This window comes from Dyadobacter psychrotolerans (assembly GCF_004349265.1).
GTDB lineage: Bacteria > Bacteroidota > Bacteroidia > Cytophagales > Spirosomataceae > Dyadobacter > Dyadobacter psychrotolerans.
The window spans coordinates 115,344-346,029 of sequence record NZ_SMFL01000006.1; the positions used below are offsets into that span (position 1 = coordinate 115,344).

Annotated in this window: 212 protein-coding genes and 2 tRNA genes (1 of these 214 running past the window's edge); 120 read left to right on the forward strand and 94 right to left on the reverse strand. The window is 41.8% G+C overall.

What is annotated here, in order from left to right; genetic code table 11:
- Positions 1–99 precede the first annotated feature (99 nt).
- Together ispE and E0F88_RS17510 are read left to right on the forward strand one after the other, a co-directional pair.
- On the forward strand, positions 100–909 hold the full coding sequence (ispE, locus tag E0F88_RS17505; protein WP_131959573.1) for a 4-(cytidine 5'-diphospho)-2-C-methyl-D-erythritol kinase: 810 nt from the start codon (positions 100–102) through the stop codon (positions 907–909).
- 97 nt (positions 910–1,006) lie between these two features.
- Positions 1,007–1,618, forward strand: coding sequence for a cytochrome c oxidase subunit 3 (locus E0F88_RS17510; protein ID WP_131959574.1), 612 nt, complete (start codon positions 1,007–1,009; stop codon positions 1,616–1,618).
- Here the strand turns inward: E0F88_RS17510 and E0F88_RS17515 are convergent.
- The 9 genes from E0F88_RS17515 to E0F88_RS17555 form a co-directional block, all read right to left on the reverse strand.
- Entirely contained in the window at positions 1,615–2,826 is a 1,212-nt protein-coding gene (locus E0F88_RS17515; protein ID WP_131959575.1) for a TCR/Tet family MFS transporter, read from the reverse strand. The two genes, E0F88_RS17510 and E0F88_RS17515, sit on opposite strands and share 4 nt — an antisense overlap.
- A gap of 113 nt (positions 2,827–2,939) precedes the next feature.
- The gene (locus E0F88_RS17520; protein WP_131959576.1) at positions 2,940–4,520 is read right to left on the reverse strand and encodes an OmpA family protein; all 1,581 of its coding nucleotides are present in this window, start codon (positions 4,518–4,520) and stop codon (positions 2,940–2,942) included.
- Between the two features lie 52 nt (positions 4,521–4,572).
- Complete coding sequence (locus E0F88_RS17525; protein ID WP_131959577.1) at positions 4,573–5,178, reverse strand: LOG family protein; 606 nt, start codon at positions 5,176–5,178, stop codon at positions 4,573–4,575.
- 34 nt (positions 5,179–5,212) lie between these two features.
- Entirely contained in the window at positions 5,213–6,592 is a 1,380-nt protein-coding gene (locus tag E0F88_RS17530; RefSeq protein WP_131959578.1) for a UDP-N-acetylmuramate--L-alanine ligase, read from the reverse strand.
- Between the two features lie 182 nt (positions 6,593–6,774).
- Positions 6,775–7,440 (reverse strand): bifunctional 4-hydroxy-2-oxoglutarate aldolase/2-dehydro-3-deoxy-phosphogluconate aldolase, encoded by a 666-nt coding sequence (locus tag E0F88_RS17535; protein WP_131959579.1) that lies wholly within the window; start codon positions 7,438–7,440, stop codon positions 6,775–6,777.
- A gap of 53 nt (positions 7,441–7,493) precedes the next feature.
- A complete protein-coding gene (locus E0F88_RS17540; RefSeq protein ID WP_131959580.1) occupies positions 7,494–8,492 on the reverse strand; it encodes a sugar kinase in 999 nt (332 codons plus the stop codon).
- 168 nt (positions 8,493–8,660) lie between these two features.
- Positions 8,661–10,088: a glucuronate isomerase gene (gene uxaC / locus E0F88_RS17545; RefSeq protein ID WP_131959581.1), complete on the reverse strand. Its 1,428-nt coding sequence runs from the start codon at positions 10,086–10,088 to the stop codon at positions 8,661–8,663.
- Positions 10,089–10,187: 99 nt separating this feature from the next.
- On the reverse strand, positions 10,188–11,381 hold the full coding sequence (gene uxuA / locus E0F88_RS17550; RefSeq protein ID WP_131959582.1) for a mannonate dehydratase: 1,194 nt from the start codon (positions 11,379–11,381) through the stop codon (positions 10,188–10,190).
- A gap of 186 nt (positions 11,382–11,567) precedes the next feature.
- Complete coding sequence (locus tag E0F88_RS17555) at positions 11,568–12,179, reverse strand: RNA polymerase sigma-70 factor (RefSeq protein WP_131959583.1); 612 nt, start codon at positions 12,177–12,179, stop codon at positions 11,568–11,570.
- A gap of 280 nt (positions 12,180–12,459) precedes the next feature.
- Here E0F88_RS17555 and E0F88_RS17560 point away from each other — a divergent pair, with 280 nt between their 5' ends.
- Positions 12,460–13,497 (forward strand): LacI family DNA-binding transcriptional regulator, encoded by a 1,038-nt coding sequence (locus E0F88_RS17560; RefSeq protein WP_131959584.1) that lies wholly within the window; start codon positions 12,460–12,462, stop codon positions 13,495–13,497.
- Positions 13,498–13,677: 180 nt separating this feature from the next.
- Here the strand turns inward: E0F88_RS17560 and E0F88_RS17565 are convergent, their stop codons facing one another.
- Positions 13,678–14,958 (reverse strand): DUF349 domain-containing protein, encoded by a 1,281-nt coding sequence (locus E0F88_RS17565; RefSeq protein ID WP_131959585.1) that lies wholly within the window; start codon positions 14,956–14,958, stop codon positions 13,678–13,680.
- Positions 14,959–15,028: 70 nt separating this feature from the next.
- Here E0F88_RS17565 and ettA point away from each other — a divergent pair, with 70 nt between their 5' ends.
- The 4 genes from ettA (at position 15,029) to E0F88_RS17585 (ending at position 19,199) form a co-directional block, all read left to right on the forward strand.
- Entirely contained in the window at positions 15,029–16,696 is a 1,668-nt protein-coding gene (ettA, locus tag E0F88_RS17570) for an energy-dependent translational throttle protein EttA (RefSeq protein ID WP_131959586.1), read from the forward strand.
- A gap of 566 nt (positions 16,697–17,262) precedes the next feature.
- Positions 17,263–17,694 carry a hypothetical protein gene (locus E0F88_RS17575; protein WP_131959587.1) on the forward strand — a complete coding sequence of 144 codons (432 nt, stop codon included), beginning with the start codon at positions 17,263–17,265 and terminating at the stop codon, positions 17,692–17,694.
- A 247-nt stretch (positions 17,695–17,941) separates the two neighbouring features.
- Entirely contained in the window at positions 17,942–18,307 is a 366-nt protein-coding gene (locus E0F88_RS17580) for a DUF2200 domain-containing protein (RefSeq protein WP_131959588.1), read from the forward strand.
- A gap of 190 nt (positions 18,308–18,497) precedes the next feature.
- A complete protein-coding gene (locus E0F88_RS17585; protein WP_131959589.1) occupies positions 18,498–19,199 on the forward strand; it encodes a hypothetical protein in 702 nt (233 codons plus the stop codon).
- Between the two features lie 76 nt (positions 19,200–19,275).
- On the opposite strand, the gene E0F88_RS17590 is transcribed toward E0F88_RS17585, so the two are convergent.
- On the reverse strand, positions 19,276–21,903 hold the full coding sequence (locus E0F88_RS17590; RefSeq protein ID WP_131959590.1) for a valine--tRNA ligase: 2,628 nt from the start codon (positions 21,901–21,903) through the stop codon (positions 19,276–19,278).
- An 88-nt stretch (positions 21,904–21,991) separates the two neighbouring features.
- Entirely contained in the window at positions 21,992–23,809 is a 1,818-nt protein-coding gene (locus E0F88_RS17595; RefSeq protein ID WP_131959591.1) for a sensor histidine kinase, read from the reverse strand.
- A 171-nt stretch (positions 23,810–23,980) separates the two neighbouring features.
- On the opposite strand from E0F88_RS17595, the gene E0F88_RS17600 reads away from it, so the two are divergent.
- The 15 genes from E0F88_RS17600 to E0F88_RS17670 all read left to right on the forward strand — a co-directional run bounded on the left by E0F88_RS17600 (position 23,981) and on the right by E0F88_RS17670 (position 40,493).
- Positions 23,981–24,772, forward strand: coding sequence for a T9SS type A sorting domain-containing protein (locus E0F88_RS17600; RefSeq protein WP_131959592.1), 792 nt, complete (start codon positions 23,981–23,983; stop codon positions 24,770–24,772).
- Between the two features lie 279 nt (positions 24,773–25,051).
- The gene (locus tag E0F88_RS17605) at positions 25,052–25,633 is read left to right on the forward strand and encodes an adenylate kinase (protein ID WP_131959593.1); all 582 of its coding nucleotides are present in this window, start codon (positions 25,052–25,054) and stop codon (positions 25,631–25,633) included.
- 31 nt (positions 25,634–25,664) lie between these two features.
- Positions 25,665–26,669: a GTPase ObgE gene (gene obgE, locus E0F88_RS17610; RefSeq protein ID WP_131959594.1), complete on the forward strand. Its 1,005-nt coding sequence runs from the start codon at positions 25,665–25,667 to the stop codon at positions 26,667–26,669.
- Between the two features lie 82 nt (positions 26,670–26,751).
- Positions 26,752–29,931, forward strand: coding sequence for a T9SS type A sorting domain-containing protein (locus E0F88_RS17615; protein WP_131959595.1), 3,180 nt, complete (start codon positions 26,752–26,754; stop codon positions 29,929–29,931).
- A 172-nt stretch (positions 29,932–30,103) separates the two neighbouring features.
- On the forward strand, positions 30,104–32,236 hold the full coding sequence (locus tag E0F88_RS17620) for a T9SS type A sorting domain-containing protein (RefSeq protein ID WP_131959596.1): 2,133 nt from the start codon (positions 30,104–30,106) through the stop codon (positions 32,234–32,236).
- Positions 32,237–32,407: 171 nt separating this feature from the next.
- Positions 32,408–32,782 carry an NADH-quinone oxidoreductase subunit A gene (locus E0F88_RS17625; protein ID WP_131959597.1) on the forward strand — a complete coding sequence of 125 codons (375 nt, stop codon included), beginning with the start codon at positions 32,408–32,410 and terminating at the stop codon, positions 32,780–32,782.
- Between the two features lie 27 nt (positions 32,783–32,809).
- Positions 32,810–33,352, forward strand: coding sequence for an NADH-quinone oxidoreductase subunit B (locus E0F88_RS17630; protein WP_131959598.1), 543 nt, complete (start codon positions 32,810–32,812; stop codon positions 33,350–33,352).
- Positions 33,353–33,361: 9 nt separating this feature from the next.
- A complete protein-coding gene (locus E0F88_RS17635) occupies positions 33,362–33,862 on the forward strand; it encodes an NADH-quinone oxidoreductase subunit C (RefSeq protein ID WP_131959599.1) in 501 nt (166 codons plus the stop codon).
- Positions 33,863–33,885: 23 nt separating this feature from the next.
- The gene (gene nuoD, locus E0F88_RS17640) at positions 33,886–35,112 is read left to right on the forward strand and encodes an NADH dehydrogenase (quinone) subunit D (protein WP_131959600.1); all 1,227 of its coding nucleotides are present in this window, start codon (positions 33,886–33,888) and stop codon (positions 35,110–35,112) included.
- Between the two features lie 76 nt (positions 35,113–35,188).
- On the forward strand, positions 35,189–35,686 hold the full coding sequence (gene nuoE, locus E0F88_RS17645) for an NADH-quinone oxidoreductase subunit NuoE (RefSeq protein WP_131959601.1): 498 nt from the start codon (positions 35,189–35,191) through the stop codon (positions 35,684–35,686).
- Positions 35,687–35,715: 29 nt separating this feature from the next.
- Positions 35,716–37,056: an NADH-quinone oxidoreductase subunit NuoF gene (gene nuoF / locus E0F88_RS17650; RefSeq protein ID WP_131959602.1), complete on the forward strand. Its 1,341-nt coding sequence runs from the start codon at positions 35,716–35,718 to the stop codon at positions 37,054–37,056.
- A 32-nt stretch (positions 37,057–37,088) separates the two neighbouring features.
- Complete coding sequence (locus tag E0F88_RS17655; RefSeq protein ID WP_131959603.1) at positions 37,089–38,204, forward strand: NADH-quinone oxidoreductase subunit G; 1,116 nt, start codon at positions 37,089–37,091, stop codon at positions 38,202–38,204.
- 46 nt (positions 38,205–38,250) lie between these two features.
- On the forward strand, positions 38,251–39,330 hold the full coding sequence (gene nuoH / locus E0F88_RS17660) for an NADH-quinone oxidoreductase subunit NuoH (protein ID WP_131959604.1): 1,080 nt from the start codon (positions 38,251–38,253) through the stop codon (positions 39,328–39,330).
- A gap of 18 nt (positions 39,331–39,348) precedes the next feature.
- Positions 39,349–39,942: a NuoI/complex I 23 kDa subunit family protein gene (locus E0F88_RS17665; protein WP_131959605.1), complete on the forward strand. Its 594-nt coding sequence runs from the start codon at positions 39,349–39,351 to the stop codon at positions 39,940–39,942.
- Positions 39,943–39,974: 32 nt separating this feature from the next.
- Positions 39,975–40,493 (forward strand): NADH-quinone oxidoreductase subunit J family protein, encoded by a 519-nt coding sequence (locus tag E0F88_RS17670; RefSeq protein WP_131959606.1) that lies wholly within the window; start codon positions 39,975–39,977, stop codon positions 40,491–40,493.
- Positions 40,494–40,652: 159 nt separating this feature from the next.
- Here E0F88_RS17670 and gcvP read toward each other — a convergent pair whose 3' ends face one another.
- From gcvP to E0F88_RS17685, 3 genes are all read right to left on the reverse strand, one after another.
- Positions 40,653–43,541: an aminomethyl-transferring glycine dehydrogenase gene (gcvP, locus tag E0F88_RS17675; RefSeq protein ID WP_131959607.1), complete on the reverse strand. Its 2,889-nt coding sequence runs from the start codon at positions 43,539–43,541 to the stop codon at positions 40,653–40,655.
- Positions 43,542–43,673: 132 nt separating this feature from the next.
- Positions 43,674–43,880: a hypothetical protein gene (locus tag E0F88_RS17680; protein ID WP_131959608.1), complete on the reverse strand. Its 207-nt coding sequence runs from the start codon at positions 43,878–43,880 to the stop codon at positions 43,674–43,676.
- 89 nt (positions 43,881–43,969) lie between these two features.
- On the reverse strand, positions 43,970–45,226 hold the full coding sequence (locus E0F88_RS17685) for a metallophosphoesterase (protein ID WP_131959609.1): 1,257 nt from the start codon (positions 45,224–45,226) through the stop codon (positions 43,970–43,972).
- Positions 45,227–45,437: 211 nt separating this feature from the next.
- Here E0F88_RS17685 and E0F88_RS17690 point away from each other — a divergent pair, with 211 nt between their 5' ends.
- The gene (locus E0F88_RS17690; RefSeq protein WP_181956096.1) at positions 45,438–45,659 is read left to right on the forward strand and encodes a hypothetical protein; all 222 of its coding nucleotides are present in this window, start codon (positions 45,438–45,440) and stop codon (positions 45,657–45,659) included.
- Here the strand turns inward: E0F88_RS17690 and E0F88_RS17695 are convergent.
- Complete coding sequence (locus tag E0F88_RS17695) at positions 45,656–46,216, reverse strand: YqgE/AlgH family protein (RefSeq protein WP_131959610.1); 561 nt, start codon at positions 46,214–46,216, stop codon at positions 45,656–45,658. The two genes, E0F88_RS17690 and E0F88_RS17695, sit on opposite strands and share 4 nt — an antisense overlap.
- A 146-nt stretch (positions 46,217–46,362) precedes the next feature.
- On the opposite strand from E0F88_RS17695, the gene E0F88_RS17700 reads away from it, so the two are divergent.
- Positions 46,363–46,881: a gamma carbonic anhydrase family protein gene (locus tag E0F88_RS17700; RefSeq protein WP_131959611.1), complete on the forward strand. Its 519-nt coding sequence runs from the start codon at positions 46,363–46,365 to the stop codon at positions 46,879–46,881.
- Positions 46,882–46,892: 11 nt separating this feature from the next.
- Here the strand turns inward: E0F88_RS17700 and E0F88_RS17705 are convergent, their stop codons facing one another.
- The 3 genes from E0F88_RS17705 to E0F88_RS17715 form a co-directional block, all read right to left on the reverse strand.
- On the reverse strand, positions 46,893–47,426 hold the full coding sequence (locus E0F88_RS17705) for a hypothetical protein (RefSeq protein WP_131959612.1): 534 nt from the start codon (positions 47,424–47,426) through the stop codon (positions 46,893–46,895).
- Positions 47,427–47,503: 77 nt separating this feature from the next.
- Entirely contained in the window at positions 47,504–48,133 is a 630-nt protein-coding gene (locus E0F88_RS17710) for a DedA family protein (protein ID WP_131959613.1), read from the reverse strand.
- 55 nt (positions 48,134–48,188) lie between these two features.
- On the reverse strand, positions 48,189–50,069 hold the full coding sequence (locus tag E0F88_RS17715) for an ABC-F family ATP-binding cassette domain-containing protein (protein WP_131959614.1): 1,881 nt from the start codon (positions 50,067–50,069) through the stop codon (positions 48,189–48,191).
- 138 nt (positions 50,070–50,207) lie between these two features.
- Here E0F88_RS17715 and E0F88_RS17720 point away from each other — a divergent pair, with 138 nt between their 5' ends.
- Both E0F88_RS17720 and E0F88_RS17725 read left to right on the forward strand, forming a co-directional pair.
- Positions 50,208–51,194, forward strand: a complete 987-nt coding sequence (locus E0F88_RS17720) for a formylglycine-generating enzyme family protein (protein WP_131959615.1) — start codon at positions 50,208–50,210, stop codon at positions 51,192–51,194.
- 29 nt (positions 51,195–51,223) lie between these two features.
- Complete coding sequence (locus tag E0F88_RS17725; protein WP_131959616.1) at positions 51,224–52,567, forward strand: Gfo/Idh/MocA family protein; 1,344 nt, start codon at positions 51,224–51,226, stop codon at positions 52,565–52,567.
- A gap of 61 nt (positions 52,568–52,628) precedes the next feature.
- On the opposite strand, the gene E0F88_RS17730 is transcribed toward E0F88_RS17725, so the two are convergent.
- Genes E0F88_RS17730 through E0F88_RS17740 form a run of 3 tightly spaced genes read right to left on the reverse strand, consistent with a single transcriptional unit; the run spans position 52,629 to position 56,111 of the window.
- Positions 52,629–53,630 carry an FAD:protein FMN transferase gene (locus E0F88_RS17730; protein WP_131959617.1) on the reverse strand — a complete coding sequence of 334 codons (1,002 nt, stop codon included), beginning with the start codon at positions 53,628–53,630 and terminating at the stop codon, positions 52,629–52,631.
- Positions 53,627–54,706 (reverse strand): chorismate synthase, encoded by a 1,080-nt coding sequence (aroC, locus tag E0F88_RS17735; RefSeq protein WP_131959618.1) that lies wholly within the window; start codon positions 54,704–54,706, stop codon positions 53,627–53,629. Before aroC ends, E0F88_RS17730 begins: the two co-directional genes overlap by 4 nt.
- A 4-nt stretch (positions 54,707–54,710) precedes the next feature.
- Complete coding sequence (locus E0F88_RS17740; RefSeq protein ID WP_131959619.1) at positions 54,711–56,111, reverse strand: BatD family protein; 1,401 nt, start codon at positions 56,109–56,111, stop codon at positions 54,711–54,713.
- 102 nt (positions 56,112–56,213) lie between these two features.
- Between E0F88_RS17740 and E0F88_RS17745 the strand changes: the two genes are divergently transcribed.
- Positions 56,214–56,414: a hypothetical protein gene (locus E0F88_RS17745; protein WP_131959620.1), complete on the forward strand. Its 201-nt coding sequence runs from the start codon at positions 56,214–56,216 to the stop codon at positions 56,412–56,414.
- A 74-nt stretch (positions 56,415–56,488) separates the two neighbouring features.
- On the opposite strand, the gene E0F88_RS17750 is transcribed toward E0F88_RS17745, so the two are convergent.
- From E0F88_RS17750 to E0F88_RS17780, 7 genes are all read right to left on the reverse strand, one after another.
- The gene (locus E0F88_RS17750) at positions 56,489–58,219 is read right to left on the reverse strand and encodes a tetratricopeptide repeat protein (RefSeq protein ID WP_229213809.1); all 1,731 of its coding nucleotides are present in this window, start codon (positions 58,217–58,219) and stop codon (positions 56,489–56,491) included.
- 80 nt (positions 58,220–58,299) lie between these two features.
- A complete protein-coding gene (locus tag E0F88_RS17755) occupies positions 58,300–59,253 on the reverse strand; it encodes a PstS family phosphate ABC transporter substrate-binding protein (RefSeq protein WP_131959621.1) in 954 nt (317 codons plus the stop codon).
- Complete coding sequence (locus E0F88_RS17760) at positions 59,250–59,474, reverse strand: hypothetical protein (protein ID WP_131959622.1); 225 nt, start codon at positions 59,472–59,474, stop codon at positions 59,250–59,252. The genes E0F88_RS17755 and E0F88_RS17760 overlap by 4 nt, the downstream gene beginning before the upstream one ends.
- Before the next feature lie 3 nt (positions 59,475–59,477).
- Positions 59,478–60,302, reverse strand: a complete 825-nt coding sequence (locus tag E0F88_RS17765) for an energy transducer TonB (RefSeq protein WP_131959623.1) — start codon at positions 60,300–60,302, stop codon at positions 59,478–59,480.
- A gap of 24 nt (positions 60,303–60,326) precedes the next feature.
- Complete coding sequence (locus tag E0F88_RS17770) at positions 60,327–60,911, reverse strand: ExbD/TolR family protein (protein WP_131959624.1); 585 nt, start codon at positions 60,909–60,911, stop codon at positions 60,327–60,329.
- 41 nt (positions 60,912–60,952) lie between these two features.
- Positions 60,953–61,564 (reverse strand): ExbD/TolR family protein, encoded by a 612-nt coding sequence (locus E0F88_RS17775; RefSeq protein ID WP_131959625.1) that lies wholly within the window; start codon positions 61,562–61,564, stop codon positions 60,953–60,955.
- Positions 61,565–61,628: 64 nt separating this feature from the next.
- Positions 61,629–62,468, reverse strand: coding sequence for a MotA/TolQ/ExbB proton channel family protein (locus E0F88_RS17780; RefSeq protein ID WP_131959626.1), 840 nt, complete (start codon positions 62,466–62,468; stop codon positions 61,629–61,631).
- 623 nt (positions 62,469–63,091) lie between these two features.
- Here E0F88_RS17780 and gatC point away from each other — a divergent pair.
- On the forward strand, positions 63,092–63,379 hold the full coding sequence (gene gatC / locus E0F88_RS17785; protein ID WP_131959627.1) for an Asp-tRNA(Asn)/Glu-tRNA(Gln) amidotransferase subunit GatC: 288 nt from the start codon (positions 63,092–63,094) through the stop codon (positions 63,377–63,379).
- Here gatC and E0F88_RS17790 read toward each other — a convergent pair.
- From E0F88_RS17790 to ruvX, 3 genes are all read right to left on the reverse strand, one after another.
- Complete coding sequence (locus E0F88_RS17790) at positions 63,363–64,166, reverse strand: amidohydrolase (RefSeq protein WP_131959628.1); 804 nt, start codon at positions 64,164–64,166, stop codon at positions 63,363–63,365. The two genes, gatC and E0F88_RS17790, sit on opposite strands and share 17 nt — an antisense overlap.
- A 64-nt stretch (positions 64,167–64,230) precedes the next feature.
- A complete protein-coding gene (def, locus tag E0F88_RS17795; RefSeq protein WP_131959629.1) occupies positions 64,231–64,818 on the reverse strand; it encodes a peptide deformylase in 588 nt (195 codons plus the stop codon).
- Between the two features lie 41 nt (positions 64,819–64,859).
- Positions 64,860–65,273, reverse strand: a complete 414-nt coding sequence (gene ruvX, locus E0F88_RS17800; RefSeq protein ID WP_131959630.1) for a Holliday junction resolvase RuvX — start codon at positions 65,271–65,273, stop codon at positions 64,860–64,862.
- 114 nt (positions 65,274–65,387) lie between these two features.
- On the opposite strand from ruvX, the gene recJ reads away from it, so the two are divergent.
- On the forward strand, positions 65,388–67,100 hold the full coding sequence (gene recJ, locus E0F88_RS17805) for a single-stranded-DNA-specific exonuclease RecJ (protein ID WP_131959631.1): 1,713 nt from the start codon (positions 65,388–65,390) through the stop codon (positions 67,098–67,100).
- A 35-nt stretch (positions 67,101–67,135) separates the two neighbouring features.
- Positions 67,136–67,870 carry an LPS export ABC transporter ATP-binding protein gene (gene lptB / locus E0F88_RS17810; RefSeq protein ID WP_131959632.1) on the forward strand — a complete coding sequence of 245 codons (735 nt, stop codon included), beginning with the start codon at positions 67,136–67,138 and terminating at the stop codon, positions 67,868–67,870.
- 379 nt (positions 67,871–68,249) lie between these two features.
- Here lptB and E0F88_RS17815 read toward each other — a convergent pair whose 3' ends face one another.
- Both E0F88_RS17815 and recO read right to left on the reverse strand, forming a co-directional pair.
- The gene (locus tag E0F88_RS17815; RefSeq protein WP_131959633.1) at positions 68,250–68,954 is read right to left on the reverse strand and encodes a DUF4488 domain-containing protein; all 705 of its coding nucleotides are present in this window, start codon (positions 68,952–68,954) and stop codon (positions 68,250–68,252) included.
- 77 nt (positions 68,955–69,031) lie between these two features.
- Positions 69,032–69,727, reverse strand: coding sequence for a DNA repair protein RecO (gene recO / locus E0F88_RS17820; protein WP_131959634.1), 696 nt, complete (start codon positions 69,725–69,727; stop codon positions 69,032–69,034).
- A gap of 328 nt (positions 69,728–70,055) precedes the next feature.
- On the opposite strand from recO, the gene E0F88_RS17825 reads away from it, so the two are divergent.
- Positions 70,056–71,948, forward strand: coding sequence for an amidophosphoribosyltransferase (locus E0F88_RS17825; RefSeq protein WP_131959635.1), 1,893 nt, complete (start codon positions 70,056–70,058; stop codon positions 71,946–71,948).
- 122 nt (positions 71,949–72,070) lie between these two features.
- Positions 72,071–72,592, forward strand: a complete 522-nt coding sequence (locus E0F88_RS17830; RefSeq protein WP_131959636.1) for a DUF6265 family protein — start codon at positions 72,071–72,073, stop codon at positions 72,590–72,592.
- A gap of 7 nt (positions 72,593–72,599) precedes the next feature.
- Here the strand turns inward: E0F88_RS17830 and E0F88_RS17835 are convergent, their stop codons facing one another.
- Positions 72,600–73,181 carry a hypothetical protein gene (locus E0F88_RS17835; protein WP_131959637.1) on the reverse strand — a complete coding sequence of 194 codons (582 nt, stop codon included), beginning with the start codon at positions 73,179–73,181 and terminating at the stop codon, positions 72,600–72,602.
- 33 nt (positions 73,182–73,214) lie between these two features.
- Positions 73,215–73,997: a hypothetical protein gene (locus E0F88_RS17840; RefSeq protein WP_131959638.1), complete on the reverse strand. Its 783-nt coding sequence runs from the start codon at positions 73,995–73,997 to the stop codon at positions 73,215–73,217.
- A 156-nt stretch (positions 73,998–74,153) separates the two neighbouring features.
- On the opposite strand from E0F88_RS17840, the gene ubiE reads away from it, so the two are divergent.
- From ubiE to E0F88_RS17865, 5 genes are all read left to right on the forward strand, one after another.
- Positions 74,154–74,876 (forward strand): bifunctional demethylmenaquinone methyltransferase/2-methoxy-6-polyprenyl-1,4-benzoquinol methylase UbiE, encoded by a 723-nt coding sequence (ubiE, locus tag E0F88_RS17845; protein ID WP_131959639.1) that lies wholly within the window; start codon positions 74,154–74,156, stop codon positions 74,874–74,876.
- Positions 74,825–75,562 carry a type IX secretion/gliding motility protein PorT/SprT gene (gene porT, locus E0F88_RS17850; protein ID WP_131959640.1) on the forward strand — a complete coding sequence of 246 codons (738 nt, stop codon included), beginning with the start codon at positions 74,825–74,827 and terminating at the stop codon, positions 75,560–75,562. The genes ubiE and porT overlap by 52 nt, the downstream gene beginning before the upstream one ends.
- Before the next feature lie 121 nt (positions 75,563–75,683).
- Positions 75,684–75,758 (forward strand) — tRNA-Val (locus E0F88_RS17855).
- Positions 75,759–75,878: 120 nt separating this feature from the next.
- A complete protein-coding gene (locus E0F88_RS17860; protein WP_229213810.1) occupies positions 75,879–76,271 on the forward strand; it encodes an ISAon1 family transposase N-terminal region protein in 393 nt (130 codons plus the stop codon).
- An 81-nt stretch (positions 76,272–76,352) separates the two neighbouring features.
- A complete protein-coding gene (locus E0F88_RS17865; RefSeq protein ID WP_445447118.1) occupies positions 76,353–77,249 on the forward strand; it encodes an ISAon1 family transposase in 897 nt (298 codons plus the stop codon).
- Positions 77,250–77,361: 112 nt separating this feature from the next.
- Here the strand turns inward: E0F88_RS17865 and E0F88_RS17870 are convergent.
- Positions 77,362–77,434, reverse strand: a tRNA-Phe gene (locus E0F88_RS17870).
- A 255-nt stretch (positions 77,435–77,689) separates the two neighbouring features.
- Between E0F88_RS17870 and E0F88_RS17875 the strand changes: the two genes are divergently transcribed.
- The 6 genes from E0F88_RS17875 to E0F88_RS17900 all read left to right on the forward strand — a co-directional run bounded on the left by E0F88_RS17875 (position 77,690) and on the right by E0F88_RS17900 (position 82,639).
- Complete coding sequence (locus tag E0F88_RS17875) at positions 77,690–79,021, forward strand: 4Fe-4S dicluster domain-containing protein (RefSeq protein WP_131959642.1); 1,332 nt, start codon at positions 77,690–77,692, stop codon at positions 79,019–79,021.
- A 61-nt stretch (positions 79,022–79,082) separates the two neighbouring features.
- The gene (locus E0F88_RS17880) at positions 79,083–79,880 is read left to right on the forward strand and encodes a (Fe-S)-binding protein (RefSeq protein WP_131959643.1); all 798 of its coding nucleotides are present in this window, start codon (positions 79,083–79,085) and stop codon (positions 79,878–79,880) included.
- Positions 79,881–79,934: 54 nt separating this feature from the next.
- A complete protein-coding gene (locus tag E0F88_RS17885; RefSeq protein ID WP_131959644.1) occupies positions 79,935–80,435 on the forward strand; it encodes a hypothetical protein in 501 nt (166 codons plus the stop codon).
- A gap of 44 nt (positions 80,436–80,479) precedes the next feature.
- Positions 80,480–80,962: a gliding motility lipoprotein GldH gene (locus tag E0F88_RS17890; RefSeq protein WP_131959645.1), complete on the forward strand. Its 483-nt coding sequence runs from the start codon at positions 80,480–80,482 to the stop codon at positions 80,960–80,962.
- 35 nt (positions 80,963–80,997) lie between these two features.
- Positions 80,998–81,840, forward strand: a complete 843-nt coding sequence (locus E0F88_RS17895; protein WP_131959646.1) for a YjiK family protein — start codon at positions 80,998–81,000, stop codon at positions 81,838–81,840.
- Positions 81,841–81,928: 88 nt separating this feature from the next.
- Positions 81,929–82,639: a response regulator transcription factor gene (locus E0F88_RS17900; RefSeq protein WP_131959647.1), complete on the forward strand. Its 711-nt coding sequence runs from the start codon at positions 81,929–81,931 to the stop codon at positions 82,637–82,639.
- Positions 82,640–82,642: 3 nt separating this feature from the next.
- On the opposite strand, the gene E0F88_RS17905 is transcribed toward E0F88_RS17900, so the two are convergent.
- Positions 82,643–85,111 (reverse strand): AsmA-like C-terminal region-containing protein, encoded by a 2,469-nt coding sequence (locus tag E0F88_RS17905; RefSeq protein WP_131959648.1) that lies wholly within the window; start codon positions 85,109–85,111, stop codon positions 82,643–82,645.
- Between the two features lie 214 nt (positions 85,112–85,325).
- Here E0F88_RS17905 and lysS point away from each other — a divergent pair, with 214 nt between their 5' ends.
- Complete coding sequence (lysS, locus tag E0F88_RS17910) at positions 85,326–87,041, forward strand: lysine--tRNA ligase (protein ID WP_131959649.1); 1,716 nt, start codon at positions 85,326–85,328, stop codon at positions 87,039–87,041.
- 75 nt (positions 87,042–87,116) lie between these two features.
- Here the strand turns inward: lysS and E0F88_RS17915 are convergent, their stop codons facing one another.
- A complete protein-coding gene (locus E0F88_RS17915) occupies positions 87,117–87,311 on the reverse strand; it encodes a cold-shock protein (RefSeq protein WP_026629450.1) in 195 nt (64 codons plus the stop codon).
- Positions 87,312–87,658: 347 nt separating this feature from the next.
- On the opposite strand from E0F88_RS17915, the gene E0F88_RS17920 reads away from it, so the two are divergent.
- A complete protein-coding gene (locus E0F88_RS17920) occupies positions 87,659–87,880 on the forward strand; it encodes a PspC domain-containing protein (RefSeq protein ID WP_131959650.1) in 222 nt (73 codons plus the stop codon).
- On the opposite strand, the gene E0F88_RS17925 is transcribed toward E0F88_RS17920, so the two are convergent.
- The 4 genes from E0F88_RS17925 to E0F88_RS17940 all read right to left on the reverse strand — a co-directional run bounded on the left by E0F88_RS17925 (position 87,864) and on the right by E0F88_RS17940 (position 93,303).
- On the reverse strand, positions 87,864–88,892 hold the full coding sequence (locus tag E0F88_RS17925; RefSeq protein ID WP_131959651.1) for a glycosyltransferase family 2 protein: 1,029 nt from the start codon (positions 88,890–88,892) through the stop codon (positions 87,864–87,866). The two genes, E0F88_RS17920 and E0F88_RS17925, sit on opposite strands and share 17 nt — an antisense overlap.
- Before the next feature lie 10 nt (positions 88,893–88,902).
- Positions 88,903–89,250 carry a YbaB/EbfC family nucleoid-associated protein gene (locus E0F88_RS17930; RefSeq protein ID WP_131959652.1) on the reverse strand — a complete coding sequence of 116 codons (348 nt, stop codon included), beginning with the start codon at positions 89,248–89,250 and terminating at the stop codon, positions 88,903–88,905.
- A gap of 52 nt (positions 89,251–89,302) precedes the next feature.
- The gene (locus E0F88_RS17935; RefSeq protein ID WP_229213811.1) at positions 89,303–91,225 is read right to left on the reverse strand and encodes a T9SS type B sorting domain-containing protein; all 1,923 of its coding nucleotides are present in this window, start codon (positions 91,223–91,225) and stop codon (positions 89,303–89,305) included.
- Positions 91,226–91,368: 143 nt separating this feature from the next.
- Positions 91,369–93,303: a T9SS type B sorting domain-containing protein gene (locus tag E0F88_RS17940; protein WP_165940099.1), complete on the reverse strand. Its 1,935-nt coding sequence runs from the start codon at positions 93,301–93,303 to the stop codon at positions 91,369–91,371.
- 170 nt (positions 93,304–93,473) lie between these two features.
- Between E0F88_RS17940 and E0F88_RS17945 the strand changes: the two genes are divergently transcribed.
- From E0F88_RS17945 to E0F88_RS17955, 3 genes are read left to right on the forward strand one after another with little or no spacing between them, the layout of a single operon-like run.
- The gene (locus tag E0F88_RS17945; RefSeq protein ID WP_131959654.1) at positions 93,474–94,721 is read left to right on the forward strand and encodes a bifunctional 3,4-dihydroxy-2-butanone-4-phosphate synthase/GTP cyclohydrolase II; all 1,248 of its coding nucleotides are present in this window, start codon (positions 93,474–93,476) and stop codon (positions 94,719–94,721) included.
- On the forward strand, positions 94,718–95,146 hold the full coding sequence (locus tag E0F88_RS17950) for a GNAT family N-acetyltransferase (protein ID WP_131959655.1): 429 nt from the start codon (positions 94,718–94,720) through the stop codon (positions 95,144–95,146). Before E0F88_RS17945 ends, E0F88_RS17950 begins: the two co-directional genes overlap by 4 nt.
- A 41-nt stretch (positions 95,147–95,187) precedes the next feature.
- Complete coding sequence (locus tag E0F88_RS17955; protein ID WP_181956097.1) at positions 95,188–96,165, forward strand: bifunctional heptose 7-phosphate kinase/heptose 1-phosphate adenyltransferase; 978 nt, start codon at positions 95,188–95,190, stop codon at positions 96,163–96,165.
- Here the strand turns inward: E0F88_RS17955 and E0F88_RS17960 are convergent, their stop codons facing one another.
- Positions 96,166–97,146 (reverse strand): DUF6268 family outer membrane beta-barrel protein, encoded by a 981-nt coding sequence (locus E0F88_RS17960; protein WP_131959657.1) that lies wholly within the window; start codon positions 97,144–97,146, stop codon positions 96,166–96,168.
- A 168-nt stretch (positions 97,147–97,314) separates the two neighbouring features.
- On the reverse strand, positions 97,315–97,728 hold the full coding sequence (locus E0F88_RS17965; RefSeq protein WP_131959658.1) for a lipocalin family protein: 414 nt from the start codon (positions 97,726–97,728) through the stop codon (positions 97,315–97,317).
- A gap of 220 nt (positions 97,729–97,948) precedes the next feature.
- Between E0F88_RS17965 and E0F88_RS17970 the strand changes: the two genes are divergently transcribed.
- The gene (locus E0F88_RS17970) at positions 97,949–98,941 is read left to right on the forward strand and encodes a polysaccharide deacetylase family protein (protein ID WP_131959659.1); all 993 of its coding nucleotides are present in this window, start codon (positions 97,949–97,951) and stop codon (positions 98,939–98,941) included.
- A gap of 3 nt (positions 98,942–98,944) precedes the next feature.
- Here the strand turns inward: E0F88_RS17970 and E0F88_RS17975 are convergent, their stop codons facing one another.
- Together E0F88_RS17975 and lpdA are read right to left on the reverse strand one after the other, a co-directional pair.
- Complete coding sequence (locus E0F88_RS17975) at positions 98,945–99,541, reverse strand: DUF6036 family nucleotidyltransferase (RefSeq protein ID WP_229213812.1); 597 nt, start codon at positions 99,539–99,541, stop codon at positions 98,945–98,947.
- A 185-nt stretch (positions 99,542–99,726) separates the two neighbouring features.
- Positions 99,727–101,124, reverse strand: coding sequence for a dihydrolipoyl dehydrogenase (lpdA, locus tag E0F88_RS17980; protein ID WP_131959660.1), 1,398 nt, complete (start codon positions 101,122–101,124; stop codon positions 99,727–99,729).
- A gap of 241 nt (positions 101,125–101,365) precedes the next feature.
- On the opposite strand from lpdA, the gene E0F88_RS17985 reads away from it, so the two are divergent.
- From E0F88_RS17985 to E0F88_RS18030, 10 genes are all read left to right on the forward strand, one after another.
- Positions 101,366–101,689 (forward strand): four helix bundle protein, encoded by a 324-nt coding sequence (locus E0F88_RS17985; protein ID WP_220466327.1) that lies wholly within the window; start codon positions 101,366–101,368, stop codon positions 101,687–101,689.
- Positions 101,690–101,878: 189 nt separating this feature from the next.
- Positions 101,879–102,953 (forward strand): peptide chain release factor 2 gene (prfB, locus tag E0F88_RS17990; protein WP_131959661.1). Its coding sequence is split into 2 segments (ribosomal slippage): positions 101,879–101,938 and positions 101,940–102,953, totalling 1,074 coding nucleotides; the frame shifts between segments, so codons are not numbered across the junction.
- Between the two features lie 97 nt (positions 102,954–103,050).
- A complete protein-coding gene (vapB, locus tag E0F88_RS17995; RefSeq protein WP_131959662.1) occupies positions 103,051–103,338 on the forward strand; it encodes a type II toxin-antitoxin system VapB family antitoxin in 288 nt (95 codons plus the stop codon).
- Positions 103,339–103,343: 5 nt separating this feature from the next.
- Entirely contained in the window at positions 103,344–103,784 is a 441-nt protein-coding gene (locus tag E0F88_RS18000; protein WP_131959663.1) for a hypothetical protein, read from the forward strand.
- A gap of 41 nt (positions 103,785–103,825) precedes the next feature.
- Positions 103,826–104,623: an alpha/beta fold hydrolase gene (locus E0F88_RS18005; RefSeq protein WP_131959664.1), complete on the forward strand. Its 798-nt coding sequence runs from the start codon at positions 103,826–103,828 to the stop codon at positions 104,621–104,623.
- Positions 104,624–104,771: 148 nt separating this feature from the next.
- On the forward strand, positions 104,772–105,326 hold the full coding sequence (locus E0F88_RS18010; RefSeq protein ID WP_131959665.1) for an RNA polymerase sigma factor: 555 nt from the start codon (positions 104,772–104,774) through the stop codon (positions 105,324–105,326).
- A gap of 20 nt (positions 105,327–105,346) precedes the next feature.
- Entirely contained in the window at positions 105,347–106,366 is a 1,020-nt protein-coding gene (locus E0F88_RS18015; RefSeq protein WP_131959666.1) for a FecR family protein, read from the forward strand.
- A gap of 157 nt (positions 106,367–106,523) precedes the next feature.
- Entirely contained in the window at positions 106,524–109,988 is a 3,465-nt protein-coding gene (locus E0F88_RS18020; RefSeq protein ID WP_229213813.1) for a TonB-dependent receptor, read from the forward strand.
- 43 nt (positions 109,989–110,031) lie between these two features.
- Positions 110,032–111,483, forward strand: a complete 1,452-nt coding sequence (locus E0F88_RS18025; RefSeq protein ID WP_181956098.1) for a RagB/SusD family nutrient uptake outer membrane protein — start codon at positions 110,032–110,034, stop codon at positions 111,481–111,483.
- Between the two features lie 146 nt (positions 111,484–111,629).
- A complete protein-coding gene (locus E0F88_RS18030; RefSeq protein ID WP_131959667.1) occupies positions 111,630–112,925 on the forward strand; it encodes an MFS transporter in 1,296 nt (431 codons plus the stop codon).
- A 50-nt stretch (positions 112,926–112,975) separates the two neighbouring features.
- On the opposite strand, the gene E0F88_RS18035 is transcribed toward E0F88_RS18030, so the two are convergent.
- A complete protein-coding gene (locus E0F88_RS18035; RefSeq protein WP_131959668.1) occupies positions 112,976–113,845 on the reverse strand; it encodes an AraC family transcriptional regulator in 870 nt (289 codons plus the stop codon).
- Positions 113,846–114,032: 187 nt separating this feature from the next.
- Here E0F88_RS18035 and E0F88_RS18040 point away from each other — a divergent pair, with 187 nt between their 5' ends.
- Entirely contained in the window at positions 114,033–114,584 is a 552-nt protein-coding gene (locus E0F88_RS18040) for a CPBP family intramembrane glutamic endopeptidase (RefSeq protein WP_131959669.1), read from the forward strand.
- 41 nt (positions 114,585–114,625) lie between these two features.
- Here the strand turns inward: E0F88_RS18040 and E0F88_RS18045 are convergent, their stop codons facing one another.
- From E0F88_RS18045 to E0F88_RS18055, 3 genes are all read right to left on the reverse strand, one after another.
- On the reverse strand, positions 114,626–115,591 hold the full coding sequence (locus E0F88_RS18045; RefSeq protein WP_131959670.1) for a dihydrodipicolinate synthase family protein: 966 nt from the start codon (positions 115,589–115,591) through the stop codon (positions 114,626–114,628).
- Positions 115,592–115,643: 52 nt separating this feature from the next.
- Positions 115,644–117,227 carry a sodium:solute symporter family protein gene (locus E0F88_RS18050; protein WP_131959671.1) on the reverse strand — a complete coding sequence of 528 codons (1,584 nt, stop codon included), beginning with the start codon at positions 117,225–117,227 and terminating at the stop codon, positions 115,644–115,646.
- Positions 117,228–117,342: 115 nt separating this feature from the next.
- Positions 117,343–118,029 carry a TVP38/TMEM64 family protein gene (locus E0F88_RS18055; RefSeq protein WP_229213814.1) on the reverse strand — a complete coding sequence of 229 codons (687 nt, stop codon included), beginning with the start codon at positions 118,027–118,029 and terminating at the stop codon, positions 117,343–117,345.
- Between the two features lie 133 nt (positions 118,030–118,162).
- On the opposite strand from E0F88_RS18055, the gene E0F88_RS18060 reads away from it, so the two are divergent.
- The 3 genes from E0F88_RS18060 (at position 118,163) to crcB (ending at position 120,155) form a co-directional block, all read left to right on the forward strand.
- Positions 118,163–119,302, forward strand: coding sequence for a cystathionine gamma-synthase (locus E0F88_RS18060; RefSeq protein ID WP_131959672.1), 1,140 nt, complete (start codon positions 118,163–118,165; stop codon positions 119,300–119,302).
- Positions 119,303–119,384: 82 nt separating this feature from the next.
- Positions 119,385–119,741: a DUF3127 domain-containing protein gene (locus E0F88_RS18065; protein ID WP_131959673.1), complete on the forward strand. Its 357-nt coding sequence runs from the start codon at positions 119,385–119,387 to the stop codon at positions 119,739–119,741.
- A gap of 39 nt (positions 119,742–119,780) precedes the next feature.
- Positions 119,781–120,155, forward strand: a complete 375-nt coding sequence (crcB, locus tag E0F88_RS18070; RefSeq protein WP_131959674.1) for a fluoride efflux transporter CrcB — start codon at positions 119,781–119,783, stop codon at positions 120,153–120,155.
- Here the strand turns inward: crcB and E0F88_RS18075 are convergent.
- Together E0F88_RS18075 and E0F88_RS18080 are read right to left on the reverse strand one after the other, a co-directional pair.
- Positions 120,152–120,805 carry an AlbA family DNA-binding domain-containing protein gene (locus E0F88_RS18075; protein WP_131959675.1) on the reverse strand — a complete coding sequence of 218 codons (654 nt, stop codon included), beginning with the start codon at positions 120,803–120,805 and terminating at the stop codon, positions 120,152–120,154. The genes crcB and E0F88_RS18075 overlap by 4 nt on opposite strands.
- 169 nt (positions 120,806–120,974) lie before the next feature.
- Positions 120,975–121,196 carry a DUF2795 domain-containing protein gene (locus E0F88_RS18080; RefSeq protein WP_013927448.1) on the reverse strand — a complete coding sequence of 74 codons (222 nt, stop codon included), beginning with the start codon at positions 121,194–121,196 and terminating at the stop codon, positions 120,975–120,977.
- Between the two features lie 356 nt (positions 121,197–121,552).
- On the opposite strand from E0F88_RS18080, the gene E0F88_RS18085 reads away from it, so the two are divergent.
- From E0F88_RS18085 to E0F88_RS18100, 4 genes are read left to right on the forward strand one after another with little or no spacing between them, the layout of a single operon-like run.
- Positions 121,553–122,284, forward strand: a complete 732-nt coding sequence (locus tag E0F88_RS18085) for a copper homeostasis protein CutC (protein WP_131959676.1) — start codon at positions 121,553–121,555, stop codon at positions 122,282–122,284.
- 49 nt (positions 122,285–122,333) lie between these two features.
- On the forward strand, positions 122,334–124,811 hold the full coding sequence (locus E0F88_RS18090; protein ID WP_131959677.1) for a penicillin acylase family protein: 2,478 nt from the start codon (positions 122,334–122,336) through the stop codon (positions 124,809–124,811).
- A 6-nt stretch (positions 124,812–124,817) separates the two neighbouring features.
- Positions 124,818–125,150, forward strand: coding sequence for a hypothetical protein (locus E0F88_RS18095; RefSeq protein ID WP_131959678.1), 333 nt, complete (start codon positions 124,818–124,820; stop codon positions 125,148–125,150).
- A 27-nt stretch (positions 125,151–125,177) separates the two neighbouring features.
- Positions 125,178–125,822: a Uma2 family endonuclease gene (locus tag E0F88_RS18100; protein WP_131959679.1), complete on the forward strand. Its 645-nt coding sequence runs from the start codon at positions 125,178–125,180 to the stop codon at positions 125,820–125,822.
- A gap of 19 nt (positions 125,823–125,841) precedes the next feature.
- Here the strand turns inward: E0F88_RS18100 and E0F88_RS18105 are convergent, their stop codons facing one another.
- From E0F88_RS18105 to E0F88_RS18120, 4 genes are all read right to left on the reverse strand, one after another.
- Positions 125,842–126,666, reverse strand: a complete 825-nt coding sequence (locus E0F88_RS18105; protein ID WP_131959680.1) for a DUF4349 domain-containing protein — start codon at positions 126,664–126,666, stop codon at positions 125,842–125,844.
- Between the two features lie 125 nt (positions 126,667–126,791).
- Positions 126,792–127,574, reverse strand: coding sequence for a hypothetical protein (locus E0F88_RS18110; RefSeq protein ID WP_131959681.1), 783 nt, complete (start codon positions 127,572–127,574; stop codon positions 126,792–126,794).
- A 189-nt stretch (positions 127,575–127,763) separates the two neighbouring features.
- A complete protein-coding gene (locus tag E0F88_RS18115) occupies positions 127,764–128,585 on the reverse strand; it encodes an enoyl-ACP reductase FabI (protein WP_131959682.1) in 822 nt (273 codons plus the stop codon).
- Positions 128,586–128,745: 160 nt separating this feature from the next.
- Positions 128,746–129,750: an alpha/beta hydrolase gene (locus E0F88_RS18120; protein ID WP_131959683.1), complete on the reverse strand. Its 1,005-nt coding sequence runs from the start codon at positions 129,748–129,750 to the stop codon at positions 128,746–128,748.
- 222 nt (positions 129,751–129,972) lie between these two features.
- On the opposite strand from E0F88_RS18120, the gene E0F88_RS18125 reads away from it, so the two are divergent.
- The 8 genes from E0F88_RS18125 to E0F88_RS18160 all read left to right on the forward strand — a co-directional run bounded on the left by E0F88_RS18125 (position 129,973) and on the right by E0F88_RS18160 (position 138,354).
- The gene (locus E0F88_RS18125) at positions 129,973–130,659 is read left to right on the forward strand and encodes a response regulator transcription factor (RefSeq protein WP_131959684.1); all 687 of its coding nucleotides are present in this window, start codon (positions 129,973–129,975) and stop codon (positions 130,657–130,659) included.
- 133 nt (positions 130,660–130,792) lie between these two features.
- A complete protein-coding gene (gene hemB, locus E0F88_RS18130) occupies positions 130,793–131,773 on the forward strand; it encodes a porphobilinogen synthase (protein ID WP_131959685.1) in 981 nt (326 codons plus the stop codon).
- Positions 131,774–131,854: 81 nt separating this feature from the next.
- Positions 131,855–132,256, forward strand: a complete 402-nt coding sequence (locus E0F88_RS18135; RefSeq protein WP_131959686.1) for a nucleotidyltransferase substrate binding protein — start codon at positions 131,855–131,857, stop codon at positions 132,254–132,256.
- A 1-nt stretch (position 132,257) separates the two neighbouring features.
- A complete protein-coding gene (locus tag E0F88_RS18140) occupies positions 132,258–132,563 on the forward strand; it encodes a nucleotidyltransferase family protein (RefSeq protein WP_131959687.1) in 306 nt (101 codons plus the stop codon).
- Between the two features lie 85 nt (positions 132,564–132,648).
- Positions 132,649–135,942, forward strand: coding sequence for a S41 family peptidase (locus tag E0F88_RS18145; RefSeq protein ID WP_131959688.1), 3,294 nt, complete (start codon positions 132,649–132,651; stop codon positions 135,940–135,942).
- 216 nt (positions 135,943–136,158) lie between these two features.
- On the forward strand, positions 136,159–136,404 hold the full coding sequence (locus E0F88_RS18150) for a hypothetical protein (protein WP_131959689.1): 246 nt from the start codon (positions 136,159–136,161) through the stop codon (positions 136,402–136,404).
- A gap of 115 nt (positions 136,405–136,519) precedes the next feature.
- Positions 136,520–136,813, forward strand: coding sequence for a PIN domain-containing protein (locus E0F88_RS34765; RefSeq protein ID WP_131959842.1), 294 nt, complete (start codon positions 136,520–136,522; stop codon positions 136,811–136,813).
- Between the two features lie 17 nt (positions 136,814–136,830).
- Positions 136,831–138,354: a M28 family peptidase gene (locus E0F88_RS18160; RefSeq protein WP_131959690.1), complete on the forward strand. Its 1,524-nt coding sequence runs from the start codon at positions 136,831–136,833 to the stop codon at positions 138,352–138,354.
- 247 nt (positions 138,355–138,601) lie between these two features.
- On the opposite strand, the gene E0F88_RS18165 is transcribed toward E0F88_RS18160, so the two are convergent.
- From E0F88_RS18165 to E0F88_RS18180, 4 genes are all read right to left on the reverse strand, one after another.
- On the reverse strand, positions 138,602–140,785 hold the full coding sequence (locus E0F88_RS18165; RefSeq protein WP_131959691.1) for a S9 family peptidase: 2,184 nt from the start codon (positions 140,783–140,785) through the stop codon (positions 138,602–138,604).
- 248 nt (positions 140,786–141,033) lie between these two features.
- A complete protein-coding gene (locus E0F88_RS18170; protein WP_131959692.1) occupies positions 141,034–141,216 on the reverse strand; it encodes a type II toxin-antitoxin system antitoxin in 183 nt (60 codons plus the stop codon).
- Between the two features lies 1 nt (position 141,217).
- Entirely contained in the window at positions 141,218–142,081 is an 864-nt protein-coding gene (locus E0F88_RS18175; RefSeq protein WP_131959693.1) for an SPFH domain-containing protein, read from the reverse strand.
- A 127-nt stretch (positions 142,082–142,208) separates the two neighbouring features.
- Complete coding sequence (locus E0F88_RS18180) at positions 142,209–143,654, reverse strand: energy transducer TonB (protein WP_165940100.1); 1,446 nt, start codon at positions 143,652–143,654, stop codon at positions 142,209–142,211.
- A gap of 174 nt (positions 143,655–143,828) precedes the next feature.
- Between E0F88_RS18180 and E0F88_RS18185 the strand changes: the two genes are divergently transcribed.
- Complete coding sequence (locus tag E0F88_RS18185; RefSeq protein WP_131959695.1) at positions 143,829–144,698, forward strand: UDP-2,3-diacylglucosamine diphosphatase; 870 nt, start codon at positions 143,829–143,831, stop codon at positions 144,696–144,698.
- 2 nt (positions 144,699–144,700) lie between these two features.
- A complete protein-coding gene (locus E0F88_RS18190; protein WP_131959696.1) occupies positions 144,701–145,816 on the forward strand; it encodes a glycosyltransferase family protein in 1,116 nt (371 codons plus the stop codon).
- On the opposite strand, the gene E0F88_RS18195 is transcribed toward E0F88_RS18190, so the two are convergent.
- From E0F88_RS18195 to E0F88_RS18220, 6 genes are all read right to left on the reverse strand, one after another.
- Positions 145,803–146,255, reverse strand: a complete 453-nt coding sequence (locus E0F88_RS18195; protein ID WP_131959697.1) for an META domain-containing protein — start codon at positions 146,253–146,255, stop codon at positions 145,803–145,805. The two genes, E0F88_RS18190 and E0F88_RS18195, sit on opposite strands and share 14 nt — an antisense overlap.
- A gap of 12 nt (positions 146,256–146,267) precedes the next feature.
- Positions 146,268–146,852, reverse strand: coding sequence for a hypothetical protein (locus E0F88_RS18200; protein WP_131959698.1), 585 nt, complete (start codon positions 146,850–146,852; stop codon positions 146,268–146,270).
- Positions 146,853–146,892: 40 nt separating this feature from the next.
- Positions 146,893–148,191, reverse strand: a complete 1,299-nt coding sequence (locus E0F88_RS18205) for an LVIVD repeat-containing protein (RefSeq protein WP_165940101.1) — start codon at positions 148,189–148,191, stop codon at positions 146,893–146,895.
- Between the two features lie 197 nt (positions 148,192–148,388).
- Positions 148,389–149,624, reverse strand: coding sequence for a serpin family protein (locus E0F88_RS18210; protein WP_131959699.1), 1,236 nt, complete (start codon positions 149,622–149,624; stop codon positions 148,389–148,391).
- A gap of 120 nt (positions 149,625–149,744) precedes the next feature.
- Positions 149,745–151,274, reverse strand: coding sequence for an outer membrane beta-barrel protein (locus E0F88_RS18215; protein ID WP_131959700.1), 1,530 nt, complete (start codon positions 151,272–151,274; stop codon positions 149,745–149,747).
- Positions 151,246–151,815: an RNA polymerase sigma factor gene (locus E0F88_RS18220; RefSeq protein ID WP_131959701.1), complete on the reverse strand. Its 570-nt coding sequence runs from the start codon at positions 151,813–151,815 to the stop codon at positions 151,246–151,248. The genes E0F88_RS18215 and E0F88_RS18220 overlap by 29 nt, the downstream gene beginning before the upstream one ends.
- Before the next feature lie 269 nt (positions 151,816–152,084).
- On the opposite strand from E0F88_RS18220, the gene E0F88_RS18225 reads away from it, so the two are divergent.
- The 3 genes from E0F88_RS18225 (at position 152,085) to E0F88_RS18235 (ending at position 153,400) form a co-directional block, all read left to right on the forward strand.
- Positions 152,085–152,381: a muconolactone Delta-isomerase family protein gene (locus E0F88_RS18225; RefSeq protein ID WP_131959702.1), complete on the forward strand. Its 297-nt coding sequence runs from the start codon at positions 152,085–152,087 to the stop codon at positions 152,379–152,381.
- Between the two features lie 70 nt (positions 152,382–152,451).
- Positions 152,452–152,895, forward strand: coding sequence for a guanyl-specific ribonuclease (locus tag E0F88_RS18230; protein ID WP_131959703.1), 444 nt, complete (start codon positions 152,452–152,454; stop codon positions 152,893–152,895).
- 61 nt (positions 152,896–152,956) lie between these two features.
- Positions 152,957–153,400: a barstar family protein gene (locus tag E0F88_RS18235; protein WP_131959704.1), complete on the forward strand. Its 444-nt coding sequence runs from the start codon at positions 152,957–152,959 to the stop codon at positions 153,398–153,400.
- A 63-nt stretch (positions 153,401–153,463) separates the two neighbouring features.
- On the opposite strand, the gene pnuC is transcribed toward E0F88_RS18235, so the two are convergent.
- Positions 153,464–154,075, reverse strand: a complete 612-nt coding sequence (gene pnuC / locus E0F88_RS18240) for a nicotinamide riboside transporter PnuC (RefSeq protein ID WP_131959705.1) — start codon at positions 154,073–154,075, stop codon at positions 153,464–153,466.
- 307 nt (positions 154,076–154,382) lie between these two features.
- On the opposite strand from pnuC, the gene mfd reads away from it, so the two are divergent.
- Both mfd and gldJ read left to right on the forward strand, forming a co-directional pair.
- Positions 154,383–157,730 (forward strand): transcription-repair coupling factor, encoded by a 3,348-nt coding sequence (mfd, locus tag E0F88_RS18245; RefSeq protein ID WP_131959706.1) that lies wholly within the window; start codon positions 154,383–154,385, stop codon positions 157,728–157,730.
- Between the two features lie 99 nt (positions 157,731–157,829).
- Entirely contained in the window at positions 157,830–159,089 is a 1,260-nt protein-coding gene (gldJ, locus tag E0F88_RS18250; RefSeq protein ID WP_131959707.1) for a gliding motility lipoprotein GldJ, read from the forward strand.
- Positions 159,090–159,164: 75 nt separating this feature from the next.
- Here the strand turns inward: gldJ and E0F88_RS18255 are convergent, their stop codons facing one another.
- Positions 159,165–159,857: a ComF family protein gene (locus E0F88_RS18255; RefSeq protein ID WP_131959708.1), complete on the reverse strand. Its 693-nt coding sequence runs from the start codon at positions 159,855–159,857 to the stop codon at positions 159,165–159,167.
- Between the two features lie 139 nt (positions 159,858–159,996).
- Between E0F88_RS18255 and E0F88_RS18260 the strand changes: the two genes are divergently transcribed.
- Positions 159,997–161,358 carry a dihydroorotase gene (locus tag E0F88_RS18260; RefSeq protein ID WP_131959709.1) on the forward strand — a complete coding sequence of 454 codons (1,362 nt, stop codon included), beginning with the start codon at positions 159,997–159,999 and terminating at the stop codon, positions 161,356–161,358.
- Here E0F88_RS18260 and E0F88_RS18265 read toward each other — a convergent pair.
- The 3 genes from E0F88_RS18265 to E0F88_RS18275 all read right to left on the reverse strand — a co-directional run bounded on the left by E0F88_RS18265 (position 161,341) and on the right by E0F88_RS18275 (position 165,914).
- Positions 161,341–161,766 carry a (deoxy)nucleoside triphosphate pyrophosphohydrolase gene (locus E0F88_RS18265; RefSeq protein WP_131959710.1) on the reverse strand — a complete coding sequence of 142 codons (426 nt, stop codon included), beginning with the start codon at positions 161,764–161,766 and terminating at the stop codon, positions 161,341–161,343. The two genes, E0F88_RS18260 and E0F88_RS18265, sit on opposite strands and share 18 nt — an antisense overlap.
- Positions 161,767–161,906: 140 nt before the next feature.
- Positions 161,907–162,932, reverse strand: coding sequence for a Holliday junction branch migration DNA helicase RuvB (gene ruvB / locus E0F88_RS18270; protein ID WP_131959711.1), 1,026 nt, complete (start codon positions 162,930–162,932; stop codon positions 161,907–161,909).
- Positions 162,933–163,031: 99 nt separating this feature from the next.
- Complete coding sequence (locus tag E0F88_RS18275; protein ID WP_229213815.1) at positions 163,032–165,914, reverse strand: T9SS type B sorting domain-containing protein; 2,883 nt, start codon at positions 165,912–165,914, stop codon at positions 163,032–163,034.
- A 225-nt stretch (positions 165,915–166,139) separates the two neighbouring features.
- Here E0F88_RS18275 and E0F88_RS18280 point away from each other — a divergent pair, with 225 nt between their 5' ends.
- Together E0F88_RS18280 and E0F88_RS18285 are read left to right on the forward strand one after the other, a co-directional pair.
- A complete protein-coding gene (locus E0F88_RS18280) occupies positions 166,140–167,174 on the forward strand; it encodes a PorP/SprF family type IX secretion system membrane protein (protein WP_131959712.1) in 1,035 nt (344 codons plus the stop codon).
- Between the two features lie 113 nt (positions 167,175–167,287).
- A complete protein-coding gene (locus E0F88_RS18285) occupies positions 167,288–168,076 on the forward strand; it encodes an NIPSNAP family protein (RefSeq protein WP_131959713.1) in 789 nt (262 codons plus the stop codon).
- Between the two features lie 68 nt (positions 168,077–168,144).
- Here E0F88_RS18285 and murQ read toward each other — a convergent pair whose 3' ends face one another.
- Positions 168,145–168,948, reverse strand: a complete 804-nt coding sequence (murQ, locus tag E0F88_RS18290) for an N-acetylmuramic acid 6-phosphate etherase (RefSeq protein WP_131959714.1) — start codon at positions 168,946–168,948, stop codon at positions 168,145–168,147.
- A gap of 332 nt (positions 168,949–169,280) precedes the next feature.
- Here murQ and ilvD point away from each other — a divergent pair, with 332 nt between their 5' ends.
- The 16 genes from ilvD (at position 169,281) to E0F88_RS18375 (ending at position 185,141) form a co-directional block, all read left to right on the forward strand.
- Entirely contained in the window at positions 169,281–170,966 is a 1,686-nt protein-coding gene (ilvD, locus tag E0F88_RS18295) for a dihydroxy-acid dehydratase (protein ID WP_131959715.1), read from the forward strand.
- Positions 170,967–171,182: 216 nt separating this feature from the next.
- Positions 171,183–171,368, forward strand: a complete 186-nt coding sequence (locus E0F88_RS34320) for a hypothetical protein (RefSeq protein ID WP_229213816.1) — start codon at positions 171,183–171,185, stop codon at positions 171,366–171,368.
- The gene (locus tag E0F88_RS18305) at positions 171,346–171,648 is read left to right on the forward strand and encodes a hypothetical protein (protein WP_229213817.1); all 303 of its coding nucleotides are present in this window, start codon (positions 171,346–171,348) and stop codon (positions 171,646–171,648) included. Before E0F88_RS34320 ends, E0F88_RS18305 begins: the two co-directional genes overlap by 23 nt.
- 13 nt (positions 171,649–171,661) lie before the next feature.
- The gene (gene ilvB / locus E0F88_RS18310) at positions 171,662–173,422 is read left to right on the forward strand and encodes a biosynthetic-type acetolactate synthase large subunit (protein WP_131959717.1); all 1,761 of its coding nucleotides are present in this window, start codon (positions 171,662–171,664) and stop codon (positions 173,420–173,422) included.
- A 52-nt stretch (positions 173,423–173,474) separates the two neighbouring features.
- Positions 173,475–174,008 carry an acetolactate synthase small subunit gene (gene ilvN, locus E0F88_RS18315; RefSeq protein ID WP_131959718.1) on the forward strand — a complete coding sequence of 178 codons (534 nt, stop codon included), beginning with the start codon at positions 173,475–173,477 and terminating at the stop codon, positions 174,006–174,008.
- 62 nt (positions 174,009–174,070) lie between these two features.
- Entirely contained in the window at positions 174,071–175,117 is a 1,047-nt protein-coding gene (gene ilvC / locus E0F88_RS18320) for a ketol-acid reductoisomerase (protein WP_131959719.1), read from the forward strand.
- A gap of 182 nt (positions 175,118–175,299) precedes the next feature.
- Positions 175,300–175,512 (forward strand): 2-oxoisovalerate dehydrogenase, encoded by a 213-nt coding sequence (locus tag E0F88_RS18325; RefSeq protein ID WP_131959720.1) that lies wholly within the window; start codon positions 175,300–175,302, stop codon positions 175,510–175,512.
- A 262-nt stretch (positions 175,513–175,774) separates the two neighbouring features.
- The gene (ilvA, locus tag E0F88_RS18335) at positions 175,775–177,034 is read left to right on the forward strand and encodes a threonine ammonia-lyase (protein WP_131959721.1); all 1,260 of its coding nucleotides are present in this window, start codon (positions 175,775–175,777) and stop codon (positions 177,032–177,034) included.
- Between the two features lie 57 nt (positions 177,035–177,091).
- Positions 177,092–177,400 (forward strand): nucleotidyltransferase family protein, encoded by a 309-nt coding sequence (locus E0F88_RS18340; RefSeq protein ID WP_131959722.1) that lies wholly within the window; start codon positions 177,092–177,094, stop codon positions 177,398–177,400.
- The gene (locus E0F88_RS18345) at positions 177,381–177,722 is read left to right on the forward strand and encodes a HepT-like ribonuclease domain-containing protein (RefSeq protein WP_131959723.1); all 342 of its coding nucleotides are present in this window, start codon (positions 177,381–177,383) and stop codon (positions 177,720–177,722) included. The genes E0F88_RS18340 and E0F88_RS18345 overlap by 20 nt, the downstream gene beginning before the upstream one ends.
- Before the next feature lie 11 nt (positions 177,723–177,733).
- Complete coding sequence (locus tag E0F88_RS18350) at positions 177,734–178,582, forward strand: AraC family transcriptional regulator (protein ID WP_131959724.1); 849 nt, start codon at positions 177,734–177,736, stop codon at positions 178,580–178,582.
- A 250-nt stretch (positions 178,583–178,832) separates the two neighbouring features.
- On the forward strand, positions 178,833–180,236 hold the full coding sequence (leuC, locus tag E0F88_RS18355; RefSeq protein WP_131959725.1) for a 3-isopropylmalate dehydratase large subunit: 1,404 nt from the start codon (positions 178,833–178,835) through the stop codon (positions 180,234–180,236).
- A gap of 109 nt (positions 180,237–180,345) precedes the next feature.
- On the forward strand, positions 180,346–180,942 hold the full coding sequence (gene leuD / locus E0F88_RS18360; protein WP_131959726.1) for a 3-isopropylmalate dehydratase small subunit: 597 nt from the start codon (positions 180,346–180,348) through the stop codon (positions 180,940–180,942).
- An 83-nt stretch (positions 180,943–181,025) separates the two neighbouring features.
- The gene (locus E0F88_RS18365) at positions 181,026–182,597 is read left to right on the forward strand and encodes a hydroxymethylglutaryl-CoA lyase-like TIM-barrel protein (RefSeq protein WP_131959727.1); all 1,572 of its coding nucleotides are present in this window, start codon (positions 181,026–181,028) and stop codon (positions 182,595–182,597) included.
- A 48-nt stretch (positions 182,598–182,645) separates the two neighbouring features.
- A complete protein-coding gene (gene leuB / locus E0F88_RS18370) occupies positions 182,646–183,716 on the forward strand; it encodes a 3-isopropylmalate dehydrogenase (protein ID WP_131959728.1) in 1,071 nt (356 codons plus the stop codon).
- Between the two features lie 270 nt (positions 183,717–183,986).
- Entirely contained in the window at positions 183,987–185,141 is a 1,155-nt protein-coding gene (locus E0F88_RS18375; protein ID WP_131959729.1) for a 2-isopropylmalate synthase, read from the forward strand.
- Positions 185,142–185,280: 139 nt separating this feature from the next.
- Here E0F88_RS18375 and purU read toward each other — a convergent pair whose 3' ends face one another.
- Positions 185,281–186,114, reverse strand: a complete 834-nt coding sequence (gene purU / locus E0F88_RS18380) for a formyltetrahydrofolate deformylase (protein ID WP_131959845.1) — start codon at positions 186,112–186,114, stop codon at positions 185,281–185,283.
- A 169-nt stretch (positions 186,115–186,283) separates the two neighbouring features.
- Here purU and msrC point away from each other — a divergent pair, with 169 nt between their 5' ends.
- On the forward strand, positions 186,284–186,769 hold the full coding sequence (msrC, locus tag E0F88_RS18385) for a free L-methionine (R)-S-oxide reductase MsrC (RefSeq protein ID WP_131959730.1): 486 nt from the start codon (positions 186,284–186,286) through the stop codon (positions 186,767–186,769).
- Between the two features lie 68 nt (positions 186,770–186,837).
- Positions 186,838–187,458, forward strand: a complete 621-nt coding sequence (locus tag E0F88_RS18390; RefSeq protein ID WP_131959731.1) for a Uma2 family endonuclease — start codon at positions 186,838–186,840, stop codon at positions 187,456–187,458.
- Positions 187,459–187,476: 18 nt separating this feature from the next.
- Here E0F88_RS18390 and E0F88_RS18395 read toward each other — a convergent pair whose 3' ends face one another.
- From E0F88_RS18395 to E0F88_RS18425, 7 genes are all read right to left on the reverse strand, one after another.
- A complete protein-coding gene (locus tag E0F88_RS18395; protein ID WP_131959732.1) occupies positions 187,477–188,400 on the reverse strand; it encodes a sugar phosphate isomerase/epimerase family protein in 924 nt (307 codons plus the stop codon).
- A gap of 39 nt (positions 188,401–188,439) precedes the next feature.
- On the reverse strand, positions 188,440–189,933 hold the full coding sequence (locus E0F88_RS18400) for a c-type cytochrome domain-containing protein (protein WP_131959733.1): 1,494 nt from the start codon (positions 189,931–189,933) through the stop codon (positions 188,440–188,442).
- Positions 189,934–189,950: 17 nt separating this feature from the next.
- Positions 189,951–191,423, reverse strand: a complete 1,473-nt coding sequence (locus tag E0F88_RS18405; RefSeq protein ID WP_131959734.1) for a DUF1501 domain-containing protein — start codon at positions 191,421–191,423, stop codon at positions 189,951–189,953.
- 160 nt (positions 191,424–191,583) lie between these two features.
- Positions 191,584–194,334 carry a DUF1553 domain-containing protein gene (locus E0F88_RS18410; RefSeq protein ID WP_131959735.1) on the reverse strand — a complete coding sequence of 917 codons (2,751 nt, stop codon included), beginning with the start codon at positions 194,332–194,334 and terminating at the stop codon, positions 191,584–191,586.
- A gap of 236 nt (positions 194,335–194,570) precedes the next feature.
- The gene (locus E0F88_RS18415; protein ID WP_131959736.1) at positions 194,571–194,927 is read right to left on the reverse strand and encodes a YraN family protein; all 357 of its coding nucleotides are present in this window, start codon (positions 194,925–194,927) and stop codon (positions 194,571–194,573) included.
- A 4-nt stretch (positions 194,928–194,931) separates the two neighbouring features.
- Positions 194,932–195,258 (reverse strand): type II toxin-antitoxin system RelE/ParE family toxin, encoded by a 327-nt coding sequence (locus E0F88_RS18420; protein ID WP_131959737.1) that lies wholly within the window; start codon positions 195,256–195,258, stop codon positions 194,932–194,934.
- Positions 195,248–195,454, reverse strand: a complete 207-nt coding sequence (locus tag E0F88_RS18425; RefSeq protein WP_131959738.1) for a hypothetical protein — start codon at positions 195,452–195,454, stop codon at positions 195,248–195,250. Before E0F88_RS18425 ends, E0F88_RS18420 begins: the two co-directional genes overlap by 11 nt.
- A gap of 211 nt (positions 195,455–195,665) precedes the next feature.
- Here E0F88_RS18425 and lipB point away from each other — a divergent pair, with 211 nt between their 5' ends.
- The 9 genes from lipB to E0F88_RS18470 all read left to right on the forward strand — a co-directional run bounded on the left by lipB (position 195,666) and on the right by E0F88_RS18470 (position 206,685).
- Positions 195,666–196,406, forward strand: coding sequence for a lipoyl(octanoyl) transferase LipB (gene lipB, locus E0F88_RS18430; RefSeq protein WP_131959739.1), 741 nt, complete (start codon positions 195,666–195,668; stop codon positions 196,404–196,406).
- A 15-nt stretch (positions 196,407–196,421) separates the two neighbouring features.
- Positions 196,422–196,835, forward strand: coding sequence for a hypothetical protein (locus E0F88_RS18435; protein WP_131959740.1), 414 nt, complete (start codon positions 196,422–196,424; stop codon positions 196,833–196,835).
- 75 nt (positions 196,836–196,910) lie between these two features.
- On the forward strand, positions 196,911–197,645 hold the full coding sequence (locus E0F88_RS18440; protein WP_131959741.1) for a 3'-5' exonuclease: 735 nt from the start codon (positions 196,911–196,913) through the stop codon (positions 197,643–197,645).
- Between the two features lie 106 nt (positions 197,646–197,751).
- Positions 197,752–200,115: a ribonuclease R gene (gene rnr / locus E0F88_RS18445; RefSeq protein WP_131959742.1), complete on the forward strand. Its 2,364-nt coding sequence runs from the start codon at positions 197,752–197,754 to the stop codon at positions 200,113–200,115.
- Positions 200,116–200,244: 129 nt separating this feature from the next.
- On the forward strand, positions 200,245–201,138 hold the full coding sequence (locus E0F88_RS18450; protein ID WP_131959743.1) for a 3-keto-disaccharide hydrolase: 894 nt from the start codon (positions 200,245–200,247) through the stop codon (positions 201,136–201,138).
- 152 nt (positions 201,139–201,290) lie between these two features.
- Complete coding sequence (gldG, locus tag E0F88_RS18455; protein WP_131959744.1) at positions 201,291–202,946, forward strand: gliding motility-associated ABC transporter substrate-binding protein GldG; 1,656 nt, start codon at positions 201,291–201,293, stop codon at positions 202,944–202,946.
- A gap of 110 nt (positions 202,947–203,056) precedes the next feature.
- Positions 203,057–204,181 carry a DNA polymerase III subunit beta gene (gene dnaN / locus E0F88_RS18460; RefSeq protein WP_131959745.1) on the forward strand — a complete coding sequence of 375 codons (1,125 nt, stop codon included), beginning with the start codon at positions 203,057–203,059 and terminating at the stop codon, positions 204,179–204,181.
- A gap of 207 nt (positions 204,182–204,388) precedes the next feature.
- A complete protein-coding gene (locus E0F88_RS18465) occupies positions 204,389–204,763 on the forward strand; it encodes a BlaI/MecI/CopY family transcriptional regulator (protein WP_131959746.1) in 375 nt (124 codons plus the stop codon).
- Between the two features lie 2 nt (positions 204,764–204,765).
- Positions 204,766–206,685 carry a M56 family metallopeptidase gene (locus tag E0F88_RS18470; protein WP_131959747.1) on the forward strand — a complete coding sequence of 640 codons (1,920 nt, stop codon included), beginning with the start codon at positions 204,766–204,768 and terminating at the stop codon, positions 206,683–206,685.
- A gap of 62 nt (positions 206,686–206,747) precedes the next feature.
- On the opposite strand, the gene E0F88_RS18475 is transcribed toward E0F88_RS18470, so the two are convergent.
- The 4 genes from E0F88_RS18475 to E0F88_RS18490 all read right to left on the reverse strand — a co-directional run bounded on the left by E0F88_RS18475 (position 206,748) and on the right by E0F88_RS18490 (position 211,945).
- A complete protein-coding gene (locus E0F88_RS18475; RefSeq protein ID WP_131959748.1) occupies positions 206,748–207,812 on the reverse strand; it encodes a ferredoxin--NADP reductase in 1,065 nt (354 codons plus the stop codon).
- A gap of 165 nt (positions 207,813–207,977) precedes the next feature.
- Entirely contained in the window at positions 207,978–209,192 is a 1,215-nt protein-coding gene (locus E0F88_RS18480; RefSeq protein WP_131959749.1) for a pyridoxal phosphate-dependent aminotransferase, read from the reverse strand.
- 127 nt (positions 209,193–209,319) lie between these two features.
- Entirely contained in the window at positions 209,320–210,555 is a 1,236-nt protein-coding gene (locus E0F88_RS18485; protein ID WP_131959750.1) for a BamA/TamA family outer membrane protein, read from the reverse strand.
- Positions 210,556–210,733: 178 nt separating this feature from the next.
- On the reverse strand, positions 210,734–211,945 hold the full coding sequence (locus E0F88_RS18490) for an NADP-dependent isocitrate dehydrogenase (RefSeq protein WP_131959751.1): 1,212 nt from the start codon (positions 211,943–211,945) through the stop codon (positions 210,734–210,736).
- Positions 211,946–212,203: 258 nt separating this feature from the next.
- On the opposite strand from E0F88_RS18490, the gene E0F88_RS18495 reads away from it, so the two are divergent.
- Complete coding sequence (locus E0F88_RS18495) at positions 212,204–212,920, forward strand: hypothetical protein (RefSeq protein WP_131959752.1); 717 nt, start codon at positions 212,204–212,206, stop codon at positions 212,918–212,920.
- 9 nt (positions 212,921–212,929) lie between these two features.
- Positions 212,930–213,511 carry a 5-formyltetrahydrofolate cyclo-ligase gene (locus E0F88_RS18500; RefSeq protein WP_131959753.1) on the forward strand — a complete coding sequence of 194 codons (582 nt, stop codon included), beginning with the start codon at positions 212,930–212,932 and terminating at the stop codon, positions 213,509–213,511.
- A 10-nt stretch (positions 213,512–213,521) separates the two neighbouring features.
- Here E0F88_RS18500 and E0F88_RS18505 read toward each other — a convergent pair whose 3' ends face one another.
- Positions 213,522–214,262, reverse strand: coding sequence for a LytR/AlgR family response regulator transcription factor (locus E0F88_RS18505; protein ID WP_131959754.1), 741 nt, complete (start codon positions 214,260–214,262; stop codon positions 213,522–213,524).
- 288 nt (positions 214,263–214,550) lie between these two features.
- Between E0F88_RS18505 and E0F88_RS18510 the strand changes: the two genes are divergently transcribed.
- Both E0F88_RS18510 and E0F88_RS18515 read left to right on the forward strand, forming a co-directional pair.
- Positions 214,551–214,892, forward strand: coding sequence for a LytR/AlgR family response regulator transcription factor (locus tag E0F88_RS18510; RefSeq protein WP_131959755.1), 342 nt, complete (start codon positions 214,551–214,553; stop codon positions 214,890–214,892).
- A 391-nt stretch (positions 214,893–215,283) separates the two neighbouring features.
- Positions 215,284–215,562, forward strand: a complete 279-nt coding sequence (locus tag E0F88_RS18515) for a hypothetical protein (RefSeq protein WP_131959756.1) — start codon at positions 215,284–215,286, stop codon at positions 215,560–215,562.
- Between the two features lie 71 nt (positions 215,563–215,633).
- Here E0F88_RS18515 and E0F88_RS18520 read toward each other — a convergent pair whose 3' ends face one another.
- The 5 genes from E0F88_RS18520 to E0F88_RS18540 form a co-directional block, all read right to left on the reverse strand.
- Positions 215,634–219,419, reverse strand: a complete 3,786-nt coding sequence (locus E0F88_RS18520; protein WP_131959757.1) for a DEAD/DEAH box helicase — start codon at positions 219,417–219,419, stop codon at positions 215,634–215,636.
- Between the two features lie 92 nt (positions 219,420–219,511).
- On the reverse strand, positions 219,512–219,952 hold the full coding sequence (locus E0F88_RS18525) for an NUDIX domain-containing protein (protein ID WP_131959758.1): 441 nt from the start codon (positions 219,950–219,952) through the stop codon (positions 219,512–219,514).
- 63 nt (positions 219,953–220,015) lie between these two features.
- Positions 220,016–220,600: a D-sedoheptulose 7-phosphate isomerase gene (lpcA, locus tag E0F88_RS18530; RefSeq protein WP_131959759.1), complete on the reverse strand. Its 585-nt coding sequence runs from the start codon at positions 220,598–220,600 to the stop codon at positions 220,016–220,018.
- Between the two features lie 19 nt (positions 220,601–220,619).
- Positions 220,620–221,276, reverse strand: coding sequence for a tRNA (5-methylaminomethyl-2-thiouridine)(34)-methyltransferase MnmC2 (gene mnmC2 / locus E0F88_RS18535; RefSeq protein WP_131959760.1), 657 nt, complete (start codon positions 221,274–221,276; stop codon positions 220,620–220,622).
- A 33-nt stretch (positions 221,277–221,309) separates the two neighbouring features.
- Positions 221,310–222,578 (reverse strand): aspartyl protease family protein, encoded by a 1,269-nt coding sequence (locus E0F88_RS18540; RefSeq protein WP_131959761.1) that lies wholly within the window; start codon positions 222,576–222,578, stop codon positions 221,310–221,312.
- Between the two features lie 273 nt (positions 222,579–222,851).
- Here E0F88_RS18540 and tpiA point away from each other — a divergent pair, with 273 nt between their 5' ends.
- Positions 222,852–223,613, forward strand: coding sequence for a triose-phosphate isomerase (tpiA, locus tag E0F88_RS18545; RefSeq protein ID WP_131959762.1), 762 nt, complete (start codon positions 222,852–222,854; stop codon positions 223,611–223,613).
- A gap of 97 nt (positions 223,614–223,710) precedes the next feature.
- On the opposite strand, the gene E0F88_RS18550 is transcribed toward tpiA, so the two are convergent.
- The 3 genes from E0F88_RS18550 to E0F88_RS18560 form a co-directional block, all read right to left on the reverse strand.
- Positions 223,711–224,946 carry an OmpA family protein gene (locus E0F88_RS18550; RefSeq protein ID WP_131959763.1) on the reverse strand — a complete coding sequence of 412 codons (1,236 nt, stop codon included), beginning with the start codon at positions 224,944–224,946 and terminating at the stop codon, positions 223,711–223,713.
- Positions 224,947–225,025: 79 nt separating this feature from the next.
- Positions 225,026–225,784: a DUF5672 family protein gene (locus E0F88_RS18555; protein WP_229213818.1), complete on the reverse strand. Its 759-nt coding sequence runs from the start codon at positions 225,782–225,784 to the stop codon at positions 225,026–225,028.
- Positions 225,785–225,796: 12 nt separating this feature from the next.
- Positions 225,797–226,774, reverse strand: a complete 978-nt coding sequence (locus E0F88_RS18560) for a glycosyltransferase family 2 protein (RefSeq protein ID WP_131959764.1) — start codon at positions 226,772–226,774, stop codon at positions 225,797–225,799.
- 333 nt (positions 226,775–227,107) lie between these two features.
- Here E0F88_RS18560 and E0F88_RS18565 point away from each other — a divergent pair, with 333 nt between their 5' ends.
- From E0F88_RS18565 to uvrA, 3 genes are all read left to right on the forward strand, one after another.
- The gene (locus E0F88_RS18565; RefSeq protein WP_131959765.1) at positions 227,108–227,656 is read left to right on the forward strand and encodes a hypothetical protein; all 549 of its coding nucleotides are present in this window, start codon (positions 227,108–227,110) and stop codon (positions 227,654–227,656) included.
- Between the two features lie 36 nt (positions 227,657–227,692).
- Positions 227,693–228,490 carry a cysteine hydrolase family protein gene (locus E0F88_RS18570; protein ID WP_229213819.1) on the forward strand — a complete coding sequence of 266 codons (798 nt, stop codon included), beginning with the start codon at positions 227,693–227,695 and terminating at the stop codon, positions 228,488–228,490.
- Between the two features lie 170 nt (positions 228,491–228,660).
- Positions 228,661–230,686 carry the 5' portion of an excinuclease ABC subunit UvrA gene (gene uvrA / locus E0F88_RS18575; RefSeq protein ID WP_131959766.1) on the forward strand. Its footprint extends 839 nt past the window's final position, so only the first 2,026 of its 2,865 coding nucleotides appear in the window; it begins with the start codon at positions 228,661–228,663; its stop codon lies beyond the right edge, outside the window.

The window sequence follows — 230,686 nt, forward strand, 5'->3', positions numbered from 1 at the left end:
CGAGAATCCCGTTTACTAACAAAGATAAAGATTGAGGCAGAACCCGACCGATCATTAGTAAGAAATGCAGATATTTGCATCCCAAAATTTATGTTTCCAATGCTTGTCTTTCCAAATGCGAAAATCAATATCGGCCTGAATATCGTTAAAAAACGAACTGACGGATATCACAATATCACATCCTGTTTTTATCCTGTCGGCTGGTCGGATGCGCTGGAAATCATTCCCGCAGATGTGTTTTCTTTTCACTCAGATGGTTCATTCATTCCCGGAAAAGAATCTGATAATCTGTGTGTAAAGGCCTATCAGATGATTGCAGCTGACTATTCACTGCCACCCGTTTCCATTCATTTACTGAAAATAATCCCCATCGGCGCGGGACTAGGCGGTGGCTCTTCTGATGCTGCATTCTCGATCAAGGCTATAAATCAATTGTTCCGATTAGAAATTTCTTTGGAAAAACAACAGGACTATGCACGTAGATTAGGCAGCGACTGTGCTTTCTTTATTCAAAACAAGCCGGTTTTCGCTTTTGAAAAAGGTGATCAGTTTGAGCCGGTTGATTTGAGTTTAAAGGGGAAATGGATTGTAATGGTTAATCCCGGTATTCATATTTCCACGATTGAGGCATACTCAGGAATAAAACCCGAAGAGCCTGAATATGATTTAAAACTCATATTAAAAGAACCACTCGCCGCCTGGAAAAACATTGTAAAAAATAATTTCGAGGTTACACTTTTTATAAAATATCCTCTCTTAGAAAATATAAAGCAAGATTTATACGATTTCGGTGCTGTATATGCAGCAATGAGCGGATCAGGGTCGACTTTATATGGAATTTTTGAAAAAGAAATTGATCTGTCCGGCCATTTTGAACGTTTTAATGTCTGGCACGGTGCATTGATGTAGATTTATTCTTACAACAAGTATGTAAATGGTAAATAAATTGTCATTATATTCACTTGTTGCTTTAAATCAGAGCCTTATAAAAGATTGATAAACAGGGATGAGCACAAGGCCTTCTACCAAATTACGGGAAAACCCATTCTCCAGAAGAAGGGAGCCACTGGGCTTCATGCTCTGGCTTGGTGTGATTGGCAGTTCACTCTTGTTTACAACCATTTTTATCGTTTATCTGGTGCGTATGCACGAAGAGCAAGATCATTTTGTTGCACTTCCTGATATGTTCTGGCTGAGTACACTAGTCATCTTATTCAGCAGTATAACCTTGCATGAAGCCAACCTGGCCTTTGTTCAGGAACGTTTCTTACATTACCGCGTCTTTTTAGGAACCACTTTTATTCTAGGAGTAACTTTTATGTTACTGCAAATAAGCGGTTGGCTGGAAATGATTAAAGCAGGTGCTTTCGCGGGACAAAATAATTCCATCGCATTCGTATACCTGCTCACGGGTCTTCACCTGTTACACATTTTGGGCGGCATTGTTTATCTAAGCATTCTTTTCCAAAAGGCTGTTAAAAACAGAACCTATGTGGATTCTTTTGTTTACAGCGTCAACCCTCCAAACCGTCTTCGCCTCAAATTAATGACACGTTACTGGCATTTTGTTGATGCTTTGTGGCTTGCTGTTTTTATTTTTCTCGTCCTTTTATATTAAAAATTACGTTTGAGGCTCCTTCTGGCCAGGTAAGTGCTAACCAGTGTTAGAACGGCCGCCATTAGCATTGGGGCACCCGGAAGATAAACCGGAGCAGCGGGCTGCGTGAAGTAAGAAAATAAATTGGTCATTAACGGCGGGCCGATGATAGAAGTAAGGCTTTGAAGGCTTGTAAGTGCTCCCTGAATTTCACCCTGCTCATTTGCTGCCACCTGTGTTGAAATAATACCTTGCAGGGATGGACCGGCAATACTTCCCAGGATGTACGGAACCATAAAAACATACATCATCCAGCCCTGGGTGGCAAAAGCATACAAAGTAAAACCAACCGCATAAAGCAGTAAGCCAAGATAAACGCCTCGTTTCTGCCCCAGTTTTGGAATGATCAGACGAATCAGGTAACCCTGAATTACAGCGCTTAACAATCCCACTGCTCCCAGCGAATAGCCGATCTGGGCTTCACTCCATCCAAATTTTTCGATCACATAAAATGACCAGTTACTTTGAACGGCATGCAAAGCTACATAAACCAGACCCAGTGAAACAATAAGTCCGTAAATGACCGGGTACCTTTTCAGATTTTTAAATGAGCCCAAAGGATTTGCTCTCGACCATTCAAACTTCCGGCGATTCTCAGGCTGCAGGGATTCCGGCAGGATGAAGTAACCATATAGCCAGTTTACAAATGATAATACTGCGGCAGCCATAAACGGAACGCGCGAACCATACTGCCCAAGCAAACCTCCCAAAACCGGTCCTATAATAAAACCAAGTCCAAAAGCCGCCCCAAGCAACCCGAAGTTCTGTGCCCGTTTTTCAGGCGTGCTGATGTCCGCGATGTAAGCGGCGCCTGTAGTGAAACTTGCACCCATGATACCAGCGATGACCCGTCCGACATAAAGCCAGGCAAGTGTGGGAGCGAAAGCAAGAAAAACGTAATCGACACCAAAGCCGAAAAGTGAAGCCAGTAAAACCGGTCTGCGGCCAAACTGGTCGCTGATGCCACCGATTACGGGAGCAAAAATAAACTGCATAAAGGCGTAGGCAAACAAAAGCCATCCGCCATCACGGGAAGCTGCGCTGATACTGTCGCCTGTGAGCTCGCTGATGAGCTTGGGCATTACAGGAATGATGATTCCAAGACCGATAACATCGATCAGCAAAGTGACAAAGATAAAACCCAGGGCAGGAGATCGTTTGGCGGACATAGCGTAGTGTTATGTTCAAAAATACAGCTAAATCCTGATCAACAACCAAATATGAACCGAAAATTTGTTTTGCCGTAGTTGAAATGAGACAATGGCTCAGGCATTACAAAATACTATTTTTTCAAAATCTTAAACTCCACTCGCCGGTTACGCTGCTGCCCTTCCGGTGTATCGTTTTTGGCAACAGGAACGGTTTCTCCATAACCTTTACTTGCTACGCGGTCGGGTTCAATTCCTTTTCCAATCAGATATTCCTGTACGGAATCTGCCCGGTCCTGAGACAGTTTTAGGTTAAATTCATTACCACCCACATTGTCCGTGTGTCCGCCAAGTTCAATAAACAGCGTTTTATTTTCTGCCATCGTGATTGCGATACGGTTAAGCTCAGGAAACGATTCACTGTTTAACGTAGATTTTCCGGTTGCGAAGAAAATGTTGTTCAACCTCACGATTTGTCCTTCTTCTATCGGAATCAGTTTCAGCGATTTGTTATTGATTTCGCTATATTTTTTTGACTTGCCGTCCGCAGTCGAATCGGTTAAATCGACGTTTTCACCCTCTGCAATAAAGTTTGATGCAACTGCACGCATGCTGTATTTTTTGCCTTTGGGTAAAACCAGTTTATATTCGCCGGTTAGCGGATTAGTTGTGGCAGTTCCGACTTCTTCTCCTGTTGCCAGGTCTTCATAAATAATGGAAGCTTCCACAGGTTTTCCTGTTTTTGAATCCGTAACCTTTCCACTGATCAGCGCTACGGGGTCGGATGTTGGGACAATTGCAATTGTTGCTTTGGCAGTATCTCCGGGCACTTGTTTTGGCTGGAGATTGTAACGGACAACATCTCCTTTTCCTTCAGTATCCTTAAAAGAAACCATGTAAGCATAATCACCAATAGCAGAAATGGAGTAATAAGCATCGTAACCATCGGTGTTGATAGCGGATCCCAGATTAACAGGCCGACTCCATCTCTTCCAGGATTTGTCGATACGCTTGCTGTAATAGATGTCATTACTTCCCTGCCCTCCTTTTCGGTCACTTGAAAAATAAAGCGTTACGCCATCGGGGGCTAGAAACGGGGTTGTTTCGGTAAATTCTTCACTATTTATCTCAGGCCCCAGATTTAATGGTTTCGACCAGGAGCCGTCTTTTTGTTTAAAACTCACATAAAGATCATCCACTTTACTGTTTTTCTTTTCACTAAAAGACATTACTAAAACCTTTCCATCGGTTGAAAGATACCCGCAGTCGAACTGGCCCTTACTGATTTTTGCATAACCGGGAATGTCAATTTTATTTGGTGCAGCCCATCCTCTTGTTGTTCTTTTGCTGGTAGAAAATCCTCTTGTTTCATAAACCCCATTTTTATAGGATCCTTTTAGCAAAAGCGTATTACCATCCGGAGTGATGCTGTAAAGACTATTATAATCTTCTTTATTCAATGGAGATGGCAATCTTCTTGCCTGAGACCAAAGGTCATTTTTAAGTTCAGAATACCAGATATCCTGACTGCCTTTCGCTCCATGTGTATTTTGCGGATGGCTTACACGAGAAAAATAGATGGTCTTCCCGTCCGGAGAAATGGTCGGAGCAATTTCGTTATATTCCGTATTGACCATCTTGCCCAGGTTTTCCAATTGCGCCTGGCTGGCGGTAAAAACAAAAGTAAATACGATCAGAAAAAGAAAAATTCGCATCGTTTTATATGAGGGTATTTTTAGTGGTGTAGTGTTAGAAGTCACCGAAATATCATTCTAACTCTTTATTTTCAACATATAACGATTTATCCAGCGGCTTATTTCCCGGATTCTTCTGGACAAACTCTTCCATTTTAGTCAGCAGTTCCACAGCGTCATCCGAAACAAGAAGCAGCTCACGGTTATCTGTATGCAGAAAACCTTCTTCTACCATTTTATCCAGTTGCAAAATCAGCAAATCGTAGTAACCATTGATATTAAGGATACCCACCGGTCCTTCGAAAATCTTCAGCTGCGCCCAGGTCAGAATTTCAAACAATTCATCGAAAGTGCCATAACCGCCCGGGAGCGCAATAACGCCGTCAGACAGCGAAACCATCTTGGCCTTTCGCTCATGCATGGTTTCGACAAAATGCAGCTCTGTCAGCGTTTTTTGCGCAACTTCCAGTTTTGCCAGAAAATTGGGGATAATTCCGGTTACCGAGCCGCCGTTTTCCAGGGAACCATCCGCAACACGTCCCATCAACCCCATGTTTCCGCCGCCGTAGATCACGTTAATTTTTCTCTTGGCAAGTTCGTCTCCCAATGCGTATGCGGCTTTTGCATAAACAGGATTTTTACCAAAATTAGATCCGCAGTAAACGACGATAGAATGCATGCTGTTAAGATTTTCCTCGTTATTAACCTTCTACTTAAACAATATCCTCCACCAACCCTTTCAAATCGATCTCTCCGAAGGTACCGGAACTCATGAGCAGTAAATTTGCATCATTCCAGTTCTGTGATTTTATAAAAGCGCCCAGTTCATTAGAATCAGTAAATATTTTCAGATCATCGCGTTTGAAAGCAGTTCTGATATCATCTTCTGAAAGTGGTTCGAGCCTTTTATGTTCAATCGTTAAGGGATTAAAATAAACCACCGCGATGTCGGCCGCATTCAGTTTTCTTCTGTATTGTTTTAAAAACGCTTTGTTAAGGCTGCTGAACGTATGTAATTCAGCAACGGCTACCAACGTTCTGTCAGGAAACTGCTCTTTTAGGGCAGAGGTCGTTGCTCCCACTTTGGAAGGTGCATGAGCGAAGTCGCGGTAAATGCTGACTGTATCGCTTTTACCGAGTAACTCCATTCTTTTGGAAGCACCTTTAAATGTTTGTATTGCATTATAAAACTGCTCATCAGTAATCCCAAGACGTTCACAAACAGCCCGTGCACCGCTGATGTTTTTCATATTATGATCCCCAAAAACCAAAACCGGAACTTCACCTTGTTCGGCAGTGATCAATATCGTTTTGCCACCTTCAATTTTGTTAGGATGAACATTGTATGGCGTGCTGATTACGTCTGGCCGGCCCTTTTGACCGATAACATCAAGCATATCATCCGTTTCATCGAAGACGATAGCTCCTGCTTTTGGTAAAGAATCAGCTAATAATTCAAATTGTTTCACATACAACTCCCAGGTTGGAAACACATTAAAATGGTCCCAGGCGATACCGCTGATTAATGCAATATGCGGCTGATAATGCATGAATTTAGGCGTCGGGTCCAAAGGTGACGTGAAGTACTCATCTCCTTCTATAACAATCAGCGGCGCTTCGTCAGAAAGCTTTACCATGTTATCAAACCCTTCAAGCTGTGCACCAACCAGATAATTAAAAATCCGGTTGTTAAATTTAAGTACATGAAGGATCATGGACGTAATGGTTGTTTTACCATGACTTCCGGCAACAACAACGCGCTGTTTGTTAACGCTTTGTTCAAAAATATATTCCGGATACGAATAAATTTTAATACCTAACTCTTTTGCTTTTGCAAGCTCGGGATTATCCTGGCGTGCATGCATTCCTAAAATAACTGCTTCCAGATCTTCCGTAACTTTTTCAGGAAACCAGCCTGTCATGGCCGGCAATAATTCGTATTGAGCCAAACGACTGGCAGAAGGTTCATATATTTCGTCATCTGAACCTGTAATAAGATAGCCTTTCAGATGAAGTTCGATGGCCAGGTTATGCATAACACTGCCACCAATTGATATAAAATGTATTTTACGCGAAGATGAAATTTGACTCATTGCAGGAATTGAAACTGATTCGGAGCGAAGTTAACAAGAATTGACCTTCATGCCAATCAACCACGCGGAGCTTTGGACAAAAAGTTAAGATAACGCTCGTTTCAAATCACTTTGTTTAAATAAAAAATAGCCGGAGAAGTACTCCCCGGCTATAAAAACTATTATTATTTGTGAAAAAGCGATTACGAATTAACACGGAATTCCTTAACCAATTCAATGCTCTCGGCCACTTTTTGCTGTATCCAGGTATAATTTCCTTCTGCTAAAACTTCTTTTGGAAATAGATTAGAGCCAAGTCCCACTGCATAAACTCCTGCACCAAACCATTCGTCGATACTTTCCTTGGTTGGCTGAACGCCGCCTGTTACCATAATTTTAATATTCGGCATCGGTCCTTTTATTGCCTTTACGAATTTAGAACCAACTACATCTCCCGGAAATAATTTTACAACTTCGGCTCCTGCCTGTGTTGCATTGTAAATTTCAGTAAGCGTAGTGATACCCGGTATCCAGGGAATATTTGCTACCGCACAAACCTTCCCAACTTCCGGGTTCAGGCAGGGCGTTACGATAAAGTCTGTTCCTGCATCAACATATTTCTGAGCAGTTGCAGCATCGTAAATGGTACCAATTCCAAATGATAATCCGGGAAGACTTTCTTTTACATAAGCCAAAAGCTCTGTAAATACATTAAAAGCGTTTTCTCCACGATTGGTAAATTCAAATACCCGGGCACCGCCGCGGTAACTTGCATTAATAACTTCTTTAGCGACTTCCACGTCTGCATGATAAAAAAGCGGAAGTACGCCCACTTTGTTGAGAAGTACCAATGTTGTTTCCTTATCCATAATTTTTGTTGACAATAGCTGTTAGCTAATAGCCGTTAACTTTTTTATAAATATTATCTTTTTATCCGTCCCGAAGTTTCTCCCTGTCTGATCGCTTCTACTTCTGCAACAGTAGAAATTAAAGCATCTCCTTCAATCGTATGTTTAAGCGCTGAAGCGGCTACACCAAATTCAAGCGCTTTCTGATCATCCCCATTGAAAGAGATCAGTCCGTGGATCAATCCGGCGATGAAAGCATCACCGCCGCCTACACGGTCAATGATCGGATTTATTTCGATATCAGCAGTTTCCAGTAATTCCGTTCCGTTCCAAAGCAAGGCACGAAGCAGGTTGTGAGAAGCACTGATTGAAGTCCTTTTTGTATCCACAACTTTACTAACCTGTGGAAAAGCCTTCTGTAAATTGACACTTGATTCGACAAAATCGTTTCCTTCTATGCCAAATATTTCCAGTATATTTTCCTTATTGGCAATCACAACGTCCGTTCCGGCAGTGAGTTCCGGAAGAATATCCGAAGGTTTTTTACCATACTTCCACAAATTGGCACGATAGAAAATATCCCCTGAAACGGTTAAGCCATATTTACGGGCGGTTTTGATTCCGTTCAAAAGTGCATCTGCTGCTCCCTGAGACAAAGCCGGCGTGATCCCGGCCCAATGAAACCATTTTGCATCTTTAAGTATTTCATCCCAGTTAATTTCTTCCGGATCAATCGTTGCCAGTGAAGAGTTCGCGCGATCGTAAACGATCTGGCTTCCTCTTAATGCAGCTCCGGTTTCAAGAAAGTAAACCGCCATTCTTGGCCCTCCATAAATAATATGCGAGGTGTCAACACCATGCGTACTTAAATACTGAGATGCGGCACGGCCGATTGGCGAGTCCGGGAAACGGGTTACATGCGCCGTTTTATGTCCCCAATATGCCAGAGCTGATGATACATTTGCTTCTCCGCCGGCATAGGTTACATTTAACTGACGTGCCTGTTCAAAACGGGAGAACCCCGGTGTAGAAAGTCGCATAAGCACTTCCCCGAAAGAAATAATCTGAGCCATATAATAAAACTATCGACAATTAGTCAGCATAAATTCTGCGTAATCAACTGCCTTTGGTAAAATGAATATCTGTTCAAAAATAAGGTATTATAAATTAAAATAGCCCTTAACGTTCAGTTTCGGGCTATCTATTTATTCGCATAAGATCGGCTTTAAGAAAACTTACTTTTAAAATCCGAAATAATTTTTCGCGTTATTGTAGGAAATATCCGACACCAGTTTTCCCAGCCACGGAAGATCATTCGGTAGTTCTCCGTTTTCCACATCGTTTCCGATCAGGTTACAAAGTATTCTTCTGAAATACTCATGTCTTGGATAAGAAAGGAAACTACGAGAGTCAGTAAGCATTCCGACAAAGCGGCTCAAAAGCCCCATATTGGATAATGCATTCATCTGTTTTTCCATTCCATCCTTTTGATCCAGAAACCACCAGCCTGAACCAAACTGCATTTTTCCGGCAACCGAACCATCGTTATAGTTTCCGATCATGGTAGCCAGCACTTCGTTGTCACCAGGATTCAGGTTGTACAAAATCGTTTTGGCAAGCTGATCTGTTGAATCGAGTTTATTTAAAAACTTAGATAACGCCTGCGCCTGGCTATAATCACCAATCGAATCCCAGCCTGTATCCGGCCCAAGTTCGCGCAGCATTCTTGCATTGTTGTTTCTTAAAGCACCCAGGTGAAACTGCTGTGTCCATGATTTTGCATGATCCATTTTAGCCAGATCATAAAGCAGGACAGATTTAAATGCAGTGCTTTGTTCAGCAGAAGGAACTTCTCCCTTTAACGATGCCGCAAAAGCCTGTTTCGCAGTGCTTTCTTCAAATGAAGAATAAATATGCTCCAACCCGTGATCAGATAACTTTCCTCCCATCGAAGCAAAAAAGTCGTGACGATTTTGCAAAGCAACCAGCAGATCTTCATAAGATTCAATTTGGCTTACACCCGCCGTTTCAGCAAGTTTTGCAAGATATTGCTGGAAATCAGCAGGAGAATCGATCAGCAGCATCGCTTTATCCGGACGGAAAGTCGGTAAAACTTTGATATCAAATCCGCTGTCACTGATTTTTTTGTGATATTCAAGTGAATCAGTAGGGTCATCCGTTGTACAGATTACCTTCACGTTCATTTTTTTCAGCAGACTTTTTACTGTAAAATCCGGCTGCTTTAATTTGGCCGAACACTCGTCATAAATTTCGCGGGCTGTATCTTTATTTAACAGAATATCGATATCAAAGTAACGAAGCAATTCCAGATGAGTCCAGTGATACAACGGGTTACGCATTGTGTAAGGAACCGTTGCTGCCCATTGTTCAAACTTTTCCCAGTCGCCGGCGTTGCCTGTACAATATTTTTCATTGATGCCATTGGCACGCATTGCCCGCCATTTGTAATGATCTCCGTAAAGCCAGATCTGCGTAAGGTTCTCAAACTGGCGATCCTCTGCAATCTGATCAGGGGGGAGATGGCAATGGTAATCGATGATCGGCATGTTTTTCGCGTAGTCATGATATAAGATCCGCGCCGTTTCGGATCTTAAAAGGAAGTTTTCATCTACGAAAGTTTTTTGTCCTGCGGAAACTGTTGTTGCCATGCTATCGGAATATTTCTCTATATAAAATTGTTCAGTTTGATTCTTAGAAAGTTTGATTGTTTGACATGTCATTCCCACTTTTCCAAACATTCAAACTTTTCAAACATTCAAACTTCTTTTGATCCCCATTTCCAAACCACGCAATTCAGCAAGTCCTCTCAAACGGCCAATGGCTGTATAACCAGGGTTTGTTCGTTTTGTTGCCGAAAGATCGTCGAGCATACGGTGTCCGTGATCCGGCCGGAAAGGCATTCTCAGATCAGTACGACCATTTTCAATCCGTTTTTGCTGTTCTTCAACCAATGCTTTCATCACGCTGTACATATCCACATCTCCGTCCAGATGGTCGGCTTCGTAAAAACTCCCATCTGCTTCCCGGCTTGTTGCGCGCAGGTGTATGAAGTGAATTTTGCTTCCCAGACGGTTTACCATTCCTGCCAGGTCATTGTCCGGTCGAACGCCGTAAGATCCTGTGCAAAAACAAATTCCGTTTGACTCGTTATCAAAAGCTTCTAATAAAAGCATTGCATCGTTTTCGGTACTGACTACGCGGGGAAGGCCTAAAATCGGGTAAGGAGGATCGTCCGGATGTATGGCAAGCCTGATACCCGCCTCAGCAGCCACAGGTGCAATTGCCTGAATGAACTGGTACAAATGTGTACGTAACTCCAGATCGCCCACGTTGCGGTAAGTGTCCAAAACCGTTCTGAACTCCTCAATTGTAAAACTCTCCTCTGAACCCGGCAATCCGGCTATAATATTGCGAACCAATAAGTTAACAGCATCTTCGGAAGCATCTGCAAGCCATTGTTTTGCTTTTGCTTTTTGCTCATCACTGTAATCATCCTCAGCAGCAGCTCTTTTTAAAAGGTAAAGGTCAAATGCTGCAAATTGGGTTGCATCAAACCGCAAACCGGTTGAGCCGTCCTTCATCGGAGCGTTTAAATCTGTTCTGGTCCAGTCCAGGATGGGCATGAAATTGTAGCAAACCGTATCTATTCCGCATTTTCCCAGGTTGATCAGTGACTGCTGGTAATTTTTGATATACTGTTCAAAATCGCCGGTGCGGGTTTTAATGGCTTCATGAACCGGAACGCTTTCTACCACTGACCAGGTTAACCCTGCGTTTTCAATCAGCTCTTTTCTTTTTTGAATTTCTCCAATTTCCCAAACCACTCCGTTTGGAATATGATGCAAAGCGGTTACAATTCCGGTCGCTCCTGCCTGGCGAATATCCTGTAGGGAAACAGGATCATTCGGGCCAAACCAACGCCATGTTTGTTCTAATGACATAAATATTAGGCTATTAGCGACTAGCTGCCAGCTTTTACCGCCAGACAGTCAAACGCTTAAAGCAATTTAAGGTTATTTTTAGCTACTCCGCAAGTTAACACGGATTCGCACAAATTAGGTAAACTAAGTTTTTGATTTTTTACGAAGTTAAATGGCCATCAGCCAAGTGCTGGTGAGCTAATAGCTTTAAGCTACCAGCCTATGCTCCGGCACTCTTTCACGTAACACTTTCAGAGCCCGGCTCATCTGCGTTTCAACAGTTTTAACCGAAATGGCTAAACGTTCGGCGATGTCACGGTAACGAAGACCTTCTTCTCTGCTCAGCCTGAAAATGATCTGACATTGTCTTGGAAGATCATTGATACAGCCTTCTACATGATCATAAAATTCGTTGAAAGACATTTCCTCAGCAGGCGAATAGTGATCGGCATGCGACATATTCCATTGAACTGAATCGAGAGATTCACGCTCATACTGGCGATGTACGCGTAATTTAAGATAATCCAGCGCCTGGTTTCTTACAGCTCTGTAGATGTAAGCCTGAAATGAGGTATGCACCTCGATCTGCTCACGGTTTTTCCACAACTTTACAAACACGTCCGACACAACTTCCTCCGCGATTTCCCGCGTAACCACCACCCGCATTGCATAATTGCAAAGAGCGCGATAATGATGTGTAAACAACTCACGAAAAGCATAATAATCTCCATTCGCAACAACCTTGCCAAACAAATTTTCCAAAACACTTTTCTGGGAATAAGAGGCAGGTAATGTACTGGTAAAAGACTTCGTTTCCATTAAGGATTATTATAGGTTAATTGAAAAATTCCTGGATATGCTGTGGTGTTGATCCCTTCCTTTTTCGGAATAGTAAGTCTAGTTTATGCATTGACTCGTTGATATGCAAAAATAATTCTTGAAAAAATCAATATATTTACGCAACCGTTCCCGGAACCGTTCCCGTTTTGTACTTTTTTCCCGGAACCCAGTGCAATTTTGTATTTTTACGCACAAGTGCCTCTTTGGTGTATTTGCCGGAAAAAATATTAAAATTGCACTATTCTGATAAACCCCTGACATGAGAAAAGCATCCGTTACAATTAAGGAAATTGCACGACTTTTAGAGATATCCAAATCAACGGTATCAAGAGCACTTCGTGATAGCAGCGAAATAAGTGAAGACACCAAAAAGAAGGTTTTGGATCTGGCAGAATCATTACATTACGCGCCAAACCCTATTGCGCTGAGCCTGCTTAAAAACAGGACCCAGACAATCGGAGTAATCGTTCCGGAAATCGCGAACCGTTTTTATTCTTCGGCGATCGGAGGCGTGGAAGATATTGCTTACAGCAGGGGATACCACACAATGATTTACCAGAGCCACGAGTCGCTCGAAAGGGAACTATCCGCATGCAGGCATATTTCCCTAAGGCGGGTGGACGGACTCGTTGTTGCCATTTCTGCCCATTCCGAAAACATAGATCATTTTATTGAATTACAGGAACAGGGCATTCCGGTTGTGTTATTCGACAGGGTGACTGACGCTTTACAGACCCATAAAGTTCGTGTAGACGACTACAAGGGTGCTTTTGAAGCTACTGAACATTTAATATTACAGGGTTGTGAAAGAATAGCGCATATTGCAGGACCCAAGCAGGTTTCTGTCAGTACAAACAGAATTGAAGGATATCGCGAAGCACTTAGAAAATACAATATCCCGTTCCGGGATGAATGGGTTTTACATAGCCCCATTACACAGGCAGGCGGCACAGAAAGGACTTATCAACTCATGGCCCTTCGGAACCGGCCCGATGCAATTTTCGGAGCCAGCGACCGGATTACCATGGGTATTCACTGGGCGCTGAGGCAGCTCGGATACAAAATGCCGGAAGAGATTGCAGTAATCGGATTCTGCGACCTGGCAATGTCTTCACTACTCGATCCGCCAATCAGCTCGGTTACGCAGCCCGCTTTTGAAATGGGCCAGCAGGCGACTTCTTTACTCCTTGACCTGATTGAAAGCAAAAATACCCCGGCCAGTTATGAGACCAGGGTATTGCCGTCAAATCTTGTAATACAGAAATCTTCGTTGAAAGCGACTGTACCGGTTAATTAGTAAGTTTACAGTTAACAGACTGAATAACCGGAGATCTTCGCTAAAAGAAACTTTACCGCTTAAATAAGTTTACAGTTTTAAGTTCATAGTTAACAGACTCAATAGTCTGTCTGCCCGAAATCAGATCCGGCCACTTTAAACTGTTTGCTGTTTACTAAAAACTTAATCACCCGCTAATCGTCAGCCGGTGATCGATTTTAGCTTTCTTTCAAATTCAGACAAAATCCGTTCTTTCATCGAAACTTTACGTTTTTGGATGTTGATACGGCCCATTGCCTGTTTGTCGATTTCAGGATCGCCTGTTGCGGTTCTGTCGAACTCGATGATCGCAAATTCGAGATCACTTTTTTCGCGTTTGGCAAGCCATTCAAGCTCTCTGTATTTTGTTCTCAACTGCTCTTCCTGACTTTTCATTTCAAAAGCCGGATACTTGCGGCTGATCACGCGGGCCAGGTAGCTAAGTTCAAATATTTTATCACAAACCATTCTAAAGCGCTCCGACAGTTCTTTGTCAGCCATTTTGAATGGAATTTTAATTTCTTTCCATTTGCTAAGCAGCACTTTTGCTTCCTGCGATGCTTCTACAATATCCGGGCTGCGTAAAAGCTGCTCTGCGGTGGCCAGAAGTTTCTGCTGTTCCAGGATACGCGGGTCAACACGTACTTTGGGTTCAATTCCTTTGGCAAGATTGTATTTGTCATAAAACAATTTAAGGAAGTGCCTGTAAGCTTTGTTAACCTTAAAGAAACGCTTTGGCGGAACTTCACCCACATTGTTCCAGGCATTACGTACATCTCTCGCTTTTGAATAAGCATCATCCAGATCACGCGAATAGCTAAGTGTTTTCGTGATTTTAATCAGGCGTTCATACTCGTCGATACGTTCCTGATTAATGCGGTTCTGCTCGTCGAAATAATCGCGGCGTCTTTGGAAGAAGCTATCCAGAATGTTTTGAAATGTTGTTTCCACCTCATCCTGAAACTCTTTTTCAACAGGGCCTGTCCTGATCCATTTTGCTTTAATCTCCTGAATCTGATCCGTTGCGGCTGCATAATCTTCAATTGCTGCTGCTTCGGTTACGTCTTCAATCAGTGCGCGTTTGATCTCAAGATTTTTTAACTGATTTACCTCAATCAATCCTCTGAGATACTCCTCTTTTTCTTCCAGCCTTTTTAATAGCGGAACAAAATCGCCCAACGCATCGAAGCTTTTCAGCTTCCTTTGCAATTGAATCAATTTTGTCAGATAGGAACCTTTATTGAGTGCTTCGTCGATTTCGCTTTCCAGTTGCTCCACTTTATTGAGCACAATAACGAATCGATTTTTGAAATAATCAATGGCTTCCTGCTCTGTCCTTTTTACTTCTCCAATTTGCCGGTCCGGGTGTTCGAGATACCCCTTTAAAAATACTTTGCTGTCTTTGACATAGCCGTATTCATCATTCAATGTGGCATTTTCCATTCTTTCAAATTTTTTTATCTGCTAAGTGTAGGGATATAACGATATTTGTTACGCACAAATTAACTAAAAAATGAGTAACGAAACCATTATTTTCTCAATGTCGGGGGTTAACAAAATCATTCCTCCAAACCGGCATATCATCAAGAACATTTATTTATCCTTTTTTTATGGTGCTAAAATTGGGGTTTTAGGACTAAATGGATCGGGGAAATCTACTCTGTTACGCGTTATAGCGGGTATTGACAAAGATATTCAGGGAGATGTCGTTTTTTCTCCGGGGTACTCTGTGGGCATGCTGGAACAGGAACCAAAGCTGGATCCTGCCAAGACCGTTCGCGAAGTTGTGGAAGAGGGCGTACAGGAAATCGTAAACCTTTTAAAGGAATTTGACCAGATTAACGAAGCCTTCGGAGAGGAAGACGCCGACTTCGATAAATTGCTCGAACGTCAGGGAGAAGTGCAGGAAAAACTGGACGCAACCGACGCCTGGAATCTGGATAACCGCCTTGAAGTAGCCATGGACGCATTAAGGTGCCCGCCATCCGACGCACTTGTATCGACATTGTCCGGTGGTGAAAAACGCCGTGTTGCACTATGCCGGCTTCTGCTTCGCCAGCCCGATGTACTGCTGCTCGATGAACCTACCAACCATTTGGATGCGGAGTCTGTACTTTGGCTTGAAGAACATTTAAGACAATATAAAGGAACTGTGATTGCCGTAACCCACGACAGGTATTTCCTGGACAACGTAGCAGGCTGGATCCTTGAACTCGACCGCGGCGAAGGTATTCCATGGAAAGGGAATTACACTTCCTGGCTGGAACAGAAACAGGAACGTTTGAGAAAAGAAGAAAAAACGGAATCCAAACGTCAGAAAACTTTGCAGCGTGAGTTGGAATGGGTTCGTATGGGCGCAGTGGGCCGTCAGGCAAAATCGAAAGCACGTCTCGGCGCTTATGAAAGATTACTGGGAGAAGAAGGCAGGGAGAAAGAAGAGAAACTGGAAATTTTCATCCCGGCCGGTCCACGTTTGGGAAACAAAGTTATTGAGGCACATGGCGTTTCCATGGGCTTCGGTGACAGGCTACTTTACGAGAACCTGAATTTCGCTTTACCGCCAAACGGAATTGTTGGAATTATCGGACCAAACGGTGCCGGTAAAACCACGCTTTTCAAACTCATAACCGGACAGATAAAACCATTAAGTGGTCATTTTGATGTTGGTGATACCGTTCAATGGGCATACGTAGATCAGGAACATGATAATTTGGATCCGGCGAAAAGTGTATACCAAAGCATTGCAGATGGTAACGACTGGATTATGATCGGAGGCAAACAATCCAACGCCCGTGCTTATGTAAGTCGTTTTAACTTCGGCGGCGGTGATCAGGAAAAAAAGGTAGGGACACTTTCGGGAGGAGAAAGAAACCGCGTGCATTTGGCGATGACACTAAAAGAAGGCGGAAATCTGCTGCTGCTCGATGAACCAACCAATGATCTTGATATCAATACATTAAGGGCTTTGGAAGAAGGCTTGGAAAACTTTGCAGGATGCGCCGTAATCATCAGTCACGACCGCTGGTTTCTGGACCGTGTTGCAACGCACATCCTGGCCTTCGAAGGCGATTCACAGGTTTACTGGTTTGAAGGAAATTTCTCCGAATACGAAGAAAACCGGAAGAAAAGATTGGGTGGAGACGCTACGCCTAAGCGGATTAAGTATAAGAAGCTGGTTTAGGGATTTTTGAAGTATAAAATGGCGCTTGAAATGCTTTCTGGTAAGGAGGCGTTTTGAGCGCTGTTCGTTTGCATACCCAAGTTTGGCGTAGTGTGCAGACTACGTCCAAGTGTCATCGGTCTCTGACCAACTTGAGAAAAAGATGTTTTATCTATTCCTTTCAAAAATGACTATCATAAATCGCGGTGCTCTGCACCTTCCTATTCCTTTCAAAATCATTCTACAAATATTGCGGCGCACAGCGCCTTGACATTATGTGCAGAGCACCGAAATATTGTAGAAAAAAAATCAAAACACCGAACCTGAGGTGCAGTGCACCCTAATAACGCAAGTTGAGCGTCTAGCGATTACCCAAAATATAGACTGCGAACCAATAAATATGTTCCTTCAATCCAACCATTTACATTTAAAATGGTTCCTACGTTGGCACGCCCAACCTTAACAAGAATCGCCGTTTACATTCGTAAATCTCATCTAAAAGCTGTTGTGGTAGAGGTTACTTTTAACATTGAATTTTAAAATAAACCATCCCAATTATGACCTCAAAATCTAACCGTTTATTTGTTATGTCCGTACTCTTACAAATGATGCTCATTAGCTGTAAAGAGAAGCAAAATCCTGCTGAAGATTATTTGGCGATTTGGAAATGTCAACAGGAAAATAACTATGATGAAGCAGCCACCCGTAAGAGTATTATTGGAACTTGGGGATGGAAATACTCCGCTGGTAGTCATGTCTCATCTACACCTTCAAAGAACACAGAATCATCGAAAAATCTTAGAATCAAGTTTAACGAAGATGGTTCCGGAACGATCATGGCAAAAGATACAAACGGAACCTTTACCTGGACGATTGAATTAAAAGACAATAACCTTTATGGGTTCCAAACCATGCCCTTTATTTCTCAGGTATCTGGTCGCCTACTGTTTTGTGACAATTTGATGATGTGTAATGGCAGTTATGTTGACGGCCCGGATAACATTTTCAAAAAGGAATAATTTAAGTTGGGACTAAGCCCAACGAAGCACCAATCGAATCAGATCGATCTCCATTAGACTCCACAATTTCGAACACTGGAATAAACGATATACTCCGGATTTTTAACCCACCCCGCCTGAACTGAGCAGGAAAGTAGTAAGATTCTTCCTTGGAAGGCAGGGTTATTTGATTTACATTAACCACGCACTTACTTATATTTCGTTATAATACAGATTTTTGAAAAGAAAAAATTCAAAAGTAAAAGATATGACAACTACACCTGAACACGATGAAAAGATAGCCAAACTGACATTTGCTTCCGTTTATCCGCACTACATTACAAAAGTTGAACGGAAAGGCAGAACAAAAGACGAATTACATCAGGTAATAAACTGGCTAACGGGCTTCGACGACAAACAGCTTAAAGAACTGATTGACGAAAAAGTAACTTTTGAAACGTTCTTCAACAGAGCGACACTGAATCCAAAGGCTCAACTGATAACCGGTTTAATCTGTGGCTATAGAATAGAAGAAATTGAAACTCCTCTTACGAAACAGGTGAGGTATCTGGATAAGCTGGTGGACGAACTGGCGAAGGGGAAAAAGATGGAAAAAATATTGAGAGGAGCGTAAAAATCTATTCGACAAAAGATAGGTTTTGGAGTATCTTTATTAAGTCATTTGAGAATCGGGTATGGAAACATACGAACTATTCTGTTAAAGGTATAACATATGATCAAAAATACCTTTGCTTTGGCTACAACAGCCGCTTTGTGAGGCAAAATCTAATCTATTGCCTTTGTGACAGAAACTCCTAACAATTATGAAACAGCTAACATTTTACCTATTCCTGGTCCTTCCTTTATTGGGAAACGCGCAAAACGTCAGTAACGAAATGAAGGTTAAAAACGGATCGGATATTACAAAAACCCTTCCTTACTCGGAGCGATTCAGGTATTCTTCCTTTCTTGACGGCAAAGTATTTTTCCGAAATGGCCGCGTAGTGGATGCAAAGTTAAACTACAGTCTTGCACATGGAGAGATTCAATTCTTGGATGCAAAAAACGATACGCTCATATTGAATGATAAAAACTTCATGGATAGAATAGCCATCGCTGCGGATACTTTTTATTACTATCAACATCATGGCCATGTAAGAAAAGTTGCAGGTTACAGTCAGGTTATGCTTGCTGAAAAACAAATTTTAGGGACAAATGGTACCGAGCGATATGCAGCATACAATCAGTACAGCTCCACCACAGCAATATCCACTTATTCTTCATTTGTAAACGGTGCCGGGCAACCGCAGGAGCTGGAAGGAAGTAACAAAATACTTTTGAAGAAACGCTTTGTGTATTTTTTTCTGGATAAAAACAGAGACATTTATTTAGCTACCAAAGGAAATTTACTCAAAGTATTCCCACGACACAAAAAAGCGCTGAATGAATATTTGAAAACAAATAACGTAGAATTTTTCGATCCGAAAGAGATTGTACAGACTTTGGAATTCGCAAGTAGTCTTTGATATTCAGTCTATTGACAAAAACAAAAAGGTGCATCGAAGTAGTTTTCGATGCACCTTGATTATAATACCAAATGCTCTACCCCAACCTTACCAGTGCCTCCTTTAAAGTCATGATCTTAGACTCAGCATCAGCTTGTTTCTGACGTTCCTTTTCAACGATATCCCCTTTTGCATTTGCAACAAAACGTTCGTTTGAAAGCTTTTTGATTACGGAATCTAGGAAACCCTGGGTATATTCAAGTTCTCTTTGCAGATTTTCACGTTCTGTTTCTACGTCCAGTTCATCTGCCAGGTTTACAAAAAATTCATCAGATTTTACCCGGAAAGAAGTGCCTTCGGATTCTTCGGTTACATAAGCGATTGACTCAACATGGGCAAGTTTCACAATTAATGTTTCCAGTGTTTCATAACGTCCTTTTGAGTCGGTCCGAATTGCTAGTGGCAACGCAACTTTGGGGCTGATATTTTTCGAATTCCTTAAATTCCTGATTCCGGAAATAAGCTCAAACAATATTTCAAAATCATTCAAAAGCGCCAAATCCGAATCTTTTGCCTGAGGAAATGGTGCGATACAAATTGAATCATTTGCTTTTCTCTCCCGAATATTCTGCCAGATTTCTTCGCTGATAAATGGCATGAAAGGATGGGCAAGCCGCATCAGCTGATCAAAGAATTCAAGCGTCGCTTCAAAGGTAACTTTGTCAATAGGCTGCTCATAGGCAGGCTTAATCATTTCGAGATATTGTGCGCAGAAATCATCCCAAATCAGTTTGTAAACCGCATTCAGTGCATCCGAAATACGGAATTTAATAAAATGGTCATGTACTTCTGCAAGCGTTACATTCAGCTTGCTGTCAAACCACTTTACAGCCAGTTCAGAACCTTGCGGAGCCGACAGGTTTTGATCGATTTCCCAACCTTTTACCAACCTGAAAGCATTCCAGATTTTGTTACAGAAGTTCCGTCCCTGCTCTACCAGTTTGTCATCGTAAGGTAAATCGTTTCCTGCCTGAGAACTGAAAAGCATACCCGTTCTCACACCGTCCGCACCATGTGTGTTAATCAGATCAATCGGATCCGGTGAATTTCCGAGCGATTTGGACATTTTCCTTCCCTGTTTGTCACGCACAATTCCGGTCAGGTAAACATTCTTGAACGGATACGTCCCCTTGTATTCATAACCCGCAATGATCATACGCGCCACCCAGAAAAACAGAATTTCAGGTGCGGTCACCAGGTCATTGGTTGGATAGTAATAATTTATATCTGCGTTATCGGGTTCTTTTATACCGTTAAAAACAGAAATCGGCCAAAGCCAAGATGAAAACCATGTATCAAGAACATCCGGATCCTGCGTGATATCTTCTTCTGTTAATGCAAAAAGCTGGTATTCATGCTGTGCTTTTCTTAAAGCTTCCCGTTTATTTTTTGCTACGATCAGCGTTCCGTCTTTCAGATAAAAAGCCGGGATTCGGTGCCCCCACCAAAGCTGACGGCTGATATTCCAGTCACGGACGTTTTCCATCCAGTGACGATAGGTATTTTTGAATTTTGCAGGTATCAGCTGAACCGTATCGTTCATTACGTTGTCCAGCGCAGGTTTGCTGATCTTGTCCATTTTCAGGAACCACTGCTCAGAAAGTCGTGGCTCGATCACTGAATCCGTCCTTTCCGAATGACCAACGTTGGATTTGTACTCCTCAACCTTAATCAGATCACCGGATTCTTCCAATAGTTTAATGATCTTTTTACGTGCTGTAAAACGGTCTTCACCAATTAGAATCTGTGCTTTTTCATTTAGCGTCCCGTCCTCATTCAGAAGATCGATGATCGGCAGATTATGTCTTTTGCCTAATTCATAGTCATTGGTATCATGCGCAGGCGTCACTTTCAGACAACCCGTTCCGAATTCAATTTCTACATAATCATCTGCAATAACCGGAATAGCCCGTTTGATAAGCGGGATCAAAACCTGTTTTCCGATCAGATGCTGGTAACGTTCATCATTTGGATTGACACAGATCGCCACATCCGCCATAATCGTTTCCGGGCGTGTAGTTGCAACGACAACCCCCTGCCCTTCCGCTCCAACCAATTCATATTTAAGATAGACCAGCTTCTGGTTCACCTCTTTCATGATTACTTCTTCGTCAGAAACGGTTGTTCTCGCCTGAGGATCCCAGTTCACCATGCGGTGGCCACGATAGATATCTCCTTTGTTATAAAGATCTATAAAAACATCGATCACAGAATCATACAAATCCGGCTCCATTGTGAAACGGGTACGGTCCCAGTCACAGGAAGCACCGAGTTTCCGTAGTTGCTGCAAAATGATCCCGCCATATTTGTGCGTCCATTCCCAGCAATATTCCAGGAATTCATCCCTTGACAAATCCCGTTTTGCAATTCCCCGTTCTTTAAGCATTGCTACCACTTTGGCTTCTGTGGCTATTGAAGCGTGATCTGTTCCCGGAACCCAGCAAGCCTCCTTACCTTCCATACGTGCTTTACGAACCAGAATATCCTGGATTGTATTGTTCAGCATGTGCCCCATGTGCAGCACACCTGTTACGTTTGGCGGAGGGATGACGATCGTATAAGGCTCCTTATCCGGATTAGGTTTTGAATTAAAAAACCGGTTTTCCATCCAATAGGAATACCATTTGTCCTCTATTTCCTGGGGAGCATAAGTTTTGGAAATCATTCTTGTAGGTAGAAAAATGCGACGGATCGCGGGTTGCTGTCTTAAAAAGACGGCAAGTTAGGATTTGCAGACGAAATTTTCTAAAATTTTATGCCTCCGAAGCTGTTGGCAGCCACAAAGTGAAAGTACTTCCTTCGCCTGTTTTACTTTCAACTATAACAGTTCCTGCATGTGCCTCAACCATCTTTTTAACATAACTCAGGCCGAGTCCGAAACCTTTTACATCGTGAACGTTGCCAGTCGGAACACGGTAGAAGGTATCAAAAATACGATGCAGCTGCTCTTTGTTCATGCCAATTCCTTTGTCCGTAATGGCTATTTCTATACCATTTTCAACATTTTTGGTTCTGACAGCAATTTGAAGTTTTGCAGGAGAGTATTTAATGGCATTGTCGATCAGGTTATTCAGAATATTTGCCAAATGAACTTCATCAGCTGAAACCGTTTCATTTTCTGCTTCAAATTCCAGATCCACGTCGCCATTTTGCTGTTCGATTTGTACACTCTGGCTATTGAGTGCATTGGTGACCAGATCATGAATATTGACTAATGTTCTTTTTAGTCTTATTTCTCCCTTATCAAGCAGTGCCATTTGCAGCACTTTTTCAACATGTGTCCCCAGCCTTTTATTTTCCTCTTTGATAATCCCCAGGTACCTGTCCAGGCGTGGTGACGCGGCCTGGCTGGCTGCGTTTTCCTGCGCCATTTCTGCCGCAAGTGCTATGGTCGAAATCGGCGTTTTGAACTCATGGGTCATGTTATTGATAAAATCGTTTTTAATATCCGAAAGTTTTTTCTGACGGACAATCGTGCTGACGGCCATGTAAAAACAAGCCATTACAACCAAAATCAAAACGCCCGAACCTCCGAAAACGACACCCATTCCGCTGCGGATGTACTTTTCCTGATCCGGAAAATAAACATATAAGGAATTTTGTCCCTGCAAAGTCTCATTCGGGAAAAGCGAAGCGCGATAGGCTCTTTGTTCCCATTCGTTTGGTTTCAGGCTGGCTGTTGAAAAAATAACTTCTTTGGAGGCGGGTCCCTGAACGGCAAATTCGTACGGCAAGGAAATTCCGTTTTCTGCAAATTCTTTTTTTAGCAGCGTATCCAGCAAAAAGCGATTGACTCTCTCATTAAGCGGTCTTTTTGTATATAAAAGATCTTTCATCACCTCCCTTAAAAGCTCCGCTTTATCAGGATTTTTAGTGCCCGAAATAGCAAGGTTTTTGGCGTTGTTTCTGAAATTTTTATCGGAGACCGGCAAGGCTCTTTTACGGTTTGCGTAACGCTTTTGAACACTGTCCTTTGTATCTCCATCGTAGTTTCTTCCCGAACTGCTCTTTTGTGAATTCAAATCTCCAAGCGCTTTTCCCAGGTTTTTCTCATCCTCCATTCTGCGGCGCATAAATTCATCCATCCCGGCCAAACCGAACTGCTGAGCCTGAAAAAACTCTTCAATGATCTTTTGCTGATGATCCACCATAACCCGAAAATTGGGACTTAAAACATCCGTGGCAGCTTCTTCGGAAGATATCTGATAATGTATTTCTTCTCCGTTGGGGAGGATAACGACTTCAATTCTCGGAGCGGCTTTTCGGCTTGATTCACGAATCGTTTGCTGTTTTACCGGACTGGTTCGTTTAACAGGTGCATTCTGTAATTGGGTAATTCTTTCAAGGCGGCTTTTTTGCTGTTCCGTTTCGATGCGCTGCTGAAGAAGGTACATCATTTCCTGTTTTTCCAGACGGTGTACCACTTCCTGTACTGATTCGGCTACTTTATGATTAAACTGGTCGTTCCGGATTGCGATGGCTTCCCGAATCCAATACCACTGAAAACCGATCAGGCCAATCAGCGCCAGACACATCAAACCAACAATTATCTGAATTTTTCTTTTCGTCATAATTTTTAAAAACACGCTGTGCAACGTCTCCCCTCTTTTCTACGACATTACTACGGAAACAAATTTAAACCATCTTCGGTGGCTGTTCATATTTTTAACAAAATTTAACAGCCCGCAGAAATCACAGCATTTAAATTTGTAATTGATTCATATACAAAAATCTATACAGTCATGAAACACATTTTTGCACAGAGCATTTTGATGCCGGTTATCCTGATCTCAGGCTTGGCGCTGAGTGAACCAACATTTGCACAATCTTCTGAAAAAAGTAAAAAAACGACCATTCGCGTTCGCGTTTCGGAAGATGATAAAGGCAAAACGAAAGATGTTGAGAAAGAATATAAGGTCAATAACATGAATGACCAGGAGCGTAAACAGTTTGTTGACAAAGTTTTGGATTCACTTGGCGTAGATTCAAAATCCGGCAAAGTCGTTTCCGTTACCATGGATGACGGAGAAGGTGATACCAGAGTAATTACCAGAAAACGCAGAAATGTAGTAATAGACCGTCGCGATGACCGCGAACCGCTTGCCTTCCATTGGGATGGAAATAATGAATTTAGCTTTGATACGGAGAAGCTGCAATCGCAAATGAGGAATTTTGAAAGGGAGTTCAGACCAAAAGCAAAGGTATTTATGCGGGATATGGAAAATTTTGGTGATCAGCTGGGATCGGTCTGGACAAGAGAGGGAATGAAAGCAGCGAGCGTTCGGGAACTTAGTGTTTATTCCAATAACCCTGATAACGGCGTTCTGAATCTGCGGTTTCATGCGCAGCAAAAGGGCGATCTTAACATTACGGTAACTGACACAAAAGGAAAAGAAGTCGGCAAAAAGGAAATCAAAGATTTTAGCGGAGACTTTGTCGGACAAATCGATTTAAAGAAAAATACAAAAGGAACTGTTTTCGTAACCGTGGTACAAAATGAAGACGGTGCGGTGAAAAGAGTGGTAATTCCCTGATCTGATAATCCAACGAAAAAACCTCTGATTCATCCGGATCAGGGGTTTTTTCGTATATAGAAAGTAGATTACCTGTTCTGTAAATCGATTGGCCGGTAAATAGATTTTTGGTCAGCGCCATCAAAGAATCGACAGATTTCAACCAAAATTGGCATCGTTGTCATAATAATTGAGATATTTTATTGAAAATAATACAATTAATTAGAGAGACATCTGCTAAGAATTGTAAATTTGCGGAAAAACACCAATCGTCTGCGACATCCAATTTACTAAGCAACTATGCTGAATCTTATACTTTTTGGCCCTCCAGGTGCAGGAAAGGGCACCCAAAGTGAAAAAATTATTGCCAAATACAACCTGATACATCTCTCCACAGGAGATCTTCTTCGCTCTGAAATTCAGGCAGGAACAGAACTTGGACTCAGGGCTAAAACTTTAATGGATCAGGGATTGCTTGTCCCGGATGAAGTTGTAATTGGAATGATTGATCATAAACTGAAAGACCACAGAGATGCCGCCGGATTCATTTTTGACGGTTTTCCACGTACAGTTAAACAATCCGAAGCACTGGATGAATTACTGGCAAGTTATGATGAAAGTATTTCTGTAATGGTTGCCCTGGTGGTGGATGATAATGAATTACTTGCACGCTTATTGAACAGGGGAAAAACATCCGGTCGTCCGGATGACCAGAATGAAGAGCTGATCAGCAAGCGTATTCATGAATATAACAGCAAAACAAAGCCGGTTGCAGATTATTACAAGGCACAAGGCAAATTCACAGCAATTGATGGTATCGGCGAAATAGAATCTATCTTTGCAGGGATCAGTAAAGCGATTTCCGCAGTTAAGGTCAATTAATATTATTAAAGTCAGTACTCAGCAACACATTATGGCGTCTTCAAATTTTATAGATTATGTAAAAATCAATGTGCGTTCCGGTTCAGGCGGTGCAGGAGCTTTACATTTCAGACGCGAAAAACATGTTGAAAAAGGAGGCCCGGATGGAGGCGACGGCGGACGTGGAGGGCATATTATCCTAAAAGGAAGTTCACAGCTCTGGACGCTGCTTCATTTAAAATATACCAAACACGTTAAGGCATTTGACGGAAAAGGCGGTGAAGGCGGCCGCAGATCCGGCATGATCGGGAAAGATATCGTTCTCGAAGTTCCGCTGGGAACTGTTGCAAGAGATTCTGAAACCGGAGAGCAGCTGTTTGAAATTACCGAAAATGATCAGGAAATCATCCTTTTAAAAGGCGGACGCGGCGGAATGGGCAATGACCATTTCAAATCTGCAACCAACCAGACCCCGCAGCACGCCCAGCCGGGCGAAGCGGGACTGGAAGCCTGGGTTATTCTTGAACTTAAAGTACTTGCCGATGTAGGTCTTGTCGGTTTTCCAAATGCGGGAAAATCCACTTTACTTTCAGCAGTTTCAGCTGCGAGACCCGAAATTGCTGATTATCCTTTCACAACCCTGGTACCCAATCTTGGAGTCGTTTCCTATCGGGACTACAAGTCATTCGTAATGGCCGATATTCCGGGCATTATCGAAGGAGCCTCACAAGGTAAAGGTCTTGGTCTTCGTTTTTTAAGACACATAGAAAGAAATTCTATCTTATTATTTCTGGTTCCTGCGGACAGTGAAGACATCAATGCAGAATATCAGACACTCCTTCAGGAGCTTAGATTATATAACCCCTCCCTATTAGATAAAAGTCGCATTTTAGCCATTTCAAAATCTGACATCGTTTCCGAAGAGGAGCGTGAAGATTTAAAAAGCAGCATCCCGGAAGGAATTCCTTATTCTTTTATTTCTGCAATTACACAGGAAGGTATAGAGCAGTTGAAAGATAGGATATGGGCTGCAATAAATGATCCGTTTTCCGTTTAATAATTTTTTTGCGAAAGAGACAACCTTTTGATACCTGAGATGTGTCGATAGAGTTACTTTTAATGAAATATATTCGGTCGAAATGAAATATTTTTTATCGCTCTTCGTGTGTATAATCCTGAGTATTTTGTCTTTTGAGGCATCAGGTCAGATCAATATTACCTATCCCTCCTCACGTGCTATCTTTCAGCGGGACAAAAATAATTCAGCAAGGATATATGTGGCTGGTAGTTATTCAAAACCGGCTGACCGTATTGAAGCTAAATTAATTGCAATCAACGGAGGTGCCGACACGGACTGGGTTCCAATTCAATCTAATCCTCAGGGCGGCTTTTATTCCGGAAGTGTCGTTTCTTCGGGCGGATGGTATGAGTTAAGAGTCCGGGGAATGCGAGGAGATCAGGAAACCGAATCCAGAACTATGTCTCCGGTCGGAATAGGAGAAGTATTTTTAATAGCAGGTCAATCCAACGCGCAGGGATTTCAGGACTATCCAAATTTTAGTTATGGCGCACAAAGAGCCAATGACGACCGGGTTAATTGCATAGCCTATAGCAACAACCAGCGTTCCGATGTCTCTCTTCCCTATCCGTCGTTCGCTCACCTTGAATCCAATTCTCAGATTTCTCCACGAGGTCAATCTGCATGGAGTTGGGGCAAACTCGGGGATATTCTGGCAGAACGTTTAAGGGTTCCCATTTTGTTTTATAATGTTGCCTGGGAGGGTACCTTAGTTCGCACCTGGCGTGAAAGTATTACTGGAACAGCATACTCCCCTTATATACCTGCAAGTTATGACCCTTCAGGAATGCCATATTCCAACCTAAGGTCGGTGATGCAAAATTACGTTCCCATTACAGGTATCAGAGGTGTATTGTGGCAACAAGGAGAGGCAGATAATCAGTTTGATACTAGGACAGAAGATTATGTTAAAGATCTCCGGGCAGTGATTGATGCGAGCAGGAACGAATCAGGAAAAGGTAGCTTGGCTTGGGTCATATCGATTACTTCTTATACCAACAGATATGGAACTGACAATAATGTAATCCAGGGACAAAAAAATATTATTAGCACAGCTAACAAAATATTCCAGGGACCGAATACAGATCAAATTCAGATACCGCGAACAGATTTTGAAGGAGTTCACCTACATAACGAAGGTCTGACGTCGCTTGGAGAAGCCTGGAGCAATGCCTTGAATAACGATTTTTTTTCAAACTCTGATCCTTACCAGGCGGTGAGTCCTTTGGAAATCACAGCGAATTGTGCAGGAAATAATAGCATTAGTCTTTCAGTTAAAAGCGATGGATACTCCTCTATAAATTGGAATACCGGACAGAATACGCCAAACATACAAGTGGGGAATGGCACCTTTAGGGTAACAGCACGCGATTCCCGTGGTAATATGATATATTCCCCGGAGATTAGTGTCAGCCAGTCAATATATCCTGCACAACCTACTATCTCTTTGCAAGGGAGTAACCCTGTGTGCCTGGGTAACACAGCCGTTTTAATCTCCAATACCGCAGAAAACGTAAGATGGAATACAGGTTCTACAAGTGACAGACTACCAGTAACAACAGGAGGTGAATATTTTGTAACTGCTAGAAATGTTTACGGCTGCGAAACTTCATCATCAAGAATTTCGGTCGCTGTTCTGAATTCTCCACTTCCCGAAAAACCCGCTATTACTGCTTTGGGCGCTTTAACTTTTTGTGAAGGTGGCGAAGTAAGTCTTCAGTCAAATTCCAGGGTTAACAACAGATGGTCGAACGGTGCAAATACAGGTTCTATTTCGGTTAAATCTTCGGGAGAATACAGGGTACAGGCTCTGGATAATTTAGGCTGTTTTTCTCCTGAATCTGATCCGGTTACAGTTAAAGTAAATCCGCTTCCTGCAAAACCCTCCATAGCACTCAGCGGATCTTCAACCTTTTGCGCAGGAGGAAATGTTACGCTTACATCCAGCTATGAGAGTGGTAACACATGGAGTAATGCTGCGGTTAGTAAAACAATTTCTGTCAATGAATCGGGAAGCTTCTCCCTTAAACAGCGTGATTCCAATGGCTGCGAATCCACATCCGATGCGGTAAACATCAAAGTAAATCCGCTTCCGCCAACGCCAACTATTACAGCTTTAAGGCCTACTACTTTTTGTACAAGGGATTTTACAACTTTAAGAAGCAGTGATGCCGCTACTTATTTGTGGAGTAACGGCGCTAATAATAAAGAAATAAACATTTACGAATCAGGAAGTTATACAATATCTCAGATTGATGGGAACCGCTGTGTATCTCCGCCATCTGCTGCTGTTCTGGTTGTTGCCAATCCATTGCCCCCGACACCGGTCATCACAGCGGACGGCCCTACCGTTTTTTGTGCGGATCTAAGTGTTAATTTAACATCAACTACCGCAGCAGGTTTTTTATGGAGTAACGGTTCATCAAGTCAATCTATTAAGGTAAATATAGGCGCAACTTTTACCGTTCAGACCATTAATGAATTTAAATGTTACTCTGACAAAAGTAACCAGATCAGTACCCGGACACTGGCTTTGCCGCCTGCACCATCTGTTGCGGCACTGGGAGAAACAATATTTTGCGATGGAAACTTTGTTGCACTTAAAGCCTCAAACGGAAACAGTTTTGTCTGGAATACCGGAACTGAAAAAGATTCAATCCATGCCACACAATCCGGAGCTTATTCCGCAAGGGTAAAAGATACTCAAGGTTGTTTGTCTCCCAATTCACGTGAAATTCTTGTTGACGTAAAACCAACCCCAACGGCTCCTATAATAAAGCAAATAGGCGTTTTCACTTTGAAATCGGAAAATAACATCAACGATGGCGATCATGTGTGGAAACTCAATGCAACCATTCTTCCTGAAAAAAGTACGATTCTTAAAGCAATACAATCCGGGTCATACGTTGTAAATAATACAGTTGTCTATAGTCCGACACTTTCCTGTTTTTCTGATTTTTCTGCTCCGTTCAACTTCGTGGCTGATACACAAAACAACGGTTTGGTAGCCTATCCAAGTCCTGCAACAGATGGCAGGTTAAATATTGAAACAGTACAAAATATTAATAATGCAACTGTACAGATTATAGACACCAGGGGTGTAATCCATAAAGTTTATAAGGTGGCTAAATTTGATAGCATACAATTTTTCAATATTTCTGACCTCTCCTCAGGTTCGTATATCATCCGAATCATTTCAGGATCACTCAATGCTTCTCAGAAAATCATCATTGTGAAGTAATAAAGGCACTGCAAGGGTTAATAAATCAAAAAAACGGAATAGTTATATTATAGCCGAAATAATTCTTTTAAATTTGTCGTTGATTATCATAATGTAAGAGGTTCTATGATAACGTTTATTCATCAATTTATTCTTTCTGATATGAGAGACTTTACCTGTACTAAAAAACCAAATGCGTAATAACTCAATTTTCAGGGTAATGGTAAAAACTATACTGTTGCTTTGCTCACTTCCGGCAGCAGTATTTTCACAACAAACCAATACGATTACGATTACGTCACCTGTACTTAATGCTGTTTACCAGAGGGATGTGAAAGGAGAGCGCGAAATAACCGTTGCGGGCTCCTTTACTGTCCCAATGGATAAAATTGAAGTACGTGCGGTTGCTGTGGTTTTAGGCCAAGGCATTGATACGCCATGGAAAGATTTACAGATTGCACCCAAGGGAGGTGTTTTTGAAGGGAAAATTTCAATCTATGCCGGCTGGTATTCCATTGAACTTCGCGGTACACAAGCTGGCCAGGTAGTAGGAAGAGCGGTACTCCAAAGGTTAGGTGTTGGTGAAGTGTTTATTATTTCAGGCCAGTCGAACGCTCAGGGCTTAAAAGCTTATCCCGGTCCATCCGCTGTGGATGAGAGGGTACAATACATTTCCAATTATAACAACGATTCCAAGGATGAGCTGACCGACCCTCCCCGTGCTGTATTTTCTAAAATAACCGCAGACATCGGTTTTATGGCACCAAGAGGACAATCTGCATGGTGCTGGGGTATTTTAGGTGATCTTTTGGTTGCAAGACTTAACATGCCTGTCTTATTTATAAACACTGCCTGGGAAGGTTCTGCGGTTGAGAACTGGGTACAAAGTTCAAATGGAATTTTAACCCAAAGCAAGTATGGAGCATGGTATCCACCACAAATGCCTTATGCCAATTTACGAATAGCCGCAAGAAACTATGCAGCGCAATATGGAGCAAGAGCCATCCTATGGATGCAGGGTGAAACAGACGGTCTTTTCTCTACCCCTGCCAGTAGTTATCGGAATAATCTTCAGTTTTTGATGAATAAGCTGGAAGCGGACGCAGGCAGAAAATTCACCTGGGTAATTGCCAGGACTTCCAGAACTTCTCCATCCAATACCAATGTGTCCAGTGTATTTCCTGAAATAATTGCTGCTCAAAACGCAGTATTGGACGCACAGTTTAATCCGACTTATCCTGGCCCGGAAACTGATGCTCTTGTACCCAATCGTCCTGACGGAACGCACTTTATTGGTGCCGCAGCACTAACAATACTGGCCAATGCGTGGAATCAGAGTTTAGATGCACGCTTCTTCTCAACCGTTACACCTCATGCACCGGCTCCGCTTCCGGCAGTTTCCGCAAGCTGTGTTGCAGAAAACAATGCTGTAACGATTACGCTTCCGACCGGTTACGCTTCTTACAAATGGACGACCGGAGAAACGACCAATTCTATCAGAGTTACTAATGCGGGAAGCTACAGTGCCACCGTAAAAGATGCGGCAGGAAATTCAATTCTTAGCCCAATTGTAATTCTTGAAAAGAATGCAGTCCCAGCGCAGCCAACAATTGTGCAGCAAGGCCAGCAGCAGGCATGCGCTGATTCTTCATTTACATTTTCTGTTGCCAGCGGGAATGATACTTATTCCTGGTCAAAAGTCGGAACAACAGCTGTTTTGGGAACCGGAACGTCTATTAAAATTGCGGAAACAGGAAATTACCAGGTGAGAGGACAAAACATATATGGCTGTATCTCTACCAATTCTGCGGCTTCTTCTCTAATTATCCGCCCAAAAATAACTAAACCTGTTATTGAATCGGCTGGTCCATTTAGTGTAACGGCAAGCATAGCTGAAACCGGACTGAATGAACAATACCTATGGCGTCGTCCGGGTACTGAATCCGATACGCTTGCTAAAATTATCAAGATTCTTAAAACAGGCACTTATTCCACCAAGGCAAGAGTAGTGTTTACCTTAGGATCTAATTCTTTGATTTGCTATTCTGACACAGCGTCACGCCAGTTTGAAACAAATGTGTCAAACGAAGTTGTTATTTACCCAAATCCAAGCCAGGGAGCCTATATTTATATAGAATCCCGTGATAACATCAATGATGCTATTGTTACTATGTATGATACTTTCGGAAGGGTGATTAAAATGACGCCTCCAAGGTATTTGGATAGCCGGCTGGAAATAGATGTAAGCCTTTTGCCAAGTGGAAAGTACATCATGAGAGTCACCGGCAGGGACACCAGCCTCACAAAGCAAATTATAATACGATAATATTTTTTCTTTAATTATTTATAAATAAGCCCCGGGAGATCGGGGCTTATTTAGTATGATACTAATTAGATAAAAGAAAAAGTAAAGAATTTGATTGATAAATTTGCAAAGGCTAATTTTGACTGGTATAGGAAGAGTTACTACAGATTGTATTTGAAATAAAACTATTCAATGAAAAATTCATATCTCCCTTCGGATTATCTTCCCATCCTGGTTCAGTTTATTCTTGCTGCAGGATTTATAGGCGGAACGATGATCGTAACGCACCTAATCGGGCCAAGCCGTAAAAGCAAACTGAAAGACGATCCGTTTGAATGCGGTATCGAATCGGTCGGTGATGCGAGAACTCCTATTTCGGTAAAATACTTTTTGGTAGCGATTCTCTTTGTACTTTTTGATGTTGAGGTTATATTTATGTACCCCTGGGCTGTAAATTTCAAAGAACTTGGAATGTTTGGGTTCGTAGAAATGTTGTTGTTTATGGCACTGCTTCTTTCGGGATTTTACTACATCATCCGCAAAGGAGTATTGAACTGGGAAGAATAAACTTCAAACATTCTAATTCTGAAAATCATGAAAGAAGTAACAATAGCGGAAGCTCCGCAAGGACATAGTGGATCAGGTTTTTTTGCTACCTCATTTGATGAAGCAATCGGTTTGGCGAGAAGTTACTCTCTTTGGCCTCTTCCGTTTGCAACTTCATGCTGCGGTATCGAATTCATGGCAACAATGGGCGCTCATTACGACATTTCCCGTTTTGGATCCGAAAGGCCTAGTTTTTCTCCTCGGCAGGCAGATTTACTGATGGTGATGGGGACAATTGCAAAAAAAATGGCTCCGGTTGTTAAACAGGTGTACCTGCAAATGGCAGAACCCCGCTGGGTATTGGCAGTTGGGGCATGTGCTTCAAGTGGCGGGATTTTTGACACTTACAGCGTACTTCAGGGAATAGACCGTATTATTCCGGTCGACTGTTACGTTCCAGGTTGCCCTCCGCGTCCGGAGCAAATTATTGACGGACTGATGCACATTCAGTATCTGGCCCAGAACGAAAAATTACGCAGAAGAAATACAGATGAATATCAGCATTTGCTGGCATCCTACAATATTCAATAAATTACCTTTATGCTAAGTAACCAGGAGGTAGCAGAAGAGCTTTTGGGGAAATTTGGTGATCAGGTGTATGACTTTGATGAGCCATACGGATTGCTGACGCTTTCCACAACACGTGAAGACATTATTCCGGTTTTGGAATTTCTAAAAGATCATAAAGTATTTCAGATAAACTTTCTCACTGATCTGACGGGAATACACTATCCCGACAGTCCGGGAAAAGAGTTTATGGTCGTGTACCACGCACATAGTTTTATTCATAATTTCCGTATCCGGATCAAGGTTTCTATTGCTGAGGCTGATATCCACATTCCCACAGCAACCGGGCTGTATGCCTGTGCCAACTGGATGGAGCGTGAGACTTTCGATTTCTTTGGGATTTTGTTTGATGGTCATCCAAACCTGATCCGAATTCTTAATATCGAGGAAATGGATTATTTTCCAATGAGAAGAGAATATCCGCTGGAAGATGCAACACGTGAGGATAAAATTGATGCACTTTTTGGTCGATAACCCTTTACTGAACAAAGTAAAACATGGCAGATATCGAATTATTACCACATAATGTTCCTTCTCAATCGGAGCTTCCTGAGCTGGTTGAAGAATTAACAACCCTTAACCTAGGTCCTACCCACCCTGCAACTCATGGTATTTTTCAGAACATCCTTAAAATGGACGGTGAGAAAATCATTTCAGGAGAGCAGACTATTGGATATATTCACCGTGCTTTTGAAAAAATTGCTGAAAGAAGGCCGTTTTATCAGATTACCACGCTGACCGACCGTATGAATTACTGTTCATCACCGATAAATAACTTCGGATGGCACATGACGGTTGAGAAATTATTGCAGATTGAAGTTCCAAAACGTGCCCAGTATATCCGGGTTATTATGATGGAACTTGCGCGTATTTCTGATCACCTGATTTGTAACAGTATTTTAGGTGTAGATACCGGCGCATTCTCAGGGTTTCTTTACGTAATGCAAAAACGTGAGGATATTTATGAAATTTACGAAGAAGTTTGCGGAGCACGTTTAACAACAAATATGGGACGTATTGGCGGTATGGAACGGGATCTTTCCAGCACCGCAATTCGTAAAATACGCGATTTTATTAAAACCTTCCCGCCTGTTCTTCAGGAGTTTGAGAAGCTTATGAGCCGCAACAGGATATTCATGGATCGTACCATTAATGTTGGTCCGATATCTCTGGAACGAGCTTTATCTTATGGTTTTACTGGCCCTAATTTAAGAGCAGCAGGACTTGATTATGACGTCCGGGTTATGAATCCTTATTCTTCTTACGAGGATTTTGATTTCAGTATCCCGGTAGGACAGAGCGGAGATACCTTCGACAGATATAATGTTCGTATCGAAGAGATGTGGCAAAGTCTTAAAATTGTAGAACAAGCCCTTAACAATCTTCCCGAAGGCCCATATTATGCAGATGCTCCTGAATATTATTTACCTCCCAAAAAAGAGGTTTACAATAACATGGAAGCACTTATTTACCATTTCAAAATTGTGATGGGTGAAATAGATGCTCCGCAGGGGGAAGTTTACCATGCTGTTGAAGGCGGAAACGGAGAACTAGGTTTTTACCTTATCAGTGATGGCGGACGGGCACCTTATCGTTTACATTTCCGCAGACCGAGCTTTATTTATTACCAGGCTTTTCCTGAAATGTGTAAAGGCAGTACCCTTTCCGATGCAATTCTTACAATGAGTAGCCTCAACGTAATTGCTGGTGAACTGGATGCTTAATTTTTTAATAGTGAATGAAAATATTAATCGGTTCTGTTATTACCGGTTTTGAACTTCATAAGATCATATAAGAAAAATGACTGAAACATCTAATACTGTTGCGTTTACTCCGGAACGACTGGCGCAAGTAAAAGAGATTATAGAGCGCTACCCTGCCGGAAAACAAAAATCTGCATTGCTGCCTGTGCTGCATGTTGCTCAGGAACAATGGGGTTGGGTTAGCAGCGAAGTAATGGACTATGTTGCCGGCCTGCTGGATATTCTTCCGGTAGAGGTCTACGAGGTTGCAACATTTTACACCATGTTTCATTTAGATCCGGTAGGAAAACATGTGATTGAATACTGCAGAACCGGTCCATGCTGCCTGATGGGGGGCGAAGATGTGTATGGGCACCTGAAACAAAAACTTGGTATTGAAGCAGGCCAGACTACAACAGACGGAAATTTCACATTGAAGGAAGTAGAATGTCTCGCAGCTTGCGGATGGGGTCCGGTGTTTCAGATACGCGAGAAATATTATATGAATCTCACCAACGAAAAGGTGGATGAAATTATAGAAGAGTTAAGTAAATAAGCTTTTCATAGGCTGAAATTGATCCTGAAATGGCTAGAAAGATATTAACAGAGCATATCAACGTCCCCGGAATAGAGACCTTCGAAGTTTATCGTAAACAGGGAGGTTATGCTGCCGTTGAGAAAGCATTAAAAACGCTGACGCCCGACGAGGTCGTTGAGGAAGCAAAAAAATCCGGGATACGCGGACGTGGAGGCGCAGGATTTCCAATGGGGATGAAATGGGGATTTCTAGCCAAGCCGGAAGGTATTCCACGTTACCTGGTTTGTAATGCAGATGAATCCGAACCAGGGACTTTTAAAGATCACCATTTAATGAAATGCCTTCCTCATTTGTTGATTGAAGGTATGATCGTTTCCAGCTATGCTTTGGGAGCGAATAAGTCGTTTATATATGTACGGGGTGAACTGATGTATGTCATTCGCATCCTGGAAAAGGCAATTGCAGAAGCAAAAGCAAACGGATTTTTAGGTAAAAATATATTGGGCACGGGTTATGATCTGGAATTGGTCGTTCAATCCGGAGGTGGTGCCTACATTTGTGGTGAGGAAACTGCCCTTTTGGAATCCCTGGAAGGAAAAAGAGGAAATCCGCGTAACAAACCGCCTTTTCCGGCTGTAAAAGGATTGTATCAATCTCCAACCGTTGTTAACAATGTTGAATCTATCGCGAACATGCCATGGGTAATCAACAATGGTGGTGAAGCTTATTCGGCAATTGGAATCGGCCGGAGCACAGGTACAAAACTTATTTCCGCATCCGGCCATATTCAAAAACCTGGTGTTTATGAAATTGAACTGGGGCTTGGTGTTGAAGAATTTTTAAATTCTGACGAATACTGCGGAGGAATCCGTAAAGGTCATCATTTGAAAGCTTTGGTAGCCGGCGGTTCTTCTGTTCCTATCCTCCCTGCTCATTTAATAATGAAAACTGCAGCTGGTGAAGACAGGCTTATGAGTTATGAATCACTTTCAGACGGAGGGTTTGCAACTGGTACTATGATGGGATCCGGTGGTTTTATTGTTTTTGATGAAACAGCCTGTATCGTCCGTAATACCTGGAACTTCTCCCGCTTTTATCACCACGAATCCTGTGGACAATGCAGCCCCTGCCGTGAAGGTACTGGCTGGATGGAAAAGGTCCTGCACAGAATTGAGCATGGTCACGGAAGTATGCACGATATCGACCTTTTGGTGGATATTTCTAAAAAAATTGAAGGAAACACAATTTGTCCGCTTGGAGATGCAGCTGCGTGGCCGGTAGCCAGTGCTGTAAGGCATTTCCGTGATGAATTTATGTGGCACATTACCCATCCTCATGAAGCATCCCAACCTGGTGCAGTTTATCAGGGTGAAATGGCATTGGTATAAAAAAATTAAGGTGTGATTCCTAATAATATAAAATGGAAGAAGTAAAACCACAATTGATAAAAATTACTTTCGACGGAATTGAGGTCGAAGTAGAGCCAGGGACTACCATCATGCAGGCTGCACGTAAAATTGCAGAAGCTGATGACAGTCAGGCGGGGTTAGTTCCTCCGGCAATGTGCTACTACAAACCACTTCCTTCTTCGGGAGGAAAATGCCGTGCCTGCTTGGTTCGTGTTGCTCAGGGATCTACAAAAGATCCACGTCCGATGCCCAAGCTGGTCCCATCCTGTATCACACAGGTCCAGGAAGGAATGGTCGTTGAAAACACAACCAATGAGGCTGTTTTAGATACACGTAAAAGTATTGTTGAATTCCTGTTAATCAACCATCCGCTCGACTGCCCCGTGTGTGATCAGGCTGGAGAATGTCATTTACAGGATTTTGCCTTCGAACATGGTTCAGCAAAAACCCGTTATGAAGAAGAAAGAAGGACTTTTGATAAAATAGACATTGGTCCGTTCATTCAGCTGCACATGACACGATGCATTCTTTGCTATCGTTGTGTTTATACAGCCGATCAGATTACGAACAAACGTGAACATGGTGTAATGGGACGTGGTGACGCCTCGGAAATCAGTACATATATTGAAAAAGCTATCGATAACGATTTTTCAGGAAACGTAATAGATGTTTGTCCGGTTGGTGCTTTAACTGATAAAACCTATCGTTTCAAAAACCGCGTATGGTTTACCAAGCCGGAAGATGCACACTGTGATTGTGATAAATGCTCCGGGAAAGTAGTTCTTTGGTATCGTGGTGATGAAGTTATCCGTGTAACTGCCCGTAAAAATGTTTGGGGCGAAGTAAACGAGTTTATCTGCAACACCTGCCGTTTTGAAAGAAAGAAAACCAGCGACTGGGTTTTGGAAGGACCTACAAAAGTGAAACGCAGCTCTGTTATTTCTGCAAATAAATACCGTGCAAACCTTGTTACAAAACCGGATTTCGCAGTGAAACTTGCAGCTACGCAGTTTAAAAATATCGATGACAGCCGTCCTTATGTTACGGATACAGAAACCATCCGTGAACAAAGCGTGGAAAACAATGACAAAGCGAACCATCGCTCTCTCTTATCTCGAAACAACTAAACATTGCCGTTGTTAACGGTGCTGTTATTTAATAACTGAATTAAAAATGGAATTAACGGAGTTCGTCATTAAGACCATAACAATATTTGTTGTTTTTGTTCTTACCCTGGTCATTGCCATGTACTCAACATGGGGTGAAAGAAAAGTGGCCGGTTTCATTCAGGACCGGATGGGACCTAACAGAGCGGGACCGGGCGGATTGCTTCAGCCACTAGCTGATGCAGGAAAAATGTTCTTTAAAGAAGATTTTATACCTGCTCTTGCAAACAAGTGGCTGTTTATTGCAGGTCCCAGTTTAGCAATGCTTACTGCTCTTCTGGCCAGCGCTGTTATTCCTTTTGGAAGTACTTTTAAATGGGATGGTCATGAAGTTGTTCTGCAAGGTGTAGAATCCAACATCGGCATTTTATATGTATTTGGTGTTGTTGCACTTGGTGTGTACGGTATCATGGTAGGTGGCTGGGCATCCAACAACAAATTTTCGTTGCTTGGCGCCATTCGTGCTGCATCTCAAAATATCAGTTACGAGGTGGCAATGGGTCTGTCGCTGATCGCGATTTTAATGATGAGCAGTTCTCTTTCACTGGGAGAAATCGTTTCACAACAGCATGGCGGTAATTGGAACATTTTTTATCAGCCACTCGGATTTATCATTTTTATTACATGCTCGTTTGCAGAATGTAACCGGGTACCGTTTGACCTTCCTGAATGCGAAACGGAGCTTGTAGGTGGTTATCATACAGAATACGGAAGTATGAAACTTGGTTTTTATCTGTTTGCTGAGTACATCAATATGTTTGTTTCATCGGCTATTATTTCAGTTCTCTATTTTGGAGGTTATAATTATCCGGGAATGGATTGGGTTTATAATCAACTGACTGCCGCATTAGGATCTGAAACTGGACACAATGTTGCTACGCTGATCGGAACCGCCGTCTTCTTTGGAAAAGCATTGTTCTTCATCTTCTTCTACATGTGGGTTCGCTGGACAATTCCTCGTTTCCGTTATGATCAATTGATGAACCTAGGATGGAAAAAACTGATCCCGTTAGCTATCTTTAACATTATTATCACCGGTGCAGCTACGCTTTTTTTAAAGCCGCTTATCACTGCCTGGTTGAATTAACATATAATACGTATTGCCATGCAATTGACAAATCGCTCGAAGCAAGTAAGCAATAAAGAAATGACGCTGATGGAACGCGCCTACCTGCCGGCTATTGCGACCGGTCTGGCGATAACACTGAAGCACTTTTTTGCTAAAAAAGTTACCATACAGTATCCCGAAGTAAAACGTTACCTCGGCCCTGTTTTTCGTGGACGTCATATTTTGAAAAGAGATGAAGACGGAAAAGAAAGATGTACTGCGTGTGGACTTTGTGCTGTTGCCTGCCCTGCAGAAGCCATTTCTATGGTTGCAGCCGAGCGTATTAAAGGTGAAGAGAATTTGTACCGTGAAGAAAAATATGCTGCGGTTTATGAAGTAAATATGCTGCGCTGCATTTTCTGCGGATTGTGTGAAGAAGCTTGCCCTAAACAGGCGGTCTATTTACGCCATGACGAATTTATTCCTGTTTTCTCCGACCGTGACCAGGTGATATGGGGTAAAGATTTATTGGTTGAAGACATGAACAACCGTTACACACGTGAAGCCTGGACAAAAGAAGAAGCAAGGGCTTTAGACAACAAAAGAGCAAATGGCGAAGTAACAAACGTCGTTCCCCGCGCTATTCCCTGATTTTTTTGACCATTTCAATTTGCCGTAATTATATGAATCCGTCGCTGTCATTTTTCTACTTTTTATCATTCCTGACAATCCTCAGTGCATTGATGGTTATACTTTCCCGTAACCCAATCCACAGCGTATTGTATCTGATTCTTACGTTTTTTACACTTTCAGGACATTATATTTTACTAAACGCACAATTTCTGGCAGCAGTAAATATCATTGTTTATGCCGGTGCTATCATGGTTCTTTTCCTGTTTGTAATTATGTTCTTAAACATTAAACAGGATCACGAAGAAGCACGTACCAATATATCCAAGATTGCGGGTGCTATTGTTGGCGGGACTGTTTTTGTAATTCTTTTTGGAGCTTACAGAAAAAGTGTAGTTCCGTCTTACGATCCAAACCAATTTGATTCGCAGGTAGGTATGATTGAAAGTCTGGGGCAATTACTTTTCCGTGATTATCTGCTTCCTTTTGAACTTGCTTCTATCCTGTTGCTGGTAGCAATGGTGGGTGCAGTAATGCTTGGGAAACGGGAAATTGGAGAAAGACATTTCTAAAAAACCTGAAATACATCATAGTAAAGCGGTTCATAACAGAGCCGCTTTTTTTGTGCATTTCTATTAATAAAAGTCTTATCAGACGATTTTAGAATATAGTAAAATAAAAAAGGAGCCGCTTCTTTCGAAACGACTCCCTTCATTTGACTTTTAAATAACCTATTCTACCTCCGCATAGGCTTCAACAGGTATACATGAACAGATCAGATTACGATCTCCGTAGGCACTGTCAACACGGCTTACACTAGGCCAGAATTTATTAAATCTTAAATGAGGCAATGGAAAAACAGCTTTCTCGCGGCTGTATGAACGGTTCCAACCTTCATTCATCACAACACGTGAAGTGTGAGGTGCATGTTTCAATACGTTATCAACACGATCAGCAATACCTTCTTCCACTTCACGTATTTCATTACGGATTGCAATCATTGTATCACAGAACCTATCCAACTCAGCTTTCGATTCAGATTCCGTTGGTTCGATCATCAATGTCCCTGCAACCGGGAATGACAAAGTTGGTGCATGGAAACCATAATCCATCAAACGTTTTGCGATATCTTCTGCCTCTACGCCGAACGATTTAAAAGGACGGCAATCCAAAATCATTTCATGTGCGCAGCGACCGTTTGTTCCGGTGTAAAGCACTTCATAATGGCCATTAAGACGTTCCTTGATATAGTTCGCGTTCAGGATAGCAAATTTGGTTGCATTTGTAAGACCATCGCCGCCCATCATGGAGATATAAGCATAAGAGATAGTCAGGATACTTGCACTTCCGTAAGGCGCTGCTGAAACTGCACCGGCTTCTCCGTTTGTGAGATGTTCTGGAAGCGTACTAAAATTTACGTGGCCTGGTAAAAACGGCATCAAATGTTCTGCAACACCAATCGGGCCAACGCCGGGGCCGCCTCCACCATGAGGTATACAGAATGTTTTGTGCAGATTAAGGTGACAAACGTCCGCTCCGATAGTTGCAGGACTTGTCAAACCAACCTGAGCATTCATATTTGCGCCATCCATATAAACCTGCCCTCCGTGTGAGTGGATCATCGCACAGATTTCAATGATACTTTCCTCGTAAACACCGTGTGTTGAAGGATAAGTTACCATCAAACAGGATAGTTCGTTGCTGTACTGCTCCGCTCTTGCTTTCAGATCAGCTACATCAATATTTCCTCTTTCATCACATTTCGTAACTACCACCTTCATTCCAGCCATTACAGCAGAAGCGGGGTTCGTACCATGTGCAGATGAAGGAATCAAAACAACATTTCTATGGAAATCTCCGCGGCTTTCATGATAAGCCCGGATGGCCATCAATCCTGCATATTCACCTTGTGCTCCGGAATTAGGCTGGAACGACATCGCTGCAAAACCGGTAATTTCGCACAACCAAACATTAAGTTCACTTACCAGCTGCGCATAACCTCCAACCTGATTGGTTGGTGCAAAAGGATGGATCGCTCCAAACTCCGGCCAGGTTAATGGAATCATTTCAGCCGTTGCGTTCAGTTTCATAGTACAGCTACCCAAAGAAATCATTGAGTGAACCAGCGATAGATCCTTATTTTCCAAAGATTTCAAATAACGCAGCATCTCATGTTCCGTATGATGCGTATTGAAAACCGGGTGAGTAAGATAAGAAGAAGTACGAGCGAGATTTTCAGGAATAAACAATTCCATCTCTTCGTCGATTACCAATTCTCCCTGGAAACCGGACACCTCCGCAAACACATTCAGAATGGCAATAACGTCGTCAAAAGTCTTGGCTTCGTCAAAAGATACTCCGATGGTTTCATCTTTGTTGTATCTCAAATTAATACCCCACTTTTCGGCCTGTTCTTTTATTTTTCTTGTTAATGTAGTCTGAATCGTTACTGTATCAAAGTACTTATCAGTCAACACTGTATAATTAAACTTTTTAATCGTTTCAACAAACAAGTGCGTCAAACCATGAACTCTTGCCGATATTGTTTTAATACCTTCCGGCCCGTGATAAACAGAATAAGCTCCTGCAATAACAGCAAGCAAAACCTGTGCTGTACAAATGTTTGAAGTTGCTTTCTCACGGCGGATGTGCTGCTCACGGGTTTGAAGCGCCATTCTCAAAGCACTATTTCCCTCCGCGTCAACAGATATACCGATAATACGTCCGGGAATATGACGTTTAAACGAGTCTTTTGTGGCAAAATAAGCAGCATGCGGTCCGCCGTAACCCATAGGTACACCAAAACGCTGGGAAGATCCAACCACCACGTCCGCTCCCATTTCGCCAGGTGATTTTAGCAGAGCAAGAGCTAGCAAATCAGCTGCAACCGCTACGGACAAATTCACTTCATGAGCCGAAGCAATAAAATCCGTATAATCAATTACTTCTCCGTTTGTAGCAGGATATTGAACCAATACCGCATACAGATTTTCATCCGTAAGGTCAACCGTTGCATGATTACCAACAATCACATCAATACCAATCGGCTTAGCTCTTGTGTAGATCAGGTCAATTGTTTGCGGATGACAAAGTTCTGAAACAAAAAATGTATTTCCCTTTTTTCGTGAAGAAGGGCGCAGACTGTGAAGCATAGTCATTGCTTCTGCTGCCGCAGTTGCTTCATCCAGAAGAGAAGCATTCGCGATTTCCATCCCAGTCAGATCGGTAATAACCGTTTGAAAATTTAGAAGCATTTCAAGGCGTCCCTGTGCTATTTCTGCCTGGTATGGCGTATAAGCCGTATACCAGGCCGGATTTTCAAGAATATTCCGAAGTATTACATTAGGTGTAACGGTATCATAATAACCAGTTCCAATGTATGATTTCAATATGGCATTTTTACGTGCTACCTTTTTAATTCCCTGCAAAAATTCCTGCTCTGATTTTGCTTTTGGCAAATTCAATGGCTTTGGTAAACGAATAGCTGCAGGAATGGTTTGGTCAATCAATTCATCGAGTGAAGCGGCTCCAACGGTACTCAACATTTCCTGTAATTCCTGCTCATCTTTACCATGATGACGGCTTTCGAATTTGTCTTGGCTGCGAAGATTAATTTTCATCTAACTTGGGCTAACAAAGCCATTAATATTTGGTTATAAAGTACAAAAGTAAGCAAAACCAACCAAATCTTTTACAGAATGATCGCATTGCTTACTCTTGAATATGTACAAAATTGGAATTAAAATACCGACTTAATGATTAGGACATCCACAGTCCGTTTTCCGCTTGAATATTCCAAGGATTTTTTTGGATTTGGGCTTTTGAAAACCTTTAAATTTCTTTTTTTTCTTTCCCAAAAGTTCTGCTTTAACTTTTTCAGGGCTTGCCTGTAAAGGCTGCATTCCTGCAACACCAAGGGTCATCACAAAAATCAATAAAAGAGAAATAAATTTTTTCATAACCAAATCTTTGAATTGCTTAAATATGATAATGTAACGTAACAATTTCGTTATCAGTATGAATTACGAATCGGTTTAACAATAAAAATCTATGCTTTTACTAACTCCATAATGGTGATTTCAGGAAGGATACCTACTCTTCCGGGATATCCCAAATAGCCAAAACCTCGGTTTACGTATAAAAACTGTTCATTTTCTTCATACAATCCTGCCCACTCTTTGTACTTATACTGAACCGGACTCCATTTGAGCTTCCCGATTTCAACGCCAAACTGCATTCCGTGTGTGTGACCTGCAAAAGCGATGTCAATATCTTTATATTTTGGCAGTACTTGTTCGCGCCAATGGCTTGGGTCGTGAGATAGCAATAGTTTCACCGGGTAGTTATCTGTCCCCTGATAAGCTTTTTCAAGATTACCGTATTTTGCAAAATTTCCTGCTCCCCAGTTTTGAATACCGATCAGCCCGATTTCTTCTCCGTCAACTCTTATTGCTTTATTTTCATCCAGCATCAGGTTCCAACCCAAAAGTTTGTGCGCTTTTTTCAGATCAGCCAGATTGTTAAGTTTTGCTTCCTTACTTGCCCACTGAAAATAATCACCATAATCGTGATTTCCCAGCGTGGAGTGAACACCAAGTGGTGCCTTAACTTTGTCAAAAATATCGATATAATCTTTTACTTCCATTGCCCGGTCATTCACGAGATCACCGGTAAAAAAAGCAATATCCGGTTTTTCCTTCATGAGCATCTCTACACCACCTTTAACCGCAGTTTTATTAAAAAAGCTGCCTGAATGTATATCCGAAAGCTGAGCGATTTTAATCCCATCAAAAGCCTTTGGTAAATTTTTCAATGGCACTTTTATTTTTCTGATCCTGTAATCGTGTGCGCCGGAAATAATACCAAAAGCAAAAGTGCCCATTAAACCCGCACCTGCAACAATCGCCGTGGTCGCCAGAAATTCAGAACGGGGAATGGTTGGCTCACCGGTTACAGCAGACGGTACGGCCGCAGAAGGAAAAACGATGCTGATTAACCACTGTACAAACCTACGAATGTCGTCAATCAACAACACGACAACCGCCAGAAGTTTTGACAAATAAGGAATTGCGATAAAAGCAAAAATAAAAGTTCTTACGTTACGGCTAAAATAATCGGCCGGAAGCAGCTGCATTAATACATAAGCGAGCAGTGTGAGCGCAGTGAACGTCCAGTACGCTCCGCCAATCCAGCGCTGGGTTACGGGTGTCAGACTACGAATTGCCAAACGAAGTCCCTGCCATACATACCAGTCAATAGCAACAAGTATGAATGTCAATAATATAAAAAAAAATGTTCGGTTCATTTAATGATTGTAGGATATATCACGGGTAAACACAGCTGATGCGTTTCTCGTTCGATTATCCGGAACGATTTGGAAAGTTGTTGTTTTAAAGGAATAATTCTGCTTTCCAGCGGTCCGGATTTATACCTGAACGGTAAAGTTTATAAATTTGCGTCAGGGTAAAAGATCAAGAGATTTTACCAAACAAATAACAATAGCTTAAATATCCAATATGCCGGAATTTGATTTTAAACGATTTCACATCCGCTCCATGAACGCAGGTTCTGATGAAGAACGCGGAGCAATAAACCAGGAGTTAAAGGATTTGTATGCCTCACTTTCTGAAGAAGACAAAAAAGATTTTAACGAACAGCTTCAGAAATTCTTAACAACTCAGGTTGCAAGAATAAAATCAGATTACGAATCTGTTCACGGACTGGACAGGCCAAATTAATTATCCCTGGGATCGGTCGGATAGTGGGCTATGGACCGGTATTCTCCGCCCATGCTTCGTAAAATTTCTCTCCAGAAATTTCCCGGTGGCGTGCTGAAAAGAAAATCGGAACTGGTGTTGGTCACAATCCAGGAATCCTGGCCCAACTCATCATCCAATTGCCCTTCACCCCATCCCGAGTATCCGATAAAAAAACGGACGTCGTCCTCGCGTACGGTGTTCATATTCAGCAGGGTTTTGAGATGATTAAAATCGCCGCCCCAAAAAACGCCGTCCATAATTTCACTTCCGCCGTTGATCAGATCCGGCCGGCGGTGAATGAAATGCAAAGTGTTCTTTTCAACCGGCCCACCCAGATGAAGCGGAACATCCTGATAAATCGTTTCTTCCAGCACATCCCCTAAAAACAGGTCGGTCACCTGGTTAAGGACAAAGCCAAAACTTCCCTGCCCGTTATAATCACAGACCAGAATCACTCCTCTTTCGAAATTAGGATCGCCCAAAAACGGCTTTGCAATTAATAAACTTCCTTTTGAAACACGGATTGAAGCAGCCATAACGTACAAATAAGATTAATACATTAACGAAATATATTTAATTTCCGGTAACATTTTACTAGCTTTCAGCGAAAGCCGACTGTTATTTTTAATCGCAGGATAATTTAGAAAAAATATTGTTGCGCCTGCCACTTAAACAAAAAATTATGCCTTTAATTAAATCTGTTCGTGGAAATCACCCTGCTTTTGGAGAAAACTGCTGGTTTGCTGACAACGCCACCATTGTAGGAGACGTCATAATGGGTGAACATTGTACTGTCTGGTTCAATGCAGTTATTCGCGGAGATGTGAACAGCATCCGGATCGGTAATTTCTCCAATGTGCAGGACGGCGCCGTTATTCACTGTACTTACCAACGTTTTGCCACAACAATCGGAGATTACGTCTCGATTGCACATAATGCCATCGTACATGGCTGCACAATTGAAAATCATGTATTGATTGGCATGGGCTCTATCGTGATGGACGGAGCTGTAATTGGCGAAGGATCTATTGTAGCAGCCGGTGCGATCGTAACGCAGGGTACCAAAGTTCCGCCGGGAACAATCTATGCGGGCAACCCTGCAAAATATCTGAAAGACGTTTCTCCTGAACTAAACGCTGCTATTGACCGGACGGCTAATAATTACATAACGTATTCCGGCTGGTTTAAGGAAGAGGAATAAAATATTTCTCCTTAAACAAACAACTTAACTATACTATAAAGCGCAACCAATAATACCAGCGAATAAAGAGTGAAATTTACTTTTCCGGATGGGTCAGGATCGGATTTATGCTTTACTACCTGGCTGAGAGAAAGAGCACCGACGGCCAGGTAAATAAAAATATAACGGTGTTCTAAATTAAGGAACTCAGCATTTGTAAGAAAAATACAGAGAAAGACGTAAATAGCGAAAAAGAAAGCAGCGGCGATTCTAAGTATGCCGATCGTATCATTTGATTTTCTCAAAAGGTCAGGGATTGTATTCCCTTTTGCCATCTCCCAAAAAAGGAAACTCATAGAAAAAAGCAGTATGGCAGCCAGGTAAATAAATTTCTGAATATTATTGCGAAAGAAAAACTCCCGGTAGAAAAGCTGGCAAAGCGTGCCCAAAATAAAAAAAGTAAAAAACCCCAAAATACGTGCAGCCTTGGCATATAACCGGAAGTTATTCATCATCAGTAAGCTTAAAGTTGGGCTAAAAATGTTTCCTAACCAGTTCGTTCTCACACATTTTGATCAGATAACCAGCAGTTAGACTTTTAAACCTGTATGAAGTAACAAAACTAGTGTTGATGGAAGCCTTCTTAATTCATCTCCTTCCTCGCATTCAAATACCCTTTGATAACTGTAAAAGTAGTAATAGCCAGGAAGAACAAAATGATGTACTGAACGTAATCGACTATACCCGGAAAACGTTCTCCGAATAAAAAACCTCCGCCTGTTAAAACAAGTATCCAGATAGCTCCGCCGGCCACATTATTAATTAGGAAGGTAGGGAATGGCATTTTTACTAAACCGGCAAGTATGGGTGCAAAAGTTCTCACAACCGGCAAAAAACGACTGACAATCAAGGTTCTGCTTCCATATTTTTCAAAATAATTCCGGGTTGTTTCAATGTGTTTTTTCTTGAAAAAAAACGAATCCGGCCGGTTCTCAAACATTCCCCCAAAATATTTTCCAAAAATATAACCAACCAGCGATCCCAGAACGGCGGCTGTAAACATACAAATCAACAGGATTCCAATTGGTACATCCAAAATACCTGTACCGCAAAAAACACCTGCCAGGAAAACAAGATAATCTCCTGGCAGGAAGAAGGCAAAGAACAATCCATTCTCAGCAAAAATGATAAACGTAATAACCAAAAGTCCTCCGGTACGTATGATTTCTTCGGAATTCAGTATGTATTGAAAAAATTCGGTTATAGAATTCATGGTTTACTAATTTCGGATATGTAACCGAAATGCCAGTTTGATTTACGAGCCAAACTTAAGCATTTTCTGATAATTCGAGCCAGCGCATTTCTTTTTCCGCCTGGCTGTTGGTTAGCTCTTCAATTTGAACAGCCCAATTTGTCACTTCAACATGTGAGCCGCCTTTATTGATATTTTCCAGTAACTGTGTTTTTTTCTTTTCCATCTGTGCCATTTCAGCTTCAAGCGTCTCCATTTCCTTTTGCTCTTTGAAACTTAGTTTTCTTTTGGCCACAGGGGCAACAACAACTTCTTTTACAGCTGCAACCGGTACGCTCTTAGCGGATTTTGAAGATTCAGCTAACTTTTTCTCCGCTTCCATATCATCCTGATAATCCCGCAGTTCTGTATAGTTACCCGGAAAATCAGAAACTTTTCCTTCGCCTTCAAACACAAAAATATGTTCAACCAAACGATCCAGGAAGTACCTGTCGTGAGAGACAATAACCAGACAGCCGGGGAAGTTCAGAAGAAACTCCTCCAAAACGTTCAAACTCGCAATATCCAGATCGTTGGTAGGCTCATCGAGAATCAGGAAGTTTGGCTGTTTGATCAGAATTAACAGAAGCTGCAATCTTCTCTTTTCTCCTCCGCTTAGTTTTGAAATAAAATCATACTGCTTGGACGGCGAGAATAAAAATGCCTGCAACAGATTACCAACTGTTACGGTTTCTCCAGTTCCCAGCTGCACAACCTCAGCAACATCTTTCACGATGTCGATCACACGCTGATTTTCATTAAATACAAGATCCGATTGTTTGTAGTAACCAAACTGTACGGTTTCGCCCTTATCAATTTTTCCTGAATCAGGCTGAAGCTCGCCCGTAATCATGTTCAGCAGGGTCGATTTGCCCATTCCGTTCTGACCAACAATGCCGATTCTGTCCCCTTTACGGAATGTATATTCAAAGTTTTTGATCAACTGGCGTTCACCAAATCCTTTGCTCACGTTTTCCATTTCAATGATCTTACTTCCCAGCCTGGAAGTACGTACATTGAGCTCCATCTGCGTATCCACTTTCTTTTGGCTTGCCTTCTCCTTCAGTTCTTCAAAAGCATCAACACGGTATTTCGCTTTAGTACCGCGCGCTTTGGGCTGGCGTCTGATCCAGTCAAGCTCTTTCCGCATCAGGTTTCTTGCCTTATCGATACCCGCAGCTTCTATTTCTTCTCTTTCTGCTTTCTTTTCCAGGAAATAAGAATAATTCCCTTTGTAGGTATAGGCAGAGCCATGATCCAGTTCCAAAACCTGATTACAAACCGTGTCCAGGAAGTACCGGTCGTGGGTTACTACCAATATGGTTGTGTTGGAAGTATTCAAATATTCTTCAAGCCATTCGACCGTATCGAGATCCAAATGGTTGGTAGGTTCATCCAGAATAAGAAGATCCGGATCTTCAAGCAATACTTTTGCCAAGGCAACCCTCTTACGCTGCCCGCCCGACAACGTTCCGTAAAGACTATCCGTATTATGAACACCCAACCAGCCTAATACTTCTTTTGTTTTATATTCGAAATCCCAGGCATTGTACTTGTCCATGTCTTCCATGGCAACCGAAAGCTCGTCATGATTGTCGGTTTCTATCGCAAGTTCGTATCGTTTAACTGCCTGCGCAACGGGATTATTTGAGGAAAATATCACCTCAAGAATCGGCAATGTTTCGTCAAAAGCAGGGCTTTGGTCCAGGTAGCCCACGCGGATATCTTTTTTAACACTCACGCCGCCTTCGTCAGAAGGTAATTTGCCGGTAAGAATATTCAGGAATGTAGTTTTCCCGGTTCCGTTTGTGCCAATCAGCGCGATTTTATCACCCCGGCTAATTCCAAAACTTATATTTCTAAAAAGCCACCGATCTCCAAAAGACTTGGCAATATTTTCTGCTGAAAGATAATTCATAAGTAAAATTCAATTTCTAAAACACAAAGGTAGGAGAGATATTAAACAACTAAGAAAAAATTCGTTTTCATACGGTAAATACCATAATATTGCTCCTTATAATTAGTTATATCGTTCCATTGAACACATTAAGTTATCATGTACAAAAAATTCCTTTACCTAATCCCAACATTTTTAACATTTTCAAACGCATTTGCACAAGACGCTTCTTTTAAAAGTTATACTCAAAAAATAGGCGGAAGCTCACAGGTTTATGATATGGTTGCTATTCCCGGAGGTGAATACACCATGGGAAGCCCAAAAACAGAAAAAGGCCGGAAAGATGACGAAGGACCTCAGCACAAAGTAAAAATTGAACCTTTCTGGATGGGTAAAACCGAAGTTGTGTGGGACCTTTATGACTTATACGCCTTCAAAAATATGGAGAAAGAAATGGCTTTGCGCCATCCGGATCCGGAAAAAAGCGTTGTCAAGACAGATGCAAGTACACGTCCCAGCCCGCCTTACGTCGACATGTCGTTTGGGATGGGAAGAGCCGGATATCCTGCAATTAATATGACCCAATACGCTGCCATTCATTTTTGCAAATGGCTTTACGACAAAACCGGTATTTTCTACCGTCTTCCAACCGAAGCAGAATGGGAATATGCCTGCCGCGCCGGAAGCACTACTGCCTACTCTTTTGGCAACGACGCAACTAAAATAGGAGAATATGCCTGGTATCATAAAAACAGTGATGCTGCTTATAAAAAGGTAGGTTTGAAAAAGCCAAATGCATGGGGACTATATGACATGCACGGAAACGTGATGGAATGGACTTTGGACCAATACATACCCGATTATTACGCCAAGCAGCCAAAAGGTGAAGCTTATGCACCGGTAATAGAATTGTACCCCACTGCTGTAAGAGGCGGATCATGGGACGACGAACCTGAAAATCTGAGAAGTGCTGCACGAACTCCCTCAAAACCTGAATGGAAAATACTGGACCCTCAGTTGCCAAAAAGCGAATGGTGGATGACAAGTGCATCTTTCGTTGGTTTCCGTATCGTGAGACCGGTTAAAACACCGTCAGCAGAAGAAATCAAAGCATATTACAGCCCAAAGCTGATTGAAGACTATTGACATATATAAACTCTTATTTCTTGAAAATTATGGAACAAAATCGTCGTGATTTTTTAAAAGCATCCGGCCTGTTTGCAGGCGGAGCTTTGCTAAACCCGATTACCGGTTACGGCTTTAACAGTGCAGTCGATGATACAATTAGAGTAGCCTTGATTGGTTGCGGTGGACGAGGGGGTGGTGCAGCGGGTCAGGCATTAAGCACCAATCAAAACGTTCAGATCGTTGCGATGGCTGACGCGTTCAAGGATCGGCTTGATCAGACCTATAATAATTTGATCGCAAAAAAATATAAAAATGCGGCGGGAGCGCCTGTTGATTCGAGCACAAAGGTAAATGTTCCGGAAGACAGAAAGTTCGTCGGTTTTGATGCATACAAAAAAGCAATAGCACTCAAAGATGTTGATGTTGTCATTCTTGCAACACCTCCCGGCTTTCGCCCCTGGCATTTTGAAGAGGCTGTAAAAAACAATAAGCAGATTTTCATGGAAAAACCCGTTGCGACAGATGCTCCGGGAATCCGTAAAGTCCTGGAAGTGGCGGAAGAGGCTAAAAGGAAAAAATTGAATGTGGTCGTTGGTCTTCAGCGCCATTATCAGAACAACTATCTACAAGCTATCAAAAGAATTCAGGATGGTGCAATTGGTGACATTGTAGGCGGACAGGTTTATTGGGTTGGAAGCAGTCCATGGATGAAAGAACGCCAGCCAAACCAGACTGAAATGGAATACCAAATGAGAAACTGGTACTATTTCAACTGGCTTTGTGGTGATCATATTTCAGAGCAGCATGTTCACAATATTGACGTAGCGAACTGGGTAAAAGGATCGTATCCTGTTCAGATTCAAGGAACGGGTGGAAGGGAAGTTAGGACTGGTAAAGCCTATGGCGAAATTTTTGATCATCATACACTTGACCTGGTTTATGCAGATGGTACCACGATTTCCAGCCAATGCCGTCAGTTTGAAGGCACATGGCAGAAAGTTGATGAGGCATTTGTTGGAACAAAAGGACGTATCGACAGTTTCGAACCAAAAAGAACGGTTCTAAAAGACTATAAGGGAGGCGTCCTTTATCAACATGATGGCAAGAACGATAAAGACCCGTATCAGGTAGAACATGATCAGCTTTTTGCAGCAGTCGCTAAAGGTGAATACAAATTTGCTGATGCCGAAAACGGAGCAAAAAGCACAATGACGGCCATTATGGGACGTATGGCTACTTATTCAGGAAAAATGATCAAGTGGGATGAAGCCATTAAATCTGAAATAAATTTATTCCCGGATAAGCTTGCATGGGATGCGAACCCTAAACTTATGCCAGGTCCGGACGGATTATATCCTGTTGCAGTACCAGGAAAAACAATAGTAATCTAATAATAAGCCATAAACAAGAAAGAGCAGGCAACCAACATTGTCTGCTCTTATTTATCATGGCTTATTCGATCGTATTCCAGCTACTGATTTTATCCCCCTTCATCTCCACAAGCCAAACTTTGTTGTCAGGGAATAACTTCAGATATTTTTTACCCTCATTGATTCCCGAAACGCTGAATGCCGTAGCAAGAGCATCAGCCTCGGTAGCATTTGGTGAAATCACGGTTGTTCTCAAATGAAACTGAAGGCCTATTCCTGTTTTGGGATCAACAATATGTGAATACCTTTTTCCTTTGTATTCGAGGTAGCGATAGGTTGGTCCTGAGGTAGCAATTCCAACATTGGCATATTCGATAGTCCGGATAGAATCACTTCCTGTGGAAATAACAATTTTCCAGCCTTTTTCACCTGGTGGCGGATTCATCAAAGCAAGCTTTCCGCCTGCATCAATCATTGCGGACGTTATGCCGTAACTTTGCAGCACTTTTACTGCCTCATCAGCTGCATAACCCTTTCCTAAACCTCCGATATCAAGCCGCATACCTTTGGTATTTAGCTTAATTTTGTGTGAATCCTCATTAAATTCAATTTTTTTATAACCCGTTTTGGCAAGAGCAGCTGCAATAAGTTTTTTGTCAGGAAAATAACCTTTCCGGGTAGCCCGTCTCCATTCCTGAACTATGGGCCCCAACGTGGCATCAAAAGCTCCTTTTGTTTTTTTGCTGATATCGTTTGAAATATACAGAATATCAAAAAGATCTTTACTCACCGGTATCCAGTCTTTCGATCCTGAGCGCGCTGACACACTATTGATTTCACTGTCGTCACGATAATCACTCAAAGCGGCATTGAGGTCTTCAATTCGTTTAAAAGCACTGTTCGCTGCCGCGTTTGCAATTGAGTCGCCGGGAGCGTAGATGATAAGCTTAAAAGGCGAACCCATCAGCCCTCTCTCAAAGGTATACCGCCTTTCCTGAGCTTCCAGTTTGTTTGAAAAAAAGCACAAAAAGCCCAAAGCTAGAATTCCGGCATTAAATAACCGAAACTGCCCCTGGTAAATCATATTTTGCTGCTTTTGTTTCTAAGATAAAAATCTGCCAGAACAAGAGCAGCCATCGCCTCCACAATAGGTACAGCACGGGGCACTACACAAGGATCGTGACGGCCTTTTCCCTGAACAACCGCCACATCTCCATGTTGATCCACACTCTCCTGATCCTGCATAATCGTCGCAACAGGTTTAAATGCAACCCTGAAATAAATGTCCTCGCCGTTAGAGATACCACCCTGAATACCTCCCGAGTGATTAGACCGGGTATGCACCGCATTATTTTCATCCATAAAAAAGGCATCGTTATGCTGTGAACCCAGCATTGTTACACCTTCGAAACCGCTGCCATATTCAAAACCCTTTACTGCATTGATGCTTAGCATAGCTTTACCAAGTTCAGCATGCAGTTTATCGAAAACCGGTTCTCCCCAACCTACGGGAGCTCCTTTGATCACACAATTCACGACCCCGCCAACAGAGTCTCCCTGTTTTCTTACATCATCAATGTAATCAAACATCTTCTGAGCCATTTCCGGATCAGGGCAACGCACAGCATTAGTTTCTGTTAAAGTTAAATCCAGCTCGGTATATTGTTTTTCAAGCTTCATCGCTCCAACCTGCGAAACATAGGCTTGTATATGAACTCCCAAATCATTCAAAAGAAGTTTTGCCAAGGCTCCGGCGGCTACGCGAGCGGCTGTTTCCCTTGCAGAACTTCTTCCGCCACCACGATAATCTCTTACACCATATTTAGCCTGATAGGTATAATCTGCGTGTGATGGACGGAACTGTGCAGCAATGTGGGAGTAATCCTTACTACGCTGGTCTTCATTACGAATAACCATTGCGATTGGTGTTCCCGTCGTTTTACCCTCAAAAACGCCGGATAATACTTCAAATTCATCCGCCTCCCGGCGCTGCGTTGTAATCCTTGACTGACCCGGTTTACGTCTGGTCAATTCAGATTGTATAAAATCCGTATCAAAACTAACTCCTGCCGGACAGCCTTCAATAATGACCCCGATGCCAACTCCATGAGATTCTCCAAAAGTGGCAATTTTGAAAATCTTTCCGTATGTACTTCCCATCTTGTTACTTTCTGAATACCCAAATCATCGCGACTATAAGCATAACGATGATTGCATTCGTGACGTTTCTAAAAAAAACCTTAAAATTAAAACTCTTCCTGGTACTATCTAAGCTTTCGAGATTATCGTATAACCCCGAAGCACCACTCAAAGATATATTCCCCAGCTTGTAATCTTCACCTTTAACCTGTAATACTTTCGATGCTCTCAGCGTATCATACTTCGCAGTGGACGGATCAAAATAAATCCATTGAAAATATCTGCTAAGCGGAAATGTTCCGTCTCTTCTCGGCACTACAAAATAATTAAAACTTCGCTCTCCGGAGACCTTGGAGTTACTGAACTTAATTTCCCTGCTAATTTCGGGTGGATAGAAATCAAAAGCAGAATTAACTTCTATTGACGGAGTTGGAATTGCAGCAATGTTACCAATTCCCTGTATTCTAAAAGTATATCTGACACTCTCTCCCGAATATACTAATGCACTGGACAACTTTTCAACCAGAGAATATTTTCCAACAGCCACCTGGTCCATTAGTGGGTGATTAGGTAGCGGCTTTACTTTAATTAAACTAACCTTCGACCGGAATGGCCGGGTAGAAGTACTCTCAACATTGACTGCCGCCTTGTTTTCGGTTACCAGCATTTCCAGACTCACAGTTGGAAATATTACATCTTGCAATGTTATCGGAAAAAACTGGGCCTGATACATGTTATATTCCGTGTAACTTTTGCCTTTAATTTTAACCTGACGTTTTATAATTTCTTCAATTCCCACGTTCTCTTCCCAGCAATTCGCGGGACGTAACTGTTTTAAAATTGATTGTAGTTGGGTATTAAATTGATAAAACTCCATCTGAACGGGAGCAGACTCTGCAATGTACAGTGAAATTCTAAGTGAAAAACCTTCTCTGATATAAACGTCCTTTCTGTCAGCCTGAACCGAAAGAAAAACATCCTCTCCATTTAATTCAGGATCCGGCAGATAATCTTCTGTTCTAGTGTCTTCATTCTCCGCCGATGTACTCGCCAGGGAAAATTTAACCATTGTTTCTTCACCTTTGTATTTTACTCCGTTTATTAATACAAAAAAAACCGGTACCTGATATTGCCCTGGTTTAGTTGCGAAATATTCCTGCGTAATGGTTTGAACAACTATCTTCACACCATCAATCGTATTTATCGTACTGGTGGCAGACTTACTTCTTTTTTCAAGTCCTTTAATTTCAGGAAAAATAACCGGAGGGCGGTTTTCCGCATCTTTTAGCACAACAGATATTACAAACGGTTCACTTAAAGTAAGTTCCGTTGTCCCTATTTCGATGCTTACCGGATCGGTAATTTCCTGCGAAAAAGAAATATTTGAAAAACACAAAATTATACCTATTAAAACATATAATTTCATCAAGAAATTTCGTTAACTTTATTAGTAGTTCTGGTATTGAACGTGTCCCAAACTATTTTGTAATTATGAATACTTCCCTAAACCACAAAACTACATAATACTATGGCCTCGATGCTTGAATACATTAAAATTATTCTGCAAAAGGTTAGTTTTGACCGCAGATTGTTTGAAAAAGAATTAAGAAAAGCGATTAGAATGCTTATGCCTGCGGAAGTAAAACGCTTAAGGATGTGGTGTTATGAACGTTACAGCGCGGCATACCTTCCGGTTCTCAATACCTGTTTCGCCAGATTTCATACCTAGAAATTATTAAAAAATAAAAAACGCCTCCCTTTCGGAATTCCGAAAGGGAGGCGTTTTTACCGTTATTTTAAATACTATTTCTTTTTGGCCGGTGCAGCTGCCGCAGGCTGCGCTGCCGGGGCACTCAACCCTAATGCTTCTTTCGCATTAACATTTTCCGGATCAGCTTTCAAAAGTTTATTCCAATATTCCTTCGATTTTGCATCATCCTTTAACGTAGATGAAGAGTAAAACGCCAGGTATGGATATACCACTTTATAAAAACCTTTGTACTTGCCCTGATCTGTAGTATCCTTTTCAGCAATTTCAGCGAATTTCGCATAATGCGGTGCTGAAATACCTTTGTCGATATTTTCTTGTCTGTCGTATGCATTGTACAATGCTACCCCTCTCCAATAATAACCATATGGCCACTCAGGTGATTTAACAGTTACAATTGAAAATATGGAATCAGCCTTGATGTTCAGCGCTCTTTTTGCCTGCAAAATTTGAGCACTGTCTGCACCTGATGCAATAGTTCTAGATGCTTTCTGGAAATAAGAAAGTCCTAGGTAGTAATAATCATTTATGATTGTTTTTGCAGAAGAATCAAGCGCAATACCTTTTGCGTATGCATCTATTGCTTTATCATAGTCCTTTGCAGCATAAGTCAAAGCTCCAACTTCTTTGTAGGTTACCGCAGCTTCAACTTTATTTGTATCCAAAGAAGCACCTTTCAAAATGTAGGTAAGTGCAGTCGAATCATAAGGCTGTCCTGCGGCAACTGCTTTCTGGTTTAGCGCACGACCCAGGTACTTATAATCGTCTCCAATTACTTTATCAGGAACCTCCTTTATAAACTCGTCCAGACTTTGAATGGCTTTGTCTGTTTCATTAGTTTTGAAATAAGACCAGCCGTACATTCTTTTGATAAAAGGATTGTTACTTCTTCCTTTCAGTTTATCCAAACCTTGAAGCGCCTTTGCATAATCATCGGCAACGAAAGCAAACTGTGTTCCACGAAGTTCTAACTCAGGATCCGTGCTTCCGCTTTTCTGCATAAACAAATCAAAGTTCTCTGCCGCCTGCTTATATTTTTGACCCAGGTAATACAACTCCGCAAGGTCTTTATAGGCTGGTGCAAAATTAGGATCTGCTTCGATTGCTTTTTTATAGTTTTCCAAAGCAAGGTTGTAATTTTTACCGCGCAGGTAAATTTCTCCGATACGATTGTGCGCTACTGCATAATTTGGTTTTGCAGTTAGAGCATATTCGTATGCAGTAGCAGCAGCACCACCTTCGTTACGCAGCATCAAAGCGTCTCCTTTTGAAATGTAAGCATCTGCAAGATTTTTATCTCTTTTAACTGCTTCATCTAACAAACGAATTGCTTCGGCAGGATCACTGTTTTTTTCAAACAATGTATAAGCTTCACCTATTCTGTAAAGGACCTCAGCTTCCTTTTTCTTTTTCTTTTCAGCTTCTTCAAATATGGTTTTTGCTTTTGCTTTATCACCTTTACCCAAAGCAACAGTACCAAGACCTACCTGATTCAGATAAGATTTATCTTCCAGTGAGACTCCTTTTTCAAAAGCTTTTTGAGCTTCGTCCAACTGGTTGGTTTTAACATAATAGTATCCCAAATAATACTGATTTTCAGGAGAAGGTGTTCCTTCAGCTAACTTTTTAAATAATTGGCCGGCTTCATTATACCTTTCTGTGTGAATCAAGGCCAAACCATCCTGAATTGTTTGTGCTTGTACATTAATAAATGCCAATACACCGAATACAAGCGCTACTAATTTCATTCTCATGTTTCTGTTCATTTTTTACCCGGTTAATATAATGATAAAAAATTTGGTCTTTCAATAAACAAGTCCAAATGTGAAAAATTGTATATAAAGCGTTAAAAATTTTTACCTGTTTTCACCTCGATCTGTCTTGGAAACCGGATCATCGGAATCAGCCCCATTTTTTGAATAATAAGTCCTCCAACGTCGCGGGCAATATAAGTCATTAATCCGCCACCAAGACCCGAGTATCCTTCGCGGCTGATAATATAAACATCACGGGACAGAGGATAATTCCTAAATTCCAATCCCGCCTGAAACGGCTGATAGTAATCCGAGATTGATTTGGGATCATCTGTCTTGGATATTCCGAATACATTTAAGCCTTTTGATAACTCTACACTCGCCAGAGAATGGCCGTCACTTATCCAGTTTACACCTATGAAACCCATATACAATGGATTTGCTTTCACTTCCTCGATCACCTTCTTATTAGTTCCCGCAGCAATCAGCCTAAAATTCTTAAAATCCTTCAGATTAAATTTTTCTCTAATAAAGTTGAGATTGCTGGCATTCACATCATCAAATACCAGTGTTATTAAACCGGATTGATTACTTCCTGCAAGTTGAGACCAGTCCGTAATTTTGCCTTCAAAAATTCCTTTCAATTCAGACAACGTCATCAGGCTGTCCGAGTTGGCTTTGCTTACAATAACTGCCAGTCCGTCGATTGCTATATGCTGATATTGAATGTAGCCTTTCTGACTTCTCATAATTGCGTCTTCCTTGGCTGTTAATTTTCTTGTTGCAAAAACAACTCTGGCGCTATCTTGAAGAAGCTGAAGTACCGACCGTTGTTCCGGCTTGTAATCTACATTGAAGTGCGTCTCGGGATAAATACCTTCGTACGCACTGGTTAAGGCATCAACCAGTGGTTTGAATGATTCATCCGCTGCTATCGTAACCGACCCTCTTCTCGGATTGTCGCTTTCAGAAGTTTCCGACCCTGAACAGCCCGTCAGAAAAGACACGAAGACAAAGAGTATTCCAATACCTAATATATTCCTCATGGCTCTATTTGGTTTCTTTGTCTTTTCCATACGCGGTAACCACGAAAAATTCCATACAAAATAAGTGTGCCACCCAACGCATTCCGCTGCAAAGCGCTTAACGGAAACAAATTAAAAGACGAGGAGGAGAAGATCAAAAAGATCCCTCCTCCCACGTATACCAGAGCCATTAGCAAAGAGGCAAGATCCAAGACCTTCTCATGCAATGGTTTTTCCTTCATGAGTTACTCCAATTGGAAATTAATAGGAAGGTTGAATTTAACACGTACTGCACGTCCCGACTGTTTACCTGGCTTCCATTTTGGCATCGCTTTCACAACACGCATGGCTTCCTCATCACAACCAAAACCTAGTCCTTTCAGTACCTGTACATCAGTAATACTTCCATCAACGTTCACAACGAAGGACATAAATACCCGTCCTGAAACGTTCGCTCTTGAAGCTGCACTTGGGTATTTAATGTTTTTGTTAAGATACTTGTACATTTCTGATGCACCTCCCTGGAATTCAGGCTGCTGCTCAACAACTGTAAAGATCTTTTCAGGTTCCGGAGCAGCTTCAACTACCACACCCTTACTAGGAGCTGCAACAGCTTCCGGGGCAACGATAATCTCATTTGCATTAGGATCACCTTCAATTGTCTTGTTCGCTACAACCGCTTCTTTAATCTCTTCCACAGTTGGCGGAGGTGTTTCTTCCGGAACTTCTTCATCCTTTTTTACTTCGGGAGGAAGAAACTTCACTGTGTTCACCTTAGGCTGCTCAATTGGCGGCGGCGGTGGCGGTGGCGGTTCTGCCGGATCTATTGGAGGCGGCGGGATATTCATTAAGTCCACGTTAACCTCTACTAACTCTTCTTTATCATCCGACGCAAATTTGCTGATAATTGCCGGAGAGAACATTGCTAAAAGAAAAAGTGCAGCACCGATTAATGTAGCTTTTGTCACATCAGCACGGTAACCCTTGCGAAGTGTAAATGCCCCATACGCCTTGTTACGATTTGCAAACACTATATCATCCAGTGTCGCATTCGGGCTCATTTCTGCCATGGCGATTTGATTAAAAGTTAAAAATTAGTTTTTAGGTTTGATCTTGTCTCCAAGAACCTTTTTCTCTGAATCAGTAAGATTATCTACCAATGCATACCTTTTAGACTTTGTAATGGCCATTTCGTCCAGTACGTCTACCATGTTTTTGAAGGAAGACACCACTGTTGGTTTGATAACCACTACGAAAGGATCATTGCCTTTATCATCCTTAGGATTAGCTGCATTGATTCTTTTAGCAGAGTTAAAAATCACACTTCTCAAATCAGAACCGTAACCGGTTGTTTTCAAAGAAGCCTCTGCATTATCATCATCAGCTGCAACACCATCCAGGTAGTAAACATTGTCACTAGCTCCCAGGAAAAGTGTTAAAACTTTTGATGCTTTCAACGGTTCCGTTTCTTCTGGCTGATCCTTATCCTGCTTGTCAGGAAAGAATACAGACATAGCCGTTGGTTTACTCATTGTAGTTGCAAGCATGAAGAAGGTAATGAGCAGGAATCCTAAATCCACCATTGGAGTCATATCGACCCGGGTAGACATCTTTTTACCCCTTACCTTACCATCACCTTTACCATGCCCGCCGCCACCGGATTCTTCAATAGCTGCCATGTTAATACTTTAAATTAAAAGTGAAACTGTTGTTCTTTCTATCAGTCTTTGAAACCTGCCGGAGCATCTTCACTTCCTGTGATAAGAGAGAACTTGTTAATGTTCTGCGACTGCAGATTCGCTAACACATCCTTGAAAACAGGGAATTTAGCTACGTTGTCTCCTTTCAAAGCAATCCTCAGCTGCGGATTTGCTTTTCTGGCTGCGTAAACCCAGTCAGCAAGTTCACTTGTTCCGGTTGAATCAACCTTCACACCTGGCTGCTTAACTGCACTCATCTGTTCCTTTGGCAAACTCAACCAAGGCTTCAACTGATTAATCGGAAATCCAAAGCTTGTCTGCAGGGCAAACTTCGCTTTTTCAACTTCAGTAAAAGTAATACCCTTAGTCTGAGCGATATTATCCAGCATTGCTGCACGTGTAGGCTTGGCATCTACTCCAAAGTAAACCTTGCCATCCTTATCTATACTGATGATCATCAATTCATCATCCGGTACTTTAATCTGCGAAATTGATGTAGGGGTTGTAATCTCTGCATCATTCGTTTTAAAAGTAGCCGTCATGATAAAGAACGTCAACAGCAAGAAAGCCACGTCCGTCATAGCGGTCATATCTGTATGCGGCGGGTGTTTCTTAGGCTTAACTACTCCCATGGTTTTACAAATATATAAGTTTTTTTAATATTAACGAAAATTATATATTAATAGTTCGTAACTATTAATAATGAGCAGCAAAATTTTGCTGAATGCTCAAACCAATTTCGTCAATACTGTAAGTGAGGTCATCTACGCGGCTGTTAAGGTATGCGTAAGAAATAGTTGCAATTGCAGAAGTACCGATACCAATCGCAGTGTTGATAAGGGCCTCAGAGATACCTGCTGCAAGCGCACCAGAATCAGAAGCACCAGATGCACCAAGAGCAGCAAATGCACGGATCATACCAAGTACCGTTCCAAGAAGGGCGATAAGTGTAGAAGCTCCGGCCAACGTCGCTATGATAGTAAGGTTCTTTTGTAGCATAGGAAGCTCCAATGTTGTTGCTTCGTCCACTTCTTTTTGCAATGCAGCAAGTTTTTGCTCTTTGTCAAGCTGAGTTTCAGTAGCAAGTTGTTTGTATTTCAACAAACCAGCCTTGATTACATTACCAACTGAACCTTTTTGCTTATCGCATTCTTTGATAGCTTCGTCAATTTGGTTTTTGTCAAGAAGTGCTTTGATTTTACGAACGAAAGAATCAATGCTTCCTGAACCATTTGCTTTACCAATTGTGATCATACGTTCGATTGTGAACACAAGCACAACAAGAAAACAAGTCATTAACAAAGGTACGATTGGCCCACCTTCGTGAACAATACCAAAATAATCCCCTGGTTTTGGACCTTTTGTATGATCACCGTCGATAAAGTGATCAGGAGCACCCAAGACAAACATGTAAACGCAAAGGGCAATAACAAATAGTAGGGGGATTACCAATGCCGGGTTTAAACCACCTGAGCCTTTTGATGCCGCTGGTGCAGACTTAGGTGCTGGTGCCGGACTTGTAGCTTTCTTTTCCATCAGACTTACTTTTAAAGGTTAAATTGAGATTTTGGTTGTGAATTAAATAAAAGTTTTGGTTAAAATCGGCTTTTGTAAAATAAAATTTCGGTTGCGTTTTATGTTTTCGACTTTCACAAAAGTATGAGTTTTCCTTTTAAAAAAAAGCAAGCTTTTCAGCTGTTTTTTTGTTCTGCTCTTTTTTCGACATTACGTGAATTGTATAATTTAAAGAATAAGAACAAGCATTTATCCTATTCCAATCCGATCGTTTAGCTTGATAAAGAGCCAGATAGCTACCAATTACGGACTTATAAAAATTGCACTCTTTTTGCGAAACAATGCTAACATCTTTTTTAAATCGGCCGTTTGGAGTTTAAAATATTTTAATATCGGACAATAAAAGCAAATATTATTTTCCTCGCCACCAAAAGACAACTCGATTTTTTATAATTACGTTACTAAAAAATTATATTATGCCTTTCTCAGCCTCTTTTCAACTGTGCATCTCTCCTCGTTATCCGTTGACTTCGGCCCTTAGGTAAAACCTCAATTTCAAAAATTTACTGGAATGATCGGCAAAAATGTAATAATTTTAACTTTCATTACAATCACGACTCTAAATATAACAAATTGTTAATAATATGAAAATTGACAAAGATTCACTTACAAAGATTGCTCATTTGGCCAGGCTTAATATAAAGCCCGGAGAAGAGACAACCTTATTGAACAGCATGGATTCCGTATTATCATGGATGGAGCAACTCAATGAAGTTGATACTGAAGGCGTGGAACCACTGACGCACATCATGGAGGAAGAAAACATCTGGCGCAATGATGAAAGTTCAAATACCCTGACACGCGAAGAGGCTCTATCGAATGCACCTGCCAAAAATTCGGCCTATATAATGGTACCTAAAGTGATTGAGTGATATTTTTTTCATTCAACACAAAATCATCAGCATCCAGATAAGCAGGAAACTGTGTCCGGTACGTCCGAAGTTCGGAATTTGATAATGTAACAACTTTTTCATCCTCCGCAGATCCAATTGCCAATCGGGGTTCTCCAAGAAAATCATGAGCCACCGAATCGCCCTGATATTTAATTCCATTGCCATCTTCCCCTACCCTGTTCACCCCAATTACATAACACAGATTTTCTATTGCCCTGGCTTTTAATAAAATATTCCAGGCATTTGCCCGCCGCGCAGGCCAACTTGCTACATATATAAGCAGGTCATATGGGTCGTCGGTCAGGTTTCTGCTCCAAACCGGAAACCTCAAATCATAACAGACCAATCCTAAAATATTCCAGCCCTTCCAGGTGATAATCTTTCTTGCCTCTCCCGGCGTGTAAGCTGCGTGCTCCTCTCCCATGCGAAACAGGTGACGCTTGTCACTGTAAACAGAAGATCCATCCGGAAAGACATAAAACAGACGATTGTAAAAATTATTGTGCTCTTTCACAGCAAAACTTCCGACAACGAGCGCCCCGGTTTGTTTTGCTGTGTTTTTCATCCAGCGCGAAGTAGTCATGTTTGAATGTTCCGCCAGCGAAGTATTCATCGTAAACCCTAAATTAAACATCTCGGGTAATACGATGATATCTACCGGTTTTTCAAGCGCTGCAATCTTTTCTTCCAAAGATGAAAGATTGGCTGTTACATCCTCCCAGTATAAATTTGTCTGTATCAGCGCAACTGCCAGTTCGTCTTTCATTATATATGATATCCGGTAAGCGTTTAACTTCTTTAACTACCTAACTTCTCCAACCTCTGGACATTTATCTCCGTCCGGGAAAACGCATGCGATAGTCCGAATCTACATTCCCTTTTGTGATATCGGCTAGTTTCTTTTTTATAAGCTGCTTTTTAAGTGTAGGCAGGTAGTCTACAAACAGTTTTCCAAGTAAATGATCATATTCATGCTGAATGATCCTGGCAGCCATTCCGGTATATTCCTCAATGTATTCGTTCCAATCAGTATCACGATAACGAATCTTCAGTCGTTCCGGACGATAAACATCTCCCCTGATACCCGGAATGCTCAGACACCCTTCTTCAAACGCCCACTCCTTACCATCTTCCTCAAGTATTTCAGGATTGATAAATGTCTTTTTAAAATCTACCAGCGACAAATCCGGCTCGTCGTCATCGTCGTCTTCATCTTTTTCACTAAAAGGTGTTCCGTCTACAACAAAAACACGGATGTTCATTCCAATCTGCGGAGCTGCTAATCCTACACCACTGGCAGAATACATGGTTTCGAACATATCATCCGATAATTTTTTCAGATCAAGATCTTCTTTTTCTATAAAGCGGGTCGGTTTTCTGAGTATGGGATCACCGTAAGCTACAATAGGATAAATCATTTTTAAATATTTGTAAATATGTGTAGAATTCTAAATGGATTTTATCTTCGGCTTTCCATAAATGACTGAAGAATAATGGTAGCGCTGATCTTATCAATGTTTCCCTTTTCACGTCTGTCGCTCTTTTTTGTTCCGCTTGCGATCATGGATTGCAAAGCCATGGAAGACGTAAAGCGCTCATCGTGTGTGTGTACGGGTGTATCCGGAAAACTTTTTTTTAGCAACTTTACAAAAGATTGAACCCTGGGCGCGTTATCGCTGTCTGTATTATCAAGCCTGCGTGGCATACCAACGACAAAAGCTTCAACAGATTCGCTTAACGCGTATTTTTTTAAAAAATCCAACAGGTCATGCGTTCTGACGGTTTCCAATGCTGTTGCGATAATTTGCAAGGGATCAGTTACTGCCAGGCCTGTGCGCTTAGCTCCATAATCAATGGCTAAAATACGGGGCATCCTTAATAAACGTTAATATTTTGCAAAGATAAGACGTTTCGTTTAGCTTTCCCTGATTCCCGGACTGTTACCTGATTTGATACACACATTATATTAAACATTATCTTTGCCACCATGATCGACAAACGCTGGATATATCACCCTGAATTTACCTCCGAACAAACCCAAACCACAACTGAACTGGCCGAAGCGCTGAAAATTAATACTGCTTTGGCTACGCTTCTGGTTCAGCGGGGAATCTCAGATTTCGAAGAATCAAGGTTATTTTTTCGTCCTGACCTGACTCATCTGCATGACCCGTTCTTAATGCAGGACATGGACATTGCAGTAAAGCGTTTGGCGGAAGCCGTGACCAATGGAGAAAAAATACTGGTTTATGGTGATTATGATGTAGACGGGACTACCTCGGTGACTTTGTTTTACGGATTTTTACAAAAGATATATGACAAACTGGACTATTATATTCCTGACCGGTATAATGAAGGTTACGGAGTTTCCTGGCAAAGTATTGATTGGGCCCAGGAAAATGGTTTCACGTTAATCGTAACACTCGACTGTGGAATAAAGTCTGTAGATAAGGTAGAAGAAGCAAAAAAGCGGGGTATTGACTTCATCATATGCGATCACCACAGGCCAGGCGATGAATTGCCACCTGCAGTTGCAGTCCTGGATCCGAAACGAAATGATTGTGCTTATCCATATAAAGAACTAACCGGCTGCGGAGTTGGCTTTAAGTTTCTTCAGGCTTATTGTATTGCGGAAGGAATCGATCAAAACATTCTTTTTGAATATCTCGACCTTCTGGTTGTAAGTATTGCAGCCGACATCGTACCCATTACGGGCGAAAACCGGATTTTATCCTATTATGGATTGTTGAGGCTAAATAGCGCTCCCAGGCCCGGAATTAAAGCATTGATAAAAATTGCGGGAATGGCTGGGGTGCTGGATATTACAAATGTTGTATTTGGTCTTGGCCCGAGAATAAATGCTGCCGGTCGGATTAAGCATGCGAAAGAGGCAGTCCGGCTACTTTTGTCGGAGGAAGAACTTGAGGCCGATGAATTTGCCCAGGAAATTAACAGACATAACAGCGACAGGAAGAACTTCGATTCCAGTATTACGGAAGAGGCTCTTTTAATGATTGAAAACGATGCCTGGTTTACAGAGGCAAAAAGTACGGTACTATATAAGGAAGACTGGCATAAAGGCGTGATCGGAATTGTGGCCAGCAGGTGTATAGAAAAATATCACCGCCCTACAATTATTTTAACTCAGTCGCATGGTAAAGCAGCAGGCTCGGCAAGATCTGTTCCCGGATTCGATGTTTATGAAGCCATTGAAGAATGTGCTGACTTACTTGAGCAATTCGGAGGTCATACGTTTGCAGCCGGCCTTACTTTACCGATACAAAATGTGGAAGCTTTCAGAAAACGTTTTAATGAAATTGTAAGCAGCCGCATACAGCCCGAGCAGCTTGTGCCTATGATCAATATTGATCTGTCACTTGACCTTGAAAGCATCACCACAAAATTTTACAACATATTAAGGCAGATGGGTCCTTTCGGACCTGGCAACATGACGCCTCTGTTTGAAAGTAAATATGTTTCTATTGAAGGGATGCCTGTAATTATGAAGGAGAAACACATCAAGTTTAATGTAAAACAAAAAGGTTCGGCAACTTTTACTGCCATCGGTTTCGGCATGTCACATTTTTATACTGAACTTGTGAACGGACGCCCTTTTTCAATCTGTTACAATCTGGAAGAGAATAACTTTCGTGATAAAAAAACGTTACAATTATTTTTAAAGGATATAAAACTTCATTGAACTATCCCCTCAACAAAATTTTGATCTGAATACTAATGATATTAAGAACCGAAAACCTTGTTAAAAAATATGGCCCGAGGCTTGTTAACAACAATGTAAGCTACCAGGTTGAACAAGGTGAAATTGTGGGTTTGCTGGGGCCAAACGGTGCAGGTAAAACAACATCGTTTTATATGGCTGTCGGCCTGGTAAAACCGAACAGCGGAAAAGTTTATCTGGACGACAAGGATATTACTAGTCTGCCGATGTATAAACGTGCACGGCTGGGACTTGGCTATCTTGCCCAGGAAGCATCGGTTTTTCGTTCTTTGACGGTGGAGGAAAATGTCAGGGCTGTTCTGGAAATGACGAATTTATCCAGAAACGATCAAAAGCTGAAAGTGGAGGAGCTGCTGGAAGAGTTTCATTTGCAGCATGTGAGAAAAAGCAAAGGGATGGTATTATCCGGCGGCGAACGCAGGCGTACGGAAATTGCCCGTGCTCTGGCTGTGGATCCCAAATTTATTTTGCTCGATGAACCATTTGCCGGTGTGGATCCGATCGCGGTTGAAGATATTCAGAGTATTGTTGCCAAGTTGAAACACAAGAATATCGGTATCCTGATTACGGATCACAACGTAAATGAAACGCTCTCGATCACTGACCGCGCTTATCTTTTATTTGAAGGAAAAATATTAAAACAAGGCAGCGCTGAAGAACTTGCAGAAGATGAAGTAGTACGCAGGGTTTATCTTGGACAAAATTTTGAGCTGAAAAGGAAATTCGTTTAGACATAGAAAAGGGAACGCTCACCGGCATTCCCTCTCTTACAATTATTCACCATGAACTGTATTTACTAGATTAACGTCGAGGTAAACCTCTTATTTCTTAGGGCATTTTTTACAATGCTTTCCTTTCTTTTTATATTTTTCACAGCACTTCTTGAAAACACATTCATCGTTCCCAATAAGGGTTTTCGACCAGAAGTCATTTTGATCAGAAATAGTTATCGGCTCGCTGAATATCACTGTGCTGATTGTTTTATGTTAATGCTGAGACAAATGTAGTACCTATTTAGAATCGTTCAAAACATTTTAAATATTTATTTTGAAGAAATCTAAATAAGTGAATTCGAGATTTATAAAATCAGGTGTTATCTCCAGGCAAAACTTACTGGATTTTTTCCCAAATTTCATGAATTGACTTTCCATCACTGCTTTTTCCGCTGTGATCCCAACGGCCGTTTTGAAGTTTCCAGTCAAATTTCAGACTTGTACCTACACGGTTATTGTCTTTTGAGAAAAACTGAATACTCTCGGTGTATTTTCCATCTTTGGCGGTATAAGTTCCGCCTCCGGTTGCATAAAACCCTTTAACTGCCGGATCAATCGCAAACCACTGAAATCGTGTTCCTGATAGTAACTTAAGTGTTTTTCGGGTGCCTTCCTGATGAATTTTTACCAACTCTCCCTGCCCGCCGTTAGCGCGCTCAGTAATGTGCCAGGCCCCGGCCATAGGCGCAATGGCATCAGCATCTACACGCATCCAAACCATTGCTTCCTCATAACGAAGTGTAAGAATATCATCTTTTTTGGTGACTGTAAATACAATAGGTATACCAATCTTAGCGGTATCGGCGGAATTAAATTCCGGCGTATAGGTCATTTGATCACCACTTAGGGTGAAAGGACCGCCTTCGGCTCTTTCGAAATATTTATTTTGAACACTATATGAAGCTATGCATAGATAATTATCAGCTACGATGAGCGTGGACGTACTGCCTGTTGGCTCCTGCGATTTCCATGCACCTTTAGGAGCCTGCGCCCTGGCAAAAGTACCCAGAAGACATAACCCGGCCAGAAGTAAAGTTTTCATTGTATATACGTTTTTTGTTGCAAGAAACTTTTAACAAAATTATGCCAGCGAAATATATCTGCATCCGATTGACCAGTTTACCTTAAAACCTCACTTAACACTTCGAGTGACCGGATCTCTCCCAGCTGGTCAATATGGATTTTATAGAAGAATAGTATTTTTTCTAAAATTGAAATTCGCCTTGTTCTGTCCAACGTCACAAGAGTGCCATAACCGCCTTGTAAAAGTTTCTCGGTTGCATCCAATTCGGTCTTGTCGGCAATCTGCGGAAAATGGTGGCTTTTGATTTCTCTTTCCAGATCATGCAGATTTTCAATTCCAAAACCGAGATAGGAGGCAAGCTGAAGTAGAAACTGAATATGGAAGTTTTCAAAACCTTTATCGGCTTCATCAAGATAAAGTACCGAATGTTCAATAAACTCAAACAATGGTTCATTTGCTTCTTCTTCCTTTAGAGTCTTACCCAGGATCTCCGTTACGAACAATGCCAGGCTTGATTTAGTAACATGATAAGGCAGGCTGGCAAATGGATGAAAACATTTTATTTCCGAAATCCTGTGAACATTGTCCTGCTTTCCTTTGTGGTAGACAACCAGATCAAGCAAGGTCAAAGGCTGAAAAAGTGCGATCCGGTTGGTTTTAGAACTGCTGCTACGAACTCCGTTTATGATATAACTTTGTATGCCAAAAAGCTCCGTATAAATTTTGGCAATAATAGAAGATTCGCGATACCTGATGTAGCTTAGGGCAATTCCTCTGGTTTTATAAAGCATAACATTTTTACTTAAAAGCCTTGATTTAAAAATTTGTCAGAAAATCGCCAAACTTTATTTGGTTGCGACAATTAGAACAAACCGGGGTTTTATTTATAATATATTTATTGCATTGTGCCCGTTTCTCGCATAACTGCAATTTCGATGCGAACCAGCTTATTTATACCGTTCAAAAATAGAAGGAGTTTGAAGATTTTTAAGGGAAAGGATTCGTATCTTTGTACAAGGTAGCGAACTAAACGACGTATTTCATTCGTTACCCACATATTAAAAAGGAATAAGCTTTGCAGACAGCAAACGAACATATTTCCAACCTATTATTCTTCTCATGAGCGACGCCATTAAGCATGAGTGTGGAATTGCACTCATCCGTCTTCGAAAACCATATCAACACTACATCGACAAGTATGAAACACCGCTTTATGCCGTGCACAAACTTTCGGTAATGATGGAAAAACAGGTAAACCGGGGACAGGATGGAGCCGGAGTAGCCAATATCAAAATTGATGTTCCGCCAGGAAAGCGTTATATCAGCCGATACAGATCCGTAGAGCCTCAGCCACTTACAGATATATTTTCCAAAATACACAAGAAATTCCGCAAAGGACTTAAGAACAACCGCGACCGTGCTTCCGACGCAAAATGGCTTCAGGAAAATCTTGCGTTCACGGGTGAGGTGTGGCTGGGACATTTGCGCTATGGTACACACGGAACCAACGAGGTAGAAAACTGCCACCCAATGCTTCGTCAAAGCAACTGGAGGAGCCGCAATCTGGTCATGGCCGGTAACTTTAACATGACCAATGTTGACGAGCTTTTCGGCAAACTGGTTTCGTTGGGACAGCATCCGAAAGAGAAAGTGGATACTGTTACGGTAATGGAAAAAATTGGACATTTCCTGGATGAAGAAAACCAGCGTGTGTTCGAACGTTTCAAAGGAATTTATGAAAATCCGGTACTTTCTGATGTAATCGAAGAAAATATTGATCTTCAGCGCCTGCTGTACAGATCATGCCGCGACTTCGATGGCGGTTATGCGATGTGTGGTCTTACGGGTTATGGCGCTTCGTTTGTGATCAGAGATCCTGCAGGAATTCGCCCTGCTTTTTATTATGCTGATGACGAGGTGGTGGTGGTTGCATCTGAAAAACAGGCTATCAAAGCTGCTTTTAACGTAGATTATGGCCAGATTAAAGAAATCACTCCTGGTTCGGCCCTGATTATTGACAAACACGGAGAATATAACGAATTCCCGATTCTTCCTCAGCTTGAGAAACGCTCATGCAGCTTTGAAAGAATTTATTTCTCCCGCGGTACCGATCCGGATATTTATTACGAACGCAAACAATTAGGTAAATTATTGATTCCTCAGATTTTGAAGGAAATCAATTATGACCTTGAAAATACGATCTTCTCATACATACCGAATACTGCCGAAACGGCATTTTTAGGAATGATCGAAGGTTTGGAGGAATACCTTTCCAAGAAGCGAAAACAGGCTATTATGGAAGGAATTCTATTCGAAGCGGATCTCGAAAGGGTTTTGTCTTTCAGGCCAAGGATTGAAAAGCTGGTTACCAAAGACGTAAAATCCAGAACTTTCATTACCGCTGACGCACTCCGTGATGACATGGTTTCGAGTGTATATGATACCACGTTCGAAGTTGTTCGAAAAAATGTGGATACAGTTGTAATTATTGATGACTCGATAGTTAGAGGAACTACGCTGGAAAAAAGCATTTTAACGATGCTGGACCGTTTAAGTCCGAAGAAAATTGTTGTCGTTTCTTCTGCTCCGCAAATTCGTTTCCCGGATTGTTATGGAATTGACATGTCAAAAATGAAGGATTTTGTCGCTTTCCGTGCCGTGCTGAAGTTACTGGAGGACCGTGATATGGAATATCTTTTGGAGGACGTTTATACACAAAGCGTTACTTCAATTGCGACCAAAAATCCGTATCACACGAACTATGTAAAAGCACTTTATGATCCTTTCACAGACAAAGAAATTTCTGATAAAATCGCGGAAATAATTCGTCCAAAAGATTTAAATGCAGAGGTTTCAGTGATATTCCAGACAGTGGAAAATCTGCACAAGGCCTGCCCTAATCACTTGGGAGACTGGTATTTCACAGGAAATTATCCGACCATGGGCGGAAATAAGGTTGTGAACAAGGCATTTGCCAATTCTCATGAAGGTAAATTGGAAAGAGCCTATTAAAATATAATAATTAAATCAAAGCCGTTCTTTAACAGGACGGCTTTTTTTATGTAAAAAACGGAACAACATCTGACTGATATGCAGATTTGCCTAAATTGCATCCTTAAATCAACTAAATCCTTATGAACATTAAATACATACTTTCTTTTTTCCTGGTTTTGTCTGTGATCACCGTTACGCAAAGTTCTGCACAAACGACTGCAAAGCCCGGAACGCTGAACGATATCAGTTTCCTGAATGGCCGCTGGAAAGGAATCTACAACGGTGGACCGATTGAGGCATCCTGGACTGCACCGGAAGGAAATAACATAGCTGGTTTTATCAGGATGATAAAAGATGACAAACCGGCACTTTATGAATTGTTTGCATTTGAACAAACTGAAAAAGGGCCGGTTGCACATGTAAAACATTTTAAGCCGGGTATGATCTCTCTTGAAGAAAAAGAAGTATCAGATACCTACAACTTCATCGAAGCAAAGAAAAACCAGGCTTTATTTGAAAAAGATGACATTTCGGTACGTATCATTTACGAGCTGCGTAAACAAAATCAACTGGTAATTCAGCGGGGAAAACTGGAAGAGGTTGCCGGCGGAACTCCAAAATGGACTTTCATCGACCTTTTTATCTTCAACAGAATTCCTTAACAGGTTTTTACAAAATCTGATTAAATACCCTTTTATCCGTAATCCTTCCGCGATGCTCTTCCAGAAATTCGCAGAAGGATTTTATTTGTTTTTCCTGGAATGAAAAATCAACCGACTGGTCATAATCTTCCTGATAAACATCAATAAAATTCGTTATAACATAACGCAGACTGCGTATCCCCCGCGATTTCAATGCAGGCAGATAGAAATTTTGATGACTGTGTGCAAAACAATCAGGTACATATTGGCTGGTCGTTTTAATATCAACCGCGAGCGTTTTGCCAATCACATCAACATATCCGTAAAACAGCACATCATCAAACTGATACTCGCAGTAAACCTGCGTTTTCATCATCGGCCGCGGAAGAAGCGAACGTACTTTTTGTAAAATCAAAGGATCATACAGTTCCTCATTTGTACCCTTGATTACCGCCTCCTCAAAGGAGGCACCTCTTGCCTGCGCTTCCGTCTGCGGGACCGGAACACGGTTGATCCTGTTTATAAATTCTTCCCCACTCAGTTTACCTTTCTGGTATCTGTCGAAAAGATTTAATAAAGTCGGGTAAAGACGGTACTTAACATTTTCCAAAAATTGAATAATTAGCGTTGTGAATTTAGCGCATTAATGTCTGCGCGGTTTTGCAAAACAATGTGTTAATGTAACAGCAAACAAACTGAATTTATCGTTCGGCGTGTCGCTGTAAGAATCTCCTTCCTCCGGATTGATCAGCCGCTGTCCGGATGTCGCATCAACCTTATCCGTTCTGACAAGATAGAAGCGGTAATCCAGCCCGATTTTCCAGTTATCTGACAAATTATAATCTAACGTAGTTCCAACCGGAATAATACGTTCGTGCGTTTTTTTGATGCCCTCTCTTCCTCTGGGATTGCCCCAGCGAAGAAAAAGCTGATTGCGTTTACTGCGTTCACTATTTGAAAACCTGACAAGTTCGTTTGTAGTAAGATCGAAAGCATTGGCACTAAAAAAAATAATCCCTGCACCGCCGTAAATGCCAATTTCAAAATCATTGTATTTCCGTTTAGAAAACTGTCTGGTAAGATTCCACCTGGCAATAAATTCTGCTGTATTGTATTCAGTGATAAAATAGGAGTTAAAGAAATTTGATTTTTGCCCGCCTACTTTGCCTGCCGAATAATCCAGGCCTAGAGAAATTCCCCTGCTGATTTTTCCGCTTACACCTACTCCAACAGCGCCTTTCATATCCTGCTCATTTAATTCACCAAAGAATTGAGTCAGCCCTGTTTTTAAAGTCAAGGAAAAAGGTGATAGTTCTGTTTTTACGTTTTGGCTTCCAAGCTTAATTTCTGACTTAGCGTTTTTTTGCGCTTTTACATCACAAATTAGCATAAGCAAAACGCATGTGAACAGCCAGACATGTTTCATAGTATGTTGATAAATTTATAAAAAATATAAAATAACCTAACCAAACCCGTGCTTTTCCACCTGCCGTAAATTGCTTTTTTAAACTAAAACACAGCTTCCATAAGAGAACCATAAATAACTGTTAATTTTGATATTATTTATTTGATTCAATCCACGATGAGTGTAGTACCATATAAAGACAAGGACGGCAGTAAAAGGGAACAGGTAGCTGAGATGTTTGACAACATTTCGCCTAAATATGATCTGCTCAATCATTTGCTTAGCGGCGGCGTAGACATCTACTGGCGCAAGCGAGCTATAAAGCTATTACGTAAACAACAGCCAAAAGTAATTCTTGACATCGCCAGTGGCACCGGAGATTTTGCCATCGAAGCGTTATCTCTTCATCCTGAAAAAATTATTGGCGTTGATATTTCCGAAGGAATGCTAGCCGTAGGAAGGGAAAAGATAAAAAAATTGGGAAAACAGGATATCATTACGCTGCAAAGCGGAGATTCCGAAAACTTGTCTTTTAAGAACAATTATTTCGACGCAGTCATCGTTTCGTTTGGAGTGAGAAACTTTCAGAATTTACTTGCAGGACTTACTGAAATGAACCGCGTTATGAAGTCCGACGGAACATGTGTAGTGGTTGAGTTTTCCAAACCACGCAGCTTTCCGTTCAAACAATTCTATAATTTTTATTTTAAATACATATTACCATTAATAGGAAAAACAGTCTCAAAAGACAGTTCAGCCTACACCTATCTGCCCGAATCCGTTCAGGCATTCCCGGATGGAGAGGCTTTCCTTGAAATTTTTAAAAAAGCAGGTTTTAAAAACACCAAATGCATACCATTAACCTTTGGGATTTGTACAATTTACACCGGTCAAAAATAATAATCGGCACCCTTCTTTTCTTTTGTTTGGCAGCAAACCAGGCTAATGCACAGGGACAGGGATACAGAAGAAAACACCTGGAATATTATGATGACAAGCCGATTCATTACGGCATTCTGTTCGCAGTTCCTTTCACGCGTTTCAATCTGCGCTATAATGATGATTTTGTAGACAAGGATTCGGCCTTTCTGGTACAATCCCCTACCAAGGCTGCATTTCGCATGGGATTCACGATAAATGCCTTCTTAAACGAACGCTTTGACCTTCGTACTACGCCGTCCGTTTCGCTTTATGAACGACAGGTTAAATTCAGCTATCCGAACGGCGTTGATAAAATCGAAAAAAGGGAGTCAACCTGGATAGAAATACCGTTGCTTTTAAAATACAAGTCACAGCGTCGGGTAAATTCAAGAATGTACATGATAGCCGGATTAACACTGGGGATTGAAACCAATGTTAAAAGAAGCCGTGGAGCCAGTGCAGGAACACTGGCGACAAAATCATCGGATCTGACTTTGGACTATGGTATCGGGTACGAGCAATTTTTTGAATTTTTCAAATTTGCTCCGGAATTACGCTTCTCACACGGGCTTAACAACGTTTTCCAGCCATCTAAGAATTCTAGAGGAGCAGGTTTGAATAAAATGACCACACATACAGTTACCCTTTATTTTAATATTGAATAACGAACCCTGATTATCAATTAATTAAAAATTATTTTATTTTTTTTCTTTAAAAAGTTTGCAGGAATAAATTTAGTCCTACATATTTGCACTCCCAAACGACGACAACGGTCGGCAGAAAAAAGGGAGTTTAGCTCAGTTGGTTCAGAGCATCTGCCTTACAAGCAGAGGGTCGGGGGTTCGAATCCCTCAACTCCCACAAAAACTAAAACGCTTTCAACGCAAGTTGAAGGCGTTTTTGGTTTAAAGCATATTTTGTTTTCCGCAATGAATATGGGTCAAGCGGAAAAGTTGGGGGGAATGTAAATAATTATTTGCTTTGCATCCTGAACCAATTTTGTCTGCATTGAATCATTCCTACGAAGCACTAGTACGGGTTTTATTACCTGAGGGTATCCTTGACTACTTTGAATTGACCAAAATCGTCGAGTCTATTCCTGGCTTGAACATTTACCTTGAGGAGAAAAATATTTTCCCTGCGGAGTTTAAAGACGAGAAATTAGAATCCAAAGGCTTCCTCCCCGAAATTTATATACAAGACTTCCCTATTCGTAATCAAAAAGTTACGCTCTGTATCAAGAGGCGTCGCTGGGAGGTCAAAAATACTAGCGAGATTATAACCAGAGATTGGAAAGTCGTGCAACAGGGAACTCGAATGACAAAAGAGTTTGCTGATTTTTTAAAACCGGGCCGCCGGGCGGGAATGTATTGATAATAATCCAGTTAGCTGTTTTCAGCTAGGCAAATACTTCCACCTGGACGGAAACAATTACAGCAGCAGTATAAAGACCATATCAGCGATTACCAGGGTTGGGATCAGAAAGATCATGCAGAGGACTGGATGTTGTATGCTAATAATGCAGGAGTTCATCTAAGTATTGACGAAACGGCTCTTTCTAATGGGGAATTGTACACAATTGTCACTAATAAAGCGGCCAAGGGAAGAAAAGGTGCACTTGTCGCAATGGTTAAAGGAACTCAGGCAGACACCGTTATTGAGGTTCTAAGGAAGATTCCAAAGCGAATCAGGTACAAAGTTAAAGAAGTGACCCTGGATATGGCTGCTAACATGAACAAGATCATAACGCGTTGTTTTCCGAAAGCTGATAAGGTAATAGATCGATTCCATGTTCAGAAGTTAGCATACGATGCTGTTCAGGAAATAAGAATTAAATACCGCTGGGAAGCATTAGATCAAGAAAATGACGCTATTAAGACTGCAAAAGCTACTGGTAAGCCGTACGAAATAGAATTGCTGGAAAACGGTGATACTTTAAAACAATTGCTTGCCAGAAGCAGATATTTACTTTTTAAGCACAGAGACAAGTGGACTACTTCGCAGCTTACGAGAGCTAAACTGCTGTTTGAAAGATATCCGGTGATAAACCAAGCTTACAATCTATCGCTAAAACTTGGAACGATCTTCCGAAGCTATACCAGTAAAGAGCTGGCATACAAGCCCCTTGCGTTCTGGTATGATGATGTGGAAAGATCTGGTTTAGAGTCGTTTAGGACTGTTGCTAAATCCATCGAAGGGCACTATATCGAAATACTGAATTTCTTTAATAACAGAAGTACCAACGCTTCTGCTGAATCCTTCAATGCTAAAATCAAAGCATTCAGGTCCACATCCCGCGGCGTAAGGGATATTTCATTCTTCCTTTTCAGACTATCCAAACTCTATGCTTGAAATCCCTATTTCTCCCCCCCAAGAATCTGACTTGATCCCTAAAATGTTTACGAATAGTTTACCAAAGAAAAAAGCCGTTACGAATTTTCATCGTAACGGCTTGATTTTCAGGTGGTGATGGACGGAATCGAACCGCCGACACAAGGATTTTCAGTCCTTTGCTCTACCGACTGAGCTACATCACCGCTTTCAGTTGGTCCCCTTTGGGACTGCAAAACTAGAAGTTTGATTTTGCTTTACAAACATTTTCATGAAAATAATTTAAAAATAATTATCCCACATCAACAACGAGTAGCTTACTTTACTGACAACCTTACACTTACGTTTTAAAAATAAATTTTTCTTTCGTAAAATACTTCTTCAACACACATTTTTACCATATTTGTTATTAGTATGCTTGCATACTATAATACTCACCATGAACAAATAACTTAATCTCAATGGAAATAGTCCAGCAGATCATCTTTGCAGCTGTTTTGGGAACCGTGGGATGGCTGGTTTTCAAGCGGATCAAAATTATTAGAAGCACGATCAGTCTCGGCAAATCCGAAGACAGAACCGATCAGCCCGGAAAACGCTTTTCCACCATGATGAGAATTGCATTTGGCCAGAAAAAAATGTTTGACCGCCCGCTCATCGGCATACTTCACTTTGCCGTGTACGCAGGTTTTTTGCTGATAAATGTTGAAGTACTGGAAATTGTCCTCGACGGTCTGCTTGGTAAGCACAGGCTCTTCGCCCCTATGCTAGGCTCATTCTATCGCTTTCTCATTGGGTTTTTCGAATTTCTTGCGGTAGGCGTTTTACTTGCTTGTATCATCTTTCTTATAAGAAGGACAATTCTGAAAACGGAACGTCTGCAGCCATCGCGCCACCGCGAAATGAACGGCTGGCCAGCTTTGGATGGAAAGGTGATTCTGATCTTCGAAATCGTGCTCATGATCGCTATACTCACCATGAATGCGGCAGATATTGTTTTGCAGGAAATGGGAAGTGCACATTATACTATCACCGGCGATTTCATTTTCAGCAAGTTTCTTAAACCGCTTTTTACAGGCTGGAATGAAACCACACTCATCATCTATGAGCGCTTCGCCTGGTGGACTCACATTCTGGGCATTTTCGCCTTTGCCATTTATGTCACCTATTCCAAACACCTGCACATCGTACTGGCTTTCCCAAATACATATTTTGCCAGATTAATACCGAAAGGTGAAATGCAGAATATGCCTGAAATCACGAAGGAAGTAAAAATTATGCTGGGACTGGAGAATGCACCGGAAGGCGCAGAAAATGCAGTGCCCGATCGGTTCGGAGCGAAAGATGTAACCGACCTGAGCTGGAAGAATCTCATGGATGCATACTCCTGCACCGAATGCGGGCGCTGTACTTCGGCCTGCCCGGCCAATATTACAGGCAAAAAGCTTTCTCCAAGAAAAATCATGATGGATACCCGCGACAGGCTCGAAGACATTGGAAGGATTATGCAGGTCAATGACGGAAAGTTTGTAGAAGATGGCAAATCGTTAATGGGTGACTACATTAGTCAGGAAGAAATACTCGCCTGCACGACCTGTAACGCATGTGTTCAGGAATGTCCGATTCTTATTAATCCGCTCGATATTATTTTGCAACTAAGAAGACACCAGGTAATGGACGAATCGAAGGCACCCGGCTCATGGAATGCGATGTTTCAGAATATGGAAACCAACCAGGCACCCTGGAAATTTTCACCAGGCGACAGGTTTAACTGGGCGGAAGGAGTAAAATAAGAGAAACTAACTTTGACTATTCATTTATCTCAAAGTGATTAACACCAGATTTAATTAAGCTATGGCTGAAATAAAATACAAAGTTCCTACAATGGCCGAAATGGCTGCCAGCAACGAAACGCCTGAGATTTTGTTCTGGGTGGGTTGCGCAGGATCATTTGACGACCGTTACAAAAAAGTTACCGTTGCATTTGCCAAAATACTAAATCAGGCTGGTGTAAAATTTGCAGTACTTGGCACAGAAGAAAGCTGTACCGGTGACCCCGCACGCAGAGCCGGAAACGAGTTCACTTTTCAGATGCTGGCGATGTCCAATATTCAGGTGCTGGACATGTACGGAGTAAAAAAAATCGTTACTGCCTGTCCTCACTGCTTTAATACGCTGAAAAACGAATATCCCGAACTGGGCGGGAAATATGAAGTAATCCATCATTCTGAATATCTTCAGCAGCTGATTAACGAGGGAAGGGTAAGAATCGAAGGCGGTGAGTCATTTAAAGGCCGAAAGATTACTTTCCATGATTCGTGTTATCTTGGCCGCGCCAATAATGTTTATGAAGCGCCACGCCATGTTCTCGAAGCATTGGATGCCGACCTGGTAGAAATGAAACGCAGTAAAGTAAAAGGATTATGCTGCGGTGCAGGTGGCGGACAAATGTTTAAAGAGCCCGAAGCCGGTAAAAAGGATGTAAATATTGAACGTATTGAAGAAGCGCTTGCCACAGGTGCAGATACGATTGCCGTCGCTTGTCCGTTTTGTATCGTAATGATGACCGACGGACTTAAAAACAAGGAAAAGGAAGATTCTGTAAAAATTTATGATCTTGCGGAATTGATTGCGCAGGCAGAAGGTTTGTAAAGAACGAGCTAAGCCGGAAACGGCCGTTTATTAATTATCAAAAGGATTACCAAAATGTATATACCATTCAGCGACCTGGATTTTGAAGCCCGTGTTTGGGTTTACCAGGCCAACCGTGAACTGACAAAAGAAGAAACCGGCACGATAACCGAAACATTAAAATCTGCGCTTGATACCTGGGAGGCACATGGCAAGCCGCTAACTGCCTCCGGTAAGGTTTTTGAAAACCGTTTTATTGTGATCGGCGTTGACGAACGTGACGAATTGCCAAGCGGATGTTCTATCGATAAATCTGTGCACTGGCTACAGCAAATAGGAAGCCAGATGAACATTGATTTTTTTGACAGGTCTCTCGCTTATTTTGATGCAAACGGAATTGTACAAACTGTTCCCGTTCCAAAAATTAAACAGGCAGTAACCGAAGAAGCTGTAACACCTTCAACCGTAATTTTTGACAACCAGGTTGCTACCAAAGCACAATGGATGAAGCGCTGGAAAACGCAGGCTTCCAATACCTGGCTTAACCGCTATTTCTCGGAACAGACCAGCATATAGTCAGTAAAAACTTAATTAGATTTGTGTTTACTAAAAAAATCCGGATGAAGGTTTTTCAAATTATTGCGGCGTTATTCCTCATGTTTTCCATTTCGTCATGTGACGACAGCGTGGTTTACAAAGCACATGAAGATATGGACGACGGCATGTGGTATATCAAAAATAAGCCGGAATTTAAAGTTGAAATCAAAGACACTGTTTCCAGGTACAATGTCTACTATTTGTTTCGAAACACACTTCAATATCCGTATTACAACCTATATCTTACCAGAAAGCTGACGGGGCCGGACGGAAAACTTATCTCTAATACATTAGAAGAAGTTTTTGTTTCGAATGAAATTACCGGTAAGCCATACGGCAGAGGACTGGGAGACTTGTTCGATCATAAAGTTCCGATTGTGAAAAACCACACCTTTACGCAATCCGGAACATATGTTTTCCAGCTTTCACAATCCATGCGTCAAAATCCTTTACCATTTATTTTAAGCGTTGGAATCAGCGTTGAAAAAGTGAAAACCGGTAATTAATCTACCGGTTTTTCTATAAAACATAAGTCAGATTCATGAATAAAGTAATGTATTTTTGGCTTGCAATTAAAACTGTATTAGCCACTTGCGATTCTGACCGGAAAGAAAATGGTTTTAAAAAAGTAAAATCAGAGTATTCAATCAGCACGGTTGGAAAACTTCCCAAAATCGCTACGGAAAGTTCAGGACTGGCTAAGGGGGAAAAAGTCAACACATTTTGGACACATAATGATAGCGGCGGAAAACCAGAGCTGTACGAGATCGATCCATCCGGAAAGTTATTATCTACCAAGGCCATAGCCGGAGCGGAAAACATCGATTGGGAGGACCTCGCCAGAGAAGGCGATGGAACGCTTTACATTGGAGATTTTGGAAACAACGATAATAACCGCCAAACACTCGACATTTATAAACTGCCTGCCGGAAAATCGTCTGCCGAAAAAATAACTTTTAATTACGCCGGTCAAAAAACATTTCCTCCTGCGGCTGCCGGAATGATCTACGATTGTGAGGCTTTCTTTTACAGCAGCAAAAATCTTTATCTGTTTTCCAAAAAAGGTTTTAAATCTGATGAATATGTAAGATTGTACAGGATGCCTGCCGAGCCGGGAAACTATTCTTTGTCTCCCGTTGACAGTATTCAGATTGAAACCCAGGTAACCTCCGCAGACATCAGCCCCGACGGCAAAACCTTTGCCCTGCTAACTTACGGAAAAGTTTTGCTCTTTGCCATTGAGAATGGAAAAATTGACTTTAAACTTCCCACAGGCTGTTTCAGGATAGTAAAAAAACAAGCAGAGGCACTTATCTTTCTAAATAATTCAGACATGATGCTTACCAACGAACAGGGGCAGATCTTTTTTATTACTCGTCGCTGATGTTATGTTTGTGTTAACAAACCAACAAAACATGTAATGTGAAAATCACATCTGTTAATTTCGAATCCGATTTAACAAATTAGATAAAATGAGCACCGCAAAAACTATACATGCTACACCGAAAGTATTAGTAGTTGATGACGATTCCGATATTGTAGAACTTCTTGAATACAATTTAGTAAAAGAAGGATATTCTGTTTTAACTGCATCCAATGGCAAAAAAGCAATTGAAATTGCAAAGACATTTATCCCTGACCTGATATTGCTTGACATCATGATGCCACAGATGGACGGTATCGAAACCGGCAGAATGTTACGCCAGAACACCGATTTAAAAAATACTTATATTCTATTTTTAACTGCCCGCTCGGAAGAATATTCAGAAGTTGCTGCATTTGAAGTCGGGGCGGACGATTATATTACCAAGCCGATCAAACCCCGCGCCCTGATGAGCCGGATTAATGCATTGTTTCGCAGAGAAGCACAAAAGGCCGATTCAGGTGACCAGATTGAGATTCTGGATCTGATTATAAACCGTAAAAATTATACAGTTACGCAGGAAGGAGAAAAGTCTACGGTACTTCCTAAAAAGGAATTTGAACTATTATTTTTTCTTGCCCAGACGCCAAATAAGGTTTTTAACCGCGACGAATTACTCCAAAAAATATGGGGCGCAGATATTTATGTTTTAGAAAGGACCGTTGATGTACACATCCGAAAGCTGCGTGAAAAGCTGGGCGACCGTTATATCAAAACACTAAAAGGCGTAGGATACATGTTTAGCAACGAAGTTGCTTAGAAGTTACTTTTCCTTATCTTTTTTATCCTTCCTGTCTTTTTTCCTGAATGCCAGTTTGATATTTACTTCACCGTTTTCGTCAATGGCTTTCAGGAAAATTTTAGACCCTTCTCTTTTCTCAGGGTTATTTGGGTCAAGAACGTATGTCGAATCCCGTTTTTTCAAATTGCTTAAAGGGATTTCAATGTTGATGTCAGTCTTTTTGGCAAAGCTGTATACACCGTCAATAAACAGCGTTACCACGTTCGATTCAATTTCCATTGGTTCTATTTCAATCTCCTGCCCGTTCAGCCTGAAATTCGTAGTAATGGGTGCAAACTGGACGCTTTCAAAATTTCTCTTTTTGAAAACCAGTTTTTTCATTTTTAAGAAAGGCTCAAAGTTATTGATGTAACCATTTGTAAGGTTAATATGCAGCTGTCCTCTCATAGACGCAGGAACGATCTTCACATTATTGCTCAGCCTGCTTTCGAAATTAAATTCTGTACTTAGCCTGCCTTTCAGATTCTGATCCGTAATTGTTTGCTGCCCGAAATTATTAAATGAGTTAAAAAGTGTCTGAACATCGGCGTTGGTAACCTTTCCTCTTAATGCCAAATGCGGCAACGGGTTTGAACCCGAATTGTCCATTTCGCCGGAAACCCTTACCCTCGCTCCCTTGAAAGCTTTCATCACAAAATACTCAATCCGCATTGAATTGTTTTTCACAGTAAACTCGCCCTTTACATCTGATGCAGCAAATTTTTTGTATTTCATTTGGGCAGAATTCAATTTTGCGATAATTTCAATTTTATCGATCGCATCATCAAGAAGGTCGGCAAGCTTTAATTTCTTCTTTTTTTGACTCGTAACATTTGTTCTTGGAGCCAGCAACGTTTCAAGCCAGTTGAGTTTCCAGGTAGGGATATTGATATTTACATTGGCTCGCAGCGGTTTGGGTGAACCAAAAAGGTACGGGATCAGATCCATCACTTTACCCTGAACAAAAAGCATATTCTGCCCGTCTGAAAAACTAAGATCGGGAAATACAAATGCCTGCTCGTTAAAAGCCAGCTCTCCGTTTATCTTTTTCAAACTGACCTGTCGGGGCAGATATTCCATTGAAATATTTTGTAAAGAAACTTTGCCGTTTATTTTCCCGTTAAACCGGTCACGCTTTTGATCATAGAATTTCTTCAGACTTCCTGCAAAATGAAAATCAATTTGTGCCTTTCCGTTTTTGAAGCGGTAACGGGAAGGGTCCAGCAATTGATCAAGGTTTGTGGAATCTCCTGTGATTTTACCATCCAGATTAGCGCTCGGATTAATAAAATTATTGACGACAAGTTTTAGTTTAAACGGAATGGTTTCAAAAAAACCATGCACATCCGGTGCAGATAAACGGGCGTTTTGCGGTCCGGGTGTTTTTAACGTATCGCCCTGATTGGTATAATAACCTTCTGCAACCACTTTTCTTAACGATCCTACCGGTAAGTCATACTGGAACGGGTCTGTTTTGAAGTGGAGATTTACCCTTGGCTTTCTGGGCGAAAGCTCACCGACAATTCTCACCTCTGTATCTACAAGCGTATGAATACCGATTGAATCAATCTGCTGTCTGATAACTTTTGGTAAAAGCGGCAGTGCATTGTCAACAGCTATCTTTTTAGCCTCGAAATTCAGTTGGAAAGTTTTCACCGTATCTGCAAAGTCGAAAATTCCGCTGATACTGATTTTATCATGCGCACTGTTTTCAAGAACCGAAGGATAAACCGTTAGCCGTTTTTCGTTTGAGTCATACGCCAGCGTTAAATTCATATTCGTTTCCTGCTTCATCAGAAAACCTCCTTTTTCAGGTTTAAAAATCAATCCGTTAAAGTAAATGGATCCGGCAAAACTTGCATTTGTTGTCGTGTCTGTAATTGTGACATGATTGGAAGCATCATGAAATACAGCACCATATCCTTTTCCGGTTGTTGAGTCCAGAAAGCTTACCGCGAAGTTGATAAAACGAACGTGACCAAATTTGTTAACAAGCCCGTCATTGGTTCCAGACTTGCTTTTATCTTTTTTAGTACTGTCAGAAGATTTAAAAATAGATAGGTTTGAATATCCGTCCTTCCGCACAAACATTCTCATGCTGCCATTTTGCAGCACCAGGTTTTTTATCTTGATATCCCCTTTATAAAAACCATTAAAATCAAGTGCTGCATGTATTAATTCAATATCAAGAAACGCCGTTTTATGCACACTGTAAAGCGTATCCGTAATCTTCACATTGGCCAATGTAAAATTAAGTCCGAAACCTCCGGAGAACGGACGAAATTTAAAATCCCCAATTTCAAGGTTACCGTTCAGGTTTTCATTTACTGCTTCCTGCACCTTGCGGAAAAGCATTTCCTGGTTGCGGTTTAACCATACTTCCACTGCTCCAAAAAGAAGCAGTCCGCTCAATGCAAGAATACCGGCAATTTTTAAAAACTTAGAAAACATGAAAAGGAAGGAAATAAATTAAGAGGCCGTTTAAACACACATTTGGGGCCAGCCTTCATAACAACAATCTACTAATAACGTGCCACAAACGTACGCTAATAAATTAGTCGCAGATGTTGAGTCTGTCAATTTCGCTATTCACGGCAAAAAATGCTAGTTTTGCGCACTCTTTTTATAGGTAAAGAGTTCATGATCATAAAATACTGCGAATAAAATGCTACTAAGCGAACAGGAAATATTACGCCGGCAGAAGCGCGAAGAATTAATGAGGATGGGTATTGAGCCCTATCCTACTGAGGAATTTTTGGTAAATACTTACGCCGCTGACATCCATAAAAACTACGAAAATAATAAGATTGATTACAAAAATGTATCCATGGCGGGCAGGCTGATGGGCTTCCGGATTATGGGAAGTGCAGCATTCGCTGAGTTGCAGGACAGCACCGACCGGATACAACTATACTTTCGTCGTGACGACCTGTGCCCGGGTGAGGACAAGACGCTTTACAACACGGTGTTTAAAAAACTTTTGGACATCGGTGACATTATTGGAATAACAGGTTTTGTCTTTACTACCCAAACAGGAGAGATTTCTGTTCATGTTCAGGAGTTTAAGATTTTAAACAAATCACTTCGTCCGCTTCCGGTTGTAAAACGGGATGATGAAGGAAATATTTATGACGGCTTCACTGATCCTGAGCTGCGTTATCGCCAGCGTTATGTGGATTTGATCGTAAATCCGGAGGTGCGTGACATTTTTGTAAAACGCGCCCGAATCATCACAACCATGCGTTCTTACTTCGATTCAAAAAGCTGGCTTGAAGTAGAAACCCCTGTGTTACAGGCAATACATGGCGGAGCGGCAGCAAAACCTTTTGAAACACACCACAATGCGTTGGATATGGATCTTTTCCTTCGCATTGCTACGGAACTTCATTTGAAACGCCTTATTGTAGGTGGTTTTGAAGGGGTTTATGAATTCGGTAAACTCTTCCGCAATGAAGGAATGGACCGGACACATAATCCTGAATTTACTACCGTTGAGCTTTACGTCGCATACAAGGATTATCTCTGGATGATGCGTATGACAGAAGAGGTACTGGAACGCGTTGCACTTGCTGTTAACGGAACAACAAAGGCTAAATTCGGAGATACAGAACTTGATTTTGCCGGGCCATATCCTAGACTGAGCATTACGGATGCTATTCACCAATATACAGGATTGAATGTGGAAGTACTTGATGAAGCTTCGATTCGTGAAAAATGCCGTGAGTGGGGAATGGAGGTAAATGACAGCATGGGTAAAGGCAAACTGATTGATGAGATTTTTGGAGAAAAAGTAGAAGAACATATCATTCAGCCAACATTTATTACGGATCATCCTGTTGAAATGTCGCCGCTTACCAAAAAGCACCGCAGTAAACCTGGCATGGTGGAGCGCTTTGAGCTTTTTATCAACGGAAGAGAAATTGCGAATGCTTATTCCGAGCTGAACGACCCCATCGAACAGCGTGAACGTTTTGAAGATCAGCTCAAATTAAAAGAACGCGGTGATGATGAAGCCATGGAAATGGACGATGATTTTCTTCGTTCTCTGGAATATGGTATGCCTCCTACTTCCGGTATTGGTATCGGTATTGACCGTTTGACGATGCTGCTTACCAATAACTCCAGTATTCAGGAGGTGATTTTCTTCCCGCAGATGCGTCCCGAAAAGAAACAGGAGATTGCGAAGGAAGCGGATTATGTAGCAGCCGGCGTTCCCCTCGTATGGATACCTGCTCTGCAAAAAATGAATATCATGACGATCGATCAGCTTAAAGCTGCAAGCCCGAATAAGATATTTAATGATTTGGGTGGGATGCGTAAGAAATTGAAAATTGACGAAAAGCTGCCTGCTTTGGATGATATCAAAAGTTGGGTGGAATAAAAAAGGATACTTCCGAAAATGAAAAATCCCGCAGCGAACTGCGGGATTTTTCATTTCTTGCAAAAAAAATATAATCTATATCTTTTTTACCTGCACAGCGTTAAGACCTTTTTTTCCTTCAACGACCTCGTATTCAACCTGGTCATTTTCACGGATAGTAAGTCCTCCCAATCCTGTCACATGGACAAAGATGTCTCTGTTTGTGTCGTCTTCAACGATGAAGCCGTATCCCTTAGCTTCATTGAAAAATTTTACAGTACCTGTTGGCATAATGTTGTTAAAAAAATTAAATAAGGTGAAAATACATCAGAATTGTAGATATTTCATTTTAAAGCAAAAAAGCTGTGCCAAACAATTGAGGGAGGCTCAACCGAATAACAAAAGAAATTTTGGCAATTTTAATCAAGACATCTTAATAATAATGAACTACTTACAAATTCCTTAATCACAAAGAAACAAAAATTGTGCGTAAAATAATTTATTTGATTAAATAATTTGAAATTTTAAGAGTTAACGGTAATTTGCTCTTTCGTGAAGATACCGGCCTCTGCTTAGGATGAGAGTTGCAATTGACGTGGAAAATTGCTAAATATGAGGTAATTATTATAAAAGAGGATATGAACAGACTCCGCTATTTCGTAGAAGATCAGATATTTGGTGTGTGCGCAAAGCTTGGAGAAAAACTCAATTTCCCTGCCAGCAGCATCCGCAGATACTTTATTTATGCTACTTTTATGACCTTCGGGTCTCCGATTATTCTCTACCTGGTACTGGCATTCTGGCTGGAACTCCGTCAGCACTGGAGAAGGCACAACAGCCCTACTATTTGGGAGTTATAGGCAGCTTTATGCCTGTAAGCTGCGTAAAGCGGTGTTTACCCAACACAAAATATTCCCAAACTACACTTCTGAAATAAAGAGGCGATCTGAAAGTTGAACGTTTCTGACCCTTTGTCAGGGATGGAATCATACGGTAAAAAGCAAAATGCGCCTGCAGAATGGCAAGGACATCCGGCCATGCTCCTGTGGCCATAAACCGGACACTGGAAACGCCATCCAGTATCAGCCTGAATATGACTGTCTTCCAGCGCCTTCCTTTTGGAAGGTTTTTGAAGAGCATTATTAAATTATTCCGGTAATTCAGAAATGTTTTTTGAGGATTGGATTTATGAAGTGTGCCGCCTCCGACATGATAAACCGTCGATTTTCCTGAATAAGTAATCCGGTAACCCATGTTAAGCAGTCGCCAGCAAAGATCGATTTCTTCCATATGGGCAAAAAAACGTTCATCAAAACCTTGTGCTTCGTGAAAAGCATCTGCTCTTACAAACATGCAGGCACCTGTAGCCCAAAAAACATCCTGCTCATCGTCGTACTGGCCTAAATCTTCTTCCCGTGTATCAAAAATGCGACCGCGGCAAAATGGATAACCCAGGTAATCCATATAACCGCCTGCCGCTCCGGCATATTCAAAGTGTGTCCGAAGATCGTAAGCACGTATTTTTGGCTGACAGGCAGCAATTTTTTCATCCGACTCCATAAAAGAAATAACCGGATCAATCCAGTTTTCCGTCACTTCAACATCAGAATTGAGAAGCACGTAATATTCAGCACTGATTTGCCAAAGGGCATTATTGTAGCCCCCGGCATAACCTTTATTCTCCGAAATAGTAAGTGTTTTCACTTCCGGATAATATTCCTGAAGCCATTCGAGCGAATGATCTGAAGAGGCATTATCTGCCACCCATATTTCGTAACCTGCTGAATGTTTTAAAACATCAGGAAGAAATTGCTGAAGATAATGCCTGCCGTTATAATTAAGAATAACAATCGCAACACGGGAAGAAGTCATGAAAAATAAATTACTTCATAAATCCGCCTAAATCCAAACCAGGAATGTTTGGCAGAACCCCGTCGGTTGCTTTTTGAAGATGTTCTTTAATCTTAGGTTCAATTCTTTCGTAAGCTTTGTTTACTGCCGCAACAATCAGATCCTGAAGCATTTCTTTATCTTCCGGATTTACCAGATCCTTATCGATATCAAGACCAATAAGGTTTTTTTGCCCGTTCACTGTTGCTTTCACCATTCCTCCTCCCGATTCAGCTGTTTCTATTATTGTCCCCAGCTGATCCTGAGCTTCTTTCATTTTGGCCTGAAGGTCTTTCATTTTTCCCATCATGCCCATCATATCTGCCATATTTCCAAACATACCGCTCTGATTAATTTGTTCAGTTATAAACCTGAATTTCTGATAATGGTTCCTATCTTAAAAGCATAAAAGTACCACTTTTTTCTACTTCCTGATTAATATCGTCCACGAAACGGATTTTATAAACGTAAGCGCCAACAGCGGCGTTTTTACCATTTATTCTGCCGTCCCAGCCAACAGCAAGATCATTTGAATGGAAAACAACCTGCCCCCAGCGATCTAAAACTGAGAAACTAAACGATTGTACCTGATCCGCTTTTGCCAGAAGCTGATCGTTCACGTCATCTCCATTGGGTGAGAATGCATCAGGGACAAAAATACCTGCGCTTCTTTTATAATAGAAAATATTAGAAAAACTTTCAAAATCTCCGCTGGCCGAATGGGCACGCACCTGAAAAGTATATTCCAGATCACTTTGCGCATTGAGTGACGGTGTGAAAGAGCTACTTAGCTGTTTGTCAATTTCATCCGCAGAGCCACTGCTTTGTCCCTTTTGAATCATTACATAATTTCCAACCGGTTCCAGGAATGGTCTTTCTGTATTCCAGGTAAAATTAGAGAGCGCATTTTTTAATGTTATACTGCAAATAGGGTCCGATGGCGGCAATTTCTGTCCGCATGCGTTTTGGTAGCTCAGTCTGTAACAATAGGATTGTTCATTCGCCTGAACATCCGAATCAATATATTCATTCTCATTGCTTAGCGTCACCAGCCTTTTAAAAGTGGTGCTGCCTGCTTCCGACTTCTCAATAGTTAGCTCATAATTACTTTTAGGGCCCGCACCGGGGATAACTGCATTAATCACAATCTGCTTATCACTACTGACTGAGACCGAAGCCTGCGTAATCGGTTTCGGCTGCGCTATTTCAGTTTTGACAGTGACCGGCGCAGAAGTTGACGTAACGCTGTTGGTTCTGGCTACAACCTGATATTCAAACTGGTCACCACACTGTACATCTTCGTCAGTAAAAGACGTTTCATTGATCCCAAACGTTTTTAAAGAAACACCATCCCGGAATAATTCATATCCTGTAAATCCCCTTCCCTCAGGATATTTATTCCATGATAAGACATTTTTCTCATCAGCAGATTTTCCGGTAACCACCATAGTTGTTACCAAGCCTGATTCGAGCTGTCCGCCGCAAAGATCTCTGGAAGATAACCTGAGCTGATATATCTGACTGGAATTTATATTATCCATTCTGTAAAATATCGCCGCCCCACCCGACGATCTTGTACCGTGTGTGCTGAAGTTATTTCCATCGGTACTGTATTGAATCTGTGTAGCGATAGATGTAATCCCGGCATAATTCATTTCAATACTCCCATTGTTTTTTACTTCAACTTTACTGATTTGGATATCATCCAGTTTAACCTGCTGAAAGGATACGGGAATAGTTCTGGCAGTTCCTGATTTGCATGAAGTATTTACAGTATAAACTCCTTTCACACTAATGACGGGAGTAAGAGAAGTGCTTGCATAAACGTGTTCAAAAGTCAACGCATTACCTTTAACCCAGGTATCAATTTTACCATCACCCCAGTTAATCTCAGTTTTATCGTATGCGTTCAAGTAATAATTGTCTGTAAAAACCAGCCTGACCTTTCCTCCGCCACACGAAGCATATTCAAACCATGGCGTGTCTGTTTCATAAACTTTGATTTGTTTACAGGAAGAAAAAACACCGGATGATATGGCGCCATACTGGAGAATGGTGTAATTCCCAGCCGGATACGTGTACGATGAATAGTTGGCGTAGGCGGGATTAGGAGATCCGTCATAAGCAACCGAATAACCTACTGTGATGGTATTAGGAACATTGTTCTTTATGTTAATCGTTAATGGCGCACATCCCTCTAAAGGCGTAATTTCAAAATTTCCGCCTCCTATTCCGCATAGCCCCTGACCCATCAGGGTACCAGTGAAAAAAAACTGACTAAAGATTAAATGAATTATAAGTAATCGTATTTTCATAGTGCGCTACATTGAAGTCAATTCCCAGGGTAATCCAGCTGCGATAATATTTCAATTACAAAAATTAAAAGAAAGCTGCAAAAATAAGATATTTATCAATTGATACTCTTACCATTAACTATGTATACACTTATAAATCTGTTTTAACGAACCAATACGAAACTTCCGGTTCTAGAAATCTGCTCCTGGGTTGGTGTAGAGGCTTCGATTTTATAAAGGTAGTATCCTGGCAATGCTGGTTTTCCACCGATTGTCCCATCCCAGCCATCAAGTGCATTTTCTGACTGAAAAACAACTTCGCCCCACCGGCTGTAAATCAACATCCTGAAAGTGGTAGTAAAGTAACTTTTGACCTCAAACCGTTCATTAATCCCGTCTCCGTTGGGTGTGAAAATATCCGGAATAAGCATGATGACATCACTTCGTAAGCTGATAACATTGGAATAACTTACCAAATTACCATTGCCCGACTCCGCTCTGATTTGAAAACTGCCAGCCGACTGCGTGTCCAGATCGATTTTATGAATGAGATCCAGTTGTTTTGGTATCTCGTCCGTAGTTTGTCCGTTTATATCGGTTTGAATGAGATCATAAGCACCAACGCTTCCTATAAACGGAGACGCTCCTGTCCAACTTATATCCTGAACACCGCTTTTTAATAAAATAGAGCATATTACATCGCTGGGCGGAGACACAAGTTTACAGGCATTCTCATAACTAAAACGATAGCAGTAAGAAGTTTCGGAAGTATTTACTTCCTGATCTTTGTATATAAGGTTTTGATTACTTAATCCGGATACCTTTTGAAAATCGCTGCTTCCGGAATTAGCCCTTTCAACGATCAGGTTATAAGTACTCGTTAATCCGTCTCCTGACAATACTATTTTAGAGGTAATCAGATTATTGCTTTCAACCGTAACACTGGCTTGTTTAATTGCTTCGGGAGAAGAAGATTGCGGCCGGATTGTAATGGGAGCCGAGTAAGAACGTACGTCACCCTCTATAACGGCCACAACTGCATATTTATAATCTGTACCGCATTTAACTTTATCATCCAGATAAGACAATTCCGATGGTGTATTGAAAATCACACCGTCATCCCGCAGCAGCTGAAATTCAACCAACTTCTCCGAATTGGTACGCTGCTCCCAGGTAACCGAATTTACTTCATCAAGAACAAGCGTGCCTTTTTTGACAATTACACTGCTTACAATATTACTTTCAGAAGGATTTTCGCAGATGTCTTTGGAAATAAGTTTAAAACGGTAAATCTGGTCAGGATTCAGATTTTCGATAGTAACCGATACAGGACCCTTTACGGAAGCTGTTTTTCCTGTTGATACAAACATGGCATCGCCTTTGTCTATAAAAACTTCTGTATTGACTCCCTCCATGCCCTGATAAAGGATTTTGGCTTTGCCATCCGCGGTCATTTCAACATTGCTAATTTTGATACTGGCAAGAGACGGAGGTGTAGCCTCACCAGTCAACGTCCTGGACTTTACCTCCGATGCACAAAAGTCACCATTGTACACACCTTTGATTGTAATCGAAGGCTTTTGACTCATAATTTTGTCGTGAAGAAGCAATCCACCCTTATCTACTCTTATCGGTGGCCCGTCGCCCCAGTCAATTTCGATCTTGTCATAAGCCCGATAAATTGCATCATCCACGAGTGTGAGCCTCACCCGGCCGTTGTTGCAGCTTGTGAGATATCCGTTTGGAGCCGCAGTTTCTCTGACTTTATAATCTTTACATAAAACAAAGCCTGTTCCGCTTGCGCTTCCAGCCTGTAAAATGGTGTAGGTCCCAGGTTTGGTATAAACATAAGAAAGATCAGGGGTTCTGTCGACTAATACAGGCGCATCTGTTTGAGTCCTGTTAAAATTATAAACATAATAAACATCCTGAGCTCCGGATTTATCATTTTTTAACGTCACAGCTTTTTGGACACACCCATCAGCAGGATCAATTGTAAAAGCACCTTTGAAGGCATTCTCACAAAACTGAGCTTGTACTTTTGCTGAAAAAAGCCAGACACATATTCCAAAAAACACAAAAAGTAGCTTTCCCTTCATTGAGTAAATCATTTACCAAATACACATTACCGTCCGCCTTTGAAACGCATTAAGGTAATCCTTTGTTTCGTCTAATACGAATCCAAAAATAGAACATTTCCACATTTAGACTGTACCTTTGGATTTTAAAACGAGTTTTTGTTTAAAACTATTTTTCATCAACTCAATTAATGAATAATAACGGTGATACAACTGTGTTAGATACAATTGAAGAAGCAATAGATGCGATACGTCGCGGAGAAATGATCATTGTCGTTGACGATGAAGATCGTGAAAATGAAGGAGATTTTGTTTGTGCAGCCGAGCTGATTACGCCCGAAATTGTCAATTTCATGGCACGTGAAGGGCGCGGTTTGATTTGTGTTCCTATTACAGAAGAACGTTGTGCGGAACTGGATCTGGAAATGATGGTGGGCAATAACACCGCTTTACATGAAACAGCATTCACAGTTTCGGTGGACTTACTTGGTAACGGGTGCACTACCGGAATTTCGGCCAGTGATCGTGCCAAAACAATACAGGCACTGGTGAATCCGGAAACAAAACCGGAAGATCTGGGACGTCCGGGACATATTTTCCCTTTAAAAGCAAAAAAAGGCGGGGTGTTACGACGTACCGGTCACACGGAAGCAGCGATAGATTTTCCACGCCTGGCAGGACTATCCCCCGCAGGTGTACTTGTGGAAATTTTGAACGAAGACGGATCGATGGCACGTTTGCCACAGCTTCGGGAAATAGCAAACAAGTTTAATCTGAAACTGGTAAGTATTAAAGATCTGATTGAATACCGGTTAAAAGAAGAATCGCTGATTAAAAGAGAAATAGGCGTGGATATGCCTACCAACTGGGGCCATTTTGATTTAATTGCTTACAGACAAATTAATACAGGCGATTTGCATCTGGCTTTGGTAAAAGGAACCTGGGAAAAAGATGAGCCAGTATTGGTGCGGGTGCACTCTTCCTGCGTAACCGGTGATATTTTCGGATCCTGCCGCTGCGATTGCGGACCGCAGTTACATGCTGCCATGGATATGGTTGACAAAGCTGGAAAGGGTGTGATCGTATATATGAATCAGGAAGGCCGTGGCATCGGCTTGCTGAATAAACTGCGTGCTTACAAACTTCAGGAAATGGGACGCGATACCGTGGAAGCAAATCTGGAACTTGGTTTTACAAGCGACGAGCGTGACTATGGTGTAGGAGCGCAAATTCTGCGTGACCTGGAAATTTCAAAAATTAAACTGATAACGAACAATCCCCGGAAACGGGCCGGGCTAATTGGCTACGGATTGGAAATTGTTGATTCAGTGAATATAGAAATTCCTTCCAATCCTCACAACGTCAACTATTTACTGACAAAAAGAGATAAAATGGGTCATAATTTGAGCAATCTTACATTTCCCGTAAATAAAGGATGACCCAGGTTCAAATTGCCGTAACAGAAAATGATATTCTCAAATGCCGCAGCGCTGTACAGGCACTGCGGCCTTTTTTAACGGATGACATTTATCCCGAAGCCGTACAAAAAACACTTGCTGACAATCGTCAGATGATTTTTATTGAAGAAAATGGTGAAGCTTCGGCTGTTGCTGTTTTTGAAACGGGTTACAACCTATTTAGGGGAAAATACATCTATATTGATGACTTGTCGACCCTTCCGGTGTCAAGAGGCAAAGGATTTGCTGGAATTTTACTGGAATGGATTTTTGATTATGCCAGAAAGGAAAATTTTGATGAAGTACATCTCGATTCCGGTGTAAGTGAGGCTCGTGCAAATGCACACCGTCTTTACCTGAACAAAGGTTTTCAGATCAGCAGTCTTCATTTCTCTACAAAACTTTAATTTCCTTCGGGAGATCTTTAATCAGAACAGCAAAAATTGTAATGGATATTAATCAGGTTTTTGAAGCATTTAATTCGCTGCGTGTATTAGTAATTGGTGATGTTATGCTCGACTCCTATGTTTGGGGAAAAGTTGAAAGAATTTCGCCGGAAGCGCCGGTTCCTGTGGTAAATGTGCAAAAACGGGAATATCGTCTCGGTGGAGCCGGAAATGTACTTCTTAACGTACAGGCATTGGGTGCTGAAGCAATAGTTTGTACAGTTATTGGAACAGATAGTCCTGGCGATTTGCTTAAAAACAGTCTTTCGACAAAAGGATTAAACTGCGAAGGACTAATCCGGAGTGAAAACCGGATCACCACCATTAAAGAACGGATTATTGCCGGATCGCAGCAGGTAGTAAGGATCGATACGGAAACCGATAAACCAATCAATAAAACGGAAAGTCAGCTTTTGGTTTCAAAGGCCAAAGAACTGATTCCTTCCTGTAATGTGATCATTTTTGAAGATTATGATAAAGGCGTTTTGACAGCGGAATCTATCGCAGAAATTACAGACTTTGCAAATGAACACGACGTTCCAACAGTTGTGGACCCGAAAAAACGAAACTTCCTGGCTTATAACAACACAACGCTTTTTAAACCAAATCTGAAAGAATTGAGAGAAGGTTTAAAAATTGAGTTTAATGTTGATGATCCCGATGAGCTAAAAGCGACTGTACAGCATTTAAAGGAAACTTTAAACGTAAAGGGTGCTTTAATAACGCTTTCGGAACGTGGTGTGTTTATTGATTTTCAGGATGAGATTCATAAACTTCCTGCACATATCCGTCAAATTGCCGACGTATCCGGCGCGGGTGACACCGTAATTAGTATTGCCGCATGCTGTGTTGCGCTCGGTCTTCCTTCAAAATCCATTGCCGCGATTTCAAATCTTGGCGGCGGATTGGTTTGCGAACTTGTCGGTGTGGTTCCTATCAATAAGGAATTGTTGAAAACGGAAGCGAAAAAATTGGTTTAATTACCAGTTAATTCCCGTTTGTCCTAAGCCTAATTTACGTACAAACCGGGACGAAAAACCTGACCTGCTGGTGATGTACCGAACACTGGCTCCGATGTATGGTGTTGTTGCAGGTGTGTAAGAAGTAAGATTTTCGCGGGCACTATTGAAAGTTCGCAGCTGCCGAAACGTAGTTACTCCTGCTTCCAAAGAAATATTTATTGCTGAAAACAAATGTGCGTTTGCCGCAATTCCGGTTTTAATCTGACGGTAATTTTCACGGCGAACCATTTTCTCTTCCGGTGTCTGGATCTGGAAACCTCCACTGTAACCGTTCAGGCCAGCCAGAAAATCGACATTAAACCACTTTGTAGCCTTGTAATTGGCATTCACCATAAAAGGAAGCAATGCCGAAACCCGCCATTGTTTGCCAAGACCTTTATTAATCCCAAAAACCGGAACGAAACGCAGCTTTTGGTTATATGTGATGGCCGAGCCATAAATAATCTGAGTCCGTAAACCCAGAATATGCATTCTTGCTGCTCCTCCCCAAAAAAATGGCTGAGGTGCAAAAAACGTTTCATTGGTCTCGGTTACACCAAGACCTCCTCCATAAACCCAAAGCCTGTCCTTAATACTTGCCGACATCCGGATCACACCCAGGGAAAGTGTTTTATAACCGTTATCCGGCGTGTTTTTGCTATCAACGGTTGGCTGAATCTGCGTAAATTGAGCAAGCATAACCGTATGAACTGCCCGCAGATCCAGCTTCTTTTTCAAACTGTAACCCAGCTGCACCTCACTTTGAATGGGAATTATTCCGTAAAAACCGCTTCTTGTCATACCATAGTCCTGCGTTCCGTTCAAACTGGAAGGAACCGTATAATCTGCTTTCAAAGTAACATTGGGATAAAACAAACGGCTAAGCGAGAAATGCTGTGCTTTAGCAGAAGAAACCAATGCCAGTGACAGACAGACAGTGAGGTAACGAAAATGATTCATGCGGATGTGTTGGGGTGCAGTTTTGGGCAAATAACGTGAAAGTTTAAGGTGTATTGTATTTCCTGATTTTCACTTCCAAAACATACCGTTTTTCATACTGTCGTAAATAGAAAAATCTGTTTGTAGTATTTCGCTATTAGAGTTTAAGAAAGGGATAACACAAAACTCCTAACGGCGATCCATTTTCAACAAACTTTGTCCCCATTCAATCGTAAGTGTGTTGCCAGTTAATTCTATAATTTTAGCACTTTCGGGAGTATTTGGATTGATGAGCGGTATACAATTCGGCTTTCCGAACTGAAATGAGATAATGTCTTTATCGATGGAATAACGTTCTGCCACATTACACCAACCACCATCAAAGGGCGTAATGCCAACAGATCCCAATTTTCCTTTGCGATCAAAGATGACGTTAATCCGGCTAGACTTATATGGTTCCTTTAATGTACTGTCCGGATGCGTTTTGTAAGCAATTACATCCCAGGAACCTACCAAAGATTTGGACGAGGGATCATTAGACTTGCAGGCAGATACAAAAATTAGCATCGAAACCTGGACGATGAGTAAAATTATGTTTTTCATTTTTATAATATCATTTAAGTATATTTCAAGAGAGTCGGTTTTTCTGTAAATGGTTGGAAATTAAAATTTTAGAGGCCTATGCTATTAGGTCAAATGTTAAACGCCAATCAGTTTATCTTATAAAAGGGCAGGTATACAGGTACTAAAGGTTAAATATTGAGTATTATCTACTAACACTTAATAAGATATTGTTGCTAATCCACAAACGTAAATATTTCCAATGAAGAATTCCTTTCTTTGTCTCGCTATCTTATTTACAATTACTGCTCATGCACAGGAAACCACATTCGCTGAAAAACTCGGTTATCCCAAAGGCAAAAAGATTCTGATCATTCATGTCGATGACGTGGGTATGTCTTATGAATCAAACCAGGGTGCCATCAGGGCAATCCGGGAAGGCGTTGCTAATTCGCTAAGTGTAATGATGCCCTGCGGATGGGTACCGGGATTTGTGAACTATTGGAAACAAAATAAGGATCTGGATGCAGGTCTTCACCTCACTTTGACTTCCGAATGGAAAGATTACCGCTGGGGACCGCTTGCGGGAAAATCAAATGTGAAAGGTCTGGTTGATTCTCAGGGAGCCCTGTGGAGCAGCGTGAGTGAAGTAGTAAAAAATGCTTCGCCGGATGAAGTGGAAATGGAAATACGTGCACAGCTCGACCGGGCACGTACGATGGGTTTAGAGCCAACGCATCTTGATTCGCACATGGGAACTTTGTTTGCCACACCGGAATTTTTGCAGCGGTATTTAAAAGTAGGTATGCAGGAAAAAATTCCGGTCATGTTTCCCGGAGGTCATAATACGGTTGTACAGCAGCAGGAAAAAGTAATTGGTGACCAACTGGCGATGACGCGGATCGTTGGAAAACAATTATGGGATGCCGGCCTGCCGGTACTGGACGATCTTGAAAACAGCAGTTACGGCTGGAAGGGACCTAAAAATGGCGATAAATCCGAAAAGGCTCTGCAAAAGTACAAAACTGGAAAATACATCAATGCCATCAAAAACATCAAACCCGGCCTGACAATGGTGATCATGCATTGCACAATTCACACCGAAGTTTTCCCACACATTTCTGACTCCTACCCAACCCGCGAAGGCGACTTTTTGGCCATGATAGACCCTGAACTAAAAAAATATATTGAAAAGGAAGGGATTATTTTAACTACATGGAGGGAAGCGATGGAAAGACGGGGGAAAGTAAAGTAAATTTCAGGACTCCTGACTTTCCCAAATCCGCTGTAATTCTTCAAGATCTGCCAGATCTTTTGCGCGTGCAGTTGCTTTTTTTTCTATAATCAAATCTGAAAGCCGGATAACCTGAAAAGGCGTTCCGTCAAAATCTGCATGTAGTGCTTTTTCATAACAGGCATCAAAGTCTGCTTCTGCAAATGCTTTTAATGAATGTCCGAGATCCAGTTCAAAACCCGATAGGCCAAAGCGTACGGAAGTCCATCCAAAAATTAAGGGCATCCCATTAAGTAAATCTGCGCCGGGAACCTCACTTTGAGCTAATGCAGCAACCAGCGCCCTAGTGTTATCCGGCGTGTTTTTAATCCAAAGATCCATGTCCTGGGTAGTTCGGATGTGCCCGTGAACAACACCTGCCATGCCGCCTACCAATAAATATTTAACATTAAATCGATTTAAGTTTTGTAAAAGCTGATGCACATCATCGCTGCTGATATCCATAACCAGGGTCTTTTTATTAATTGGATTTGAGCGATACAATTTCTCCGCAAGCCGGTTGAGCCGGCCCAGCGATGCAATATTTTCATAATGCTGAGATTTTGTCTTTAAATCGTCCACAGGCTTATTTTAATGAAAGTTCATAAATAAAGATAAGCAAAATGTACAAAATAAAGATCAACCAAATCCCATTGCGTCCATTGAGTAAACCTTAGCGTCCATTGCGGTTAAAAACAAAAACCCCGGCAGACCAAAATCCACCGGGGTTTATTATTCCAAAAAGCTAACAGCTAATCGCCAATAGCTTACAAATCAATCGCTTCACCATAAGCCGCCTCAACAGCACCTTTCAATGCTTCTGACATGGTTGGGTGCGGGTGAATTGCACGCATGATTTCGTGTGAAGTTGTTTCCAGTTTACGGGCAACAACAACCTCAGCGATCATTTCCGTTACGTTTGCTCCGATCATGTGCGCGCCAAGGAACTCACCGTATTTCGAATCGAAAATAACTTTTACAAAACCATCAGTTACACCAGCACCAACTGCCTTACCAGACGCTTTGAAAGGAAACTTACCTACTTTGATATCATAACCTGCTTCGCGTGCTTTCTTTTCTGTAAATCCAACAGAAGCGATTTCCGGCTGGCAGTAAGTACATCCGGGGATGTTACCATAATCCAAAGCTTCTGTTTTATGACCTGCAATTTTTTCTGCACAGATAATTCCTTCGGCAGTAGCAACGTGTGCCAAAGCAGGACCAGGTGTACAGTCACCGATTGCATAATATCCCGGAACGCTGGTTTCATACCATTCGCTCACTGTAATTTTGCCTTTGTCCGTTTTGATACCTGTTTCTTCCAGTCCGATGTTTTCGATATTTGAAACAATACCCGCTGCTGAAAGAACGATGTCTACTTCAAAAGTTTTTTCACCATCCGGTGTTTTAACAGAAACTTTGCAGCCTGCGCCGCTTGTATCTACCGACTGTACCGTTGAATTGACATAGGTATCGATACCCAGTTTTTTGTATTGTTTAGCTATTTCCTTCGAAATGTCTTCATCCTCAACCGGTACTAGGTTTGGAAGGAATTCAACCACGGTTACTTTCGTGCCCATAGATGCGTAAACATATGCGAACTCCATTCCGATCGCTCCCGAACCAACAACCAGCATACTTCCCGGTTGATTTTCAAGACTCATCGCCTTGCGGTATTCGATCACTTTCTGACCGTCGATTTTGATATTTGGCAATTCACGTGCGCGGGCTCCGGTTGCGATCACCACACCTTTTCCGGCTGTATAATCTGTTGATTTACCATCTTTATCAGTGACAGAGATCGTTTTGTCACCTTTCATTTTAGCGGTACCCATGATGACATCGATCTTGTTTTTCTTCATCAGAAAAGAAACACCTTTGCTCATCGTGTCAGCCACACCGCGGCTGCGTTTGATCACTGCACCGAAATCGGCAGAGTACTCACCCGCATTGATACCATAATCTTTTGCATGCTTAATGTATTCAAAAACCTGCGCACTTTTAAGAAGCGCTTTGGTCGGAATGCATCCCCAGTTCAGGCATATTCCACCTAAACTTTCTTTTTCAACAATTGCTACTTTAAGACCTAATTGTGAGGCACGGATTGCTGCGGGATAACCACCGGGACCGCTTCCAACAACGATCACGTCATATGTTTGAGCCATTTTCTGGTATTTTTATTTGTACGAAATGGGTTGACAAAAAATTTCCCACAAAGTTAGTAAATAACGTCAGGAAATTGTCAGGAAAGGTCACGTATTGTCATTCATTGTCATAGTAAGTCATTTTCTGTAAAGGATTGTCAAGTGTAGTCAGGAATTAAAAATTCAAAACAGTTACTTACACAAATCTTAGTCGTACAAGTGATGCTATCTGACTAAACATCACTTTTTAAACAAAACAGTCATGAAACTTGAAGAGCTACACATTTACCAAATGGCGATGACTTTGGGAGAGGAAATATGGAAGTTGGCAGAATCATGGAATTATTATGTTAAGGATACAATTGGGAAACAGCTTGTCCGAGCGGCAGATTCAATTGCCGCGAATATTGCGGAAGGTTACGGGAGATATCACTATAAAGAAAATCTGAACTTTTGCTTCTATTCCCGTGGTTCTTTAAAAGAAACAGGCACATGGCTGACAAAGGCAAAAAACAGAAATCTCATTTCAATAGAAAAATTCGAAGAATTGAATCAACTTTGCGAATCATTGTCGGTTAAGCAATAATTATATCAAAACGATTGGGAAGGTTCCGGGAAAGCAGGTATAGTCAAGTCAGGTGTAGTTGTTTATAGTCAGCGCTTGTCAAGTATGGTCAGGCATCGTTGACGACTTCCCGACCATTCCTGACTACCTCTTGACAACACTTGACCATACCTGACAATAAATTTCATTTTCATTTAACTTAAACTTCAAATGACAGCAGAGCAATTGAAAGACTTGAAGGCCCGTGTAGAGGCTTTGGGGAGGTATCTTTGACTACGATAACCGAAAAAAACAGCTAGAAGACCTTGAACAGCAAACTGTTCAGCCCGAATTTTGGGGCGATTCTGCACGTGCAGAAGTAACAATGAAAGAAATCCGCGGGTTGAAATTCTGGACCAACGGATATGAAGAACTTTCCAGACTGCGGGATGACCTCGACACGATCTGGGAGTTTTATGATGCCGGTGAAGCTACCGAAGAAGAGGTTGACGAAGAGGGTAAAAAACTTTCCGACAAACTTGACGAGATAGAGTTCCGTAAAATGATGGGTGAGGAAGGCGATGAATTGCCTGCCGTTATCGAAATCAATTCCGGGGCCGGTGGAACAGAATCGCAGGATTGGGCATCCATGCTGATGCGGATGTACATTATGTGGGCCGAGAAAAACGGCTACAAAGTACGTGAGGTGGATTTGCAGGATGGCGATGTAGCCGGCGTTAAGTCTGTAACATTGGAAATCAGCGGTGAATATGCATATGGAAATTTGAAATCTGAAAATGGCGTGCACCGCCTGGTTCGTATTTCTCCATTTGACTCCAATGCAAGAAGGCATACCTCATTTACCTCGGTTTATGTTTATCCTTTGGCCGATGACAACATCGAAATTGACGTCAATCTGGCTGATATTACCTGGGATACGTACCGTTCGGGCGGAGCAGGAGGCCAAAATGTGAACAAGGTGGAAACGGCAGTTCGGCTGCATCACAAACCTTCGGGAATTGTGATTGCCTGCCAGCAGGAGCGTTCACAGCTGATGAACAAAGAAGTAGCAATTCGACTTTTGAAATCGCGTCTATATCAGATCGAACTGGAAAAACGAAACGCAGCCCGTGCAGAAGTAGAAGCGTCCAAACGTAAAATTGAATGGGGATCGCAAATACGGAGTTACGTTCTCGACGACCGTCGTGTAAAAGATCACCGTACTGATTACCAGACATTTAATACAGAAGCGGTATTAAATGGCGATATCAATGATTTTATCAAGGCTTATTTGATGGAGTCTTAAGAATTGAAAGTAAAAAACCTCCGGGCAACTGTTCAGCAAATGAATAAGCTTGGAGGTTTTTTCGTTTTTGGCTAACTTACTTTCAAATTCTAAAATTATGAGCGAGCTTGATTTAATGAACAGAGTATCGAAGCTGCCTCCAAATTTAAAAGAGGAAGTTTCTGATTTTGTAGATTTTTTGATCAATAAACATATTACCGCCAGCTCACCAAAGCAGCCGTTGAAATTTGGTATGATGAAAGGAAATTTTATTATGTCAGAGGATTTTGATGAAGCCCTGAACCTGATAGATGCACGACTCATAGAAGAACGAAGGTCAAAAGATTCAATTCCTTTTGATAACTTTTTACATCAATTGAAAGACGAAGGGAAATTAGATTCATAACCTTTATGAGTATTAAATTCTTAATTAATAGCCAAGAAATAAATATCAGATCAACCGGAATACACATTACACGCTGCGACAATTTCAGTTCATTTAAACTTATACTAGCTCCGGAAAATTTCAGTAGATTAACAATTTTCTACGCATTCCCTGATACCATTTCCGATGTTACCCATATTACACAACAAGAAGTCTTTGAAATGAAATTGAAGTCGAAGAAAAATATGGGTGAAATAATTGTTAGCGACATAAAAGAGAAAATTTTAGCAGGATACAAATTCTTCTTTATAAATCCTGCCGGGATAGATTCAAGCGGTGTTGAAATAATTCTAGACTATATTACTAACCTGTTTGAAAACTCGGAGAAAAATGTATCTATTGTTTTAGTAATGCAGCATAAAGAATATCATTTTTATTTTGAAGACGATTCTGTTGTAACAAGTTGACTTGGCAAAAGAAAATCTATGTTTAAAATAAAAAAAACCTTTTGAACCTCCACTACCACAAATCCGGCCATGGCCCAAATATTCTCCTCGCCTTCCACGGCATCGGGCAGGACGGTTTAAGTTGCTTTCAGCCATTTACTGAAAAGCTATCCGATTACTACACCATCTATGCTTTCGACCTTTTTTTTCACGGAAAAAGCATAGAAACTTTTGCTGCTGATTTTTCTAAAAGTGAATTAATTACAAAAAAAATCTGGACTCAGACGATCCGTCACTTTCTTCATAAAGAAAATATTTCCCGTTTTGATATCGCCGGTTTTAGTATGGGAGGCAGGTTTACACTGGCAACCTTGGAAACATTTGCTGACCAAATTGACAATGCGTTTTTAATTGCTCCCGACGGCGTTTCAGAGCATCCGCTTTATACGCTTGCTTCCAGATTTGCTCCGTCCCGCAAACTGTTTCGCTGGCTGATGCAGCGCCCGCAACTCCTTTTTAAAACTGCCGGAGCTTTGCAGAAAATTGGTATCGTGCACAGCAGCCTGTATCGTTTTACAAAACACGTTCTTAATACACCCGAAAAAAGACTGTCCATTTACAGTTCCTGGGTCGCCTTCCGAAAACTTCATTTCGACATTCCCGCACTTTACCAAACTATTGAAAAACAGGAAATAAAACTTTACCTGTTTATTGGTAAATATGATAAATTACTTCCTCCTTCGGCGGTGAAAGAACTCTCTGATCTTCTGCCGGTTGAGCGCTATTTTATTCTTCAAAGCGGACATTCTTTACTGGTAGAAAAAACAGCCGCCTTACTGCCGGAATTACTTGCCAATTAAATACGTTATCCCTCCTCTGTTTTAATATCCATTAAAACTAAGAATTATTATATTATTCAAATATTATTTGTACTATTAGAAGAATATTTAAAATCGTTTAGGGATTTCTCTCTGATAGCTGACTACACTTAAATTAGTACCAAATCCAATGAATAACTTATTTACTGACGAACAGCTGGTGGATTTGCTTCAGCAAGGCAACGAAAAGGCCTTCGGAGAAATTTACAATCGCTATTGGTATAAATTATTCGGCGTAGCATACCATCAAACCGGCACGAAAGAAGAAGCTGAAGAACTTGTACATGATGTTTTTGAAAGTCTCTGGAATAAAAGAGAGCAAAATAACATTCGTCACCTGAGTTCTTACCTGGTTGTATCTGTCAAAAACCTGACGATCAATTACATCAAATCGCAAATCACCCAGCGTAAATATCAGGAATATCTTATTTTTCACGAAATACAGCAGTCAAATTCTACTGACGAAATCGTTCGATTCGATGACCTGGCGACAGCAGTGGAGCAGGCAATGAAAAAGCTTCCTGAGAAAACCAGTGAAGTTTTTAAAATGAGCCGTTTTGAAAATCAATCTGTGAAAGACATCGCACGGCAGCTGAACATTTCTGAAAAAGGAGTTGAGTACCACATCACCCAATCTCTTAAAGTACTGAAAGAACACTTAAAGGTTTATCATACTGACAACTAACAGACCTAACCTGTACACAAATGAACCAGTACGACTTCGACCTTCTGTTACAAAAATATTTAGCGGGCGAGTGCACTCCGGAAGAAGAAAAACAGATTCTTGACTGGTCTGAAAACATGCTGCAATCCAGCCATGTGACTATAAGCACATCAGAAAAGGATCTGATCAGGAAAAGGATATGGAAAAGACTTTCCCGCATAAGCAGGCCTGTCTCGGTATTTAACTATACCTGGATGAAACTTGGTATTGCTGCTTCTGTTCTGGTCGTTTTAGCTTTTGGTTCCGCAATGTTATTACCGACATCATTCTCTTTAAAAAAAACGAATGACGTAGCAGTGGCAATGCAATCAATACTTCCACAAGGCAATATTGAGGTTAAAAATACATCCGATAAACCCTATAAAGTGGTACTTGAAGATGGAACCGAAGTAACATTAAAACCGCAAAGCAGCCTCAGCCACCCTGAACATTTTGCAGAAAAAGCACGGATTGTTCATCTGAGCGGAGAAGCATTTTTCAATGTTACAAAAAATCCGGCAAGACCATTTTTTGTCTACACCGGCGAGCTTGTCACCAGGGTTTTGGGGACAAGTTTTAATGTAAAATCATACAATGCAGCTAAATCGATTGAGGTTTCGGTCGTGACCGGCAGGGTTTCTGTTTATGAAAATTCAAAGAAAACACCGCAGACCAGAAATGGTATCATTTTAAATCCCAACCAAAAGATCCGGTTTGACAGTGAGATAAAAGTGCTCGTTCCCGAACTGGTAGAAGAACCCGTAGTTGTTCATCCTCCCGAAAAAAAAACCTTATTCATCTTTGAAGAAACACCTTTGCCACAGGTTACTTCTATGATTCAGGAAGTATACGGGATTGAGATTGTGCTGGAAACAGCCGCCCTAGAAAATTGTGTTTTTACCGGAGATATCAATGATCTGCCACTTTATTCGCAGCTTAAACTCATCTGTAAATCAATCAATGCGAACTATGAACTAAGAGGAACAACACTTTTCATGAGCGGCGAAGGCTGCCGAAATTGAAATAAAATTAGATTTTGGTTCTGCTCAAAACAGAGTCAAATCAAAAGAAAAAGCCGGTAATGCTACGAACATCACCGGCTTAGTAAACCGCCAGGAACGCCAATTCCGAAGCGGAAATTGTTTTCATGTCTGTAACAACAACAAAACTTTTAAAACTATGCAAAAAAGTGTATCCATCAAATGGTTTCTGATTAAAGCTATGCGAATAACCATTATGCAGTTGATGCTGTCGGCAGCGTTTTGTGGCATTACTCTTGCCAGAGAAACGCGCGCGCAGGAACTGCTCAATAAAGAAATTTCCCTCAGGATCGAATCTTCCGAAGTAAAGAGCATTTTGTCCCAGATCGAAAAGCAGGCAAACGTACGCTTTGTGTACAGTACCAACAGTATTCAGGCCAGAAAAAAAGTGTCTTTTTCGGCCACAAACAGCAAGCTTTCTGATGTACTCGACAAGCTGTTGAACCCGCTGGATATTTCTTATGAAATTGAAGGAACAAGAATATTGCTTCAGCGTAAACTAAACGAGACAATCGTTAAAGCACCGGAAGTTGATAAAACGATTTCAGGTAAAGTGGTTGATGACAAAGGCGAAGCGCTTCCCGGAGTGAGCATTGTTGTAAAAGGAACACAGCAGGGAACTTCTACCGACATTGATGGCAAATATCAGCTTAGCATTCCGGATGGCTCTTCTACCCTGATTTTCAGCTTTGTAGGTTATATTTCAACAGAAAAAACAGTTACAAACGAAACCGTGATTGATATCACGCTTGCAACTGATACCAAGTCGTTACAGGAGATTGTAGTTGTCGGATATGGTACACAAAAAAGAGCCAACGTAACCGCGGCAATTTCTTCTGTACCAATGAGTGAAATAAAAGATATGCCTGTGTCAAACGTCGCAACCGCATTACAAGGAAAAATTCCAGGGGTTGTAATCCAGCAAAATAACGGGACACCGGGAAGTACGCCCGCCATTAAAGTTCGTGGTTTTGGATCAATCAGTGCGGGAAATTCTCCTTTGATCGTTGTGGACGGAAACATTGTTAATGCAAACATTTTCAGTACGTTAAACACAAACGATATTGAAAGTATGGATGTACTCAAGGATGCTTCCTCAACTGCGATCTACGGTTCGAAAGGTTCCAACGGGGTAATTTTGATTACCACAAAAAGAGGTAAAAGCGGGAAACCAAGCGTAAACCTGGATGTTTTTACCGGTTTTCAGCAAGTAAGCAAAAAAATAGATCTGATCAATTCACAGCAATTTGCTGAATTCGGTAAAGACGCTTCCAATAATGCATATCTGGATAACATCAAAGGTGCGAACATCACTGATGCCAACAGTGTCCGTCCGACAGATTATCTGAGGTATCGTTATCCGAGAGGTGAAGTGTTTGAATGGTTAAATTTTGATGACCCTGCAAAAGTTGCCGCGCTTCCTTATACCGACTATCAGGACGAGATTTTCAAAACGGCCAAAATGAACAGTTACCAACTTTCTGCTTCGGGAGGAACGGATAAGGCGCGTTACAGCATTAGCGGCGGCTATCTGCAGCAGGACGGTATCATCCGAAGATCAGCTCTGGACAGGTACACTTTGAGAGCGAACGTAGAAGTTAATATTCTGCCAAAGCTTAAAATCGGGATGAATCTGAATCCGTCGTACAAAATCCAGCAGGAAGTAAAAGATGCGGGACACTGGGCCGACAATGCTGTAATTAATTCCGCTTTGTCTGTTATGCCTTTTATCCCAATTTATGCAGCTGACGGCTCATATACTTCTCAAACAGCATTTGCAGCTCCCTATAATTATCCTGGTATTACCAATCCGGTTGCGAACATTACAGAATACAACAGCCAATACCTGACGACCAATTTGCTGGGAAATACCTACGCTGAACTTAATTTATTTAAGGATTTCACATACCGTGTGTCAGGAAATATCAATTTCACAGGCAACCGCCGTAATGCTTACCGTACTTCCAAAATGCCTTTGAACCAGATTTTGCCTCCGTCCGTATCAACCGGAACAGCCTATTCTGATCAAAGCCTGAGCTGGCTTTTCAACCAGACACTGAACTACAGCAAGTCTTTAAATGACATCCATAATTTTGATGTTCTGATCGGTATGGAATCAACCAAGTTCCAGTATCAGGATAGCCAGGGAACAGGTAGTTCTTACCCGAATGATGTTGTGGAAACCCTGAACGGAAGTGCGAGCGGTACAACCACAACCTCTGTATCCTCGAAGACAGAAAATGCCTCAGCATCATATTTTGCCCGTGCAAATTATAATTATAAAGGTAAGTATCTGGTTAACGTTTCTGTTCGCCGTGACGGATCGTCTATTTTCGGCCCGGACAACCGCTGGGGAACATTCCCGGCCGGATCGTTGGGATGGAGAGTAAGCGAGGAAACCTTTATGAAAAGTATTGCTGCAATTTCAGAAGCCAAGTTGCGTATAAGTTATGGTTTGTCCGGAAACAATGCTTTCAACAACAATTATCCTTATGTAGCTACACTTAGATCTGACAACTACAGTTTTAACAACGGTTTGGTAAACGGTCTGGCACCCTCATCGCTTGCCAACTCACAGCTTGGCTGGGAACGCAGTCAGCAGCTTGACGCCGGTATCGACCTTGGATTTTTCAGCAATCGTATTTTGGTAATTGTAGACTACTATCAGCGCACAACAAAAGATCTGCTTTTATCTGTGAATGTACCTACAGTAACCGGTTTCAGTACAGCGGTGAAAAACATCGGCCGAATGGAAAACAAAGGCTGGGAGTTTGGGGTTAATACCCGTAACCTGACAAAAGCGGTAATCTGGAATACCAGTCTGAACTTATCTTTCAACCGGAACAAAGTAGTAGCACTGGGGCCAACCGGCGATCCGATTCGCAGCGCCAGCGGTGTTGGTGAAACAAACATTACGCAAATCGGTTCTCCGATTGGTAGCTTTTACGGATACAAACAATTGGGTATTTTTAAAGATCAGGCGGATCTGGACAGCTATCCTCATGATGCTACCTCGAAACCTGGTGATGTAAAATATGAAGATATTAACGGAGACAAAATAATAAACGCAAATGACCGTACAATCATCGGAAATAACCAGCCCGACTTTATTTACGGAGTTACGAACACGTTCAGTTATAAAGGTTTTGACCTAAACATTGCTATTCAGGGTACACAAGGCGGAGAAATTTTAAACCTGAGTCGTCGCTTTTTTGAAAACCTGGAAGGAAATGCAAATCAGCTGTCTACTGTTTTAACAAGATGGCGTTCAGCAAGCGATCCTGGTGACGGCGTTACACCACGTGCTAATGCACGTACAACAGGAAACAACAACGCTATTTCAACCCGCTGGGTAGAAGACGGTTCTTACCTGCGTATTCAGAACGTTAGCCTTGGCTACCAGTTACCCGCTTCGCTGGTCAGCAAAGCAAAATTGCAACAAGTTAGAATTTATGCCTCGGCCCAGAATCTATTCACATTTACAAAGTATCTGAACTTTAATCCAGAGGTAAGTAATTATGAAGGTCCGCTTACCGGCGGTGTTGACTATGGTGTTTATCCATTGGCTAAGACTTTCACGATCGGTGTTAACATCGGACTATAAATTCAACTACCCGGAAAAATTCAATTCTAAAAAAGATAGAACAATGAAAATTTTAAAACCATATATAGTCATTCTAATCACCGTCTTTTTGAGTTCCTGCAGTGAGGAATTCCTGGACTTAAAGCCAATTTCGACGGCAACGAGTGATAATTTTTACAGAACCTCCGATGATTTCAGAAACGCCGTGAATGGCGGATATGCCGGTTTGCAGGCTGGTGGGCTTGTAGGAAACAGTTATGTTTTCGGGGAAATTACTTCTGACAATACGGTTGCGGTTGCTTCCGGATCGGTCACAGATCAGGACGAATTTGACAGGTTTTATATCAAAACAACCAATCCCTTTATCTCTGGTCGCTGGAACGACGGTTACAGCGTAATTGCCCGTTACAATACCATTCTGGACAAAATTGGTGCTGTAACCATGGACGAAACGCTAAAAAACAGATACATCGCCGAAACTAAATTTTTACGTGCCGTGGTGTACTTTACACTGGTTCAAACTTTTGGAGATATTCCTCTGATCTTAAAACCAGTTTCCAGTCCTGACGAAGGTTATTCTTTTGGGCGCTCGCCAAAAGCGGATGTATATGCTCAAATTGAAAAAGACCTTACCGAAGCTGAAAGTGTATTACCCGTTTCTTATCCGGCAGCAGACCTGGGAAGAGCAACAAAAGGTGCTGCCAAAGCCTATTTAGGCAAAGTATATCTGACTCAAAAGAAATATGCACCTGCCGTTTCCAAATTGAAAGAGGTGATCGACCTTGGTGTTTATACCTTGCTGCCTTCTTATGCGGACGTTTTCAGAGTAGCTAATAAAAATAACAAGGAGTCGGTTTTTGATGTTCAGTATAAATCGGGCGGAGCGGGTGAAGGAAACTCGTGGCCCAATTCATTTGCACCACAGAACTCCGGAAATGCTGTAATTGCCTTTGGTGGTGACGGAAATAACCAGCCAACTCTGGATATTATCAATGCTTACGAACCGGGTGATCTGCGCAAAGATGTTTCGGTAGCATCTTCCTACACCAATGCTGCCGGACAGATAATTCCGGACAGATTTATTAAAAAATACTACGATGTGCCTGTCGCAAAAGGTGACAACGGAAACAACATTCCGCTGATTCGCTACGCCGATGTATTACTCATGTATGCAGAAGCATTGAATGAAGTAAGCTATCAGCCTGCGGGAGATGCACTAAACTACCTGAACATGATCCGTACCCGTGCAGGTTTGGCCAGAAAAACAGCTACGGACATTCCAACACAACAGGCATTTCGCCTGGCGATAGAACAGGAAAGGCGCGTTGAACTTGCATTTGAAGGCCACCGCTGGTTTGACCTTGTTCGTACGGACCGTGCAATTACAGTTATAAATGGTAAAAAGGAACAAATCAGACTGGTAGCGGACCTGACAGCAAACAATCTTGTTTTCCCGATACCACAAAGCCAGATTGATATCAATAAGGATAAAATCAAACAGAATACAGGTTACTAATTTTCAGAAATCATAAGTTCTAAGAGGCGCAAAGCAGTTTTGTGCCTCTTTTGCTTTTATAACCATTTTGTTATTTCAAATAAATATTTCCCTGATTTAGCACAAAAAACCCTATTTTCATCAAATTAAATATAACCCTTCAGTTCATGCAGGATAAGCAGTATAAAAACGATACAAACTGGCGGCTTAAAGCCATCATAGGCGGGTCTGCCGGTAATCTTGTCGAGTGGTATGACTGGTACGCCTATTCTGCCTTTTCCCTGTATTTTGCAAACAGCTTTTTCCCTGATTCTAATCCGACCGTTCAGTTAATCAATACAGCAGGAATTTTTGCCGTGGGTTTTCTGATGCGTCCGATCGGTGGTTATATTTTTGGTAAACTGGCCGATACCCGCGGCAGAAAAGAAGCGATGACCCTGTCGGTCCTTTTAATGTCGTTCGGATCTTTGCTGATCGCTTTTTTGCCAGGTTACCATACCATCGGTATCGCCGCTCCTATTCTGCTTTTGATCGCAAGATTGTTGCAGGGGTTAAGTGTTGGCGGCGAATATGGCACTTCGGCAACGTATCTCAGCGAAGTTGCAACGAAGGAACGACGGGGATTTTATTCGAGTTTTCAATATGTGACGCTCATCGGAGGACAATTGATTGCACTGGGATTACAGCTCATCTTACAGCGTATTTTCCTGACCGACAAACAGATGCACGACTGGGGCTGGCGGATCCCGTTTGTCATCGGCGCTATTCTTTCGCTAGTTGCCTTGTATCTCAGAAGCAACCTGCATGAAACCGAAGCATTTCAAAACAAGGATGAATCAGTAAAAAAGAAAGGTTCAATCAGCGAACTGCTAAAACATCCCAAAGCGCTGACAACCGTTGTAGGCCTTACCATGGGAGGAACACTTGCCTTTTATACCTACACAACCTACATGCAAAAGTTTTTGGTTAATACCGTTGGTCTGACAAAAGACCAGTCGACCACACTAACCTTTTGCTCACTATTAATATTTGCTCTGTTGCAACCACTTTTTGGTATGTTGAGCGATAAAATCGGCCGCCGTCCACTGTTGATTGGTTTTGGTATTTTGGGTACGCTATGTACGGTTCCGCTACTTACAACGCTCAGCACAATCACCACAATGGCCGGTGCTTTTGGATTGCTGATGGCTGCACTGTTAATCGTAAGCGGATACACTTCCATTAATGCAGTAGTCAAAGCAGAATTGTTTCCGGTTGAAGTCCGTGCGCTTGGCGTTGGTCTGCCCTACTCGCTCACCGTTGCCATTTTCGGAGGAACCGCAGAATATCTGGCTTTGTGGTCCAAAAATCTGGGACACGAAAGCTACTATTATTGGTACGTAACAGTGTGTATTTTCATTTCACTTGTTGTTTACGTCAGGATGAGGGACACCAAGCATACTTCTTTAATTGAAGATCATTAAGTGAAGTAGTTAGTAGAAGTTAAGAAGTTAGGTATTACCTCTACTTAATTTTAAACCAACTCAGGAACAGAGTGATACAGGTATTTTCTCTTGTATTCCAGCGGCGTCATGTCTGTGATTTTTTTGAAATGACGATAAAAATTCGAAACATTATTAAAACCGCATTCAAAACAGATTACTTCTGTGGCCAGCCTGTCTTCAATCAAAAAACGACAAGCATGGCTGATGCGGATTTCCGCCAGAAAATCGTTGTAGGTTTTCTTGGTCATCATTTTAAAATACCTGCAAAAAGAAGTTATACCAAGGTTGGCAATCGCAGCAACATGCTGTAAACTGATGTCGTTCCGGTAATTATTCATGGTATATTCATAAATCTTATTAAGCCGGGCGCTTTCAGAATCATTCGACTTATAAAATGCGTGACCCGAAGCAATACTTTTTCTTTCACTCGTTTCAGCCAGTATTTTAAGGATTGAAAGTAAAGCAATTAACCGGTCCAAATTTTGCGCATCTACCGCCGCATACATCAAAGGAATGATTTTTTCCTTTGCTTCCCCCTCAATAATCAAACCCTTTTTTGCCTTCTCGAATAATCTGGGAATAAGATAAGCTTCCGGCAACTGGAACAAATCGCTGCCCAGACAACAGGGCAGGAAATGAATGATGATCACTTCCACATCCGAGGTCCCCTCTTCCACCCGCCAGGTATGTGGGAGGTTCTCTCCCAGAAGAATCAATTCTCCATCCGAAAAGTTGCTGATGCTGTCTCCGATAAACCGAACACCTTTTCCTTTAATCAAATAATGCAGTTCCAGCTCCGGATGATAATGCCAGACCGTTCCGAAACCGGATGCTTTTTCATGCCGAATACTGAATGAATTCTCCGACCGCACGGGAACACGGTGAAAATGAGGTTTCATTTTGATTTAAGTTACATACGTATTATGTAAAAGATGAAGACCTCACTTTTCTATTCGGTTGAGAGTTGAAAATATTACATTCCGGTTTTTGAAATTTCTGTTTCGTTGCAACAGGACGACGTTAGTTGAAATAATTTAGCCCCGGACGAAATTACCTCACTATATTGCTTCAAATCAAACTGCTGTAATGCTTGCTCATTTCCAATACTTATCAATAAGTTTTCTGCGATTTACAGTGGATCCCAACAATCCGGAGTACCCGCAAATCCCTAAACAGCAGAAATTGCTGGACGTCGGCGTTTATTATGCCATTTTAGGTTTTTTGGGCGGATCGCTGTTGTGGTGTGTTGTAGAAGCAGCCGAATATCTTTCCCTTTTTAGTCCGCTAATTGAATTGAATAATGGGGATCAGGTTTTTCTTACCGTATTTTCCGCGGTCGTTGTAGCACCAATTGTCGAAGAAGGCATTTCCCGCTTGTTTCTGGGTTATGTCAGGCACTTATCTTACTTCAAATGGCTGTATTACCTGTCCAGTTTGAGTTTCGGATGGATTCACATCTTCACTTATGACTATGACCAAAGCCATTATCTCTATATTCCGATCATTACCGGTGCCCAGACTTTTGCCGGCTTACTGTTCGGTTATGTCCGCATCAGATACGGATTCTGGTATGGCGTACTACTTCATTCCATGTACAATTTACTTGTAGTCATTAGTTTATACACGATTGGCTATTGAAAACTAAGACAACAGATTCTTTTCTTGATATTCTCAGAATTTTATTTGACAGTATATTTATTAAAAACACTTATTATACCCAGTTCGTCCTGAATTTTCTCAGCCTGTTCCAGTAAGTTATCCATGCCCTCTTTTAAATCCTCAGTTAAAATACCAACCTCTCTTCTGGTTTTTAGTGAAATGGGGAAGCCACGTTTTTGCAGACTGTATTTTGCAATAATCGGATAAGCCGCATGAACGACGTCCATCGTATCTATAAAAAATTGCTGAACCTGCGTTACTTCTTCCTGACGTCCAGGATTATTGTAGTTGTTACAGATCCACACCACCAGTTCCGGATAAATATTCCCCTGAATACAGGACAAACCGGCCGCACCTGCCTTTAGTGAAGAAACTGCATTCACCATGTAGGCATCATAAAGTCCAAATTCATAATCCTTTCCGGCCGCAAGTCGTCTGGCTACTTCCTCATCATCCAGACAGGTATCTTTGTGATAAACAACCCTGCCGCTTTTCAATAATTCAGCCAGCACCTCACTATTAATCAATCGCTTATACGGAACCGGACATTCATAAAAACCCAGGGGAATGTCATCGGTCAAGTCTATCAACTCTTTTGCATTAGCCAGAAAAACATCATCTGTTTTACTTTCATCTGCTAAAAGTCCGGAAATAATGATCACAGCCTGGACGCCGGTTTGATATATACGTTTTACGAACTTCGCCTGCTCTAAAACAGGACCTCCGAAGGTTCCTGTGGCCACGACCGGCACTCTCCCAGCAACCTGGTCCACGACCGTTTGCGTAACATCAATTCGTTCCTGCTCACTTAATTCAAACATTTCACTTGAAAGGCAATTGGCAAAAAGTCCGGCTGCCCCTGCTTCCAGGTAAAATTCAGTTAAGGCTCTCAGGCCGTTGTAATCAACAAATCCATTCTCCTGAAATGGTGTCAGCATCACAGGAATGAAACCTTTGGGCAAAGCATGTTTGGGAGCAGTCGTCATATTTTATGTTGCGTTTCGTTTCCCCAGGCTGAAGCCCGGGGTTAAGGAGGCATTAGTTATTGTCCATTACCACCTGATGTCGGGGTTCCGGTTTACGTTTGAACTTCGTTAATAATAAACCGATTAAAAAGATCGTAAGCGTCCCCACCACCATAATCATATTCTGATGAAGAGGGTTACGAAAATTTTCATATTCGTCTGGTAGTTTTGATGAAAAAGTCATCCAGATAATCACAACAATTCCAATGAGTGTTGCGGTAAGGGCTTCTGCATTTTTTGTTTGTTTTGAAATAATTCCCAAAAGAAAAAGACCGAGCATACCACCGGCAAAAATCCCGGAGAGCATCCACCAAACATCCAGAACACTTTTCACCCCAATCATAGCAATTCCCGTCACCATTCCTAACAACCCAAAACCGGTTGTCGCAATGTATAAAAGCCGCATGGATTGTTTTTGTGTAAGATCTGCTTTCACATAACGCTTGTAGATATCTTCTGAAAAAACGGTAGCCGAAGCATTCATTCCGGAACTTATTGTGCTCATTGCCGCCGACATAATTGCGGCCACGATTAATCCCAATAAACCGGCAGGCACTTTATTGACCATAAAATGCGGCATGACCTTGTCTCCATATTCGGCTGGTGTAAGCGTAGCTGCAAGCCTTGCGACTGCTTCCAGACTTCCCTGAGGCAACCTTTCGGCAGCGGCCTGCATACGCACAGCGTTCAGTAAATCAGGACTGCTCTGATAATAGGCATACAGGGATGAACCCAGAATAAAAAATATAAGGGAAACCGGAAGATAAAGGTAAACGCACAGCCACACCGAACTGGCAGCTTCTTTTACCGAGGTGGTAGTGTGATAACGCTGAACGTAATTCTGGTCCATCCCAAAATTATTGAGGTTCATAAAAAAGCCGTATAATAACACAACCCAAAAAGACGACTGAACAAAATCAGGTGAAAAACTTCCAAGGCTAAATTTGTTATCAACTTTACCAATATCGATAATTCTGGCAACCCCGCCATCCATCCCGTCTACAACCAGATACAAAATCACCAGCGCACCAACGGTTTTGATCACACCCTGCACAACTTCCGTCCATATCACGGCTTCCATCCCTCCGAGCACGGTATAAAAAACGATGCAGATTCCAACGACGATCATGATTGTAGACATCGGATAACCCGTTAGCGCCTGCAAACTGAGCGCTATCCCAAAAAAGATGGAACCCATTCTGGCAAGCTGCGTTAGCAAAAAACAAACAACTGCATAAGTTCTTGCCCATGGTCCGAACCGGTGTTCAAGATGCGTATACGCAGAAACCGTACCGGTATTTCTATAAAAAGGGATAAAAAATTTAGTAGCAACCCAGGCAGCCAATGGCATGGATAGACTAAAAACGAAGGAATTCCAGTTGCTTCCGTAGGCTTTTCCCGGTACACCTAAAAACGTATTGCTGCTGAGAAAAGTAGCATAAATTGAAATTCCGATTGCCCAGCCCGGTATTTTTCCGGATGCCTTTGTAAACTGATCAGAAGTGGTGTTTTTTCTAGAAAAATAAATACCTGTTCCCACCATACCTGCCAGATATGCAATGACTACAATGAGATCAACAACAGGTAAAGATTTCATTCTACTTTTGAAACAAGTATAACTTATTTGCAAATAAACAGGATAAACTGCGTATTTTTTTATGGGTTCGTGACCTATTATTGTACGATATTACCAAGGTATTGTTTCTTCACCCTTAACGGTCCAACGATTTTTTCTCCCTGAAGAAATAGCCAATTCCCAGCGTGGATATGATGATGAGCACCAGAATGAAAATCTTGGTTGATAAACCTTCATTAGGATGTTCGAGAAGATAGGCGATATCCTGTGCTTCCTTTCCTGCCCATACAGCCAGGACTGTCCTTGGAATCATGCCCAGCGTACCTCCTGCAATAACCTGCCTGAACCTTGCACCGGCCATGGCGAAAAACAAATTGGTAACAGCAAAAGGTAAAACAGGCGACAGTTTCGTGAAAAATATAAGACGCAGTTGGTTTTGATAAAATCTGTTTAGCAATGAAGTAACCTTTGGATAAACCTGTACAAGATACTTACGCACCGAGTCGGGCTGGAGAAATCCTGACAGGCCAAAAACAATGGCGATGGCTCCAATGTTCAAACCAAACAATAGCGGAAGAGCAGCCCAGCCTAAAAAATAGCCATACACCAGTGCCAGAAATGTAGGCGGCGTTAAAGCAAAGGAAGATGCAACCGTAAGGCCAAGCGTTACCAGAACCCAGTATTCTAACGGCCAGTTTCTCAATTCACTTTCATGCCCAATGGCCCAGGCGGTGGCAAGAGATGTCGTAACAAGCGGAATGATGGTGAGCAAAATACTTACAATAACCGGCAGCGAAAATTTCCTGGCTGATGAATTCTCCAAACGTATTTTATTTAAAAGGTCATTTCCTCTGAAACCAACAGTCTGTATTACTAAAAGGTTTTTCAGAACCCTATCTTTGTTTTAAAGTCAGGATAGCTAAAATCATCCTGTTTCAATTTGTAAACAAGTAAAAATGAAATTCGGAACAAAAGCCATACATGCAGGCGTTGAACCTGACCCTACTACGGGGGCGATCATGACACCGATTTACCAGACTTCGACCTACGTTCAGGAAAGTCCGGGTAAACATAAAGGATATGAATATTCAAGAACGCACAATCCAACCAGAACTGCGCTGCAAAATGCACTCGCTGCACTCGAAAATGGGAAATACGGAATTTGTTATGCCTCCGGTCTTGCTGCTACGGATGCTGTTTTGAAACTGTTCCGGCCCGGGGATGAAATTATCGCTACGAACGATATTTATGGCGGATCCTACCGGATCATGAAACGGATTTTCGAACCGTTTGGTCTTGTGTTTCACTTCGTTGATATGAGCGATGTGAGTAATATCGAAAAGGTGCTTTCTGAAAAGACAAAGATGGTATGGATGGAAACACCCACCAATCCGCTGCTGAAGATTATTGATATAGAAGCGATTACAAAGTTGTGCAGAGAAAAAGGCATTTACAGTGCCGTAGATAATACCTTCGCTTCACCATATCTTCAAAACCCGCTCGACATGGGTGCAGATATTGTCATGCATTCGGTGACCAAATATCTGGGCGGGCATTCGGATACGGTGATGGGCGCTTTGATTGTAAATGATGACGAGCTCGCCAAACAACTTGCTTTTATCCAGAACGCAAGCGGTGCCGTGCCCGGTCCGCAGGATTGTTTTTTAGTTTTAAGAGGAATAAAAACTTTGCACATTCGCATGCAGCGTCATTGTGAAAATGCAATCATTGTAGCGCAGTGGCTGGAAATTCATCCAAAGGTTGCCAAAGTTTATTATCCGGGTTTACCTTCTCACACCGGGTATGACCTTGCTAAAAAACAGATGCGTGGCTTTGGCGGTATGCTTTCCTTTGAACTGAAAGGTGATGTTTATCAGGAAGCAATTCAGGTAATGGAAAACCTAAAAGTGTTTTCGCTGGGAGAATCGCTTGGCGGCGTCGAATCTTTGTGCACCCATCCGGCCAGCATGACACACGCCAGCATACCAAAGGAAGAGCGTGAAAAAACAGGCTTAAAAGATACCCTGATCCGCCTAAGTGTAGGAATTGAAGATGTGGAAGATCTGATTGCCGATCTGGAACAGGCGATCGGTTAATGTCTTCATGCTTTTTTGCAATCGAAAACCAAAACCATTACTTTTGAACCTGCATTTAAGAAACTAAAAATTTAATTTTTATATGGAATTAACAGGAACGGTCATTGCTTTACTTCCTGAAGTAACAGGCCAGGGCAAAAACGGAACATGGCGTAAGCAGGAATTCATCCTTGAAATCCCTTCACAGTATCCTAAAAAAGTTTGTATCTCTCTTTGGGGTGACAAAATCGATCAGGCGGGCTTACAGGTTAATGATTCGGTAACTGCTTCAATCGATGTGGAGAGCCGTGAGTACAACTCCCGCTGGTACACAGAAGTAAAGGCTTGGAAAGTAGACAAAGCAGGTAGCAGCAACAGCGCTCCGTCGAATCAGGGAAACAGCTCTTTGCCTCCGGTAACCACTTTTTCAGAGGACGAATCGGACGATTTGCCATTCTAATCTTAAACAATCAACGTCTGCTCACCGGAATCATCCTGCATGAATCAAATCATTCTCATTTTCCTGGGAGGCGGATTGGGAAGCCTGGCACGTTACGGTGCGGCAAAAACTTTTTTAAAATGGTCGTCAGTTTTTCCTTTTGGTACACTGACGGCCAACATCATAGCCTGTTTGATCATGGGCTTTTTCACGGGTTGGGCAGCGCTTCGTCCTTCTGAATCTGTTACAACCTATCGCGCTTTTATTGCCGTTGGCTTTTGCGGAGGGTTCAGCACCTTCTCTACGTTCAGCAACGAAACCATTCTTCTCATTCAAAACAACAGAATGACAGATGCATTACTAAATGTTTTTGTCAGCTTGACTTTGTGCTTTGGCGCAACAATTGCCGGAATGTGGCTGGGAAAATATGTTTAATTAGACTGGTAAGCCATCGACATGGTAAAGCGGTCCAGCATTTCATGTGGGTGCACTTCCAAAATTCTGGCAAGCACCATCACGACCAGCGTATTTGAGGCAATTTTGCGTGGAATACCGGCAAATGCAGCAAAAAGATCTACCGTAACGGATTCCTTTTCGTCAAGCAGCTTCATCAGCTGTTTTTCTTTCTCTCCATACTGAAACCGGATATCGCGCTCGCCGCGGCCACGGCGCATAATTTCCTTCATTTCCCGGCTTGCCTGAATGGATTTATCCTCGACACGAATGTATGCCTGCCGGAAACCGGTATCATCCACCACATAATGAGGTTTGTCAACACTGCGCGGGATAGTCAGCACAAGTACGTCACGATCTGTGGAGATGGGAATCTTTTCCTGTTTGTAAATAATTTTTGGAAAAATGTATTTGTCGATTGCCCGGGAGAGTGTGTATTCATCCTCCTCTGCATCTTTGAGGCCTTTTATACTTTTGTCGTCACCTATTCCGACGAAGAGTTTGCCGCCCCCGGAGTTTGCAAAAGCAACAATCTCGCGGACGATTTTTTCGGGATGATTGGATTTCAGTTTGAATTCCACGTGCTCACCCTCACCTTTTTTCACTAACTCTTTCAGCAATCGAAGTTCCATTGGTAGAATGGATGGATATCTGAATTATGACAAATTTGCTTTGTTATTCTTTCCTCCTTTTCCTGGATAACGCTAACAATTTACATTTTTACATGCAATGAAAAAAATATTCCGGCATTTCTTTTAGGCCTAAAACAAAAAAACGGCACCGTTAGCGCCGTCTTCTTATCTAATATTCGTCTTCGTTGAAAAAGAAGTCATCTTTTGTCGGATAATCCGGCCAAATCTCTTCAATGCTTTCGTAAGGCTGGCCATCATCCTCCAGTTCCTGAAGGTTTTCAACCACTTCTAACGGAGCACCTGTCCTGATTGCAAAGTCAATCAGCTCATCTTTGGTCGCCGGCCAGGGAGCATCTTCAAGATATGACGCAAGTTCGAGAGTCCAGTACATAGTATTTTCGCCTATTAATAGTTACTAACAATTTTTGCAAAAGTAAAAAGATTTGCATCTTTTAAAAGCTTTAAGCGAAAAAAAAGAAAAATAATTGTTTTTTCGTGAAAATAATTTTAATTTTTTATTTAACTATCTGATTTTCAATTATAAACAAACATTAAAAGAAAGATGAAGTGACGTTTAATTCTTACATGGAATATGCATTTTTTATACAAACCGTTTCGGGGATGTAACAGGGTAGGACCTCTTTAGATTTGAAGAACTGCATTAATAACCAATGCTACCTATTGTGTCCATCTGGTTTTTCCCCTGACGTTTCGTAATTTCCCGAGATCATTTAGAATACAAATAATATGACCATTGAAGTTTGTGCCTATTCCCTTGAATCCTGTATTAATGCGCAGGCTGGCGGTGCCGGACGAATTGAGTTATGTGCCGGATTGGGAGAAGGCGGAACCACACCAAGCGCGGGATTGATTGAAGTAGTTCGCCAAAATGTGAGCATTCAACTTTTTGTCATGATACGTCCGCGCGGCGGAGACTTTGTTTATGATTTTTTTGAAGAAGAAATTATGAAAAAAGATATCGCTCTGGCAAAAAAACTGGGCGCAGACGGCGTCGTGTTGGGTATTTTGCATCCCGACGGACAGGTAAACATTGAACGTACGAAAGCACTAGTAAAATTTGCACATCCTCTGAAAGTAACCTTTCACCGGGCGTTTGATTTAACTCCCGATCCATTCAAGGCACTTGCTGCGGTGATCGAAACAGGGGCTGAAAGAATTTTAACCTCAGGCCAAAAAGCAACAGCTCCGGAAGCAATTGAATTACTTGGTGAGCTGGCAAAAAAAGCCGGAAATTCGATTGAAATCATGGCGGGCGGCGGAGTGAACCATACCAATGCAGCAGCACTGGCAGAAGCAGGCGTACATGCATTACACCTCACGGCCAAAGCCTTCCGGCCAGGTCGCCAGAAATATTTCCCATCCGGAATCTCCATGGCAGGCGAAATTCCTGACGAACGTTCCGTCATGTACAGCGACCTTACTTTGGTTGAAGCCATCGTTCAAGTAGTTTCGAATTGATTGCAGCTTACTAACGAACAAGTCTCAACTATTTAAATAGCACCTCTCTATGAAGTTCGTTAAAGCAATTTTATCCATTTTGGTTGTTGCAGGACTTGTTTTTGTTTTGAACCGATCCTGGGGGCCGGTTCCCGCTCTGGGTTCGTTTTTAAGTCCTTTTACCGGATTCTGGCAAAATGGCGAAAATCCTGTTCCGGATAATAGTCAAGTTTCTTTAAAAGTGGACGGACTTACGGATGAGGTAATCGTGCGCTTCGACGACACCGGCGTGCCGCATATTTTTGCTAAAAATGATTACGATCTTTTCTTTGCTCAGGGATATATTACAGCCAAAGACAGGCTCTGGCAAATGGAACTTCAGGTACGCGCTGCATCCGGAAGGCTTTCCGAAATACTTGGTCCGGCCACATTGCCACTTGATCAGAAAAGCCGGCGCCTCGGAATGGGTTATGGCGCGGAAGCCAACCTGAAACTAGGCATGAGCGACAAACGATCAAAAACAGCTTTGACCGGTTACAGCGCCGGAGTAAATGCCTACATCGATCAGCTTGCACCCAAAGATCTGCCGGTTGAATATAAATTGCTGGGTTACCGTCCCGAAGTTTGGAAACCCATTAATACCATGTACATGCTTGAGCAGATGACGCTCATGCTGGCAGGGAGATCCAATGACCTCAGTATATCAAATGTGCTGAAAAAATATGGACAGGAAGTGGTCAACCAGCTATTCCCGGATTATCCGATGCTGCAGGAAAGTCCGATCATTCCGGCAGGCACCAAATGGAATTTCCCTACACTTCCCATTCCGGTTAAAAATCCTCTTAGTTCATCAGACTCACCTGTTGCGCAAATTTTCAATTCAAAATATTCTCTGGCAAACAACCAGGTATTGGCTCCTGCCGAACCAAAACCGGAAGGGATCGGAAGTAATAACTGGGCGGTTGGTGCCGAAAAGTCAATTACCGGTTATCCAATCCTGGCCAATGACCCGCATCTTGAACTCACCATTCCGTCAATCTGGTATCAGGTTCAGCTTCATACTCCGGAAATGAACGTATATGGCGTTTCGCTGCCCGGTATTCCAAGTGTGATTATCGGTTTTAACCAGAATGTTGCCTGGGGTGTAACCAATGTGGATGCAGACGTTTTTGATTTATATAAAATTAAATTTAAAGATTCCACACACGCTCAGTATTGGCACGAGAACCAATGGAAAGCTACCCGAAAAAGAGAAGAGCTGATCTATGTAAAAGGAAAAACGGAACCGGTTAAGGAAAACGTTTTTTATACGCACCACGGTCCTGTAAGCGACACCGATCAGCCTGACGGCGATGTACCAAACCTGGCCATCAAATGGATCGGGCACGAACCGGGTAATAGTTTTCTTACTTTTTATGAATTAAACAAAGCCAAAAATTATGACGATTACCGAAAAGCACTAACCTATTATGTTGGCCCTGCCCAAAATTTTATTTTCGCGGATAATGGCAAAAATATCGCGATTACTGTAAACGGGAAGCTCCCTTTAAAATATAAAGACCAGGGCAAGTTTTTACTCGACGGAACCGATCCGATGGACGACTGGCAGGGCTGGATTCCGGCAGAGCAAAATCCTTTTGTCAAAAATCCGACACGAGGTTTTGTGAGTTCGGCTAACCAATCTTCTACCGACCCGACTTATCCGTATTATATTAACTGGCTTTTTGCACCTTCGGAAAGAGGAATTCGCATCAACGAGCGGCTTACTGCCATGACGAAAGCCAATGCGGATAGCTTGCGGATGCTGCAAAACGATAATTTCAGTGTGATGGCGAGAACAATCCTGCCAAAGCTTTTGTCGGTACTGCGTGCATCGGCACTAAGTCCAACCCAAAAAGCAGCTGAGATAACCTTGTCAGGCTGGAATTATCAGAACAACCCTGAATCTATTCCCGCAGCCATTTTTGAAACCTGGATGCCGCTTTTACAGGAATCCATCTGGAATGATGAATTTAATTCGGACAGCGTTGTGATGAGATATCCATCCCGCGACAGAACGATGTACATGATTTTAAATCAGCCAAATGAAAAATGGTTTGATAATGTCAAAACACCACAAAAGGAAACGATGCCTGATGTTGTTTTAAACAGCTTCAAAGCAAGTCTTGATTCTCTTCAAAAGTGGCACGGAAAAATGAGTCCTGAGTGGCAATGGTCAAACGTAAAAGGCACCGAAATACGGCATTTGAGCAGAAGTCTGAAACCATTTAATGCACCGCTGCTAAAAACAGGCGGAGGTGCAGGCATTGTGAATGCGATCACAAAAAGAAACGGCCCATCCTGGCGTATGGTTGTTGAACTTGGTCCTGCACCGAAAGCTTACGGAATTTATCCGGGCGGACAATCCGGGAATCCGGGCAGCCCTTATTACATGAACCTGCTTAAAAAATGGGAAAATGGCGAGTTAAATGAATTGATTTTCCTGTCTTCTCCCGACCAGCAGCATTCGCGTATGACATCTTCCGGCATCACCTTTAAAAAGAACTGAAAGGACATGAATATTCTCCTCATTATTATCGTCACAGCCATTTTCCAGTATTTTGGTCCGTGGTGGACGGTTGTTCTGGCTCCGTTTCTGATTCTGCTCTGGAGACCGGCAACGACGTCTTTCAGATCTTTTGCAACCGGTTTTCTGGCCATCGCATTATTGTGGCTGGCTTATGGCTTATATCTGCACGTCCGTTCAGAAGGCGCCATGTCAAACCGGATTGCAGAGATTTTTTCTTTACCAAACGGGATATTGCTTTTGGCAGTAACTTCGCTTGTTGGCGGATTGCTGGGAGGATTTGCGGCTTTGTCAGGTTATTTTACGAAGAAAGCGTTTTAGTGACGTGAACTAAACAATCTAATTTCGATGAATAATAAAATTATATCTAAACTTTTAGAAGAGCCAAATGCGCCATTACTGATGCAGGAAGTTTATGATTGTTTAAGTCGGGAATACATAGAAAGACTGGAATTTCGGAATAACATAAACGAACAAAAAGTTGAATTTATAAATGGTAAAATCGTCGTTCATTCACCGGTTAAAAAGCGACACAATCAGGCTTCGCTTTTACTTGCCCAATTATTAAACATTTACTCTGCGAAACACGGTTTAGGTTTTGTCGGTATTGAAAAAATACTAATTAATCTTACCCGAAACGATTATGAACCTGACATTTGCTTCTTCCGTCAGGACAAAGCTGTACATTTCACAGAGGATCAAATACTGTTTCCAGCTCCCGATCTTGTGATTGAAATCTTATCTGAGTCAACCGAGGCGCGCGACAGAGGAATAAAATTCAAGGATTATCAGGCCCACAAAATTGAAGAATACTGGATTATCGATCCGGAAAGACAAACCGTTGAGCTGTATTATTTAAAAGACAATATTTACGAACTGATCCTGAAATCATCCCAGGGATTTGTAACTAGTTTTGTTGTAACTGGCTTTCAAATTCCCGTTCAGGCCATTTTTGACGAAGCCGAAAATTTGAAAACCATTCTTAGTTTTTGAAGTTTCGAATTCTCAGCAATTATACTTCTTCCGGGTGTTTTAAAAATCGCCTCCTTCTTCGAAATCTAGCTACTGCAAACCACAATCCTGTGCCAAGCAACACAAAAGGCCAGTGATCAATGACGATCAGGACAAAGCCGAGAAGATTTTCCCAACCCTTTACAAAAGCAGATTTGATCTGATAAGAAAACAAAGCGGGCGTAGAACTGACTTTGTAAAAATTGATCTCCAATGTAGAATACCCTATTTCATCTTTTAAAAGATTCAGCCGTCCTTCCGCAGATTCAATTTCAGTTCGGATTGTTCCCAGCTCTTTCTCGATTTCAAGGATATCCTTTACAGTCGATGCACGATTAAGAAGCTGTAAATATCGTGCTTCAATTTCCTTTTGAGTTTTTAGTCTCGTTTCATGATCCGCATATTCAGCAGTGACGTCTTTTACATTGATTTGTTTTCTATCAAAATATAAAACTCCCTTTGTCGCCGAGACTAAAAACGTATCGAATTTGGAAGACGGAATTCTAACAACCAAAGTGTAATTACGCTTGTCCGCCATTTTATTTTCCTGATCCGAAGAAACATAACCCTTATTTGCGGAAACCGCAGCTGTGATCTGGCTTTTTGTTTTATCTACATCCGCTGTTTCAAATTCAACTATTCCATTTTTAACAAGCTTTCTGACCACAGAACTTTTATCTTCCGTTTGAATTTCAGGCCCAACCTGAATTTCCATTGGCTGTGGGGCGGCCATCAGATCAATATTCATCGCAAGAGCATCAGTTTCCGGTTTTTGGGAACAGGCCAAAAAACAAGAAAACATTCCGAGCAAAATCAGATTTTTCATAGCTGGCTAATAAAGTTAAAATTTATGTATATATAATTTTCTTAAATATACATAGTTTTAGAAATAACATGATAAATTCATGAAAATTCCAAAAGATAAATTTTAACAAAACGAAGCCGGAATGACTACAACTCCTCTATGCTCACGCCTCCTAACTCCTGAAAGAGTGTTTGCCAGTAATGTGTAACGTGTGGATTGTTTTCTTTGGAAGATGCTGTGGCTTCAAAGGGCGAGACAATCGTCACCTGAGGTGCTCCGATTGCGTATTGTTCAAGTTTTTTACTGTCGGCTTTTGCTTCTTCTTCGGCCTGGGAATCGTCTTTGGGCGGTTTGATATGGAAGTCACGGCGGTCTGCACCCTTCACACTTTCGATCATGTCACTAAAATAGTAAACCTTCACATCTGCTCCGCTTTCTCCGGCTTTGGCAATCACCGGCAAACTTGCCCATATATCTGTAGATAAGTTGGAAGAACCCGTATTTTGCTGGTTTAACTTAGCCAGAAGCTGACGCAGAAAAATTCCCTTTTCCTTTTGAAGAGACATCGAATAAGCCGTTTCTATTGCCTCCCGGTCGGTTGCGTTGGCTGCGTCCGTGTTCTCTTTTTCACTACGGACCATCACAGACATAGCCCGGGCTTTCGACGTATTTTCATGAATAAAATACACTTCCAGTTTATCTCCTTTGTTTTTCATGTTGTTTTCCATGATGTCCGTAAGGGCCTGGCGGTATTTTTCATTCACGTAATTTTTATTCACGTTGACGCTTTGTGTTTTATCTAAAAAAACCAGCGTATACACCGGCGCATCGGGAAGTGCTTTTGTGGCCTCTTTTTCTCCGCCGCAGGCAGCAAGCAGAAATGTCAGAGAAAAAACCATCACATATTTCCATTCAAAAGAAGTCTTCATCCAATCAGAGGTGTTTATTTTAAGGAGCATAGCTAATTATTTTATAGGGCGAAACTAACCAGTTCACAAATATCATACAACGCCGAACGGACAAGCGGATGAATTATTTTACCAAAAACATAAAATCCCTCCCCGAAACAAGTTCAGGAAGGGATTTTAACGCTTTCTGTCGAAAACGAAAGTATATTTTTATTGGTTCTGCTGCTGTATCATTTGCACCAATTCCTCAGAAATACCGGTTGAGGAATAACCACCGTCATGGAACAAATTCTGCATGGTGACATATTTCGTCAGATCAGAGAAAAGTGTGATGGCGTAGTTTGCACAATCATCTGCCGTTGCGTTTCCAAGCGGACTCATTTTTTCCGCAAATTCATAAAATGCATCAAATCCTTCAATCCCTGAACCTGCTTTAGTTCTTGTAGGTGACTGCGAAATGGTGTTTACACGAACGTTTTTAGCTTTTCCGTAACGATAGCCATAGCTGCGGGCAATACTTTCAAGCATCGCTTTTGCTTCGGCCATGTCGCTGTAAAAAGAATAGGTACGTTGCGCTGCAATGTAGGACAAGGCAACCACAGAACCCCATTCGCTGATGGCGTCAAGCTTCTCTCCTACCTGTAAAAATTTATGAAGGGAAATGGCTGAAATATCCAGTCCTTTCTGCATCCACTCGTAGTTCAGATCGCCGTAAGATTTTCCTTTACGAACATTGATTGACATACCGATTGAATGCAAAACGAAATCGATTTTACCTCCAAGCACATCCATAGATTGCGTATAAAGATTTTCGATATCTTCTACCGAAGTGGCATCGGCCGGAATCAGCTGGGCATCACAGGTTTTGGCAAGTTCCTGAATAGCACCCATCCGCATCGCGATCGGAGCATTTGTCAAAGTGAAAATTGCGCCTTCTTCTTTTGCTTTAAGCGCTACTTTCCAGGCAATTGAATTCTCGTCAAGAGCACCTGATATAATTCCTCTTTTTCCTTTTAATAAACCGTAAGCCATAATTTTCGTTTAATATTTTTTAGTCAAGTGAGTCATGCAATGCCTGACGAAAATGAATTCTTTATGTCCAGCGACTGACAATGTCTTATCAAGCCGGCAAAGTAAAGCATTTTTGCCGTGTTATACCAATAATCTGTTACGACATCCTGCCTTCATTCCCTCATTTATTAACCGGTTTTAATCCAAGCTTTTTCTGGAAAAACTGATCTGTGGCCTCGTACACACCTTTCACATCTTTTGAACGCAGATAAGAACCGATTACATGGTCACCGCTTTCCGGAAATGCCTTTTCTACTTTAAGATTATCCGGAGTACCGAGCAGCGGAAACATGTCCTGCATGGCTTTTACAGAAACCGTCTGATCCTGTTCTTTTTCATTTTTGAAATAATAACCTAAAAACAAAGGCATCTTTATTTTTTTGTAAACCTCCGGCCTTGCAATCGCATCGATCGTTTGCTGTAAAGTCAGAAGGCCGTTGGTGCGATAACTCTGCAGCCAGTAGTTGGACAGTTCCGGATCGTTATCCACAGGTTTGCGATGCTCGCCCATGATGGTGTATAGTATTTTTCTTCCCCACGGCCCGGTTACCAGTTTAAGCGCAGGCGAAGCAACCGCCATACAGGGCGAATAAAGCACGACTCCCTTTATTTCAGGATTGGTTGAGGCCAGGTAAACGGTCAGCAAACCACCGGCGGACGTTCCGATCACGATCACGCTATCTCCTAAAACTTTCCCGACAGCAAGTGCTCGTTTTGCTTCCTGCATAAAATTCTCAGGCGTCAGATCATCAAATGCATCAGGATCATTAATTCCCGCATCGTGCATTCTTGCCAGATAAAGGTTGGCTCCGTAACGCTTCGCCAAATCCCGATGAATAGGTTCTCCTTCGGCCCAGCTTGCGCCAAAACCGTGAATGTATACGATGCTGTAAGGCGTTTTTGCTTTTTTTGTTGAATCGGCCCAAACGATCCTTGCCTGGTTATTTCGTTTCAGGTTTTTGATTCCTTTTTCAGAAAGATCAATCTGTTGTTCCAAAGCAGACAAATCCTGCGGCACGGAAGGTAAAACAGGGCTGAACTGTACAGCCGGAACGGAGGGTCCCACAAAGTAAATAATGGCAACAACCACGACAACGGCGGCAATCCCAAGAATGATCTTTAACATAAATTAAGAGAATAGAAGGTTCTTTTACTTCGAAAGTTCGGTAGTTTTAGGCACAAAATTGTAATTGATAATGACACGAATTCGGGAATAGACGCGAATTTGTGATATTGCAGTGGTTAAATCGGTTAAGATTTTTTTAAACAGCATTGAACTCCTGCGTGTAACCGTTTATCGTTGAAAGCGTTGACAGCAGATTTTCTAATCACCAATCACTTTTACCCAATGCCTAACCTCTTACTTGTTGAAGACGACGCCAATCTTGGAATGCTGCTCCAGGAATATCTCACAGACAAAGGTTTTCCGACGGACCTTGCTACTGACGGGCAAAAAGGCTGGCAAAGTTTTGTAGACAAGCAGTATGATCTTTGCATTTTTGATGTAATGATGCCAAAAAAAGATGGTTTTTCTCTGGCAAAAGAAGTAAGAATGAGCGGTCGTGATGTGCCTATCATTTTCCTCACAGCCAAATCCATGAAGGAAGATACCATGCAGGGATTCCGCGTCGGTGCTGATGATTATGTTACCAAGCCTTTTGACCGTGAAGAGCTTTTATTACGAATCGAAGCAATTCTGCGCCGCTACCGCAAACAACCTGAAATACAGGAAGAAAATAAACTATTCAAGGTTGGAAATTATTCATTCGATTACAGTCATCAACAGCTCACAATCGCAGATAAACCTGCCAGGTTAACAAGTAAAGAATCGGAATTATTAAAACTGTTTTGCGAGAATATCAATCAGCCGATCAGCCGCAGTTATGCCCTGAAAACCATCTGGGGAGACGACTCCTATTTTAACGCAAGAAGTATGGATGTTTACATTACCAAATTACGCAAGCATTTCAGGGAAGATCCTTCGATACAGATTATGAATTTGCATGGTGAAGGTTTTAAGCTGATGGTGGGGTGATAAAGGAAAATGGAGGAACGGGAAGAGGGAAAATAACAGGTAAGAAAAGTATTTATGTGAAACTCTATATATTTCTCCGTGGTTCTCTGTGTAATTAATAATTAACCAGCCTGGTGCTGATCGCCGAAAGCTTATGTTTAACATCACTCGTCGTCCACGGCGTAACAGAAAATCTTCTGGTATCCGGGATTTGGTGCAGGAAACCAACCTGCAGGTCTCCGATTTTATTTTCCCAATGTTTGTCCAGGAAGGCTCCAACCAGAAAGTGGAGGTGAAATCCATGCCGGGTATCTACCGTTTTTCGTTGGATAATCTTTTGGAAGAACTTAAAGAGGTTACCGATCTGGGAATCCGCGCTATTGATTTATTTCCTAATTATCCTGAAAGTAAAAAAGACAAAATCGCTTCTGAGAGTTATAAAGAAGACACATTTTATCTGAAAGCAATAACGGCGATAAAGGGGCAATTCCCTGAGCTGGTGATCATGACCGACGTTGCCATGGATCCATACAGTTCCGACGGCCACGACGGTTTGGTTGAAAACGGTAAAATTGTGAATGATGCCACACTTGAAATCCTGGGAAAAATGTCGGTGGCGCAGGCGAAAGCCGGTGCTGACATTCTCGGTCCAAGTGACATGATGGATGGCCGTGTAAAATATCTGCGTGATACACTGGATTCCAACGGATTTACGGATGTGAGCATTATGTCTTACTCAGCCAAATACGCCAGTGCTTTTTATGGTCCTTTCCGCGATGCGCTTGAATCTGCTCCGAAGTTTGGTGATAAAAAGACCTACCAGATGAATCCCGCAAACAGACGTGAAGCATTACTGGAAGCACAGCTGGATTTTGAGGAAGGTGCTGATATGCTGATGGTTAAGCCTGCTTTGTCTTATCTGGATATCATTCGCCAGCTGGATGAGAATTTTGACATACCAATCGCTGCCTATAATGTGTCCGGCGAATATGCCATGATTAAAGCTGCTGCCCTCAACGGCTGGCTTGATGGCGACCGTGCCATGATGGAAGTGCTGATGAGCATCCGCCGCGCCGGAGCAAAGTGCATTCTGACTTACTTTGCCAAGGAAGCTGCTGTGATTTTGAATAAGTAATAAAACGAGATACCTTCATATTGCCTTGTTGAAAAATATGGCGGCTGAAGGTATTTTTAGCTCATTTAAATATTCAAAACGATGGGTAATGAAGAAATAAGGTGGAAACAAAGATTTCAGAATTTCGAAAAATCACTGAATTACCTTGAACATGCCATGCAGATTCAAAATCCGGATATAATTCAAAAAGCAGGATTGATTCAGTTTTTTGAAATGGGCTTTGAATTATCATGGAATGTAATGAAAGAATATATGGAAGAACTGGGGTTTTTGGAATTGAGATCACCTCGTGACACTATAAAAAAAGCATTTGAGATCCAATTAATTACAGATGGTCATGCCTGGCTTCGGACACTTCAAAACCGGAATTTAACTTCACATACCTATGATGAAGATACCGCAGAAAAGGTCGTAGCCGAAATCCAGTCTGTTTATTACCCTTTATTGAAGGAAATTTACAACAGATTAAAACCTGAATTATAATATGTTCGGTTTACAGGAAACAGATATTCTGGCTATTCAGCATGCCCTGGAAAATTATCCCGGTGTTAAAGAAGCATATATTTTCGGAAGCCGTGCAAAAGGCAATTATAGAAAAGGGAGCGATGTGGATATTGCTCTTAAAGGAGATAACATTTCTTTCTCTCATATTTTAACGATTGCCGGATATCTGAACGAAGATACCATGATGCCATATCACTTCGATGTATTGGATTATGATGCTATACAAAACCAACAATTAACCGAACACATAGACCGTGCCGGTATTTTATTTTACAAAAAACAGTAGTTATTAATATACTTCTGTGCCCGTTAGCGCTTGAACTATCTCACGAATCCCTTTCGATCTAAATGTATTATAAGCTGATATCTATATGAAGAAAACCTACGCTCTATTTTTGCTTCTCGGTCTTTCCCAACTCAGCCTTCACGCCCAGGAAACCCGTTTGCTCCGCTTTCCGGCTGTTCATGGTAACCAGGTTGTATTTTCTTATGCCGGTGATCTTTACACTGTTCCAAAAAGCGGTGGTGTGGGAAGAAAGATTACCAGTCATCCGGGTTATGAAATGTTCCCGAAATTCAGTCATGACGGTAAACAAATTGCTTTCACTGCACAGTATGACGGAAATACCGAAGTATTTGTGATGCCCTCGACTGGCGGAGAACCCAAAAGAATTACTTACACAGCAACGTTAAGCCGTGACGATGTGGCCGACCGCATGGGGCCGAACAACATTGTAATGGGCTGGACTCCGGATGATAAAAATGTGCTTTATCGCAGCCGGGGAACCTCGTTTAATGCTTTTAAAGGTAAAATTTACAAGGCACCTTTGAGCGGGGATCTGAGTGAGGAACTGCCTTTTTCAGTTGCAGGATGGAGCAGTTATAATGAAGATGGCAGCAAACTGGCTATGAACCGTGTTTTCCGGGAATTCCGTACCTGGAAATACTATAAAGGCGGTATGGCGGATGATATCTGGATATTTGATGTAAAATCAGGAAAAACGGAGAATGTTACCAACAATCCGGCGCAGGATATTTTCCCGATGTATTACAAAAACAAAGTGTATTTCCTCAGCGACAGAGACCGTACAATGAATTTATTTGAGTACGATACACAAAGCAGGCAGACCAGAAAAGTAACCGACTTTAAAGAGTTTGACTGTAAATTCCCTTCCCTTGGTGACAACGCGATTGCCTTCGAAAACGGCGGATATATTTACCTGTATGATCTTACTTCCGGGAAAGCAGATAAACTGACGATCACGATTTCAGAAGATTTTTCTTCCGGACGTAACAAACAAACTGACGCTTCAAAAGCAGTGAACAGCTATGCCATTGCACCTGATGGAAAAAGAGCGGCCATTGGCGCAAGAGGTGAAATATATACAGTTCCTGCTAAAAATGGCGTGACGCGCAACCTGACGCAGAGTAGCAGTGCACACGATCGTAATGTGGAATGGAGTCCTGACGGAAAATGGATCAGCTTTTTGTCTGACAAAAGCGGTGAAGATGAACTGTATATTCAAAAGCAGGATGGAACCGAACCCGCAAAACAGCTTACCAAAGGCGGTGGAAGTTATAAATTCAACCCGGTGTGGAGTGCCGACAGCAAATATCTTTTGCTCGCCGACAGAAATCAGGATCTGTATTATGTAGATGTAGCAACTGCGAAAAGAACAGCGGTAACACACAATGACTTTCGTGAAATTGACGACTATGTTGTTTCTCCTGACAGTAGATGGATCGCTTACACTGAACCTGGCAAAGCACGTGAATTTGATGTCATCAAACTTTATAATATTGATACAAAAAAAGCAATACAGGTAACAGACAGCTGGTATATCAGTAATCAGCCTACATTCAGCCCCGATGGAAAAATACTTTATTTCGTTTCTGCGCGTGATTTCAACCCCACATACAGCAATACGGAATGGAACCATGTGTACAACAACATGGAAAAACCCTACATGATCCGTTTAGGGGCCGATGTGAAGTCAGCATTCCAGATTGAAAATGATGAGGTGTTGGTAAAAGATGAAAAGGTTGAAGCGACAACCGCGGTGGTAAAAGATGAAAAAGGCAAAAAGGCTGTTGTAAAAATAGATAACCCGAAAGCTGAGAAAGGAATTATTCTCAAAATAGATGAGGAAAATCTGGCGGACCGGATTGAAAGTCTGCCTGTAACGGCTGGCAATTACTACCGGCTTGTTGCTACTCCTGATGGTCTTTATTACACATCTAATTCGGCAGGGAAAGATCGTTCTTTTAAATATTTCAGCCTGAAAGAGAAAAAAGAAACCGAGATCGGTGATTTTGGAGGTTATGTGATTAGTCCTGATGGGAAAAAGATCCTGGTCCGCAAAATGGCCGACTGGTATATTGAAGACCTGGGAACATCCAAACTTGATCCAAAAAATAAACTGAATCTGGATGGTTTGAAAAACAATACGGATCTGCACGCCGAATGGAAACAGATTTATGACGAAAGCTGGCGCCAGATGCGGGATTATTTTTATGATCCGAATATGCACGGTGTGGACTGGAAAGCGATGCATAATAAATATGCAGCCCTTCTTCCTTACGTTAACCACCGCAACGACCTTACCTATCTCATCGGAGAGCTGATCGGCGAACTGAATATAGGCCACGCCTACACGAACCCGGGCGATCGTCCTGAAATAGACCGTGTTAAAATGGGGTTATTTGGCGCTACCTTCAGCCGTGACAAAAGTGGGTATTATAAAATTGAAAAGATCTTATCCGGACAAAGCTGGAATAAATCGCTTGTTTCTCCGCTCCGTTCGCCGGGAACTGATGTAAAAGCAGGAGATTTTATTATCAGTATTAATGGTAATGACGTTAAAAGCTTTGTAAATCTTTACCAGGGTTTAATAGGAAAAGCAGGACAAACCATTGAAATAGAAGTAAACGGAGCTGCCAGTGCAAAAGGAAGCCGCAGGATTTTTGTTAAACCGATTGCCGACGAGTCCGAATTGTACTATCATCAATGGGTACAGGACAACATCGCCAGGGTAACCAAAGCATCCGGCGGAAAAATCGGATACGTTCATATCCCAGATATGGGACCTGACGGACTTAACCAGTTTGCCCGTTACTTCTATCCACAACTTGACAAAGAAGCATTAATTATCGACGACCGTGGTAATGGAGGCGGCAACGTTTCACCAATGATCATCGAACGCCTGCGCCGCCAGCCGGGCCTGGGTGCGATGATGCGTAACAGTAAATCAGCAACCGTTAAACCGGACGCACAAATTGGTCCGAAAGTTTGTTTGATTGATCAATATTCTGCGTCCGATGGTGATTTGTTTCCTTACCAGTTCCGGTTTTATAACATTGGTCCGCTTATCGGGCAGCGTACCTGGGGAGGTGTTGTGGGTATTCGGGGATCATTGCCATTTATCGACGGCAGCGATTTAAGAAAACCGGAATTTGCCCATTTTGCAGCAGACGGTTCAAAATTTATAATTGAAGGAGATGGTGTATCACCTGATATCGAAGTTGTCAACGATCCGCATGAAGAATATTTGGGCAATGACGTTCAGTTAGACCGCGCGATTGAAGAGATGAAAAAGAAACTGACAGAATCCGGTCCGAAAGGCGTGCCGGGTATTCCGAAGTTTCCGGATAAGTCGGGGAGATGATTTGATGAGAAATTAAACGAGAACTTCCCGTTGGTCCATCAGCCAGAAGTTCTCGTTACTAATTTGTAAAAAAACTAATGTTCGTTGGTTGGTGTAAATAATCTGAACAAAGGTTCATTGATAAATTGAATTTTGCTGCAAGGGATTGAGGACAAGAGCCCCAAGGATTCGTAATTGAAAAAATGTATATTTGAATTACAAAAAACAAAAGTCATCATGCAACACACATTTCAGCTTAATACAGATAATTTAAATTCTAAATTCATAGATTCTGTCAAATCTCTATTTGGTAATAAGGATGTTGAGATTACTGTTAAAGATTTAAATTATACAGCTGCTGATGAAAAGGAAACCAACCATCAGGCTGTGAAAAATTATTTGATCCATAGGGCTGACCATCCATCGATAAAAGTGGTAAGTAAAACTGATTTCAATAAAATTGTTGATGATATAAATCTTTAGCAATGTATTATTTTGATTCAGACGTTATTTTTAACGCTATCACTTTGCAAGATGCGCTTAAAAATAAAGTAGCTAACGAGCTTATCATTGATGCTCTGAAAATGATGCTTTCGTAATTTCAACACTTGTAATTCAAGAAGTCGGATATGGCTTGGCAAGATATGAAGTTGCTAATTCTATTATCAGTCAGGAACTCGAATATTGGAACACACTTAATGTAAAAACGATTGAGATAACAAACATCACAAGAGCATTATATTTAGCTCAACAAATTGGATACAAACACATCAATGATTGTATTCATACCGCACTGGCCGAAAGCTTGAATTGTAATCGATTTTACACTTATAATAAATCTGACTACAAGCGAATCCAAAAACATACTGATCTTCAAATAATTATCTTATAGGATAACCTCAAATTTAAATGACAATTAAAAATACGCTTCTGTTTGTTTTATGCTTTACAGCTTTTAGTCAATCAACCTTTGCCCAGAAGAAAAAAAGCCTGCCTCCGGAATTTTCCATTAAAAAAACCGAAACAGAAGCGCACATGCGGTTTCTGGCGGCAGATGAATTGCTGGGACGACGTACAGGGGAACAGGGAAATCTGGTTGCGGCGCGTTACATCGCTGAGCAATTTCGCAAACTAGGTGTTAAATCAGTAACAGCAAGTACCGGCAACAACGCTTATTATCAGGCTGTGCCTTTTGAAAAACTGGGGGCAGTTGCGAGTGGAGAAATCGTTGCTGATGCAGTAACACTTAAAAACGGGACGGATTGGATACTGATGAGTGGCGACGCAATGGATGTAACTGCACCACTTGTTTATGCAGGATATGGTCTTGAAAATGCAGAAAAGGGTTGGAATGACTATAAAGATCTGGACGTAAAAGGAAAAATCGTGCTGGTTCAAAGCGGAACACCGGATGTACAGACGCCTTCGGAGATCATCGCATCGTCGACTGAAAAACGCAAAGTGGCAATTGAAAAAGGTGCAATTGCTGTGATTGAACTGTTTAACGCCCCGATGCCATGGAACATGGTCAACAGATATTTCACGGGAGAAAAAATAGGTTTAGCACCTGAAAATGTCTCTGCCAAAACAATTCCGCACGCCTGGGTAAACGGAAAAGAAGCTGATATTACACGTGCTTTGCGTGCTGTAAAAGAAGTCAGATTTAAAACCAGCGGAAGAAAATCGCAAAAAGTAAATAGCTACAATGTTGTCGGGCTTATCGAAGGAAGCGATCCGAAATTAAAGGATGAATACATTTTGCTCACTGCACATTATGATCATGTTGGTGTGGGCAAGCAGGGCGGACAGGCTTATACACCGGAAGACAGTATTTTCAATGGAGCGCGCGATAACGCTTTTGGCGTGGTTGGACTGTTAGCTGCCGCCGAATCGTTCTCAAAACTGCCTCCAAAACGTTCTGTTCTCATTGTGGCATTAACAGCCGAAGAAGTGGGATTGCTGGGAAGCCAGTATTATGCCGCGCATCCGTTGCTTCCTTTAAACAAATGTATTTTCAATATCAATTCTGACGGTGCAGGTTATAACGATACGACGATTGTAGCTGTTATGGGACTGAATCGTACAGGCGCAAAAGCCGAAATGGAAACGGCAAGCAAGGCATTTGGACTGGGTATTTTTGCAGATCCATCTCCTGAACAAGGTTTATTTGACCGCTCTGATAATGTAAGTTTTGCAAAAAAAGGAATTCCTGCTCCAACCTTTACTCCTGGTTTCAGAGAATTCAACGGTGATATTATGAAAAACTATCACCAGGTATCCGATAATCCCGAAACAATTGATTTTAATTATCTGCTTAAATTTAGCCAGGCCTACACTTATGCCGCAAGATTAATTGCCGACATGGCCAAAGCACCTCAATGGATTGCAGGTGACAAGTATGAAGAGGCTGCTAAGAAATTATACGGAAAATGATGGTGATGTCTGGTCTGAACGACGCAGTCGGGCTGAACGGAATCTGGCCAAAACCAAAGTTGGGCTTACACATCTAGCCCTTGACACCAATAAAAAACCGGTCAGAATATTTTGATGTTCTGACCGGTTTTTTTTATTAAAACACTCGCTACGTTTTTTGTTCAGCCCGGCTTTGCCGTTCAGACTAAATACTTTTCGTTCAGCCTGGCTAGCGCCATTCAGACCGAATGACAAGCGTTCAGACCGTTTACCTTGCTCCCGGGGGGCAATTCTTTTTAAGATAATCCGTGAAGAGCGTTCTCAAATGCCGGGAAGTTCCTTCTCCTTCTGAAATACTATGCGTCCGGTTTGGATATGGCATAAATTGGAATACCTTATTATTCTTAATCAGTTCATTCACCAGCATTTCTGCATTTTGATAATGAACATTGTCATCACCGGTACCGTGAATATAGAGTAAATTACCCACCAGGTTTTTCGCGTGGGTAATTGGTGATCCTTTTACAAAATCTTCCCGGTTTTCCTGAGGTAAGCCCATGTAACGTTCCTGATAAATATTATCATAAGTCAGCTGATTTCCCACAGCAGCCACAGAAATACCTGTTTTGAACATTTTAGGATATTGAAACATAAGGTTTAGCGTAGACGATCCTCCACCACTCCATCCATGCACCGCAACGCGGCTTGTATCGATGAAAGAATACTTTTCAAACATCGCTTTCGCCGCTCCTGCCAAATCCCGGATATTGATTATACCAATATTTTTATAGATTGATTTCCGCCATGCACTTCCTTTTGGAACCGGTGTACCCCTGTTGTCGACAGAGGCATAAATGTATCCGTCTTCCTGCATGTTACCTGCATATAAGCGATTTCGGCCCGTTCCGTAAGTATCCTTAACAGTGGATGCTGCGGGTTCTCCGTAAACGGTGAACACGATCGGATACTTTTTAGCGGGATCAAAATTGTTGGGTTTCACCATCCAGGCATCAATTTCAATTCCTTCATCCGTTTTTACCTTAAAAAATTCAATATCCATGCTTGCTACACGGATCCGCATCATGGTTTGCTGTATGGATTTGCTTTCGTCAAGTGGCTTGTGATCCGGAAGCGTAACCCATTCAGTCATCGAAGGCATACGTGCGTTGGAAAAACTGTGTATTGCAAATTTGCCTAAGGGAGAAATTTCGTAGTTATGCGTTCCGGCCTGTTCTGCGGCTGATAACCTTTTTGCTTCACCTTTCCCATCCAAAGGAGCTACATACAGATAACTCTGGGTAGAATTATCAGGCGAAGCCATGAAGTAATATGCATTGTTTTTTTCATCGATACGAACCGGACTGATCATATCATACTTGCCCGTTGTAACAAGCGTTTCTTTTTTCCCGTCCCGGCTTACGCGATATGTGTGACGCCATCCGTCTTTTTCACTTACCCATAAAAATTCCTTTCCGTTGCTCAGCCAGTCCCAGCCCATCGGGCCATCTTCCCAGCGGCTTTTGATATCGACCCAGGCATTATCCTTCTCCGAATAAAAAGGTTTTGAAACACCCGAAGCTGTATTGATGTACATCAAAGTACTTTCATTTTGTTTACGGTTCAATTGCTGAATCACAAGTTCATTCGGCTGTCCCGACCACTCCATTCTTGGCACGTAGGTATTCTGTGGATCACCGGGAATGTTCATCCATTTTGTTTTGGCCGTAGCAATATCCACCACACCTATCTTATAAGGAGAAGGCGTTTCGCCAACCTTCGGATATTCCACAGGAATGTTAAAAGAGTAGATCGAATCGGTTGTATTGATCATCAGGAAATTACGAATCTTTCGGGCATCGAGCTGCCAGTAAGCGATGGATTTGCTATCATCGCTCCACCGGAAACCGTCACGACAGTCAAACTCCTCTTCATAAACCCAGTCAAATGTTCCATTAATGATTCGGTCTGTTCCGTCTTTGGTCAACTGAGTAAGTTTACCGCTTTGAACGTCTTCGGAGTACACATTATGCTTGCTTACATATCCTACCTTCTTACCGTCAGGTGAAAATTTCGCATACATCAGTGACGATTCAGGAAGGCCTTTTCCAAGTTTCTTAAGTGTTTTATCCGTCAGGTTCACAACCCAGTAATCACCTCTTGTATCGTATCTCCATACACGTTTTGAATTGGTGTAAATCAAGACCTTATCACCGGCATTACTTACCGTATAACTTCTGATTGAGAGTGGACTGCTGCTTCCCGCAGGCGTTAATTGTGCTTTTGAAATAAATGTTTTCGGTTGCTGGGAAGGTAATTTTACCTCAACAATTTCTCCCTGATCCACATCATGATAGCCGCTGCCATCAGACAGCCACTGAAAGTTTGCAGGAATTTGCGCGAAAATCTGGAATGAAATAAGGGTAAAGACTATGGTTTTTAATACCTGCTTCATCGGGCTTGGTTAAAAATTAAATAGTATGACAACTATAATAGTGCAATTTTAACGAATTGATTTTCAAAAACAGCATTCTACGTATTAGAAATGGCCGACTACTCTGATTGCAACAATAAGTCCAAAGGACTTAAACTTAAATAGCCCCGGATAAAATCCGGGGATTCATATATTTAGCAACCTGTCCACAACCACGAAGTGGTTGAATAGCATTAACAACGCTGTAATTTCAATTAGGTCGTAATGTCTTAAACCAATTCCCCTTCCGGCTCAGGCCCTTTCCCTTTCGACCGTCGCTGTTTTTTCAGCGCTTCACTTAGTAAATATTCGATCTGTCCGTTTAAACTGCGAAAATCCTGTTGTGCCCAGGACTCCAGTTCCTTGAGCATTTCAGGATTAACACGTAAAACAAAAGCTTTTTTCTCGGCCATATCACGGATATAAAGTTCCGGCGTTCAAAACAGGTGTTACCGATTTTTCACCACATAACACTACCAGCAAATTACAAACCATAGCCGCCTTCCGTTCCTCATCCAGCTGTACAATGCCTTTATCCGACAACATTGCCAGTGCCATATCCACCATGCCTACGGCTCCGTTTACGATCTGCCGCCTTGCTGCAACCACAGCCGACGCCTGCTGACGCTGAAGCATCGCTCCGGCAATTTCCGGTGCATAAGCCAGGTGACTGATCCTTGCTTCCAATACATCCACACCCGCACGGCTCAAACGTTCAGTAAGTTCTGCTTCCAGCATTTCATTGATTTTACCGCTTCCGTCACGCAAAGTAACTTCATGAATTTCAAGTTCTTCCGCTTCCATGGTATCATAAGCATAAATACCCGCCAGGTGTCTCACCGCTGCTTCCGACTGGATCTCAACATATTTGATATAATCATCCACCTCAAAAGAAGCTTTTGCCGTATCACCAACACGCCAAACAACAACCGCCGCAATCTCAATCGGATTACCCAGTTTGTCATTTACTTTAAGTTTCTGACCATTCAGGTTGCGGGCACGAAGACTTAGCTTTTTTCTGCGAAACAATGGATTCACCCAGCGCAGACCGCTTTGCTTCATGGTACCCATATAGTCCCCGAAAAATGTGGTAACCACTGCTTCATTCGGATTGATAACAGTAAGGCCGATCAGGATAATAAAACCAATTATTGAAATAAGTACTCCAACAACCGGACTTCCGGTGACGACGACATAAACAACGCCGCCAAACAACATAATCAGACCGACTGCAAACAGCAGGTAGCCCGACATCGAACGTAATTCTTTTTCTTCCATAGCTTAGGATTATGATAGTAAAATGATATCACAATATTATCACTTTACATTCAAAACTTTTTACAAAAAGGTACAAAAAAATCCCAAAGCTTTTGGATGGCTTTGGGATGTGATGAGTGGTGATTAATTATTGAAGCTGAAAATTAATCGGCAGATTAAACTTCACTTTTACTTTTTTACCTCTTTGCCATCCCGGCTCCCATTTCCCACTCATTCCCTTCAGTACACGGACAGCCTCATTGTCGATACTCTCATGTAATCCTTTCAGAACTTTAAAGTCGCACAAAGTACCGTCTTCGCAAACTACAAAAGTTGTAAAAACGCGACCAGTAATATTCTTCTTCGCAGCGTCTTTTGGATATTTTATATTTTGAGAGAGATATCTGTACATAGCCGCCGATCCGCCTGAAAATTCAGGCATGACTTCAACTTCCGTATACTCAAATTTCTCTCCTTTGTCGAAAGATGTACCTTTTGTAAGATTTCCCTTTTCATAAAATTCTTCATAAAGAAGTGTACTGTCCTTTGATTTCGCTATCCAGGTTCCTTCTTTCACACCGTTCCTTACTTCGCCTGTGCCGTCAAATCCCGGTATGGAGTTGCCCTGATCCACAAAATAACCATTTCCATTTTTTACCAGCTGATTTCCACCACGGTCATAAAACTCCTTGATAATACTCGTCAACGGTCTTTTGAATACATCATCAGTCATTTCAACAATCCCTGATAGCAGCCCATTCTCATACCAATGGAAATGCTGATGCTTGTCATTACCATAAATCGTCATTTCTCTAATCGCACCGGTAGAGAAAAAGGATTTGCTGAGCGTTATTTTACCGTCCTCAGCATACTCACTAAAATCGAGAATCATACCTTTTTGATCTCGTTGTAATACCTGGTAAATAGTCGAATTCGATTGCTCATTCCGTGTGCTCAGGCTTACCGCAGATATGGAGTCTGCTTCACCATTTTCGTTAATTTGTTTCCAGAATTCTTCTTTCTTCAAAGGAACAGAAAACTTTGTCAACCATTTAGTCCCTTCTTTTTCCTGAAACAGGACATCCCCGTTTATAAAACCGAAATCATCAACCGGAATACATCTTCTGTTCTTTTGATCATCGATTCGGTTGGAACCACCTTTTTTATCAAAATAATGAACCAGACTTTGTAATGTACTATCATAACTTTCAACAGGATCTGATTTAAATACAACCGGCAATACGACTGCCTGCCGAACTGCTTCTTTTTTTATAATTGCTGGCTTCCAGGCTTTATATAAGCTTAATACACGAATTGCTTCTTTATTACACAGTTCATCAATCCCCCTTAAAACAGAAAGATTTGACAAACTTCCATCCGGTTCAACAACTGCGTTTACAAACACCCTGCCTTTCAAACCTCTGAATGAAGACTTAATTGGCGGCCTTAGATTAGATGCTATAAAATGATTAAATACATCTTCACCGCCGCCAGGGTTTGCCGCCGTTTCTACTTCGGTTGACTGATAAATCTGTTGGGCAAATACGCCGGTAAAACTTGTAAGAAGAAAAACACAGGTTAGAATCCCTTTCATGGCTATTGTTTTGGGTTTTGACAAATATAAAGAAGTATTCCTTTTTTTAAATCTCATTTGACACTTCGTAGAACTATTTCTCAACCGTTATAGGAAGACACTTTTACAACAATCTTAACACACTGATAATCTGCCATTAACATCCAGGTAACATTAAATGAGAATATTTGTAACATGGCAGATACAACTCACTTCCGGACCATTATTATTTCTGACTTACACCTCGGAGCAGGTGGTTCGAAGGCAGAAGAGGTCACTAATTTTCTTAAAAGTTATTCCTGCAAAAAGCTGATCTTAAACGGTGATATCATCGATGCCTGGCAGCTGAAAAAATATGGTGTTTGGAAACGGAAACACACCATGTTTTTTAAAAGGGTTTTGAAAATGATTGAGGAAAACAAAACCAGGGTCATTTATATCAGAGGAAATCACGACGATTTTCTTGACCAGATCATTCCTTTACGCCTTGGTAAAAATTTCCAGATCCGGAAAGATTACATCCTGAATTCCGGAACGCAGCGGTTTTACGTCACACACGGCGATATTTTTGACTCTATCACCAGCAACCTCAAATGGCTTGCTTACCTGGGTGATATGGGTTACACTTTTTTACTTTGGGTAAACAAATTTTACAATAAATACCGCGAATGGAGAGGGTTACCTTATTATTCCCTTTCTCAGAAAATCAAACAGTCGGTGAAACTGGCGGTTAATTACATGACCGACTTTGAAGAAAAACTCACAGAACTTGCCCGCTCCAGAAGCTGCGACGGTGTAATCTGCGGGCATATTCACCATCCGGCCATTCGGGAAATTGATGGTATAAAGTATATGAATTCAGGCGATTGGGTAGAAACTTTAAGCGCGCTGGTGGAAGACTTCGAAGGTAACTGGAGCCTGCTTTACTATGATCAGCAACTCGCTGAACAAAAACCCAAAACGGCCAAATCAGATAAAACAACGGTCATAGAAAATTTTCCGGGAGCAGAAAAACAGGTTGCATTTACCGGTGTATTTCTTGGTAAAAATCAACGGATTATTTAGTCATGAAAATTTTGTTTTTGGTGCAGGGAGAAGGACGCGGACATTTGACTCAAGCAATTGCTTTGGGGCAAATTTTACGAAAAGCAGGCCACGAAATTGCCGGAGCCATGGTAGGTAAATCTGTCGGACGAACCATTCCTTCATTTTTTTCGGAGCAAATTCTGGTTCCCGTTTACGAATTCGCGGCACCCAATATCGTTTACAAAAACGGTCAAATGGATGTAAAACGGACTCTTAGCTCCCTGCTGACCAATTTTTCTTCTTACCATAAAGGACTCAATTTTATAAATCAGACTGTCACTAAAATTCAGCCTGAACTGATCATCAGCTTTTATGAAACTTACGGAGGACTTTACAATGTCATCTTCCGGCCCAGGATCCCAATGGTTTGTATTGCGCATCAATATCTGCTGCTTCATCCAAAGTTCATTTTCCCAAAAAACAATCATTTCAACCGTTTCCTCATAAACCTCAATTCGAAAGCTGCTTCCTGGCTTTCCGTAAAACGGCTTGCGCTGTCATTTCGCGAAATTGAATCAAGAACAGATTTGAAAGTGACAGTTGCTCCGCCCTTGTTACGCAAAGAAGTGCTGGATTTACCTGTTACCTCCGGTGATTTCTTCCTGGTCTACATGACGCACCACAGCCTCAGCAAACAGATTATCGATTGGCACATATCCCATCCGGAAGTTCGGTTAAATTGTTTTTGGGACAACACAGATGCATCCGAGGTTTTCCAATATGACGAAACGCTTACCTTTCACCGTATCAACAGCGATAAATATCTGCTAATGCTCGCCTCCTGCCGGGCATTGGTGACAACCGCAGGCTTTGAATCTGTTTGTGAAGCGATGTATCTGGGTAAACCGGTGATGATGGTACCTGTTCCCAATCATTTTGAACAGGAATGTAATGCGCTGGATGGGGTAATTTCGGGAGCAGGCGTTACTTCCAAAACCTTTGATTTGTCGGTCCTGCAGGATTACCTTCCCAAACACCAGGACCAATCCCGTAAATTCAGGGAATGGTACCGGCGTGGTGAAAATATGTTTGTAAACGAAATAGAAGCAGTAAGTAAAAAAGAAACGTCACCGGCTAAAAAAGCTATTGTTTCCTGAAAACCATTCCTTCTTTACCTGTATTTCGGTAAATTGTTAAGTTGTTTCCTATTCTTTCATATCCAAAAGTAGAGTCAGAAGCCAGCCAGGCCCGGTTGCTCCACGCCGGTTCGCCGACTTTGGTTCCACCAAAAGAAGTGACTTTTAAACGACAATATTCCATCAGCTCGTAAGAGCCGGAAACTGTATTCACAGAAGTATGTCCCTCAATATTTCCGGTTTTTTCATCATCCTTAAAAGTAAAAACAACTCCCTTTGCATTCAAATCCGGATCGATTTCGAGATTTCCGGTACTTATATCCCGATAGCCGGTTAACTTCCAGCTTCCTTCTAAAGTGGGCGAATCACTGCACGGCGGCATTACGCAGCAATCGACTTCTTTACCACATTGAAATGCGCTGATGAGCAAAACAATAAAGATGACCAATAAACTTTTCATTTGTATATCATTTTAAATACTCATTCCGATCCGAACTGCCAGCCGGTTGTAGACCCGGTCCTCCCATCTTTCTGTGCCATTCCAAAGCGGAGGTTTATCCACCTGCACCTGCTGGCGTTTCCAGCTAAGTACGATGGTGAAAGCAGAATTACCCGGCTTGCCATATTTGAGCCCGATGCCAGGATTGAGCATCAGGCCACCTTTGGTTTTGTATCCGTCTAAATCATTATGAAACCAGGCAAATCCATATCCTGCATCTGCCGACGCAAACAGTCGGGCAGCTTTTCCATTGGTAAGATCATACCTTACTCCGGCAGAAACAGGATTTATCAGGGCTGCTTTGTACCAATCGATCGCAACGGTCAATCCGGTCGAAAGACGGTCGTTGAGTTTGATACCACCATAAGATTGAACGGTTAAACTAACCTTACTTTCGGACATTTCCGGGTTATTGTTGGCTACATCTCCGTAATTGACACGGCCAAAAAGCCCGCCAACCTCTGTGTGATTCACAAATCTTTTAACCGGTACAGACTTCTGTGCCATCACCGGGCTCAGTATCAGCAAATGTATTGTAAATAAAAAAAGTGATTTCATCTGGCTATTGTTTAAAGTTTTAACTGTTTACAACACCTAATTAAATCTCTTTTCCAACAGGAATTTTGCTAAGCAATTTCAAATCTTTTGGATTGGTGGCATCGTACTGATAAAATCCATCTTTCCCGATCAGCAGCAACGTTTTACCAAGAGAGATCACGTCATAAGCATCCATGTCTTTAAAATGAGCCAACTGATGATCGTTTACGGCAAATTTATCCTTTACATCAAATACCTTCAAGCCATGCTCCCCTTCACATAAATACAGATTTGGGAAATCGATACTCAGTCCGTGCGGATTTTGCATCTGGTAACTTTTGATCAGCTGCGGAGCAGAAGGGTTACTTACATCAACCAGATCCAGCTGATTTTGTGATCCTACACATGCAGTACCGGTCCGAAGCGTGACGTATGCAATGTCATCATGTACAACCACCGGATCACAGGCGCGGCCATGTTGAAACGAAGACAGTTTTACAGGTTCTGCCGGGTTGCTGTTGTCATAAATAAACATTCCGGTAGAAGAGCCAATAAAAAGTTTGTTCTGATATGGAAAAATGGTTTCAATTCCCCAGCCCATATTGATCGTTTTAAAATCTTTCGGCTCTCTCGGATTTGATATATTAAAAAGCTGAAGGCTGCTTTGACTTACCGTATAAAGAAAGTTTTGATGCAGTGCAAAACGTGCCATAGAACCTGCCTGCCCATTAGAACCGGCAGAGTTAGGAGATGCAGCAGGAGATGAGGAACTGAAAGATGCCAGATCAGCCAGTGCGAAAACCCCACCGCCCCACCACCAGCCAGGCGAAACACCATCTTCGCAGTTCGTGGTAATTTCTTCTGTTACAAACTCTACATTAGAATCATTTATCGATCCGATTGTTTCGTTAAGAGACCAGCCTCCGCCATCGAACACACCATTTTTAAATACATTACGAACCCTTCCGGTTTCCTTTGCATTCACAGGATCGGTGATATCGAGTGCAACCAAATCGGAAAAGCTGTCGGCAAAGAGAATATTATCCCGCACAGCAATATCCCCGTTTCCCGGAATTTTAATAAATGAAACAAACTTGGGGCTGGACGGATTACTGTTGTCGATGATATGAATTCCTTCTTTGATTTCGTTGACAAACAAATAATTACCTTTTACATACATTTTTCCCGGACGTTCCAGGGAGCGGGCGGACTCTGCTTTTACCTGCATACGCAGTTCCATCAAAGAAAGTGTAACCTGTGTAAAACGGCGGGTAACACGTGTTTCTTTACATTGATCATTGCAGGACCAAAAGCCGCAGGCCGCGAAAATGATCACAAACGGAAGTAGTTTTGTTTTCATGGAAAGGTTTGTCAGGTATGAGAGAATACGGTTTTTTTCTTACATATTTCTAAGACTCATTTGTAACTGAAAAGGTTGGAATGAAAACAAAATCGTCCGGAAGCAAAGCCTCCGGACGATAACGCACCCCGAAAATACCGGCAGTTGCAGGTATTTTTATCTTAAATTTCTTTGGTTTCAGAACTGATGAAAATTAATTATTTGCTATCCGGATTCATCATTCTTCCCATGAAGAGTATCGTATTGGAAGTTTTTTCACTGATAATTAAAGCAAAAGGACGATCGCAGATGTACCTGGCATCCTCCGGCCCAACCGATTCGACACCTATACCGACAGTAGTAACGGCAGCCGCTTCAGTACCTTTTTCATCGACTCCGAGATAGGTGTCCTGTTTTACAAAATCGACAAAAAGATCTGCTGTTTTATTAATTTTTCCCAGCTGTGCCGCATTTGTAAAGGCACGGGTAATACCCATTTTCTCAAGTGTAGTATTTAATTTCGCTGAGTAAGAAAATGTAAAACGCGGTAAACCAACCTCCACATTTTTTTCAGTCAGCCGGGTGGACTGCAGTTCGCTCCATTCCTGCGCCGTTATTCCGGACATAACGGAACCAATTGTATTTTGTCCCTGAGGAATCAGCAAGGTTACGTTGAACTGACCATTGGCGTAAGGCAGCTCGATTGCATTGTATTTACTTCCTGCAGCTACCCTGAAATCCGATTTGGTATACATCATCTTCACAGTTTTACTCGATCCGGCTTCCAGTTTAAAATCAGTATCAATGGTATTTTTTGCATCAAACTGATATTTCCAGTCGCCTTTGAAATACAAGGCGTTTAGCAAAAACATCACCTGTTCCGGTTTGATCTGGTCGATCACCTTTTTGATCTTTCCATTTGTTTTTTCACTTGCCCACTGATTGATTTTATCTTTGGCAGCATCATTGAAAGTCAATCCGTTTATCTCGGCATCAAACGAATCCTTCAACACATTTTTAAAATCAGTTTCTACCTGAAATTCACTCCGGTGCCAGACTGAATTTGCCAGCCCGAGATTAACTTTCGAGTCGGCCAGCGGTAGTTCCTTTATTAGCGTTTGATATGCCTTATTTAAATCAGTGAGTGAAATCCCTTCCATTTGCAGGGTTTTTAAAATTTCAGCGGCTGTTTCGTTTTCGGCACCGTTCAGCAGCATCCCAAGAGCCATGTGAAGGCTTAGCGGTGAAACAAAAAGATTTTCGTTTGCAGGTTGCGTAGCTTGTAAATTTTTGAAAAGGTCAAATGCAAAAGTGGTTGTCCCAGCCGCGATATTGGATGGAATCTCAACCGGATTGATTTGGTCATCCGGATTAACACTGTTGCTGTTACAGGCCCAGAATGTTCCGGCCAAAAATGCCGGAAACAAAATGGAGGTTTTAAGAACTTTAAACATGGCTAATAAATTTTAAAGAATCTTATGAAGATGAATGACTGACAAAATCAGGTTTTCTTTAAAAGCTTTTAACCAAGATCACTTCGAAGCAAAAATGGTTGGAACGAAATCGTATTTATTTTAAAAAGAATAACGGAAACCCCAGGAAACACCATAGAGGTAAGGATGCGATTCCAGACTTTGGTTGGCCTTGAAGCCTGAGGAAACTGCTTTCTGATAAGAACCTGTCAGGTTGGCTTTCCATTTAGAACTAAGCCGGTAATTAAGACGAAGACCGGTTGTTGCCGCCCAGTTCATACCGCGGTACACGCCATCGTCGGCGGTGGTAGTAATTGTTTCCCCTGAGGCAGATTCCAGCTGGTTATTGAGAAAGAAATTAGCCATCATACCACCCAATACCGAGTAGCTCAATTTTTTATCAGGATTTAAGGTAAAACCAGCCTGCACAGGCAATTGCAGATACTGGTAATCATTGTTCACCTTTTTATTTACATCAATATAAAAAGCATTGCTTCCGACTATTTGCTGATTTTTACCGGTCGTATAATCCTGGTTGGTTGAAATTCCACTCAAAGCACTTTCCAATACATTGGAGCTTGCGCTGCTCGTAGCATCCAAAAGATACCCGCCGCCTTCATAGCGGGAATTACCTTTCAGATAATTCAATCCCATTTCCATAGACCAATGCTTCGATAATCTCATACCACCCTGTGTTTGAATAGCATAGGAGTTTCCGGCTTCACTTGTACCTGTCACTGCTTTTTGCCTGGATGATGCCATCTGAGAAAAGGCCAGCGGAGCGGCTTTAATCTTCACATCAGGATTGAACGAAGCGGGCATCAAACCCACCGCGGCATAATATTCCGTATGTTTTTTAGGAGCTGGCAGCGGTTCTTCCGCTTTTTGGTCAGCCTTAAAGAAAACATATCGTTTTTGCATGTAAACATCCAGATCGCTATACTGATTAGGCTCTAATAAATCAACCTGGATTTTATTTTCCCGGGAAACCGCCACGGCCTTATTCGGATTAAAATCAGTTTTTGCCGGTGAAATATTTTCTTCGGAAGCAATTGTCTTTATTTCCGGTGACAGGCCGCTTTGCCTGCTGATCCTTTCATTTCCAGAAACGGCCAGGCTACGATCAGCATTATTCCTTGTTGCAAGTTGTTTGCCGGTAGCGATTAATGTTTCGGATGTACCTACTGAGTTTCCTAACGGTTTGTGATCCGGTTGTTTTGTAAAAGCAGTGGATTTTTCGGTTCCCGAAACACTTCCTTTTGTAGAATGATCACTGGCAATCAGCTCGGTACTTTCCTGCTTTTTAACAGCCGGATCAGCTGATTCTTTTCGATTTACTTTTTCTTCCGCCGTGGAAGACGCGGTTTTTGCGGCCATTTCAACCCCAGTTTTATCAGATATTCCAGAGCGGTTACTCAACCACAGTCCGCCTCCTACCAAAAGTAAGGCAGCAATAGAAGCAGCAGCGTACCAAAGCTTTGGCGAACGCCACCAAAGCGGAATTATATCATCTTCCTCACGGTCAAGGCGTGCTTCTATGCCTGCCCACACCGATGGCGGAGGCGTTTCAGAAGCTTCGTCAAAACCCTTTTTCCACTGATCTTCAAAGTTGTGTATTTCGGACGGATCCATCGTCAAATCTTTTTTCTCTGTTCAATTTCTGCTGAAGAATTCCTCTTGCCCGCGAATACTGCGATTTTGAGGTTCCTTCGGATATACCCAGTTTCTGGGCAATTTCATTATGCTGATAGCCTTCTATCGCATATAAATTAAAAATAACCTGACAGCCCGGCGGGAGTTCCTGAATAAAACCCATCAACTGCTGCATCTGGAAATCTCCCAGTGTTATTTCTCTGTCAGCAATGCCGTTTTCATATACTTCAATATCATCAAGATCTTTCAGGTATTTCTGCTGCCGGAGGTGATTTAAAGCCGTATTGACAACAATTGACTTCAACCAGTATTCCAGCGGGCTATCGTTACGGAAGGAGCTTATATTTTCGTAAATTTTGATAAAAGCGTCCTGCAGTACATCTTCAGCATCCGAGCGGTTTTTGGTGTAACGCATGCATATAGCAAACAGCTTCCCCCCAAAAACATCATACAATTGTTTCTGGGAGAATCGGTTGCGCTGCTTACAGCCATTCACCAGTTCCTGTTCGTTAAAGGTCATCCGAAGTTTAGGGGTGCTTCGTTCGGTTTATATATTAATCAGCAACCCTATCCCAAAGATAGTTAATACTGTATTGTTCTTAATTTTCCCTGATAACAGGTATTTGTTATGACACGTTTCTCCTTTAAAAGGTTGTAACACTTTTAAATTATTTTGCTTTTATAAATAAATCATCCCATTATACTTACAGGAACTAAACAGCGGCACTTATCCTTTTATAGCTGAAAAGAATACAAAGGTATTTCTGTACACCTAACCTTCTATCGCCCATGAGCCAATATATGGTTGAAATCCAGCTTCCGGCTGTTATGACGGAAGAATTTACAGCGAAAATACCTGCTCAAAGAAAAAAAATTAATGAAATGATGGAGCAGGGACTGATGATGTCCTACGCTTTATCTGAAGATTATTCTAAACTTTGGTGTGTGGTTAGAGCTGAGAGTGAGTTTGAAGTAATGTCAATTGTTTCTGAGTTCCCTTTGATCGATTACATGGATCCGAAAATCAGCAGACTTATGTTTAACAATGTAGTTGCTTTGCGGTTGCCGATGTTTTCACTGAATTAAAAAATAAATTGCCTTTTGATGCCTCATCACGAAAACGGGTGAGGCATTTTTATGAATAAACTATTGATGCATGATACACCGTTTTAAGTCAGCAACTACGCGGAATTATCTTTTCTGGCTCTTTACGTTTTTTGCCCTTGCCTGTCAGCCGGCAACGGACAATTACCAAAAAACAGCTGCATCTTCACAAGGTGCTATAAGTAAAAAAGATATAAAAAGTGATGTATCTGGGCGACCTGTTAATTCAAAAATTCCGAAAAAAGTCTACACTGTACTGGATTATATCAGAAAGCATGACCGTGCTCCGGACGGTTATGTGGGCGGCAGAAAATTTGGGAATTTTGAAAAACACCTACCTTTAAATGATTCAAACGGAAGACCCGCCAGGTACCGGGAATGGGATGTGAATCCAAAAAAGAAAGGAAAAAACAGAGGTGCTGAAAGGCTCGTTACCAGCGAAGAAAAGGCCTGGTACACCCGCGATCATTACGAAAATTTTGAAGAAATAAAGTAGGCTTAACAGCACATCCTGTTAAGATTTATAAATTTGCCTGTCAAACCGAACATTACAAACGATGAAAAACACACACTTCCTTCTTGCAAACCCGGAAAGCAATATCAAAAAACTTTTCCCCGGCACTTTTATTGGTGAAATTGATGGATTAAAAACATCATCAATGAAGGATTTTCATGAACAGATCGGGCTGGCGATGCAGTTTCCCGACTATTCCGGCAAAAATCTGGATGCACTCGACGAAATGCTGAATGACCTGGAATGGATCAAACAGGAAAAGGTCATTATTTATATTAAAAACTCTGCCGACTGGCTCTCCAAAGAGAAATCGGAAGAAAAGATTCTTAACGTCCTGGATATCTTCGATGCAACTGCGGAAGACTGGAAATGGATGGATGAAGAAGAAGAAACCGCAAGAAAAGAACTTCGTATTATTTTCAGCGATTCTGAACGTATTCGTACTTTACTGGAAGAACAGGAAATTCCGTTTGGGATGGTTGAGTAGCCTTTTGTGAGATGTAAAAGTAAAATGTGAAATGATGCGGAGTTACGCTTTACATTTCACTTCTCACATTTTACTTTCAACAATATCCCGCTTCCACTGTGTATAACCCATTACGGCAAGTACCAGAAAAACAAAATACAGAATGGCGGTAAGGTGAAGATCTTTATAAAAATACATTCCGACATAACAGGCATCAGCAACGATCCAGATAATCCAGTTTTCAAGGTATTTTCTTGCCATCATCCATTGTGCAATCAGACTGGCAATGGTCAGGGCAGAGTCGGCATAAGTAAGGCTGGCATCTGTAAAACGGCCCAGCAAAAATCCCCAGCAAAGCGTTACCACAACAAATATGATTGCGAAAACGGCATAAAACCTGACAGGAGTTTGGGAAACCCGGACGCCATCGTGACTTTTTCCACCATACATCCACATCCACCAGCCATAAATACTGGTAAAAAAATAATAACCCTGTAAGCCCATATCAGCATATAATTGCACCTGCCAGAAAACAGCCGCGTAAAGAACCGCATTGATGATCCCGAAAAACCAACCCAGCACATTTTGTTTTGTGTTGAGATAAACACAAATAGCGCCTGTGAGAAAACCAAGGATTTCCAGAGGTGAAGTAGAAATACCGAGGAATGCGATGGTTTGGTTAAGCCAGTCGATCATATTTATGGAAGGTGGTTAAAATTAACAGGAAAGTATTCGTGCTAATTGGGTTAATTCGTGCTAAAATTAAGTCGTAGCCAACGGGTTTCGATTATTTTCGTATAAAAATTAGTAACAGCAAACAAAAGCAAAAAAACTGTTGTTACGATATTGTGCCGGACGGGAAATTCCCGGAACGGCTTTTCGCATTTCAAAACGAATCTAAATCAGGCTGGTACAAAATTTACATAAAGCTATTTTTCCCGGGATCTGCGCGACAGTACCGGATATTCACCGCGGAAACAGACCGCTCAATTTTTGAAATTACTTGGAAGTTAAAGACTTATTGACGCTATACGGGGGAGACAGTTATCTTGATCTTCTTGTTTCACAAATTACATCAAAAAGCCCGGAAACCGCTCACGTCCAGATAAAAGGGCTGATTGGAAGTCTGGATGCTGTGCTGACTGCCGCAATTCAGCAAAAAAAGAAAGGACCTGCGGTTTATGTTTTAAGTGACAGGGAAGAAGCTGCCTATTTCCAAAACGATCTGCAAAATCTGCTTGGTAAAACGGAGGTACTTTTTTACCCGACTTCTTACAAAAGGCCCTATCAGTATGAAGAGGTAGATAATGCCAATGTACTGATGCGGGGTGAGATTCTCAATAAACTCAATTCGGGCAAACCCGGCGCCTTTCAGATTGTTACGTATCCGGAAGCTTTATTTGAAAAGGTAATCAACAAACGCTCTTTAAAAGCCAATACTTTTTCTGTTAAAGTCGGAGAAAAACTGGATCCTTCTTTCCTAACGGAATTCCTGAATAGCTACGGTTTTGACATGACCGACTTCGTGTTTGAAGCAGGCCAGTTTTCAGTTCGCGGGGGGATTATTGATGTATTTTCTTTTGCGAATGAACATCCTTTCCGGATCGAACTTTTTGGTGATGAGGTTGAAACAATTCGTTCGTTTGATCCTGACACCCAGCTTTCCATTGAAACGGCAAAGCAAATTAATATTGTTCCGGATATCCAGCAGCGGCTCATCCACGAAACCCGTGAATCGTTTTTAAACTTCTTTCCGGACGAAACCATCCTTTGGTTTAAAGACGCTGAACTTACTCTGGAGGTCATTGAAAAATGTTATGAAAAAGCCGAAAGAGCGCTGGAAGAAGTAACTGGGGGGGGCGTACAGATCGTTTCCAATCCACAGGATCTGTTTGAGACCAGACGCGGATTTCTAAATCAGATCAAAAAATTCCAGACCGTCGAATTCGGAAAGCGATTTTATTTCAAATCTGAAAACCGGCTCCCGTATTCTGCAAAACCGCAGCCTTCATTTAATAAGGATTTCAAAAGACTGCTGGACGATTTATCTGAAAACCAGTCGAAAGGTTTTGTAAATATTATTGCCTCGGAGCAGCCAAAACAGCTTGACAGGCTTGAAAGAATTTTCGAAGATCTGGATCCTTTTGTAAAGTTCAGGGCCATGCACATTTCGCTCAGAGAAGGATTTGTGGATGAAAACCTGAAAGTTGCCTGCTACACCGATCACCAGATTTTTGATCGGTTTCATAAATACCGGTTAAAGGACAAATTCAGCAAGTCGAAGGCGATTACACTTAAAGAACTTAAATCTTTACATGTAGGTGATTTCGTTACGCATGTCGACTACGGGATCGGACGATTTGCAGGACTTGAAAGAAAGGATGTTAACGGAAAAGAACAGGAAGCGATTCGTTTGATTTATCGTGATAATGATTTGTTATATGTAAGTGTGCATAACCTGCACAAAATTGCGAAATATACGGGCAAGGAAGGAACACCGCCTGCAATGAGCAAGCTGGGTTCAGGCGATTGGGAAGCAAAAAAATCAAGAGTAAAAAAACAACTCAAAGACATTGCTCACGAATTGATCGCACTGTATGCCAAACGCCGCCAGGCTCCCGGTTTCCCGTTCTCTCCTGATAATTACATGCAGGCCGAGCTGGAATCTTCTTTTATTTATGAAGATACACCCGATCAGGCAACGGCCACTTCCAACGTCAAAGATGATATGGAAAAAGCGCATCCGATGGACAGACTGGTTTGCGGTGATGTAGGTTTTGGTAAAACAGAGATTGCTATTCGTGCAGCATTTAAAGCGGTTTGCGATAGTAAGCAGGTAGCCGTTTTGGTACCGACTACCATTTTGGCCATGCAGCATTACAAAACATTCGCCGACCGCCTTTCAGACTTCCCCGCAAAAGTTGGTTATATAAACAGGTTTAAATCGACAAAAGAAATAAAGGAGACACTTAAACAGGCAGAAGAAGGTAAAATCGACATTTTGATCGGAACCCACCGGATTCTGAACAAGGATGTAAAATTTAAAGATCTCGGTCTGCTGATCGTGGATGAAGAGCAAAAATTTGGTGTAAAAGCAAAAGACCGGTTAAAGGAAATGCGTGTGAATGTGGATGTTCTGACATTAACAGCTACACCAATTCCGCGTACGCTTCATTTCTCCCTGATGGGAGCACGCGATCTTTCCGTGATTGCGACACCACCGCCAAACCGCCAGCCGGTAACTACCGAAGTTCATGGTTTTAGCGAAGAATTTATCCGTGATGCAATTAGTTTTGAAGTGCAGCGCGGTGGCCAGGTTTTCTTTGTTCACAACCGTGTCAATGATATTGAATCGATTGCAAACATTATCATGCGGCTTGTTCCTGACGTGCGCATTGGTGTTGCACACGGACAAATGGATGGAGATAAGCTGGAAAAGGTAATGGTGAATTTTATTGAAGGTGAATATGACATTCTCGTTTCGACCAACATTATCGAATCCGGAATTGATATCCCCAATGCCAATACGATTATCATTAATTCGGCCCATATGTTCGGACTGTCGGACCTTCACCAGATGCGCGGACGGGTTGGTCGCTCCAACAGAAAGGCGTTTTGCTATCTGCTGACACCATCAGTATCTACCCTCGCAAGTGATTCGAGGAAACGTTTACAAACATTAGAAGAATTCTCTGAGCTCGGCGACGGATTTAAGGTTGCTATGCGTGATTTAGACATTCGTGGTGCAGGGAATTTGCTTGGCGCCGAGCAAAGTGGTTTTGTGAATGATTTAGGTTACGAATTATATCATAAAATGCTTGACGAGGCCGTTAAGGAGTTAAAAAATAATGAGTTTAAAGATTTGTTTGCCAATGCATTAGGACTACCTGAAAAACTGGTAGCGGATTGCCAGATTGAGACTGATTTTGCAACTTTAATTCCTGATGATTACGTAAAGAATATTTCGGAAAGACTTTCGTTATATACCCGCTTAGACAACATCGGAACAGAGGAAGAGCTTACGAAATTTGAGAAAGAAGTTGTTGACCGGTTTGGCCCTGTGCCTCACGAAGTTCAGGATCTTTTGAAAACTGTTCGTCTGCGCTGGGAAGCGGAAAATTTGCATTTCGAAAAATTAACTGTGAAAAGCAATACAATGAAAGGATACTTCGTTACTTCGCAGAATGACGAGTTCTTCCAGTCAGCAAGGTTTGGGGGTGTAATTGATTATATTAAGTCACATCCGAAACAAATCTCGCTGAAAGACCAGAAAGGGAAATTAATCCTGATTTGTGAAGAAGTTAAAAATATTGATCAGGCGCGGAAAATTTTGGTAGAAATGACCCAATGATTAAGTTTTAAATAATAATTTCGATTCATTTCATACATTTGCGGTTTCGCATACTATAAAAATACAAAACACTTAAGTCACTTTAAAGCAATGATTTGCATGCATAAGATGGGTATCCGGTCGATCGCGCTGATTCTGATTGTGTTATTAGCGGCCACTTCCTGTAGTAAAAAGAAAAGGCCAACTAGCTTAAAACCGGGCAAAACAAGCTCAAAAACCGGTTTGGCTTACAATGGTAAAGATGGATTTGAAGTAAAAAACTTTAAAGCCCTTCCTGCCGGTCCTGACCTTGTTTATATCGAAGGAGGCCGTTTTACAATGGGATCTTTGGAAGAAGAAGTTATGGGAAGACGCGACAACGAGAAACGCACTGTCAGTATCAACTCATTTTATATGGACCAGACGGAAGTTGCAAACGTCCATTATCTGGAATATCTAAACGCAGTACAAAGAGATTCATCTGAAGAATTTTACGCAAAAGCATTGCCTGATACAAATGTTTGGTACAATGAGCTGTCATTTAATGATTCTTATGTAACCATGTATCTGAGACATCCGGGCTTTCGTCTTTATCCTGTCGTAGGTGTATCCTGGGTACAGGCAAATGACTACTGTGCATGGCGTACAGCTGCTGTGAGCCAGGCTAACAATACAGCCGGACAAGCAGCAGGCAAGAAAAAAGGATTTGCAATCAGTAAGAAAAAGAGAGCTGCCAAAGCTGATGCAGCAGCAGTTGCAAGTAGCGGTCCAGCTCCACAGCTTCGTATCGAAAGTGGATATGTGATGCCTCCCTACCGCCTTCCAACAGAAGCAGAATTTGAATACGCTGCAATGGCGATGATCGGAACACAATATTCTGATGAAAACCAGTCAAATCAAAGAATTTATCCCTGGGATGGTTCTACAATGCGTCAGCCTCGTGGCCGTAAGCAGGGAACAATGCTTGCAAACTTCAAACGTGGTCCTGGTGATTACGCTGGTATAGCAGGTAAATCCAATGACGGAGCGATTATCACGCAAGAGATCAGAGCTTATCCGGCTAACGATTTCGGTTTGTATGACATGGCAGGAAACGTGAGCGAATGGGTAGAAGATGTTTACCGTCCTGGCTCAAACAAGGATGTGGCAGATTTGAACTCATATCGTCGTAATGGTTTCCAGGATGAAGCTAAAAATTATGATACAAAAAATTCTAACTCAATGATCAATGATAATCTGAGAGTTTATAAAGGCGGTTCATGGTCTGACGTTGCTTACTGGTTATCTCCGGGAACACGCCGTTACATGGATCAGGATTCTTCAACAGCAATGGTAGGTTTCCGTTGTGCAATGATTGCAACCGGAACGCATAAAAATTAATAATTCAAACATACTTTGAAGAGCCATTGTCCTCACCCGATAATGGCTCTTTTTTATGCTTTATAATTAAAAACGTCAGTGCTGCGCAACTGCAATTGTGATAATATGAAATTTTTTGCAGCCTGCTGCCTTCAACGCTTCTACACATGCTCCCAGCGTTGCTCCGGTTGTTAGAACGTCATCAATTATAATCACACTTTTTTGATTTATCTTCTCGTTTACTTCAAAAACCCCATCCACATTCTCGTGGCGTTCCTTTTTCGTTTTACCTGTTTGAGTTTCAGTATATTTGTTTCTGATCAAAGCTTTTCCCGACCACGGAATCTGGGTAGCATTGGAAAAACCTTCTGCAAGCAAGTCGCTTTGGTTGTAACCTCGTGCCGCCATTTTCTTTCTGTGTAGAGGAACGCTGATGATCAATTCCGCTTCCGGTAATACCTGCTCTGCAAGCATTTCCTGCCCAAGCATAAAACCAAGTAACAGACCAACTTCCTTATTTCCTCTATATTTTAATGCATGAAGCAGTTTCTGCACTTTCCCTCTTTTTGTAAAAAGTAAAAATGCATGCGTTGACAATACCTCGGGATAAGTGACAAACCGGTATTTCACCCCGTCTGCGTGAATACTGTTTTTCTCAATTCTTGGCAAAGAGATCCTGCATAATGTGCAGATAGTTTGTTCATTTCCTATCAGACTGTGATCGCATACTTCGCAGCAACGGGGAAAAACCAGATCTACAAAATCACTCCATAATGTTTTTAGCTTCATGATTTTAATTGTCAAATAATCAGCAGGTTAAATAAATTCCAAATTTAACAGGTGCATCTTTTTCATTAAATACGAAAAGCCTTCGGTCGTTTTATAAAATCACTTGGTAACTTTACATTGTTATCAATTAAATTCCCTAATGAAAACGCTCATTGTAAATGCCCTGGTGGTAAATGAAAATAAGATTCAGCAATCTGACGTACTAATTGTTGACGGTCACATTCAGAGAATTGGGAATGACCTGCAGCATGTAGCTGCCGACAGAATTATCGACGCTCAGGGATTGCACTTAATGCCTGGAATCATTGATGATCAGGTACATTTCCGTGAGCCGGGACTTACCTATAAAGCAAATATTTACACTGAGGCAAAGGCAGCTGTTGCCGGTGGGGTTACTTCCTTTATGGAAATGCCAAATACTGTTCCAAATACCTTAACCCAGTCTCTTCTAACCGATAAATACAACATTGCAAACGAAACGTCGCTGGCCAATTATTCATTTTTCATGGGTGCTTCCAATGACAATTATGACGAAGTCATGCGGACCAATCCCAGCGAGGTTTGCGGTATAAAAATCTTTATGGGTTCCTCCACAGGAAACATGTTGGTGGATGCACCAGAGGTTCTTGAAAAGATATTCGCAAATGCTCCATGCATTATAGCAACGCATTGTGAAGACGAGCCAACCGTGAAACAGCGGATGGAATTTTATAAGGAAAAGTATGGAGAGAATGTACCCTACAACATTCATGCTTTAATTCGAAACGAAGAAGCCTGCCTGACGTCTTCCAGTTTTGCGGTTTCCTTAGCGCAAAAGCACAATACACGTCTACATATCCTGCATATTTCGACGGGAGATGAAGTATTTCTTTTTCAACCGGGAGAAAGGATAAACGGGCAGATATTACTGGCCGACAACCAACCTAAATTGATTACATCCGAGGCATGTGTTCATCATTTATGGTTCGACGCTGAGGATTATCACCGGCTTGGTAACAAAATCAAATGTAATCCGGCCATTAAAGCACCGCATCACAAGGAAGCAATTTTACAGGCTGTGCTGGATAACCGTATTGATGTGATCGCAACAGATCATGCCCCACACACCATTGAGGAAAAAGCGCAGCCTTACTGGCAGTCGCCGTCGGGTTTACCGCTTGTGCAGCATACGCTTAACGTAATGCTTGAACTAAGCAAGCAGGGAAAGATTTCCTTGGAAAGAGCCATTGAAAAAATGACGCATTCAGTTGCAGATTGTTTCGGAGTAAAAGATCGGGGGTATATTCGCGAAGGATACTGGGCAGATTTAATTCTGGTTGATCTGAATGCAGAGACAAAAGTTACGCAGGATAAGATTTATTCCAAATGCGGATGGTCTCCGTTTGAGGGAACCGATTTTCACTCAAAAGTAACCCATACCTTCGTATCCGGACATTTGGTATACGAAAACGGAAATTTTGATGAATCTGTAAAAGGGAAACGCCTACTTTTTAACCGCTAAATACTGATAATAATTTTGGATAATACCAAGGTCACCATCTGTCCAATCCAATGACTGCAAATCGTCTGGTTCGAGCCAGATGATTTGTTCATGTTCGGTAAGAACAATATTTTCTGTTTTAAGGCTACAGACAAAAGGAACGAGGATAATTTCGCGCCAGCCCTGGTCTATTATTGTAACAGGAAGTTTATCAATAATATGAATTTCAACGCCGAGTTCTTCCATGATCTCACGTTCAAGCGTTTGCTCGTCAGTTTCGTTCTCCTCCTGCTTACCGCCCGGAAATTCCCACTTCAAAGGAAAGGATAAAAATGGGCTGCGCTGTCCGGCCAGTATTTTCCCCTGATGTTCGATAATAGCACAAGGCACTCTCACAACCAATTTTACGGGAACCAGGGTTTCAATCATATGGGCGGTTACACTAATTTTACCGCAAAAGTACAAAAATTTGTATTAAAATAGAAGAGATTGGGATGATGTTTTATTTCGTAATCATTTAATAATGTGAGCGATTAAATGATGTTCCGGCTTACAATAACTTATTCAGGCTAAAACAATTCTCCTGAACGATGTCTTGGTAAAATACCTAAATGACGGAATGCTTTTTCAGTTACTTCCCTTCCCCTTGAAGTTCGTTTCAAATAACCTTCTTTAATCAGAAAAGGCTCATATACTTCCTCGATCGTTTCTGCTTCCTCGCCACATGCCGTTGCAATCGTTGAAAGCCCTACCGGGCCACCTTTGAATTTTTCAATAATGGTACTCAGGATACGGTTGTCCATTTCATCAAGACCATTTTGATCGACATCCAAGGCAAGCAGAGCCATTTCGGCAATAGCGACGGTTACACGGCCATTTCCTTTTACCTGTGCGAAATCACGGGTACGGCGTAGCAAATTGTTGGCAATACGGGGAGTTCCGCGGCTTCTTCTGGCAATTTCAAAAGCGGCATCGTCTTCCAAAGGCGTTCCTAATATGGCCGCCGAACGTTTTAAAATGGTAGTCAAAAGTTGCGCATCGTAATATTCAAGGCGTGCATTAATACCAAATCTGGCACGCAATGGCGATGTAAGCATTCCTGCCCGGGTGGTTGCGCCAATAAGTGTAAATGGATTCAGCCCGATCTGTATGCTTCTTGCATTGGGACCGCTATCAAGCATGATGTCGATTTTGTAATCCTCCATGGCAGAATACAGATATTCTTCTACAATCGGGTTCAGGCGATGTATTTCGTCGATAAACAAGACGTCGTGCTCCTGAAGATTTGTAAGCAGGCCGGCAAGATCACTCGGTTTATCTAAGACAGGCCCGGAAGTGATTTTAATACCTGCACCCAATTCATTGGCAACAATATTAGACAAAGTCGTTTTACCCAAACCCGGAGGTCCGTGCAGCAAAACGTGATCAAGCGCATCCCCCCGCTGGCGGGCAGCCTGAACAAAAATTTTCAGATTTTCGAGAATTTTATCCTGTCCTGTGAAATCATCAAATGACAACGGGCGAAGTGCCCGCTCAATTTCCTTTTCGGTATTTGAAAGGCTTTCTTTATCTCCGGACAGATAATCCTGGCGCATGTTTCTATTAAAAATCAGTTGTTAAGTTGGAGCAAATCATCATTTTCTGTCCAACCATCTAGTCAAAAATAACCGTTTTAATTGGCAAAACCGAACAACCTAACGCACTACAAGAACAGAACCACGCTTCACAACCGGATTTCGCTCGGGGAAATACAGTGCTTCATAAGATATTACGTAGGGATAAACACCTGGTAAAACTTTCTGGCCCTTGTATGTTCCATCCCAGCGATCTTCAATCTCTGTTGTGGCATAAATAACTTCACCCCAGCGGTTGTATATCCTGATTGAAAATTTGGTATAATACGCTCCGAAAACTTCAAGTCTTTCATTATGACCCTCTCCATCTGGTGAAAACGCGTCCGGAATAAAGAATCTTGGTTCACATTTATCAACTACATTTGTTGATTGCTCTGCTACACAACCTTCTTTATTGGTTGCAATAACAGTGTAAGTTCCTTCTGTGTTGACTGTAACCGTTCGTGTAGTATCGCCGGAATGCGGCCATTCGTATTTGGCAACACCAACTCCGTTTGCATCAAGGATTGTTGAGCCTCCGTCAGGTATACATATCACATATTCGGGAGCAAGGTTTAAGATCGGAGATGGTCTTTCACCAACAGCTATTGTATCAGAATTAAAGCAGTCGTTTCTGTCTTTCACAATCACAAAATAAGTCCCTGGTTCGCCGATTGTAACATCTCTTGTTTTTTCGCCGTTACTCCAGTTAAACTCAATCCACCTTTCACTGGCAACAGTAAGCACAATCGAGCTGTCTCTGCATAACGTCGTATCCGGGCCAATTGAAAATGCAGGCGGGCGGCGTAAGGTTATTTCAATCGTATCCGAAGCAAAACATTCGCCGTCTGGTCCGTTGTATGCAATCGCTATATATCTTCCGGTTGTCGTAGCACGGTAATCTCTCTGACGGCCAACCACTCTTCCGCGACTTATCCAGGCATATTTTTCTGCTTCAACATTCACACGTAAAGGAACGTAAGCCCCGCAGGTATCTTTATCCGGACCCAGATTGATTTGTGAAGGTGTTTCGTAAATAGTAACCTGATTAACAATAATCGTGTCCTTACATTGATTTGAAGCACGAAGCGCCACCTGATAAATACCGGGTGCAGTGTAGGTAAAGGTCGTTTTTTGTTCCTTTGACGGAGCAGTAAATTCTGGTGCGGCCGGATCGTAGTTAAAGTCCCAGGAATAAGTGTCTTTTATCGGATCGCAAATAGGGCTTGCCTCGAAAGTAGTTGGCTCATTGGTACAAAAACCTTCTGCCTCAAAACCAGGCCCGGATGATTCCTGACTAAAATCCTGAACCATATTCGGCAATCCCAGCTGACTGTTTTTACCTCCTAAAAATGCTCCTTCGCGGTCATACTCAATACCGGAAAGTGAATTTCCTTCCGGTTCACTAATGGAGGCCAAATAGTCGCTTCCCTGGATAGACATGTATATCTTCCCATCCGGTGCAAACTGCAGTGCCCCGTATTTCTGAGTAGCCGAACTATCTATGGTAATAGCCGTTTCGGTCAGGAGGCTATCCGGCAACGTCAGATCATATTGTTTGAGAACCGATTTGGTCCCATTTTCTCCCTGAAACGATATATACATTTTTTCCCCGCTTGCCGAAAACTCTATACCGTAAGCAATGGGCGGCGCCGCACCCAGGTCAATGGTTTTATCGTAAGTAAGTACCCCAGTTGAATCATTAAAACTAAAAAGTTCGACATAATTCTTTGGCGGACCCGGAATGATTACTGCAAGCCTGCGCTGCCCGGTTGTACTGTCAGGAGAAGAAAATTTCATATAACCTTCCGCTTTATTCAGACTGTCATGAGCCATCCCCAACGATGGTGCGCTGGTTTCTGTCAAACCGCCGGTGGTTGCATGAAAAATGCGAAATTTATTTGTTCCATAATCATGGGAAATAACCCAGTATGTACTGTCACGATCATTACGGGCAGAAACAATTCTTTCCGTTGTTGGCTGCTGTAAAGTTGTATTTTGTTCTATAATGGCCCCTTTTCCATTATTTCTTCTCATATCTACTACGCTTACAGTCAGCAGTTTCTCTCCGTTAATATCCGAAGTTGTGAAGACATTGAACAGATATTCACAACCTTTACAGGTCGGTTGCGGAACAATCAGTACCGATTGTGTACTGTTCGGACTTCCCTTCATAGGCGCACAGGTAGTCCCGAAACAAGTCATCTCCTCTCCGTCCTTATTCCATATTTTTATACCATCGGAGTAGAAGAGTAACTGACCTTTTGAATTTGCTATGGCAGACGTTCCTTCGGGTGTATTAATTTTTCCGTCTGTAATCGGTGTGGGCGGGTTATTGGAAAAATCTAAACCTGCATTTCCACCAAAGAACCACTTAGAACCTTCCTGTGCAGCCGGTTCCATACATATTTTGACATTGACGCGATCCTGTATCTTACATCCGTTTGGAAGGATAACCTCCACCGAATAACAGCCGGAACTATCCACTTCAAGTACCTGGGTCGTATCACCTTTGGGATACCAGACATATTTTGCTCCTTCAGGTGCTCCGTCAGGATACGGATCAAGTTTTAATGTAGTTCCCGGACAAATAGTCGTATCAGTAAACCATTTTTGAAATGCAGGCGGAAGTTCTCCAATTGTTACAGACTGCATAACTGTTTCGGTAGCCCCCCCTGTTTTGGTACGAATCAACGTAACAGTATAAGTCCCGGGTGAAGCATAAGAATGCTGCGCAATCCGCCGGGTATCAGTCGCTCCCCCTTCTCCGAAATTCCATTGCCACGCAATCGCTGTTGTAAGCGTATCGCTAAACGTGGTTGAATCTGCATCGCAATCAGGATTTTGCATGCACTGCCCCTTTACCACAAAAGGAGTTTGCGCTTTCGCATACACTGCCGAAAGCAGCATCAGAAAGAAAAAACAATAAAATTGTTGCGACAATGTATTATAAAATCGACTCATGTTTCGTTACTAGATCAAGCACCCCTACCACTCTTTTTGGACAATCATATTACCCGACTATTCTAACGAAAATAAAATGTTAAAATTTTGTGCGGTAATGTCATAAAAACCATTCTAATTTGAATATTAATACGCAATTTGGTGGCATTTTGTGAAATTATTTTTTGGAATTTTTTTCTTCGTTTAAAGTTAGTGTTGTGAAAAGCGCAGTAATGTATAATATTTATGATCAAGCATATACTTTCTTTATTGGTACTGACACTTCTTTGCCAGAAAGGTTGGAGTCAGGATCCACAATTTTCGCAGTTTTACGCTAACCCGCTGTACCTTAATCCGGCCCTTGCGGGAGGAGCGCTTGCACCACGTGCAACCGTAAATTACCGTAATCAGTGGCCATCTCTTTCTGCCAATTTTGTAACAACCAGCTTTGGTGCTGACGTGTTCCTTCCAAATTACAATAGTGGATTAGGTGTTTTGGTAACTATGGATAGCCAGGGACTTGGTAATCTTAAATCAACTGATATTGCCCTACAATACTCGTACCAGGTTCAGCTTAACGATGTTACGTCTCTGCGACTTGGGATACAGGGAGGATTTGCATCAAGAACCCTCGATTACTTTGGCTTAACTTTTGGTGATCAGTACAACAATGGCGGCTTAATACCGGGCCAGCCATCAGGAGATCCGTTCGCTCAGGGAGCACCAAATGTCAATTATGCTGACTTCGGCTCTGGTTTAATGCTTTACTCTGATTGGTATTGGGCAGGTATTTCAGCTCATCATCTTAACAGACCAAACCAGGCTTTTTCTTCTGTGACTGAGGCGAGACTTCCTGTGAAAGCAAGTTTTCAGGCGGGTTTACGAATTCCTTTTGCCGGATATACTTATCTTGGAAATGAGATTGATAAAGAAAAGAGTATATCTCCTGCTATCATGTATAAAAAACAGGGCAAGTACGACCAGTTTGATGCCGGATTGTATGTAACGCTTGAACCTTTGGTTTTAGGAGCATGGTATCGAGGTATTCCGTTTAAAAAATATGAGCAGAACATTAATAATCATGAGTCTCTTGTTTTCCTTGCAGGTTTTCGTCAGGACAAATTCTCAATTGGTTATAGTTACGATCTGACAATCTCTACATTAGGTGCAAGCAGCGGCGGAGCGCATGAAATATCGTTATCTTATGTATTTGAGCCACTTACTCCTAAACAAAAGAGAAGCAAAAGCAGCAAAAAACAGCTTTCCTGCCCGAAATTCTAGGATTTACTAAACGATGTTGTTTCCTAAAATAAATAATTTGCAGCTCCCGGGTAAAGTCAATAATACGTCGTCTTATTAGCAGTAATATTCAATCCATTTTTATAATACTTCTAATGAAAAAATATTTCAAGCCTGGGAAATTCTTTACATTTCTGATCTTAACGATCTGTATGAGTTCCCTGGCTTTTGCTGCAAAAAGGGAATTTTATGAAATTAAGATTTACCATCTTAAGAGTAAAGACCAGGAAACACGGGTTGAAAACTTTTTAAAAGATGCTTACCTGCCTGCTTTGCATCGTGCGGGGATAAAAAGTGTGGGCGTATTTAAACCAGTACTTACTGATACTTCTGCCGGAAAGCTGATTTATGTGTTTACCCCTTTAAAATCACTGGATCAACTCCTTAAACTTCCCAAATCACTGGATAAAGATGCCGCATATCTGGCAGCCGGTAAAGATTATATCGACGCAGATTACAAAAATCCTCCTTACTTCCGGATCGAATCAATCGTTTTGCAGGCATTTACTGAAATGCCGATGTTTGAAAAACCAAAGCTTGACGGACCAAAAAACGAACGTGTCTATGAGCTGCGCAGTTACGAAAGCCATACCGAGAAAATTTACTGGAACAAAGTAAAAATGTTCAATGTCGGTGGTGAAGTTCCTCTTTTTAGACGACTTGGTTTTAATGCTGTATTTTATGGCGAAGTAGTTGCCGGCAGCCACATGCCAAATTTGATGTACATGACTACATTTCCAAACAAGGCATCCCGTGACGAACACTGGAAAGCCTTTAGTGCTGATGAAGAATGGAATAAACTTAAAGTAAATCCTGAATATCAGAATAACGTTTCTAAAAACGTTCAGCTTTTTTTATTCCCGACGGAGTATTCGGATATTTAGTATTTCAATATTAACATTAAGGAGTTAAGGTTTATTAAGTCTTAATTTTCTTAACTCCTTAATGTTTACTACTTTTTCACCGCCTCAATCGCTCCGCGAACGCTTCCATGTTCTTCAAGCAAAGACTCCGCTTCATCTGGTGAAACACCCAATTCATCGATGATCATGCGAATAGCCCGGTTAACAAGCTTTTCGTTTGTCATTTGCATATCGATCATTTTGTTCCCTTTTACTTTTCCAAGGCGGATCATAACTGCCGTCGAGATCATATTCAAAACCAGTTTCTGGGCAGTTCCTGCTTTCATACGCGTGCTTCCTGTCAAAAACTCCGGCCCCACAACTACCTCAACCGGAAATTCCGCTGCCTTGGCAACCGGTGACCCGTCATTACAAACCACACATCCTGTAAGCAAACCGGCCTCTTTTGCTTTATTTAAACCACCGATAACATACGGCGTTCTACCCGAAGCGGCAATGCCAATGAGTGTATCGTTTTGTGTCAGGGCATAAGGCTCTAAATCTACCCACGCCTGATTCCAGTCGTCCTCAGCATTTTCCACCGCCTTTCTAATCGCTTTATCTCCTCCTGCAATGATTCCTACAACCAGATCGAAAGGAACTCCAAATGTTGGCGGACATTCCGAAGCATCCACGACACCCAGACGCCCGCTTGTACCTGCACCAATATAAAACAGTCTTCCACCATCCTTCATACGCGGAACAATTTCTTCCACCAGGGCCTCAATCTGAGGAAGAGATTTTTGTACGGCAAGAGGTACGGTCTGGTCTTCCTGATTGATGGAATGCAGAATTTCCTGAACTGACATTTTTTCAAGATTATTATATAAGGACGACGATTCGGTAGTTAACATATGAGCTGGTTTTAACTTTCAAAAGTAATTATTTTCCAATTACCATTCTTTTACCACTGTAAATTTGGTATTTATCAAAGAATATTTTCAAAAAATTGCTTCATTATTTGGAAAATAAAAAGAATGACTTCTAATTTGTAACGAAAACATCAAAACAGCGAAATTTCGCTAAACTAATTTTTTCCGTTTTTATCAAGAATTATGAAACCGGCTATGCTCATTTCCAGTCCACTAACGGTCACGTGTACAACGTGAGTGGGACGGTATAGCTAATATCCTGCACCTCACTCACCACCAGGGAGTGAGGTGTTTTTATTTACAATATATTCACCATGGCGACAGAACTTAACAGATTTTCAAAAACCCTAACCCAGGAAGTTACCAATCCGGCAGCTCAGGCGATGCTTTACGGCATTGGATTAAAAGAAGAGGATATGGCAAAACCGCAAATCGGCATTGCCAGTACAGGTTATGAAGGAAATCCTTGTAACATGCACTTAAACGGACTTTCTGTTTATGTAAAACAAGGCATCACGGCCAATAACATGGTTGGTTTGATATTCAACACAATTGGTGTTTCCGATGGTATGACAAACGGTAACGACGGGATGCGTTATTCACTTCCAAGCCGTGATATTATTGCTGATTCGATTGAAACGGTTGTTGCTGCACAATGGTACGATGGGGTTATCGCTGTTGTAGGTTGTGACAAAAATATGCCGGGAGCTGTGATGGCAATGGCTCGCCTGGACCGCCCGGCGATCATGGTCTATGGCGGAACGATCCGTTCAGGACATTATAAAGGACAAAAACTTGATATCGTTTCTGCGTTTGAAGCACTTGGTAAAAAATTCGCCAATAATATTTCCGACGAAGACTATAAAGGAGTAATACAAAATTCAATTCCCGGTCAGGGTGCCTGCGGTGGTATGTATACTGCCAACACCATGGCTGCTTCGATCGAAGCAATGGGTTTAAGTTTACCTTTCAGCAGCTCTTACCCCGCAACACACGAAGGAAAACAGGAAGAATGTAAGAAAATCGGTGCAGCAATGAAAAACCTGCTTGAACTGAACATTACACCAAGAGATATTATCACAAAAAAATCGCTTGAAAATGCATTGACTTTGGTGATGGCATTAGGTGGTTCTACAAACGCGGCATTGCACTTTCTTGCGATTGCACGCGCAGCAGATCTTCCTTTGACATTGGATGATATTCAGGCAATTTCCAATAAGGTTCCTTTTATAGCCGATCTTAAACCTAGTGGTAAATACTTCATGGAAGATATTCTTGCCATCGGTGGTGTTCCTGCCGTAATGAAATATTTGTATTCCAAAGGAATGATACACGGTGATTGTTTGACTGTAACAGGAAAAACATTGGCAGAAGATTTAGCCGAAGCACCGGACCTTAATTTTGAAAACCAGAAAATAATTTTTCCTCTGGAAACTCCGATTAAAGAATCGGGACATATCCAGATCTTATACGGTAATCTTGCACCAACAGGCTCTGTTGCAAAAATTACTGGAAAAGAAGGTTTGACGTTCGACGGCGAAGCAAAAATTTGCGAGCACGAAACGGAAATTATTACCATGCTTTCCAAAGGAGAAATCAAGGCAGGTCACGTGGTAGTTATCCGTAACGCAGGACCAAAGGGTGGGCCTGGTATGTCAGAAATGTTGAAACCAACATCTGCGGTAATGGGAGCCGGATTGGGCGATAAAATTGCACTGATCACAGATGGTCGTTTCTCAGGAGGAACACACGGATTTGTGGTAGGACACATTACACCGGAAGCATTTGACGGTGGTCCGATCGCTTTGGTAAAAGATGGCGACCGAATTACGATTGATGCAAACACACGCCAGCTGATTGTCCATATTTCTAATGAAGAAATGGCAGAACGGAAAGCTGCCTGGATACAACCGGAGCCAAAATTCACAAAAGGAATGTTGGGACGATATATCCGCACAGTGAAATCAGCCAGTGAAGGTTGTGTTACCGACGAAGCGTAAAAATATGGAGAACGGCCAATTCAAATTGAACAGAACAGCTTTTCATGCCGGAACACATGAAGAAACTGAAAAATACTATGCGAAAAACCAACCAAAAACATCAGTTGAAAGATTGATGGCGGCTAATTACCTGAATAGTGTTGCATTTCAATTTGACTTGAACAACCCTCCAAAAATGGATAGAACTGTTTTCTCAATGCGAAAACACTCGGTATAATGGCAAATATTTTCATCGACGACTTTCAAGATTTTTTGAAATCGTTAAATGAGTATAATGTTGAATATATTTTGGTTGGAGGTTATTCAGTAATTCTTCATGGCTATTCCAGAACGACCGGAGACATGGATATCTGGGTAAAAAAAAACGAAGGAAAATTATTTGAAAATAGGAAAGGCTTTTAGAAGATTTGGAATGCGACTATTTGATATGACAGAGTCTAACTTTTTATCAAACCCAGCCTTTGATGTTTTCACCTTTGGCAGAGCACCAGTTTCTATTGATATAATAACAAAATTAAAAGGCTTGGAATTTGACTATGCCTTTGAAAATGCATCAGATCACATTGTAGATAATTTAACAATCAGACTGATACATTATAAAGACCTGATTACAGCAAAAAAAGCTGCCGGACGGCCAAGGGATATTAACGATATTGAAAATCTAGAAAATTCATCCGACTAAATAAGTAGAGGTCATGGAATTTAATGAAACCCAAACACAGACTACCCAAATCGCTGACCAGCCTGTTTCGGTAGCAACACCAGAACTGATCAACGGTTCTCATGCGGTAATTCAGTCATTGATCGCCGAAGGAGTCGAAACAATTTTCGGTTACCCCGGTGGAGCGATTATGCCTGTTTATGATGCAATTTATGATTATCAGGATCAGGTAAACCATATTCTGGTTCGCCATGAACAAGGCGCGGCACACGCTGCGGAAGGATTTGCCCGCATAACAGGCGAGGTAGGTGTTTGTTTAGTAACATCAGGGCCGGGAGCAACGAACCTGGTAACCGGAATAGCCGACGCTATAATCGACTCAACTCCGATGGTTTGTATCGTGGGACAGGTTGCTTCACATCTTTTGGGGACGGATGCATTTCAGGAAACGGATGTAATGGGAATCACCATTCCGATCACAAAATGGAACTACCAGATCACAAACGCAGACGAAATTCCTGAGATCATTGCCAAAGCGTTTTATATAGCGAAGTCCGGCCGTCCTGGTCCGGTGCTTATCGATATTACAAAAGATGCACAGCAGAAATTGATGACTAAACCTTTTTCACACAAAAAATGTGAAAAACTGATTAGCTATCACCCGCGGTTATCTCCAAAAGAGGAACAGGTTGCAGCGGCAGCGAAACTGATAAATGAAGCAAAACGTCCATTCTTATTTTTTGGACATGGTGTTCAAATCGCCGGAGCAGAAAAAGAACTGCTGCAGTTTATTGAAAAAACAGATATTCCCGCAGCTTCTACATTACTTGGCCTTTCATCTGTTTCCGTAGACCATCCTAATTATGTAGGCTGGCTTGGAATGCATGGAAATTATGGAACAAACGTACTTACTAACCAGTGTGATGTAATCATCGCCATCGGGATGCGTTTCGATGATCGCGTAACCGGCGATTTAAGCCGATATGCAACACAGGCGAAAATCGTACATATTGAAATTGACCCGGCAGAAATTGATAAAATAAAAAAGGCGGAAGCGCCTGTTGTCGGTGATGCCAAAAGAGCACTTGAAATGTTGCTCCCACTTGTAAATCAGAACAATCACGAAGCCTGGAGAGCTGAGTTCAAGAAGTTTGATGCAATTGAGGATGAGAAAATTACTCAGCCTGAACTTGCCCCGACGACCGAAAAAATTAAAATGGCGGAAGTGATTCGTACACTTTCTGATAAAACAAAAGGTGAAGCGGTTATTGTGGCCGACGTTGGTCAGCACCAGATGATGACAGCCCGTTATTACCAGTTTAAAAAACCAAACTCATTTATCACATCCGGCGGATTGGGAACGATGGGCTTTGCTCTGCCTGCTTCTTTCGGAGCTAAAGTAGGTGCGCCTGATCGTGAAGTTGTTGCGATAATTGGTGATGGCTGTTTTCAGATGACAATACAGGAATTGGGTACAATTGCACAAAGCGGCTTACCGGTGAAAATCATCATCCTGAATAATAACTTTTTGGGAATGGTTCGCCAATGGCAGCAGCTTTTCCACCAGAAACGCTATTCTTTTGTGGAACTTCAAAATCCTGATTTTATAACAATTGCAAAAGGTTTTGGTATAGACGGGCACACCTGTGGTTTAAGAGAAGATCTTAACGACTCGCTTGATAAAATGCTGGCTTCCGACAAACCATATTTACTGGAAGTACTTGTTGAAAAAGAAGAAAACGTATTCCCAATGGTTCCAACAGGAGCTTGTGTGGCAGATATCAGATTGGAATAAGGTAAATGAAATTTCAAAACCAGTTTACAATTCCACAAGAAATTAAAAGATCATGACTACTTACACCATCTGTGTCTTTACCGAAAATACAATTGGTATTCTCAACAAGATCACAACCATACTTACCCGCAGACGGATCAACATTGATAGTCTGACGGTGTCGGAAACGGAACGTAAAGGAATTTCACGTTTCACGATCGTTATCCGCCACGAATCACGAGAAGCTGTTGAAAAGCTTGTTCGCCAGATCCGTAAAGTTATAGAGGTACTGGCCGTTTTTGGTTACCTGAATGAAGACATTGCCTACAATGAAATAGCCATGTTCAAAATCTCCACACCAATCGGCGCTAAACCACTTGACATCGAAACGATCAACAAAACTTATAAGGCCTGGGTCGTTTACTGGCATTTGACTTACGTTATCATTCAGAAGACAGGTACAGAAGAAGAAATTTTTGAATTCTTCGACTATATAAAACCACATGAAATCCTGGAATTTGTTAGATCAGGACGCGTAGCCGTGAGTAAATCACCGCAAACACTGGTAGATTATCTGCCTGAGGCTGAGTGGGAATATTATCAGTAGCAAATTCATTTTTAGTAATATTGTTTTTAAATCCAGTAATTAATCAATCCAATCAATAATCAATGGCAAAATTAAATTTCGGCGGGGTCGAAGAAGAAGTAGTAACCCGTGAAGAATTCCCTCTTGAAAAAGCACGTGAAGTACTTTCTAATGAAACCATCGCTGTAATTGGTTACGGCGTACAAGGCCCGGGCCAAAGCCTGAACATGCGTGACAACGGTTTTAACGTAATTGTTGGACAACGCAAAGGTGGTAAATCATGGGACAAAGCCGTTGCTGACGGATGGGTTCCCGGCGAAACACTTTTCGAACTTGAAGAAGCTTTGGCAAAAGGTACAATCATTTGCTATCTTCTGTCTGACGCCGCTCAAATTGAATTATGGCCGACTGTTAAAGCAAACCTTACTGCAGGAAAATCTCTTTATTTCTCGCATGGTTTCGGTGTAACTTATAAAGATCAGACTGGCATCGTTCCTCCTGCTGACGTGGATGTGTATCTTGTTGCTCCAAAAGGATCAGGAACTTCGCTTCGTCGTTTGTTCGTAGAAGGAAAAGGATTGAACTCATCTTTCGCTATTTTCCAGGATGCAACTGGCAAAGCTCGTGAAAAATGTATCGCAATGGGTATTGGCGTTGGATCAGGATATTTATTCGAAACAGATTTTTACCGTGAAGTAACATCTGACCTTACAGGTGAGCGCGGGACTTTGATGGGTGCAATTCAGGGAATTTTCGCAGCTCAATATGAAGTGCTTCGTTCAAACGGACACTCTCCATCGGAAGCTTTTAACGAAACAGTTGAAGAGTTGACACAATCATTGATGCCGCTTGTAGCTGAAAACGGAATGGACTGGATGTACGCAAACTGCTCTACAACCGCTCAGCGTGGTGCTCTGGATTGGTGGAAACCTTTCCGTGATGCTACGAAACCAGTTTTCGAACAACTTTACAACTCTGTAAAATCAGGCGAGCAAGCTTCTATTTCCATCACACGTAACTCACAGCCTGACTACCGTGTTAAACTGGAAGTTGAGCTTGCAGAACTTCGTGATTCAGAAATGTGGAGAGCTGGCTCTACCGTTCGCGGATTGCGTCCTGAGAACAGCTAGTTTTTGAACAAGTGATATTTATATGTACCCCTGAGCTTGTCGGTTTGGGGGTACTTTTGTTTTTAAGAGCTTTAAAAATACCAACAATTAGTCGATTAGTTACACAAGACTATTTGAACCAAAGTTCGGATTGCAGCCTGAGTCAAAAAAGCATATATTTGATAAGCAAAAGACACAGAAACATGAAGGAGATTGTTTTTCTTATTAACGAGGCCGAAGAAGGTGGCTTTACCGCCCAAGCGCTGGGTGAGTCCATTTTTACAGATGCAGAAACTATGAATGATCTGAAAAAAAATATTCAGGAAGCAATTAAATTTCATTTCGACAATCCGGCTGATAAACCAAAGATCGCCCATCTCCATTTCGTCAAAGATGAAGTTTTAGCGATTGTATGATAATTCCAACTGATCTTTCAGGAAAAAATTTGCTCAAACTTTGTTTTAAACATTTTGGTTATGAAAAAACCAGGCAAGTTGGAAGTCACATTCGTGCTACAACGACATGCAACGGACAACATCATACCATTCCTGATCACAAACCAATAAAACAAATACTTTACGAGGGATCGTTAAAGATATTGCTGAACATTATGGGAAGGATCCCAAGTACATTTCACAAGTACTTTTTGGATAATCAATTCTCGCTCAATTATAATTAATGATCGCTCCAACTCACTCCGCCCCCACACTCGACAACATTTTTCTCGCCGCCGAACGACTTCGCGGAGTAATCAATCATACGCCATTACTTTACAATGCACACTTATCTGAGCAATACGAAGCAAATATTTATCTGAAAAGAGAAGATCTGCAAACCGTTCGGTCATACAAGATAAGAGGTGCTTATAACAAAATGGCTAGTCTGGGTGCCGAAGCACTGTCAGGCGGTGTAGTATGCGCAAGTGCCGGAAACCATGCACAGGGTGTTGCTTATGCATGCCGGAAAATGGAAGTAAAAGGTGCCATATTTATGCCTACAACTACACCTGCCCAAAAAGTAAAACAGGTAAGGTTATTTGGTAAAGAATGGGTGGATGTGCTTTTGGTTGGTGATACTTATGATGACGCTTACCACGCCTCAGTAATTTATCAAAAAGCAAATAATGCTACGTTCGTTCATCCTTTCGATGATCTTCAGGTAATTGAAGGACAAGGTACAGTTGGCCTTGAAATTTTTAAGGATGCCGATTTTAAGGTTGATTATCTGCTTATGGCCATAGGCGGAGGCGGACTGGCATCGGGCATTTCTACCGTTTTTAAACAGCTTTCTCCCAAAACAAGCCTGATCGGAGTAGAGCCGGAAGGTTCACCCACGATGCACGCATCCATGCAGGCAGGACAAGTGGTGACACTTGACCATATAGATAAATTTGTAGATGGCGCGGCTGTTCGACGGGCGGGAGATCTGACGTTTGAAATATGCAGTAAAAGTCTGGACAAAGTTTTACTGATTCCCGAAGGAAAAGTTTGCTCCACAATTTTACAGCTTTACAATGAAGAAGCGATCGTGGCCGAACCTGCAGGTGCTTTAACAGTTGCTGCATTGGATTTTGTAAAAGAGGAAATAAAGGGTAAAAACGTTGTAGCACTCATCAGCGGCGGGAATAATGATATTACCAGAACGGAAGAAATTAAGGAACGCTCTCTGCTTTACGAAGGGTTGAAACATTATTTCATTATTCGTTTTCCACAACGTTCCGGTGCTTTCCGTGAATTTTTGAATGTGCTTGGGCCAAATGACGATGTCGCCCGATTTGAATATGTCAAAAAAACAAACCGGGAACAAGGCCCTGCCTTAGTAGGAATTGAGTTAAAAAACCGGGAAGATTTTGCACCGCTCATCAGCCGGATGGATGAGCACAAAATTGTTTACGAATACCTGAACGACCAGCCGGATTTGTTTCAGTTCATGGTTTGAACTGCCTGTATTTAATTATAAAATATTAAATTTATATTTTATAATCTACGATCAAGCATGGTTCAGAATAAACAAGAAGTCTTTCAATTGATTCAAAATCACCAACCTGCTATTAAGCAACTTGGAGCTGAAAGGATAGGTTTGTTTGGATCATTTGTTCGCGAAGAACAAAAGGATGGAAGTGATGTTGACCTTGTTGTTGAATTTACAGAAGGAAAAAAAACATACAGAAACTTTATGAACCTTGCTGACTATTTAGAAGCACTTCTAAATCGTAAAGTTGAGCTTGTTACCTGGGAATCGCTAGCTTCATTTGTTAAAAGAAACGTTCAAGAAGAAATCGAGTATGTCACCTTTATTGATTGAGTTTCTACAACACATTGAAAATGAGCTTTCTTTTATAGATAAGAATACTTCCGAGCTCGATTTTGAAGAGTTTGTAAACAATGAGATACTTACAAAGGCAATTGTTCGAAGCTTTGAAATAGTCGGAGAGGCATGCAAAAAGGTTCCTGACGAGATAAGATTCAAATACCCTTTATTCGATTGGCGTGGTTTCGCTGGTTTGAGAGATCGTATGATTCATCACTACTTGGGAATTGATTATGCCCTTCTATGGGATGCAATTAAAACAGAAATACCTTTCAATTTGCTTTGGATCAAATTGATTATTGAAAGAGAGCATTAGTTTTAACCACCTTGCTACGCGTACCCTCAGATATCAGCTCCCAGGAATTTGAATCTCTAAAGATTCAGGACATGACTTTTGTTGCCTATCGTAACGAAGTTTACCCGTCCAAATATGAAGTATTTTTTGAAGAGCATGCGGTGATTGTCGTTCTGGAAGGCGAAAAAAAATTCAGCAGCCCAACGCAGGAAGTTTATGTTGAAAAAGGGGATATCCTTTTTATTCAGCGCGGTTTTTACCTGATGTCCGAATCGATCAATGAGTCTTATAAAAGCCTGGTTTTCTTTTTTGACGAAAAACTGCTGAAAGAATTTGTAAATCTTCATCCTGAACTTTTTAATCCGGAAGAAGCAACCACTACCCTTGAAAACCCGATCTTGCCTCTTAAGGGGAATGAGAATTTTGAAAAGTTCATCCAGTCAGTTTTTCCTTATTTCAAGTCCAGAACGGAATTGAAAAACCACTTTCTCCGTTTAAAATTTCAGGAATTGTTACTTCACCTACTGGAATTGGACAAGTCAAAGCAACTGAGAGCGAACCTTTATAGCTTGTATATCGGAGAAAAGGTAGATCTCTCTTTTTTAATGAACAGCTATTATCTTAAACCGCTTACCTTAAACGAGCTTGCGCGATTATCCGGCAGAAGTCTGTCTGCTTTTAAAAGGGATTTTCAGGAAGATTTTAAAACTTCACCCGCACTTTGGCTGAAAAACAAAAGACTGGATTACGCCGACTTTTTGCTGAGGAATAACACTAAAAACGTAACAGAAATCAGTACTGAGATTGGGTATGAAAGTGTTTCTCATTTTATAAAAATGTATAAAGAGAAATTTGGGGTTACACCGAAAAAGCATGCATAATCATATATCCAAATAGTACTCACCCAATCTATTTTTAAAAATTTCTTAGAAATTGATAAAGATTTCCGCTCAACCTATCCTTTCAAACCAAAATCACTACTTTTTGAACGTTTCCCGTTATACTGTTCCAAGCTATTGTGATGAAATTTGTTCCCCGATCATTTACCAGAAAGATTTTGGTTTAACAGCATCTCTTTAAGATGCAGATCAGTAAAAATAATATTAGTTACATATTCACCATAAATTGAGAATGAGTAATCAAACAAGTACCCTTTTTGACAAAGTGTGGGATTCACACGTTGTACGTAAAATTGAAGACGGTCCTGATGTGTTTTTTATCGACCGTCATTTTATTCACGAAGTAACCAGTCCGGTTGCTTTTCTTGGACTTGAAAGCAGAAACGTTGGTGTTATTTACCCAAACCGCACTTTTGCAACAGCCGATCACAATACTCCAACGATCAACCAGCATCTTCCGGTTCAGGATCCTCTTTCTGCAAAACAGCTGGATGCTCTGGAAACAAATTCTGCGAAATATGGTATTTCTCACTGGGGGCTTGGAAACGCAAAAAATGGTATTGTACACGTAGTTGGACCTGAAAACGGAATCACACTTCCGGGCATGACGATCGTTTGCGGTGATTCGCATACGTCTACCCATGGAGCGTTTGGTGCAATTGCATTCGGAATTGGTACTTCTGAGGTTGAAATGGTGCTTTCTTCGCAATGTATCATGCAGCCAAAGCCAAAGAAAATGCGGGTAAACGTCAATGGCAAATTAGGCAAAGCAGTAACGCCAAAGGATGTTACTTTATATATTATTTCAAAACTGACTACTGCCGGAGCAACGGGTTATTTCGTTGAGTATGCCGGTAATGTGTTTGAAAATATGTCTATGGAAGGCCGTATGACGGTTTGTAATATGAGTATTGAAATGGGCGCACGAGGTGGCATGATCGCTCCTGACCAGACTACATTCGATTACATCAACGGACGTGATCAGGCTCCAAAAGGCGAAAAATGGGACAAAGCCCTGGCGTACTGGAAAACTTTGAAAACCGACGAAGGCGCTGTTTTTGACAAAGAATACAATTTTGACGCTGCCGACATCGAACCGATGATCACTTACGGAACCAATCCGGGAATGGGCCAGGGAATTTCCCGCAACATTCCTACATCGGGTGAAGTGGAAGGCGGAAAAGCAACTTATGACAAATCGTTGAATTACATGGGTTTTCATGAAAATGAATCCATGTTAGGCAAGAAAATTGATTACGTATTCATTGGCAGTTGTACCAACGGACGTATTGAAGATTTCCGTGCTTTTGCCTCTATCGTAAAAGGACGTAAAAAAGCCGATAACGTGACAGCTTGGGTAGTTCCGGGTTCGCATATCGTTGAAGCACAGATCAAAGAAGAAGGAATTCTGGATATACTGACCGAAGCCGGCTTCGAACTTCGTCAGCCAGGCTGCTCGGCTTGTCTTGCTATGAACGATGACAAAATACCAGCTGGTAAATATGCAGTAAGTACATCAAATCGTAACTTCGAAGGCCGCCAGGGCCCGGGAGCACGCACGCTTTTGGCCAGCCCATTGGTTGCAGCCGCCGCCGCCGTAACCGGGATGGTTACAGATCCGAGGGATTTGATGTAAAACCCAGGTATCAGTTATTAAATATTAAAATCTAAACGCTGAACGCAAAACTATTTTCTGTACGCTGGAAAGCTAACAGCCAATAGATAAAAGCTAACAGCTTACTAACATGGCTTACGACAAATTCACCATATTAAGAAGTACGGCAGTTCCCTTGCCGATCGAAAACGTTGATACCGACCAGATTATCCCGGCCCGTTTTCTCAAAGCTACCAAACGTGAAGCTTTTGGAGATAACCTTTTCAGAGACTGGCGCTATAATGGCGACGATACTCCAAAAGCAGATTTCGTTTTAAATAATCCCATTTACTCAGGAAAAATCCTGGTAGGCGGCCGTAATTTCGGCAGCGGATCAAGCCGGGAACATGCTGCCTGGGCGATTTACGATTATGGGTTCCGTTGTGTGGTTTCCAGCTTTTTTGCGGATATTTTTAAAGGTAATTCTTTAAACATCGGCATCTTACCTGTTCAGGTCAGTGAAGAATTTCTTGACAAAATATTTCAGGCGATCGAAGCAGATCCTCATGCAGAACTTGAAATAAATCTTCCGGAAGAGACGATCACACTTGTTGCAACGGGAGAGAAAGAATCGTTTGACATAAACGGTTATAAAAAACATAACATGATCAATGGCTTTGACGATATCGATTATCTTCAGGCTATGAAAAACGAGATCACTGAATTCGAAGCAGCAAGATTATATTAAATGGCTGTCGGCTTTCGGCAATCGGCTTTCGGCATTTTTTTCCGATGCAGGCCGACTGCTGACGGCCGGTTTCCGATAGCCCTATGAGTAAACGCTATATAGAAATAATGGATACGACACTCCGCGATGGTGAACAAACCAGCGGAGTGTCATTTTCCGCTTCCGAAAAACTGACAATTGCCCAGCTCTTGTTACAGGAAGTTAAAGTTGACCGCATTGAAATCGCCTCTGCACGAGTTTCAGAAGGTGAATTTGAAGCGGTTAAAAAGATTACGGATTGGGCAAAAATCAATGGTTTTCTGGACAAGATTGAAGTGCTTACGTTTGTAGACGGCGATGCTTCGATTAACTGGATGCTTCAGACGGGAGCGAAGGTGATGAACCTGCTTACGAAAGGTTCTATTAATCATCTTACGCACCAGCTTAAAAAAACACCTGCAGAGCATTTTGAAGACATCCGTAATGTTATTGAACTGGCGCAGTCGTCTGGTATAGACTGCAATGTTTATCTTGAAGACTGGAGTAATGGAATGCGTAATTCCAGAGAGTACGTTTTTGATGCGCTTGATTTCCTGACTACAATGCCGGTTAAAAGGATTTTATTGCCTGATACACTGGGTATTCTTACTCCTTCCGAGTCTTACGAGTTTGTCAAGTCAATCGTTGATCGCTACCCCAATAGCCGCTTTGAATTTCATGCCCATAACGACTACGATCTAAGCGTAGCCAATGTCATGGAAGCACTCAGAGCCGGAGTTCACGGGCTACACCTCACCGTAAACGGAATGGGAGAAAGAACCGGAAACGCGCCTTTGGCAAGTACCATTGCTGTTTTAAAAGACTTTCTGCCCGAATATGAAACGTCTGTCAACGAAAAGTCTCTCTATACCATAAGCAAACTTGTCGAAACGTTTTCCGGTATCAGGATTCCGTCTAATAAACCAATCGTCGGCGAAAGTGTATTCACCCAAACTGCCGGAATACATGCAGATGGAGACAAGAAAAACAATCTGTATTTCAGCAAGTTAATGCCTGAGCGTTTTGGGCGGCTTCGTTCTTATGCACTTGGAAAAACATCAGGAAAAGCGAATATCGAAAACAACCTTCGGGACCTGGGTATTACCTTAACAGATGCCGATCTGAAAAAAGTAACACAGCGGATTATTGAGCTGGGTGACAGGAAAGAAGCTGTTACGCCGGATGACCTTCCTTACATTATTTCCGATGTGCTTGACAGCAATGCTATTGAGGAGAAAGTGGTGATCGTCAATTATGTACTGACACATTCTAAAAACCTGAAACCATCCGCAACTTTACAAATCCGGTTTGGCGAAGAGCTTTTTGAGGAAAGTGCGCAAGGCGACGGACAGTATGATGCATTTATGAATGCGCTGAAAAAGATTTACTGCAAAAAAGATATCAGCCTGCCTATGCTGACGGATTATGCCGTGCGTATTCCTCCCGGAGGTAGAACCGACGCACTTTGTGAAACGATCATTACCTGGGAAATAAATGGAAAGGATGTGAAAACAAGAGGATTAGATTCCGATCAGACTGTTTCTGCAATTATGGCTACTCAGAAAATGCTGAACCTAATAGGTATACCCGAAAAACCTTTGACTCGGCAGGATATGGCGATGATAAATGCTTTATAAGACGCTAACAGAAAAGGATTCAAGACATTAAATAAACACTGAATATTAATGAAAAAAAATATCTTAATCGTTCCTGGTGATGGCATCGGGCAAGAAGTTACAGAAGTTGGTAAAAAAGTTTTAGAGAAAATTGCCGAGAAATTCGGGCATGAATTTACTTACGATGAAGCACTGATCGGGCATGTTGCCATCGAAGCTACCGGCAATCCGCTTCCTGACGAAACTCTTGAAAAAATGAGAGCTTCTGATGCCGTACTTTTCGGTGCCGTAGGCCATCCAAAATATGATAATGATCCGAGTGCAAAGGTGCGTCCTGAACAGGGATTACTTAAGATGCGCAAGGAACTTGGGTTGTATGCCAATCTTCGCCCGATCAAATTATTTGATGAACTACTTGAAGCTTCTTCGATCAAACCTGAAATCCTGAAAGGTTCAGATATCCTTTTCTTCCGCGAATTAACCGGAGACATATATTTTGGTGAAAAAGGTCGTAAAAATGACGGTGATACTGCTTACGATATTGCTGAATACAGCCGTTTCGAAGTTGAACGTATTGCGCGTAAAGCTTTTGATGCAGCCCGTACAAGAAGAAAAAAACTATGTTCGGTAGACAAAGCGAACGTTCTTGAAACCAGCAGATTATGGAGAGAGGTTGTTCAGCAGCTAGCTCCTGAATATCCTGATGTTGAAGTTGAACATATGTTTGTAGACTCAGCAGCCATGATGCTCATTAAAGATCCACGCCGGTTTGACGTAGTTGTAACAGCAAATTTGTTTGGTGATATTCTTACAGATGAGGCGAGTCAGATTGCAGGCTCAATGGGTATGTTGGCTTCCGCTTCAATAGGAGACAGCACCGGCGTTTACGAACCAATCCATGGTTCTGCTCATGATATTACAGGTAAGGGTATCGCCAATCCATTAGCATCTGTACTTTCGGCTGCATTATTGCTTGATATTTCTTTTGGATTAAAAGAAGAATCTGATACAATTATTGCGGCTGTTGATAAACTTCTGAAAGACGGTTTCCGTACCAGGGATATTGCGGACGCCTCTACGCCGGAAAACATGATTTTAAACACGCAGGCAGCCGGTGAAGAACTTTTAAAAAGGATCTGATTTTACAGAGTTTTTGCCAAATATTATTTGTTTAAAACAAAAGTTATACTTTCTTTGCAGAACAAAATGATAGTCAGCGAAATTTCGCAAACTCAGTTCCATGACAACACACGATCAAAACTTTAATCTGCTTCTTCTCAACATTCCGTGTTAACGGGAAGGGCATTGTTTTGAGTCGTTCAAAAAACCCTTTCCTGTCATCGGGAAAGGGTTTTATATTGTTTGAAAAGTATTAAATTCGTAATTCCATTATAATCAAAATACCCATCAATGAGTCAGCGAGTCCAAATCTTCGACACAACTTTACGGGACGGCGAGCAGGTGCCAGGCAGCCAGTTAACTACTGAAGAAAAGATAATTGTAGCCACACAACTCGAAAAACTAGGTGTTGACGTAATTGAAGCAGGATTTCCGGTATCAAGCCCAGGTGATTTTCGTTCTGTGGTTGAGATATCCAAAGCAGTTCGTGAGCCTATAATCTGTGCACTATCCCGTGCCGTTACAGGTGACATCGATGCGGCTGCTGACGCCTTGCAATATGCGAAACGTGGAAGAATCCATACGGGTATTGGTTCATCTGATATCCACATTCAACACAAGTTTAATACCACACGTGAGAAGATTATTGAAAGGGCAATTGCTGCTACCAAGTACGCAAAAGGTAAGGTAGAAGACGTTGAATTTTACTGTGAAGATGCTGGCAGAGCAGATTTAATTTTCCTTGCCCAACTCGTTGAAGCGGTAATTGGCGCGGGTGCAACAGTTGTTAATATCCCCGACACAACTGGATATTGCCTTCCCGAAGAATATGGAAACAAGATCAAATACATTTTCGAAAATGTAAAAAATATACATAAAGCAATTATCTCTATTCACTGTCATAATGACCTGGGACTGGCAACTGCAAATTCTATTGCTGGAATAAGCCAGGGTGCACGCCAGGTAGAGGTTACAATCAATGGAATTGGTGAAAGAGCCGGTAATACTTCTCTGGAAGAAGTAGTTATGGCTTTAAACGTTCACAAAGAGCTTGGCCTTGAAACAGGAGTAAACACACAGTTTATCTATCCAACCAGCCAGTTGGTTTCCAAAATGATGCGTATGCCTGTTCAGGCCAATAAAGCCATTGTCGGACGTAATGCATTTGCACATTCGTCAGGAATTCATCAGGATGGTCACCTGAAAAATACATTGAACTATGAAATCATGAATCCACAGGATGTTGGTGTGGATAAATCGGATATTGTACTCACTGCCCGCAGCGGACGCCATGCTCTGAAACACCGGTTAGAACTTCTGGGCTTCTCTTTTGACAAACCTGCTTTAGATGAATTGTATACCCGCTTCCTGGAAGTAGCAGATTTGAAAAAAGAAGTCAACGACGCTGACCTTGTTGATTTGGCACGGACGGCAATTCCCGTTTAATTAGAATCCTATTAGAATTGCTAATAGCCTGAATATGAATTTGATGTTTTGAAGATTTTTTTGTAGAATTACATATTCAATAACATCCATCAGATTACAAAAAGCCCTCGGTGATTCTGACTAAGGGCTTTTTTCTATTTTACAGGATGATAGTCCGGTTGTTGTGAATGAAAACCCGGTCGTTAAAAACCAGTTTCAACGCCTTCGACAAAACGGCCTTTTCCGTGTCCTTTCCTAAAGTAGACATATCCAAAGCCGTGTGACGATGATCTACCGGCTTAATGTCCTGTGCGATTATTGGTCCTTCATCCAGATCATTATTTACAAAATGCGCAGTGGCGCCAATAATTTTCACACCTCTTTCGTATGCCTGCTTATAAGGATTCGCACCGATAAATGCCGGCAAAAACGAATGATGAATATTGATTATCCGATCCGGGTAATGATTTACAAAGTCTGCGGTGATGATACGCATATATTTTGCCAATACTAAATACTCCGGACGGTAAACATCCAGCGTTCTTAGAATCGATTCTTCATGCTCTTCGCGGCTTTTATTTTCGTGTGAAATGTAATGAAAAGGAATCCCGAATTTACTTACCAGAGGCTGTAATGTATTGTAGTTGCTGATCACAGCCTGAATATTCGCATCCAGTTCATCGAAGGCATATCTTATTAAAAGCTCACCCAGGCAATGATGTTCTTTGGTAACAAAAAGAACAATATCCTTTTTCTTTTTCGGGTTAAGCCGAAGGTTAATTCCTGCGGGCAATTCTTTTTGAAGTACTGTAAGCAGTTCGCTTGCGTCGGTTTCTCCTTCAAACTCGGTACGCATAAAAAAATATTTGGAAGGACTCACATATTCATCATTTCGGATAATGTTTTGGTTATTTTCAAAAAGGATGCGTGTAACCTTGTATATAAGGCCCTTATGGTCAGGACCATCCATTAACAATATGTGGCGCTGCGTCATTCTGCGTTCAACTTCATAATAAAAGAATCTGCGAAATAACATATTTCATATTGATTTAACCAATATCCTCCATAATAACCAGTTAATTTTTTCGATACTTATTATTGAGACTTGTAACTTTTACTTTTAAATTCCTGTTGATTTTCCATTGAAACTGAATTTTAGAAAAATGGCTGAAGAACTCATTATTCCACAAACAACAGACCGAGAAACAATTTACGACACACTTGTACCGCAAATTGCATCTCTTATTGAATTTGAAAGTGACCTGACGGCAAATCTGGCGAACATCAGTGCAGCATTAAAAGAGGCTTTCGGTTTTTTCTGGGTTGGATTTTACATTGCCAAAGAAGGCCAGCTGGTGCTTGGCCCGTTTCAGGGACCGATTGCCTGTACACGTATCCCGTTTCATAAAGGTGTTTGCGGAGCCAGTTATTCGCAGCAAAAAACAATCATCGTTCCCGATGTTGAAGCATTTCCGGGACATATTGCTTGCAGTTCGGCTTCGAAATCTGAGATTGTATTACCCGTTTTTCATCGTAACGGTACAGTTGCCATGGTGCTGGACGTGGATAGTGACGAACTGAACGATTTTAGTGAAACTGATGCTAAGTTTTTAGAAAATGTGATTCGTTTGATCGAAAAAAAGCTGTAAAAAAGAATACAACATTTGTATTTCAAATTACGTATATTTCAAAAAGTTTCAGATAACCAGTGAACGTTATGGTTGAAGTCATCGAAAAAAAGAAAAAAAGTGGCATCAAATCAAATACAATCCCGGATGTACTGATTTATGAACACTGGAATGGAAAACCCGTTTATTATCAGGGTTACAGGGACGTTATAGCCGGGTTAAAACAACCAGAGGAAATTATGTCTTGTTCTGATGTTCAAAGTGCACTTATTGCCTTAATCGTTGGATATCTATTTAACACAATAGATAGGAAACAATATATGATTAGGACAAATGAAGTGGGATTAAATCTATCAAAAGGAAATAATTTAGGGATTGATATTGCTATCAGTCAAAGGAAACTGACAGAAAAGCTTTCCAGGAATTATTTAAAAACTGCGCCTCAGGTTGTAATTGAAGTGGATATTAAGGCCGAAATAGAAGGGCAACATTTCGGCGACTTCGACTATATTCTAAAAAAATCACAAAAATTAATTGATTCAGGAACGGAAAACGTCATTTGGATAATGACCTCATCCAGAACTGTTTTTGTCATAAGTAATGATGAAGATGAAGGAAGAGTTGTAAAATGGAATGAGGACATTTTTCTTCTTGACAACCATTTTTTAAATATTAAAAATCTTCTTGATGAAGAAGGTATAGAAGTGTAAGAAGCAACGCTACTCAATCTATTTCAAATACCTCTCTCTCAGCATCTTCATCATATAAACATTAATTACCCACTGATCTGCTACAGGCTGTTTGGTATATGGTAAGGTTGGTAAATAATTGGGCGGTCCAAATTCGGTCAGTACAGTTAGCCTTTCTCCACTTTTTACTTTGTGTTCAACCACCTTATCCCACCAGCTCAGATGTGCTTTTACAGCAGCCTCCCATTCCGGAGCGCGGGGATCGCTCACCTGAGGGCCTTCTTCATGACCAATACGCGAATGAATATGGCCTACTCTCGATAATGCAAGTTTCACGGTTTCTTCCTGATCCTGTAACAGACTTTCATGCACATTACACCAGTGCGAAATATCCAGAGTAAGTTTTAATCCCGGATTTTTTTCTATGAAGTTGCGGGTAATGTGAGCAGCGAAAAGCATTCGTCCACGGTGCGTTTCATGATAAATCGGAATACCACTTTTAGCAGATATCTCCGTGGTGTGATCAATAAGGGCCTTATTTTGATCATAAGTAAAGAAGTCTTTTCCACTATGACAATTTATATAAACCGGTTTTTGTCCAAATTCAGTGGTAGCGGCAATAATCGATTTTTTAAACCCATCCAAATGTACAGGATAATCGACAGATGCAGATCCACATAAGAACCCAATCTGAAGATCATATTTTTTTAATGCGGTCAATAATTCAGCCTGTCTTTCCTTGGACCCGGGCCACCACATTTCTGTCCCGTCGTAACCTTCCTTTTTAATGGCAGCGCAAAAGGCATCTGTGTTTCCGACAAAACCCCAGTTTGTTCCGAAAATCTTTAAGGATAATTTATTATCAAACTGAAAAGGTGCTGCCTGTTTTGCGGCAACAGCATCAATGCCCGATATGACACCTGCACTGGCTATGGCAGCGCTTACAAAGTTTCTCCTGTTCATTTTGATATGATATTTTCCGGATATGATTTTAACTCCACGTTATTTCTTGATTTCCGCGGTTTGTAACGTATCTCCACCTGCCTTAACAAAGGTCGCAACTGCCGCTTCATTAAATCCGTTTACAACCGAAAGCTGTGGATACTGTCGCCCTACCTGACTAACCGCACTATCCGTAACTGCCGATTTCCAGACATAAACCGACCGCAAACTTTTCAGGGAAGCAATATTCCGTAAGCCCGCATCAGAAATCTTCGTGTCTACCAGATTTATGTATTGCAGATGTGGTAAGTCTTTTAGACTGACAATACCTGCATCCGTTACGGCGGTATGTTCCAGATGAATTTTATTTAGGTTTTTTAACTTTGAAATTGCCTTCATTCCTTCATCGGTAATCTTTGTTCCGCCAAGTTTCAGCCAGGCGATCTGATCTGATACGGCCATTAGTAAATCCAATTGTTTGTCATTAAAACCGGAAGCATTTACAGCACTAACTTCAATCAGGTTTTGGTCCAGAGATAAATTGTTTACAATTAATCCGGCTTTTCTTAATGCTTCAATGTCCTTTTCATCAGCAGGCTCAACTTTTAATCCGGCAATTGCTGATTCCATGTTTTTAACAACCGGGCCGGAACCTCCCGAACCCAGCGATGCCAAAGCCATTTTAACAGCTTCCGTTTTTTTCAATTCTGCTACCTTTTTATCAGCCGAAGCACCCTGATCGATCCACCAGGATAACAACGTGATCTGCTCATTGCTTAACTGAGGTTTACCTTTGGGTGGCATGTGGTTGTCGTCATCTTCAGGTAGCAGGCAGCGTTTGATCATATCGCTTTCCGCACTTTTACCGGAAATCAAAGCAGGGCCGCCTTTTCCTCCTTTAAGCAAAAGAGCCAACTGGTCCATCCGTAGATCTCCTTTTTGCTTACTTGCGTTATGACACTGTACGCAGCGCATTTCCAGAATTGGCTGAACGATGTCTTTATAAACAATGGCCTCCTCAACATTGGCAATTGGTTTTACTTCTGTAACTGGTTCGGCCATCGGAGGGATGCCGGCCAGGCTCCGGAAAGGTTCGGGCGTGTATTGTGTCAGGTACCCTTCACCATGTGTAAGCGAGCCTCCGTCATGTCCGGCTGTCATCGTAAGAATAGTAGCCAATCCAAGTGCAGGCAGGTAAAATGCAGGACCAAAAGGAATTCTTTTACCCAGTAAATCTGATTTTACAGCCCAGGCAATCCAGGCAAAAGCGGCAACACCTATTCCCTGCCATTTGTGATCGTCCAGTAATTCCTGTTCATATCCTCCGCCAAGAGACAATAAATAACCGGCGATACAGGCCAAAGTTGCTCCTACTGCAGACCACAATAAGATAAATGAAATGGCAGATTCACTTACACTGATTTTTCCGGTACGTCTGCCGATCTCTAGCAGAGCAGCAATAAATAAAAAGCCAATCGGTAAATGAACCAGCACCGGATGGAACCTTCCAATAAATAAAGCCCAGCCTGAATCCTGAAGAAAAGGGTAAAACATAATTTAAAACGACTACGCTAAGCAATGACTTGTTTAACCACTTTTCCTTCTGTATCAGTTAACCTGAAATTTCTTCCCTGGAAAGGATAAGTAAATTTTTCGTGGTCAAATCCCATTAAATGCAGTATGGTGGCCTGCAGATCATGCACATGAACCCTATCTTTTGTACCATAATATCCCAACTCGTCTGTTTCACCATGAGAAAATCCTTTCTTGACACCGCCACCTGCCATCCACATGGTGAAAGCATCCAAATGATGATCACGACCCATGAAGGGCATAACAAGTCCGTTTCTATTTTCCTGCATCGGTGTGCGTCCAAATTCAGCACCCCAGATAACCAGCGTTTCTTCAAGTAATCCGCGCATTTTGAGATCTTGTAAAAGAGCTGCAACAGGTTGATCGGATTCTCTGCATTTTTGTCGTAAGCCACCTTCCACGTTATGATCTTTGGAAGTACCATGACCATCCCATCCCCAGTCAAAAAGCTGTACAAAACGAACGTCATTTTCAACCAGTTTACGGGCCAAAAGACAGTTCATCGCAAAAGTGCCGTCTCCCGGTTTTACACCATACATATCCAGGATATACTGCGGCTCCTTCGAAACATCCATTACTTCAGGCACAGACATCTGCATACGAAATGCCATTTCATACTGGCTTATGCGCGTCAGAATTTCCGGATCCTGTACGTCTTCGTAAGTTTGTTTGTTTATTTCGTTTATTGCTTCGATGGTTTGTTTTCGCATGTCACGGTTCATTCCATGCGGATCGCTCACATAGAGAACCGGATCACCACCCGTTCTGCACTGAACTCCCTGATAAACCGACGGCAAAAATCCACTGCCATAAACACTCTTCCCTGCATCTGGCTGTCCGCCTGACGCAAGCACAATAAATCCGGGCAAATTCTGGTTCTCGGATCCTAATCCATAAGTTGCCCATGCACCCAGGCTTGGCCTTCCTAATCGCGCGCTTCCTGTATGCATCAGAAGCTGAGCCGGCGCATGATTAAACTGATCCGTATGCATTGCCTTCATGAAAGTAATTTCATCAGCAACTGTTTGCAGATAAGGAACATAATCCGACATCCAGGCACCGGATTGTCCATACTGCGCAAATTTGCTTTGCGGACCCAGCATTTTTGGAACACCTTGTATGAATGCAAATTTTTTCCCTTCAAGAAATTCTGCCGGACAGTCTTTTCCGTGATATTTTAATAGCTCCGGTTTGTAATCAAAAAGCTCCAATTGGGAGGGTGCTCCTGCCATATGAATATAAATGACCCGTTTGGCTTTTGGAGCAAAATGAGGAATTCTGGCAGAGAGCGACTCCCCTGCCCTGCCGGTGACAGCATCTGAAGTTCCGCAGGAAGTAAGCAGCGAACCTAATCCCAACGCCCCTAACCCGAACCCACAGGATTGCAGGAAATGTCGCCTTGTCTGGCGCTCCAGTTGTGCGTATTGCAATTCCTTTAACAGCTTTTCCATAGGTTATTTAACCCTTTCAGGGTTATTAATTAGAAACATTTTACTCATCCACCGGGTTTTACCCGGGGCTATTCAAATTGAAGCCTTTTAGGCTTTTTCATTGCCAACATTAATTCTTTTAACCTGAACATCCCTTCTTCCCTACATTTTCCTTCAACCCCTATTCCTTCGTAACCACATTATCCAGATTCAGCATAACATTAGCAGATATCGTCAACGCCGCCAGTTCAGGCGATTTCACTTTTCCGTATATTAACATACTATCCGCTTCCGACGGTTTTTTCTTATAAGACAGTAACGCTTCTTTATAAATTTTTACTAAAACATTCAAATTCTTTTGTCCTATAGGTTGGAATGTAAGCATTCGGTAACCTTCCGTGAGTTGCTGTTCGGGTGTTTTTCCGCGCTTTAACATTTTGGTAGCAAGACTTTCCGCTGCCTCCAGATACACAGGATCATTTAACGTAACCAGTGCCTGAAGTGGAGTATTGGTAAGAATCCGTCTTGACTGACAAAATTCCCGGCTAGGTGCATCAAAAGTTACCATGGAAGGATATGGAGCAGTCCGTTTCCAGTAGGTATAAACGCCTCTTCTATAACGGTCTTCGCCTTCACTTAACGTCCATTTTTCACCGCTGTAAGGAGATTGCCAGATTTTATCAGGCTGAGGAGGCATTACGCCAGGTCCGTACATTTTCTTTGAAATCAAACCGCTGCATGCCAAAGCCTGATCACGAACCTGCTCTGCACTAAGCCGCACGCGCGGACCGCGGGAGATCCATATGTTGTAGGGATCTTTTTCAAGTTTGTCCTTATCCGTTTTTGAGCTTTGCCGGTAAGTGGCTGACATGACAACCCTTTTCAACAGTTTTTTTACACTCCATTGATCCTGCTCCATAAACTCAACGGCCAGCCAATCCAGCAATTCCTGGTGTGTTGGTTCGCTTCCCTGAGAGCCAAAATCTTCAACAGTTTCAACAATTCCTTTACCAAACAACTGCTCCCAAAACCGGTTAACAATGACTCTGCCTGTTAAAGCATTTTCTCTGTTTACAATCCATTTTGCAAGTCCTAAACGATCCCTGGAATATTCCTTTGGCATTGGAGCCAAAAGTTTGGGTACATCCGGTTTTACTTCGGCACCTTTTACCATCCAGTTACCTCTTACGAAAACATTCGTCTTTCTCGCAAAATCTCCCTTTCCTTCCCAAACAACCGGCATACTTTCTGTTGATCTGGTTAAAGCAGTTGCATAATCCGCAACAATTTGGGAATAGTCTGGTTGATCGGCACCAGGTAATTCTTTTTGAAAAGACATCCAGGTAATTCTCACCCACTCTTCCGGCGCTTTCGGGCTGTTCAGAGAAAGATAAATATCATGTTTCCCTGAAACCTTTGCGATCGGTGCAACGAGTACGGTATCCCGCGATGGAAGTTTAATCTGAGACAAAACCGGTCCGTCCAGCTTATCAAGATGTAGGGTCAAAACTGCATTCTCAGCTTTGGTCGACATGTTCATTACCACACTTCCGGCATTAGTCAGGTCAACCTGCGGGATACGGGCATTCCCCTTATCTTTTACGCCATAGTATGAAATCAATAAAACCGTTGACTGATCGCCCTTTATGAAATTGTGAGCGTTGATCTTTGGCTCCATAACATTCATAAACTGAGTAACCTCTTCTACCTGCTTAGGATTATATTGTTTTATCCAATTTTTGACACGTTCCACACGGACTGAGTCTTCACCTTTGTAAAAGCGAAGTTTTGGCCACTCATCCCAGACATCTTCGTCTCTGGAATTATTGAAAAAGGCCATGTACTTGTAGTAATCTTCATGCGGAATGGGGTCGTAAGGATGGCTGTGGCATTGAATACAGGCAAACGTTGTACCCTGCCAGACTTCCCAGGTTGTGTTCACACGGTCAATTTGTGCGGCTGTACGAAACTCTTCGTCATCAGTTCCGCCCTCATTGTTTGTCATTGTATTACGGTGATAACCAGTGGCGATCATGTTTTCCTGCTTGGGAAAAACGTCTTTGCCTTTTGGCATTAAGTCTCCCGCAAGTTGTTCAATCGTGAACTGGTCAAAAGGCTTGTCATCGTTAAATGATTTTACGACATAATCCCGGTAGCGCCACATGGACCTGCCGCCATCACTTTCATAACCTTTTGTGTCGGCATATCGTGCAAGATCCATCCACATTGAAGTCCACTTTTCGCCGTAGGAAGGAGATTTCAAAAGACGGTCTACAACCTTTTCATAGGCATTATCCGACTTGTCACTCTCAAAATCAGAAACTTCTTTTTCTGTTGGTGGAAGGCCTGTAAGGTCCAGGCTAACACGCCGGATTAGGGTTGCACGGTCTGCCTCGGGAGATTTCGATAAGCCTTTTTCATTAAGTTTTTGAAGAATAAAATTGTCAATTTCATTTTTGGCCCACGTGGCATCTCCGACAGGAAGCAACCCAAAAAGATTCCAGATATTTCCCAGGGAAGGAACGTCAGGTTTTTCGATACGTTTATAAGACCAATGCGTTTCCCATTCGGCGCCTTCGTTAATCCAGGTTTTTAGTATTCCAACTTCGTCGTCTGTAAGAGGCGTACCATTTTTAGGCATTTTCTCATCCGGATCATTACTCAGTATCCTCCGGATCATTTCACTCGCGTCCGCGTCACCTTTAACAACGGGAATTTTACCGGACTTACCCGGTTCCAGCATTTCATGTTCAAACAGAAAACTTACGTCACCTGCCTTTTTTACACCACCATGGCAACCCATGCAATGTTTGTTGAGAATGGGCTTCACCTCCGAATTATAATCGACCTTTTTACCAAACCAACCCGACCAGGTGAAGGAAGATAAAAATACTACCAGAACAGCCAAGCCAATTACGATCCTATTTCTCATTATTCATTTCTTAAAACACATCCCGAATGTACCAGAACACTTACAAAACACTGTGTTCTCGAACCCACTTATCGAATTAAAAGCATTTTTGAATATTATCTACTTAAAAAGCAGAAGTAATTTAATAAGAATAAACGGCAGTTCAACCAATGTTATTGGCCAAACCAGCTTTTTTACAATATTATATTTTGAAGATCGGACCAGGCTCTACACCGGGAGTAAATTAAATGATGTGGTTAACAGAAAGCATCTTCGATATGCCGGATATCCAGCGCCCCGGTGGGAAGAATTAAAATAGAGACAATGTCGAAACGGATGTCGAAATGCCAGTCTTTGTCAAAAATGTAGTGTTCGGCGGCTTTCATAATGAGCCTCGCCTTGGTATAGTTTACAAATTCTTCGGGCATTCCAAAGCCCGTTCCGCTGCGGGTTTTAACCTCCACGAAAATCAGCATCTTATTTTTCTTCACAATAAGATCGATTTCCATGTGTTTATGGCGGTAATTTTTCTCAATAACTTCAAAACCTTTTTCGGTTAGGAAGGCAGAGGCTTTTTCTTCTCCCCAATTTCCGGTGTCGTTGTGTGTGGCCATTGTTTTAAGGAATCCATTTTAACAATTCTGCTAAATCCTTATCAGGAATATTTTCTTTTTCACTTTTGTCAAAAATTGTCAGCAAATACACTGTGCTTTCTGAAATTTTCAAACAGGTAATCACCCTGCTTCCGCCAGATTTACCTTTGCCTTTCGATGCAATGGAAAGTCTGATTTTGAAACAGTTGTTACCCAAAGAAATACCCTGAGAGGGATTTTCTTTCAGAGATATAATTAATTCTAAAAACTCAATTTTTAAGGAAGGATATTTTTTTACCAGTTTTTTGAGCTCAGAATCAAACTTGGGAATGGTCTTTACATTAAAGCTCATTGAATAACTCTTCTGCGTCTCTGGCCACCAATTTCCCTTCGCTAACCATTCTCATCTCATCAACTGCCTCTCTGATATCTTCAAGCACCTTCGCTTTATATGGCGAAAGAGGCATAGATTTAACAAATGAAAAATTACCTAGTAGCTCCATCACAAAATCGGCCTTTGAGTCTTTAATATCAAGTATTACTTTCATAACACGAATTTTTAATTTCAAATGATGATTTCCGTACAACGAACATTTACAATGCAAATTAGTGTTATTGTGTAAGAAGAAAAATCACACCTTATTGCTTTTACAAGTTATCGATTTGTCAGAGTTTAAATCATATCCTTAGACTCAGTAATTTCAAAAAGTTTCTTCATTTTCATCAAAACTAAAATCTGCATCTGCAACCTATTAATTAATGAACATCCTCATCAATAAAAAAGTCAAATTTCGCGATCTCGGTCTGATTGATTATCAGCAGGCCTGGGACTATCAGGAGAAAGTTTTTGCAGAAATAATTGCCGTTAAAACTGAAAACAGGAATTTATCCCCAGAAGAACAAATCCCAACGCCAAACTATTTGTTTTTCTGCCAGCATCCGCATGTTTATACATTAGGTAAAAGTGGTAAATCTGATCATTTGCTTTTACAGGAAGACGAACTCGCTGCCAAACACGCCACCTATTACAAGATAAACCGGGGCGGAGACATCACTTATCACGGGCCCGGCCAGCTCGTGGGTTATCCGATTCTGGATCTGGACAATTTTTTTACAGACATTCACAAGTACATGCGTTTGCTCGAAGAGGCAATTATTCTGGTCATGGCAGATTATGGGCTGGACGGAGGCAGAATTCAGGGGCTCACCGGCGTATGGCTTGATCATGCAGATCAGAAAAATCCACGGAAAATCTGCGCAATGGGTGTGAAAACCAGCCGCTGGGTTACTATGCATGGTTTTGCTTTAAACGTCAATACAGATCTTTCGTATTTTGGGAACATCGTTCCTTGCGGCATTCAGGATAAGGCCGTAACATCTATGTCGGCCGAAGTAGGGCACGATCTTAACATGGAAGAAGTATCTTTAAAATTAAAAAATCATTTGGCCCGTTTGTTTGAAATGGAAATTCAACAGGAAACTGTTGAGCGGGTTAGCTAAAAAATATAATTAAAAATGAAAAAAGACATCCCATTTCACCCGGTACAGGGGGTTCAGGTGGCGGTAGTAAGAAGCATCAATGCAGAAAATACGGCTGAATGGAACGTGGTTGTGATTAACAGAAACCCACAGCCGATTACCAACGTATTTGTTACTTCAAAAGGTTACGGAAATACAGAATCGGGACTGAATGCAGGTCAGAAAACTTCTACCCTTCGTCACTTTTTCCCGGAAATACAGTCTGAACAGCATCAGGTTGTTGAAGTTATTATGCCGGATGTGTTCCATCTGAACAACGAATTCTGGATCAGTTATTTTTTGGGAAATCAGATTTATGATAAAAAGTTTATCTTCGTCCCCGACAGCATTGTTGAAGATAACGTCGTTGCAATCAGCCCTTTCGGACTGGAAGGTGTTTTGCATGATTAAGTAAGAGGATTCATCTCCTGCAATTATTTGAGAATGCTTTGTATAAATGCAAAGAACACACAACCCACACACATAATGACTGATGAATTTCGCAGACGCGCTAAAAACCTTTTGCTGCTTGACATAGAAACCGTTGCCGGACATGCATCTTACGACGGACTTACTAAACGCATGCAAAAGCTTTGGGATAAAAAATCTCTTGCCTTAAACAAGGGCGATGAAACTATTTCTTCCGCAGACTGTTTTTATGACAAGGGCGCTATTTATTCCGAGTTTGGGAAAGTCGTCTGCATCGCATTTGGTGCCTTTTATTGGAATGAAAAAGATGAAATTGCTTTCAAGGTTCGCAGCTTCTCCAGCGACGACGAAGTAAAGTTATTGTTAGAATTTAAGGCCCTCATAGAAAAATATCCTGCAGACCAGCTTACACTTTGTGCACATAACGGAAGGGAATTCGATTTTCCTTTTTTATGCCGCCGAATGCTTATTCACGGAATTTCCATACCAAAAGCACTTCAGATTTCAGGCAAAAAACCATGGGAAGTTCTGCACCAGGACACTATGGAGCTTTGGAAATTTGGCGATTACAAAAGTTACACATCGCTGGATCTTCTGGCAGCTGTTTTTGATATTCCGGGGAGTAAAAATGAAATGAGCGGCGACCAGGTTACCCGCGTTTACTACGAAGAGAACGACCTTGCAAAAATTTGCCGATATTGCAGGGAAGACGTTGTCGTACTGGCGCAGATTTATTTAAAACTACATTGCCTGGATATGGTGCCCCAGGAAAATATTACTAGGGTGGGATAGAATTTTCAGTGCCGGCCTGGCATCAGAAAATCGAATCAATTCACTCGGAAAAAATACAAATTAATTAAAGCGCTGAAAGCATATTGCTAACAGCCAAAAGCCAATAATGAGAGATAAAAAACCAAGAAGAGAATCAATTGAAAAAAAGGAAGTGAAAGCTCCTCATACAATTGTTTCCTATATAGACAACCTGAAAGCAGACATTGCTGCTTTCTTTGACCTGAATAGCGAACATTCATTCCGCCCGTTTGACGTACATGATCATTTCGGGGTACAGGATAAAAAGGTTCGCACCTTATTTAATGACATCCTTCACGAGCTCGAGGAAGCCGGCAGGATTACTTTTTCCAATAACGGAACCTACGCAGCGGCACCTCTGAAAAAGGAAAGCCATGGCCTTACAGGCCGCGTCGACCGCGTTAATAAATCGTTTGCCTTTGTCATTATTGACGGCAGAGAAGATGATATTTATGTGGAAGCCGAATTACTGAATGGTGCCTGGGATGGAGATATTGTAAAAATCCAGCCACTGACCAAAAATAGCCGCGGTGGTAAATCTGTAAGAGGCGATTCTGGAAAAAGCCGGACAGAAGGCCGTGTGGCTGAGATTATTGAAAGATCTGCAAAGGAAATTGTTGGAATTATTGAGATCAACCGGGGTTACGCCGTAGTTCAACCGGACAACAAAAAGCTTTTCGATCCGATTTTTATAGAACCGGAGGAAATTAAAGAAGCTGAAAACGGCGATAAAGTAATTATAAAAGTAACCGAATGGCCAACCCGCAGAACGCAGGCAGAAGGTGAAATTACAGAGGTGCTTGGCAAGGCAGGAAATAATGATGTTGAAATGCACGCTATCCTGGCAGAGTTTGGGTTACCTTATCATTTCCCTGAAATTGTAGAAGCCGAAGCCCAGAAAATCCCGGACAAAATTGCAAAGAAAGAAACTGCAAAACGGAAAGATATCCGTGATGTTTTAACCTTTACAATAGACCCTGTTGATGCAAAAGATTTTGATGATGCACTTTCGCTTCGCTATCTGGAAGATGGTAATGTTGAAATAGGTGTACACATTGCGGATGTTTCGCATTACGTATTGCCCGGAACCGAACTCGACAAAGAAGCTTACAGAAGGGCAACATCGGTTTATCTGGTTGACAGAACTGTACCGATGCTTCCTGAAAAACTATCAAACAATCTTTGCTCGCTGCGCCCTAACGAAGACCGGCTGGCATTTTCTGCCATTTTTGAATTAAGTCCAAAAGGAAAAATATTAAATGAATGGTTTGGAAGAACGGTCATTCATTCCGACCGCCGGTTTTCTTATGAAGAAGCGCAGCAGGTGCTGGATACGGAAGAAGGAGACTTCGCCGCTGAGCTAAAAGTGATGAATACCATCGCCAAAATTTTCAGAAAAGAGCGCTTTAAAAACGGGGCAATCAATTTTGATACTCCGGAAGTAAGATTCCGACTGGATGAAAACGGGAAACCGCTGGGGATTTATCAAAAGGAACGTCACGATTCCAACAAACTTATTGAGGAGTTTATGCTTCTTGCCAACAAACGGGTAGCCGAATATGTGTATAATCTGTCAAAAGGAGAGGTTAAGAATACGATGGTTTACCGGATTCACGAAGCGCCTGATCCGGACAGACTGAAAACGTTTGCCACTTTTGTTGCCAAATTGGGCCATAAACTGGAAGTGGAAGAAGAAAACAAAATTGCCAAATCGATGAACAAGATGCTGGCAGAAGTTGAAGGCAAACCGGAACAGAATCTGATTGAATCTCTGGCGGTTCGTACCATGGCGAAAGCACGGTACAGCGTTGAAGATTTGGGCCACTTCGGTTTGGCATTTAAAAGATATTCACACTTTACCTCTCCTATCCGCCGTTACCCGGATGTTATGGCCCACCGGTTGCTTCAGCATTATCTGGATGGAGGTGGTTCGGTTGATAAAGAAACTTATGAAGCCGGATCAAAACATTCGTCTGAAAGAGAGCGTCTTGCAGCCGAAGCGGAAAGAGCTTCGATTAAATACAAACAGGTCGAATTCATGAGCATGATGGACCATGACCGGGAATTTGACGGGATTATTACCGGTGTCACCGAATTTGGGATTTTTGTGGAGATCACAGAAACCGCATCTGAGGGACTTATCCGCATGACGGATCTGGGTGATGATTATTACGAACTGGAAAAGGAAAATTACCGGATCGTTGGTCAGCGTACCAATAAAATATACACTTTCGGGGATCAGGTTAAGGTTAAAGTGAAAGACACCAATCTTGCAAGAAGAAGTATGGATCTTTATCTGGCAGGTACCGTTCCTTCTGCATCGCGACCTCCGAGAAATGACAGAGGCGGCTCACGTGAACGAACCAGAGCGCCAAGGGAAGCTGTAAGCGCTCCAAAAAACAGGAAACCATCAGGCAGTTCGGCACCGAAAGGAAACCGGAAAAGAAGGTAGCAGTGCCACTTACGATCCCTATTGTATTTTTGATACTGTCTTCTATTTTTGCCACGAATACCGATTTATCTTCGTATCAATTAGTGCATCCGTGGCATTTTAAATAATATTAATCATTTTCTGCATCCTATGCATAACTTCAAGAAAATCTTACTTGTTTTCATATTCGTGTCTCAGGGCGTTTTCGCTCAAAAGAAGCTTGAAAAAGAAGAATGGCAATCCCTGTTTAACGGTAAGGATTTGACTGGCTGGGATGTAAAAATTGCAGGTCATAAGGTTAACGACAACTATAAAAATACCTTTATTGCCGAGGATAATATGATTCGGGTCAATTACAAAGAGTATGACAAGTTCACGACGGAATATGGCCATATGTATTACAAACAGCCATTTTCACATTATAAAATCCGTCTGCAATACCGCTTTACCGGTAACCAGGTACCGGGAGGTGCTTCCTGGAATGTGCGTAACAGCGGCATCATGTTACATTCGCAATCAGCGGCAAGCCTGGGTTTAGATCAGGATTTCCCGATTTCACTTGAAATGCAATATCTCGGTGGACTGAACGCCGGTGAAAGAACCACCGGCAATTTGTGTACACCCGGTACGATCATCGATATCAAAGGCAAAACAACAGAAGAACATTGTATCAATTCGACATCAAAAACTTACAACGGCGACCAGTGGGTTACTGCTGAAGCAATTGTGCTTGGCGATTCAATTGTTTATCATTTAATAGAAAGAGACACGGTTTTAGTATTTACCAATCCAAAAGTTGGCGGCGGTTATGTAAGCAAAGGACATACTTTTAAGGATGGTAAAGTCGGCAGTGAAGAGGAATGGGTAAGAAAAGACAACACACCGCTGGGCAGCGGGTATATTGCATTGCAGGCAGAAAGTCACCCTATTGATTTCAAAAATATTCAGTTGCTTAATCTGAAAGGCTGTATGGATCCAAAAGCGACAAACTATAAATCTTATTATGTTTCTCCGGATCAGGCTTCCTGCAAATACAAAAAATAAATAGACTTCGGTTTTTGGTGATTTGTAGCCAGTTTAATGAGTTAATATTCATGTTTTGTTCCGGACAGTAATGCTGAAAACCAATAGCCGACTGCCAAAAGCATTATCTAATTCTTTTCATATTTTTGTTTCAAAAAGGGCGTTCTTGCTTCATGAAAAAAACAATTATCCGCTTTTTGGCGCTTTTGGCTGTTTTAGCTGGTGTTAACTGGCTTGCTTCCCTGATTTTTTTCAGAGTCGATCTTACAGAGGACAAAAGATATACGGTCTCTGACGCCACAAAAGAACTGCTGGCCAATCTTGACAAAAACGTTAATGTCAACGTATATCTTGCTGGTGAGTTTCCGCCCGGCTTTGAACGGCTGGAAAGTGCAACCCGCGAAATGCTTGAAGAGTTTAAGACTTACTCAAATGGCCGCCTGAGCTTTCAGTTTTCCGATCCTTCGCAGGCTACCAGTGAAGAACAGCGCAATAAACAATACCAGAATCTTGTAAACCGGGGATTAACGCCCACCAACCTGCACGCAACCGACCAGGACGGAAAGCGAACGGAAAAAATCATTTTTCCGGGAGCAATTGTTCAGGCTGACACACTCTCGGTTCCTGTACAGCTTTTGAAAGGAAATAAAATCAGCACAAAAGAAGAGCAACTGAACCAGTCCATTGAAGGCCTTGAATTTGAGTTGTCTTCTGCAATCCGGCTTCTGGCCAATTCTGAAAGAAAAAAAGTAGGTTTAATCGTTAGCCATACAACCATTGCACCTGCCCGGTTGAGTGACTTAATTGCAACAATTCAACAGAGTTACGACGTTTTTCTGGATATAAATAATCCTGCATCTTACGATGGCCTGGATGCCATTCTGGTGCTGAAGCCGGACAGCGCATTTTCGGAGGATGAAAAGTATAAGATCGATCAGTATGTTGTTGGTGGCGGTAGTGCCATCTTTTTTGTTGATGGAGCCAAGGTTGACAGCGTAAATCTGGAAGGTACGTATGCACAGCCGCTCGATCTGAACCTGGGCGATCTCTTTTTCCGCTGGGGGGTGCGGGTAAACACAAATCTTGTAAAGGATCTGTACTGTGCACAAATATTGCTGAATGTGGGTAATGTAGGGGACAAGCCTGAAATCAAGCCGGTTCCATGGCGGTTTTTCCCGCTGCTGAATCATTTAGGTACTCATCCAATCACCCGGAATGTCGATGCAGTTTATACCCGTTTCCTGAGTTCACTTGATACAGTCGGTGGTACTTCGGGTATTAAAAAGTCTTCGCTGCTGATGACTTCTCCATACACTCAAATTCTCAACACACCAGCAATTGTAAGTTATAACGAAGCACGTAAACAACCAACGCCGGAAGAGTACCAGGGTGGAGAAAAACTGGCAGGTGTACTTTTAGAAGGATCTTTTTTATCTTTATTCGAAAACAGAATTTTACCCAACGATCCCCGAAGTGCTTCTTTCAAATCCAAAGGCATTGCCGGAAAGGTGCTGATTTGTGCTGACGGAGATATGGTTATCAATGACGTAGATTACAAAAGAAGTGCCCCGTTACCATTAGGTTACGACCGCGCTACCGGCCAGACTTACGGGAATAAAGATTTTGTATTGCACGCTTTAGATTACATGACAGACGCAAACGGGCTGATCACTGCACGTAACAAGCAGGTCAGTATTCGTGCATTGGATAAGATTCAGGTTCAGGAAAACAAAAAGTTCTGGCAAAGCATCAATTTGTTACTTCCTTTGGCTATAATTGCCGTTTTTGGTGCCATACATTACTATTTAAGGCTGAGAAAATTCGCCTGACCATCGTGACAGAGTACTTAATTTTTGTTACTTTTGTCCCCTGCAAAATAGATTTTTGCTATTCCATTTATATTTAATATAATAATACATAAACACTTACGTCAATAATTATGAAGTTTGTCGTTTCGTCATCAGTCCTCCTCAAGCAGCTGTCAGCTATCAATGGTGTCGTTTCTACGAACCCGATTGTGCCTATACTCGAGAATTTTTTATTAAGCCTGGAAGGTAACCTGCTTACAGTAACCGCATCAGACCTGCAAACGGTGATGATTACGGAAATAGAAGTAGAATCTACTGAAAAAGGGGCAATAGCTATCCCTGCAAAATTGTTATTGGATACACTTCGCGGACTTCCGGAACAGCCAATTACATTGCAGGTTAATGCAGAAACTTTTGGTACTGAGATCATTTCTGACAATGGCCGTTATAAGCTGTCAGGCGAAAATCCGATAGATTTCCCAAAAACGCCTTCTGTAAACAGGGGACAATCTGTCGATCTGTCTTCTTCCGCTTTGGGAGCTGCCATTTCAAATACACTGTTTGCAACCAGCACCGACGACCTTCGCCCGGCAATGACCGGGGTTTTTGTTCAAATGGGTGCTGAAAATGCGACATTTGTAGCAACGGACGGGCATCGCCTTGTACGTTACCGCCGGACAGATATTAAGTCGGATGTGGATACTTCGATGATCATTCAGCGTAAAGCACTGAACTTGCTGAAATCTTGTCTTCCTTCTGACGATGTACCAGTTAAAGCTGAATTTACATCTTCAAATGCATTTTTCAGTTTTGGAAATATTCGTATGATCTGCCGTTTGATTGACGAGCGTTTCCCGGATTATGAAAATGCAATACCTACAAATAATCAAAACTCACTGACCATCAACAGGATGGAAATTTTGAGTTCATTACGCCGTATTTCAATTTATTCTAACCGAACAACTCATCAGGTTCGTTTAAAAATGTCATTGAACGATCTGGTAATTTCTGCGGAAGATCTGGATTATTCTAACGAAGCAAATGAACGCCTGATGTGTGAATACAACGGCGACGATATGGAAATCGGCTTTAATGCTAAGTTCCTGATTGAAGTATTGGGAAATATTTCAAGCAAAACCATCACTTTCGAACTTTCCGCACCAAACCGTGCAGGATTGATCATTCCTGTTGATCAGGAAGAATATGAAAGTATTCTGATGCTTGTGATGCCGGTGATGTTGAATACTTATGTTTAGAAATTAGGAGGAAGTAGTTAAGAAGTTATAGAAGTTACGGTCGCTGGAAAATATTTTCAGCGACCTTTTTTGCGATAATATAGTGTTCTTCAACATATTAAGCCGCTCATAACACGCTAAGTACGAAAAAAATCGTACTTAAACTTGCAAGTACGATTTTTTTCGTACACTTTTGCTACGAAGATTGTCGTACCAAATTTATTAGCCATGTATATCAAACCAACGGATTCAGAACTTGAAATATTAAACTATTTGTGGGAGGCCGGGCCTAGTACCGTTCGAGCCGTTCATGACTATCTTGCCGCAGCAAAGGATGTCGGATACACCACAACATTGAAGCTGATGCAAATCATGCATGACAAAGGGTTACTTTACCGGACAGAGCAAGGTCGTTCGCATATTTATGTCGCCTTGCTTGGTAAAGAAGAGACCCAACAGAATTTGCTGGGAAGACTGGTTCAAACTGCATTTCAGGGATCTGCAGCCCAAATGGTGATGCAGGCACTAGGCAACCACACCACATCGAAAGAAGAACTTGATGAAATTCGTGCGTTATTAAATAACATTGAAAACAACCGTTAGCCATGAAAACGATCTATCAATTAATTCCGGAATCTGTTATCTCCGCTTTGGGATGGACTTTGGTTCATTCTGTCTGGCAGGGAATGTTACTTGCCATTTTCGCCTTTGCCGGCTTCTTTATTTTAAGTAAAAAATCTGCTGCTGCCCGTTACAACTTTGGTATTGTTCTACTCGGCTTACAAGTTATCAGCTCTGCGGCTACCTATTTATATTATTATCTGACGACGCCGGTTAGATCATATCAGCCGATAACAACTTCTCTGTCAGCAGTTACCCGAAACTGGCAGACAGTTAATTACGATTTATCTTTAACAGCGAAAGTTCAGATCTGGCTTAACAGTCATCTTTTTGAACTGGTTGTTTGCTGGATAATAGGTACAGGACTTTTGATGCTTCGTTTTGCAGGTGCATGGATTTATACGGAGCACCTTCGTTCGAAAGCAAGCTTTGTAACGGACCAGGAATGGAGGACCAGATTTGGAACGCTTACTGCCAAAATGAACATCTCGCAGTCCATCGAATTCCGACAGACTGCTAAGATTCTGACGCCAATGGTTATCGGCGCATTTCGTCCGGCAGTGTTGATTCCTATTGGTTTATTAACAGGTTTTTCAACTTCACAAATCGAGGCCATTTTAGCTCATGAACTGGCACACGTCCGCCGCAACGACTATTTAGTGAATTTACTTCAGTCGTTTGTCGAAGTTGTGTTTTTCTTTCATCCTGCTTTGTGGTGGATTTCTGAAAGAGTAAGAACAGAACGCGAACATTGCTGTGATGACATCGCTTTAACGATCTGCGGAGACAAAATGGTACTTGCCAATGCTTTGGTAAAAGTTGCCGAATGGCAGTCGGCACCAGAGTTAGCTATGGCCTTTGCATCAAAGAAACCACTTTTGTTAAACCGTATCCGGCGTGTACTTGGTGTCACATCAAAGTCTTCAAGACCTTTTGGCAACATTCCTGCCATGTTTCTGGCGATATGCCTGATAGCCGGAATTTCTTTCTATTCTGTTGCACAGCAGGAGAAAAAGGAAGACAAAAAAGTTGTTAAAACTAAAGAAATTTCACGAAGAGAGGACTTTCAAAAGCTTCAAAAAATTAATATAGATACTGTTATAAGAAGTGACGTATCGAAAGATTCTTCTGTTACAATTGAGGTTAATAATCAGTCAAATAACATCGGTTCAATTTTAGGGGCCTTGCAAAACGTCAATATAAATCAGGAAATTTCAAATTTTTCCAGCTTAAACAGCCAGCTAGCCATGCTAGGAAATGTCAACCAGGAAAGATCCGAAGAACTGGAAAAGCTGCAAAGACGTATGGACGAACTGAATCTGCTAAGCGAAAAAGAGAATTTCGAAATGGAGCGTTTTCAGAGAAAAATGGAGAAGCTGGACTGGAAAAAGGATCGCTTGATGGAATCCCGCAGCAAACTGATAGAAAAACGTGCTTCGGTTTTTAACAGTCCAAGAAACGGACAACAAAATTCTAAGAACAGTGCGCCGGTACTTTCTGAAAGTGAATTGGAAAAACAGCTTGAAGATTTTGAACAGCAGATAAAAGCTCAGGAGCAGCAAATCAGCGAATTCAACTCACAAATTGCGTCTGCGCGTAAAGAAATAGAAGATTATCGGGAAAGTGAGGAGGTGAAAAATAATAGAAAGGAAATGGAGGATCTCAACCGTAAAATAGAAGCTATTCACAAAGAAAGGACCATAAGTACTTATAATTACCAGACGGAAGGTCCTGTAATCATCGAACCTGGAAAACCGCCAAGAATTACCGGACTTTCCAAGGTTAAGATTAAGGGAAAAGGGACAATAAATCCTCCTGCTGCGCCAAAAGCACCGGCAGAACCTCCTACACTCAAATTATCAGCTCCAAAAGCGCCACCTGCGCCACCGGTTGAAAAAAAGTAAACAGTCTAGAGTTCACAGTAATCTACAGATACTGTGAACTCTAAACTAAAAACTGTTAACTTTTACTCCACTTCAATCACCACATCGTCGGTCATCGGATGCGTAACGCAGGTTAAAATAAATCCTTCTTTTAGCTCTGCTTCAGAGAGAGCATCCTCTTCATCCAGATGTACTTTTCCGGAAACGCATCTGCCCAAACAAGCCGTACACATTCCCGCCTGGCAAGAATATGGAAGGTCAATATCCATGTTTAAAGCCGCTTCCAGAACCGTTTCGTGCGGTTTAACCGGTAGCTTGTACTCGGTTCCTTCATAAAACAGGGTTATTTCTCTGGTTTTCAAACTGTCGTCTTCTTCCATGGTTACTTCACCGGGCTGAGCTGCTGTGGCAGTAAGAAAACTTTCCTTCCGAATCTTATTTTCAGGTATAGCCAGAATAGATAGCGCACGATGCGCTTCTTCCATCATATCTTCGGGACCGCAAATGAAATATTCGGCAGTACGTTTATCCAGTGTCGGAAGCCCCTCCATAATTTTCAGAATATGACTTTTATTCAGGCGGCCTGTTTCTTCATTCCACTCAAAAGAAGGCTGACTTAGTGTATGAACAACCTTAAAACGCTCTTTGTATTTCAATTGTAAAGCCTGAATTTTTTCCTTGAAGATGATGCTTTTTTCATCCCGGCTTCCATAAATCAGAAAAACTTCACTTTCCTGCTCCACCATCAGAATTGATTTCAAAATCGAAAACAATGGTGTAATTCCGCTTCCTGCACCTATAAAAACAACCTGGCGGGTCTGATCATCTTCCTGTTTTGGAAAAAAATTACCGGCCGGTTCCAGTGCTTCCAGTACGTCGTCTACTTTTAATGTATCCAAAAGAAGATTCGATGCAAAACCGCCTGGAACACGTTTAATCGTTATTGCCAGCGAAACATCTGTATATGGCGAACTGGACATCGAGTAAGAGCGACGTACTTTTTTATCCTCAGAAGGAAGCAAGAGTGTGATAAACTGTCCTGGGCGATAAGCAACCACTTCATTGAGCGGATGCCAGAAATGTATGGTAGAAGCTTCCTCCGTCTCCTTTTCTATTTCCTTAACTTTTAAAAAATAATATTTGCTCATGATTGGCTATCAGCTATCAGCAATCGGCTATCAGTTGCCGTGCAGTTTGCTTTGTCGTTTAATAGTATATTTTATTCAACAAGAAAGTTTTAAAGGTAATTCGCCTGAATAAAAAAAGCCTCATGGTTTTTAAAATCCATGAGGCTTTTGCTTCCTTTATTTTTATCAGCTCAAAGTTGCAACTGCATCTTTGATTCGTTGAACTGCTTCTGATAAAGCTTCGTCAGCAGCAGCAGTTGAGATACGAATGCAGTTTGGTGCACCGAAACCTGAACCTGCAACGGTAGAAACGTAATATTTATTTAAAATCCAGTTTGAAAAATCATCTGAATCTTTGATAGTTGTAGTTCCGTCGGATTTTCCGAAATAGTAGCTTACATCAGGAAATGCATAAAAAGCACCATCCGGAACATTCACTTTAAAACCTGGGATTTCTTTTAGTAAACCAACAACAAGGTCACGGCGACGGGCGTAAGCTTTTGCCATTTCTTTTGTGGGCTCCAAAGTGCCGTTAAAGGCAACGGTAGCAGCTTTCTGAGCAATTGAGTTTGTTCCGGAAGTTACCTGTCCCTGTAATTTTTCGACGCCTTCTGCGATCCATTTTGCAGCTCCGATGAATCCTATTCTCCATCCGGTCATCGCAAAACCTTTTGCAACACCATTTACAGTGATTACACGATCTTTTAGTGCAGGAATGGATCCGATACTAAAATGCCCCTCTTCGGTAAAGTTGATATATTCATAAATTTCGTCAGCCAGAATATACACATCTTCGTGTTTTTCAAGTACTGCCGCAATTTCTCTTAATTCTTTTTCTGAATAAACTGCACCTGTCGGGTTGTTGGGTGAAGCATACATTACTATTCTTGTACGTGGTGTTATCGCCGCTTCCAGCTGTTCAGCAGTCACTTTAAAACCGTTTTCAAAAGCACCATCCACAATTACAGACTTACCTTCTGCCAGCTTTACCATTTCGGAATAGCTAACCCAGTAAGGAGCAAAAATTACCACCTCGTCACCCGGATTGATTAAAACCTGGATTACGTTGGCAAGAGAATGTTTTGCACCGGTAGAAACTACGATATTTTCAGGTTTCCAATCTATGTTATTATCGCGCTTTAATTTATCTGCAATCGCCTTTCGCAAATCGGGATAACCTGCAACTGGAGAATAACCATGAAAACCGTCATCGATGGCCTTCTTGGCAGCCTCACAAATGTGTGCGGGCGTTTTAAAATCTGGTTCTCCAACACTCAGACTAATCACTTTGTGACCCTGAGCGGCCAATTCACGTGCCATTTTTGTCATCGCCAGCGTCGAAGATTCTTCGAGGGCGTTAATACGGTCGGCCAACCGGGTTTGCTCTGCTACTGCGGACATTGCAACAAAAATTAAGTTTAAGAAAGGATACTGCGATCTGTATCAACAAATTGCCCGCAAAGGTACATGTTTTGCAAGTAGCGTACGAAATTTTTAATATAAAATATTTAAATAACCCCAGCCTCCGCTAAAACACCTCTCCCAAATTCACAAACAATCCTCTCGAACCTTTCACTCCAAATCCATAATCAATTGCGATGTTGGTGCGGGAAGCTTTGTTCACTTTAACCCTTAAACCTAAACCTGCACCTGGAATTACACGGTCAAACTTTGATGAAGGCCAGTTGGAGAAGCTTTGCGCATTGCCAAAAACAACCCCACCTAAAAGTCCGTTTCTAGTTAAAGAAAAGCGATATTCTGTTTCAAAATATAACATATCCGGACTCCGAAAACGCCCCTGAATGTAACCTCTACCGGTATTGTTGGACGGATCCCAGCTTGTACTTGGCAAATCCAGATAGGGCGGCTTACCATCCAAAGTGAGCCAGTTAAAATTCCATAACGCCAGGGTATTCCGGCTTCCGGCGGGGAAGTTGATGTATTTGCGAAATTCTAAAACCATTGACTGCCAGTTCGTATTACTTCCAAGAGCCTTTAGGTTGTTCCGATACCGTGCGTTTGCATAAAAACCTCCCTGCGGATTTATCGAATTCTTTCTGCTGTCATACAATACGTTAGCCAGAAATCCCGATGAAACGGATTTACTGGCCAGTCCATAGGCAGTTACATCTTCATTACTTCCTTCCTGTTTTATTTTCCACCTTTTATCCAGCATATAACCAAAACCCAGATAAAAGGAGCCGGAAATTTTCTTCAAAACGGACTGATGTAAACGAATGTGGGAATAGTTAAGCTTGTCTGCATTCTCTTCGAGACTGTGCGCTCCCAAACCGTAAGTATCTTGTGGATATTTAAAATACCGCCAGTCTATGATGATGTTATAGCCGTTGTCCCTCGTCCAGATATTGGCCTGGACAGGAACGGTGATCTGGTGATATTGAGAATAATTGAAGCTTGTGCTGACACTGGAAATATTGGTGGTCGCGCTATCGCTGAGATAAAAAGCAGCATTGGCACTAAAAAGACCTACAAAACCAGTTGATAATGTATAACCAATGGCTGGAACAAATGAATAAAGAACTTTTCGTTGCACTTTAATCTTTTGCCCGGCTTCCTTCTTTTTTCCTATTCCACGGAGGACATCCATAATATCCACTTCCTCGGTTTTGAGCGGTTTGGGCACACTGTCTTTAAGTGTACGCGCAATGACATAGCCCGGGTCATTAGCAGGAGCATTCTGTTGTGCGAACAGCGCTGTTGCGCATAACAATAAGCAAAAAGTGCTGAAATATGCTTTGGACAAAATCCGGATTTGTTTAATAAACTGAGATCAAATGTAGGGTAAATAACAAATTCTGTGCCGATAAAGAAAAGATCTAAGTTTTTTCTAAGTTATCCAATATTTCAAATTTCAATGGAATAAAAAAAGCCGCCGGTTTCAAATGAAACCGGCGGCCCGCCAATATGTAACTATTTGATTATTATGCCAAAGCAGTCTGCAAGTTGGTATTGATTGCTTCCAGGAACTCTTCGGTATATAGATAGTGCTCACCGTGGTTCACTTTGTTACCATGGATACACACCGCCAAATCCTTAGTCATTGCACCGCTTTCAACCGTTTCGATACAAACTCTTTCCAAAGTCTGGCAGAAATCGATCAATGGCTGGTTGTCGTCCAGTTTTCCACGGAATTCCAAACCGCGCGTCCATGCAAAGATAGAAGCGATTGGGTTCGTAGAAGTCGGGCGTCCTTTTTGGTGCTCGCGGTAGTGACGTGTCACTGTTCCGTGTGCTGCCTCAGCTTCCATGGTTTTACCATCCGGCGTAACCAATACAGAAGTCATCAGACCCAATGAACCAAAACCTTGTGCAACAGTATCCGACTGAACATCACCGTCGTAGTTTTTACAAGCCCAAACAAAGTTACCTTCCCATTTCAGGGCGGAAGCAACCATGTCATCGATCAAACGGTGCTCGTAATGTACTTTTCCTGCGTATTCTGTATCGTATACTTCCTGGAAAATATCTTTGAAACGACCGTCATATTTCTTCAAAATCGTATTTTTTGTAGAAAGATATAATGGCCACCCTTTACCCAAAGCTACATTGAAACAAGCACGTGCAAATCCGCGGATAGACTCATCGATGTTGTACATCGCCATTGCCACACCCGGGCCTTTGTATTCGTAAACTTCGTGCTCAATTACCTGTCCGTCTTCGCCTTCGAACTTGATAGTCAGTTTTCCTTTTCCGGGGACAACGAAATCAGTTGCTTTATACTGGTCTCCAAATGCATGTCGTCCAACAATAATAGGCGCTGTCCAGTTTGTTACCAAACGCGGAACATTGCTCATTACGATAGGCTCGCGGAAAACTGTACCATCCAAAATGTTACGTATTGTTCCGTTAGGAGATTTCCACATTTGTTTCAGGTTGAACTCAGTTACCCGGTCTTCGTCAGGCGTAATTGTCGCACATTTAATACCAACACCATATTCTTTAATCGCGTTAGCAGCGTCAATAGTAACCTGGTCATTGGTTTCGTCACGATATTCCACACCCAGATCGTAATACTTAATATCTAATTCCAGATACGGTAAAATAAGTTTTTCTTTAATAAACTTCCAGATGATGCGGGTCATCTCATCTCCATCCAGTTCTACAACCGGGTTTGCAACCTTAATTTTGCTCATGTCTTATTGCTATACTATAGTTAAAGATTTAAATGCGACCGTGAAAGTACAAACAATCATCTAAAAAGGCGAAAAAAGGTAAAACATTGTTGGCGAACCATTTTTACAATGACTTACGATACAATCTTATTCCTGATTTCAAATACCGGCAGTTTTATTGATCATCGAAGCGAGAATTTACAGGTGGTGTTAAATTATTATGGCACAATTTTTTCACAATATATTACAAATAAGATTCTTCACTTAACCTTAGCCATCATGAAAACGGTAGTCTTCCTCGCTGTTTGTTTAGTGACCTGCAGTATGTCCTTATATTCCTGCCGCACTGTTTATGCCCCAAACGCATTAAATGTCCCGCTTTTTCAGGAAAAGGGCGAATTGAAAGCCACTATAGCAACCAATAACCTTCAAGTCGCAACAGCAGTGACTGAACATATAGGGATTATGGTTAATGGCTATCTTAATGCTTATACCAGTGATGATAAAGATTTTAAAAATAATGGTAAGGGGGCAGAAATCGGGATCGGTTATTTCGGACATTCCGCTAACCGGATAACCTACGAGACCTACGCGGGAGCTGGTTTATACAATGTTAAAATGAAGGAATCAAACAAAGCAAAAACCTTTGATTCCGACGCAGTCAAATACTTCGTTCAACCTGCGGTTGGCTGGGTAACTCAATATTTTGAAATAGCAGCATCTCCGAGATTGTCAGTTATTAAGTATTCAGCTCCGGATATTACGGGATATACTGTTCAGGAGCAAGCTTCTAACTACCTTAACATCGTAGACCAAAAAGCCCATGCCTTTCTCGAACCGACACTTATCGTAAGAGGAGGATATCGCTTTGTGAAATTACAGGCTCAATATGGGCATTCTTTTAAACTTTCTAAAAATGATATCAACTATGATGACGGTGTAGGAAGCATTGGATTAATTTTTGATATTGCCAGCTGGTATAAAACCGGAAAATAACAGCCAAAAATGGCAGAGAAAGCACTTTTACGTTACCAATATCTCTATAAACGAAACCTGCTGACTGATGATGAGCAGGCAGAATTCAACATGCAGATTGCGGAGAAACTGAAAGATTTACTCCAGAATCTATCCGTTTCAACAGTACATACTTTTCTTCCACAATCCGGCAAAAGGGAAATTGATACCTGGAGAATCGTGGAAATAATCCGTACCGATTTCCCGGAAATTCGGCTTGTCGCCCCCTCAATTATTCCCGGAACAAAACGTATGAATCATTATTTACTAACACCGGAAACCAAATTATTGCTGAACCGCTGGCTGATTCCTGAGCCAGATCCCAACACGTCTGAACTCGTTGTAGCTAAAAAAATAGATGCTGTGTTAATTCCTTTGCTGGCTTTTGACCAAAACGGATTTCGGGTGGGTTATGGGGGCGGTTACTACGATCGGTTTCTAGCTGAATGCCGGCCTGATATTTTAAAAATTGGTCTTTCTTATTTTGAACCTGTTGATTATATTGAAGATAAAGATCAATATGACATACCGATGGACATTTGCATCACTCCCTCGAAAGTCATTCGCTGGTAAACTAATTCGGTTACAGCCATCCGAAACGCTGCATTAATCTTTCTCGCTGATTTCTGGCAACCGGAATACTTTGCCCACTACTCATGATCAGATAATTACTACCTCCTTTTACAAGTTTTTTGATTTGGTTGAGGTTTACTATAAACTGCCGGTGAACCCGGAGAAAATGACGTTCTTCCAGAATCTCCTGAACATCCCGAAGTGTCTTTGAGGCTAGCAGTTTATCTCCGTTGGCCAAATGAAATCTTGCATAATTATCGTCTGCTTCGCAATATAAAATGTCATTCAAATTCACAAATGTGACACCGTTTTGATAAGGTAAGGCAATTTTTTCCGGAAGAAATGTACTTGTCAATTGCTCTTTTGCATAATTTATCTGGCTTCGGAACGTCCTTTTATGGTTTTCTATTTTTTTTACCGCTTCCTGTAGTTCACGCGTGTCTGCCGGTTTTAGTAAATAGTCAATGGCGCTATAACGGAATGCTTTAACTGCAAAGTGGTCATAGGCAGTAACAAAAATCAGTGCAAATTTTAAATCTCCGACTGATTCCAGAAGTTCAAACCCGTTCATTTGCGGCATCTCAATATCCAGGAAAACCACATCCGGATCCTGGGATCGAATTGCATGTAAACCCTCCTCACTTTTGCTGCATTCTGCAACAACTTCAATTTGAGGACAAAACATTTTGAGCTGCAGTGAAAGAAGCTTCACACAATCCGGTTCGTTGTCGATAAGAATAGCCCGTAACATATGTTCATTGGTTAAGAGCCGAAATTACGTTTATCGGTTTTAAGTTTATAGCGTATAAATACGTGATATATGTGTCACGACAACGGCTTGTTGCTTTACTCAAAAATCCTACTATTCGCGGGTCCTTTCCTGCCATTCACCTTTCCGACCACTTAGTTGAAATGAGAACTATATAGGTTTAAAGCAAATTACTCTACCTTACACTATACGAAATCACAGCTCCGAAGAAAATTCGCGCGGAAATTCCGTTCTGAAATGAATTCAAACCGGTTCTGAACTTATCTCAACATGGAAACCACTTCAAGCATTCAGATAGGCGCAAAGCTTATTGTTAATCCCGAAGATGTCATCTTACTCATTGCTGATGGCAATTACACCTCAATTCATCTCTTGTCCGGCAGTCGAATCCTCGTGCCGGTAACCCTTAAAGAACTTGAAAAGCGCTTTGTTTGCTGTGGCATTTTCTTTCGCACACACAAGTCCTATCTGGTCAATCTTCATTATATTATACATTACGATACCAAAAGCGGCAAAGCTCTTTTAGAAATGAAAAGCAAATCCGAAATTGTTATTTCAAGAAGGAAAAAGGCTTCGTTTGTGCAGAAGCTTTCAGCTATAACCAGTAAATAATGAGTCCTTTTTTAAAAGGGATGCTCCGAATGGACAGAATTGATAGTCCCAATTACCATTCAATAACTACAACGACCACTTAGTAAGTACTGCTATTTTTCTACAAAACCTTTAGTGAACTTTGTCAGTATCAATTCCTTGCCAGTTGGTAAACAATGGGATTGGCAGGGTTAGCGTAATTATTATTCAGAAAAAAATAAATAAATATTAAGTAATCCGGATAATCTTAATCGTTGACTACTACGTATGTTAAGGGATGAAAAAATGTAAAGAGTGTCTAAATGATGGTAACAACGTTCATTTTGTTTGATCACATTCCAACCTTTTTATCTTTTTACAACTCTTTACTTTAAATTTGCTCAGGTTTACGTCGGTAAATTAACATTCAGCTATGAAATTCTTTTCTACATTCTTTATTGCTTTATTCCTATTCGGGCTTTGTCTGGTGGAAAAAGAGTTAAAAAGACGTGCTTTGGAATCCCAGGGCGCAGAAGAAGATTTTGTTGAAAGCTCGCGGAACGACATTCAAAACTTTCCTGTCCCGGAAGCTGCCTTTGCAGGTCTGCAAAATGACCAAAACAGCTTTACAACGCCGAAACTGCAACTTGCCGTTTCCGATTCTACATCAGCATTCAACGGCAGCAATTCTTCGCTTGTCAAACAGCTTTGATTTAAAATCATCTGTTTGCATATCAGTTAATTGATTTTTATAGAGTTATTAAAATCCGCTACAAAAGTCAATTAACTGAATAATCCCATAATATCTTCCTGACTTAATTTCTTGATAAAGCCGGATTCTCCTCCCACCAGGTCTTCGGCAAGGTCTTGTTTGCGCTGCTGAAGAAGTACAATTTTTTCTTCAATCGTATCCTTACAAATCATTTTATAAGCAAATACCTTCCGCGTTTGTCCAATCCTGTGCGTACGGTCGATGGCCTGGCGTTCAACAGCCGGGTTCCACCATGGATCAATCAAATAAACGTAATCCGCTTCAGTAAGGTTAAGTCCTACACCACCGGCTTTAAGGCTCATTAAAAACACCCTGCACGTTTGATCGTTTTGGAAACGATTCACCCTTCCTGCCCTGTCGACAGTTTGCCCGTCCAGGTATTCGTAAGGAATATTAATTTTATCCAAATGTTTCCTGATCAGATCGAGCATCCCCAGAAATTGGCTGAAAATTAATATTTTATGATTAGAAGCATTTTCTTCTATCTCTCTTGTAATCTCTTCAAGTTTAGCAGATTCATTTCCATAATCTTCGTCTCCTGACAAGATTGAAGGCGAATCACAAATCTGACGAAGTTTCAACAAAGCCTCCAAAATAAGGAAACTACTTTTGTTAAGTCCCTCAGTTGCCAGTTTTTCGGCAATTTCCAGCCGGTATTTTTCGCGAAAAGTGTCATATACTTTTCGCTGTTTTTTACCCATTTCGCAGAACAAAATCGTTTCCGTTTTGTCTGGCAAATCCGTTGCAACTTCCTCTTTGGTCCTTTTTAGCATGAAGGGATAAACCAGCCTTCTCAACTCCTCAGACTTCTCTTTATCCTGATATTTATCAATCGGCGTTGCGTATTCTGTCCGGAAGAAATCAGCATGACCCAACATACCCGGATTCAAAAACTCGAATTGAGCGTACAAGTCAAATGTATTATTTTCAACCGGTGTACCTGTCATTGTCAGGCGGTTGTGAGCCCTAAGCAACCTTGATGCTTTCGACGTCAGCGAATCAGGATTTTTTATTGCCTGCGCTTCATCCAGAATGATATAGTGAAAATCAAAAGTTCTCAGCAGCTCAACGTCACTTCGCATGGTACCGTAGGTTGTCAGAATGACATCATACTCGCTAAAAAATTCAATATCTTTCCGGCGTGTCATGCCCCGGTGAACATATAGTTTCAGGTCCGGTGTAAATTTGGCTGCCTCTGCCTGCCAGTTGAAAATCAGCGTTGTAGGAACTACGACTAAATTCGTATTATCTGGATTCAGGTTTTTCTGCTGCTGAAGGAAAGTGAGCATCTGAAGGGTTTTACCTAAACCCATATCATCCGCCAAACAGCCGCCCCACCCGAATTCATCCAGGAAATTGATCCATTTATAACCTTCTTCCTGATAAAGCCTTAAAGTCGCATTGATATTCTCTGGCAGTGCGACATTAGGTATCTGCTTAAAATTTAAAAGCTTTTGCTTTTTTTCCTGCAATTCCTGAAAAACCTCCTCATTGTCAACTTCGGAAACAAGCTCATCTATAAGAGAGAAATGAATTTTTGACAAATGAATTTCATCACCGTCTACCCTGCCGAATTTAAGCAATGGTTCCAATTTACGGATCCACTCGTCAGGAAGCATACCCAGCGAACCATCTTTTAGCTGAACATAATTCTGTTTTTTCAACAAAGCTTTTTTAGCATCCGCCAGCGAAACCTGCTGATCTCCGAAAGTGATATTTACCTGCATATCAAACCAGTCGATGCCGGATGATGCTTTTACATGGAACTTACCTCTGTTCGGATTAAATCGCATTTTTTTCAAATCCCTGAAACCAAGAAGCTCATATTTTTGCGCCTCAACAGTTTCTACAAATTTGAAAAGCCACCCTTCTTTCATGACATGATCGAAAGGGATATAAAAAAACGGATTGCCTGCCTGGTGAGCAAAATCAGGATGCAGCGATTCAAGCCATTTCCAGAATTCCTGCTCTGCCGGGGCATCTCGTTCCAGCATCGTAATCTTGTTATCCTCAAAGCCTGCCTTGGTTCTGCGTTGGTCATGAATCATTTCCACTTCCGTTTCGGGCTCATCGCCTTCATAAACATACATGGGAACGATCAGCAGGTTTGCTTCATCCTCTTTCAGATAGATACGCTTTTTTAGCAAGTTCAGTGAACGGGATTCAATTGCGTGCCGGGTTTGGAAAATTACATCAAACTGCTCGGTAACCGGCATGATCCAGTCTCTCAGAAACTCTTCGGAATATTCTTTTCGAACACGGATTTTGAAACCATTCTGGCGCATATAGGCAACCATTTCGGCATCACTTGTACCGGCCCAGCGAAACAAAACCTCATCCTGATAAAGACCAAGCCAAAAACTATCAAAAGAAGCAACCTTCTGAAGATCAAGCGGACTGCCCTTTTTGATTTCAACATAGGGATTCAGCGTTACAAACTCGCTGTCTTCAGTCAGCACGAAAAATAGCTTCACAGGTTCGCGGTGAAGCCTTAATTTCGTTAGCTGGTTGTTATTGGTAATATAATCGTTCTCAGAAAGATAGAGCCAGTCTTCGTCCAGATCATTAAAAATCTGAGTCAGCTGTTTGCCAACATAATTTCTTGACTCGTGCTGCTGCTGCTGACTTACATCACTAAAATGGAGGTAGGCATTGTATGACCAGCCTTGCTTACGGATATATTTTTGTAGTCCTTCTTCCAGATGTCTTGCGATACGAACCAGGCGAACCTCTGCTTCCGTAAGCACCGGGATTTCATCAGGAGAATAATAGTGACTCGACCCACCCGCAACATTCCGGATACCGGTGATCTTCTGCGTTTTGCCGTTATATTTTGCAGAAAATGCACCAAACCCAAAGTCCATCAGGTGGTCTTTTCCTTTTGGCCAGAAAACGAACAATGAAATTCTGTCTTCTTCATCCTTGACCGAATCCGAAGATGCCACCTGGTAAGAAATGGCCTGAGCAGGTAAAATACGTTCACGCAGTCCCTGCCAATCCTGGTAAGCACCGATTTTCTGGATAGCCGGATCCAGCTTTACAAGCTGTAATTCTCCATCTTCATCCAGTTTGAAATCAAATTTATTCTGGGTATCGTCTTCGAGTGAATAGCCATATTCGGCAAGCAGGCTGCTTTTCTCAGCAGTGAGGTCGCGCATTACCTCAAAAGCGCGTTCACCAAGATCGTCACGAAGTTTTAATAAAGCTGCAAGCTTATGCTCACAAAGAGGCACCCAAAGTTTTTGATCACAGGAACAGGAAGTCTGCACCTGCTTGGTATTTTTTAAACGGCTGAACTGAACGGTAAAATCCTGATCTTTATGATGAACAACACATTCGGCATCACCCTCCTTTGCAGAGATAATATCTACTTTGGTGATTTCTCCCCTGCTTCGCCAGGTTTCATCGAGTGTGAGGTTTTTTAAATTGTAGTCTTTTATTTCAGGCAGATCGACAATCGTTTTATCCATCTCGTAAAGCACCTGCTTGATACTGGGCATTTTATCGAGAATATACAGGATTGCTGCAACCCTGTGCTTACACAGCCCGCCGTAATTGTAAGGGCAGGTACAGGCCGTACTGATCTGCGGTGTAAGAAAATCCCTGATCTGGATTATGTAATATTGAGTAGAATAGTCGCTCTTAACTTTGAACTCCGCATTACCGGGACCATTGTATTCCAGCTTCGCAACCTTAAAGCCGCCGCTGCTATAAATGGAACGCCCCCGCGATAACACATCCTTTTCTGCCCGTTTTATCAAGAAGTTTGATAATTTCTCCTTCTTTTCGTTTTCCATTTACCCGAGAACCTTGTTAAAATGCAAAAGTACCATTTGTTTCTGTTCTTCAGAAACATACTAGGGTTCTATATTGAATCTAAAACAGGTTTCTACTGAATATAAGGCTGATCGATTACACCAATGTGTGCTGCTTCGGGCTTTCCGTTGATATATCCGAGCAGAAATTTGCCAACGTTCGGATACAAAATGCTGTGATTTAGTTCTGAAAAAGGAAGCCAGACCATTTCCAAAGCGGTTGTCTGATCAGGATTTGGCTCAGGAACACCTGACAAAATTTCCGTTGCAAATACCATGTGAAGTGTCTCTTTCTGTATTTCGTTCCAGATTACCTCTCCGCAAAATACCATTTTACCAATTTCGGTGTGTATACCAAGCTCCTCGGTTAATTCACGTTTAAGCGCTTCTGCGAGGTTTTCACCGGGATCAGGATTACCGCCTGGCAGAGCATACACATTGATATTGCCATAATTGTAGCGTAACGTTAATATGGACTCGCCATTTAAAATCATTGCAGACGGACGTACTTTCATGAGTCAGATTGTTAGTAACAGAGCGATTGACTTTTACGTAAGCTAATGATTTTTGCTTATAATTTAATCAACCAACACCATTCTTTCAATGAGAAGCATAAAAATATGGATCACTTTAATGTGAATTTCCTGAATTCGGTCCGCGTAACCGAAGTGGTCTACACGTATTTCCACATCCGCAGCGCCGGCCAGCTTTCCTCCATCCTTTCCTGACAAAATCACCACTTTCATTCCTTTCGCTTTGGCAGCTTCGGCAGCCCGGATGATATTCGCTGAATTTCCGCTTGTGCTTAATCCCAGTAACACATCCCCCTGCTGACCAAGTCCTTCTACGAATCTTGAAAAAACATATTCATAACCAAAATCATTACTCACGCAGCTGATATGGCTAACGTCAGAAATAGCGATTGCCGGTAATGAGCGGCGATTATCGCGGTATCTTCCTGTAAGTTCTTCTGCAAAATGCATAGCGTCACAATGCGATCCGCCATTTCCGCAGGAAATGATTTTACCGTTATTCTGGATTGCATCTGCCATGAGTGCTGCCGCTTCTTCAACTTTTGCAATCTGTACAGGATCATTCAGAAAACGGTCTAAAACAGCCTGTGCTTCCTGTAATTCCTGATTTATAATTTCCTGGTAATTCATATATTTTTATCGATCCGAGTTAAATTTTTGTTGCTTTCACCACATGGGTTTTTCTTCCGGGACCCTTGTGACGTTTCACTTTAAATCCGCTGGCAGCTAATGCTCTTTTAACAGTTCCTCTTGATGAATACGTTACCAACGCTCCGCCTGTTCTGGTAAAAGCTGCAATTTTGGTAAAAATTTCTTCCGTCCAAAGTTCCGGCTGAGTTCGCGGGTCAAAGGCATCAAAAAAAATGACATCAAAAAGCCTGCCGGTTGCGAAATCCTGCAACAGTATCTCTTCTTTACGAAATGTAAAGTATTCCGACAGCTGATGATCAGCTCCCCAGGAAGAAGTATGCAGTTCAGCAAAGCCGCATTGGCCTGTCAGGCTTTCATAATTCAATAAAACTGCCTCTTCCGGTAGAACAGGAAAAGCGTCAATCGAAGTATAATAAACAGGTTTTTTTAATTGATCGGCGAGTTGCCATGCGAGAAGCGCATTTAAGCCGGAACCCAGGCCCATTTCAAAAACGGAGACCTGGGTTTCAGTATTGTGCAGTGCGGGCCGGAGCCCCAATTCGATAAAAATATGCAGCGATTCTGTTAATGCCCCATGCAGGGAATGATATTGCTGATTGTGTAACTCGCTGTACAGAGAATGTGATCCGTCTTCGGTTACAATAATACGTTCCAAAATGGCCAATGATTAATTTGGCTGCAAAATTACTTAAATCATTCTTTTCAGCGTGAGGCGTGCAAAGAAAATTTCCCCTTGCCGTTTCACCATCAGGTCAATACTGCGGCCATCGCCTCGCTGCATCATTTTATATATTTCACTAACATTCAGCTCAGATGCTGCGTGGTCGTTGATAAACAACAGCTGATCGCCTTCTTTCAAACCGGCCGAAAATGCGGGCGAACTATCAAGCACATGGTTTACAAAATAAGAACGAAGCTCTTTACCGTCTGCTCTGATTTCCATACCACTCATATCATGCTCAAACTTCTCTCTAAGTCGGCTTTTTACAGGTTTAAGAACCATGTAACCTTGTTGGTAATTCATGGTAACTTTAAATCTGCGAAGAAGTTCACAGCCAATATTTCCCTGACGATCGGTCTGGCTGTTTAATTTTCCGCCAAATGCGATGCTGTCAGGAAAAGAAGCAACGATGTTGTCCATTTCATAGCGCCCCAGACGAAGGCGATCTATTCGACCTAAATTGCCGTTAATCACGCCGTTCAATCCCCTGCCGAGCTGTGCACGAAGTACTTTTTCCGGCAGCCTGAAACTTTCTTTTGGTGTGTTATTTAGAAGCAAAGCATGTCCCGCACCTGTGTCGATCAGCACCCTGATCGGATGCGCTCTGCCATCTGCAAACAATGTTACAGCATTGGTGTAGGGTTTTGTGTCTTCAATGACGATAGGATGTTTATCTCCTTTGCTTTTTTTGTATTTATAGCTATCCTGGCGCATCAAAACGATTTCTTTTTTTGAAAAATCGATGGTTACAACAAAGTTGTTGAACACTTCATAACCAAAAATACCATGTACCGGAACGCCCACGTATTCCGACAAATGCAGGAAATCCTTTTCAAGCACAACTATATTCTGATGGTTTGCTTTTAATCTGCCCATCGAGAACCGGTTATCTATCGCAACGTGCGCTGCAATCGAATTCCCCTCGCCTGCACCCACCAGATTTACTTTGCGTGTAAGCCGGAGTTTGTCCGGTTTTAAAATATCCGGGTCCGTAATGATAATGGAGCTTACGCCAGTATCCAGAATAAACCTCAGTGAATCTGAATCATTTATTTTTACATATAAAAGGATCAGATTGGAATGCAGCTCAAATGGAATACGCGCAGTCTTGTAATTTTTTTCTAAAAAGTAGCCATACTTCTCCTGTATCACATCATCGACACCGTTCGACTTTCCAAAAGAATATGTGCTGATAAAAAGTATCGCTATAAACCCTAACCACATAGACGTTTTCATCGTGGCCTCCTTTCTTTAAATTCCTGATTACCTGTTTTCTATTTAATACTACGCTCACCTTTTTGAAAGCACTGCTTTCCGGCATACACTAGCTATCGAAACCAACATATCGATATTTTAACAAGTAAAAATAATGTATTCTTTCTGATTTAAACACAAAAAAATCTTTAAATCACAAAATTATTTTTCACAAAAACAGATAATACTGTAAATGCAGAAAATGTGGTAGTTTTGTTGCGCTAAAACATGATTTCCCATAATAAAAATTAACTCATGCGAAAAAAAATAGTTGCCGGTAATTGGAAGATGAATAAGCTTATGGATGAAGCAGTTGCGCTGACTTCTGAGCTTGTAAATATGGCAAATGATGAGGTTAAAAGTGACGTAAAAGTGATCCTTTGCCCGCCTGCAATTTACCTTACCACGATCAACAAATACATCGAAAGTGCACCTAACTTCTCATTGGCTGCGCAAAATTGTTCGGATAAAGTTTCAGGCGCTTTTACAGGAGAAATATCCGCTGCAATGCTGCAGTCTATCGGTGTGGAATATGTGCTGATCGGCCATAGCGAACGCCGCCAGTATTTTAACGAAGACAATGCGCTTCTTGCAGAAAAAGTAAATACCGCACTTGCTAACGGCATTTCACCGATTTTCTGCTGTGGCGAATCGCTTGATCAGAGACAAAATGAAGATTATATCGGATTTGTAAAAAACCAGATCTCGGAAAGTCTTTTTCACCTGACTGCCGAGCAATTGCAATCGGTTGTGATCGCTTATGAGCCAATCTGGGCAATTGGAACAGGCCTAACTGCAAGTGCAGAACAGGCTCAGGACATGCATGCAGCTTTGAGAGCGCACCTTGCCGATAAATATGGAAAAGAGGTAGCAGAAGAAATTTCGATCCTTTATGGCGGAAGCGTTACAGCCGCAAGTGCTGCCGAGCTTTTTGCTTCACCGGATATCGACGGAGGTTTGGTTGGAGGCGCTTCACTGAAATCCCGCGAGTTTACAAATATTATTAAAGCGAGATAGTCTTTTTAAGTTCACAGTTTTTAGTTTACAGTAAACAGTATGGTTATTTGCAACACTGTGAAATGTTTACTAAAAACTGTAAACTTCTTACCAGAAACTAAATCTCCGTTATCACAAATTCCACCCGGCGGTTTTTTCTGCGTTCTTCCTCTGAGCCCGATTTAACAAGAGGCCGAGTGGCACCGTAACCTTTTGCCTCGATTCTCTTTTCGTCAATTCCCTTTTTGGTAAGGAATTCCTTTACTGATTGAGCTCGCTTTCTGGATAGCTCAATATTTTTATCTGCATCGCCTACATTGTCGGTATGCCCCTCAATCCTGATTCCGATCTCCGGGTTATTTTTCATCATCTGAACCAACTGGTTCAGCTCAGCCGCAGATTCCGGAAGTAACGTAAACTGGGAAGTTTCGAAGTAAATATTAGGCAGCGATATTGTTTCTCCCACAGCGAGTGGAATTAGATAAAAATCTTTTGTCAGATTTATTTTCCCGGCAGAGTCCAAAGCAGTTATCTCAGCACCCGTTCCATAGTATCCTTTGGCTGCTACGCGCAGCTCATATTTTTCTTTTGCGTCAATTCCGATACGATAGTTGCCCGATGAAGAGCTAACCTGTAACGTATCACCTTTTTCAACATACGAAATCCGGGCGGAAACCGGTTCCTTAGTCCTGGCATTGTAAACGGTCCCTTTAACCATAACAATCATTTCCTCTTCTTCCTTCTTTACAGCATCCGGCTTTTCGGGTACCACCGTTTCTTTTTTTGCAGGAAGCGCTTTTTTTGCGGGAACCGGTGTTTTGGTGGTAACATTCGCTTTGTTCAGGGCTTTCTTTGCAGGGTTTTTAATATGTATTCCGTAGAAGTTCCAGGATGTTGTACCGGGTTTACTTCGTCCTTCATAAAAATCAAAAACCTCAATCCCGGGGCTCAATCTTTCAAAGTATGCAACGAAATCAACTTTTTCGCCGGGAGATACTTTTTTTGTGTGTTCAGTTGGTATGTTTTCAGCCCGGATCAATTTGAATTTTACATTAATTTCTCCCGGTTTAAATAACCTTGTGTCAGGATCCAGCCAAATACTGCCAGCATCTGGTTTATTTTTAGGGAAATAGCCGTCCTGTAATTCGGGAGGAAGTGAAAAACCTGGTTGTGTTCCTTTATCAGCAAATTGAAGGTAAATTACAGTGTACTTGTCCGTCAACTCAACACGCTTGATTTTTACATACTCAGCAGACTGCTCTTCAACCCTGGGGGCTTCGGTGATTTGGCCAAAACTTTGGTGCAGCGAAAGGCCAATGGTACAAACAAATACCAGAAGCGATCTTAAATTCATGACAATATCGGTTAATTGGAAATATTTGCAAGAACGTTCTTAACTGCGGGATAGTTTGTTAAAAATTGTTAAAGTCCGTTTACAGGTTCACCTTGATGTAGGCTGACCAAAACTGCGGATCATACCGCTCCCAGGCATGACAGGCAAAGGGGAGTTGATGCCCGGTCAGCTCAAAGGTTGCAGCCGGACTTTTTTCAAAAGAAAAATTCAAAGCTGTTTTCCAGTCTGGTGTTTTCAAAAAAAGCTTCATGGGAACAAGCCTGGTTGCTTCCTGTGAAAAAAGCATATCCTCATTGCCTTTCCATTCAGGATAAAACCGGTTATAAATTTTTAAATAACGAATGAAGGCGGGAATTCTCCGCAGAGAAAATCCGCCATTTAAAACCACTCTATTCCCGGACAGCGCTTTGGCATACTGATCATTTTGAGAAGCAGACAAAGCATCAAATTCTTCCTGATGAAGCGAGGGAGCGCCAATGTAATCGTAACCTTTTTTACACCAATCCAGCAGTTCGTCCCTAAAAACAAAGGCATCAAGCTGGCAGATCAGCATAAATTCATAAGGAAGGAAAGAACGGTAAAAGTCAACCGATGTGAGCAATTTGTTGTAGGAATCCGTTCCTGTAAAAAACGCATCATCAAACGAAACCAGGTCCACAACAGGATATTGTTCCTTAATCTGATCAAGATTCAGACTGCGGGGTTTGACAATTTTCACAGGATACCCTGCCAAAACCGTCATACACTGTTTGAGGGATGTATTTTCCGCAGCAGACATTTCCGACTGATACATGGGAATAACAACAGCAACCGAAGGGTCCCGATTCGTACTTTTCACAATCACTTTAAATTACTCAATTAGATCACCAATGGCAGGCAGCCACCAGTCTTTGCTGCTAAATTTATAATAACCTTTGATCACGTTCTGAAAAACAGGCGAAATTCTTGAAAACCGATTTTCTGGCAGAGATGCCCTGCGATAAAAGTGATTTTGAGCTAAATACAATTTGTTCAGTTTTTCACCGGGAACAGAAGGTAACTCCTTTAACAGCAGGTAAAGTCCATGCAGTTTTTCAGCCTTTTCTTTCAATGGCAAAAGTTTTTGCCCCCGATCGCGCCTGAAACGTTCTTTGATTTTTACATATTCGAGTTTGCTCCCAAATCCTACCTGCTGACTTGCATGCCGCCTGTAAGAAATCAATGTCTCGGGAATGAAGCCTATTTTTTCCTCAAGACTCAAAACCATAGCCATCCATGCATCGTGGATCAGGTCGGGAACATGTGTTGGAAACGGCAACAATCTTTCAAGACATAACTTGCGGATGGCAAGCGTAGCACCGGTCACCACAAATCCGTTAAAGAGAATCTCATGTGCTTTTCCCTTCACCCATTTATCCTGCATGGTTTTATCAAACTCAATTTCCTCCCAAATGGTAGTACCAACAGGTTTAGAATCATCATCGATCATCATCCCATCTGAAAATACAGCATCTTTATCCGGATTTTCTTCCAGGTAAGCCAATTGTTTTTCAACTTTATCAGCCCTCCACATATCGTCCTGGTCACACAGGAAAATGATATCTCCGTGGCAAAGCAACAGACATTTTTCGAAGTTTTTTGTTGAGCCCAGGTTTTGTTCGTTAGAGTGAACAGTTACCGGGAAAGAGCTTTTCGCAGCAAACGCTTTTATCACAGCAATGGTATTGTCCTTCGATCCATCATCGCACACAATCAGTTCGTCAACCGGAATCGTCTGATTAGCAATGCTCTCCAACTGCTGAGGCAAATATTTTGCTCCGTTGTAAGTGCACATAGCTACTGAAACCATAATGTGTATATAAATTTAATAATAAAAAACGGCGCAAGTTAAGATTCCATCGGGTCTTTACGCAAATGTTCCATGGTGATTTATTAATCGGAATAACAGTTTGCTCCGCTATCGTCCATAAAAATGGGAACCTGAACTATCGTGTAAATTAAATACAGCAATATTCCGGAATAAAACGAAATTCCTGTCAAAACAGAGGCGTAAGGCTGCCAATATTTAAAATCAGGCCGATAACAGAGTGCCCGGAAGCACAATTATACTCAGTTCTGGATAATTTTGCCGAAATATTGTTCTTATTACAACTTACAATAAATTCAAGTTAAATACATGCCTATGGCTTTACCGGATCAGCTTAAAAAGGCTATTATACAAATGCCTGTAAAAGAGAAAGATAAATTATTGTTAAGGCTTATTACCAAAGATAAAACGCTTAGTGACCGGCTGTATTTTGAACTACTTGAAGATTCGGCGACGATACCGGAACGACGAGAAGAAATTACCAACCGGATTTTGCGAACATCCAAATTTAACCAAAATACACCTGGCTGGATTCTGATGGACATGAGAAACCTGAGCGGGGACATCAGTTATCATGTGAAGGTAACGAAGGACAAAATTGGTGGTGTGGAGCTCAACCTCTTTTTGCTCAACACCTTTCTGGAAACGTATGCGGGGATTTTGAAAACCTATTCTTCCAAAGCAGATACCTGTGCTTTATACATTGCAAAAAAGGCGCAAACGATTTTGAACGGCCTTAACAAACTGGAAGAAGATTACAGGGTGGATTATGTGAAAGACACCAACCAGATGCTTCGGCATGTCCATGCGCTGTGCTCTAAAATGTACGCTCGTCAGATGGAAATTCCCGTGGAATGGGAATAATAAGGTTATTTACTTCTGAATTTTAAAGCATTTTCAATGATGACTACAACAAAAACGGCCTTCCTTATTATCGATGCACAGTATGATTTCTGTAATCCGAAAGGTACGCTTTACGTACCGGGTGCAGAGAAAGATGTAGAACGGATTGCCGGGTTGATTGCGATTTACGGAGAGAAAATTGACGGAATCTTTGTCACTTTGGATACGCACCGGGTGATCGACATTGCACATCCTCTTTTCTGGGAAGATCCGAATGGCAACACCGTAGCGCCGTTTACACTCATCACATCTTCCGCGGTGAAAGCAGGTAAATGGATTCCTCGTTATCACAAAGAATACGTGATTCAATACCTCGAAACGCTTGAAAATCAGGGAGAATTCAAACATTTTATCTGGCCCGAACATTGTCTGGCAGGTTCCAAAGGTGCTTCGTTGGACCAAACGGTGATGGATGCAATACTGGCCTGGACGCATCGTACAAGACGAGATTATAAAGCGGTAGCAAAAGGAATTAATCCGTTGTCAGAACACTTCGGCGTTTTTAAAGCGCAGGTTCCCGTCGTGAATGCTCCTGAAACTGAACTGGATACAAACTTTCTTGCAGAGCTGGAAACCTTCGATCAGGTGTTTATTGCCGGAGAAGCCCGGTCGCATTGTGTGGCGACAAGCATCAAACAAATTATTCAATATGCCCCGGAGCTGATTCCAAAAGTAACCGTTCTGACAGACTGCATGTCGGACGTAACCAACTGGGGTCATTTGGCAGATCCTATTTTTGAGGAAGCTGCTCAAAAGGGAATGATCTTTTTAACTTCAAAGGAAGTCAGGATTTAAGTTTGAAAATTTATGTCCGTCAAAAAGCTATTTCATTTTTACACGAAAGAGTAAATTTGTCATTGCCTTTGATTGTCAGATCTGCGAAGTAATCCAAACTAAATTGCCCGTTTTTGGGTTAACTTTAAGATCGGGTTTTTAAAAACACCACCCGTTTATTTATCTGATTTATGACGCAATTACCTGTGCCGAGGATTGAAGCTTCCCAGTTTGACGAACTTGATCCGAGACAATATATTCTGATCAAAGGTGCCCGTGTAAATAATCTTAAAAGTGTTGACGTTGCTATTCCGCGTAACAAACTCGTGGTGATTACGGGCCTTTCCGGTTCCGGAAAATCGTCCCTTGCCTTTGATACGCTGTTTGCAGAAGGTCAGCGGATGTATGTGGAAAGTCTCAGCAGTTATGCACGCCAGTTTTTGGGGCGTATGGAAAAACCTGAGGTTGAATACATTAAAGGTATTTCTCCTGCGATTGCCATTGAGCAAAAGGTAAATACGCGTAACCCGCGTTCTACAGTTGGTACTTCAACGGAGATTTATGATTATCTGAAACTGCTTTTTGCAAGAATCGGCCATACATTCTCTCCGGTTTCAGGCGAACTGGTAAAAAAAGACGCGGTTACCGATGTTGTCAATTTTATACTGAGCCAGGCAGAAGGAGAACGGGTTATGATTCTTGCGCCTTTACTTATCCGTGAAGGCCGCACACAACAGGAAGAACTTTCGATTTTACTTTCAAAAGGTTATAACCGGATCATGATCAATGACGAGGTTGCAGCGATTGAGGATGTGCTGGAAAACCCGGAAGGTTACAGCCAGTCGGGAAACCAAATTTTTATTCTGATAGACCGTGCCGGTGTAAAACATGATGATGAAGACACACAATATCGTCTTTCAGATTCTGTGCAAACTTCGTTTTTCGAAGGTGAAGGACTTTGTATCGTGCAGGTTGTAAATGGTGAGAGAAAAGAATTCTCTGATAAATTTGAACTGGACGGTATCATTTTTGAAGAGCCAACCGTCAATTTATTCAGTTTTAATAATCCATACGGCGCCTGCAAACGCTGTGAAGGTTTTGGTAAAATATTAGGAATTGACCCCGATCTGGTCATTCCGGACAAAAATCTTTCTGTTTATGATGGAGCGATAGCACCTTGGCGGACAGAAAAAATGAGCGAATGGCTCGTCCCTCTGGTTCGGAACGGTGTCAAATTCGATTATCCAATCCATCGTCCTTACAAAGATCTTACGCCCGCCCAAAAAGATCTACTCTGGACAGGAAACCAATATTTTCAGGGAATCAATGATTTTATTTCGGAACTGGAATCCCAGACGCATAAAATTCAGTACCGTGTGATGCTTTCACGTTTTCGCGGACGAACCACTTGCCCCGACTGCCGTGGCTCCCGTCTGCGTAAGGATGCATCTTATGTAAAAGTTGCCGGAAGCTCGATCACCGATCTTGTTCTGATGCCAATACAGGATGTGCTTGAATTTTTCAAAAATATTGAAATTAGTGAGCACGACCGGCAAATTGCACGTCGCATTTTAACAGAAATTGAAACGCGACTGGAATATATGACCCGTGTTGGCCTTGGTTATCTGACACTGAACCGTCTGACAAATTCTTTATCCGGCGGTGAATTCCAGCGTATCAAACTGGCTACTTCTTTGGGCAGTGCTTTGGTAGGATCGATGTACATTCTTGACGAACCCAGTATCGGACTTCACCCCCGGGATACGCAAAGGCTGGTCGGCGTTCTGGAATCACTGCGTGACCTTGGCAATACGGTGATTGTAGTTGAACACGAAGAAGAAGTAATGCATGCCGCGGACCAGATTATCGATATCGGTCCGGAAGCGGGTACGGGCGGCGGACATGTTGTTTTTCAGGGAAACTGGGATGACATCCGTAGTCGGAAAAATGAAGGTTCGGAGATTGTGGAAAATCCGGATATGAAATCCCATACACTGGATTTCCTGCTGGGCGACGATACCATACCGGTTCCCGCTGTCCGGAGAAAATCGCTGCATTTTCTTGAATTAAAAGGAGCACGAGAAAATAACCTGAAAGATGTGGATGTGAAAATCCCTTTAAACACCCTGACTGTCGTTACAGGCGTCAGCGGTTCAGGGAAGTCTACATTGATACGGAAAATACTTTATCCTGCTCTGATGCGCCTGAAAGGGGAAT

Excerpts from the sequence above, each read along its gene's own strand:
- ispE (WP_131959573.1), top strand. The coding sequence starts at position 100 with ATGCTTGTCTTTCCAAATGCGAAAATCAATATCGGCCTGAATATCGTT.
- E0F88_RS17510 (WP_131959574.1), top strand. The coding sequence starts at position 1,007 with ATGAGCACAAGGCCTTCTACCAAATTACGGGAAAACCCATTCTCCAGA.
- E0F88_RS17515 (WP_131959575.1), bottom strand. The coding sequence starts at position 2,826 with ATGTCCGCCAAACGATCTCCTGCCCTGGGTTTTATCTTTGTCACTTTG.
- E0F88_RS17520 (WP_131959576.1), bottom strand. The coding sequence starts at position 4,520 with ATGCGAATTTTTCTTTTTCTGATCGTATTTACTTTTGTTTTTACCGCC.
- E0F88_RS17525 (WP_131959577.1), bottom strand. The coding sequence starts at position 5,178 with ATGCATTCTATCGTCGTTTACTGCGGATCTAATTTTGGTAAAAATCCT.
- E0F88_RS17530 (WP_131959578.1), bottom strand. The coding sequence starts at position 6,592 with ATGAGTCAAATTTCATCTTCGCGTAAAATACATTTTATATCAATTGGT.
- E0F88_RS17535 (WP_131959579.1), bottom strand. The coding sequence starts at position 7,440 with ATGGATAAGGAAACAACATTGGTACTTCTCAACAAAGTGGGCGTACTT.
- E0F88_RS17540 (WP_131959580.1), bottom strand. The coding sequence starts at position 8,492 with ATGGCTCAGATTATTTCTTTCGGGGAAGTGCTTATGCGACTTTCTACA.
- uxaC (WP_131959581.1), bottom strand. The coding sequence starts at position 10,088 with ATGGCAACAACAGTTTCCGCAGGACAAAAAACTTTCGTAGATGAAAAC.
- uxuA (WP_131959582.1), bottom strand. The coding sequence starts at position 11,381 with ATGTCATTAGAACAAACATGGCGTTGGTTTGGCCCGAATGATCCTGTT.
- E0F88_RS17555 (WP_131959583.1), bottom strand. The coding sequence starts at position 12,179 with ATGGAAACGAAGTCTTTTACCAGTACATTACCTGCCTCTTATTCCCAG.
- E0F88_RS17560 (WP_131959584.1), top strand. The coding sequence starts at position 12,460 with ATGAGAAAAGCATCCGTTACAATTAAGGAAATTGCACGACTTTTAGAG.
- E0F88_RS17565 (WP_131959585.1), bottom strand. The coding sequence starts at position 14,958 with ATGGAAAATGCCACATTGAATGATGAATACGGCTATGTCAAAGACAGC.
- ettA (WP_131959586.1), top strand. The coding sequence starts at position 15,029 with ATGAGTAACGAAACCATTATTTTCTCAATGTCGGGGGTTAACAAAATC.
- E0F88_RS17575 (WP_131959587.1), top strand. The coding sequence starts at position 17,263 with ATGTCCGTACTCTTACAAATGATGCTCATTAGCTGTAAAGAGAAGCAA.
- E0F88_RS17580 (WP_131959588.1), top strand. The coding sequence starts at position 17,942 with ATGACAACTACACCTGAACACGATGAAAAGATAGCCAAACTGACATTT.
- E0F88_RS17585 (WP_131959589.1), top strand. The coding sequence starts at position 18,498 with ATGAAACAGCTAACATTTTACCTATTCCTGGTCCTTCCTTTATTGGGA.
- E0F88_RS17590 (WP_131959590.1), bottom strand. The coding sequence starts at position 21,903 with ATGATTTCCAAAACTTATGCTCCCCAGGAAATAGAGGACAAATGGTAT.
- E0F88_RS17595 (WP_131959591.1), bottom strand. The coding sequence starts at position 23,809 with ATGACGAAAAGAAAAATTCAGATAATTGTTGGTTTGATGTGTCTGGCG.
- E0F88_RS17600 (WP_131959592.1), top strand. The coding sequence starts at position 23,981 with ATGAAACACATTTTTGCACAGAGCATTTTGATGCCGGTTATCCTGATC.
- E0F88_RS17605 (WP_131959593.1), top strand. The coding sequence starts at position 25,052 with ATGCTGAATCTTATACTTTTTGGCCCTCCAGGTGCAGGAAAGGGCACC.
- obgE (WP_131959594.1), top strand. The coding sequence starts at position 25,665 with ATGGCGTCTTCAAATTTTATAGATTATGTAAAAATCAATGTGCGTTCC.
- E0F88_RS17615 (WP_131959595.1), top strand. The coding sequence starts at position 26,752 with ATGAAATATTTTTTATCGCTCTTCGTGTGTATAATCCTGAGTATTTTG.
- E0F88_RS17620 (WP_131959596.1), top strand. The coding sequence starts at position 30,104 with ATGCGTAATAACTCAATTTTCAGGGTAATGGTAAAAACTATACTGTTG.
- E0F88_RS17625 (WP_131959597.1), top strand. The coding sequence starts at position 32,408 with ATGAAAAATTCATATCTCCCTTCGGATTATCTTCCCATCCTGGTTCAG.
- E0F88_RS17630 (WP_131959598.1), top strand. The coding sequence starts at position 32,810 with ATGAAAGAAGTAACAATAGCGGAAGCTCCGCAAGGACATAGTGGATCA.
- E0F88_RS17635 (WP_131959599.1), top strand. The coding sequence starts at position 33,362 with ATGCTAAGTAACCAGGAGGTAGCAGAAGAGCTTTTGGGGAAATTTGGT.
- nuoD (WP_131959600.1), top strand. The coding sequence starts at position 33,886 with ATGGCAGATATCGAATTATTACCACATAATGTTCCTTCTCAATCGGAG.
- nuoE (WP_131959601.1), top strand. The coding sequence starts at position 35,189 with ATGACTGAAACATCTAATACTGTTGCGTTTACTCCGGAACGACTGGCG.
- nuoF (WP_131959602.1), top strand. The coding sequence starts at position 35,716 with ATGGCTAGAAAGATATTAACAGAGCATATCAACGTCCCCGGAATAGAG.
- E0F88_RS17655 (WP_131959603.1), top strand. The coding sequence starts at position 37,089 with ATGGAAGAAGTAAAACCACAATTGATAAAAATTACTTTCGACGGAATT.
- nuoH (WP_131959604.1), top strand. The coding sequence starts at position 38,251 with ATGGAATTAACGGAGTTCGTCATTAAGACCATAACAATATTTGTTGTT.
- E0F88_RS17665 (WP_131959605.1), top strand. The coding sequence starts at position 39,349 with ATGCAATTGACAAATCGCTCGAAGCAAGTAAGCAATAAAGAAATGACG.
- E0F88_RS17670 (WP_131959606.1), top strand. The coding sequence starts at position 39,975 with ATGAATCCGTCGCTGTCATTTTTCTACTTTTTATCATTCCTGACAATC.
- gcvP (WP_131959607.1), bottom strand. The coding sequence starts at position 43,541 with ATGAAAATTAATCTTCGCAGCCAAGACAAATTCGAAAGCCGTCATCAT.
- E0F88_RS17680 (WP_131959608.1), bottom strand. The coding sequence starts at position 43,880 with ATGAAAAAATTTATTTCTCTTTTATTGATTTTTGTGATGACCCTTGGT.
- E0F88_RS17685 (WP_131959609.1), bottom strand. The coding sequence starts at position 45,226 with ATGAACCGAACATTTTTTTTTATATTATTGACATTCATACTTGTTGCT.
- E0F88_RS17690 (WP_181956096.1), top strand. The coding sequence starts at position 45,438 with ATGCCGGAATTTGATTTTAAACGATTTCACATCCGCTCCATGAACGCA.
- E0F88_RS17695 (WP_131959610.1), bottom strand. The coding sequence starts at position 46,216 with ATGGCTGCTTCAATCCGTGTTTCAAAAGGAAGTTTATTAATTGCAAAG.
- E0F88_RS17700 (WP_131959611.1), top strand. The coding sequence starts at position 46,363 with ATGCCTTTAATTAAATCTGTTCGTGGAAATCACCCTGCTTTTGGAGAA.
- E0F88_RS17710 (WP_131959613.1), bottom strand. The coding sequence starts at position 48,133 with ATGAATTCTATAACCGAATTTTTTCAATACATACTGAATTCCGAAGAA.
- E0F88_RS17715 (WP_131959614.1), bottom strand. The coding sequence starts at position 50,069 with ATGAATTATCTTTCAGCAGAAAATATTGCCAAGTCTTTTGGAGATCGG.
- E0F88_RS17720 (WP_131959615.1), top strand. The coding sequence starts at position 50,208 with ATGTACAAAAAATTCCTTTACCTAATCCCAACATTTTTAACATTTTCA.
- E0F88_RS17725 (WP_131959616.1), top strand. The coding sequence starts at position 51,224 with ATGGAACAAAATCGTCGTGATTTTTTAAAAGCATCCGGCCTGTTTGCA.
- E0F88_RS17730 (WP_131959617.1), bottom strand. The coding sequence starts at position 53,630 with ATGATTTACCAGGGGCAGTTTCGGTTATTTAATGCCGGAATTCTAGCT.
- aroC (WP_131959618.1), bottom strand. The coding sequence starts at position 54,706 with ATGGGAAGTACATACGGAAAGATTTTCAAAATTGCCACTTTTGGAGAA.
- E0F88_RS17740 (WP_131959619.1), bottom strand. The coding sequence starts at position 56,111 with ATGAAATTATATGTTTTAATAGGTATAATTTTGTGTTTTTCAAATATT.
- E0F88_RS17745 (WP_131959620.1), top strand. The coding sequence starts at position 56,214 with ATGGCCTCGATGCTTGAATACATTAAAATTATTCTGCAAAAGGTTAGT.
- E0F88_RS17750 (WP_229213809.1), bottom strand. The coding sequence starts at position 58,219 with ATGAACAGAAACATGAGAATGAAATTAGTAGCGCTTGTATTCGGTGTA.
- E0F88_RS17755 (WP_131959621.1), bottom strand. The coding sequence starts at position 59,253 with ATGAGGAATATATTAGGTATTGGAATACTCTTTGTCTTCGTGTCTTTT.
- E0F88_RS17760 (WP_131959622.1), bottom strand. The coding sequence starts at position 59,474 with ATGAAGGAAAAACCATTGCATGAGAAGGTCTTGGATCTTGCCTCTTTG.
- E0F88_RS17765 (WP_131959623.1), bottom strand. The coding sequence starts at position 60,302 with ATGGCAGAAATGAGCCCGAATGCGACACTGGATGATATAGTGTTTGCA.
- E0F88_RS17770 (WP_131959624.1), bottom strand. The coding sequence starts at position 60,911 with ATGGCAGCTATTGAAGAATCCGGTGGCGGCGGGCATGGTAAAGGTGAT.
- E0F88_RS17775 (WP_131959625.1), bottom strand. The coding sequence starts at position 61,564 with ATGGGAGTAGTTAAGCCTAAGAAACACCCGCCGCATACAGATATGACC.
- E0F88_RS17780 (WP_131959626.1), bottom strand. The coding sequence starts at position 62,468 with ATGGAAAAGAAAGCTACAAGTCCGGCACCAGCACCTAAGTCTGCACCA.
- gatC (WP_131959627.1), top strand. The coding sequence starts at position 63,092 with ATGAAAATTGACAAAGATTCACTTACAAAGATTGCTCATTTGGCCAGG.
- E0F88_RS17790 (WP_131959628.1), bottom strand. The coding sequence starts at position 64,166 with ATGAAAGACGAACTGGCAGTTGCGCTGATACAGACAAATTTATACTGG.
- def (WP_131959629.1), bottom strand. The coding sequence starts at position 64,818 with ATGATTTATCCTATTGTAGCTTACGGTGATCCCATACTCAGAAAACCG.
- ruvX (WP_131959630.1), bottom strand. The coding sequence starts at position 65,273 with ATGCCCCGTATTTTAGCCATTGATTATGGAGCTAAGCGCACAGGCCTG.
- recJ (WP_131959631.1), top strand. The coding sequence starts at position 65,388 with ATGATCGACAAACGCTGGATATATCACCCTGAATTTACCTCCGAACAA.
- lptB (WP_131959632.1), top strand. The coding sequence starts at position 67,136 with ATGATATTAAGAACCGAAAACCTTGTTAAAAAATATGGCCCGAGGCTT.
- E0F88_RS17815 (WP_131959633.1), bottom strand. The coding sequence starts at position 68,954 with ATGAAAACTTTACTTCTGGCCGGGTTATGTCTTCTGGGTACTTTTGCC.
- recO (WP_131959634.1), bottom strand. The coding sequence starts at position 69,727 with ATGCTTTATAAAACCAGAGGAATTGCCCTAAGCTACATCAGGTATCGC.
- E0F88_RS17825 (WP_131959635.1), top strand. The coding sequence starts at position 70,056 with ATGAGCGACGCCATTAAGCATGAGTGTGGAATTGCACTCATCCGTCTT.
- E0F88_RS17830 (WP_131959636.1), top strand. The coding sequence starts at position 72,071 with ATGAACATTAAATACATACTTTCTTTTTTCCTGGTTTTGTCTGTGATC.
- E0F88_RS17840 (WP_131959638.1), bottom strand. The coding sequence starts at position 73,997 with ATGAAACATGTCTGGCTGTTCACATGCGTTTTGCTTATGCTAATTTGT.
- ubiE (WP_131959639.1), top strand. The coding sequence starts at position 74,154 with ATGAGTGTAGTACCATATAAAGACAAGGACGGCAGTAAAAGGGAACAG.
- porT (WP_131959640.1), top strand. The coding sequence starts at position 74,825 with ATGCATACCATTAACCTTTGGGATTTGTACAATTTACACCGGTCAAAA.
- E0F88_RS17875 (WP_131959642.1), top strand. The coding sequence starts at position 77,690 with ATGGAAATAGTCCAGCAGATCATCTTTGCAGCTGTTTTGGGAACCGTG.
- E0F88_RS17880 (WP_131959643.1), top strand. The coding sequence starts at position 79,083 with ATGGCTGAAATAAAATACAAAGTTCCTACAATGGCCGAAATGGCTGCC.
- E0F88_RS17885 (WP_131959644.1), top strand. The coding sequence starts at position 79,935 with ATGTATATACCATTCAGCGACCTGGATTTTGAAGCCCGTGTTTGGGTT.
- E0F88_RS17890 (WP_131959645.1), top strand. The coding sequence starts at position 80,480 with ATGAAGGTTTTTCAAATTATTGCGGCGTTATTCCTCATGTTTTCCATT.
- E0F88_RS17895 (WP_131959646.1), top strand. The coding sequence starts at position 80,998 with ATGAATAAAGTAATGTATTTTTGGCTTGCAATTAAAACTGTATTAGCC.
- E0F88_RS17900 (WP_131959647.1), top strand. The coding sequence starts at position 81,929 with ATGAGCACCGCAAAAACTATACATGCTACACCGAAAGTATTAGTAGTT.
- E0F88_RS17905 (WP_131959648.1), bottom strand. The coding sequence starts at position 85,111 with ATGTTTTCTAAGTTTTTAAAAATTGCCGGTATTCTTGCATTGAGCGGA.
- lysS (WP_131959649.1), top strand. The coding sequence starts at position 85,326 with ATGCTACTAAGCGAACAGGAAATATTACGCCGGCAGAAGCGCGAAGAA.
- E0F88_RS17915 (WP_026629450.1), bottom strand. The coding sequence starts at position 87,311 with ATGCCAACAGGTACTGTAAAATTTTTCAATGAAGCTAAGGGATACGGC.
- E0F88_RS17920 (WP_131959650.1), top strand. The coding sequence starts at position 87,659 with ATGAACAGACTCCGCTATTTCGTAGAAGATCAGATATTTGGTGTGTGC.
- E0F88_RS17925 (WP_131959651.1), bottom strand. The coding sequence starts at position 88,892 with ATGACTTCTTCCCGTGTTGCGATTGTTATTCTTAATTATAACGGCAGG.
- E0F88_RS17930 (WP_131959652.1), bottom strand. The coding sequence starts at position 89,250 with ATGTTTGGAAATATGGCAGATATGATGGGCATGATGGGAAAAATGAAA.
- E0F88_RS17935 (WP_229213811.1), bottom strand. The coding sequence starts at position 91,225 with ATGAAAATACGATTACTTATAATTCATTTAATCTTTAGTCAGTTTTTT.
- E0F88_RS17940 (WP_165940099.1), bottom strand. The coding sequence starts at position 93,303 with ATGAAGGGAAAGCTACTTTTTGTGTTTTTTGGAATATGTGTCTGGCTT.
- E0F88_RS17945 (WP_131959654.1), top strand. The coding sequence starts at position 93,474 with ATGAATAATAACGGTGATACAACTGTGTTAGATACAATTGAAGAAGCA.
- E0F88_RS17950 (WP_131959655.1), top strand. The coding sequence starts at position 94,718 with ATGACCCAGGTTCAAATTGCCGTAACAGAAAATGATATTCTCAAATGC.
- E0F88_RS17955 (WP_181956097.1), top strand. The coding sequence starts at position 95,188 with ATGGATATTAATCAGGTTTTTGAAGCATTTAATTCGCTGCGTGTATTA.
- E0F88_RS17960 (WP_131959657.1), bottom strand. The coding sequence starts at position 97,146 with ATGAATCATTTTCGTTACCTCACTGTCTGTCTGTCACTGGCATTGGTT.
- E0F88_RS17965 (WP_131959658.1), bottom strand. The coding sequence starts at position 97,728 with ATGAAAAACATAATTTTACTCATCGTCCAGGTTTCGATGCTAATTTTT.
- E0F88_RS17970 (WP_131959659.1), top strand. The coding sequence starts at position 97,949 with ATGAAGAATTCCTTTCTTTGTCTCGCTATCTTATTTACAATTACTGCT.
- lpdA (WP_131959660.1), bottom strand. The coding sequence starts at position 101,124 with ATGGCTCAAACATATGACGTGATCGTTGTTGGAAGCGGTCCCGGTGGT.
- E0F88_RS17985 (WP_220466327.1), top strand. The coding sequence starts at position 101,366 with ATGAAACTTGAAGAGCTACACATTTACCAAATGGCGATGACTTTGGGA.
- vapB (WP_131959662.1), top strand. The coding sequence starts at position 103,051 with ATGAGCGAGCTTGATTTAATGAACAGAGTATCGAAGCTGCCTCCAAAT.
- E0F88_RS18000 (WP_131959663.1), top strand. The coding sequence starts at position 103,344 with ATGAGTATTAAATTCTTAATTAATAGCCAAGAAATAAATATCAGATCA.
- E0F88_RS18010 (WP_131959665.1), top strand. The coding sequence starts at position 104,772 with ATGAATAACTTATTTACTGACGAACAGCTGGTGGATTTGCTTCAGCAA.
- E0F88_RS18015 (WP_131959666.1), top strand. The coding sequence starts at position 105,347 with ATGAACCAGTACGACTTCGACCTTCTGTTACAAAAATATTTAGCGGGC.
- E0F88_RS18020 (WP_229213813.1), top strand. The coding sequence starts at position 106,524 with ATGCAAAAAAGTGTATCCATCAAATGGTTTCTGATTAAAGCTATGCGA.
- E0F88_RS18025 (WP_181956098.1), top strand. The coding sequence starts at position 110,032 with ATGAAAATTTTAAAACCATATATAGTCATTCTAATCACCGTCTTTTTG.
- E0F88_RS18030 (WP_131959667.1), top strand. The coding sequence starts at position 111,630 with ATGCAGGATAAGCAGTATAAAAACGATACAAACTGGCGGCTTAAAGCC.
- E0F88_RS18035 (WP_131959668.1), bottom strand. The coding sequence starts at position 113,845 with ATGAAACCTCATTTTCACCGTGTTCCCGTGCGGTCGGAGAATTCATTC.
- E0F88_RS18040 (WP_131959669.1), top strand. The coding sequence starts at position 114,033 with ATGCTTGCTCATTTCCAATACTTATCAATAAGTTTTCTGCGATTTACA.
- E0F88_RS18045 (WP_131959670.1), bottom strand. The coding sequence starts at position 115,591 with ATGACGACTGCTCCCAAACATGCTTTGCCCAAAGGTTTCATTCCTGTG.
- E0F88_RS18050 (WP_131959671.1), bottom strand. The coding sequence starts at position 117,227 with ATGAAATCTTTACCTGTTGTTGATCTCATTGTAGTCATTGCATATCTG.
- E0F88_RS18060 (WP_131959672.1), top strand. The coding sequence starts at position 118,163 with ATGAAATTCGGAACAAAAGCCATACATGCAGGCGTTGAACCTGACCCT.
- E0F88_RS18065 (WP_131959673.1), top strand. The coding sequence starts at position 119,385 with ATGGAATTAACAGGAACGGTCATTGCTTTACTTCCTGAAGTAACAGGC.
- crcB (WP_131959674.1), top strand. The coding sequence starts at position 119,781 with ATGAATCAAATCATTCTCATTTTCCTGGGAGGCGGATTGGGAAGCCTG.
- E0F88_RS18075 (WP_131959675.1), bottom strand. The coding sequence starts at position 120,805 with ATGGAACTTCGATTGCTGAAAGAGTTAGTGAAAAAAGGTGAGGGTGAG.
- E0F88_RS18080 (WP_013927448.1), bottom strand. The coding sequence starts at position 121,196 with ATGTACTGGACTCTCGAACTTGCGTCATATCTTGAAGATGCTCCCTGG.
- E0F88_RS18085 (WP_131959676.1), top strand. The coding sequence starts at position 121,553 with ATGACCATTGAAGTTTGTGCCTATTCCCTTGAATCCTGTATTAATGCG.
- E0F88_RS18090 (WP_131959677.1), top strand. The coding sequence starts at position 122,334 with ATGAAGTTCGTTAAAGCAATTTTATCCATTTTGGTTGTTGCAGGACTT.
- E0F88_RS18095 (WP_131959678.1), top strand. The coding sequence starts at position 124,818 with ATGAATATTCTCCTCATTATTATCGTCACAGCCATTTTCCAGTATTTT.
- E0F88_RS18100 (WP_131959679.1), top strand. The coding sequence starts at position 125,178 with ATGAATAATAAAATTATATCTAAACTTTTAGAAGAGCCAAATGCGCCA.
- E0F88_RS18105 (WP_131959680.1), bottom strand. The coding sequence starts at position 126,666 with ATGAAAAATCTGATTTTGCTCGGAATGTTTTCTTGTTTTTTGGCCTGT.
- E0F88_RS18110 (WP_131959681.1), bottom strand. The coding sequence starts at position 127,574 with ATGAAGACTTCTTTTGAATGGAAATATGTGATGGTTTTTTCTCTGACA.
- E0F88_RS18115 (WP_131959682.1), bottom strand. The coding sequence starts at position 128,585 with ATGGCTTACGGTTTATTAAAAGGAAAAAGAGGAATTATATCAGGTGCT.
- E0F88_RS18120 (WP_131959683.1), bottom strand. The coding sequence starts at position 129,750 with ATGTTAAAGATCATTCTTGGGATTGCCGCCGTTGTCGTGGTTGTTGCC.
- E0F88_RS18125 (WP_131959684.1), top strand. The coding sequence starts at position 129,973 with ATGCCTAACCTCTTACTTGTTGAAGACGACGCCAATCTTGGAATGCTG.
- hemB (WP_131959685.1), top strand. The coding sequence starts at position 130,793 with ATGTTTAACATCACTCGTCGTCCACGGCGTAACAGAAAATCTTCTGGT.
- E0F88_RS18135 (WP_131959686.1), top strand. The coding sequence starts at position 131,855 with ATGGGTAATGAAGAAATAAGGTGGAAACAAAGATTTCAGAATTTCGAA.
- E0F88_RS18140 (WP_131959687.1), top strand. The coding sequence starts at position 132,258 with ATGTTCGGTTTACAGGAAACAGATATTCTGGCTATTCAGCATGCCCTG.
- E0F88_RS18145 (WP_131959688.1), top strand. The coding sequence starts at position 132,649 with ATGAAGAAAACCTACGCTCTATTTTTGCTTCTCGGTCTTTCCCAACTC.
- E0F88_RS18150 (WP_131959689.1), top strand. The coding sequence starts at position 136,159 with ATGCAACACACATTTCAGCTTAATACAGATAATTTAAATTCTAAATTC.
- E0F88_RS18160 (WP_131959690.1), top strand. The coding sequence starts at position 136,831 with ATGACAATTAAAAATACGCTTCTGTTTGTTTTATGCTTTACAGCTTTT.
- E0F88_RS18165 (WP_131959691.1), bottom strand. The coding sequence starts at position 140,785 with ATGAAGCAGGTATTAAAAACCATAGTCTTTACCCTTATTTCATTCCAG.
- E0F88_RS18170 (WP_131959692.1), bottom strand. The coding sequence starts at position 141,216 with ATGGCCGAGAAAAAAGCTTTTGTTTTACGTGTTAATCCTGAAATGCTC.
- E0F88_RS18175 (WP_131959693.1), bottom strand. The coding sequence starts at position 142,081 with ATGGAAGAAAAAGAATTACGTTCGATGTCGGGCTACCTGCTGTTTGCA.
- E0F88_RS18180 (WP_165940100.1), bottom strand. The coding sequence starts at position 143,654 with ATGAAAGGGATTCTAACCTGTGTTTTTCTTCTTACAAGTTTTACCGGC.
- E0F88_RS18185 (WP_131959695.1), top strand. The coding sequence starts at position 143,829 with ATGGCAGATACAACTCACTTCCGGACCATTATTATTTCTGACTTACAC.
- E0F88_RS18190 (WP_131959696.1), top strand. The coding sequence starts at position 144,701 with ATGAAAATTTTGTTTTTGGTGCAGGGAGAAGGACGCGGACATTTGACT.
- E0F88_RS18195 (WP_131959697.1), bottom strand. The coding sequence starts at position 146,255 with ATGAAAAGTTTATTGGTCATCTTTATTGTTTTGCTCATCAGCGCATTT.
- E0F88_RS18200 (WP_131959698.1), bottom strand. The coding sequence starts at position 146,852 with ATGAAATCACTTTTTTTATTTACAATACATTTGCTGATACTGAGCCCG.
- E0F88_RS18205 (WP_165940101.1), bottom strand. The coding sequence starts at position 148,191 with ATGAAAACAAAACTACTTCCGTTTGTGATCATTTTCGCGGCCTGCGGC.
- E0F88_RS18210 (WP_131959699.1), bottom strand. The coding sequence starts at position 149,624 with ATGTTTAAAGTTCTTAAAACCTCCATTTTGTTTCCGGCATTTTTGGCC.
- E0F88_RS18215 (WP_131959700.1), bottom strand. The coding sequence starts at position 151,274 with ATGGATCCGTCCGAAATACACAACTTTGAAGATCAGTGGAAAAAGGGT.
- E0F88_RS18220 (WP_131959701.1), bottom strand. The coding sequence starts at position 151,815 with ATGACCTTTAACGAACAGGAACTGGTGAATGGCTGTAAGCAGCGCAAC.
- E0F88_RS18225 (WP_131959702.1), top strand. The coding sequence starts at position 152,085 with ATGAGCCAATATATGGTTGAAATCCAGCTTCCGGCTGTTATGACGGAA.
- E0F88_RS18230 (WP_131959703.1), top strand. The coding sequence starts at position 152,452 with ATGATACACCGTTTTAAGTCAGCAACTACGCGGAATTATCTTTTCTGG.
- E0F88_RS18235 (WP_131959704.1), top strand. The coding sequence starts at position 152,957 with ATGAAAAACACACACTTCCTTCTTGCAAACCCGGAAAGCAATATCAAA.
- pnuC (WP_131959705.1), bottom strand. The coding sequence starts at position 154,075 with ATGATCGACTGGCTTAACCAAACCATCGCATTCCTCGGTATTTCTACT.
- gldJ (WP_131959707.1), top strand. The coding sequence starts at position 157,830 with ATGCATAAGATGGGTATCCGGTCGATCGCGCTGATTCTGATTGTGTTA.
- E0F88_RS18255 (WP_131959708.1), bottom strand. The coding sequence starts at position 159,857 with ATGAAGCTAAAAACATTATGGAGTGATTTTGTAGATCTGGTTTTTCCC.
- E0F88_RS18260 (WP_131959709.1), top strand. The coding sequence starts at position 159,997 with ATGAAAACGCTCATTGTAAATGCCCTGGTGGTAAATGAAAATAAGATT.
- E0F88_RS18265 (WP_131959710.1), bottom strand. The coding sequence starts at position 161,766 with ATGATTGAAACCCTGGTTCCCGTAAAATTGGTTGTGAGAGTGCCTTGT.
- ruvB (WP_131959711.1), bottom strand. The coding sequence starts at position 162,932 with ATGCGCCAGGATTATCTGTCCGGAGATAAAGAAAGCCTTTCAAATACC.
- E0F88_RS18275 (WP_229213815.1), bottom strand. The coding sequence starts at position 165,914 with ATGAGTCGATTTTATAATACATTGTCGCAACAATTTTATTGTTTTTTC.
- E0F88_RS18280 (WP_131959712.1), top strand. The coding sequence starts at position 166,140 with ATGATCAAGCATATACTTTCTTTATTGGTACTGACACTTCTTTGCCAG.
- E0F88_RS18285 (WP_131959713.1), top strand. The coding sequence starts at position 167,288 with ATGAAAAAATATTTCAAGCCTGGGAAATTCTTTACATTTCTGATCTTA.
- murQ (WP_131959714.1), bottom strand. The coding sequence starts at position 168,948 with ATGTTAACTACCGAATCGTCGTCCTTATATAATAATCTTGAAAAAATG.
- ilvD (WP_131959715.1), top strand. The coding sequence starts at position 169,281 with ATGGCGACAGAACTTAACAGATTTTCAAAAACCCTAACCCAGGAAGTT.
- E0F88_RS34320 (WP_229213816.1), top strand. The coding sequence starts at position 171,183 with ATGGCAAATATTTTCATCGACGACTTTCAAGATTTTTTGAAATCGTTA.
- ilvB (WP_131959717.1), top strand. The coding sequence starts at position 171,662 with ATGGAATTTAATGAAACCCAAACACAGACTACCCAAATCGCTGACCAG.
- ilvN (WP_131959718.1), top strand. The coding sequence starts at position 173,475 with ATGACTACTTACACCATCTGTGTCTTTACCGAAAATACAATTGGTATT.
- ilvC (WP_131959719.1), top strand. The coding sequence starts at position 174,071 with ATGGCAAAATTAAATTTCGGCGGGGTCGAAGAAGAAGTAGTAACCCGT.
- E0F88_RS18325 (WP_131959720.1), top strand. The coding sequence starts at position 175,300 with ATGAAGGAGATTGTTTTTCTTATTAACGAGGCCGAAGAAGGTGGCTTT.
- ilvA (WP_131959721.1), top strand. The coding sequence starts at position 175,775 with ATGATCGCTCCAACTCACTCCGCCCCCACACTCGACAACATTTTTCTC.
- E0F88_RS18340 (WP_131959722.1), top strand. The coding sequence starts at position 177,092 with ATGGTTCAGAATAAACAAGAAGTCTTTCAATTGATTCAAAATCACCAA.
- E0F88_RS18345 (WP_131959723.1), top strand. The coding sequence starts at position 177,381 with ATGTCACCTTTATTGATTGAGTTTCTACAACACATTGAAAATGAGCTT.
- leuC (WP_131959725.1), top strand. The coding sequence starts at position 178,833 with ATGAGTAATCAAACAAGTACCCTTTTTGACAAAGTGTGGGATTCACAC.
- leuD (WP_131959726.1), top strand. The coding sequence starts at position 180,346 with ATGGCTTACGACAAATTCACCATATTAAGAAGTACGGCAGTTCCCTTG.
- E0F88_RS18365 (WP_131959727.1), top strand. The coding sequence starts at position 181,026 with ATGAGTAAACGCTATATAGAAATAATGGATACGACACTCCGCGATGGT.
- leuB (WP_131959728.1), top strand. The coding sequence starts at position 182,646 with ATGAAAAAAAATATCTTAATCGTTCCTGGTGATGGCATCGGGCAAGAA.
- E0F88_RS18375 (WP_131959729.1), top strand. The coding sequence starts at position 183,987 with ATGAGTCAGCGAGTCCAAATCTTCGACACAACTTTACGGGACGGCGAG.
- purU (WP_131959845.1), bottom strand. The coding sequence starts at position 186,114 with ATGACGCAGCGCCACATATTGTTAATGGATGGTCCTGACCATAAGGGC.
- msrC (WP_131959730.1), top strand. The coding sequence starts at position 186,284 with ATGGCTGAAGAACTCATTATTCCACAAACAACAGACCGAGAAACAATT.
- E0F88_RS18390 (WP_131959731.1), top strand. The coding sequence starts at position 186,838 with ATGGTTGAAGTCATCGAAAAAAAGAAAAAAAGTGGCATCAAATCAAAT.
- E0F88_RS18395 (WP_131959732.1), bottom strand. The coding sequence starts at position 188,400 with ATGAACAGGAGAAACTTTGTAAGCGCTGCCATAGCCAGTGCAGGTGTC.
- E0F88_RS18400 (WP_131959733.1), bottom strand. The coding sequence starts at position 189,933 with ATGTTTTACCCTTTTCTTCAGGATTCAGGCTGGGCTTTATTTATTGGA.
- E0F88_RS18405 (WP_131959734.1), bottom strand. The coding sequence starts at position 191,423 with ATGGAAAAGCTGTTAAAGGAATTGCAATACGCACAACTGGAGCGCCAG.
- E0F88_RS18410 (WP_131959735.1), bottom strand. The coding sequence starts at position 194,334 with ATGAGAAATAGGATCGTAATTGGCTTGGCTGTTCTGGTAGTATTTTTA.
- E0F88_RS18415 (WP_131959736.1), bottom strand. The coding sequence starts at position 194,927 with ATGGCCACACACAACGACACCGGAAATTGGGGAGAAGAAAAAGCCTCT.
- E0F88_RS18420 (WP_131959737.1), bottom strand. The coding sequence starts at position 195,258 with ATGAGCTTTAATGTAAAGACCATTCCCAAGTTTGATTCTGAGCTCAAA.
- E0F88_RS18425 (WP_131959738.1), bottom strand. The coding sequence starts at position 195,454 with ATGAAAGTAATACTTGATATTAAAGACTCAAAGGCCGATTTTGTGATG.
- lipB (WP_131959739.1), top strand. The coding sequence starts at position 195,666 with ATGAACATCCTCATCAATAAAAAAGTCAAATTTCGCGATCTCGGTCTG.
- E0F88_RS18435 (WP_131959740.1), top strand. The coding sequence starts at position 196,422 with ATGAAAAAAGACATCCCATTTCACCCGGTACAGGGGGTTCAGGTGGCG.
- E0F88_RS18440 (WP_131959741.1), top strand. The coding sequence starts at position 196,911 with ATGACTGATGAATTTCGCAGACGCGCTAAAAACCTTTTGCTGCTTGAC.
- rnr (WP_131959742.1), top strand. The coding sequence starts at position 197,752 with ATGAGAGATAAAAAACCAAGAAGAGAATCAATTGAAAAAAAGGAAGTG.
- E0F88_RS18450 (WP_131959743.1), top strand. The coding sequence starts at position 200,245 with ATGCATAACTTCAAGAAAATCTTACTTGTTTTCATATTCGTGTCTCAG.
- gldG (WP_131959744.1), top strand. The coding sequence starts at position 201,291 with ATGAAAAAAACAATTATCCGCTTTTTGGCGCTTTTGGCTGTTTTAGCT.
- dnaN (WP_131959745.1), top strand. The coding sequence starts at position 203,057 with ATGAAGTTTGTCGTTTCGTCATCAGTCCTCCTCAAGCAGCTGTCAGCT.
- E0F88_RS18465 (WP_131959746.1), top strand. The coding sequence starts at position 204,389 with ATGTATATCAAACCAACGGATTCAGAACTTGAAATATTAAACTATTTG.
- E0F88_RS18470 (WP_131959747.1), top strand. The coding sequence starts at position 204,766 with ATGAAAACGATCTATCAATTAATTCCGGAATCTGTTATCTCCGCTTTG.
- E0F88_RS18475 (WP_131959748.1), bottom strand. The coding sequence starts at position 207,812 with ATGAGCAAATATTATTTTTTAAAAGTTAAGGAAATAGAAAAGGAGACG.
- E0F88_RS18480 (WP_131959749.1), bottom strand. The coding sequence starts at position 209,192 with ATGTCCGCAGTAGCAGAGCAAACCCGGTTGGCCGACCGTATTAACGCC.
- E0F88_RS18490 (WP_131959751.1), bottom strand. The coding sequence starts at position 211,945 with ATGAGCAAAATTAAGGTTGCAAACCCGGTTGTAGAACTGGATGGAGAT.
- E0F88_RS18495 (WP_131959752.1), top strand. The coding sequence starts at position 212,204 with ATGAAAACGGTAGTCTTCCTCGCTGTTTGTTTAGTGACCTGCAGTATG.
- E0F88_RS18500 (WP_131959753.1), top strand. The coding sequence starts at position 212,930 with ATGGCAGAGAAAGCACTTTTACGTTACCAATATCTCTATAAACGAAAC.
- E0F88_RS18505 (WP_131959754.1), bottom strand. The coding sequence starts at position 214,262 with ATGTTACGGGCTATTCTTATCGACAACGAACCGGATTGTGTGAAGCTT.
- E0F88_RS18510 (WP_131959755.1), top strand. The coding sequence starts at position 214,551 with ATGGAAACCACTTCAAGCATTCAGATAGGCGCAAAGCTTATTGTTAAT.
- E0F88_RS18515 (WP_131959756.1), top strand. The coding sequence starts at position 215,284 with ATGAAATTCTTTTCTACATTCTTTATTGCTTTATTCCTATTCGGGCTT.
- E0F88_RS18520 (WP_131959757.1), bottom strand. The coding sequence starts at position 219,419 with ATGGAAAACGAAAAGAAGGAGAAATTATCAAACTTCTTGATAAAACGG.
- E0F88_RS18525 (WP_131959758.1), bottom strand. The coding sequence starts at position 219,952 with ATGAAAGTACGTCCGTCTGCAATGATTTTAAATGGCGAGTCCATATTA.
- lpcA (WP_131959759.1), bottom strand. The coding sequence starts at position 220,600 with ATGAATTACCAGGAAATTATAAATCAGGAATTACAGGAAGCACAGGCT.
- E0F88_RS18540 (WP_131959761.1), bottom strand. The coding sequence starts at position 222,578 with ATGAAAACGTCTATGTGGTTAGGGTTTATAGCGATACTTTTTATCAGC.
- tpiA (WP_131959762.1), top strand. The coding sequence starts at position 222,852 with ATGCGAAAAAAAATAGTTGCCGGTAATTGGAAGATGAATAAGCTTATG.
- E0F88_RS18550 (WP_131959763.1), bottom strand. The coding sequence starts at position 224,946 with ATGAATTTAAGATCGCTTCTGGTATTTGTTTGTACCATTGGCCTTTCG.
- E0F88_RS18560 (WP_131959764.1), bottom strand. The coding sequence starts at position 226,774 with ATGGTTTCAGTAGCTATGTGCACTTACAACGGAGCAAAATATTTGCCT.
- E0F88_RS18565 (WP_131959765.1), top strand. The coding sequence starts at position 227,108 with ATGGCTTTACCGGATCAGCTTAAAAAGGCTATTATACAAATGCCTGTA.
- E0F88_RS18570 (WP_229213819.1), top strand. The coding sequence starts at position 227,693 with ATGATGACTACAACAAAAACGGCCTTCCTTATTATCGATGCACAGTAT.